Source organism: Enterococcus sp. DIV0774 (assembly GCF_050539095.1).
GTDB classification, from domain to species: Bacteria; Bacillota; Bacilli; order Lactobacillales; family Enterococcaceae; genus Enterococcus; species Enterococcus faecalis.
Genome location: NZ_CP172923.1, coordinates 812,501 through 1,043,186, shown reverse-complemented (window position 1 = coordinate 1,043,186; position 230,686 = coordinate 812,501). Strand labels below are relative to the sequence as shown.

Annotated in this window: 218 protein-coding genes, 10 tRNA genes, 2 other RNA genes, 2 pseudogenes, 2 riboswitches and 1 other annotated feature (1 of these 235 only partly in view); of the genes and pseudogenes, 52 read left to right on the top strand and 180 right to left on the bottom strand. The window is 37.4% G+C overall.

All coding sequences use genetic code 11. The annotated features are described in order from the left end of the window. Positions 1-13: 13 nt before the first annotated feature. The 18 genes from IGL86_RS05145 to IGL86_RS05060 all read right to left on the bottom strand — a co-directional run bounded on the left by IGL86_RS05145 (position 14) and on the right by IGL86_RS05060 (position 16,118). On the bottom strand, positions 14-610 hold the full coding sequence (locus IGL86_RS05145) for a GNAT family N-acetyltransferase (RefSeq protein WP_002394392.1): 597 nt from the start codon (positions 608-610) through the stop codon (positions 14-16). Next, positions 610-1,560: a riboflavin biosynthesis protein RibF gene (ribF, locus tag IGL86_RS05140; protein WP_002363808.1), complete on the bottom strand. Its 951-nt coding sequence runs from the start codon at positions 1,558-1,560 to the stop codon at positions 610-612. Before ribF ends, IGL86_RS05145 begins: the two co-directional genes overlap by 1 nt. A gap of 25 nt (positions 1,561-1,585) precedes the next feature. Beyond that, the gene (truB, locus tag IGL86_RS05135) at positions 1,586-2,506 is read right to left on the bottom strand and encodes a tRNA pseudouridine(55) synthase TruB (protein ID WP_002357840.1); all 921 of its coding nucleotides are present in this window, start codon (positions 2,504-2,506) and stop codon (positions 1,586-1,588) included. Between the two features lie 155 nt (positions 2,507-2,661). Then, a complete protein-coding gene (locus IGL86_RS05130) occupies positions 2,662-3,786 on the bottom strand; it encodes an SH3 domain-containing protein (RefSeq protein ID WP_033625335.1) in 1,125 nt (374 codons plus the stop codon). A gap of 118 nt (positions 3,787-3,904) precedes the next feature. Further along, entirely contained in the window at positions 3,905-4,300 is a 396-nt protein-coding gene (locus IGL86_RS05125; protein WP_002357842.1) for a phage holin family protein, read from the bottom strand. A 23-nt stretch (positions 4,301-4,323) separates the two neighbouring features. Beyond that, positions 4,324-6,093, bottom strand: coding sequence for a hypothetical protein (locus IGL86_RS05120; RefSeq protein WP_430605656.1), 1,770 nt, complete (start codon positions 6,091-6,093; stop codon positions 4,324-4,326). A gap of 32 nt (positions 6,094-6,125) precedes the next feature. Then, the gene (locus IGL86_RS05115) at positions 6,126-7,583 is read right to left on the bottom strand and encodes a phage tail protein (protein ID WP_033625333.1); all 1,458 of its coding nucleotides are present in this window, start codon (positions 7,581-7,583) and stop codon (positions 6,126-6,128) included. 12 nt (positions 7,584-7,595) lie between these two features. Beyond that, on the bottom strand, positions 7,596-8,522 hold the full coding sequence (locus IGL86_RS05110; RefSeq protein ID WP_010777582.1) for a distal tail protein Dit: 927 nt from the start codon (positions 8,520-8,522) through the stop codon (positions 7,596-7,598). Position 8,523: 1 nt separating this feature from the next. Continuing rightward, entirely contained in the window at positions 8,524-11,457 is a 2,934-nt protein-coding gene (locus IGL86_RS05105) for a phage tail protein (protein WP_033625332.1), read from the bottom strand. Continuing rightward, on the bottom strand, positions 11,447-11,815 hold the full coding sequence (locus tag IGL86_RS05100) for a hypothetical protein (RefSeq protein ID WP_002361692.1): 369 nt from the start codon (positions 11,813-11,815) through the stop codon (positions 11,447-11,449). Before IGL86_RS05100 ends, IGL86_RS05105 begins: the two co-directional genes overlap by 11 nt. Before the next feature lie 17 nt (positions 11,816-11,832). Beyond that, positions 11,833-12,192, bottom strand: a complete 360-nt coding sequence (locus IGL86_RS05095; RefSeq protein WP_002357848.1) for a tail assembly chaperone — start codon at positions 12,190-12,192, stop codon at positions 11,833-11,835. Between the two features lie 32 nt (positions 12,193-12,224). Further along, entirely contained in the window at positions 12,225-12,737 is a 513-nt protein-coding gene (locus IGL86_RS05090) for a phage major tail protein, TP901-1 family (RefSeq protein ID WP_002381948.1), read from the bottom strand. 12 nt (positions 12,738-12,749) lie between these two features. Beyond that, entirely contained in the window at positions 12,750-13,166 is a 417-nt protein-coding gene (locus IGL86_RS05085) for a hypothetical protein (protein WP_002382237.1), read from the bottom strand. A gap of 221 nt (positions 13,167-13,387) precedes the next feature. Beyond that, positions 13,388-13,795, bottom strand: a complete 408-nt coding sequence (locus IGL86_RS05080) for a RinA family phage transcriptional activator (protein ID WP_002360491.1) — start codon at positions 13,793-13,795, stop codon at positions 13,388-13,390. A 19-nt stretch (positions 13,796-13,814) separates the two neighbouring features. Then, positions 13,815-14,207, bottom strand: a complete 393-nt coding sequence (locus IGL86_RS05075) for a hypothetical protein (RefSeq protein WP_033625331.1) — start codon at positions 14,205-14,207, stop codon at positions 13,815-13,817. 66 nt (positions 14,208-14,273) lie between these two features. Next, positions 14,274-15,116: an ATP-binding protein gene (locus IGL86_RS05070; protein ID WP_002375035.1), complete on the bottom strand. Its 843-nt coding sequence runs from the start codon at positions 15,114-15,116 to the stop codon at positions 14,274-14,276. An 18-nt stretch (positions 15,117-15,134) separates the two neighbouring features. Further along, entirely contained in the window at positions 15,135-15,890 is a 756-nt protein-coding gene (locus IGL86_RS05065) for a DnaD domain protein (protein WP_033625339.1), read from the bottom strand. Positions 15,891-15,935: 45 nt separating this feature from the next. Continuing rightward, the gene (locus tag IGL86_RS05060) at positions 15,936-16,118 is read right to left on the bottom strand and encodes a hypothetical protein (protein WP_050443818.1); all 183 of its coding nucleotides are present in this window, start codon (positions 16,116-16,118) and stop codon (positions 15,936-15,938) included. 169 nt (positions 16,119-16,287) lie between these two features. Here IGL86_RS05060 and IGL86_RS05055 point away from each other — a divergent pair, with 169 nt between their 5' ends. Both IGL86_RS05055 and IGL86_RS05050 read left to right on the top strand, forming a co-directional pair. Next, positions 16,288-16,770 carry a helix-turn-helix domain-containing protein gene (locus IGL86_RS05055; protein WP_002357856.1) on the top strand — a complete coding sequence of 161 codons (483 nt, stop codon included), beginning with the start codon at positions 16,288-16,290 and terminating at the stop codon, positions 16,768-16,770. A 34-nt stretch (positions 16,771-16,804) separates the two neighbouring features. Beyond that, positions 16,805-17,290, top strand: a complete 486-nt coding sequence (locus IGL86_RS05050; protein WP_016617233.1) for a toxin-antitoxin system toxin component — start codon at positions 16,805-16,807, stop codon at positions 17,288-17,290. Positions 17,291-17,662: 372 nt separating this feature from the next. Here IGL86_RS05050 and rbfA read toward each other — a convergent pair whose 3' ends face one another. From rbfA to IGL86_RS05010, 8 genes are all read right to left on the bottom strand, one after another. Next, a complete protein-coding gene (gene rbfA, locus IGL86_RS05045; protein WP_002360497.1) occupies positions 17,663-18,013 on the bottom strand; it encodes a 30S ribosome-binding factor RbfA in 351 nt (116 codons plus the stop codon). A 24-nt stretch (positions 18,014-18,037) separates the two neighbouring features. Continuing rightward, positions 18,038-20,434 carry a translation initiation factor IF-2 gene (infB, locus tag IGL86_RS05040; protein ID WP_002375041.1) on the bottom strand — a complete coding sequence of 799 codons (2,397 nt, stop codon included), beginning with the start codon at positions 20,432-20,434 and terminating at the stop codon, positions 18,038-18,040. 12 nt (positions 20,435-20,446) lie between these two features. Then, complete coding sequence (locus tag IGL86_RS05035) at positions 20,447-20,752, bottom strand: YlxQ-related RNA-binding protein (protein ID WP_002357860.1); 306 nt, start codon at positions 20,750-20,752, stop codon at positions 20,447-20,449. After that, entirely contained in the window at positions 20,742-21,041 is a 300-nt protein-coding gene (gene rnpM, locus IGL86_RS05030; RefSeq protein WP_002363794.1) for an RNase P modulator RnpM, read from the bottom strand. Before rnpM ends, IGL86_RS05035 begins: the two co-directional genes overlap by 11 nt. A gap of 20 nt (positions 21,042-21,061) precedes the next feature. Further along, on the bottom strand, positions 21,062-22,261 hold the full coding sequence (gene nusA, locus IGL86_RS05025; RefSeq protein WP_002357862.1) for a transcription termination factor NusA: 1,200 nt from the start codon (positions 22,259-22,261) through the stop codon (positions 21,062-21,064). A 143-nt stretch (positions 22,262-22,404) separates the two neighbouring features. After that, entirely contained in the window at positions 22,405-22,878 is a 474-nt protein-coding gene (gene rimP / locus IGL86_RS05020; protein WP_002357863.1) for a ribosome maturation factor RimP, read from the bottom strand. Positions 22,879-23,083: 205 nt separating this feature from the next. Beyond that, entirely contained in the window at positions 23,084-24,970 is a 1,887-nt protein-coding gene (locus IGL86_RS05015) for an Ig-like domain-containing protein (protein ID WP_033625329.1), read from the bottom strand. A gap of 141 nt (positions 24,971-25,111) precedes the next feature. Continuing rightward, positions 25,112-27,532, bottom strand: coding sequence for a cation-translocating P-type ATPase (locus IGL86_RS05010; protein WP_033625328.1), 2,421 nt, complete (start codon positions 27,530-27,532; stop codon positions 25,112-25,114). Between the two features lie 218 nt (positions 27,533-27,750). On the opposite strand from IGL86_RS05010, the gene rnhC reads away from it, so the two are divergent. Beyond that, entirely contained in the window at positions 27,751-28,668 is a 918-nt protein-coding gene (gene rnhC, locus IGL86_RS05005) for a ribonuclease HIII (RefSeq protein WP_033625327.1), read from the top strand. 66 nt (positions 28,669-28,734) lie between these two features. Here the strand turns inward: rnhC and IGL86_RS05000 are convergent, their stop codons facing one another. Beyond that, complete coding sequence (locus IGL86_RS05000; RefSeq protein WP_033625326.1) at positions 28,735-29,907, bottom strand: class I SAM-dependent rRNA methyltransferase; 1,173 nt, start codon at positions 29,905-29,907, stop codon at positions 28,735-28,737. A 257-nt stretch (positions 29,908-30,164) separates the two neighbouring features. Between IGL86_RS05000 and IGL86_RS04995 the strand changes: the two genes are divergently transcribed. From IGL86_RS04995 to IGL86_RS04985, 3 genes are all read left to right on the top strand, one after another. After that, a complete protein-coding gene (locus IGL86_RS04995) occupies positions 30,165-32,273 on the top strand; it encodes an LTA synthase family protein (RefSeq protein WP_002357869.1) in 2,109 nt (702 codons plus the stop codon). A gap of 105 nt (positions 32,274-32,378) precedes the next feature. Next, positions 32,379-33,080 carry a hypothetical protein gene (locus tag IGL86_RS04990; RefSeq protein WP_033599766.1) on the top strand — a complete coding sequence of 234 codons (702 nt, stop codon included), beginning with the start codon at positions 32,379-32,381 and terminating at the stop codon, positions 33,078-33,080. Between the two features lie 14 nt (positions 33,081-33,094). After that, positions 33,095-33,646 carry a hypothetical protein gene (locus IGL86_RS04985; protein WP_033625325.1) on the top strand — a complete coding sequence of 184 codons (552 nt, stop codon included), beginning with the start codon at positions 33,095-33,097 and terminating at the stop codon, positions 33,644-33,646. Positions 33,647-33,684: 38 nt separating this feature from the next. Here IGL86_RS04985 and IGL86_RS04980 read toward each other — a convergent pair whose 3' ends face one another. Beyond that, positions 33,685-35,142, bottom strand: a complete 1,458-nt coding sequence (locus IGL86_RS04980; protein ID WP_033625324.1) for a sensor histidine kinase — start codon at positions 35,140-35,142, stop codon at positions 33,685-33,687. Continuing rightward, positions 35,142-35,861: a response regulator transcription factor gene (locus tag IGL86_RS04975; protein ID WP_002381953.1), complete on the bottom strand. Its 720-nt coding sequence runs from the start codon at positions 35,859-35,861 to the stop codon at positions 35,142-35,144. Before IGL86_RS04975 ends, IGL86_RS04980 begins: the two co-directional genes overlap by 1 nt. 214 nt (positions 35,862-36,075) lie before the next feature. Between IGL86_RS04975 and IGL86_RS04970 the strand changes: the two genes are divergently transcribed. Continuing rightward, positions 36,076-36,855, top strand: a complete 780-nt coding sequence (locus IGL86_RS04970) for a Cof-type HAD-IIB family hydrolase (RefSeq protein WP_002369540.1) — start codon at positions 36,076-36,078, stop codon at positions 36,853-36,855. Positions 36,856-36,872: 17 nt separating this feature from the next. On the opposite strand, the gene IGL86_RS04965 is transcribed toward IGL86_RS04970, so the two are convergent. Next, positions 36,873-37,079 carry a hypothetical protein gene (locus tag IGL86_RS04965; protein WP_002357875.1) on the bottom strand — a complete coding sequence of 69 codons (207 nt, stop codon included), beginning with the start codon at positions 37,077-37,079 and terminating at the stop codon, positions 36,873-36,875. Between the two features lie 231 nt (positions 37,080-37,310). On the opposite strand from IGL86_RS04965, the gene IGL86_RS04960 reads away from it, so the two are divergent. Then, entirely contained in the window at positions 37,311-38,087 is a 777-nt protein-coding gene (locus IGL86_RS04960; RefSeq protein WP_025187328.1) for a threonine/serine exporter family protein, read from the top strand. A gap of 11 nt (positions 38,088-38,098) precedes the next feature. Continuing rightward, complete coding sequence (locus tag IGL86_RS04955; protein WP_002377734.1) at positions 38,099-38,560, top strand: threonine/serine exporter family protein; 462 nt, start codon at positions 38,099-38,101, stop codon at positions 38,558-38,560. Between the two features lie 31 nt (positions 38,561-38,591). Here the strand turns inward: IGL86_RS04955 and IGL86_RS04950 are convergent, their stop codons facing one another. The 4 genes from IGL86_RS04950 to IGL86_RS04935 form a co-directional block, all read right to left on the bottom strand. Beyond that, positions 38,592-39,359 carry an ABC transporter ATP-binding protein gene (locus IGL86_RS04950; protein ID WP_033625323.1) on the bottom strand — a complete coding sequence of 256 codons (768 nt, stop codon included), beginning with the start codon at positions 39,357-39,359 and terminating at the stop codon, positions 38,592-38,594. Next, entirely contained in the window at positions 39,356-40,243 is an 888-nt protein-coding gene (locus tag IGL86_RS04945; protein WP_002357879.1) for an ABC transporter permease, read from the bottom strand. The genes IGL86_RS04950 and IGL86_RS04945 overlap by 4 nt, the downstream gene beginning before the upstream one ends. Before the next feature lie 24 nt (positions 40,244-40,267). Further along, entirely contained in the window at positions 40,268-41,257 is a 990-nt protein-coding gene (trpX, locus tag IGL86_RS04940) for a tryptophan ABC transporter substrate-binding protein (RefSeq protein ID WP_002391629.1), read from the bottom strand. Between the two features lie 1,201 nt (positions 41,258-42,458). Continuing rightward, the gene (locus IGL86_RS04935; protein WP_033625509.1) at positions 42,459-43,118 is read right to left on the bottom strand and encodes a hypothetical protein; all 660 of its coding nucleotides are present in this window, start codon (positions 43,116-43,118) and stop codon (positions 42,459-42,461) included. Positions 43,119-43,337: 219 nt separating this feature from the next. Between IGL86_RS04935 and efbA the strand changes: the two genes are divergently transcribed. The 3 genes from efbA to IGL86_RS04920 all read left to right on the top strand — a co-directional run bounded on the left by efbA (position 43,338) and on the right by IGL86_RS04920 (position 45,884). Further along, positions 43,338-45,050 (top strand): fibronectin-binding protein EfbA, encoded by a 1,713-nt coding sequence (gene efbA / locus IGL86_RS04930; protein ID WP_002360516.1) that lies wholly within the window; start codon positions 43,338-43,340, stop codon positions 45,048-45,050. 155 nt (positions 45,051-45,205) lie between these two features. Next, positions 45,206-45,469, top strand: a complete 264-nt coding sequence (locus IGL86_RS04925) for a hypothetical protein (RefSeq protein ID WP_002381957.1) — start codon at positions 45,206-45,208, stop codon at positions 45,467-45,469. Between the two features lie 73 nt (positions 45,470-45,542). Next, on the top strand, positions 45,543-45,884 hold the full coding sequence (locus IGL86_RS04920) for an iron-sulfur cluster biosynthesis family protein (RefSeq protein ID WP_002391631.1): 342 nt from the start codon (positions 45,543-45,545) through the stop codon (positions 45,882-45,884). A gap of 38 nt (positions 45,885-45,922) precedes the next feature. On the opposite strand, the gene IGL86_RS04915 is transcribed toward IGL86_RS04920, so the two are convergent. From IGL86_RS04915 to IGL86_RS04905, 3 genes are all read right to left on the bottom strand, one after another. Continuing rightward, positions 45,923-46,381 (bottom strand): DUF441 domain-containing protein, encoded by a 459-nt coding sequence (locus IGL86_RS04915; protein ID WP_002357887.1) that lies wholly within the window; start codon positions 46,379-46,381, stop codon positions 45,923-45,925. Between the two features lie 473 nt (positions 46,382-46,854). Further along, complete coding sequence (locus IGL86_RS04910) at positions 46,855-47,904, bottom strand: oxidoreductase (protein ID WP_010712336.1); 1,050 nt, start codon at positions 47,902-47,904, stop codon at positions 46,855-46,857. A gap of 24 nt (positions 47,905-47,928) precedes the next feature. Beyond that, positions 47,929-49,362 carry a glycoside hydrolase family 1 protein gene (locus IGL86_RS04905; protein ID WP_002366531.1) on the bottom strand — a complete coding sequence of 478 codons (1,434 nt, stop codon included), beginning with the start codon at positions 49,360-49,362 and terminating at the stop codon, positions 47,929-47,931. A 242-nt stretch (positions 49,363-49,604) separates the two neighbouring features. On the opposite strand from IGL86_RS04905, the gene IGL86_RS04900 reads away from it, so the two are divergent. Together IGL86_RS04900 and IGL86_RS04895 are read left to right on the top strand one after the other, a co-directional pair. Next, a complete protein-coding gene (locus IGL86_RS04900) occupies positions 49,605-50,318 on the top strand; it encodes a GntR family transcriptional regulator (RefSeq protein ID WP_002366529.1) in 714 nt (237 codons plus the stop codon). A gap of 270 nt (positions 50,319-50,588) precedes the next feature. Continuing rightward, on the top strand, positions 50,589-51,119 hold the full coding sequence (locus IGL86_RS04895; RefSeq protein WP_002384665.1) for a DUF5067 domain-containing protein: 531 nt from the start codon (positions 50,589-50,591) through the stop codon (positions 51,117-51,119). Between the two features lie 32 nt (positions 51,120-51,151). Here IGL86_RS04895 and IGL86_RS04890 read toward each other — a convergent pair whose 3' ends face one another. From IGL86_RS04890 to IGL86_RS04780, 23 genes are all read right to left on the bottom strand, one after another. Beyond that, complete coding sequence (locus IGL86_RS04890) at positions 51,152-52,117, bottom strand: LacI family DNA-binding transcriptional regulator (RefSeq protein ID WP_002357893.1); 966 nt, start codon at positions 52,115-52,117, stop codon at positions 51,152-51,154. A 15-nt stretch (positions 52,118-52,132) separates the two neighbouring features. Further along, entirely contained in the window at positions 52,133-55,408 is a 3,276-nt protein-coding gene (locus IGL86_RS04885; protein WP_033625354.1) for a GH36-type glycosyl hydrolase domain-containing protein, read from the bottom strand. Between the two features lie 17 nt (positions 55,409-55,425). After that, positions 55,426-57,576 (bottom strand): glycoside hydrolase family 3 N-terminal domain-containing protein, encoded by a 2,151-nt coding sequence (locus tag IGL86_RS04880; protein ID WP_033625355.1) that lies wholly within the window; start codon positions 57,574-57,576, stop codon positions 55,426-55,428. 4 nt (positions 57,577-57,580) lie between these two features. Further along, positions 57,581-58,345: an endonuclease/exonuclease/phosphatase family protein gene (locus IGL86_RS04875; RefSeq protein ID WP_025187080.1), complete on the bottom strand. Its 765-nt coding sequence runs from the start codon at positions 58,343-58,345 to the stop codon at positions 57,581-57,583. Continuing rightward, entirely contained in the window at positions 58,326-59,243 is a 918-nt protein-coding gene (locus IGL86_RS04870; RefSeq protein ID WP_025187081.1) for an acetylxylan esterase, read from the bottom strand. Before IGL86_RS04870 ends, IGL86_RS04875 begins: the two co-directional genes overlap by 20 nt. After that, positions 59,236-59,829 (bottom strand): DUF624 domain-containing protein, encoded by a 594-nt coding sequence (locus IGL86_RS04865; protein WP_002357898.1) that lies wholly within the window; start codon positions 59,827-59,829, stop codon positions 59,236-59,238. Before IGL86_RS04865 ends, IGL86_RS04870 begins: the two co-directional genes overlap by 8 nt. 56 nt (positions 59,830-59,885) lie before the next feature. Beyond that, entirely contained in the window at positions 59,886-61,484 is a 1,599-nt protein-coding gene (locus tag IGL86_RS04860; protein WP_002357899.1) for an ABC transporter substrate-binding protein, read from the bottom strand. A 17-nt stretch (positions 61,485-61,501) separates the two neighbouring features. Then, the gene (locus tag IGL86_RS04855) at positions 61,502-62,383 is read right to left on the bottom strand and encodes a carbohydrate ABC transporter permease (RefSeq protein WP_002357901.1); all 882 of its coding nucleotides are present in this window, start codon (positions 62,381-62,383) and stop codon (positions 61,502-61,504) included. 14 nt (positions 62,384-62,397) lie between these two features. After that, positions 62,398-63,309: an ABC transporter permease gene (locus tag IGL86_RS04850; protein ID WP_002382199.1), complete on the bottom strand. Its 912-nt coding sequence runs from the start codon at positions 63,307-63,309 to the stop codon at positions 62,398-62,400. A gap of 291 nt (positions 63,310-63,600) precedes the next feature. Beyond that, positions 63,601-64,491, bottom strand: coding sequence for a metallophosphoesterase (locus IGL86_RS04845; RefSeq protein ID WP_016617220.1), 891 nt, complete (start codon positions 64,489-64,491; stop codon positions 63,601-63,603). 257 nt (positions 64,492-64,748) lie between these two features. Then, entirely contained in the window at positions 64,749-65,423 is a 675-nt protein-coding gene (locus tag IGL86_RS04840; protein WP_033625356.1) for an AP2 domain-containing protein, read from the bottom strand. Beyond that, positions 65,374-66,864 carry a helix-turn-helix domain-containing protein gene (locus IGL86_RS04835; protein ID WP_002361663.1) on the bottom strand — a complete coding sequence of 497 codons (1,491 nt, stop codon included), beginning with the start codon at positions 66,862-66,864 and terminating at the stop codon, positions 65,374-65,376. Before IGL86_RS04835 ends, IGL86_RS04840 begins: the two co-directional genes overlap by 50 nt. 411 nt (positions 66,865-67,275) lie before the next feature. Then, positions 67,276-68,532 carry an NADPH-dependent oxidoreductase gene (locus IGL86_RS04830; protein WP_002360528.1) on the bottom strand — a complete coding sequence of 419 codons (1,257 nt, stop codon included), beginning with the start codon at positions 68,530-68,532 and terminating at the stop codon, positions 67,276-67,278. 18 nt (positions 68,533-68,550) lie between these two features. Beyond that, positions 68,551-69,159 carry an NADPH-dependent FMN reductase gene (locus IGL86_RS04825; protein ID WP_002363762.1) on the bottom strand — a complete coding sequence of 203 codons (609 nt, stop codon included), beginning with the start codon at positions 69,157-69,159 and terminating at the stop codon, positions 68,551-68,553. Between the two features lie 26 nt (positions 69,160-69,185). After that, complete coding sequence (locus IGL86_RS04820; RefSeq protein ID WP_010716952.1) at positions 69,186-70,121, bottom strand: FAD:protein FMN transferase; 936 nt, start codon at positions 70,119-70,121, stop codon at positions 69,186-69,188. Positions 70,122-70,340: 219 nt separating this feature from the next. Next, positions 70,341-71,231: a helix-turn-helix domain-containing protein gene (locus IGL86_RS04815; RefSeq protein WP_002382193.1), complete on the bottom strand. Its 891-nt coding sequence runs from the start codon at positions 71,229-71,231 to the stop codon at positions 70,341-70,343. 184 nt (positions 71,232-71,415) lie between these two features. Continuing rightward, positions 71,416-72,744, bottom strand: coding sequence for an amidohydrolase (locus tag IGL86_RS04810; protein WP_010823603.1), 1,329 nt, complete (start codon positions 72,742-72,744; stop codon positions 71,416-71,418). Next, entirely contained in the window at positions 72,728-74,512 is a 1,785-nt protein-coding gene (locus IGL86_RS04805) for an adenine deaminase (RefSeq protein ID WP_033625357.1), read from the bottom strand. Before IGL86_RS04805 ends, IGL86_RS04810 begins: the two co-directional genes overlap by 17 nt. Next, a complete protein-coding gene (locus IGL86_RS04800) occupies positions 74,488-75,552 on the bottom strand; it encodes an ABC transporter substrate-binding protein (RefSeq protein WP_002357914.1) in 1,065 nt (354 codons plus the stop codon). Before IGL86_RS04800 ends, IGL86_RS04805 begins: the two co-directional genes overlap by 25 nt. 26 nt (positions 75,553-75,578) lie before the next feature. Next, positions 75,579-76,619: an ABC transporter ATP-binding protein gene (locus tag IGL86_RS04795; RefSeq protein WP_002384674.1), complete on the bottom strand. Its 1,041-nt coding sequence runs from the start codon at positions 76,617-76,619 to the stop codon at positions 75,579-75,581. Positions 76,620-76,657: 38 nt separating this feature from the next. Then, the gene (locus IGL86_RS04790) at positions 76,658-77,437 is read right to left on the bottom strand and encodes an ABC transporter permease (protein WP_002357916.1); all 780 of its coding nucleotides are present in this window, start codon (positions 77,435-77,437) and stop codon (positions 76,658-76,660) included. Beyond that, positions 77,430-78,266, bottom strand: coding sequence for an ABC transporter permease (locus IGL86_RS04785; protein ID WP_002382189.1), 837 nt, complete (start codon positions 78,264-78,266; stop codon positions 77,430-77,432). The genes IGL86_RS04790 and IGL86_RS04785 overlap by 8 nt, the downstream gene beginning before the upstream one ends. Before the next feature lie 207 nt (positions 78,267-78,473). Then, the gene (locus IGL86_RS04780) at positions 78,474-78,854 is read right to left on the bottom strand and encodes a hypothetical protein (protein ID WP_033625358.1); all 381 of its coding nucleotides are present in this window, start codon (positions 78,852-78,854) and stop codon (positions 78,474-78,476) included. A gap of 230 nt (positions 78,855-79,084) precedes the next feature. Between IGL86_RS04780 and IGL86_RS04775 the strand changes: the two genes are divergently transcribed. Beyond that, entirely contained in the window at positions 79,085-79,846 is a 762-nt protein-coding gene (locus IGL86_RS04775) for a WxL domain-containing protein (RefSeq protein WP_033625359.1), read from the top strand. 113 nt (positions 79,847-79,959) lie between these two features. On the opposite strand, the gene IGL86_RS04770 is transcribed toward IGL86_RS04775, so the two are convergent. The 3 genes from IGL86_RS04770 to alsS form a co-directional block, all read right to left on the bottom strand. Further along, complete coding sequence (locus tag IGL86_RS04770) at positions 79,960-81,042, bottom strand: PA2928 family protein (RefSeq protein ID WP_002366508.1); 1,083 nt, start codon at positions 81,040-81,042, stop codon at positions 79,960-79,962. A gap of 149 nt (positions 81,043-81,191) precedes the next feature. Continuing rightward, entirely contained in the window at positions 81,192-81,896 is a 705-nt protein-coding gene (budA, locus tag IGL86_RS04765; RefSeq protein WP_002366507.1) for an acetolactate decarboxylase, read from the bottom strand. An 11-nt stretch (positions 81,897-81,907) separates the two neighbouring features. After that, on the bottom strand, positions 81,908-83,560 hold the full coding sequence (gene alsS, locus IGL86_RS04760) for an acetolactate synthase AlsS (protein WP_002357923.1): 1,653 nt from the start codon (positions 83,558-83,560) through the stop codon (positions 81,908-81,910). Positions 83,561-83,837: 277 nt separating this feature from the next. On the opposite strand from alsS, the gene IGL86_RS04755 reads away from it, so the two are divergent. Continuing rightward, positions 83,838-84,749 (top strand): LCP family protein, encoded by a 912-nt coding sequence (locus IGL86_RS04755; protein ID WP_002385983.1) that lies wholly within the window; start codon positions 83,838-83,840, stop codon positions 84,747-84,749. A 52-nt stretch (positions 84,750-84,801) separates the two neighbouring features. On the opposite strand, the gene IGL86_RS04750 is transcribed toward IGL86_RS04755, so the two are convergent. The 3 genes from IGL86_RS04750 to IGL86_RS04740 all read right to left on the bottom strand — a co-directional run bounded on the left by IGL86_RS04750 (position 84,802) and on the right by IGL86_RS04740 (position 88,554). Further along, positions 84,802-86,145 (bottom strand): NADH peroxidase, encoded by a 1,344-nt coding sequence (locus IGL86_RS04750; RefSeq protein ID WP_033625536.1) that lies wholly within the window; start codon positions 86,143-86,145, stop codon positions 84,802-84,804. A gap of 185 nt (positions 86,146-86,330) precedes the next feature. Further along, a complete protein-coding gene (locus tag IGL86_RS04745; RefSeq protein WP_010818343.1) occupies positions 86,331-87,023 on the bottom strand; it encodes a response regulator in 693 nt (230 codons plus the stop codon). Then, positions 87,004-88,554, bottom strand: coding sequence for a Spo0B domain-containing protein (locus IGL86_RS04740; RefSeq protein WP_002378211.1), 1,551 nt, complete (start codon positions 88,552-88,554; stop codon positions 87,004-87,006). Before IGL86_RS04740 ends, IGL86_RS04745 begins: the two co-directional genes overlap by 20 nt. Positions 88,555-88,701: 147 nt before the next feature. Here IGL86_RS04740 and IGL86_RS04735 point away from each other — a divergent pair, with 147 nt between their 5' ends. Beyond that, positions 88,702-90,027 (top strand): 2-hydroxycarboxylate transporter family protein, encoded by a 1,326-nt coding sequence (locus IGL86_RS04735; protein ID WP_002357930.1) that lies wholly within the window; start codon positions 88,702-88,704, stop codon positions 90,025-90,027. A gap of 31 nt (positions 90,028-90,058) precedes the next feature. Beyond that, positions 90,059-91,228: an NAD(P)-dependent malic enzyme gene (locus IGL86_RS04730; RefSeq protein WP_002375134.1), complete on the top strand. Its 1,170-nt coding sequence runs from the start codon at positions 90,059-90,061 to the stop codon at positions 91,226-91,228. 72 nt (positions 91,229-91,300) lie between these two features. Here the strand turns inward: IGL86_RS04730 and IGL86_RS04725 are convergent, their stop codons facing one another. The 4 genes from IGL86_RS04725 to ireB form a co-directional block, all read right to left on the bottom strand. Further along, positions 91,301-92,149, bottom strand: coding sequence for a helix-turn-helix domain-containing protein (locus IGL86_RS04725; protein ID WP_002385984.1), 849 nt, complete (start codon positions 92,147-92,149; stop codon positions 91,301-91,303). Positions 92,150-92,649: 500 nt separating this feature from the next. Further along, positions 92,650-92,955 (bottom strand): DUF1292 domain-containing protein, encoded by a 306-nt coding sequence (locus IGL86_RS04720; protein WP_002357933.1) that lies wholly within the window; start codon positions 92,953-92,955, stop codon positions 92,650-92,652. A 37-nt stretch (positions 92,956-92,992) separates the two neighbouring features. Next, positions 92,993-93,415 (bottom strand): Holliday junction resolvase RuvX, encoded by a 423-nt coding sequence (gene ruvX, locus IGL86_RS04715; protein WP_002357936.1) that lies wholly within the window; start codon positions 93,413-93,415, stop codon positions 92,993-92,995. After that, positions 93,412-93,681 carry a regulatory phosphoprotein IreB gene (gene ireB / locus IGL86_RS04710; protein ID WP_002357937.1) on the bottom strand — a complete coding sequence of 90 codons (270 nt, stop codon included), beginning with the start codon at positions 93,679-93,681 and terminating at the stop codon, positions 93,412-93,414. The genes ruvX and ireB overlap by 4 nt, the downstream gene beginning before the upstream one ends. Positions 93,682-94,116: 435 nt before the next feature. On the opposite strand from ireB, the gene IGL86_RS04705 reads away from it, so the two are divergent. After that, positions 94,117-94,869, top strand: coding sequence for a threonine/serine exporter family protein (locus tag IGL86_RS04705; RefSeq protein ID WP_002357938.1), 753 nt, complete (start codon positions 94,117-94,119; stop codon positions 94,867-94,869). A 5-nt stretch (positions 94,870-94,874) separates the two neighbouring features. Continuing rightward, positions 94,875-95,375 (top strand): threonine/serine exporter family protein, encoded by a 501-nt coding sequence (locus tag IGL86_RS04700; RefSeq protein ID WP_002382172.1) that lies wholly within the window; start codon positions 94,875-94,877, stop codon positions 95,373-95,375. Positions 95,376-95,426: 51 nt separating this feature from the next. Here IGL86_RS04700 and IGL86_RS04695 read toward each other — a convergent pair whose 3' ends face one another. The 17 genes from IGL86_RS04695 to IGL86_RS04615 form a co-directional block, all read right to left on the bottom strand. Next, positions 95,427-96,293 carry a TIGR03943 family putative permease subunit gene (locus tag IGL86_RS04695; protein WP_002357940.1) on the bottom strand — a complete coding sequence of 289 codons (867 nt, stop codon included), beginning with the start codon at positions 96,291-96,293 and terminating at the stop codon, positions 95,427-95,429. Between the two features lie 18 nt (positions 96,294-96,311). Then, on the bottom strand, positions 96,312-97,226 hold the full coding sequence (locus IGL86_RS04690) for a permease (RefSeq protein WP_002357942.1): 915 nt from the start codon (positions 97,224-97,226) through the stop codon (positions 96,312-96,314). Between the two features lie 210 nt (positions 97,227-97,436). After that, a complete protein-coding gene (locus IGL86_RS04685) occupies positions 97,437-98,243 on the bottom strand; it encodes an MBL fold metallo-hydrolase (RefSeq protein WP_002357943.1) in 807 nt (268 codons plus the stop codon). A 56-nt stretch (positions 98,244-98,299) separates the two neighbouring features. Continuing rightward, complete coding sequence (locus IGL86_RS04680) at positions 98,300-99,154, bottom strand: two-component system regulatory protein YycI (protein WP_002365516.1); 855 nt, start codon at positions 99,152-99,154, stop codon at positions 98,300-98,302. Next, positions 99,154-100,464 (bottom strand): YycH family regulatory protein, encoded by a 1,311-nt coding sequence (locus IGL86_RS04675; protein ID WP_002385989.1) that lies wholly within the window; start codon positions 100,462-100,464, stop codon positions 99,154-99,156. Before IGL86_RS04675 ends, IGL86_RS04680 begins: the two co-directional genes overlap by 1 nt. Beyond that, positions 100,461-102,290, bottom strand: a complete 1,830-nt coding sequence (gene walK, locus IGL86_RS04670) for a cell wall metabolism sensor histidine kinase WalK (protein WP_002357946.1) — start codon at positions 102,288-102,290, stop codon at positions 100,461-100,463. Before walK ends, IGL86_RS04675 begins: the two co-directional genes overlap by 4 nt. A gap of 6 nt (positions 102,291-102,296) precedes the next feature. Beyond that, a complete protein-coding gene (gene yycF, locus IGL86_RS04665; RefSeq protein WP_002357947.1) occupies positions 102,297-103,001 on the bottom strand; it encodes a response regulator YycF in 705 nt (234 codons plus the stop codon). A gap of 173 nt (positions 103,002-103,174) precedes the next feature. Then, positions 103,175-103,876 carry an MIP/aquaporin family protein gene (locus IGL86_RS04660; protein ID WP_016617877.1) on the bottom strand — a complete coding sequence of 234 codons (702 nt, stop codon included), beginning with the start codon at positions 103,874-103,876 and terminating at the stop codon, positions 103,175-103,177. 117 nt (positions 103,877-103,993) lie between these two features. Then, positions 103,994-104,854: a DegV family protein gene (locus IGL86_RS04655; protein WP_002357950.1), complete on the bottom strand. Its 861-nt coding sequence runs from the start codon at positions 104,852-104,854 to the stop codon at positions 103,994-103,996. Next, the gene (locus IGL86_RS04650; RefSeq protein WP_002361647.1) at positions 104,847-105,416 is read right to left on the bottom strand and encodes a DUF1836 domain-containing protein; all 570 of its coding nucleotides are present in this window, start codon (positions 105,414-105,416) and stop codon (positions 104,847-104,849) included. The genes IGL86_RS04655 and IGL86_RS04650 overlap by 8 nt, the downstream gene beginning before the upstream one ends. Before the next feature lie 126 nt (positions 105,417-105,542). Continuing rightward, complete coding sequence (locus IGL86_RS04645) at positions 105,543-106,196, bottom strand: TIGR01906 family membrane protein (RefSeq protein WP_080280107.1); 654 nt, start codon at positions 106,194-106,196, stop codon at positions 105,543-105,545. Beyond that, positions 106,184-106,954 (bottom strand): TIGR01457 family HAD-type hydrolase, encoded by a 771-nt coding sequence (locus IGL86_RS04640; RefSeq protein WP_002357953.1) that lies wholly within the window; start codon positions 106,952-106,954, stop codon positions 106,184-106,186. The genes IGL86_RS04645 and IGL86_RS04640 overlap by 13 nt, the downstream gene beginning before the upstream one ends. 5 nt (positions 106,955-106,959) lie before the next feature. After that, on the bottom strand, positions 106,960-107,589 hold the full coding sequence (locus IGL86_RS04635; protein ID WP_002377795.1) for a YutD family protein: 630 nt from the start codon (positions 107,587-107,589) through the stop codon (positions 106,960-106,962). A 34-nt stretch (positions 107,590-107,623) separates the two neighbouring features. Then, positions 107,624-109,006 (bottom strand): bifunctional metallophosphatase/5'-nucleotidase, encoded by a 1,383-nt coding sequence (locus IGL86_RS04630; RefSeq protein ID WP_033625534.1) that lies wholly within the window; start codon positions 109,004-109,006, stop codon positions 107,624-107,626. 124 nt (positions 109,007-109,130) lie between these two features. Next, positions 109,131-110,819, bottom strand: a complete 1,689-nt coding sequence (locus IGL86_RS04625; RefSeq protein ID WP_002375145.1) for a ribonuclease J — start codon at positions 110,817-110,819, stop codon at positions 109,131-109,133. A 30-nt stretch (positions 110,820-110,849) separates the two neighbouring features. Then, on the bottom strand, positions 110,850-111,722 hold the full coding sequence (gene dapA, locus IGL86_RS04620; RefSeq protein WP_002357957.1) for a 4-hydroxy-tetrahydrodipicolinate synthase: 873 nt from the start codon (positions 111,720-111,722) through the stop codon (positions 110,850-110,852). Between the two features lie 33 nt (positions 111,723-111,755). Further along, positions 111,756-112,823 (bottom strand): aspartate-semialdehyde dehydrogenase, encoded by a 1,068-nt coding sequence (locus IGL86_RS04615; RefSeq protein ID WP_002381968.1) that lies wholly within the window; start codon positions 112,821-112,823, stop codon positions 111,756-111,758. Positions 112,824-113,029: 206 nt separating this feature from the next. Between IGL86_RS04615 and IGL86_RS04610 the strand changes: the two genes are divergently transcribed. Both IGL86_RS04610 and nfsA read left to right on the top strand, forming a co-directional pair. Continuing rightward, positions 113,030-113,488 (top strand): S-ribosylhomocysteine lyase, encoded by a 459-nt coding sequence (locus tag IGL86_RS04610; RefSeq protein ID WP_002357960.1) that lies wholly within the window; start codon positions 113,030-113,032, stop codon positions 113,486-113,488. 83 nt (positions 113,489-113,571) lie between these two features. Continuing rightward, positions 113,572-114,306, top strand: coding sequence for an oxygen-insensitive NADPH nitroreductase (gene nfsA / locus IGL86_RS04605; protein ID WP_002375151.1), 735 nt, complete (start codon positions 113,572-113,574; stop codon positions 114,304-114,306). 57 nt (positions 114,307-114,363) lie between these two features. Here nfsA and IGL86_RS04600 read toward each other — a convergent pair whose 3' ends face one another. The 9 genes from IGL86_RS04600 to IGL86_RS04560 all read right to left on the bottom strand — a co-directional run bounded on the left by IGL86_RS04600 (position 114,364) and on the right by IGL86_RS04560 (position 122,466). Beyond that, positions 114,364-114,612, bottom strand: coding sequence for a YtxH domain-containing protein (locus IGL86_RS04600; RefSeq protein ID WP_002357962.1), 249 nt, complete (start codon positions 114,610-114,612; stop codon positions 114,364-114,366). A 90-nt stretch (positions 114,613-114,702) separates the two neighbouring features. After that, positions 114,703-115,581 carry a fructokinase ScrK gene (gene scrK / locus IGL86_RS04595; protein ID WP_080280106.1) on the bottom strand — a complete coding sequence of 293 codons (879 nt, stop codon included), beginning with the start codon at positions 115,579-115,581 and terminating at the stop codon, positions 114,703-114,705. A 225-nt stretch (positions 115,582-115,806) separates the two neighbouring features. Beyond that, positions 115,807-116,019 (bottom strand): hypothetical protein, encoded by a 213-nt coding sequence (locus IGL86_RS04590; RefSeq protein ID WP_033625532.1) that lies wholly within the window; start codon positions 116,017-116,019, stop codon positions 115,807-115,809. Continuing rightward, positions 116,012-117,076: a DUF916 and DUF3324 domain-containing protein gene (locus tag IGL86_RS04585; protein WP_033625531.1), complete on the bottom strand. Its 1,065-nt coding sequence runs from the start codon at positions 117,074-117,076 to the stop codon at positions 116,012-116,014. The genes IGL86_RS04590 and IGL86_RS04585 overlap by 8 nt, the downstream gene beginning before the upstream one ends. Before the next feature lie 237 nt (positions 117,077-117,313). Next, complete coding sequence (locus IGL86_RS04580; protein WP_002357967.1) at positions 117,314-117,583, bottom strand: type B 50S ribosomal protein L31; 270 nt, start codon at positions 117,581-117,583, stop codon at positions 117,314-117,316. A gap of 99 nt (positions 117,584-117,682) precedes the next feature. Beyond that, a complete protein-coding gene (rho, locus tag IGL86_RS04575) occupies positions 117,683-118,975 on the bottom strand; it encodes a transcription termination factor Rho (RefSeq protein WP_002357968.1) in 1,293 nt (430 codons plus the stop codon). Next, on the bottom strand, positions 118,972-120,264 hold the full coding sequence (locus IGL86_RS04570; RefSeq protein WP_002357969.1) for a UDP-N-acetylglucosamine 1-carboxyvinyltransferase: 1,293 nt from the start codon (positions 120,262-120,264) through the stop codon (positions 118,972-118,974). Before IGL86_RS04570 ends, rho begins: the two co-directional genes overlap by 4 nt. A 173-nt stretch (positions 120,265-120,437) precedes the next feature. Continuing rightward, complete coding sequence (locus tag IGL86_RS04565; RefSeq protein ID WP_002357972.1) at positions 120,438-121,307, bottom strand: class II fructose-bisphosphate aldolase; 870 nt, start codon at positions 121,305-121,307, stop codon at positions 120,438-120,440. A gap of 202 nt (positions 121,308-121,509) precedes the next feature. After that, positions 121,510-122,466, bottom strand: a complete 957-nt coding sequence (locus tag IGL86_RS04560; protein WP_002381974.1) for a YitT family protein — start codon at positions 122,464-122,466, stop codon at positions 121,510-121,512. Between the two features lie 234 nt (positions 122,467-122,700). Here IGL86_RS04560 and IGL86_RS04555 point away from each other — a divergent pair, with 234 nt between their 5' ends. After that, positions 122,701-123,195, top strand: a complete 495-nt coding sequence (locus tag IGL86_RS04555; RefSeq protein ID WP_010823584.1) for a YajQ family cyclic di-GMP-binding protein — start codon at positions 122,701-122,703, stop codon at positions 123,193-123,195. Between the two features lie 16 nt (positions 123,196-123,211). Here the strand turns inward: IGL86_RS04555 and IGL86_RS04550 are convergent, their stop codons facing one another. The 16 genes from IGL86_RS04550 to IGL86_RS04475 all read right to left on the bottom strand — a co-directional run bounded on the left by IGL86_RS04550 (position 123,212) and on the right by IGL86_RS04475 (position 138,839). Continuing rightward, positions 123,212-123,895 carry an HD domain-containing protein gene (locus IGL86_RS04550; RefSeq protein WP_010775743.1) on the bottom strand — a complete coding sequence of 228 codons (684 nt, stop codon included), beginning with the start codon at positions 123,893-123,895 and terminating at the stop codon, positions 123,212-123,214. A 21-nt stretch (positions 123,896-123,916) separates the two neighbouring features. Next, the gene (locus tag IGL86_RS04545; protein WP_002357976.1) at positions 123,917-124,882 is read right to left on the bottom strand and encodes an asparaginase; all 966 of its coding nucleotides are present in this window, start codon (positions 124,880-124,882) and stop codon (positions 123,917-123,919) included. After that, entirely contained in the window at positions 124,879-127,341 is a 2,463-nt protein-coding gene (locus IGL86_RS04540) for a helicase C-terminal domain-containing protein (RefSeq protein ID WP_033625530.1), read from the bottom strand. Before IGL86_RS04540 ends, IGL86_RS04545 begins: the two co-directional genes overlap by 4 nt. 36 nt (positions 127,342-127,377) lie before the next feature. Continuing rightward, positions 127,378-127,896: a GrdB-related putative oxidoreductase gene (locus tag IGL86_RS04535; protein ID WP_002361637.1), complete on the bottom strand. Its 519-nt coding sequence runs from the start codon at positions 127,894-127,896 to the stop codon at positions 127,378-127,380. 17 nt (positions 127,897-127,913) lie between these two features. Continuing rightward, positions 127,914-129,269, bottom strand: a complete 1,356-nt coding sequence (gene celB / locus IGL86_RS04530) for a PTS cellobiose transporter subunit IIC (RefSeq protein WP_002384702.1) — start codon at positions 129,267-129,269, stop codon at positions 127,914-127,916. A gap of 18 nt (positions 129,270-129,287) precedes the next feature. After that, the gene (locus IGL86_RS04525) at positions 129,288-129,617 is read right to left on the bottom strand and encodes a PTS sugar transporter subunit IIB (protein WP_002357981.1); all 330 of its coding nucleotides are present in this window, start codon (positions 129,615-129,617) and stop codon (positions 129,288-129,290) included. 19 nt (positions 129,618-129,636) lie between these two features. After that, positions 129,637-130,590: a N(4)-(beta-N-acetylglucosaminyl)-L-asparaginase gene (locus IGL86_RS04520; protein WP_002361636.1), complete on the bottom strand. Its 954-nt coding sequence runs from the start codon at positions 130,588-130,590 to the stop codon at positions 129,637-129,639. A 169-nt stretch (positions 130,591-130,759) separates the two neighbouring features. Further along, entirely contained in the window at positions 130,760-132,058 is a 1,299-nt protein-coding gene (locus tag IGL86_RS04515) for a Sapep family Mn(2+)-dependent dipeptidase (protein ID WP_033625528.1), read from the bottom strand. Continuing rightward, positions 132,055-132,819: a GntR family transcriptional regulator, LSA1692 subfamily gene (locus tag IGL86_RS04510; RefSeq protein ID WP_002357984.1), complete on the bottom strand. Its 765-nt coding sequence runs from the start codon at positions 132,817-132,819 to the stop codon at positions 132,055-132,057. Before IGL86_RS04510 ends, IGL86_RS04515 begins: the two co-directional genes overlap by 4 nt. A 171-nt stretch (positions 132,820-132,990) precedes the next feature. Further along, complete coding sequence (nth, locus tag IGL86_RS04505) at positions 132,991-133,638, bottom strand: endonuclease III (protein WP_002357985.1); 648 nt, start codon at positions 133,636-133,638, stop codon at positions 132,991-132,993. Between the two features lie 14 nt (positions 133,639-133,652). Beyond that, positions 133,653-134,369 (bottom strand): DnaD domain protein, encoded by a 717-nt coding sequence (locus IGL86_RS04500; RefSeq protein ID WP_002361632.1) that lies wholly within the window; start codon positions 134,367-134,369, stop codon positions 133,653-133,655. Positions 134,370-134,401: 32 nt separating this feature from the next. Beyond that, a complete protein-coding gene (locus tag IGL86_RS04495) occupies positions 134,402-135,898 on the bottom strand; it encodes a carboxypeptidase M32 (RefSeq protein WP_010713516.1) in 1,497 nt (498 codons plus the stop codon). Positions 135,899-135,915: 17 nt separating this feature from the next. Then, a complete protein-coding gene (locus IGL86_RS04490; protein ID WP_002357989.1) occupies positions 135,916-137,079 on the bottom strand; it encodes a THUMP domain-containing class I SAM-dependent RNA methyltransferase in 1,164 nt (387 codons plus the stop codon). Between the two features lie 237 nt (positions 137,080-137,316). After that, positions 137,317-137,685: RNase P RNA component class B (gene rnpB, locus IGL86_RS04485), an RNA gene on the bottom strand. A gap of 107 nt (positions 137,686-137,792) precedes the next feature. Next, complete coding sequence (gene gpsB / locus IGL86_RS04480) at positions 137,793-138,203, bottom strand: cell division regulator GpsB (RefSeq protein ID WP_002357990.1); 411 nt, start codon at positions 138,201-138,203, stop codon at positions 137,793-137,795. Between the two features lie 93 nt (positions 138,204-138,296). Beyond that, complete coding sequence (locus tag IGL86_RS04475; RefSeq protein ID WP_002360568.1) at positions 138,297-138,839, bottom strand: DUF1273 domain-containing protein; 543 nt, start codon at positions 138,837-138,839, stop codon at positions 138,297-138,299. A gap of 62 nt (positions 138,840-138,901) precedes the next feature. On the opposite strand from IGL86_RS04475, the gene recU reads away from it, so the two are divergent. Both recU and IGL86_RS04465 read left to right on the top strand, forming a co-directional pair. Continuing rightward, on the top strand, positions 138,902-139,519 hold the full coding sequence (gene recU, locus IGL86_RS04470; protein WP_002388848.1) for a Holliday junction resolvase RecU: 618 nt from the start codon (positions 138,902-138,904) through the stop codon (positions 139,517-139,519). A 41-nt stretch (positions 139,520-139,560) separates the two neighbouring features. Then, on the top strand, positions 139,561-141,897 hold the full coding sequence (locus tag IGL86_RS04465) for a PBP1A family penicillin-binding protein (RefSeq protein WP_002360569.1): 2,337 nt from the start codon (positions 139,561-139,563) through the stop codon (positions 141,895-141,897). An 83-nt stretch (positions 141,898-141,980) separates the two neighbouring features. Here the strand turns inward: IGL86_RS04465 and IGL86_RS04460 are convergent, their stop codons facing one another. From IGL86_RS04460 to IGL86_RS04450, 3 genes are all read right to left on the bottom strand, one after another. Continuing rightward, positions 141,981-143,591: a CTP synthase gene (locus IGL86_RS04460; protein ID WP_002357995.1), complete on the bottom strand. Its 1,611-nt coding sequence runs from the start codon at positions 143,589-143,591 to the stop codon at positions 141,981-141,983. Positions 143,592-143,898: 307 nt separating this feature from the next. Then, a complete protein-coding gene (gene rpoE / locus IGL86_RS04455; RefSeq protein WP_002357996.1) occupies positions 143,899-144,516 on the bottom strand; it encodes a DNA-directed RNA polymerase subunit delta in 618 nt (205 codons plus the stop codon). A gap of 76 nt (positions 144,517-144,592) precedes the next feature. Next, entirely contained in the window at positions 144,593-145,030 is a 438-nt protein-coding gene (locus IGL86_RS04450; RefSeq protein WP_002382132.1) for a DUF1934 domain-containing protein, read from the bottom strand. Positions 145,031-145,363: 333 nt separating this feature from the next. Between IGL86_RS04450 and IGL86_RS04445 the strand changes: the two genes are divergently transcribed. Genes IGL86_RS04445 through yidA form a run of 3 tightly spaced genes read left to right on the top strand, consistent with a single transcriptional unit; the run spans position 145,364 to position 148,377 of the window. Next, positions 145,364-146,179 (top strand): lipoate--protein ligase family protein, encoded by an 816-nt coding sequence (locus IGL86_RS04445; RefSeq protein ID WP_033625712.1) that lies wholly within the window; start codon positions 145,364-145,366, stop codon positions 146,177-146,179. Further along, positions 146,176-147,546: a dNTPase gene (locus IGL86_RS04440; protein ID WP_002357999.1), complete on the top strand. Its 1,371-nt coding sequence runs from the start codon at positions 146,176-146,178 to the stop codon at positions 147,544-147,546. The genes IGL86_RS04445 and IGL86_RS04440 overlap by 4 nt, the downstream gene beginning before the upstream one ends. 18 nt (positions 147,547-147,564) lie before the next feature. Then, positions 147,565-148,377 carry a sugar-phosphatase gene (yidA, locus tag IGL86_RS04435; protein WP_002377829.1) on the top strand — a complete coding sequence of 271 codons (813 nt, stop codon included), beginning with the start codon at positions 147,565-147,567 and terminating at the stop codon, positions 148,375-148,377. Between the two features lie 63 nt (positions 148,378-148,440). Here yidA and IGL86_RS04430 read toward each other — a convergent pair whose 3' ends face one another. After that, the gene (locus IGL86_RS04430) at positions 148,441-148,887 is read right to left on the bottom strand and encodes an NUDIX hydrolase (RefSeq protein ID WP_002384709.1); all 447 of its coding nucleotides are present in this window, start codon (positions 148,885-148,887) and stop codon (positions 148,441-148,443) included. A gap of 148 nt (positions 148,888-149,035) precedes the next feature. On the opposite strand from IGL86_RS04430, the gene gloA reads away from it, so the two are divergent. Further along, positions 149,036-149,410 (top strand): lactoylglutathione lyase, encoded by a 375-nt coding sequence (gloA, locus tag IGL86_RS04425; RefSeq protein ID WP_002369612.1) that lies wholly within the window; start codon positions 149,036-149,038, stop codon positions 149,408-149,410. A gap of 142 nt (positions 149,411-149,552) precedes the next feature. Continuing rightward, positions 149,553-150,275: a gamma-glutamyl-gamma-aminobutyrate hydrolase family protein gene (locus IGL86_RS04420; RefSeq protein WP_002358005.1), complete on the top strand. Its 723-nt coding sequence runs from the start codon at positions 149,553-149,555 to the stop codon at positions 150,273-150,275. Positions 150,276-150,325: 50 nt separating this feature from the next. Here the strand turns inward: IGL86_RS04420 and IGL86_RS04415 are convergent, their stop codons facing one another. Both IGL86_RS04415 and IGL86_RS04410 read right to left on the bottom strand, forming a co-directional pair. Next, a complete protein-coding gene (locus IGL86_RS04415; protein WP_002382129.1) occupies positions 150,326-151,198 on the bottom strand; it encodes an aldo/keto reductase in 873 nt (290 codons plus the stop codon). Between the two features lie 28 nt (positions 151,199-151,226). Next, positions 151,227-151,589 (bottom strand): hypothetical protein, encoded by a 363-nt coding sequence (locus IGL86_RS04410; RefSeq protein ID WP_002358008.1) that lies wholly within the window; start codon positions 151,587-151,589, stop codon positions 151,227-151,229. A gap of 169 nt (positions 151,590-151,758) precedes the next feature. Here IGL86_RS04410 and IGL86_RS04405 point away from each other — a divergent pair, with 169 nt between their 5' ends. Further along, positions 151,759-152,679, top strand: coding sequence for a mechanosensitive ion channel family protein (locus tag IGL86_RS04405; protein WP_002382128.1), 921 nt, complete (start codon positions 151,759-151,761; stop codon positions 152,677-152,679). Positions 152,680-152,723: 44 nt separating this feature from the next. Here IGL86_RS04405 and IGL86_RS04400 read toward each other — a convergent pair whose 3' ends face one another. From IGL86_RS04400 to racE, 6 genes are all read right to left on the bottom strand, one after another. Then, positions 152,724-153,893 (bottom strand): N-acetyldiaminopimelate deacetylase, encoded by a 1,170-nt coding sequence (locus IGL86_RS04400; protein WP_033625706.1) that lies wholly within the window; start codon positions 153,891-153,893, stop codon positions 152,724-152,726. A gap of 36 nt (positions 153,894-153,929) precedes the next feature. Beyond that, positions 153,930-154,631 (bottom strand): 2,3,4,5-tetrahydropyridine-2,6-dicarboxylate N-acetyltransferase, encoded by a 702-nt coding sequence (gene dapD / locus IGL86_RS04395; protein ID WP_002358012.1) that lies wholly within the window; start codon positions 154,629-154,631, stop codon positions 153,930-153,932. A gap of 80 nt (positions 154,632-154,711) precedes the next feature. After that, positions 154,712-155,200, bottom strand: a complete 489-nt coding sequence (gene cbpB / locus IGL86_RS04390) for a cyclic-di-AMP-binding protein CbpB (RefSeq protein WP_002358013.1) — start codon at positions 155,198-155,200, stop codon at positions 154,712-154,714. A 227-nt stretch (positions 155,201-155,427) separates the two neighbouring features. Beyond that, entirely contained in the window at positions 155,428-155,940 is a 513-nt protein-coding gene (locus tag IGL86_RS04385) for a metallophosphoesterase (RefSeq protein ID WP_002381991.1), read from the bottom strand. 12 nt (positions 155,941-155,952) lie between these two features. After that, positions 155,953-157,308, bottom strand: coding sequence for a ribonuclease PH (rph, locus tag IGL86_RS04380; protein WP_002358026.1), 1,356 nt, complete (start codon positions 157,306-157,308; stop codon positions 155,953-155,955). Continuing rightward, on the bottom strand, positions 157,301-158,128 hold the full coding sequence (racE, locus tag IGL86_RS04375) for a glutamate racemase (RefSeq protein WP_025192670.1): 828 nt from the start codon (positions 158,126-158,128) through the stop codon (positions 157,301-157,303). Before racE ends, rph begins: the two co-directional genes overlap by 8 nt. Before the next feature lie 264 nt (positions 158,129-158,392). Here racE and IGL86_RS04370 point away from each other — a divergent pair, with 264 nt between their 5' ends. The 4 genes from IGL86_RS04370 to IGL86_RS04355 are packed head-to-tail and all read left to right on the top strand — an operon-like array spanning position 158,393 to position 161,422. After that, complete coding sequence (locus IGL86_RS04370) at positions 158,393-159,124, top strand: amino acid ABC transporter ATP-binding protein (RefSeq protein ID WP_002361604.1); 732 nt, start codon at positions 158,393-158,395, stop codon at positions 159,122-159,124. A gap of 34 nt (positions 159,125-159,158) precedes the next feature. Continuing rightward, complete coding sequence (locus IGL86_RS04365) at positions 159,159-159,986, top strand: transporter substrate-binding domain-containing protein (protein WP_002360586.1); 828 nt, start codon at positions 159,159-159,161, stop codon at positions 159,984-159,986. Between the two features lie 45 nt (positions 159,987-160,031). Continuing rightward, a complete protein-coding gene (locus IGL86_RS04360; RefSeq protein WP_002363695.1) occupies positions 160,032-160,745 on the top strand; it encodes an amino acid ABC transporter permease in 714 nt (237 codons plus the stop codon). A gap of 11 nt (positions 160,746-160,756) precedes the next feature. After that, the gene (locus IGL86_RS04355) at positions 160,757-161,422 is read left to right on the top strand and encodes an amino acid ABC transporter permease (protein WP_080280126.1); all 666 of its coding nucleotides are present in this window, start codon (positions 160,757-160,759) and stop codon (positions 161,420-161,422) included. Positions 161,423-161,619: 197 nt separating this feature from the next. Here the strand turns inward: IGL86_RS04355 and pheT are convergent, their stop codons facing one another. From pheT to IGL86_RS04310, 9 genes are all read right to left on the bottom strand, one after another. Then, complete coding sequence (pheT, locus tag IGL86_RS04350) at positions 161,620-164,043, bottom strand: phenylalanine--tRNA ligase subunit beta (RefSeq protein ID WP_033624906.1); 2,424 nt, start codon at positions 164,041-164,043, stop codon at positions 161,620-161,622. A 7-nt stretch (positions 164,044-164,050) separates the two neighbouring features. Next, positions 164,051-165,097: a phenylalanine--tRNA ligase subunit alpha gene (pheS, locus tag IGL86_RS04345; RefSeq protein WP_002358034.1), complete on the bottom strand. Its 1,047-nt coding sequence runs from the start codon at positions 165,095-165,097 to the stop codon at positions 164,051-164,053. A 56-nt stretch (positions 165,098-165,153) separates the two neighbouring features. Continuing rightward, positions 165,154-165,372 (bottom strand) — a binding site (T-box leader). A gap of 43 nt (positions 165,373-165,415) precedes the next feature. Continuing rightward, the gene (locus tag IGL86_RS04340) at positions 165,416-165,760 is read right to left on the bottom strand and encodes a winged helix-turn-helix transcriptional regulator (RefSeq protein ID WP_002358035.1); all 345 of its coding nucleotides are present in this window, start codon (positions 165,758-165,760) and stop codon (positions 165,416-165,418) included. Between the two features lie 69 nt (positions 165,761-165,829). Continuing rightward, on the bottom strand, positions 165,830-169,624 hold the full coding sequence (gene addA / locus IGL86_RS04335; RefSeq protein WP_033625705.1) for a helicase-exonuclease AddAB subunit AddA: 3,795 nt from the start codon (positions 169,622-169,624) through the stop codon (positions 165,830-165,832). Continuing rightward, a complete protein-coding gene (locus IGL86_RS04330) occupies positions 169,617-173,207 on the bottom strand; it encodes a PD-(D/E)XK nuclease family protein (protein WP_033625704.1) in 3,591 nt (1,196 codons plus the stop codon). Before IGL86_RS04330 ends, addA begins: the two co-directional genes overlap by 8 nt. Before the next feature lie 110 nt (positions 173,208-173,317). Next, positions 173,318-173,866 (bottom strand): signal peptidase I, encoded by a 549-nt coding sequence (gene lepB / locus IGL86_RS04325; protein WP_002358039.1) that lies wholly within the window; start codon positions 173,864-173,866, stop codon positions 173,318-173,320. Between the two features lie 220 nt (positions 173,867-174,086). Next, the gene (locus IGL86_RS04320) at positions 174,087-174,806 is read right to left on the bottom strand and encodes a LutC/YkgG family protein (RefSeq protein ID WP_002361597.1); all 720 of its coding nucleotides are present in this window, start codon (positions 174,804-174,806) and stop codon (positions 174,087-174,089) included. Further along, on the bottom strand, positions 174,799-176,271 hold the full coding sequence (locus tag IGL86_RS04315) for a LutB/LldF family L-lactate oxidation iron-sulfur protein (RefSeq protein ID WP_002365496.1): 1,473 nt from the start codon (positions 176,269-176,271) through the stop codon (positions 174,799-174,801). Before IGL86_RS04315 ends, IGL86_RS04320 begins: the two co-directional genes overlap by 8 nt. A 12-nt stretch (positions 176,272-176,283) precedes the next feature. After that, positions 176,284-177,045: a (Fe-S)-binding protein gene (locus tag IGL86_RS04310; protein WP_002365495.1), complete on the bottom strand. Its 762-nt coding sequence runs from the start codon at positions 177,043-177,045 to the stop codon at positions 176,284-176,286. 369 nt (positions 177,046-177,414) lie between these two features. Between IGL86_RS04310 and IGL86_RS04305 the strand changes: the two genes are divergently transcribed. The 4 genes from IGL86_RS04305 to IGL86_RS04290 all read left to right on the top strand — a co-directional run bounded on the left by IGL86_RS04305 (position 177,415) and on the right by IGL86_RS04290 (position 180,102). Further along, positions 177,415-177,702, top strand: coding sequence for a hypothetical protein (locus IGL86_RS04305; RefSeq protein WP_002390077.1), 288 nt, complete (start codon positions 177,415-177,417; stop codon positions 177,700-177,702). Positions 177,703-177,882: 180 nt separating this feature from the next. Then, on the top strand, positions 177,883-178,068 hold the full coding sequence (locus IGL86_RS04300) for a hypothetical protein (RefSeq protein WP_002358046.1): 186 nt from the start codon (positions 177,883-177,885) through the stop codon (positions 178,066-178,068). Between the two features lie 170 nt (positions 178,069-178,238). After that, positions 178,239-179,591, top strand: coding sequence for an amino acid permease (locus IGL86_RS04295; RefSeq protein ID WP_010828709.1), 1,353 nt, complete (start codon positions 178,239-178,241; stop codon positions 179,589-179,591). A gap of 109 nt (positions 179,592-179,700) precedes the next feature. Next, positions 179,701-180,102, top strand: a complete 402-nt coding sequence (locus IGL86_RS04290) for a YxeA family protein (protein ID WP_002388016.1) — start codon at positions 179,701-179,703, stop codon at positions 180,100-180,102. Here IGL86_RS04290 and IGL86_RS04285 read toward each other — a convergent pair. The 3 genes from IGL86_RS04285 to IGL86_RS04275 all read right to left on the bottom strand — a co-directional run bounded on the left by IGL86_RS04285 (position 180,099) and on the right by IGL86_RS04275 (position 184,479). Further along, the gene (locus IGL86_RS04285) at positions 180,099-180,833 is read right to left on the bottom strand and encodes a class I SAM-dependent methyltransferase (RefSeq protein ID WP_002391601.1); all 735 of its coding nucleotides are present in this window, start codon (positions 180,831-180,833) and stop codon (positions 180,099-180,101) included. The genes IGL86_RS04290 and IGL86_RS04285 overlap by 4 nt on opposite strands. A 69-nt stretch (positions 180,834-180,902) precedes the next feature. Then, positions 180,903-182,498 (bottom strand): ATP-binding cassette domain-containing protein, encoded by a 1,596-nt coding sequence (locus IGL86_RS04280; RefSeq protein WP_033625703.1) that lies wholly within the window; start codon positions 182,496-182,498, stop codon positions 180,903-180,905. Between the two features lie 124 nt (positions 182,499-182,622). Then, positions 182,623-184,479 carry a collagen binding domain-containing protein gene (locus tag IGL86_RS04275; protein WP_033625702.1) on the bottom strand — a complete coding sequence of 619 codons (1,857 nt, stop codon included), beginning with the start codon at positions 184,477-184,479 and terminating at the stop codon, positions 182,623-182,625. A 334-nt stretch (positions 184,480-184,813) separates the two neighbouring features. Here IGL86_RS04275 and IGL86_RS04270 point away from each other — a divergent pair, with 334 nt between their 5' ends. The 4 genes from IGL86_RS04270 (at position 184,814) to IGL86_RS04255 (ending at position 188,291) form a co-directional block, all read left to right on the top strand. Continuing rightward, the gene (locus tag IGL86_RS04270; protein WP_002360604.1) at positions 184,814-185,119 is read left to right on the top strand and encodes a DUF898 family protein; all 306 of its coding nucleotides are present in this window, start codon (positions 184,814-184,816) and stop codon (positions 185,117-185,119) included. Positions 185,120-185,257: 138 nt separating this feature from the next. After that, positions 185,258-185,624, top strand: a transfer-messenger RNA (tmRNA) gene (gene ssrA, locus IGL86_RS04265). Between the two features lie 454 nt (positions 185,625-186,078). Beyond that, positions 186,079-187,830 carry a DUF262 domain-containing protein gene (locus tag IGL86_RS04260; protein ID WP_002377851.1) on the top strand — a complete coding sequence of 584 codons (1,752 nt, stop codon included), beginning with the start codon at positions 186,079-186,081 and terminating at the stop codon, positions 187,828-187,830. 266 nt (positions 187,831-188,096) lie between these two features. After that, positions 188,097-188,291 (top strand): hypothetical protein, encoded by a 195-nt coding sequence (locus IGL86_RS04255; RefSeq protein WP_002360606.1) that lies wholly within the window; start codon positions 188,097-188,099, stop codon positions 188,289-188,291. Positions 188,292-188,656: 365 nt separating this feature from the next. Here IGL86_RS04255 and IGL86_RS04250 read toward each other — a convergent pair whose 3' ends face one another. The 3 genes from IGL86_RS04250 to IGL86_RS04240 all read right to left on the bottom strand — a co-directional run bounded on the left by IGL86_RS04250 (position 188,657) and on the right by IGL86_RS04240 (position 189,888). After that, positions 188,657-188,842, bottom strand: a complete 186-nt coding sequence (locus tag IGL86_RS04250; RefSeq protein ID WP_033625701.1) for a hypothetical protein — start codon at positions 188,840-188,842, stop codon at positions 188,657-188,659. After that, positions 188,827-189,339: an enterococcin EntV gene (gene entV / locus IGL86_RS04245; RefSeq protein ID WP_033625700.1), complete on the bottom strand. Its 513-nt coding sequence runs from the start codon at positions 189,337-189,339 to the stop codon at positions 188,827-188,829. Before entV ends, IGL86_RS04250 begins: the two co-directional genes overlap by 16 nt. 345 nt (positions 189,340-189,684) lie before the next feature. Beyond that, positions 189,685-189,888, bottom strand: coding sequence for a DUF378 domain-containing protein (locus IGL86_RS04240; protein ID WP_002381996.1), 204 nt, complete (start codon positions 189,886-189,888; stop codon positions 189,685-189,687). A 195-nt stretch (positions 189,889-190,083) separates the two neighbouring features. Between IGL86_RS04240 and IGL86_RS04235 the strand changes: the two genes are divergently transcribed. Then, on the top strand, positions 190,084-190,377 hold the full coding sequence (locus IGL86_RS04235; RefSeq protein ID WP_002358125.1) for a hypothetical protein: 294 nt from the start codon (positions 190,084-190,086) through the stop codon (positions 190,375-190,377). A 68-nt stretch (positions 190,378-190,445) separates the two neighbouring features. Here the strand turns inward: IGL86_RS04235 and srtC are convergent, their stop codons facing one another. From srtC to ebpA, 4 genes are all read right to left on the bottom strand, one after another. Next, entirely contained in the window at positions 190,446-191,300 is an 855-nt protein-coding gene (srtC, locus tag IGL86_RS04230; RefSeq protein ID WP_033625699.1) for an Ebp pilus assembly class C sortase, read from the bottom strand. 93 nt (positions 191,301-191,393) lie between these two features. Then, the gene (gene ebpC / locus IGL86_RS04225) at positions 191,394-193,277 is read right to left on the bottom strand and encodes an endocarditis and biofilm-associated pilus major subunit EbpC (protein ID WP_002360608.1); all 1,884 of its coding nucleotides are present in this window, start codon (positions 193,275-193,277) and stop codon (positions 191,394-191,396) included. Beyond that, the gene (gene ebpB, locus IGL86_RS04220; protein ID WP_002366437.1) at positions 193,274-194,704 is read right to left on the bottom strand and encodes an endocarditis and biofilm-associated pilus minor subunit EbpB; all 1,431 of its coding nucleotides are present in this window, start codon (positions 194,702-194,704) and stop codon (positions 193,274-193,276) included. Before ebpB ends, ebpC begins: the two co-directional genes overlap by 4 nt. 3 nt (positions 194,705-194,707) lie before the next feature. Next, positions 194,708-198,172, bottom strand: a complete 3,465-nt coding sequence (ebpA, locus tag IGL86_RS04215; protein ID WP_154224958.1) for an endocarditis and biofilm-associated pilus tip protein EbpA — start codon at positions 198,170-198,172, stop codon at positions 194,708-194,710. A 174-nt stretch (positions 198,173-198,346) separates the two neighbouring features. Between ebpA and IGL86_RS04210 the strand changes: the two genes are divergently transcribed. Next, the gene (locus IGL86_RS04210; RefSeq protein ID WP_002382000.1) at positions 198,347-199,768 is read left to right on the top strand and encodes a helix-turn-helix domain-containing protein; all 1,422 of its coding nucleotides are present in this window, start codon (positions 198,347-198,349) and stop codon (positions 199,766-199,768) included. 185 nt (positions 199,769-199,953) lie between these two features. Here IGL86_RS04210 and IGL86_RS04205 read toward each other — a convergent pair whose 3' ends face one another. The 19 genes and pseudogenes from IGL86_RS04205 to IGL86_RS04115 all read right to left on the bottom strand — a co-directional run bounded on the left by IGL86_RS04205 (position 199,954) and on the right by IGL86_RS04115 (position 213,480). After that, the gene (locus IGL86_RS04205; protein WP_002358131.1) at positions 199,954-200,349 is read right to left on the bottom strand and encodes a DUF805 domain-containing protein; all 396 of its coding nucleotides are present in this window, start codon (positions 200,347-200,349) and stop codon (positions 199,954-199,956) included. A 70-nt stretch (positions 200,350-200,419) separates the two neighbouring features. Continuing rightward, the gene (locus IGL86_RS04200) at positions 200,420-201,133 is read right to left on the bottom strand and encodes a DsbA family oxidoreductase (protein ID WP_033625697.1); all 714 of its coding nucleotides are present in this window, start codon (positions 201,131-201,133) and stop codon (positions 200,420-200,422) included. 139 nt (positions 201,134-201,272) lie between these two features. Continuing rightward, positions 201,273-201,719, bottom strand: a complete 447-nt coding sequence (locus IGL86_RS04195) for a GNAT family N-acetyltransferase (RefSeq protein ID WP_010713539.1) — start codon at positions 201,717-201,719, stop codon at positions 201,273-201,275. Between the two features lie 369 nt (positions 201,720-202,088). After that, positions 202,089-202,331 carry a hypothetical protein gene (locus IGL86_RS04190; RefSeq protein WP_002358134.1) on the bottom strand — a complete coding sequence of 81 codons (243 nt, stop codon included), beginning with the start codon at positions 202,329-202,331 and terminating at the stop codon, positions 202,089-202,091. Between the two features lie 70 nt (positions 202,332-202,401). Beyond that, positions 202,402-202,833 (bottom strand): universal stress protein, encoded by a 432-nt coding sequence (locus IGL86_RS04185; RefSeq protein ID WP_002391595.1) that lies wholly within the window; start codon positions 202,831-202,833, stop codon positions 202,402-202,404. Positions 202,834-202,885: 52 nt separating this feature from the next. Next, complete coding sequence (locus IGL86_RS04180) at positions 202,886-203,191, bottom strand: hypothetical protein (protein ID WP_002358136.1); 306 nt, start codon at positions 203,189-203,191, stop codon at positions 202,886-202,888. A 17-nt stretch (positions 203,192-203,208) separates the two neighbouring features. Continuing rightward, a complete protein-coding gene (locus IGL86_RS04175) occupies positions 203,209-203,406 on the bottom strand; it encodes a hypothetical protein (RefSeq protein ID WP_033625696.1) in 198 nt (65 codons plus the stop codon). Positions 203,407-203,477: 71 nt separating this feature from the next. Then, positions 203,478-203,867 carry a hypothetical protein gene (locus IGL86_RS04170; protein ID WP_002358138.1) on the bottom strand — a complete coding sequence of 130 codons (390 nt, stop codon included), beginning with the start codon at positions 203,865-203,867 and terminating at the stop codon, positions 203,478-203,480. A gap of 4 nt (positions 203,868-203,871) precedes the next feature. Then, positions 203,872-205,194, bottom strand: a complete 1,323-nt coding sequence (locus IGL86_RS04165; RefSeq protein WP_002382081.1) for a Y-family DNA polymerase — start codon at positions 205,192-205,194, stop codon at positions 203,872-203,874. Between the two features lie 146 nt (positions 205,195-205,340). Then, positions 205,341-206,495 (bottom strand): multidrug efflux MFS transporter EmeA, encoded by a 1,155-nt coding sequence (emeA, locus tag IGL86_RS04160; protein ID WP_002358140.1) that lies wholly within the window; start codon positions 206,493-206,495, stop codon positions 205,341-205,343. 192 nt (positions 206,496-206,687) lie between these two features. Continuing rightward, positions 206,688-207,128 (bottom strand): GNAT family N-acetyltransferase, encoded by a 441-nt coding sequence (locus tag IGL86_RS04155; protein ID WP_341853155.1) that lies wholly within the window; start codon positions 207,126-207,128, stop codon positions 206,688-206,690. 48 nt (positions 207,129-207,176) lie between these two features. After that, positions 207,177-207,689: a GNAT family N-acetyltransferase gene (locus tag IGL86_RS04150; protein WP_002384748.1), complete on the bottom strand. Its 513-nt coding sequence runs from the start codon at positions 207,687-207,689 to the stop codon at positions 207,177-207,179. Between the two features lie 66 nt (positions 207,690-207,755). Then, a complete protein-coding gene (locus IGL86_RS04145) occupies positions 207,756-208,055 on the bottom strand; it encodes a hypothetical protein (RefSeq protein ID WP_025186579.1) in 300 nt (99 codons plus the stop codon). A 27-nt stretch (positions 208,056-208,082) separates the two neighbouring features. Next, positions 208,083-208,400, bottom strand: a pseudogene (locus IGL86_RS04140) (hypothetical protein); the annotation flags it as partial. Between the two features lie 160 nt (positions 208,401-208,560). Continuing rightward, positions 208,561-208,786: pseudogene (locus IGL86_RS04135) on the bottom strand (AAA family ATPase); the annotation flags it as partial. 9 nt (positions 208,787-208,795) lie between these two features. Beyond that, entirely contained in the window at positions 208,796-209,800 is a 1,005-nt protein-coding gene (locus IGL86_RS04130) for a LacI family DNA-binding transcriptional regulator (protein WP_080280122.1), read from the bottom strand. Between the two features lie 6 nt (positions 209,801-209,806). Then, the gene (gene galT / locus IGL86_RS04125) at positions 209,807-211,297 is read right to left on the bottom strand and encodes a UDP-glucose--hexose-1-phosphate uridylyltransferase (RefSeq protein WP_193363170.1); all 1,491 of its coding nucleotides are present in this window, start codon (positions 211,295-211,297) and stop codon (positions 209,807-209,809) included. A 14-nt stretch (positions 211,298-211,311) separates the two neighbouring features. Next, positions 211,312-212,301, bottom strand: a complete 990-nt coding sequence (gene galE, locus IGL86_RS04120) for a UDP-glucose 4-epimerase GalE (RefSeq protein WP_010710165.1) — start codon at positions 212,299-212,301, stop codon at positions 211,312-211,314. Positions 212,302-212,316: 15 nt separating this feature from the next. Beyond that, entirely contained in the window at positions 212,317-213,480 is a 1,164-nt protein-coding gene (locus IGL86_RS04115) for a galactokinase (RefSeq protein ID WP_033625492.1), read from the bottom strand. A gap of 252 nt (positions 213,481-213,732) precedes the next feature. Between IGL86_RS04115 and galM the strand changes: the two genes are divergently transcribed. From galM to IGL86_RS04100, 3 genes are all read left to right on the top strand, one after another. Continuing rightward, positions 213,733-214,737, top strand: a complete 1,005-nt coding sequence (gene galM / locus IGL86_RS04110; RefSeq protein ID WP_050443838.1) for a galactose-1-epimerase — start codon at positions 213,733-213,735, stop codon at positions 214,735-214,737. A 130-nt stretch (positions 214,738-214,867) separates the two neighbouring features. After that, a complete protein-coding gene (locus IGL86_RS04105) occupies positions 214,868-215,014 on the top strand; it encodes a hypothetical protein (protein WP_002384758.1) in 147 nt (48 codons plus the stop codon). 120 nt (positions 215,015-215,134) lie between these two features. Then, on the top strand, positions 215,135-215,773 hold the full coding sequence (locus IGL86_RS04100; protein ID WP_002379300.1) for a sugar O-acetyltransferase: 639 nt from the start codon (positions 215,135-215,137) through the stop codon (positions 215,771-215,773). Between the two features lie 45 nt (positions 215,774-215,818). Here the strand turns inward: IGL86_RS04100 and IGL86_RS04095 are convergent, their stop codons facing one another. The 5 genes from IGL86_RS04095 to IGL86_RS04075 form a co-directional block, all read right to left on the bottom strand. Next, entirely contained in the window at positions 215,819-216,250 is a 432-nt protein-coding gene (locus tag IGL86_RS04095; RefSeq protein ID WP_025192069.1) for a VOC family protein, read from the bottom strand. A gap of 66 nt (positions 216,251-216,316) precedes the next feature. Further along, positions 216,317-216,796, bottom strand: coding sequence for a GAF domain-containing protein (locus tag IGL86_RS04090; RefSeq protein WP_033625490.1), 480 nt, complete (start codon positions 216,794-216,796; stop codon positions 216,317-216,319). Between the two features lie 234 nt (positions 216,797-217,030). Next, positions 217,031-218,248: an amidohydrolase gene (locus tag IGL86_RS04085; protein WP_010815950.1), complete on the bottom strand. Its 1,218-nt coding sequence runs from the start codon at positions 218,246-218,248 to the stop codon at positions 217,031-217,033. Next, positions 218,245-219,495 carry an amidohydrolase family protein gene (locus IGL86_RS04080; RefSeq protein WP_161633945.1) on the bottom strand — a complete coding sequence of 417 codons (1,251 nt, stop codon included), beginning with the start codon at positions 219,493-219,495 and terminating at the stop codon, positions 218,245-218,247. Before IGL86_RS04080 ends, IGL86_RS04085 begins: the two co-directional genes overlap by 4 nt. Beyond that, positions 219,496-221,157, bottom strand: coding sequence for a peptide ABC transporter substrate-binding protein (locus IGL86_RS04075; RefSeq protein WP_002363656.1), 1,662 nt, complete (start codon positions 221,155-221,157; stop codon positions 219,496-219,498). A 380-nt stretch (positions 221,158-221,537) separates the two neighbouring features. Between IGL86_RS04075 and IGL86_RS04070 the strand changes: the two genes are divergently transcribed. Continuing rightward, a complete protein-coding gene (locus IGL86_RS04070; protein ID WP_033624890.1) occupies positions 221,538-223,208 on the top strand; it encodes a PucR family transcriptional regulator in 1,671 nt (556 codons plus the stop codon). Positions 223,209-223,262: 54 nt separating this feature from the next. Here IGL86_RS04070 and IGL86_RS04065 read toward each other — a convergent pair whose 3' ends face one another. The 3 genes from IGL86_RS04065 to IGL86_RS04055 all read right to left on the bottom strand — a co-directional run bounded on the left by IGL86_RS04065 (position 223,263) and on the right by IGL86_RS04055 (position 226,070). Further along, entirely contained in the window at positions 223,263-223,688 is a 426-nt protein-coding gene (locus tag IGL86_RS04065; RefSeq protein WP_002358161.1) for a universal stress protein, read from the bottom strand. Further along, on the bottom strand, positions 223,688-225,286 hold the full coding sequence (locus IGL86_RS04060) for an Nramp family divalent metal transporter (protein WP_002382010.1): 1,599 nt from the start codon (positions 225,284-225,286) through the stop codon (positions 223,688-223,690). The genes IGL86_RS04065 and IGL86_RS04060 overlap by 1 nt, the downstream gene beginning before the upstream one ends. A gap of 268 nt (positions 225,287-225,554) precedes the next feature. Beyond that, positions 225,555-226,070 carry an AAA family ATPase gene (locus IGL86_RS04055; RefSeq protein ID WP_002384763.1) on the bottom strand — a complete coding sequence of 172 codons (516 nt, stop codon included), beginning with the start codon at positions 226,068-226,070 and terminating at the stop codon, positions 225,555-225,557. A gap of 314 nt (positions 226,071-226,384) precedes the next feature. Then, positions 226,385-226,552, top strand: a riboswitch (M-box (ykoK) riboswitch). A 44-nt stretch (positions 226,553-226,596) separates the two neighbouring features. On the opposite strand from IGL86_RS04055, the gene IGL86_RS04050 reads away from it, so the two are divergent. The 3 genes from IGL86_RS04050 (at position 226,597) to IGL86_RS04040 (ending at position 229,792) form a co-directional block, all read left to right on the top strand. Beyond that, entirely contained in the window at positions 226,597-228,369 is a 1,773-nt protein-coding gene (locus IGL86_RS04050) for an ABC transporter permease subunit (RefSeq protein WP_002384764.1), read from the top strand. A gap of 88 nt (positions 228,370-228,457) precedes the next feature. Continuing rightward, positions 228,458-229,237: an ABC transporter ATP-binding protein gene (locus tag IGL86_RS04045; RefSeq protein WP_002360638.1), complete on the top strand. Its 780-nt coding sequence runs from the start codon at positions 228,458-228,460 to the stop codon at positions 229,235-229,237. A 62-nt stretch (positions 229,238-229,299) separates the two neighbouring features. Beyond that, positions 229,300-229,467, top strand: a riboswitch (M-box (ykoK) riboswitch). A 64-nt stretch (positions 229,468-229,531) separates the two neighbouring features. Continuing rightward, on the top strand, positions 229,532-229,792 hold the full coding sequence (locus tag IGL86_RS04040) for a hypothetical protein (RefSeq protein ID WP_010713556.1): 261 nt from the start codon (positions 229,532-229,534) through the stop codon (positions 229,790-229,792). Between the two features lie 17 nt (positions 229,793-229,809). On the opposite strand, the gene IGL86_RS04035 is transcribed toward IGL86_RS04040, so the two are convergent. From IGL86_RS04035 to IGL86_RS03990, 10 genes are all read right to left on the bottom strand, one after another. Next, positions 229,810-229,893: transfer RNA gene (locus tag IGL86_RS04035), tRNA-Leu, on the bottom strand. 14 nt (positions 229,894-229,907) lie between these two features. Continuing rightward, a tRNA-Cys gene (locus tag IGL86_RS04030) sits at positions 229,908-229,978 on the bottom strand. 25 nt (positions 229,979-230,003) lie between these two features. Further along, positions 230,004-230,075 (bottom strand) — tRNA-Gln (locus IGL86_RS04025). A 14-nt stretch (positions 230,076-230,089) separates the two neighbouring features. After that, a tRNA-His gene (locus IGL86_RS04020) sits at positions 230,090-230,162 on the bottom strand. 36 nt (positions 230,163-230,198) lie between these two features. Further along, positions 230,199-230,272: transfer RNA gene (locus IGL86_RS04015), tRNA-Trp, on the bottom strand. A gap of 4 nt (positions 230,273-230,276) precedes the next feature. Next, positions 230,277-230,357 (bottom strand) — tRNA-Tyr (locus tag IGL86_RS04010). A gap of 5 nt (positions 230,358-230,362) precedes the next feature. Continuing rightward, a tRNA-Phe gene (locus tag IGL86_RS04005) sits at positions 230,363-230,435 on the bottom strand. 45 nt (positions 230,436-230,480) lie between these two features. Continuing rightward, positions 230,481-230,556, bottom strand: a tRNA-Asp gene (locus tag IGL86_RS04000). Positions 230,557-230,566: 10 nt separating this feature from the next. Next, a tRNA-Val gene (locus IGL86_RS03995) sits at positions 230,567-230,639 on the bottom strand. Between the two features lie 27 nt (positions 230,640-230,666). Continuing rightward, positions 230,667-230,686, bottom strand: a tRNA-Glu gene (locus IGL86_RS03990); it runs 52 nt beyond the window's last position.

Genomic DNA, 230,686 nt, shown 5'->3' with positions numbered 1-230,686 from the left:
GTCTTATTATTCTTTATTCATTTATTCCGAGTTCTGCTTCAAAGGCTTCTAATTCTACAAGGTGTGTTTCTGGATAAGCAAAGCATGTTGAAAAATGCCACTCCCCACCACTTGTGCCAAAATAACCTGGCAGTAATTCCAAAGCCAATAATGCTTCTGATGTTTCTTTTTCCGGTAACGTAATCTGAAAAGTAGTCGCTGGAACAAAACCGAACTTCGTATAGTAAGTTGGATGGCCCAGGATAATCAATCCGCCGATGCCTAATTCTTTGGCCTTCTGCACAGAATGCTTAATTAACGCTGAGCCTACGCCCGTGTTCTGTGCTTCTGGATGGACACTTAGCGGCCCAACGGTCAAAACAGCCTTTTCTGTATGATCAGGTAATCGTAGTTTGGCTTTTGAAGACATAATATGACCCGTTAATTTTCCTTGATCAGTTTCTGAAACTAAGGACAACTCCGGAATAAAGTCGGCACTTTCTCTTAATAAATGCACGATAAAATGCTCTGTGGGACGCCAGTTTTCGGTCAAGTTTAATTCCTTGAACGCTTGATACGTTAAACGCTCTACAGCTTGATACTCTGCAGGTTTTTCTTGACGAATCTTCATTATTTGTCCTCAGATTGTTGGAAATAGTCAGCCGTATCTCGTTCATCTTGTTTTAATTGGTCGATCAAGGCTTCAGCCCCATTGAATTTCACTTGGTCACGTAAATAATGATTCCAACGAACCACCACTTGCTCACCATAGATGTCTTGATGGAAGTCCAAAATATAGACTTCCACGGTTAGATCGCGTCCTTCTCCAAAGGTGTCATTATGACCAATTGAGCCCATGCCGACATACCATTTGCCACCAACTTCGATTTGCACAGCATAGACGCCAATTCTTGGTAAGCGCACGGTGCTTTTCACTTTGACATTAGCGGTCGGGAAACCCAATAAACGGCCACGAGCATCGCCATGGACAACTGTTCCTTCTGTTTCATAAATATATCCTAACAACTCCGTGACCTCCTCCATTTCACCGGCTTCCATTTTTTCGCGAATTCTTGTTGAGCTAATTTTGGCACCAGTCATTTCTTCTTTTGGTACTGTCACCACTTCAAAACGGCCTTGCGCATAAGTTGGTAACTGTTTGACTCCAGCGATTTCTTTAGGACCATACGTATAATCAAACCCAGAGACTGCCACTGCACTATTTAAATTAACGATATACTGGTCGACAAAATCTTGCGGTTTTAATTGAGCAAACGCTGAAGTAAATTCGACAATATATAAAATATCAACGCCCAAGTTGGCCATTAGGCGTTCTTTTTGCTCCAAGCTAGTTAAATATTTCATATTTTCTGGTAAAACTTTTTGAAAAACGATTGATGGGTGTTGGTTGAAGGTCATCACAGCTAACTTCAAGCCTTTTTCCTCAGCAATCTTTTTGCCTGTTTCAATTACTTTTTGGTGGCCTTTGTGAACACCGTCAAAAAAACCTAGGACCATCACGACTTCTTCATTAGGAATTTGATTGGGTTCATAGGGATGATGTAGTTGAATAACTTGCATGTGCAAAAACTTCCTTCTTTTTTATTTAATTGTTCCGTAGAACTTTACTTGGTTTCAATAATTTATCATGCGTTGGGTGTGGCATGTATAAACTAACCACTTGATTTTGGTAAAATAAGGCAACTAAGGATTCTGGCATTGCCTTTATTCCTAATTCTTTTTTGTGCAAACGCATGCCATTTTTTACTTTTTGATACAATTCATCTGATAAATCAATTCGTGGGAATTGTTCTACTGCTGTCTCAATGGGCAACAGGCATTGATCAATTGTTTCAGCAGCCATTTGTTTGGCTACTTCTTCTAACGTTAAGCATTGCGCAGCTTGCAAACCGCCACTTGCCGTTCTCGTTAAATCCGACATATGGGCAGGATAGCCTAATTTTTTGCCAGTATCCACGGATAGTGTCCGCACATAGGTTCCTTTGCCACAGACCACTTTAAACCGCCAACTTTGTGTTTGAGCGGATTCATTAAAAATTGGTTCACTAGTACGTTCAAATGAATAAATCATAGCTTTTCGTTGGGGCCGTTCAACTTCTTCCCCGTTCCGCGCATATTCATATAAACGTTTACCATTGACTTTCACCGCAGAAAACATCGGTGGGATTTGTGTGATTTCACCTGTCATTTCGGCCATTGCTTGATCAATTTGTTCAGTTGACAGAGGTGTTGTAACTGGTTTTTTTTCAACAATTTCGCCACTAACATCTTCGGTTGTCGTAGCAAATCCAAGTGTAATTTCACCTTCATAGGTTTTGCCAGAATCTACCATGTATTCGATCACTTTCGTTCCTTTGCCAACGCAGATGGGTAAGACCCCTTCGACATCTGGATCTAACGTACCACCATGACCAATTTTTTTGGTATGTAAAATTTTTCTCAATTTAAATACGCAGTCATGACTTGTCATGCCACGTTCTTTCCATAACGGTAAAATGCCGTCCATTATAGTTCCTCCAGTTCCGATAATACTAACTTTGTCATTATAGCATAAAAGTACCTAGCTTCGCAGTCTCCATTGCTTATTCCCTTTGGCAAAATCTCTGCTAAATGCAAAAAAAGCCACAAACTCTGATAAAAGCAGAGTTTGTGGCTTTTTTTTTAGCTAGTAAATGATCCCCATGTATTCTGTGTGTTGCCATCGTTTGGTCCGATTGGCAAATAAATTCTCGCGCCTGTCGTATCTGTTCCACCAATAAAAACATACCCATCTGCAATATAAAACGCATCGTAATAAAAGCGAGTATTTTTGGGCCAGATACCATAAATAGGTGCTGACAAACTAGGTTGTCCTGCTCTTAAAACAATGCCTTCGTCCACACCAATTAGAAATGATTTCTTCGTTTGCGGGCGCCAAAGTTCAGCAATGTCGCCGTCGTTCACATAACCTAACAAATGTCCGCTATTTTCAATACGGTAAAGGTTTTGTCGGTCGGGTAATTTCGCTGTAATTGTTCCTACCTGTGTCCAAAGTGCCTCTGCTAATAGATGTTCATTGATTAAAGCATCTGGTGTTGGATAGATTGAAGTGAAACGAATTGCTTGTCCTACTTGATATTTTGGCGTATTAGGTTTACCCGGCTGAATAATGACAGTCTCACCTGTTTCAGAAACGCCCGTTTGTAAATCTTGTGCCAACTGCGCTTTACTAATCCCCCAACGCGCTAAATAACCATAAGGATCTGTATGATCTCCCCACCAATTTTTTGTAATCCAATCATGAGTGACTATGCCATAACCTGTTCCATCGTCCAGCGAAAAATCAGCACCAATGTTCTGAGCCAAATCACGGGCCAAATTAACATAGGCAGCATAATCTTTTTTAAACGTCGCCGCATTATTCGTGCGAGCCAATTCGATTTGCGCATAGGCTTTTTGATTAGCTAAAGAACCTGCGCCATATTGAATTTGACCAGCAGGAGCTAATTGTTTCACTCGTCCACCAGATCCGACAAAATATGAGACATAAGCATTTGACCAATTTCGTTTCATATAGGCCACTTCATTGTCTAAACTGTGTGGTCCTAGGTTCCGCTCGTTTCCTGATTCATGTAAAACAATTAATTCATTGGTTGCAGAGCCTGGAAAATAAGTAAAGTTGATTGGATCCGCTTCGATGGTGTAAGCGTAAGCTGTCATCGGAATCGTTAAACTTAAGCCAATCACTAAAGCAAGTTGAATCATTAATTTTTTAAACATAGCATACTCCTTTCTTAAAAAAGCCATGAAAGGAAAGTCAAAATAACTTCCCTTTCATGGCTTAAACCTGCAGATAAATGGCGGGACAGAAGTAATTTCTTCGGCGATCAGCCGAAAGTTCTACGTTTGTCCCGACCACTTCTACTTAATCATCTTTATTTTTTAACTGAATAAATAACTCTTTTAACTTTTTCGGCATAGGAATAAAGGTCGCAATATTTTCAAAAAAAGAAAGTCCTTCGTTCGCAATGTAAAAAATCAGAACCATTTCCCGAATTGGCAAATTGTTCCCCACAACTTTTTCAACACGAACCGCTACAGCAACCACAAATAACATCGTCACTTTTTTCGCAATTCCGAGCATACCAATCCGACTGGACAATTCTTTTGTGGCGATTGCCTTAATCCAACCTGTGATGAAATCGACAATAATTAAAAAGAGAAAGACATCCAACAATTGATCTAATCCACCTAATAAACGTACGACAATCCCACCGAAAATGCTTAAAAGCATTGTTATTGTGTTGAGATAACGTTCCATAAAAAGACTCCTAAACTAGCTTGTTATTTTGTCGGAAACGGATCGTCCGTGTACCAACTTCCTTGTAGGTAAATATTTCCAGCACGGTTAGAACAGAATATAATTCCCTTATTATCTATTTCGTACAAGGCTGTACAAATTGGTTGAGGAAAGTTGTATTGAACTGCCGTTAAAGGAATATTCCAAATATTTCTTTTGAGAACAGAATTTATACTATAACCTGTGGGAACATTAAAAACTTTGATCACCTGACTGTTCAATTTCGTTGGATCACTCAAATTACATCTTACAAATGCATCGACACGATTTCCAACTCTGATTAATACAAATTTCATATTCACTTTATTAAAGGCCGCCTGATATTTTGCCTCGACTTCACCGACTCCACTAGCTTCATAAATGGCCATTTTAGAGGATTCCAAAGGCACACCACTGACGGTTGGCATAGTTACAAAATTCTTCATCCCAGCAATCTCTTGGTCACCTGTTTGTGTCACAGCTTGACCTTTAATCGCTTCCGCAACGTTTTTCGGGTGCATATATTTACTCGTTAAAGTTCCCGCGACTGCTTCGCTGTCTGATGCGAAGCCATAATTTTCTACATTGCCCAGCCCAACTTGTTCAGCGGTTACTTGGTGTGGATTATCCTGATTTTCCACATGGGTATTGAGTTGCTCTGCCTGAACAAAACCACTCTTCGCTAAAACCGCTTGGGCATCAACAGACAGACCAATATGAAGTCCCACGTAATCAACTTCTACGCTGGCTGGCGTCACCCCATTCGATGAATCTGTATAGCTCATCAAATAAATGAACCCTTCATCTGTGATAAAATTCTGATCATTGATTTGAATTGAAAAATCGCTGAACTCTTTTGCTGATTCTTGGATTTGAGTTACCCAATTATCCGTAGTTGGTAAATACGCAGCGATTTTAATCGTTTGATTATTGGGCGCAGCGGCTTTCACACGTTGATTAATCGTAAAAAATTGAACGTTCTGGCGAATAAATGCCACCGCCTCGTCAGTTGTGAATGTTTCAAACATTTGTGGAATTAATTTTTTAGCGGCTTCAACGAGATTGAAGGCCGCTAATTGTTGCGGAATCACACCGCTTTGGGTGGAACCTGTTTTCACGCCCTCATCATCACGGCTGGCCATTTTATTGTAGTCCGCTTGGGAAACTTCCTCCCAAACGTCTGTTGGCTTCTTAAGAATTTTAGCCGTAAAATCAGTGGAATAACTGTTTGCATTGGTGGCTGTATTGCCCGCCGTTTTACCGTTAAAGTCTAACTTCAATTTGACAGTGGTTGGCTTAGCCAATAAAGAAATACCATCTGCTTTTGTCATACGGTCATTCAAATCAATTTGAAGACGATTCGCTAAGGTAGCTTGTTTGATGCCTTGTGTATCTGTGCGTGCTTGGACAATTTCTGGATTACTATCACCCGCTTCTGCTACTAATTGATCGAAATCATTTCGTAAAGTATCAAATTCTTGTTTATTATTATTTGCCGTTGAAACTGCATTTCCTGCAATCGTTATGGCTGTTTTGGCATTGTTCATCGCTTGGTTGGCTGTTTCATTTGCTTGATTGCCTGCATCGGTGGCAATTTGTACGGCTTCTTTGCCAGCTTCATCTGCGATGTTTTTCGCTTCAGAAATTCCATTCGTTAACTGGACTTGGTAAGCATCTACTTTCTCAGCTGATGCATTCGACTGATCCAAGATTGCATTGATTTTAAGGCGACCTTGATTCAGGGTATCTAATTCTTCAATATGTTCTACTGACATTTCGTCACACTCCTCTAGTTTTCATTATTTTATTAAAACTGGCCACCCAATTGGGATTGAATATACACACGACAGATGACCGAAGCATCCAACCATAGTGGCTGATGAGAGAAAAATTGAAGCGTGTGATTGCCGCGTTCGATTTTTCCATCTGTTGTTTTTCGTAAATAACTCAAAATGTTTAGCCGTTGTTGTTGCAATGATAGTTGGGGTAATTTTTTGCCATCCACTACCAAATCAATATTCGTTACAGAATGCGAAGGTCCTTTAGCAGTTGCCTTGAACGTTAATTCTGAGGTGTTTACATAAAGAATGTCCTCGTCAAAGTATAAATTCAGCTCCACTGGCTGTGTCTTGCTAAGTTCTCCTTGTATTGAACGATTTAAAAGTGTCGTCGCCCCTTGTGCGTAAGTTTCACTAATCTCTTGTTTCCGACTGAAAGCTGTCATAGTACTATGAATTGTTTCTTGCAGATTTCCCAACTCTAGCTGAATGTCTTGGGGGGCACCAAAGACATCTTTTTTACTTTCTTTTTTGATACGAAGGTTGACACTCCCAAATTCATTCGTATTAATCATGATAACCGTACCCAACCGCAAACGATCGATTGCTAAAGGTTGATCTGTTAATTTAATTAAATCAGCTGCAGTCACTACCCAAGAAACTTGTGGCTTGGTCCATTCTTCTAACATTCGCAAAGCATTTTCCTTTAATGCCTTGGGATCAGAAAAACGCTGTTCCACCCAAATTGACTCCAATAAACCATAGCGGTCAATTGCGGCCTTGTTCTCTAAATACGGAACCCCTTGATTGACCGAGCGAATATTGACTTTGTTAACACCTTCGCCTGAACCTAATGGATAAATCCGATTGATTAGCATCTTGGGATTACGTTCTATTTCGAATCCTTGCATATTGTAACCTTCTTGAATTCGCGCAACTGGTTCTGTTGGTGGTTTGACTAATGAAAGTTCAAAAGGATAGACCTCTGTATTCCATTGCCAAAGATATTCCTCTTCGAAATCGGCTGGGATGCTAAATAAAGGCTCGACTAGCCCGTTTTCATTCTCCCATTTATAGGTTAATTTCCTTGAAAAATCACATTTTTTTAGGACCCAATGCTTTGTTTTTTGTTTATTCAATAGAAATTGAATGGCCTCTTTCGTTGTTTTGTTTTTAATTTCGTGACAACCAAAAAGGACAGTATCACCTAAGGTACATAATGCTTCTGTGGCAGAGTAGTGAATTTGATTATTGTTCGCATCTTTCTTAATTGTGGTTGGCATCACGCGATATAAACCAATATATTCATTCTCATTGTCGGTCAGTTCCACCCATTGCATTTCTTCAATAAATTCATTTTTAGGATCATCTAGCGGCATGGTAAAATCTAAACTGCCAATTTTGTTCTCTATTTTTTCATAACTGACTTGATAGGCATTATCCAAGATTGCCGTATATGTTCTTTTCAAATCCAGCGCCATTAACATTTAATCACCCTCCTACACAAATCGGTTAGGATAGCGAATCGTCAAGCGGAAGTCGCTATCTTTGGCTTGAATATACAGCGGTTCATTGGGATATAGATAAAAATCGTTCATTGGTCGAATCATCGGTGCACCATTTTTTGTCAGATAAAAATTTTCAGTATCAATGATAATTTCCGAACGATCAAAGTCTCCTAAGTTAATTGTATCGTTCCGTGTTTTAATCCAAACACCACGTCCGGTTCCTGTTAAAATAATGGTCGGTTTGACTTTTAATCCTTCGACCGTAGGATAAATTTCAATTGGCCGAACTTCTTTGCCTAAATCCCCCATCGTGTAAGCCCGATTTTGAAACGTAATCATGGTTGATCCCCAATAGGCTCCACCTTCAATTAAAATTGGAAAATCAACTGCACCTGAGCCTGTATTCCCCATTAAGTAATTCGCTTGAAATGTAATGGTTGGCGAACCCCACATCACACTAGTCGCATCACTCCGTGTGTATTTATACGGATCAGAAAGCAATAAAGTAAAGGTGCCTGTTACTTGGTTAACGCCTTCGGGTACATCACTCACTGAAGACTTACTACCAAACCACAGCATTTCCGGTTCATCGTTAAACCAAATAGAAACGTCTTTTTCCGTAAACAAAGCAACATTTAAATGATTAAATGCATCTCGAAACGCTTCATTATTCACAGCTGAAAGCCGATATTTGACTGTTAATTCTCGTTCTGGAATCCGCGCATAAACGTGACGTTTACCATCACGAATCCCTAATTGATAGCTTTCAATTTCGCTTGGAACTAATTCTCGTCCTGAAACTGATAATGTTTGATAGCCAGGGATGACTTTTTCTAAAAATTGACCGTTAAAATTCAACGCTTCTGAAGGAAGAGGCGTTGAACGAGTTGCTTGATTGGTATCAACAAATTTATACATGTTATCCTCTCCTTCCTAAGCGGTTATTTTGTTTCACTTGTTGTCGTTGTAACTCCGTTGCTAAATAAGGCGCCGTAGTTGCTGCGACAACTTTTCCATCTAACGTTGACTCTACTGTCACAAATAATGGTCGATTGTATGCATCATTTTCTAAACGATGGTCAATCGTTGCTGTGAAGTTTCCTCGACCAGCTAAGTCCAAGGCAAAATCATTTAACAGCGGTAAGTCTAAAATAGAAGCCATTGCTCTACTAACGGCTGTTTCGCCTGCATAAATCCCCGTGGCAATCGTGCCGCCGAAATTTAATTTATGCAAATCAGATAAGGGACCTTCTTTTGCTGGTGAAAATGGTAAAAAGTTACGAATTTTACTGACGACCCCATCGATTGCTTCTTTGGCTTTTCCAATTGCGCCTGTAATTCCATCAGCAATCATGCCGACAATATTCGCACCGGCATCGGTGAATTTTGAAAACCAACCTTGGATTGCTTGCCAAGCACCTTCAATTACAGAACCAATGGCATTTTTTACCTGATCGGCTGCATTGGTAACCCCATTTTTGATATTTTCAACTAACTGTCCGCCCGAAGCTAACAGTTGACCAAAATAAGAACCAATCTTCGTGATCATTTGTGAGATTAATGTTCCTGCTGCGGACAGCAAGGCACCCAATAGACTGAGTACACCATTAATTAAGGCTTGAATCAGTTGAATCCCAGCACTTAACAACTGTGGCAACGCATTGATTAACGCACCCATTAAAGCGGTAATTAGCGTAATTGCTGCAGTAACCAGTTGCGGTAAAATTGAAATAATCCCTTGGATCAAAGCCATTAGCAATTTGACGCCTGCGCTGATGATTTGTGGCAAGGCACCAATTAAGGCATTTACCAATGTCAAAATTAAGGTAATAGCTGCCGCAACTAAGGTTGGTAAAATCGAAATAATTCCTTGAATTAACGCCATTAACAATTTAACACCTGCGCTGATAATCTGTGGTAAGGCACCTATCAACGCTGTCACTAACGCTAGAATAATCGTCAGCGCTGATTGAATTAACTGAGGTAAAATCGTCATAATCCCAGTGATTAATGCCATCAAAATTTGTAAACCAGCAGTCAAAATCAACGGTAACATAGTAACAAATGCATTGACTAAGGCTGTGATAATTGAAACACCTGCTGTAACTAGCATTGGTAACGCTGTGACAAAAGCTGTCACTAATGTAGTGATGATATTAATCGCTGCAGTTGTAATTGTTGGCAAGGCGGTGACAATCGCATTAACTAAAGTCATTAATAAGCTCAAACCAACTTCTATCAACATTGGTAAGACTGTTGTAATCCCCTGAATCAACGTAGTAATAATTTGTGTTGCCGCTTCAATTAAGACGGGCAAATTGGCAACGATCGCACCAACAATTAACGTAATTAAACTAGATAACGCGGTTACGATGCTTGGAATAGCTTCTGTTATTTTCCCGAGAATACTGGTTAAGACTGTTGTAAAAAGTTGTATAACTTTCGGTAGATTAGCTGCCAGCATTGTTGTAACCGATGTAATCGTGTTACCTAAATTATCAAAGACTTGGGTAATACCACCCGCACTCAAATCACCGGTTTTCATCCAGGCCGTCACGAATGAAACAATCAAGGAAATAATTAGACCAAACGGCCCAGAAATTCCTAATGCAGCCAGTGCAACCTTTGTCAGAACTTTTACCAAAAGACCAACCGCTAAACCAGCTTTGTCAAAGGTGCCACCAAATTGCCCTAATAAGTTACTACCTAATTGCAAACCGCTGGCAAAAACGCCTGCTAGCACACGACCAATTGTTGAAAAAATAGTCGCCATTTTCTCTAAGCCTACTGCAAAAAATTGTTTAAAAACTGCCATTATTTGTTGAAAGGCCGGCTGGATCTGTTGTAGCAGTCCTACCAATTTACCAAACGCCGCTGAAACAGCTCCTTGAATGGCACTAGCTAAGCTATTGATACTATTTCTAAATGTTTCATTGGTTTTATAGAAATAAATAAACGCTGCTACCGCTGCTAAAACGGCTGCTACAATTAAAATTAATGGTCCTCCACCTAAGGCACTAAAACTAGCACTTAGTTTTGATAAGCCACCACCTAACTTCCCAATGTTTCCTTGTACAAGAGCCAAACCAGCACTAAACTGTTGAAATTTTTGCTGAGCCATCGTTACCATAATTAACATGGGCCCAATGGCGGCTAAAATGCCCATAATGGCAACAATAAAAACTTGGACGGGTTTTGGTAATTTGATAAATAAATTAACCAAAGCTGTAATGCCTTTGACGACTGTGATAACCACTTGAACCAAAATTTCCATTCCTGGAGCCATCACGCTTTGAATCACTTGTGCCGCCGCTTCAAATGATTGATTCATCTGAGTCAATGCCCCTTGCAACTCGCCTTGCAATGAATCAGAAATCCCTCCTGCACTAGCCATAATCAGTCCTTGCATTCCTTGAAATTCGCCACTGACCCCAGCACCGACGCCCATAGCTGTTTTTAAAACGTTCAGCATAGGTAAGGAAACGGCACTAGTCATGGCCGTCCCAAAGCTCAGCATATTATTTTGTGCATTAGTAAAGCCATCAGAGGTTTCTTTCCCCGCTTTTTTAGCTGCTTCACCGGCTTGTTCAGCAGAATCTGTTAACGCTGTGTTCATTTGATCTGCTGCCTTTGCTGTTTCGTCTCCTGTTTTTTTCACTGTTTCTCCAGATTGTTGCATGACGGTTTTAAATGTGTTCATGACCGTGGCTGACTGATTGACACCCGCACTAATTTCCCCTAAATATCCACTTAATAAGGCATACTCACCGCTCATACTTTTTAATGCTTGTTGGACGCCTGCAAGGCTTTTCTTTGCCTCCGATAACGGCGTTTTTTCTTTGTCATTCTCCATCTACTCTCCTCCCTTCTCGATAGCGGCGTAGACGCTCTGCCACAGTGGCAAGTTGCGTTTTTTTCCGCTCATTTAATTTTGTTCGTTGTGGCTGGTTAGCTGCCAGAACTTCAGCAACTCGTTTTTCATAATCATAAAAACTTTTAAAGCTTTCAAAAACGGGTTTTCCTTTTTTGTTTGTCGCTTGCGCTTTAACATTTAAGTAGGCAAGCTCGTGCCTTTTCCGCTCTTCATCTACTTCTGCTAAATTAAAAGCAATCATTCGTAATTCAAATTCAGACATGGTCATCCGATCCACTTCTTCAAATGAGCGACAGCCTAAGTAGCGAAAAGCAGAAAGAGCGATGTCGTGATACACGTCATCGCTCGTTTTAATTAGTTGGTCGCTTGCGCTTCTGCTTTCTTCGCTTCTTTGCTGAACTGATCGATCATTGGTTTTGTAAGAGGTTGCTTTCCCATTTCTTTAAGCAAGTCATCTGAAAGTTTTTTGACATCTTGGGTCATTAACCATGCTTCAATTTCCGACTTACCTATTTTTAATTGCCCACTTTGTAAAGCTTCCATGATGTCAACTAAGATTACTGGATTGTATTGGCGTAAATAAATCATTGCTGAACTGATGCCCATGCCGAATTTGGCAGCGCCATTTTCAATTTGGTAACGTTTATCTAATTCACGAATCGCGCCAATCGTAAATTTCACTTCAATTGTTTTTCCGTTAATCTCTAAATTCATTTTTTATCCTCCTAAAATTCAACACTTTTTGATTATGCGCCAGGTTGTGGTGCTTTATCTGGAACGGTATCTTGGAACGCATATTGTGCTTCTGCAATAATATCTGCTTCTACTGTTGCAAAACCATCTTGTGGTTTGCCATTAATAGAGGCTTCTGTTTCGATTTCTACTAATTCTTCTACATTGGCTGGTAAACTCCATGAATTTACATAACCTTGGGCATAAATTGCTGGATATTTACCTTCCGCATTTTTTTCACCTTTTAAATCAACGTCCCAAAATTCCATTAAGATGCCATCTTCAACTGCGTCTTTCATGTATAAATTTTCATCATCGCGAGAGGCTAAACCGCTTAACGATAACGTAACTTCTAAACCAGAAACAGCATTCGCAACGCCATCTTTTGTTTGCGTACCGCTCGATTCACGTGAGAATTCCCATTCATGTTCAATTTGAAATAAGGGTTTCATTGCTTTCTTTGTCGCTGCTTCATCCAAGCGACGAACTAATAAAATACGGTCTTTTCCTTGCATAACTTCTCCCATTGATAATTCCTCCTAGTAAAATTGCATGTGTAATGGTAGTACAGCATGCCAAATTGTTTTTTTCATTTGTTTGGTATCTTTTACCATTTGTGCTTTGACTTCTTGATGTTTGATACCCCAATTAAAATGAGCCGTTCGTTTTAAGTTACTGGTTGCCTGCCGTAAAATCGTTCCTTTAATTGTAGAAATTTGTTGTCGTTCAGATAACGCACCATAAACATGCATTATTAATTCAATTTCACCCAAAATAGCTGATTTAGTTGGCTTAGGTAATTCTTTACTATCACCTAAGTAAACAAATGGCTGATCTGGTAAATCTGTCGGCAGTTCCTCTAGCAACAAAAATCCTGACGTCTGGCAGATTGCAACAAGGGCTTCATATAACTCTTGTTCCGCTTCATTCATTTTTAGCGCCACCTTTCCATTCAAAAAATTCAGGATTGGTTAACAAATTGGCTCTCTTCTAGTCAAAATGAAGGATCTTGAAAGTAGCCGGCATTTTCTGCTCCTTCATAGCTGACACAAGAAAGCAGTCAAAATCATAGAATTCCGTGTCTTCATTTTTTTGGTTGCCTCACGTTTATCTATCTCTTTCGACACTATTAATTTACCATGTTGACACCTGAAAAAATTCCACGCTTTTTCCATGTTTACATCCCTAGTTCATCCGCCACCGCTTCAAAGAAATGATTTCTTAATTTATAGGCTTGGCTTTTACTAATAAATAATTGCTGGGCAAGTCCAATTAATGTTAAAGAGGGCCGTTTTTTCATATATAGTTCTTCAATAATCACGCGCGTTTGTTCATCCGCTTCAGCTAAACAATTTTTGATAATGTCTCGATTTCTCTCTAAGTTCCACAGACGGCGATCCATAGCTATCGTAATCGCCATTCGTTCGGTCACTACAGAGTGAAGTCCTTGTCCTCTAATACCAGCATTTAAATCTGCTTCTTGATAAGGGTGCCGTAATTCTTCTTCCCGTTGCCGGATATACTCATCTGTTTTATAAAAGTCTGCTAAAATATCTTTGATATAATTAAATGTTGACGTACGCATTGGTTAATCTCCTTTACTTTTATTCATTTAAAAGTGTTAATCGATAAATAAAATAACACTCTTTCGACATGTCTAAGCCGTGACGAATCGCTTCATCTGAATAACCGAGCCAAATTAAATAGAGATACTCGCTTTTTGTAAACGATGCGGCCTTGATGGATTGGATGGGTCTTGATTGATCCATCGACCAATTACCGATTGCTTGTCCTAATTCTTGAATTTCCTGCATAATAGGTTTATTTTTCTGACTTGTCCAATCGGGATATTGATTCATTAGTTGTAAGAGTTGTTTTCTTTTTTGTGCTTTTTCGCTTTGTTGCTTTGAAATATCTTTAAATACAACGCTTTTCATTTCAAATAAATCTTTTTTACGTTTTGTTAAATTACTCATGTTTACGGCCTTCTCTTTCACCAATTAGATAACCTAACATTAGTGTCATTGTCCAAAAGATAAACCCAATAATAATTGTTAACATATTTATTTCACACTCCTCATTCGTTTGTCTGTTGTGTCTTTATATTGGAAAACATAGCCACTGGCGTGCTTCATTAGACGAGAAATAATGCGTGTTCCATAGGCCTCCACCAGTTGTTTTCCAGAAAAATTAGTAGTAAAAATAGTTGCTTTATTCTGTCTAGCTTCTAAAATTCGATTTAAGATGTCATTATTAAAATCCGTACTAACTTTATTTTTAATTCCTAATTCAGCACCTAAATCATCTAAGACCAAAACGTCTGCTTTTTTCATTCTAGTAATATACGCTTGAGCCTTTGCTTGGCTTTTGGTCGACTCATTCATGGACATTTTTAGTTTTTCTAATAACTCAGAGTAGCTGACAAATAAACAATACTTTTGATATGCAGAGCGTTCTAAGACTTCAACTAAAATACTGATAGCCAAATGACTTTTACCAACACCAGGTTTCCCTGAAAAAATAACGTGGATTGGCTTTCCTTCGACAATCGCTGAAACTGCTGCTAAGGCCCGTTCTTTTGCTTGTCTTGTTTCTAATTCAGTGGTTTGGTAATTGGTTAAACGACATTGCCGTAGCGCATCATCAGCAATTAAGGACCCTTGATGAAAAAATTTTTGTGTACGCGCCATAAAACTCTCTTGAGAACGTTGTTGAGTGGCTTCTTGTTCATGTTTTTTTAGCATTTTATACCCACACGACCAACAAGTTGGGGCACAACGTTCTGTGCCATCTTTATTTTTTTGTTGCCAAACATATTGTTCACTGCCACATTCAGGACATCGGTCTTCAACTTTTTCTAACAATTGACTCAATAGTATTTGAAAAGTTTGATCTGTCGCATGCATACTGATTTCCTCCTTTCTTTAAAAACCTAACTCTTGATATTCTTCTGTCATTTGCGGCGCGTGCTCCGACACTTGTTTTTTATCATTTACTAGAACTTCATGTACGGATAAATAATTTTGTTGCTCCCAACTTTTCAAAATAGCATTTACATAGCCGTAATTCCGTTTATTTCGATCGACGGCAATCCCTAAAGCATGCAAGATTAATTGGCATGCTTCCTCTTGGCTAGCCCCTTTTTGTATAAAATCTTGCAACCAATACTTAAAATCTTGGCTTGTTTTTGAGGCCAGTGTACCAAAGCCGTTTTCCTCATAAAAATGATAAATCGTCTTTAAACAATCGTTTTCCGAACTACTACCTTGACTCTGACCTAACTTAGACTGGCCTATGCTTTCCTGTGGTAACCGTTGGTAGTCAGCTGGTTGACCACTGACAGACGATTCTACTTTAAACGTATAAGCTTTGCTATTTTTTTCAACAATCTGATTTTTCTCTTCTTGATACAAGGTTGGTTTGTAACGATCACTGCGAATATAATTATGAATTTTCCAATGTTTGATAACGATCACACCACTTTCAAATACTAGAATAAATTTTTTAACCATTAGCAATTTTAGATCGTCTTCCCCACAACCAACCATTCGCTGCAATTTTTTGGGATTATTGATAAATCCATCATCATCGGCACGCATCGCTAAATGAAAATACAGGGCCTGACTTGATAAAGGCATATCTAAAAACGCATCACTATCAATAATCGTTTTTGCAAACATGCGTCGTTCTGCCAATCCGCTTCTCTCCTTTTGACTAAATTATTGTTACTCTGTTAGTAATTCCATGAGGCCAATCATCCCAATCACGATGACCCCAATTTTTATTGAGACACTGCTTATTAATAAAATAATTGCTAAAAGTAACATATCCGACAACGTTTTTTTATAATTCCGACTCATTTCTTCACCCTTTCCACCAAAATACGGTTTTCCGAACAAAGTGTTCAAAAAAATTAGTTCAGTTAACCGAACATTTGAATGGCTCTATCTTAGCATCAAATATTTTCACTGTCAACTCATAAGTTCGGTTTTATGAACTGCTAAATTTAATTGCGATTGTTACTTGCCTTCTCTAAACAGGTATAGTATACTTTGAGGCAATAGGAGGTTCGGAAATATGAACATTTTTGCTATCCGTTTAAAAGAGGCTTTAACAGCCAAGAACATCAAACCTAGTGAATTAGCGAAAAAAACTGGCATCGGTAAATCTTCGATCAGCGATTGGCTAGCTGGTCGTTACGAAGCAAAACAAGACAAAGTTTATCGCATTGCAGATGCATTAGACATTAATGAGGCCTGGTTGATGGGACAAGAAGTTCCCATGGAAAAAAATGCCTCAACTATCGACCGCATTTATAAAAAATTAGAACCCCAACGACAAGCCATCGTTTATCAATTTGCCGAACAACAATTACACGAACAACAAACGCAAGCAGAAATTCTCTCATTCCCTCGCCGTGACGAAATGACACTGGCTGCCCACGCTGGGGATCCAGAAAAGATATTTTCAAAAGAAGAAATCGAGAAAATTCACGATTACTTGGATGAAATTGATGCCAAATATCAACAATCGATTTCTTCTGACAAAAAAGAGGATTAACTTCCCATCTACTCTTTTTATTAAGTAATGGCAGGTGAATGGTAAAGTGAATGATTATGAAAAACTCGTCAGTTCCATTCAAAAGGATGTGACGGTTTTAGAAATTGATTTATACAATCAAACAGGTTGTTATGGGTTGTATCGAAATGGCAAAATTTATATTGAAAAAACATTGAGTACCCGTCAAAAGAAGAACATTTTAGCCGAGGAATACGGGCATTATCAAACATCCGTTGGCACTATTTTAAATCAAAATTGTACAGAAAATCGGAAGCAAGAGTTGAAAGCCCGCAATGTGGCCTTAGAGCAATTAGTTACATTAGACGATTTAATTCGTTGCTCTGAAGCTGGCTTAAGTAACCATTATTCTTGTGCTGAATTTTTGGAAATCGATGTTGAAACATTAAAAAATGTGATTACGTACTATCGACAAAAGTATGGCGCCACTTATCTTTATAAAGGACGGATTTTTGAATTTAGGGATTATTCTGTGGTGGTATTAAATACTGGGTTAACTTAAAAAGCATGGAACAAAATCAATAAGGATTTTGTTCCATGCTTAAAAGTATTCTAGAAAATTCAAGAGCGGTTTTTGTACCAATGGTTAATATGTCCAACGCCAAGCATAAGATTGGGGACAAGTATAAGGACGAATATAAATGACGGCCAAAATCCGATGAACTGAATAATATGTTTCCGCATACTATGTAGTACAAAGAAGAAAAGAAAAAAGTACAGGGAACTCTTGCCTGAACCCATTTCTTTTAAATAACGATCTCCATTTTTATAGAAAACAACAATTCTTTTCATCTTTGCACCTCCATGACTATTTTATCAAGAAATCATGAAAAGAAAAAGCACACCATTCGTCTGGTGTGCTTTTTCTTTTTAATTATTCACCTTGATTCAACTTACGAATCAACTCATCAATGTGATTTCCGTATTGGACAGATTCGTCTCTTTCAAAAATCAACTCTGGTGTTTTATACAAGGTTAACCGTTGTCCTAATTCTTTACGAATCAGTCCTTTGGCTTTGTCTAAGCCTTGTTGAGCTTTTTGTTGTTCGGAAGCTAAATCAGATAACAAGCTGTAATAAATCGTTGCTTGTTGTAAATCACCGGTCACACGAACATCTGTAATAGTGATGCCTTGGACGCGTGGATCTCTGATGCGTTTGTTCAAGATATCATTCACTTCACGCATGATTTCTTGACCTACACGACGGTCACGATAATTTGCCATAGTGTCTTCCTCCAATTACTAAAATTATTGTTTGATTTCTTCCATAATGAAGCCTTCAATCGCATCATCTACACGTAAATCATTGAAGTTTTCAATCATAGCGCCACATTCAAAACCAAGTTTGACTTCTTTCACGTCATCTTTAAAGCGTTTCAAGCTTGCTAATTTACCTTCATAAATAACAATACCATCACGAATGACACGCACGCCACTATCGCGGCGAATAAAGCCTTCTGTAACATAACAGCCAGCGATTGTGCCAACTTTAGATACTTTGTACAATTCACGAACCGTCATTTGACCCGTAATTTTTTCTTCAAATTCTGGATCTAATAACCCTTTCATCGCTGTTTCGATTTCTTCTAGGGCTTTATAGATAATACGGTGTAAACGAATATCAACTTCTTCTTGTTCTGCTTGTTGTTTTGCTTGTGGTGTTGGGCGAACGTTAAAGCCGATAATAATCGCATTACTTGCTGCAGCTAAAGTTACGTCGCTTTCATTGATGGCCCCAACTGCCGCGTGAACAATTTTCACACGAACGCCTTCTACATCAATTTTTTGTAAACTTGCTGAAACGGCTTCGGCAGATCCTTGTACGTCTGCTTTGACAATGATATTAACTTCTTTTAATTCGCCTTCTTTTAGACTTTCAAATAAGTTATCCAATGTCACACGGCTACTTGCTGAACGTTGTTCAAGCAACGCACGTTTAGCCCGTTCTTCCCCTGCTTGACGTGCTGTTTTTTCATCTTCAAAGACCACAAAACGATCACCCGCTTGAGGAACATCATTTAATCCGGTAATTTCTACAGGAGTTGCGGGTCCTGCTTCTTTATCACGGCGGCCCATGTCATTGGTCATCACACGAACACGTCCGTAAGTATTACCAACAACGATTGGATCACCAACATGTAAAGTTCCTTGTTGAACGAGTAATGTCGCAACCGGACCTTTACCTTTATCCAAGCGCGCTTCAATCACTGTTCCAATTGCTTTTTGCGTTGGATCAGCTTTTAAGTCTTCTACTTCAGCAATCAATAAAATATTTTCCAATAGCTCATCAATGTTTTGATTGAATTTCGCTGAAATATTGACGAAAATCGTATCTCCGCCCCACTCTTCAGGAATTAATTCATGTTCACTTAATTCTTGTTTCACATGATCAGGGTTCGCACCAGGCTTATCAATTTTGTTAACTGCTACAATAATTGGCACTTTTGCCGCTTTGGCATGGTTAATCGCCTCGATTGTTTGTGGCATTACTCCATCGTCCGCTGCAACAACTAAGATGGTAATATCAGTGATGCTGGCACCACGCGCGCGCATACTTGTAAAGGCCGCATGTCCTGGTGTATCTAAGAACGTAATTGGTTTGCCATCAATATCTAACTGATAGGCACCAATATGCTGCGTGATACCGCCTGCTTCACCTGAAGTCACACGAGAATGGCGCAATGTATCTAATAATGTTGTTTTCCCGTGGTCTACGTGTCCCATGATTGTGACAACAGGGGGACGTGTAGTTAAGTTTTCTTCAACAACTGCTTCTGGTTCGAAGAATTTATCAATGTCCGCAATATCAACTTGAACTTTTTCTTGCGGTTCCATGCCATAGTCCACAGCTAATAATTCAATTGTATCTTTATCTAGGGCTTGGTTTTGGTTAACCATGACACCCATCATAAATAATTTTTTGATGATTTCCGCTGGTTCGCGGTGGATTTTTTTCGCAATATCCGCCACGTTCATACCTTCTGTATATTCTAAAACATCTGGTAATTCACGGAATTTACGTGCTGGAACTGCTGGCTTCGCTGATTCTTGTTGATGTTTGCCTTTTTTCCCTTTTTTGTTGAAACGATTGCGGTTTTGGTTATTAAAGTTATTCCGGTTATTACGATTTTGACCGCCACCAAAATTGTTGTTACGGTTTTGGCCGCCACGGTTTTGGTTGTTCCCGCCATTGTTATTTTGGTTGGTCCGATTTTGATTCGTTGTAGAACCGTTATTGTTTTGGGTATTGCGGTTTTGATTGTTTGTATTTGTTTGATTGCTACGGTTTTGTGTGTTGCTTTGGCCGTGACGATTTTGGTTGTTGTTGTTTCTTTGTTGTCCATTCGTTGATTGATTGTTTGGACGATTTTGGTTATTTCTTTGTTCACCAGGTTTATTGTTCATTGGTTTCTTATTGGCTGGTTTATTTTGTGTTGTTTGTTGCTTTTGGTTGTTTGTTGCTTTTGATTGAGTATTTACGGTACTTCCTCCTCCGAATGCTTGACGAAGCTTTGTTTCTTGCTCGGAACTAATTGCGCCCATATGGTTTTTAACATCCATACCTAATTGATGCGCTTTATCGACAACGTCTTTGCTTGCTTTATTCATTTCTTTTGCTAGTTCATAAATTCTTTTTTTTCCCATGCAATCACCTTCCTAACCTTTTAGTAATTCCTTGATTTTGGTGGCAAATCCTGCATCAGTTACTCCGATAACCATTCGTGGTCGCCCAATCGCTTGGCTGAGCTCGAATTGACTGAACAGTTCGCTAACAGGAACATTATAATAAGAACTTTTGTCCTTGATTTTCTTTCTAGTATTCTCACTGGCATCTTGCGCAACAAACACAAATTTCGCTTTGTTTGCACGAATATCTTTAAGGGTTAATTCCTCGCCTGTGACTAATTTACCGGCGCGCATTGCTAAACCTAAAAGGTTCAAAATTTTGGTTTTATTTTCCATCGCCAAACAACTCTTTGCGGGCTTTTTGATGTGTTACATAATCCAATAGTTCTTGATAAAATTCATCACTTAATTTTGTTTCTAAGACACGATCAAGAATTTTTTTATCCCAAGCTTTTTGGACTTCCGCAGGATCCAAATCAACGTAAGCGCCACGTCCAGGTAATTTACCAGTTGGATCTAAGGCCACTTCGCCTTCTTTGGAGCGAGTAATTCTGACTAATTCTTTTTTCGGTTTCATTTCGCCTGAAACAACCGATTTACGCATTGGAATTTTTCTCTTTTTCATTTTTTCACCCTCCAAAAACGTTATTCTTGTTCAGGTAATTCTTCTGTAATTTCTGCTTCAACAACTGCTTCTTCAGCAGCCAAGTTTTCGTAATCATCTGCCGTCATATCTGAATGGATAATTGCTTCATCCATTTCTTCTGCAACTTCGGCAACTTCTTGATTGGCTTGTTGTTCATAAAATTCAGCCATATCAGATTCTGATTTGATATCAATTTTATGGCCCGTTAATTTAGCAGCTAAGCGCGCATTTTGACCACGTTTACCAATTGCTAATGACAATTGATAATCAGGTACAACGACTGTACATGCTTTGCTATTTTCTGGATCAAAAATAACATCTAATACTTGAGCTGGATTCAAGGCATTACTAATATAAATAGCTGGATCTTCGTTCCATTCCACAATATCCATATTTTCGCCTTTTAATTCATTCACAATCGCTTGGACACGTTGGCCTTTTGGACCAACACAGGTACCCACTGGGTCAATATTAGGATCTGTTGAACGAACGGCTACTTTTGAACGATCGCCAGCTTCACGAGCGACGCTTACGATTTCAACAATTCCATCATAAACTTCTGGAATTTCTTGTTCAAAAAGACGTTTTAGTAAATCTGGATGACTACGGCTTACAAAAACTTGTGGGCCTTTTGATGTGTTTTCAACACGTGATACGTAAACTTTAATCCGATCATGCGGTTGGTAAAATTCATTTGGCATTTGATCTTGTTTTGATAAGACTGCTTCGATTTTGCCTAAGTTTACATAAATATAACGACGATCTTGACGTTCAACAATTCCTTGCATGATGTCATTTTCGTATTCGCTAAATTCATTATAAATAATTGTTCTTTCTGCTTCACGGACACGTTGTAAAATTACTTGCTTTGCTGTTTGGGCAGCAATGCGGCCAAAGTCTTTTGGCGTAACCTCAAAACGAATTTTGTCGCCGATTTCATATGCCCCATTTAATGCAACGGCATCTTTTAATGAAACTTCCAGTTGTGAATCAAATACTTCTTCTGTTACTTCTTTGACAGCATATACGTGAATATTGCCTTTTTTTGGTTCAAATTCAACTTCGACGTTGCTTGCTTGTCCATAATGTCTTTTATATGCAGAAACTAAAGCTGCTTGTAACGCTTCAATCACCGTATCTTTAGGAATCCCTTTTTCAGCTTCTAATACGTCTAATGCATTTAACATTTCTTTGCTCATTGTTTTTCTTTTCCTCCTATGGATTCGTTAAAGCTGAACGAGTGGTTCTTCTTCCAAGGGAAAAACTTCTCGTTAAAACTTGTCACAGGCCTAGCTAAAAGTAAAACTTTTAGTGGACCCTTTTTTACATTCGAGTCTGTTGATTAAAATTGAATGGCTAAACGAGCTTTTGCGATATTTTTACGTTCAAAAGTCATTTCCTTCACTCTGGTTTTAATTTTTACACTTAATGTTAATTGTTCTGAATCAAGATGGACTAAGGTACCTTCAATCTGTTTTTCTCCATCAACTGCTTGATAAAGAGAAATATGAATGTACTTGCCTACCGCTTGTTCATAATCGCTTTCTTTCTTTAACGGACGTTCTGCTCCCGGAGAAGAAACTTCCAGAAAGTACGCTTGCGGAATTGGATCTGGATCCATTGCATCTAGTTTTTCACTTAATTTTTCGCTGACAAAGGCACATTCCTCAATATCAATGCCACCTTCTTTATCGATAAATACTCGTAAAAACCAATTTTTTCCTTCCTTAACAAACTCTACTTCCACAAGTTCAAAATTTTGTTCTTCTAAGATTGGTGTGACTAACTTTGTTACAGTTTCCACAGCACTACTCAAAATTTTCGCCTCCTTCGAGATTGATGTAACGAACCGTGTCCTGATGACTTTTCCATCAAAAAGAGTGAGCAGAAATCCGCTCACTCCCAACTAGTATCATTACGCTAAAGATAGTATAGCACAGAACCACTCCAAACTCAAATGAACAAGCTAAATCTCTCGAAATTTGCACATTTTGTCTCGATTACTGAAACTATCTAAGCGATTATTTTTTCGTTTTAAAATAGATAAATAATCCTTGAATCAAAAGAAGGCTACCTAAGAAAAGAAACGCGTTTTCTTTTGTTTCTCCTGTTTTTGGCAATTCCTTATTACGAATCGCCTGTTTTTCAATGGTTATTGAAGTAGTTTCTGTGGTTGAATTCGTGGTAGTATCTGTTGTCCCACTCGTTGGTGGTGTGGTACTTTCTATAGGTTTTTCTGGCGTATAGTGATTAGTAAATACTTGACCTCCATCATACTGAGTAGTCGCCACAAGATTTCCTAAAAGCGCCTCGACGGTTACTTGAACTTGAAGGTTGTGCGTATCGTAGGAAACACCTGCCTGTTGCGTGTTTACTTCCCGAATGGTGTATTGATAGTTTCCAGGAGTTTCAAAGGTTAATGGTGAAAATTGAATTTTCCCTAAAGTATCGTTACTAACCGTTTCTAGTACTGTACCTTTCTCATCTAACAATTCAAATTGAAATTCAGCATCCTTTAGTGGTTTTCCTAAAAGAACTTTTCCAGCTAAAAATGAAGCAGAGACTGGTTGATATGAAATCTTATGATTCACAACAGTTTTCAGTGCAACTAAGTTTTTACCAAAGTCTTCAGGTGTTATTGAAATCTTGTTTTGCGAAAGTTGGTAACCGATAGGTGCTTTGGTTTCTACTAAAGTATAGTTATCTTTTAACAAGCCTTTAACAATCGCTGTTCCGTTTTGATCTGTTGTGATTTTGGCCACTGTTTGATTGGTTGAGTTACGAATGAGTTCAAACTCTGCACCTGCTAAACGCTGTCCCGCTTCATCTTCTTTATGAATTTCAACAACATATTGCTCACCATTGGCTTCTCCACCACCCGTTTGTGAGACACGACTCACTTCGACTTCTTCCACCACCGTTTGATTTTCTGTTAATTTTGCATAATTTGTGAAGGTTTCACCTTTTTCGGGAAGATGATCGATTTTGGTTTTATAGGTGATACGATATTCATTAGTCCCAATATTGCCAAAATGCACCGAAAAATTGCGGTCACCAGGACCATACTGGACAGACAACTGACCAGTTATATCTTCCTCTGACGTGAACTGCCAAATAGCATTTCCATCCAGTGTCCATTGTCCTCGTTCAATTTTCATAGTGTCTTTGATATAACTTAAACTTGCTGTTTTTAGCACATCTTCCACTTCTAAATCAGTATACGTTTGCCCTGTTGGATTAATCCGTAGTACATTGTAAATTTCGGTTGGATCGTCTTCGATAAACCACGAATACTTGCTAAATTTTTCGTTAACATCATCGCCTTCACCTTGGTAATCAAGATCGCCAGCAAATATTTTTTCCCCTTCCACCGTGACGTAAATAGGAATCTTGGATTCATTTTCGACATTTTCGAAATCAATCAAACTTGTAAAATATAAAGACCCACTAATATTGGCATGGTTTTCTACGTAATCTGTATACGTTAACGTGACCGTTTTATTTGCTACATCGGTCTGTGCGATTGCAACCACAGCACCTGTATCATCTACTACATTAAAGGTCATATTTTTCTCGAGACGTAGCTCTTCGGGTAAAGTGATCACACTCGTATCCCCACTATTAACGGTATTATCCGGTAAGTTGAACTCAATTCGGAGGTAGATGTCTGTATATTGATTAATGGTCCCAAGTGGGTTCCCCTCTTTGTCCGTTAGTTGAATCGCTGTCACAATGTTGCCCACTTGTTTACGCGGTATTACGTTTGGCGTAGCAGAAATTTGATTGGTTTCACTGGTACTAGTTGGTTCCGTTTGCGCATATCCTTTTTCAAGTTTCAGAAAAGGCGTTATCAGCGTCGACAAAAGAATGAAAAACATTCCCCAATAGACAAAACTTCTTTTTTTCATTTTTATTCAATCCTTCCTATCTAAAATAATTGGTTAGGTTTATACTATCAAGGATTAACTAGGTACAAGTGTTTTTATTTTTCCCAACAATAAAAAACAAAAAACACCGAACCAAAATAATTTTGGCTCGGTGTTTTGCTCCTAATGTCTTTTCTTATAAAACCATAATTGAACTTTTTCAGAAATGGTTGATAAATGTTGGAAAGTTGAGTCTGCTGCAAAGAAAAGAATGGCTAAAAGTAACAAGGCTGTTGGCGATACCGAAGTTAACGAGAACAAGTTTTTCATGGAAATACTTGTAATAACCATTCCGATTAAACAGCCAATCATTACGCGCTTGCGGTAACGATTCATTGGTGAACTAATTTTATAAAGAACCATAAAGCCGACTGAAACTAGCAACAATGTTGCAGTCGTTGAAATGTCCGTTTTTTGAAGTGCAAGAATATCACCACAAATTAGTAAAGCACCGACTACTAACATATCCGTTAACCCACCAGGAATTGCTTTTGATAACACATTGAAAAGAAATTTCCCTTCAATGCGACGATGATTTGGTTCCAAAGCTAGAAATGTCGAAGGAATACCAATTGTAAATAAACTAATCAATGTGACTTGTGTCGGTTGTAAAGGATATGTCACGGCAAAAATCATAGCAAAGACAGACATCAGCAAGGAGAAAATATTTTTTACAAGGAATAAACTTGAAGAACGTTCAATGTTATTAACTACTTGGCGACCTTCAAAGACAACCTCCGGCATTGTTGAAAAATCAGAATCTAACAACACAACTTGCGAGGCTTGTGCTGTAGCTTGATTTCCTGAAGCCATGGCAATACTACAATCTGCTTCTTTCATGGCTAAAATATCATTGACTCCATCCCCTGTCATCGCCACTGTATGATCTAATTTTTTCAACAATAGTACAAATTGTTTCTTTTGTTCTGGCGTGACACGACCAAAAACGGTGTATTTTTCTAAAGCTTCTGTCTGGGCTTCCATTGTAGTTAATGTTCGCGCGTCCACATAATTTTCAGCACCAATAATGCCTGCCGCTTGTGCTACATTGGATACTGTTAAAGGATTATCGCCAGAAATGACCTTAATGGCCACATTTTGTTCAGCGAAATATTCAAAAGTTGCTTTGGCTTCTTTACGAATCGGATTCCAAAGAAGAATGTAGCCTAGAGGTTGAACCTCTGCTGCCAACGTTTCCTGAAATTCTACTAAATACTTTCCGAACACCAATAAGCGATAGCCTTGACTTGTATAATGTTCCACTTCAGATTGATACATTTCATAATTGTCTCTCAAAATCATCTCTGGCGCCCCAAGAATATACGTCGCTTCTGGGAAAGTCACGCTACTAAATTTTTCGACAGACGAAAACGAGGTATAGCTAACGGCTTCCCTCTGATTATTAGTAACAAAAAATTCTTTCATCGCTTTCATCGTATCATTGTCTGCTGACATTGTTCGGCAAAAATCGCCAATTAATTTTTCGACATTGGTTAAGTCTGTACCATCATTTTCGATGCTCACCACAGGAACCAACTCTTGGACTTCCATCGTGTTTTCAGTAATTGTTCCTGTTTTATCTACACATAACACATCAACACGCGCTAAAGATTCGATACTTTTCATGTTGTGCAATAAAACGCCGCGCTTCGCTAAGCGCATTGTGCTGGCAGCTAATGCAACGGTTGTTAAAAGGTATAACCCTTCCGGGATCATCCCAATCAAAGCAGCTTCCATGGAGACAATGCTGTCATGAAGCCCTTGATGGTTGATGAAATAACTTTGGAAAAATAGAACACAGCCGATCGGGATAATAATAATCCCTACCCATTTCACCAAACGGTTAATGGAACCGACCATCTCTGATTGTTCCCCTTTTTTAATTGATTTCGCTTCAAGCGTCAATTGATGAACATAGGCCTCAGCGCCAATTTTATCAATTCTTGCATAACAAGAACCTGACACAATAAAGCTACCTGACAAAAGTTGGCTATCTGCTACTTTGGTAATCTCATCAGATTCCCCAGTTAACAAGGATTCATTCACACGGACTTCACCAGATAAGACAATTGCATCCCCAGAAATCTGTTCACCCGATTTAAAGAGCACCACATCATCCAAAACCAGCTCATCTGGCGAAATTTCTTGTTCTTGGCCATCCCTCACAACGGTTACTTTTGTAGCGTTTAGAATATTTAAGCTATCTAATACTTTCTTCGACTTAATTTCTTGGTAAATTCCAATGACCGTATTAATGATTACTACTGGCAAAAAGGTCATATTTTTATAAGATTGTACCATCATTAATAACACGCCTAGTACCACAAAAATTAAGTTGAAATACGTAAATACGTTATTAATAACAATCTGTTTCGTTGTGATAAACTCTGTATCGACGGCGGCATTGACTAAGCCTTTTCGCTTTCTTTCTTCAACTTGTGCGGCCGTCAAGCCTTGTTTATCTTCTGGATAATAGCGTTCCGCGTTAGCAGTCACTGCTATTGGTTCATTTTCTTGCATTTCTTTTTTTCTTCTCAAACACATCACCCCTTGTTCTAGTCGACTCTTTCATCGTCTCCTTCTCTCCCACAGTATAGCACTGAATAAAAATTTAGATAACAACTAGCGCCCAACTATAGAAAAAAATTATACATTTCCTAAACATTGTCATTTTCAGGAATAAGCTAACGCAAAACCTTTTCATTTACTTGTTTTTCCTTTACTATAGTAAAGAAGAAATATCAAGAAATGAGGAACAATTGATGGCACAGAATCACGTAATTAAAGTTAGTAAAAAAACATTAGCAGAGATGACCACTGTTTATCAACCCAATCGTTTAAATAAAACGGTCCCTTATACTGTCTTTGTGGCCAAGGTTGGTACCACTACCATCACTGCTTATCAATCAGGTAAAGTCATGTTTCAGGGACCTCAAGCTGAAAAAGAGGCCGCTCGTTGGGAAGGAACGAGTACCACACCAAAGAAAAAAGTGTCCCCCCAGACTACAACGCTGCCTGCTGATTTTGGCAACTGGTCTGTGATAGGTTCCGATGAAGTCGGTAATGGTAGCTATTTTGGTCCAGTAACTGTCTGTGCTGCCTATGTTGACAAAAGCATGATTAGCAAACTAAAAGCATTGGGTGTTCGTGATTCCAAAGAATTAACCGACCCACAAATTATTCAATTGTCACATGTCATTAAAGAACTGATTCCTTACAAGTTATTAATCGTTGAACCAAAAAAATACAATGAGATCCAACCAAACTACAATGCTGTACACATGAAAGTCGCTTTGCATAACCAAGCGATTTATCTGTTGCTACAAGAGTTGGCTCTCACAAAGCCAGAAGGGATTTTGATTGACCAATTCACCCCTGAAAATAACTATCGGAAATATGTTCGTAATGAAAAAAATCAAGTCACTGAAAAATTGTTCTTCGTCACTAAAGGAGAGCAGTATCATGTTGCCGTTGCTGCCGCCTCTATTATTAGCCGCGCTGCTTTTTTAGAAGAGTTAGACAAAGAATCTGCAGAATTGGGTTTCTCTGTGCCCTCTGGTGCTGGCAGCAAATCAGACCAAGTAGCCGCCCGTATTTTGAAAAAAGGCGGCCTAGACTTATTAGCGAACTACGCGAAGCTGCATTTTGCAAATACCCAAAAAGCCCAAAAGTTACTATAAAATAAACACCAAGCAAAAGTCCCAATGCCGATTAGCGGCGCTGGGACTTTTGCTTGGTGTAAAAAATTATTTTTCAATTTCGATAAACAGGACTTTTAAGTAATTACCTTCTGGAAAATTAGGATTCACTTGAAAGTCTGCCGGTAATTGATACGTGTCCGTAATCTTGTAACGAACATTTTTCTCTTGCAAGGCAGTAATCACCATTTTTTGATATTTGGCTAAGGATAAATTTGCCGCATTGGTTGAGGCAATAAGCGTTCCCTTATCCGTTAAAATATCAATAGAATCTTTCACTAGCTCCCCATAATTTTTAGCAACGGAAAAAACTTTCTTTTTGTTGCGAGCAAAACTCGGCGGATCCAAAATGATCATGTCATAACTCAAGCCTTTACGTGAAGCATATTTAAAGTAGTCAAAAACATCCATGACAATAATCTTTTGCGGGGCAAGATTTAAATGATTGACTTCAAATTGCTCAGTCGTTTTCGGTAAGCTTCGTTTAGCTAAATCCACACTAGTGGTGGCCACGGCACCCCCCATAGCGGCAGCTACTGAAAAAGCACCTGTATAACTAAACATATTTAAGACTGTTTTACCTACTGCAAAACCATCTACTAATCGACCACGAACTTCTTTTTGATCTAAAAAGATGCCTGTCATTAATCCTTCGTTTAAATAGGTAGCAAATTGAACGCCATTTTCAGTGACAAGTAATGGCTCGGGTGCTTGTTCGCCATACAAAAACTGTGATTCTGGTAAATCTTTTGTGGAAAAGCGAATCTTTTCGTAGGCACCAATAATGTCAGGATAAACTGTGCGAAACGCCGTCAAAAGTTCGGCTTTTTTCTGATAAAGGGTTTCATTATACCATGAAAAAACGGCGTAATCTGCATAGCGATCGATGATTAGACCCCCAATGCCATCCCCTTCTCCATTAAATAATCGATACGCAGTTGTCAGCGAATCCTTTTCAAAAGACGTCCGCTTCTCACGACTTATTTCAAAGAGTTGTTGAAAAAAAGATTGATTAATTGGTCCATGCCATGACAGCAACCAACCAATTCCTTTATTTTGTTCGCCTAAATATCCTTCAGCTAAGCGCTGGCCTTTACTATCAATCAAAGTAAGCCAATCTGTTGGTAACTGCGCTGGCACTTGTTGCAAATCTTCTTTCTGAATTAAAGGATATCCTTTTTTAAATTTATGTTCTGCTTTTTTAGTTACTTGAAGTTTCATTCTGTACACCTACTTTTCAAAGTCCTATCTAGTATAGCAAAAAAAGGCCCATCTGTCTTTAAAGGATTCAAGCTTCACGTCATTTAACGAACTAAAAAGTTTAAGGAAATAGTAAGTTTTCTTTAACATCACCATTCCTCACTTCGGTAAGAATTGACATAAAATTTGTGAAAGAGTAAAATTAAAGCGATATTGTAAAATACGAAATTTACCTAATTTTACTTTTATAGAATCATCGTTTAGAAAGGACGTTTATTTTGAAAAAATTATTTAAAACAAATATTTTGAACACGCGACTGGGGTTATTCTCGCTAATCGCCATCTTACTGTGGCTAAAAAACCTCTTTGCGTACGCCGTTGATTTCCATTTACGTTTGGAAAATATTAACGAGTATTTCATACTCTTAATTAATCCAATTGCCACAACGGTCTTTTTATTAGCCATCGCTTTGTATGTTCGCCGTAAAAAAGCTTCTTATATTACAATGATGATTATTTACTTCTTGATGAGTTTACTGCTCTTCTCAAATGTCGTGTATTATCGAGAATTTACTGACTTCATCACAGTTAATACGATGCTTGGTGCTGGCAAAGTAGCTAGCGGTCTTGGCGAAAGTGCCTTACGTCTCTTTAGACCTTATGACGTCATTTATTTCTTAGACTTCATTATTATTGGCGTATTATTATTAACGAAAAAAATTAAAACAGATGCGCGTCCAGTCCGCGCACGTGTAGCAGTCTCTGTCACACTCCTTTCTGTTGTCTTTTTCTTATTCAATCTATTTATGGCTGAAACAGAACGTCCCCAATTATTAGGACGTCAATTCTCTCGTGACTATATCGTGAAATTCTTAGGCTTAAATGCCTTTACCGTGTACGATGGCATTACAACTTACCAAACAAACCAAGTCCGTGCCGAAGCTAGTGCTAACGATATGAAACAAGTTGAAGATTACGTGAAACAACAATATGCGGCACCCGATGATAGTAAGTTTGGTATTGCAAAAGGCAAAAATGTAATTTATATCCATTTAGAAAGTTTCCAACAATTTTTAGTTAATTACAAATTAAAAGATGAAAATGGCGTAGAACACGAAGTCACACCATTTATCAATAGTCTTTACAATAGTAAAAGTACCTTTAGCTTTGATAACTTCTTCCACCAAGTTGGTCAAGGAAAAACAAGTGATGCCGAAACGTTACTTGAAAATTCACTATTTGGTTTAGACCAAGGTTCACTCTTTACACAAGTTGGTGGGAAAAATACGTTTGAAGCAGCACCCGATATTTTAAAACAAACGCAAGGTTACACTAGCGCTGCTTTCCACGGAAATGCCGGTAACTTCTGGAATCGAAATGAAACCTATAAACGTTTAGGCTATGACTATTTCTTTGATGCTAGTTATTATGATGTTAATTCAGATAACTCATTCCAATATGGGTTACACGATAAACCATTCTTTAATCAATCCGTTCAATATTTAGAACATTTACAACAACCGTTCTATTCTAAATTTATTGCTGTGTCCAATCATTATCCTTATTCTCAATTTACAAACGATGAAGCAGGATTCCCAATTGCAAAAACCTCTGACGAAACAATTAATGGTTACTTTGCAACAGCGAATTATTTAGATAAAGCGGTCGAAGAATTCTTTAACTACTTGAAATCTTCAGGTCTCTATGAAAACTCAGTCATTGTTCTTTATGGCGATCACTATGGGGTTTCTAATTCAAGAAACCAAAACTTAGCAGAGTTAGTAGGTAAAACCAAAGCAGATTGGAACGATTTTGACAACGCCAATATGCAACGTGTTCCTTATATGATTCACGTTCCTGGTCAAGAAAATGGCGGTGTGAACCATACGTATGGCGGCCAAGTTGATGCCTTACCAACCCTTCTACACTTGCTTGGTGTCGATACGAAAAACTACATTCAGTTAGGCCAAGATTTATTCTCTAAACAACACAATCAAATCGTTGCTTTCCGCAACGGCAATGTTGTAACACCTAAATATACTATTTTAGGTTCTAGCATTTACGATACTAAAACAGGCACTTTAATTACAGAGCCAACCGAAGAAGTTAAGAAAGAAGTCGCTGATTTAAAAGCCAAAGCGACGAAACAATTAGAAACGTCTGACCAAATTACTAACGGTGACTTGCTTCGTTTCTATACCAATAGCGGCTTAAAACCAGTTAACCCAGAAGACTATGATTACAAGAACCAATTGCAACAACTGGAAGCAATTGAAAAAGAAAAAGGTGAAAAATCAACGAGTGTTTACAGTAAAAACAATAATAAATCAACCGTTGATGAATATCACACTGACAGTTATCAAGGCTATCAAAAAACTGGTAAATAAATCTTCAAAAAGCTTGAGCAATTTGCTCAAGCTTTTTTGCTACTTTTTCATAATTAATTCATATTATTTCACTATACTAAAGATAGTTTAGAGAGGTGAAAGTTGATGAGAAGTGTCCGTTACGCTACAGCTAGTAGTTTTTATCATAAAAAAATCACGTTAATCACTGCACTCTTCTTCTTCCTGTTCTCTTTCTTATTGACTGGGCTGTTTAACTTAATTGATTTTGAAAAAGAGTTTTTACGAACGATGCCAGACTTTGTCGATATTGAAAAACAAACTAGTTACCATTACCAACTGATCCAATACTATTGGCACCTCTATCTAGGTAGTGTCATTTTCTTTGGTGTTACTTTTCTTCTGTTGATGTATGTGACATTACGCATAAAAAAGGAAGAAATACATACATGGTATCACATGCACTTTTCAAATATGTATGTCACCAAACAGCTCTTACTAGAGTTATGTTTACCGGCTCTATTAGGAATTTTCAGTTTTTTACTTTTCACTTTAATGTTTCAAGAAACGTATAATACTGTTCTTTGGGCTGCTCGTGATGCTATTTTACAGTGGTCTCATTTGGAAACTCCAGCATTTTTAGCTAAAAGTACCGACCAGGATGTCACGATTACAAATATCCAGCATTTAGGGATTCAAACGATCCAAGCGTTTTCTTTTGATTTTAAAAGTATGCAGTCACTTTATACAATCCGTAACTGCTTTGTTAACTGCTTAACCTTGCTTGGCATTCCTCTTGTTTGCGGGACTCCTTTCACGTTGCTTTATTTACGTACACATAAGAAATAAGGGAGGGATTTTCTATGAATGTCACACCATCATTCAAAAAAATAACCGAAAAAAAATCCTCATTCGACGCGTTAGCTTTGCGAGAAGTTTATGGAATCATTTATTCTGCTCCAGAACAAGAACTCGCATTGGCCGATTTTTTCCAAACAAATCAACTAACCATTACTAGGCTTTCTTCTAGTGAAACCTTTCTGCCCTACTTGCCATTAGAAGAAAATTTATTTATCGCTAGTACAATCAAAGAACGGGATCGAAAAGTAGTTCTAGCCGAAGCTTTCCAGGTGTTCCAATTAGAACCTGCCTTACTTGGTCGTTCCTTTACTTCTTTTACGACTTTTGAAAAAATTAAAATGCGCATAATACAACTTTTGTTTTCAAAAACAAGTACGTTAGTGATTGATGATATCTTTTCTTCATTAACGATTGGACAACGTCAAGAAATTTTACCTCAATTAAAAATAGCAGTTCAAAAAAGAAACAAGCGCTTGCTATTTCTGACAAAAGATCCACAAATTATTGATAGTCCCTATGTGCACCCCCTGTCTCTACATGCGTTATTAAATTAAAGAAAACGTCTGGCACTGATTGTGACCAGACGTTTTCTTTAGTTTTCAGTAATTTCAACATCAGGAAATGAAATAATAAACGTGGTGCCTTTACCAGGTTCACTCTCAACATTGATTTTCCCTTTATGCAAGCGGACCAATTGTTGAACGATTGGTAAGCCTAATCCTGATTCTCCATATTTAGTATTTTTACGGGATGGATCTACTTTGTAATAACGATCCCAGATATTCAAAATTTGTTCTTCCGTCATGCCGATTCCTGTATCAGAAATACGGACAATAGTTTCTAAATAGCCTTTTTCTAAAGCAATATGAATTTCGCCATTTTCAGTAAATTGGATAGCATTTTGAACAATATTGACAACTACTTGAACGAAACGATCATAATCGGCATACACATCAATTGGTTCGGTGGTATCTAAATACAATTGATTACCGGCGGCTTCAGCTTTGGCCGTTAGTTGAGTCACAATATTTTCTAAAGCTTCTGTTCCGTTGAACTTCTTCACGACAATTTGAATCTGGTTGGTCCGAATTTTTTCATAATCAAGATTTTCATTGACTAAGCGAATCAAGCGAGCGGTCTCATTTTGCATCAGTTTAATCGCATTCTCTTTTTGATTTTCAGGAATAGCATTATACTGCAATCCCTCTAACAAGCCATTAATAGTTGTTAAAGGCGTCCGCATTTCATGAGAGGCATCCGCCATAAATTGACGACGGCGCTCTTCTTGCCGATTGATTTCTTCTTGTGATTCTTTTAAAGACGCGGCCATTTTATTAAAATCTTCTGCTAGGTCATCAAATTCATCTTTGTCATGAACCGGTAATTGAATATCAAAATTTCCACTAGTAATTTCTTTGGTGGCTTTACGCATCCGATTAATTCGTTTCACTTGGAAAGTCGCAAATAGATAACTTAGTAACAAGGCAATCACACCAGAAAAAATAAAGCCTTTAATCAAGTTTTGTGTCACGGACTGGACACTTCGGTCAACGTTTTTGGCAGGTTGTGTAATAACCATTGCACCAAACAGAGTTTTAGTAGTCTCATCGAGAACAGGCAACATCACGTAAGCTGAAGTATTCTTTTCTCCATAGATATCAATATTTTCTGTTGCATAAACATAGTTACCTTTCATAATTTGATCCCAATATTTATCGATTAAGGAAAAATCTAACTTTTTCTTACTATCAATTGTTGGGTATAGAACTTCTCGATTCTTTTTAATAAATACAAATTGTACATCTTGTTTTTGTAGTACTTGCTCAGTTAATTGTAATGAATAAGCAAAAGCATTTCGTTCTGATACTCCGGCTATATTGGTGAAAAATCCCCTTGTTTCTATCACTGATTCTGCATAACCAGATAATTGATCATAGTTGTTAGCTTGCATTGTGCGCTTGGTCAATTGTGTGAAAGACGTTCCGACAATGAGAATAATCAGAGCAATCACACCTATAAAAGCAAGTAATTGTTGATACAAATACTTCATTAAGCAACACCTGAATCGTCGAATTTATACCCTACGCCCCAAACCGTTTGGATGACTTGAGGACCCACTTTTTCAATTTTTTGTCGTAATTTTTTGATATGGGCATCAACTGTCCGTTCATCGCCAAAGTATTGATAGTCCCAAACCAATTCTAGTAGTTGTTCGCGTGAAAAGACTTGGCGTGGTTTTTTTGCTAAAGTGTATAGCAAATCAAATTCTTTAGGTGTTAAGCCTTCAATTAATTGATTATCTAAATATGTTTCTCGTGTTTTCGTATTCATTTTAAAATGATCCGTAATCACATCAAACGTTTCATCTGTATTCTCGGACGTATCATGTGCAGCCTCTGCCACCTCGGCACGACGATGTAGAGCTTTCATCCGTGCAATCAAAGTTAATGGACTAAATGGTTTTGTCACATAATCATCCGCACCCATTTCAAGGCCAATTACTTGGTCACTTTCAGAATCACGAGCGGTCAACATAATAATGGGAACATTCGCTGAAACTTTGCGAATTTCACGACAAACAGCCATCCCATCCATACTAGGTAAGTTTAAGTCTAACGTAATCATGTCCCATTTTTCTGGCGAAGCAAGAAAAGTCGCCAATCCTTCTTTGCCATCATCTTTAAAGGTAGCTTCCCACCCTTCATTTAAGAAAAACATTTGCATCATTTCTGAGACGGATTCATTGTCTTCAATCATTAATATATTCATTTCATTCACTCCTTATTCACTTTTCATAAAACTGCTCTATTGTAGTATACTCTAAAATTGAATTTGTACCAACCGATTCTATATTTCTTCAAAAATCCTTTACAGAACCATCAAAAATCACTTTTTTTCCTGCTCTTTTAAAGAAAACGATGGGAACCCATTGTCTTTTCAGAAAAGTTTGTTAAAATAACAAGCGTAGAGAGGATGTTAGGGTATGGATAAAATGAAAGCTATTACTTTTTTTGATTTAGATGGAACTTTGTTAGATGGAACATCGCAAATTACTCCTGAGATTACCGCAGCAGTGGCGGCCTTGAAAGACAATCAAATTTTACCTTTAATTGCGACAGGACGGACCTTGTGTGAGATTCAGCCAATTATGAAAGCCAGTGGCATTGATTCTGCGATTGTAATGAACGGGCAATTTATTCATTATGAAGGAAAAACGATTTATTCAGATGAATTTACAACAGAGGAATGTGTTTCACTGCATGAACATGTCAAACATCGTGGTCATGAATTGGCTTTTTACAATGAGCGACGTATTTTTTGTACAGGGCATACTGGCACAGTGAAACAAGCCTATGATTATATTCATTCAGCTGTTCCAGAAATTGATCCCACAGGTTATGAGAATGATGCCGTCAACATGATGTTGGTCTTAAGTCAACATGGCGATGATGATGAATATTACTATGAGCGGTTTCCTGAATTGACCTTTTATCGCAATGGTCCTTTTTCAATTGATATTGTTCGTAAAGGGGTCTCTAAAGGCTCTGGTGTCAAAAATCTTTTTAACACCTTGGGATTAAACGGCATTCCCACTTATGCCTTTGGTGATGGCATCAATGATTTGGCGCTGTTTGAGGCCTGTGATTATGGAATTGCCATGGGTAATGCGCGAGAAGAACTAAAAGAAAAAGCCACCTTTATTTCAACTAAAAATACTGAGAATGGCATTGTTAATGGCTTGAAAAAATTTGATTTACTATAAGAGAAAACTACCTTCTTCTATTGATGTACTTTAGAAGAAGGTAGTTCTTTTGTATGTTCATTTTTCTTTTTCTGCTGAGCACAGAGAGCTACTCCCACTACTTGAATCAGCAAAATCGCTCCCAACAAACAACTTAATACGATGTTTCCTGATAGGATTGTTCTTCTGATTAAAATAATTAATACGACACTGCTAATTCCGTAGAGTAACCATTGGTTGTCCATTTTTATTGACCCCTTTGTTTTTCTATGTTTAGGATAGGATGTTTCCTACTAAAATGCAAGGAAAGATCCTAGATTCTTACAACTAACCCATAATTTTTACTAATTCCTTATTTGTTTTCATTTATTCTTAAGATTCGTTTCATTTTTGTAAAAAATCACACTTTTTTTCTATCTCTGTTTTAAATTGCGTACAGTTCTTAAAAAAAATGATACACTAAAAGTGAACTCGAAATGAAAGGAGCCATTCCTTTGGTTAATAGCGAAAAAAGAAAACAATTAATTATTGATACATGCATTTTAGCTGGAAAAATTATGCTGGAAAGCGGATCTGAAGTATATAGAACCGAAGATACAATTACTCGGATTGCAGCAAATGCTGGCGAGCCAGAGAGCGTTTGTTACACGACGGCTACAGGGATTTTCGTGGGTTTTCGTTCCAGTAATTATACGCAATTAGAAAACATCCCCCAGCGCTCGATTAATTTGGAAAAAGTTAGCCTTGTCAATCAATTATCAAGAGAATTTGCGCAAAAAGAGATTACTCTACCAGAGCTTTATCAGCGCTTAACTCTATTAGAAACAGATACCCCCACTTTTTCAATTTCGTTACGCTTGTTAGCAGCCGGAATTGTTAGTTGTACGTTAATGTACATTTTTGGTGGCACTTGGCAAGATTTTATTGCAACTTTTTTTGTTGGCGGGATTGGCTATGCCAGTTATCTTTTTACCCAAAAGTTATTCCAAGTTCCTTACCTCGATTCATTCGCAGCCGCTTTTGTCATTGGTTTGTTGGCCTATTTGGCTGTGCATTTTCGCTTAGCAGTCAACATCGATAATATTATTATTGGTGCGGTGATGCCGTTAGTTCCAGGTGTGGCGATTACGAACTCTTTTCGCGACATTTTAGCCGGCCACCTCATCAGCGGGACGGCGCGAGGGACAGAAGCTATTTTTATTGCTGGGTCTGTTGGCCTGGGAATTGCCTTGATTTTTAAATTATTTATGTAAGGAGTGTTCAAATGGAACTAATTTTTCATCTTCTCTTTAGTTTTTTAGCAACTGTGACGTTTGGTATTATTACGAACATTCCTCGTAAAGCACTGGTGGCTTGTGGAATTACTGGCATGACAGGCTGGATGATTTATTATCTCTTAACGCAAACTTTTGATGCTAGTCAAACCTTTGCAAACTTTTTAGGAACGGTCGGGTTAGGGATCGCTAGTATCTTTTTTTCCCGTTACAAAAAAATGCCGATGATTATTTTTTATATTCCAAGTTTGGTTCCTTTAGTGCCAGGAGGCCCTGCCTATCAAGCAGTTCGGAGCATTTTGTTAGGAAATATTGATGACGGTTTGCAGTTGATTTTAAAAGTTGTCTTTACTGCTGCAGCCATCGCAGCGGGCTTTATGGTGACATCGTTACTGGAACGAATTGTCAAACGTTTTTTCCCCAAGCGACTCTTCCGATTGGTCAAAAAATAAAAAAACAAGCTCATTTTCTGAGCTTGTTTTTTTACTCTACTTCTTCAAAGAACAGCAACAAATCTTGTAGCGTTAATTGTGCTTTTTCAGCAGCGTTTAAATCTTGAACAATTTTACCTTTTTGTAAAACAATTAAACGATTGCCATATCGTAAAGCATCTTCCATTCGATGGGTAATCATCAAACAAGTTAAGTTCCCTTCTTCAATCCGTTGTTCCGTTAAGTGCATCAACTGCTTGGATGTTTTGGGATCTAAGGCAGCAGTATGTTCATCTAAAAGTAATAATTCTGGTTTTGTGATAGTGGCCATTAATAAACTTAAGGCTTGGCGTTGACCGCCAGAAAGGTTACCTGTCGGTGTATCCAGATGATTTTCCAAGCCATTGCCAACTTCTTGACAGATTTTTGTAAACAAGGCGCGTTGCTCATTTATCTTCCGTAATGTTAAGGGACGTTTTTGTCCGCGTTTCATGGCAAGCAATAAATTTTCTGCCACAGTCATTCTTGGTGCTGTCCCCATTTTAGGATCTTGAAAAACACGCGCTAGAGATTTGGCCCGTTTGACTTCAGAAAGATTGGTGCGATTGACTCCTTCAATTAAAAATTGTCCTTCTGTTAGTGTCAAAGTTCCTGCTAAACTATTGAACAGCGTACTCTTGCCTGCGCCATTTCCACCTAAAACAGTAATGAAGTCCCCAGTATAAATGGCTAAGTTCACATGATCCAAAATCACTTTTTTTTCATTCATCCCATTATCAATGATTTTTGTCGCATTTTTTAATTCAACAACTGGTTTCATTTCGTTTCCCCCTTATCAGAAAAGCCGTGTAGTCGTAATGCTTTTTTCAATTGTGGGATCATTAAACAGATTGCTAAAATCACTGCTGAGAAGATTTTCAAATACGTCGTATCAAAGCCTAATTTAATCACTAATAAAATCAATAGTTGATAAATAATACTCCCTACAACAATCGCCATCAACCGTTCACCAAACGTTAATTCTCCAAACAGTACTTCACCAATAATGAGTGAAGCCAAGCCAATCACAATGACACCGGTTCCTTTACTTACATCCGCATATCCATCATTTTGGGCAATCAAAGCGCCAGATAAGCCAATCAAGCCATTCGATAAAACCAATCCTAAAATTTTCATGCGATCCGTTTGAATGCCAATCGAGCGAGCCATTTCTTCATTGTCACCTGTCGCAATATAGGCTTGTCCTAAACTAGTGTTAAAGAAAAATAACAGTAAAATCATTACCACAGCCAAAACACTAATCCCTAAAAAAATAGTATCATAATAATCGGGTAAGGCCATTTTTTGAAAAACATCTTGAATCTTCGGTTGGTTTAATAAAGACTTATTTGGCGACTTCATCACAAATAAAATCACGGAATTTAAACCAGACATCACTAAAATTCCTGCTAAAATAATTGGAATTTTTCCTTTTGTAAATAGTAAACCAGTCACTAAACCGGCAAGCATTCCTGCTCCGACCCCTAAAAGAGTCGCTACAAATGGTGAAACCCCTGTTGTAATGGCAGTTACACAAACCGCCCCTCCTAACGGAAATGAACCTTCTGTGGTCATATCTGGAAAATTTAAAATTCGATAAGTCATAAAGATACCTAGTCCTAACAAGGCCCATAACATTCCTTGTCCAATTGCTGAAACAATCATCGCTTCTCCTACTTTCTTTGATAATTAGTTAATCAATTTCGATTTTTTTGCTAACTCTGCGGGAATCGTAATTCCTAACTTTTGAGCTTGTTTTTCATTGATAATTGTGTCGCCTGTATTAAAGGTATAAATGGGTGTAGTTGCTGGTTGACTTTTTCCAGACAGAACCTCTGCTGCCATTTTGCCGGCTTGTACCCCCAATGCATGTTGATTAATCCCTACAGTTGCTAAACCGCCTTGTTCTACCATTGTATCCACCGAAGGAATAATCGGCGTCTTGGTTCGATTTGCTTCTCCGACTACCGTTTGCATGGCATTAGCAATCGTATTATCAGTTGGTATATAAATCACATCTGTTTCCTTAGTCATTACTTGAACCGTTTGTGCAATTTCATTACTTGATGGCACAGCATATGTTTTCACTGTCAATCCTTTGGCTTCAGCTGCTTTCTGCGCTTCAGCTACTTGGTATCGAGAGTTTTCTTCTGAGGAAGCATAGAGAATACCTATTTTTTTGGCAGCTGGTATCAATTCTTTTAGTAAATCCATCTGGGCTGACAAAGGAGATTGATCACTAACACCCGTGATATTACCGCCTGGCTTTTGATTGTCTTTCACCAATCCTGCACTAACAGGGTCCGTAATGGCGCCTAAAATGATTGGGATTTCTTGGGTAGTGTTGGCTAACGCTTGCGCAGCTGGCGTGGCGATACCAATTAAAACGTCTGCCTTTTTTTGTACTAATTGTTGACTCATGATTGCTAACTTACTCTGGTCGGCTTGACCATTTTGAAAAATAATTTCTAAGTTTTTGCCTTTGTCATAGCCATTTTCCTTTAACCCTTCTTCGACACCTTTATAAATTTCGTCCAATGCGGGGTGACTGACAAACTGCAAAACCCCTACAGTAACGGTTTCTTTCTTTGAATTCGTCACTTTTTGATTCACAAAAAAAGCACCAATTAAATAAATAGCTAATAAAGACACGACAAACGTTAAACGTTTATTTTTCATTTTGCATTCTCCTAACTGCCCTTTTGTTTGGCAACTTTTTCTTTTTAATAATAAAACCATTATCTATAGGGCGTTTCTTCCGTTGAAAGTGAAACTGAGATTCGTAATCCTCTGCTTAGTCAAAATCCTAGGAACACTTTTTTACAAATGTCAGGATTTAGCTGCGACGAGGATCGCAATTTTGGTGAGAATCTCAGGAGCACTTTTTTTACGAATGTGACAACGTTCTCTTCGTTCACCTTGTGCTACTCATCATTCTTAAAGGCCAAACTGCGGCGAGTATACGCAGCCTGCATCTACTCTGTCACTTCGTGCCAATCGTAGTGCTTGTCAGGATTTAACTGCGACGAGGATCGCAGGAGCACTTTTTCTACGATTGGGACAACGTTCTCTTCGCTCACCTTGTACTACTCATCACTCTTAAAGGCCAAACTGCGGCGAGTATACGCAGCCTGCATCTACTCTGTCACTTCGTGCCAATCGTAGTGCTTGTCAGGATTTAACTGCGACGAGGATCGCAACTTTGGTGAGAATCGCAGGAGCACTTTTCTACGAATGGGACAACGTTCTCTTCGTTCACCTTGTGCTACTCATCATCTACTCTGTCACTTCATGCCAATCGTAGTGATTCGTAGCAAAAAAACAACGACTTATCCTAAGTGTTTAGGAGTGGTCGTTGTTTTTATGCAAAACAAAAACCACATAGATGGGTCCTCTATGTGGTCGTTTTTTCTTCTTGAATATAACCAGCATAGATACACTTTTTAGAATAAGTCTTCTAAAGTTGTATCTATGAAAGAATCATACATACAACTATCTACGCCAGTTTTGCCATGATTGGTGCATTTCTTTTACGTTAGATAATTGTGTCATGTATTTTCCCTCCTAGTTATGTTGTTAAAGGTAGTCTACACTATATTGATTTTGTTCGTCAAGAAAAAGTTTTTATTTTCTTGCATTTCTTTTACTTCTAAAAAACGAGCCACTCTTATGAGAGGCTCGTTTTTCTTTATTTCAGCATATTTACCACTTAATTGTTTCGGTTTCTTTCAATTTTCACGGGAACTTTAACTGCTTGTTTTTGCGATTGAATCAGCCATAAACTTACTAAAATCGTCATTGAAATTACTAATGCCATCGAAAATCCCCTCTTTCTAGTTCCTTAAAACTTTCTACAATCTAAGTTTAACATAGCTAGCTATTATTCACCAGTTTCTGGTACTGTATCAGTGCTTTCTATCGTCGTTTCAGTAGATTGAGCAACGCCAGTCGTGCTGGTCGTCGTCTGTGTTTCCGCGGTCTTTGCTGCTTCTTTTTCAGCTTCTTGGGCTGCCTTTTGTTGGTCTTTCAAAACGCCAGCCATCGGTAATCGATTTAATTCTGGTATTAATTGTGTTTTTAAATCCATAGATTTTTCGACAACCGTCCGTGTCTTTTCTTTGCCATTTTCAAAGAAAACAAGCGTGATCTCATCGCCGCTAACATTGTATTGCTCTTGTGCTTTGCCAGCATTATAAATTAACGGATAGATATACAGCGAACGATGAAATTCATTCATTTTATCTGAATTAAACAGCTTCACCATTTGATCGTATTGCTTGCCAGATGGTTTAGCAAACATGACTGACATGGCTCCTGTTTCTTGGATTTTCTTGTCTGCTGTTTTGTAATCTAAGACACTGACTTTCTCTGATTTGATGGGTCCTGCGACTAACGATTCAACTTGAGCAGCTCGAATATTTTTTTGCATCGTTGGAATAAAAATGATTGAGCCAATTATTAATACTAATGCTACAATAGCGGTAATCATTAACAGTTTTCTTTGTCTTAATTCATAAAGTGCCTCTTTTAGTTCTTCCATAAAATTATTCAACTTCTAATCGCTCCTCGCTTTTAGTTCTTATCTATTATACTAATCATTTTCTTTCTTGCCTACCCTTGCGCTTTAATTACTAAAAAAACCAGCAAACTTCCCCAGCTTTCTAAGGAAAACCCAACTCCTTTTTAACAAGCTTCTTTCTTAAATTCAAAAACTCCGCTATAATAAAGCTATTAGTCGGAAAGAAACGAGGGATTTATTATGTCATTTGATGGCGTATTTACTCATAGCATGGTTCATGAGTTGACAGAAACACTCGTAAGTGGTCGGATTTCAAAAATCCATCAACCTTATGAAAACGAAGTCGTTTTAGTCATTCGTGCGAAAGGTAAAAACCATAAATTATTATTATCAGCACATCCTAGTTATGCGCGCATACAACTATCTACAATTACCTATAGCAATCCGGAAACACCTCCTAATTTTGTGATGATGTTACGAAAATTTCTGGACGGTGCCATTTTAGAAACGATTCAACAAATAGAAAATGATCGCGTGATTCACTTCACCTTTTCAAAAAGAGATGAACTAGGTGACTTACAAAATATTGTTTTGATTGTTGAATTAATGGGACGTCACAGTACTATCGTTTTAGTTAACCAATCTTCTGGAAAAATCTTAGATGCGATAAAACACATTGGAATGAGCCAAAATAGTTATCGTTCGTTGCTTCCTGGAGCAACTTATATTGAACCGCCAAAACCAATGGGACTTAATCCGCTCACGGCCTCAAAAGAAGAAGTCTTTGCGCTTCTTTCTACAGCTCCTGAATTAAACGGACGCTATTTACAACAACATTTCCAAGGTCTAGGCAAAGATACAGCAGACGAATTAAGTGCCCGTTTACTTGCACAACCAAATGAAAAAATGGCCATCTGGACGGAATTTTGGTCCTCAGTCACTGAAGCTGTTGTACCGACATTAACAGTCACTGAAAAAAAAGAATATTTTACGCCCATTCCTTATCAATCATTAGTTGGTGAACAAACAACGTATCCGACACTCAGTGAATTACTAGATGCCTTTTATTCTGGTAAAGCAGAGAAAGACCGTGTCAAACAACAAGGCGGCGAACTAATTCGCAAAATTGAAAATGAACTAAAAAGAAATCAAAAGAAACTTAAAAAATTACAACAAACCTTAGCCGATACAGAAAACGCTGAAAATTACCGTCGCGACGGAGAACTATTAACAACCTTCATGGCACAAGTCCCAAAAGGAGCCACCGAGGTGGAATTACCAAATTATTATGAAGAAAATGCACCGTTGCGTATCTCGCTAAATCCTGCACTTTCACCTAATCAAAATGCACAAAAATATTTTCAAAAATACCAAAAATTGAAAAATGCTGTCCGAGTTGTTAAGACACAAATTCAGCAAACACAACAAGAAATTTCTTATTTAGAGTCAGTTGTGGCACAACTTGAAATTGCGACACCAATGGACATTGAAGTGATTCGTGAAGAACTGATTGAACAAGGCTATTTAAAACGTAAAAAAAATAAAAAACAAAAGCAGCCGAAAAAAAGCCAACCCGATCTTTTTTATGCCACAGATGGCACACCTATTCTCGTTGGAAAAAACAATTTGCAAAATGATCAATTGACTTTACGAACCGCTAAAAAAACTGATTATTGGCTCCATGCCAAAGATATTCCTGGATCTCATGTAATTATTCGTGACGCACATCCTAGCGAAGAAACCCTTACTGAAGCCGCACTTCTAGCAGCTTATTTTTCAAAATATCGACTTTCTTCACAAGTGCCTGTTGACTATGTCCAAGTAAAACATGTGCATAAACCCAATGGAGCAAAACCAGGTTATGTGATTTATGAAAACCAACGAACGTTATATGTGACGCCAACAGAAGAATCGATCAAAAAAATCCAGCAAAATAAGGATTCTGCTTCCTAATTATATTAAACTAAAAAACAACGTACTGCCGATTGATCGTACGTTGTTTTTTTGCATTGGCAAAGACATTTATCAAGTGATAAATAACACAAGTAAGCTCAATTAGTTTACAAACTAGCCATTTCTCTCTATACTGACTGTTGGAGGTGAAATTCATGGTCTTTTTACACATTATTTTTGGGATGTTTGCCTTTATTGGCGCTTTAGGTTTAGGTGTCGCCTTCCGCGATAGCTTTACAGAACTTTCAACACCAAAGAAAGCAGCGATTATTTTATCTTACGTAGGTGCGATTGGTTCAACAGTCCTAGGGTTCACATCAGCAACAAAAAATCCATTTGTTTTAGCTGCAACAGTTGTCTTAGTTGTCGCCTTTTCTATTGCTCTTTTCAAAAAAAGCAGTAAAGAAACAAGCAAATAATAAAACCTTTGAAGAGCGGCATAGCGACAAGCTACCCTCTTCCTTTTACATACTATTTAAAGGAGTGAGGCAAATGTCTCTGACTATTTCTGAAGAAGTAAAACAACGTTTAGCCCCTTTCTTAACTGAAACGAACACCTTCTTGTTGGTAGCAAATGACGGCTCTAATCCTTATTCTTCCGCAGAAGGTTGTTGTATGATTGGCGATCGTTTCATTATCGTTCCTGTTGATCAAGCGGAAGCGCCTTATACCGAAACAATTGCTAATGATTCTTTTCACGTCTATACTTCGACGTATGACCAAATGTTTTTAACAGGGCATTTACAGCTAGTGATTCATCCGAATGCGGGAACCATTACTTTAAAAAATGAAAGTGGCATATTAGATAGTAATGTGGACATTTATCAACACTAAAAAAGCAAACAAAACGTTTACGCGTTTTGTTTGCTTTTTTAGTGTTGAAAGGCTTGAAAGGTAGTAATGATTACGTACATCATCCCCGATGCAATAATCGGACCAGCTGCAATTCCTTTTAAAAAAACGACGCCAAGAATCGTTCCAAAAACTAAGGCCACCGTAATCTCTGGCGATTGATTAATTAAACCTACTCCTTTTGAGGATAAAACAGCCACCAGAATTCCACAAAGTATCCCCAGCCATCCCATCGGTGTTTTGAATGATTGAATTAAATCCTTTAAGCCAATTTGTCCTGTAGCAATCGGGACTAAAATGGTAATTGAAATAATTGTGACGCCTAAATTAATGCCTTTATCTGACAACCACGACATGATTTTCGCACTATTTGGTAAAGCTTTTAAAGCAAGCACAACAACTGACGCAATTAATAAACTTTGATTTTTTGCAACAAACGCAATCAAGGCAATCAGTAGTAAAAAAAGCCAACTTTCCACTGGTTGTCCTCCTTTCTGATTTGGTTCTTTCGTTAACCAAACTTTCTTGTCTTTCCTATTTTAGCAAAGAACCTCTTTAATTACCATTCAGCTTCAGTAATTATTGTCTTTTTCACCCGAATCTTGCTTAGAAAAAACGAGTTAAAAATTAATTTTTTCTCATAACAAGCCTTTTTCTCTTTGAAAAATTATTTTATGAAGTATACTAATATTAACTATAAAGTAGTTTACTTGCATTTATACTGGATATTCGATATCCTATTTAAGGCTCTTCAATTGAGCGAGCATCACAAAAGACATTTTAGTAGCAATTCTTGGGGAAGTAGTGCTACTAAGATGTCTTTCCTTTTTTTATTTTTACTAACAATATACGTTTCTTATATTAAAATTCACAACTCTTTATAAATAAAAGCGCCTGCCCCACAGTTGTCTGGACTGTAGGGCAGGCGCTTTTCAAGTCATTTAAACACGCTTTAGTTTTCTTTCAAACGATAAACACTTGGACTTGGGTTAAGAAAACCTGCTTCTAAAATTTCGATGTTAGTTAATGCTTGCTCTTTAGTTACTAGTTGCGGTGCACCATTTTTCAACGTTTCATAGACGGCATCATAATAACGACCGTAATCACCTACAGGCGTTTTAATTTGTTTTTTAATCCAGTCGCCATTGCCATTACGGTAGGTCACTTCTCCATAATACATTGGTGAATCTTCTCCAAAGCCTGGTGCATCCGGCATGATTCCGGCTTTTAAATCATTTTCTTGTTGATCTTCGCCATATTTGATGAACGAGCCATTGCTGCCATGAACAATAAAACGTGGATACGGACTAGCGACAGAATGATTCGTTTTAACTTTTACTTTTAATTTTGAACCATAATGTAAATCAACGTCAAAATAATTATCGACTGCCTCGCTCACTTCATTATTACGAATATCATAAGTGACTTGATCTGGACGCCCGAAAAGAGCAATCATGCGATCCATTAAATGAATGCCTAGTCCGTAAAACGAACCATTTTCTTTAGGTCCTTGTTCCGTGATACTTCCTGGTCGATAATAATCAATATGCGTTTCCACTTCATTGATTTCTCCTAAAAAGCCTTGCTCTACTACTTGCTTCATCGCTAGGTAATCGCCGTCGAAACGTCGATTTTGATAAGGCATCACTACTACCCCTTTTTCTTGCCCTAATGCAAATAATTCCTCTGCGTGTTCTAACGTATCACAAAATGGTTTTTCCACAATCACTGATTTACCAGCTAAAATGGCTTGTTTGGCTAAATCATAATGTGTATGCGCAGGCGTACAGATTGTGATCAATTCAATTTCTGGATCCGTCAATAATTCATTAAGGTCAGTGGTAAAATTTACGCCTTTTTCTTTAAAGGGCGCCGCTGCTTTTTCATTAACATGTAAATCGAAAATTGTTTTCACTTCTAGTGTTTCTCGAATCATTACGTAAGGTAAATGGTAACGATTGGCACTTTTACCAAATCCAATAAACCCCATTTTTACTGTCATATTTTCCACACTCTTTTCTTATAATTAGATAAGTCCATTTGTTTCAATGACTTTTTGATACCAATAATAACTGTCTTTCGGGATTCTTTCTAAGGAACCTTTTTGTGTTTCATCTTGATCCACATAGACAAAACCATAACGCTTTTGATAGCCGTTGAGCCACGACAGTAAATCGGTGTAACTCCATGTACAATAACCAATAACTGAAACACCATCCGTAATCGCCTCTTGAATCGCTTGGATATGGCTTCGCAAATAATCAATGCGATACGTATCATGAATTTGTTTATCTTCTGTTAAGGTATCATATTCGCCTAACCCATTTTCAGTAATTAAAATAGGCACTTGATAGCGACTAGCTAATCGTCGTAAGGCAATTCTCAAACCTTGCGGGTCAATGGCCCAATCCCAGTTCGTTCGTTCAACATATGGATTATTTACTTTTTTAAATAGACCCGGTACCCCAGATTCCGTTTCAGAACCCTTTTCACCCGTTGTATTCATCTTCCCTATTCCAACACCATCTAATGGATTAGCAGCAACCGTATCCGTCCGATAATAATTAATACCTAGAAAATCAGGTTTGGCTGAACGTAGTAACGCTAAATCGCCCTCTTTTATCGTTGGGGCCACACCTTGCTCCTGTAAGTAATTTAATGCGGCAATTGGGTATTCTCCCCAAAGATAGACATCTAACCAAAAATGCGACAACAAATCTTCTGCATTTTCTGCCGCCAAAACATTGGCAGGATGCGCATCAACGGCATAAACAGGCGTATAAGCAAAGCTAGGGCCAATTTTGCCAGGCATTTCTAATTCATGAAACGCATTAATCACTGCTGCATTGGCTAAATTAGCAATATGATTGGCCTCATACATCCGTTTATTATCTGTTACGCCGGGAGGATGCACGGCTAATTGATAACCTAACGAAGTAAACACATTTTGTTCATTTAAACTAATCCAATAGCGAACTTTGCCACGGAAAGCGTCAAATAAAATCTTCGCATAGGCCACAAAATCATCAATAATTTTTCTTGATTCCCAGCCACCATATTCTTTTTGCAAAACAGCTGGCAAATCCCAATGATACAAAGTTACCATTGGTTCAATTCCTGCCGCTAATAACTCATCAATTAAATCTGAATAAAATTTCAGTCCCGCTTGATTTACTTGACCACGTCCTTCAGGTAAAATTCGTGTCCATGCAATCGAGAAACGATATGCTTTTAAACCTTGTTGTTTCATTAAAGCCACATCTTCTTTGAAACGATGATAATGATCGACGGCTAAATCACCAGTTGTCTCTTTGAACGTTTTTCCTGGTAGCCGAACAAATTCATCCCAAACAGAGGCGCCTTTGCCGTCTTCATTCCAAGCACCTTCTACTTGATAAGCTGCCGAAGCAGAGCCCCATAAAAAATCTTGCGGAAATGCTTTTAGTTGGTGATGTTCCATTGTCATACCTCCCTCTTTTCTGTGCTGCCCTTTTATTGTAAAAGGTTTTCACAAAAAGTACCAATCAGATCAATAAGTTCTTCTGTTTACTTTTAAAACTATATAGTTTTAAAAAGAATAAGTCAACTACTTTTATTTAAGTACTTGATTATTAAGTGGTTACGTTAAAAATAAATATATAGTTTTAACATGTTAAATTCATGGTATAATGAGAGAAATACTGGTGATAAAGGAGGACTCTGATGCGGACAAATACACGTTATAAAGAAATTTATGCAGCTATAAAACAGGATATTGAAGCAGGTGTTTATCCCATTAATCAAAAGTTACCCCAAGGTCGTCTTCTTGCAGAAAAATATCAGGTCAGCGAACTAACCATTACAAAAGCCTTACATTTGCTTGTGCAAGAAGGTTATGTTGTCAGACGACGTGGCTCGGGCAGCTTTGTTCAAGACTTTCAAAATCGAACCATTACTAAATTTTCTCCGTTAACCGGCACTTACTCAACCTACGATGGAAAAGTTGAATCCGTGGTTTTAGGCTTTGCAACAGAAGTACCTGAGCCTTGGGTGACTGAAAAATTAAGTATTACAGAAGAAGAGTTAGTCTACAAAATTATTCGTTTACGGATTATCGAAGATGTGCCCTCAATTATTGAATACACTTGGATGCCCGTTGCTTTAATTCCGAACTTGACAATGAAAGAATTGAAAGTCTCCATTTATCAATATATTTCGGAACAATTGCATCAAAAAATTCAAAGTGCGCGGGTCAGCATTTCTGGGATCCGTCCTTCTGCGTTGGAAAAAAAATATTTAAACTTAACCGATAATGATTTCCTGATGCGTGCAGAACAAATTGCTTACCTAGGCAATGGACATATTTTTGAATATTCAATTGCGAATCATATTCCTAGTGAATTCACTTTTGAAACTGTCTTAATTGCAGAAAAATAGAAAACTTTTATGTTGCCATTTCTCATTTCTAACAAAATGATCTCTTTACTTTGAGCCAATACTTTTTGTTAGAAATGTTTTTCTGTTAGTTAAAAATATTTTTCAAATTATATTTCCAAACATGAATTTTGATAAAAGTATTGCTATTTACTAGAACTACGATTAAAATATTGCTTGTAGCACTCTTTTTAATATAGATACAAGCAATTTGTTTTTTACATAGTCAATCAACCAAAGTGAGGACTTTATATGAGGAAACCCTACATTTTAATGAGCTTACTCGTTCTAAGTACCTTATTAAGTGCTTGTTCAACTGTAAGTGGCAGCCCAGCAAGTCAAAGTGCGCCCGCACCTGATGAAGTGTTGGCGACAAGTATTGGGACGTATGAAAATCGAACATTGTTGGTTCCAGATGGTCGTTTAGCCTTAACTGCCTTGCATAAAGGAAAAGATTATCAAGGCAAACCAATGTTTTATGTCCTGTTTGAATTAACCAATACAACCGAAAAAACACAAAATATTCAGCTAATGATTCAAAGTTTTATGGAAGTTAGTCAAACTGTCCACGGAAAAGCCCAAAATTTACAATATGCAGTCTTAACAGATTCACCTTTCCAAGACAAATTAGATCGTTTAGCAGATGAAATCAATCCTGGTGAAACAATCCAAGGCGCTTACCCGTATGAATTTATTAATGAGAACAAGCCGGTCCATTTTAAATTTAGAGATCGCCTTCTCAGTCTGGATGAACCCATTGCATCAGAAGAAATTACCATTACAGAAAAAAGTTTGGTCCGCTAGCTTAGCTAGCATTGGACCAAACTTTTTATTTATTATTCAGATGGAAAAGATTCTCCTTCTATAAAACGTGTGTAAATGTGTTCGCTCTCAGCAAGTTCTCCCCGCATTAAATGAATAATTTTCTCTGCAGCCACCATGCCCCATCGATGTTTAGAATAGGCAATTGTTGCTAATCGCGGTTGCACAAACGCACCTAGTTCAGAATTATCAAAACCAATAATCCGAATGTCTTTCCCCATTTGGTAATTTGTTTCTGCAACATATTTATAGACACCGATCGCCATTTCATCATTAAAAGCAAAAACATCGACTGGTTCTGTCTGTGGTTGACTCAAAATTTTTTTAGCAGCCGCATAGCCAGAAGGTTCGGTAAAATCGCCTTGGATAATTTCATAAGGTATCCCAAAACGAGTTAATTCTCGTGTACTAACAGCCAATCTTTCTTGGCTATCATAACCTTTTTCTGGTCCAGAAAGCAGAAGAACTTTTTTTGAACCCACATTGACAAATTGCTCAATTGCCTGCGTGGCACCGCCACGATTATCCAAGAGAACTTGCCGAATATTCCTATGCTCAGTGGTTCGATCAAGGACAACGATTGAATGGCCTCGTTCAGCAAACTTTTCAATTTCTTTTGTTGGAAATGTCCAATCTAAAATAATTGCCCCATCCACCATTTTTTCAGGAATGAAAAGATGTGACTTTTTACCGCTGCAGACAATCATCTCATAATCAAACAGTGCTAAGCCTTTCTTAATTCCCTCCAACAATTCACCATAAAAACTACCGCCATAATCGGCCAAATAGACACCAATAATATTGGTTTGACGACGTTTTAATGTGCGAGCGGCCATGTTAGGAACATAGTTTAGCTCTTCAGCAATTGCTTGGATGCGCGTTCGTGTTTCTTCAGTTACCTTTGAACTCCCATTCAATGCGTAAGAAACGGTCGAGATTGATACGCCTGCTTTTTTTGCAATATCTTTAATTCCTACCATGGACTACTCTCCTTTCTAATGGTAAATTTCAATAACACTTGCTTCATTTAATAATGAAAGCACCTCGTCTTTTTGAACTTCCATTCCCCCTTCTCGATAAGGGTTTTCTTCAAACTTAAACGGAACCTCTTGACCATCAATAACTATTTTCGCTGACTGATTTGGATAAAATTTATATGTGACAGGTTTATCAAACAATTGGTAAGTTAGTGCTAAACCAGACAATTTTTCTGGTAACACGGGATCGAAAACCACACTTTGGGCCTTTTGCCGAATCCCTAAAACAGCTGTAATTAATTGATTTAAATAAATTCCCGGCCCGCTTGAATAAATTCGCCAGCCACCTTTTACCCCAATACTTCCATCTTTTAGTTTACCAAAATTTTCTTGTGATTCATACCTTGTTTTAAAATCGCCATCGGAACTACTAAAATAGGCATTGGCTTGGCGTAACTCTGCATTGTGAACCACTTCTTTTAATTGAACTGGATTGATTTGCATTAATGCTTGCCAGGTTTTGTCTCGCTGACCAATTTTCGCCATCGCTTCTGTATAGCGAATGTGCGCATGAACATACTGTAAACCAATTTCGCGACCAAAATTAGCCGCCTGTTCTGCTCGTTTAAAATTAGTGCTCACACCGCCTCGATAGTTCGCTGGTTTGTTCATTAAGCGCACGCCATCAGGAAACGTTAATTCTTTTTCAATAATTTTTAAATGATGACTTACTTGTTCCGGTGTTAATAATTCGGCTAACATACTACGAGTCATTGGCAATAATCGATATTGAATCCCTGTTTTTTGGTCATTTGGGTGAATCATTTGTTCAAAAGTTTCTGGCGTTTCCATATAAATAAACCCTGGAATCGTTTCATCCGCCAACATATATTTTTGAAAATCGTTCTTTATTCCTGCGACTAAAATTGTTAAGTGCTGACTATAAGTAGCATCGATTTCCGTAATTAAAGCCGCAAATTTTTTCAACACTTGATACGTTAAGGCAACGGTCCAACTACTAGCCATTTGCTCTTTAAGACGATTATCATAAGGTTGTAACGTGTCATCCCAATCGCCGTCACCGTAACAGGATAGAAAAGTTTCTGGTAAAAAATGTTGTTCAATATAATTTATTTCTTTTTTCAAATGTTCAAATAAAGATGCTGTTTCTTTTGTTTTGTGATTATCTTTGCGACTTGTATAAGGGATTTCTGTAGCTAAGATTGAATAATCTGCGGTTTGTTCCAAATAATCAGTCACTACTTTCAATGGCCAGACGATAATATCGCCATGGCTTTCACTGGCTTTTTGTTCTTCGTATCGGTCAAACATAAACCATTGCGGCCAGTTGCCATCGTCCTCAAATTGATTTTCAAATAGATGCTGAATAATGGAGGCCACGATTTTAGGCTGTTGCGTCGCAAAGAAAAATTCTGTCGGTCCTTGCGACACATCTCGTGTGCCCCAAGCTGCTCCACCATACTGTTCTAAGCCATGTGGCGACAAATAATGAACGAGCATATTATGAGTATACCAACGAGTTAATTGATTCATTTGCTGCACACTTGAGTCTGTGTGTGTTAACTCAAAATGATGTAACAAGCCATTAATGAATGCCAAATATTGACTTTCTGCTTTTTCAAAATCTAATGGTGTATTGACTAATGCTTGGTCCTCTATACTGCCCATAATAAGTAGTGAAAATTTTTGGGTCTTTTCGATTGCCAAGACTAATAAGTCTGCTTCAGCTCCACCAAATAATGTGCTATCGGTTACTTGAAATGATTTATCAACTGTCAATGCATAGGTTAGTTCTGGGTAATAATTTTCTGTGGCAGAATGATTTCCCGTCACTCGAAGCGTTTTGCCAGTTTGTTCTAATTGATAGGTTGGTACTTCTTCCGGTCCTAATAACAAATGGTTAGAAACAGCCCACATATATGCATCCTTTTGACTGGTCACTTCCAATTGAATCACTCTTGAATCAGGCGAAGTGAAGGTGCGTACACGAATTGTATCCTTTGGCAACTTATAATACCACGTAGCAGAGTTCAACCCCATTTCAAAAGCAGAAGGCATTGTTAGTAAGCGCCATAAGCCATTCTCTAAAATGTAGATTCGTTGACCAGAGCGTTTCATAACGTTTAAAGCGTTTCGGCTATTACTCATTAATTTGTTCATGGTCGTATTTCCTAAAACTACTTGTGAATTGAAAATGCCATACATATACACTGTCGTACTAAGCAAAGGTTCGTCAACCGTTAAGCCTTTACCACTTAATAAAATGTGGCCATGCGCTCTTTCCATGGCAATTTCTTTTTCTTGAAGAACAACGTGATGGTAATTTTCCGTGAAAAAGGAATACGTCTGACCTGCTACTTTTTCAATTTGTGTCTGAATGGGATAAAGTGCAGCCAACTCTTCTTCTGTTAATGGATTTCCTGTGATAGGTTCTCCTAAAAGTTTCGTAGGATAGTCCTGTGTTTCTTCTAATAAATCGAATGTCACAGTTTCATAAATAGCTTGTAAGTCTTCTTTCGATAAAAAAGGTTCAGCTAATGCTTGCGGATGTGTTTCTGTTACCGCACCATAAAAAACAAATTCCTTACTTTCATTCGTTAATTGGACGGCTTCCGTTTGTAAAGCGGTGTAAGCAAATTCATATTGATAGACTTCATTTGCTAAATATCTTTTTCCCAATGCTTCTGGTGTGTTTGTTTGTTTAAATGAACGTCCGAAAAATTGATAACCGTCCGTTGAGTAGCCTACTAATTTTTGAAAACTCCCTTGAATAAGGGCTGGAAACTTCTCATTTTGCGGTTGATTTTGTCTTGATAAAACAACAAGCTCTTCGCCCTCTTGCCAAATGTGATGATCAAGATACTGCGACACATACGCTTCATTTGACTGAACGGCTCCTTTTGTCGCTAAGCCAATATCTTGACCATAAACAATATCTACTAAGCCAGTTCCAGTGACATTAACCCGCCAGAACCATTGATTGCTTGACCCCAAACGAAAGTCAACTTGGTAACGAACTGCTTCAAATTCACCCCGCCATGTCAATTGGTTATCTGAAAGATAAAAATCACTTTGACTGTTGGAACCAATCATTGGTCGATAATTAATTGTGTCCCCTGTAATTATCCGCAAATAGAGTTGGTTCATACTGCCGTCTAAAGGATTACCTTCTAATTGATTAATCATCATGCCACAGCTATTCAATTCTTTTAAATCACCTGTCTCTAGAAATGTAGCAACTGTGTCTGCTTGCTTAAGCTTCTTTATCTGCATAACTTATCCTTCCCATCTTATTCATTTAACGTGACTGTTGCGGTTTGTACATCGCGACTATTTCCACCAATCATTACGATAAATTCACCTGCATCACTGGTTACCTGATTGTCTGAATGAACATAACGCACCATATCCTCTGAAAGAAGAAACTGAACTTCTTTTTCTTCCTTTGGTTCCAGCCAAACTTTTTGGAAATCTTTTAACTCTTTAATTGGGCGAACCACTTGTCCCACCAAATCACGTACATAAAATTGCACGGTTTCCTCTCCAGCGATTGGACTGTCATTTCTTACTAAAACAGAGACAGTGACTGGTTGTTCTTTGGTAAATGTTAATGCACTTAGTTGAATTGGTTGATAAGAGAAATGACTATAACTTAAGCCAAATCCAAAGGGATATTTAGCGTAATTGGAGACATCTAAATATTTAGAAACATATTTTTCTTCTGGTGCTGACTCATAAGGACGCCCAGTATTGTCGACATTGTAAAAAATTGGCACTTGACCAACCGTTTCTGGGAACGACATACTTAAACGACCACTTGGATTGTACTCTCCCCACAAAATTTCTGCTAGCGCATTGCCCCCTTCTGTTCCAGGTTGCCAAGCTTGCACAATTCCTTTTGCAACATCTATCCCTTGTAAATCTAAGGGCCGGCCACTGTAGACCGTGACAACAACATTGGGATTTTTCTCAATAATTTGTGCCACTACTGCTAATTGTTTTTCGGGTAGACGAATATCACTGCGACTGGCAGCTTCCCCACTCATCCAATCTGTTTCGCCTAGTGCCACTACTACTTTATCTGCTTGACTAGCTAACGTTAAGGCCTCTTCAATGGCCGCCGCGGTCGGTTCAAAGTAATCAAAGTGTTCTTGGGCAACTAGAAGATTTGTGATTAATTTTTGGGCACCAGCCACGAGGGAAATGGCTTCTTCTTTCTTTCCTTGCCATGACCAAGCCCCTAAAATATCTTGTGATTGGGCCCCTGGGCCGACAAGCGCGATTTTTTCTTGCGGTGTAAAAGGCAAAATATTTTCATTTTTTAAAAGAACCATTGATTTTTGAGCAATCTTTTTAGCTATTTCTCGATGCTCTTTGCTTAAAATCACTTCTGCTTCCGCTTGTTCATCCGCACCACGATAGGGATTTTCAAATAAGCCTAGCTCATTTTTTAGTTTTAAAATTCGCATAACTGCTTCATCAATAAGTGTTTCAGCAATCCGGCCTTCTTCAAGTAATTCTTTTAAATAATCTGGATAACACGTGGTCATCATTTCAATATCTACACCAGCTTTGATAGCCAATTCTGCTGCCTGTTTTTCATCTTTGGCAACGCCATGAGGAATTAATTCTTTAATCGCTCCCCAGTCTGAAATCACAACCCCTTCAAAGCCAAATTCATTTCGTAATACGTCTCTAAACAGCCATTGGTTGCCTGTAGCAGGAACCCCATCCACTGTATTGAAGGACGTCATGACAAGTTTTGCACCCGCATCTAATCCAGCTTTATAGCCAGGTAAATACATTTCTCTTAGCTGCCGTTCAGACATATCTACCGTATTATAATCCCGACCAGCTAAGGCACCACCATATGCCGCAAAGTGCTTCACGCACGCGGCTACTCGCCAATTGTCCTCTTTTAAATTTTCTCCTTGGTAACCTCTAACCATTGCAGCAGCTAAGCGGCTGTTGAGTAATGGATCTTCACCTGTTGACTCCATTACGCGTCCCCAACGTGGATCGCGCACTAAATCAACCATTGGCGAAAAGGTTACATGTAATCCCGAAACAGCAGCTTCTTTTGCTGAAATCTCCGCCATTTTTTCAACCGCTGCTTCATCCCAAGTGCTTCCTAAAGCCAAAGGAATCGGAAAGATGGTTCTGAAACCATGAATAATATCCGCCATTAAAAGTGTTGGAATATTTAATCGATGATTTTGCATATATTCTTTTTGAACACGTTTTGCTTCGTTTGCACCGGAAACACCCAGTGTTGTCCCCGCCGTATCAATCGTTTCTTGACTTAGTCCTAGCTCTGACATGGGGCCGGTCTTTTCTTCTGCTTTATCTGAATAAAACGCTGCTGCTAATTGTAATAATTGATTAATTTTCTCATCAATCGTCATTTCTTCGACTAATTGAATCAGTTGATTTTCTTTCATACTCTCACCTTTCTTCAATACATACTTCTGCTTCTAAAGGAAAATGGTCGGAAGGAAAACGTCCATCGATGCTATCTGTTAAACTTGCAGTTTTCTGTACTTGCCAACCTTTTACATAAATATAATCAATTTCTTCTAATTCCGCCCAAGGTTTTGTGTAAGTAAAATTTTGAAATGTTCCTCTTGGGCCATAATGAGTAGCTAAATTTTTGCTATCTTGAAATTTTTTTTGAACAAGTTGATGCACCGCTTCCCCCGACTCTGCATTAAAATCGCCCATTAATAAAGTTGGATACTGTGCAATTTTGTCATGTAACTCCTCTAAGATAACGGTCATTCCTGCTAAACGAGCATGATCTGAAATATGATCCAAATGAACATTGATGACTAAAAAAGGCGTATTTTGAGTCGTTTCCTTAAATAGTCCCCACAAAGCAATTCTTGGACAGCCAGCTTCAGGATGGATACTTGGCTGCTGAGGTGTTTCAGATAACCAAAAATACCCTGTATCAATAGCCTGAACTTTTTGTTCGTTATAGAGAATCGCTAGTCCTTCTCCTTGACCATCCCCTTCTCTTTCCGCAGAAAGACAGGTGAATGTTGTATACGCCTTTAAATCCCTGACTTGATTCGGTCGTACTTCTTGAATACAACAAAGGCTCCAATCATGAAAATTGATTAACTGACAAACAGCCTCTTTACGAAAAGACCATTGCCAATCTTGGTCATACTCTGTATCTACCCGGACATTATACGTAGCTATTTTCATTTTTAACCTCCTGCAATAGTTGTTGAATTTGACGCATTTCACGACGGATCTGGGTTGTTTCTCCGCCACCATGGCCTTTTTTCCAATACACTCTGACTGCTTTTCTTGCCTTTATCTGATGATAAGAAGGGAAAAAATCTTTCATTGGACATATCGGATCGTGACTCCCAACAGAAGCAAAGACTGGATTTTTAATTTGCGAAACAAAGTGACGACTATCAAAATAAGGAAGAACCGCGGCAATTTTTTCATGCGCTTGAGGATGCTCTTGTAAGTACTGATGAATAATTTGATACGAACCCGTTCCTTCTGATACTCGATTTTCTAAACAAGAATGACTTGGAACATCTGCAAAAGTAGCTAAAATCGGGAAGTCAACTAAACTGTTCACCATTAACACTACGCCACCCCCTTGGGAACCACCACGAAGAATGATTTGGTCCTGATTAATTTCAGTAAAGGTCCGCACCACTTCTACGCTACGTAAATGGTCAGCAAACAAGCGGCGTTGGTACCAATCTTCTTTGTCTAGAAATCCTCGTCCCATTGGTGCTTCATGCCAAATTGTTTGATATGGCACGCGATCTTTGGTTAATCCCCCTTGACCTCGATTATCAATGACAAAACAAGCACAACCAATTTGTGTCCAATGAGCAAATTGCCAAGGTTCTTGAATATGATTCATATAGCCTAAACAATCAATCACTATTGGCTGTTTCCCCGCCGTTTTAGGAAGTAACAAATAGCCAAAGATGCGCTCACCTAGGAAACTTAAAAAGTCGACCTGTTCCACTTGAACATTTTCCAATGGATAGTCAATGACCCGCCGATGGATATCTAGCGGTATTTTTTGAAGTTCTTCCTTGGTCTTTTGCCAAAACTCAAAATACTCATTCATGTTCCACACCTAACACTTTCTGAAAAAACGCAACTTGAAGAAAAGCCGTTGTCCCGAATCCTAACGCAATATATAAAAACAAATTAAGCTTATAGAAAAAAACAAACGTTAAAAGAGGTAAAATAAACAAAATAATCGCATTGGCACTATTACTTAAGACCACATAAACCGTCTCACCTAGTGTCTTTTTAACGGACCAATTAAAAACGGAAAAGAGAAAAAGAAAACTCGTCAAAAATAATGCAACAAAACTTAATAGAAAAATAGCTAAGAAACCTAAACTAGTGGCTATTTTAAATAAACTTGTTACGACAATACCGCCCAGTAAAAAAGCAACGAACAAGACACCTGTTAAAATAAAACCTCGCATGATATTATTTTTTAATGCTGTCCAAAACGTTCGCAAAACAGGAATATCTTTTTCACGATACAAACGATAGATCGTTCGATACAACGCAATTAAGCCGACACCGCTAAAGATGCCTGTTATACAGGTAATTAAAAAGAGAAAATTAATAATGATCAAGTTGGCAATAAAAGAAAAAATCCTATAATACCAACCTTCATATGCAAATAGCTTATTCATATTAAAAGAGAAAAGCGGATTTCTCGTTGCTTTATCCGCTTTTCTCTCCTCCTCTCTTACTTAAGTTTGTCTCTGTTTTCTGCCATTTTCTCAGATTTTATTTTTTCAATTGCATCCCATTTATTTGATTTTAAGAATGCTTTGTAGTCTTCTAAAGATTTGTCAAAGGCTTTATCATCTTTCGCACGAATCATTGAAATAACGGTTGTATTTAGTTTGGTTTCAATCGCTTCATTCGCCCGAGCTTCCGGCGTTCCTGCATCTGGATTAATATTTTCAATTACGAAATGTGGGACTAATTTTCCTTTGCCCCATTCTTGCATTTGCGTTAAAGCACTTTCCATTGGCACTTTTAGTTTATTGACACGGTCATTGTTAAAGTATAGGAAACGACTAATGCCATATTTTTTGTTGTAGGCATCATTGTCTGTTTGTTCTAATTTTTTCACTTCTGGTAAATAATCAATTTTTCCTTGATCATTGTACGCATAAGTAACTCCTTCAACGCCATATTTTGTTAAAATTTGTCCCGGTTCATCAATTAAATATGTGAACAGTTGAGTGACTTTCGCTGGATCTTTCGCATCTTTCGTAATGTAATTACTTAACCAACCTGAAATGCCGGTTTGATTTAATGTTGGTTTTCGGCCAGAAGTGCTACTTGGTCCATCAATGGCTATATAACGTGTGCCAGATTTTTTCATAAATTCTGTGAAGTTCCCACCTTGACCGCTGGTTCCAGCAACGAGCATGGTTGCATAATTTCCTTGTTTCACTTTTTCATCAAACGTCGCTCCATCATCTGTGAAGCTATCATCACTAATATTGCCTGCTCGGTAAACATCATTAAATGTTTTTAACCATTCTAAGTATTCTTTATCTAAATTTCGATCATAGTATTTACCATTTTTATCCTCTAAAGGAACACCTAAGAAGTCTTGTAATTTGTCTAAAAATGGTCCTGCACCATCGCCCACTGTGGTGAAGCCCATTGGGGTCATCTCAGGATATTTTTCTTTAATCTGTTGCATGACTTTTTCAAAATTTTCTGGTGTTGAAACGTCTGGCTTGCCTAATGCATTATAGACATCTTCACGTATAACAAAATTATCATTTACTGGGATATTTCCACTTTCATAATCCGCTTTTGTATTAGAGTAATTAGGGTAACCATATGTTTTTCCATCCTCTAAGGCATACCATTTAAACGTATCTTGGTTAACAACTTTCATTAAATAGGGGTCATATTTTTTAGCTAAATCGTTTAAAGAATAGGCCCAAGAATCTGCTTTCAATGCTGCTTGTCCAGTTTTTTCAGTTAATGTCACAATATCAGGCATATCTCCACTTGAAATCATGGCATTTAATTTTGAATCATCGCCGGAAATAAATTCAATATCCACATTTAAATCTTTTTTAATCTGCGCAGTGGTCACATCTTTTCCAAAAGGCAATGCCGTCCAATCTGAGTTAATATACCATTTAATCTTGGTCGGTTCTTTCTTCTTATCTAACTTCCAAGCAGGCGTCTTTTCATCTAATTCATACCGATCCTTAATTGAGACATCTGAGCTAGCTTTCTTTTCCCCTCCGCTACAGGCCGCTAAACTAACGACCGCCGTTGCCACCAATAAACCGCCTAAAACTTTTTTCATATTGTTCCCTACTTTCTTTATTCTTTTACTGCACCGGCCATCATACCGCCGATAAAGTGTTTTTGTAGTAATGGATAAATGATTAAAATTGGTATCGTTGTAATGACAATTGTTGCCAGCTGAACACCACGTGTCGTTGCCTGCACCACCATATCTGTACTGCCGCTCTCTGTCATGGTACTCAAGTTTGATTGAACAATAATTTCATAAATTTTCATCTGCAATGGATACAAATATTCTTTGGTAATGTATAATTTCGTGGTCATAAAGTCATTCCATTGACCAACCCCATTAAATAAAATAATGGTGGCTAATGCCGGTTTTGTTAAAGGTAAAAAGATTTTATAAAAAATTTGAAACTCACTGGCGCCGTCTATTTTGGCGGATTCTTCTAAAGATGGTGGAATTTCTCGGAAAAAGTTCATTAAGATAACTACATCATAATAGCTAAATAAAGCTGGAATGATATATACCCAGAAGGTATCTAAGAGTCCTAATGACTTAATCAAAAGATACGTGGGAATCATGCCCCCACCAAAGTACATTGTAATGACACCCATCGTTGTATAAATATTACGCCCGACTAGTCTAGATTTACTAAGTCCATAGGCGACAATCGCACAGAACAGTGTATGCGTCGACGCACCAATAACTGTTTTTAAAACAGAAATCAAAAACGCTCGCGGAATGCTACTATCCGAAAAAACTTTCCGATAATTTTCTAGCGTAAATCCTTTCGGCCATAAAACCAAGCCTTTACCGGCTAAACCCGAACTTGACGAAACTGAGGAAACTAAAATATTCCAAATTGGCACGATAATTAATAAAGAAAACAACACAAGAATTAACGTATTGAAAAAGTAAAACCATTTGTTTTCTTTTGATTTTCTTTTAATCACAGCTGTTGCCTCCTTTATAAAATAACCGACCGACCATTGTTCATTTTTCTAGTAATGCGATCTGTAATGACTAATAAAACAATTGAAATAACAGAAATCCCTAAACCAACTGCCGTCGCATAAGAAAAGTCCCCTTGCGTTAGCCCCATACGATAAACAAATGAATTAATTACTTCTGATTTGTTTTGGTTTTGAGCATTCATTAAAACCAACGTTTGATCTAAGTTCGATCCCAATAAACCGCTAACATTTAGAATTAAGTTCAACGAAATAATCGGTGCTAATAAGGGCAAAGTAATCGTTCGGATTTGTGTTAATTTTGAAGCACCATCAATTCTCGCCGCTTCATAAAACGTTGGATCAATACGAGACATGCCAGCAAGATAGAGAATCGTGCCCCAACCTACTTCTTTCCACAAATCAGAAAGAACAGCAATCCACCAATACTTATCAGGATCTAACAAATGATTGACGCCCTGATTCATTAAGCCTAACGACATCATGACTTGGTTGATAAAGCCATTTGTTGAAAGCCACGAAATCAACATCCCGCCTAAAACGATCCAAGAAAAAAAGTGCGGAATATAAGAAATTGTCTGAATCACTTTTTTTAAATGTCCATCTCTCATTTCAAAAATCATTACTGCTAAGATAATCGGAATAGCGAATCCTAAAAAAAGTTTCATTAAACTAATCGCTAAGGTATTACGAACTGCTTCCCAAAAAAAACTATCTTCCATAATGATTCGAAAATTTTCAAGTCCAACCCATGGTGCAGAAGAAACCGTATCAACAATCGTATAATTTTTAAAAGCAATGATAATTCCATAAATTGGAATGTAGTTAAAGACAATCATGAATGCTACACCCGGAAGTACCATCCAATGCAATTGCCGCTGATCATAAAACTTTTTTAGTTTTTTCATAAGCAGGGTTCCTTTCTTTTTAGTGAAACGTTTCTACAAACAGATTATACATTCACTTCAAACGGTTGTAAACCCTTACATTATGGTTTCATTTAAAAATAACAGCATTAAAAAGCGCTATAGACCATTTACAAAGAAATTATTTCCCCTACTTCTTTTTCCATAAAAATACTCTTTTCTAGATATTTTAAAGCATTTTATAGAAACGTTTCACCAAAATATGAACATCTTTTTCTTAAAAATAATTCTGTTAAATAACAGAAAAAAGTCTGGTCGGATTGACCAGACTTTTTAAATATAGATAGTAAAATGTGTAATTTCAGGGATCACCCCAAAACGGGCATGAATGGCGGTCGTTCCTAGGCCTGTATTAACATATAGTTGCGTTTCTTGGTCCAACTGATACAATCCTCTGGTATACTTTTCTGCTAAAACATTTGTGATTGGATAAAAAGGAATCCAAATTTGTCCGCCATGGCTATGTCCTGCTAAAACTAACTGTGTACCCGTACCAACAAATGCATCCGCGACATCTGGTTCATGGGTCATTAATAACGCATAGTCATACGTTTCTCGATAGGATAATGTTTCTGAAACGGAAGGATTTCCTAATAACGAGTCATCTAAACCACCAATAAAAAGACGGCGTCCATCTGCTAAGGTTACTGTTTCTCCTTGGTTTTTCATAACGGTAAAGCCACTGGCCTCCATGACTTCATCATACACCGCAGAAGCACCGCCACCGTAATCATGATTTCCCCAAACTGCATATTTTCCAATTGTCGCTTGCAACTGTTTTAATTTTTCAATCATCGGTTCTTTTTGTTGCGGATTTTTGGCATAATTGTCAAATAAATCACCTGTAAAAACGATAATATCTGGTTTTTCACGATTGACTTTTTTTATGACTTTATCTAACCGCTTCGTCTCATAAAATTCTGAAACTTGTATATCCGAAAGTTGCACAACATTTAATGGTTCTCGTTGATTTTTCTTTCCCAAAGTCACCTGATTAACGTGAACTAAATTCGGCTCAATCTTCCACGCATAGATTGGGAGTGCGATAATTAAGAAAAAAAATAAGAGCATTATACTTAAACCAATTTTTTTAACCACATCACTCGCTCCTTTCTTTTCTCTGATTTCCGAAGACTTAGTATAGAGAAAAATCTTCTTAACCACAATCTAAAACAAAGGAAATTAAGGCTTTGTTAAACAACCTAAAGAATTTCCACAATCTCTTATCCTTTTCTTAGCTTTTTTATAAAAAAAGCTAGATAATTTCATCTGTCGATGAAATTATCTAGCTAGAACATTCTTCTCTTAATGATGATGTTTTCGAAACGTTTGATAACCAATTAAGCAAAATAAAATCCCCAATAAAATCATTCCAGTTACTGAAAATAAGCCTGCTAACATCTTTCGCATCCTCTCTGTTGCTAAACTTCCTTATTTATAGTCACTATTTCTTGTTGTAAAATTGGTTGAAATAGACGACGTTCTGCTAATTTTCTTGCTAAAATTGCTTCACTTTTTTCCGTAAAGATACCTAAGTTATGGCGCTTGCCTTTCAAAGAGATATAAGCCAGCCATTTCCCAGAAGCGGTCTGGCTCACCCCTTTGTGTCCACTGCTATTATTTTTGGGGCGTTTACTTTGTAACTTCCCTGGAATTACGCCAGCAACTCTTTGTCGGTAATCCTTCTTTTTACGATGACCGCAACTTTTGGTATGGCCATTCAACAAATTTTCACAGCGAACCCAGCAAGCTTGTCCGCACGAACACAGACAATACGCTTTCATTGTCTGTTGAATACTTTCGATCCGTACCACGACTAATTCATGATAGTTTTTTTTCAACATTGTTTGATAGCGATGGTGCGCACATTTCGTTCGATACCCACGAATTAGTTGTCTTCTTGAAGCTTCTGCATAGCTCCCACAAGAACAGCGACAGGCCCAAACAATCAGCCCTTCTTTTCTTTTTGCCGTTGGTGCTACTACTGTCAACTCACCAAACTTTTGACCAGTTAAGTCTTTATAGTTAACTGCTTGTCTCAATTGACTATCCTTCGTATTCTTGTTCTCGCCACATCTCGATTGGGTCTCTCTCATAGTGCTCATTTTTCTGAGTCTCTCCCTTTCTTAGTTCTCTGACTACCTCAGCAAATACTTGCCAATCTTTTGTTTCCGGCAAATGACGCCATGTCAATTGACGACACCGTACTTTCGAACTATAAAAATCGGACAAATACAAATCGGTTTCTAAGGTTAATTTGTGATCAATCATAACATCCATATAATTGAAAGAAGCAATAATTTTTGCAATAAAGCGGTTATAATCCTCCCCACCAGAAAAATCAACAAATACATGAATCGTTTTTTCAATTGCGCAAAAAGAACGATCATTTAACAAACAAAACATAAAATCATAGTATAGATGCACGCGTTCATACATTAAAAATCGTTTTTGATGCAGCGACTCTGTCTTTTGTATAAAACCATCTAAGGCGCGATGAATTTGAGGAAACCGCTCTTCAAAGAAACTGCTCTGCTTGGCGGGAATAAATGCAGCCACTGAAAAGTATAGGCGGTCCCAGCGATAACAAATCAACTTTAATTTTTCTTTTGTTTCCACCGTAATTCGCTTTTCAAAGAAAGGAATAACACTATTCATATGATCAATAAATTCGTCTAACATGGTTAACTTATCTGGAAAAACAATCGGACTATCAATGTATTCATTTAAACTTAAAAAAAGAAAAATATATGAAGTCTCTTTGCCAAAATCCTCTTTAAAAAGAGGGGTTTCGCTTGTATAAATTTTTTCAAACGCATGCTGTAAACAGCTAGGCACATGAACTTCCGTAAAAGAGTCCACTACATGATCAGAAAACACACGAAAACGTTGGATCGTTAAAAGAATAAATAGTTGTGCGCTTTGATTAAGACTAAACGTTCTTTGATACATCAGTTGTAAATCGTTTATAAATCGTTTAATGCCAGGACTATTTTCCAGCAAAATGTTAGGCAGCCTTTCTTGATTACTTCCATAAAAATAATACAAGCATTGAAAACAAAAACTTCGGATATTTTTCTCTTCTCCAACCAAGCCTGTTGACTTTAATTTAATACGCCAATTAGCTAAAATCAGATTTAGTTTATACGAGAAGGCATAAATTTTGCTTTTGCTCATAAAATGAATTTGAGAAAATTCTTGAATCGTGTGCTTTTGATAGAGGCCCACATCAAGAAGCAACTTGGCCATTAGTGATTGATCAAAATAATATTTTCTTAAGGCTTGATAATCAATTTGCGATAATTTTTGCGCACTAATCAGTCCTTTAGCTGGAAAAAGAATTTGACTCCTTGAAGAAATCTGTGTACATTCATAATTTATTTGACGGCACAACGATTCTAACTTTTGAGTGGATAAATCAAAATATCCATAAAATTCTTCTTTTAATAATGGACCTTCACTATTCATAAAAGTTTGATAAATAAGTAATTTATCTCGGAATTCTTGGTCTAATAATTCATCTAACAAAGTAGTCACATTTTCAACTCCAAACTATCACGCCTTAAGTATCTATTTTTTTAACAAGACGTGAGTGTCAATCTTGCTTATTTTTTCCACAAATTTAAAAATGATTCTTTCGATATTTAGGAATCTTCATAGAAAAGTATTATTTTAACCAAAAAAAGCCCCCTTGCGTCACCAAGGAGGCTTTTTTTGTTATTTTTTTACTTTAAATTTAAAGAAAAGCTGATTTGTTTGACTAATTTTCTGTTTCTTTTCTAGCCTATTCGTCAAAAATGATTGAAACTTTTGGTTCGTCTTCTATACTATCTTCCTATAAAGTTCTTACTCTTTTAAGTATCAGCTTCTGTCAATAAAAGTCCTCATTTGGCATTGCTAATCTGAATACAGTATGACTACTTGTTGCCGCTATTTTTTACTGTTATTTTACTCTTTAATTGAAGCGCTAGAAACGCTGTCAACTGTTGGCTTTTCGGTCGCTGACTCTTCTTCATGGACTGATGCACTTGAGACACTATCTGCCGTTTCTGGCGCTTCTTTTTTGGAGGCACCACTGACGGCATCGACGTTTTTTCCACCGACTAATTCTTGCCCAGTTTGTTTTAAATACCAATCAACAATTGGTTTAAAGTCTAAAATATACTCATTAATTCCCGCGTAATTTCCATTATCATCATACATCGCTTGATAGTTATGCACTACATAGGTATCTGGTCCGTGCATTGGAACATGAACGCGAATAGCATCTGTTTTTCCTGACCGTAATTGTTGAATCACCCATTCTACATTTTTCAATGCTTTTGGTGGATGGCAATTCGCTAATGGATTACCAACTTGTCCTGGTTGCCGTTTAGCAAACATTTCTTCAGCAGCCATTTTTTTATTGTAATATAAAAATTGATTATTACTGTCTGCGTAAGTCAATTCCATTGGCATTGATTTTAAGAAATAATTTAGCTGATCTACGGTTAAAATGCCTCGATCTAATTTTACGTATGTGTCGCCTTCCACAGCCTGAACCGCTTCTGCTGCTTGTTCTACCCAATCATCTGCTGCCATATCAACCCCTTCGATCGTTGTTTCAATGGTTCCTTTTGCATGTAAATCTTCAGGTAAGTCTTTTGGCTTAGCCCCTTCTAATTTTGAAATCACATCAATGAATTCCACGAATTTTTGTAATGTGCTTTCTAAAAATTGACGTGTTCCCTCCGCAATTAAGTTGCCGTTTTCATCAAATGCTTCTTTCGCTTTTCCTAATAAAAACTCGTTTCCAGGCATCACGATTGCATTGACACCAGGTGCATCAAGAATTTGACGGAGATGTAATTGCGCACGTGAGGTTCCTTGATCATAATAAGAGCAACCAACAATCATTACTGGTTTATTTTCCAGCGGATGAATTTTGAAAGATAACCATTCTAACACACTTTTCAAACCGGCAGGAATGGTATGGTTATGTTCGGGCGTCGCAATAATTACGCCGTCTGCTTGTAAAATTTTGCGATTCATATTCTGAATCAAGACACTGTTCGTTTGATCCTTACTTTGATTAAACATTGGAATATCTTTAATTTCTAAAATTTCCAAGTCGAACATTTTATAAAACTCTTTGCCAATATATTGCAGTAGTAACCGATTATAAGAAGAATCAGCGTTTGATCCGACGATCCCAATTAATTTCATTTTATTCACTCCATTTCGTTAAATCGTTTCCCATGAGAAATTTTCTGCTTCTTTTTTGTTTTGCGCATGCGCATGTTTCAGCTGTTCTGTAATTTCAATAAATACACAAAAATCTGCAAACAAACCAGCTAGTTTATCTATTTGTTCTGAATCTTTTAACGCATTGTTTTCATCAAAAGCTTGTAAGGAATGCGCTAATAGAAATTCAGAGCTTGGCATAATTCGTGCTTTCAATTCAGGAGCATCTAAAATTTGACGTAGATGCGCTTGTGCTCTAGAGGAACCTAACGTGCCATAGGATGCACCAGTAATCATAACTGGTTTATCAACAAACGGAAAAATCCCGTAAGATAACCAACTTAGGGCATTCATCAAAGAAGCCGGCACCGCATGGTCATATTCAGGCGTACTGATAATGACGCCATCTGCTGCTTCAATTTTTTCAGCAACCGTTTTAACTATTTCTGGCAAAGCTTTGTCTTCTGGCTTGTTAAACATAGGAAAGTCAACAATTTCAACTAGTTCAATGTCAGCCTCCTGCGCAAAATAGTGTTGCATAAATTGCAAAAGTTGACGATTGGTTGATTGCTCTGAGTTCGTTCCTACTAAGCCGATAATTTTTTTCATAATGAGCTGTCCTTTCTTTTTCGGTTCTATGAATGGATAATGTGAAGAGTATCTGCTAACCCGCTGCTATATAAAATTTGCTGGTCTTGTGTAATAATGACTCCTTCAATTCCATCTAGTTGATTGAGGATTTCAAGCGCTGCTGGAATTGGATAACCAAATAAACGCGTTGTCCAAATCTCACCATCCACTGAAGCATCCGAGATAATTGTGAGGCTGGCCATTTCAGTTTCCAATGGGTAACCGGTTGTCGGATCCAACAGATGGTGATAGACTCGCCCAGCTTCGGTTAAACTTCTTTCATAAATGCCCGACGTCACAACCGATTGATTAGCCACTTCGACAAGTAAGCTGATTGTTTCTCTGGATTCTTGCGGATTGCGAATACCAATTCGCCATTTTTTGTTTTGATGCGTAGAGGGCCCCAACGTCACAATATTGCCGCCCAGATTAATCAAAGCAGACGTCACATGGACTTCTTTCAAATAGGCAATTAGTAAATCAGCGATATAGCCTTTTGCTAAAGCCCCCAGATCTAATTTCATTCCTTCTTCTTCCAAAAAAACCGTTTGTTTTAATGGATTTAAGTGAATCTTTTCTGGATTAATTTTTTTCAAACAGGCTTTAATTTCCTCTTCTGACGGGACACGGGCGTCTTTAAAACCGATTCGCCATGTTTGAACTAACGGGCCAATGGTAACATTCAAATGACTAGCTGGATCACAACTATGTTTTTTCCCTAATGCAATTAATTGATACAACTCTGGATGAACGCTGACTGGTTTTTGCCCAGCTTGTTGATTGACAGCCATCAGTTCCGAAGTTGAATCATTTGCACTAAAGCGTTGCTCATAAGTGATCAATCGTTGATGCACTTCTTCTAGAATTTTTTCAGGTTCTTCATGGTCTACAAATACATCTATTACTGTGCCCATCAAATAAATAGTTTGACTTTGTTGCACCTCAAGACTTCCTCTCCACGAAAGATTGTGTTTTATTTCACATTTATTCACAAATGAATCATACGCCTTTATTTGATGCCAGTCAAGTCGTTTATATATTTTTTTATATAAAATAACGACCTTAAAATTTTCATTTAAGGTCGTAACTTGTCTTGAACTCTTTTAAAAAACGCTTTTTTTATTATATTTTGAAAATAAATATATAATTTTCTATATAAACTAATTATTCTTAGATAAAATTGTTTCTTTCAATGTTTGAATTGCTTCCAACAAGATGCGGTTTTTATTGATTTTTGCATACGCGCGGGCATCTTGTAGTAGTTCTAAAATTTGCTCTTGCGGCTTTTCTTCAGCTAAGGCATTTTTCGCAAGCTGGAAAGCTGCTCTTGCCAAGTAATACGTGACGTGATTATCAGAACAGATGGAAATCGCATACTCTAACAAAGCATCACTTGTTTCTAAATCGCCTTTTTCTGCATAAAAAACACCACAGTGAAAGACAACATTTAATACTCGCCAAGTATCTTCCATTGATTGAATAGTATAAAGATAAATTTCCTTGAAGACCTTATTGAAATAAAATTCGGCTTTCTCAATTTCGCCTTCTTTGGCATAGGCCATGCCAATTCCAGTAAAAGCTAACAAACGGTAAATATCGCTCGTGTATTTTTGCTCTTCAAACAGAAGTTTTTCAAAGGTAAATAAGCAATCCATCAACGAAGCATTTTGAAAAATCATGACAAAGCCTTGTAAATAATAATATTCTAATAACAGTTGGGAATCTTTGATTTCATCAAAAGGAATATTTTTTAAAATTGTTTGCAATTGGTCATGTTCGCTGGTAATCAAGAAGAATTCTGCTTCTTCCATTTTTTCAAGAATTTCAGGTTGTTTAATTCCTACACGCGGGAAGAGTTCCCCCAAAGGTAGCTCTAAACGATTACATAGTTGGATCAATATTTTTAAAGTCGGGACTTGACCATTCTTTTCAAAGCGACTAACCGTAACTTGCGTACAAATCCCTTTAGCCAATTCACTTTGCGACAAACCACGTGCTTTGCGTTTTTCTATAAACCGTTGTATATTCATTGCTTTTCCTCTCATTCTCATCTTCTCAAACTTACTATAATACAACTTACCTTAAAAATATATATAGAAAAAGAAAAATGTTTATAACAAAAAAGAACACAGACAACTCTTTCATTAAAAGTTTGTCTGCGCTCTATTAGAACCTAAATCACTAAACGTCAATTCAGCGTTATTTAATCAATCCGATACGTCCTACTTGCTCTGTTTAGAGAGCAGCTCTTTTTTTAGCTTCTTTCACAAACGTATTCATGGCCTGATATAATTTTTCCTTGATTTCTTTGAGATTAGCTTGTTGTAATTCTTTATTGGCAACTAACTGTTGACCGTTCACCCAAACAGCTTCAACATTGCTAGCATTTGCTGAATAAACCAACGCTGAATAGGCATCAAAAATCGGAAACATATTAACTGATTGCGTTTCAATTAATGCTATATCCGCTTTTTTGCCCACTTCCAATGAGCCGACTTGCTCCGCCAAGCCTAACGTTTTAGCGCCCCCCATCGTTGCCAGATAAACAATTTCTTTCGCAGGAAACAAGGAGCGATCTTGGTGTGCTGTCTTATGAAAATTCGCAACCATGCGCATTTGGGTGAATAAATCTAATGTATTCCCACTACTAGGTCCATCCGTGCCTAAACCGACAATAATCCCTTGATCAAGCATTTGCTTAATCGGCGCTACGCCTTTGGCTGATTTAGTATTCGCACCGATACAATGAGCGACACGCGCTTTTCCATTAGTAGCAGCTAAACTCGCAAGATCTTCATCTGTTGCCAAAATACAATGCGCTAAAATAAACGGCTCGCTCAAATAACCCAGTTCTTCTAAGAAAGCAATTGGTGTTTTTTGATAGGCTTTTTCAAACTCAGCCATTTCATAAGTCATTTCAGCAACGTGCATGGTCACAGGAACTTGGTATCGCCGACTAAGTTCAATAATTTTTGCCAACACTTCTGGTGAGTTGGTATTCGGTGCATGTGGCGCAAGTATAGGCGTAATCAACGGATGGCCTTGCCACTTGCGAATAAAGGTTTCCGCGTAAAAAAGACCGCCTGAAGGCTCCGGACTATCACAAGTGGGCATATCAATGATCGTCTCTCCGAGCAAAGCACGAACACTCATTTTTTCACAACTTTTAGCAATTTCATCTTCAAAATAATACATATCACAAAAGCTCGTAATACCACTCAGTAACATTTCAGCAATTGCATAATCACTACTGCATCCTACTAATTCTTTTGTCATGAATTGTTCTAATGGAAAAAGAAAACGCCGGAGTCGATCTGGCACATCGTCCCCTAACGAACGAAACGGAATCATGCCTACATGGGTATGGGTGTTAATCATCCCAGGTATTAAAATTCCATTTTGACCATCGATTACTTGATTTGCAGCCATTCGCTTTTCATCAAGTGTGGTCATTGGTGCTAATTCCACAATTGTGTCTTCTTCAATCACTAAATAGCCGGCTTTGATTTCTGAAAATTGCTCATCCATTGTTAGTATATGCACATTTTTAATGAGTGTTTTCATGCAAAAGAACTCCATCCTCTGGAAAAACTAATGGATAGAAACGTTGTGACTTCGTATCCATCATCCCAAAATCTGTCACTTTAATGGCTGGCGAGACAGGCAATGATAGTGTGGAAAAGGACATGATTTCATTCATATTTTGATAGCCTAACGCTTGCATAGCTTGTCGAACTTTTTGTAAAGAAGCGCCTAATTGTTCAATCGGTGCTTGCGATAAAATCCCACCAATTGGTAAAGGACAAGTTGCCATCACTTGCTGATCCGAAGCAACCAAATAGCCGCCTTGCATCGCTAATAATTCATTCTGCGCTAACAGAATATCCTCAATCGTATTACCCATCACCATTAAATTATGATGATCATGGGCCCAGGTTGTCGCAATGGCTCCTTTCTCGGAAAGAGGTTGATCCATTAAAGAAAAAGAAATATTACCATTTTTTCCGTAACGTTCCATCACAATTAATAAGGCGCAGTTGGCTTTTTGCCATTGCAACAATCCATTTTCAACAGGAATTTCTTTTGTAATTCGTTCTGTAAATGTGCCAATTTCTTGTTTTTGAATCACATTACAACAAACTGTTTCTTTTGTTGTAGCCACCTTTAAAAGTAAATCTTCTTCTGTTAACTTTTTACATTGGATGGTTTGTTGGTAAGCGGCTGGAAACTCTTCGATTTTTTCTGGATAATGGAAGGGCTCGCCTTTTTCAAAAACGACCTTTCCAGATTTATAAACCGTATTAATATCAAAACTTTCTAAGTCATTTAATAACAAAAAGTCAGCTTTTTTACCAGGTGCAATTTCGCCACGATCATGGAGACCCATTCGTTTGGCCGGCGTATAAGTTGCCATATAAATGGCTTTTTCGATAGGCAATCCTGCATGAACGGCTTTTTTGACATTTTCATTTAGATGACCTTTTAGCAAATCATCAGCCATCACGTCATCCGTGATAATACTTGCATAATTGTAGAAGTCATTGTCTACTATCACCTGAATGTTTTCAGGAGTGATTGATTTATTTTGAAATTGAATAAAGACGCCCGCTTCAATTTTTTCTTTTAACGTTTTAGGAAATTGATGGGTATGATCTGAAGTGATACCACTATATAGAAAATCTGCTAACTCTTGATCTTCGATTTTAGGACAGTGGCCTTCTAAAGGCATGGTTGGTCGTTGTTTTTGGCACAAATCGATAATTTGACGAATTAAAGAATCTGGCTCATAGGAAATCCCTTTAAAATTCATGGCTTCCCCTAAACAAATCACTTTTGGTTCTTTGAGTAATTCTGCTACTTCTGCTAAGCCGATAATCCCACCAGTTGTTTCTAATTCGGGAGTGGTCGAAGGAACCGAAGAAGGAATTGCGTGAAAGATATCTAGTTCTGTTTCAGCGGCCATAAAAGCTTTTAAGCCTTCTAAGCCAAATACATTAGCCATTTCATGGGCATCGGCAATCACCGTTGTCACACCGTAACGCACTACTGCTTTGGAAAAAATAGTAGGTGTCGTCATGGAACTTTCAATATGCATGTGTGCATCAATTAAGCCGGGAATCATCCATTGATTCTCGGCATTAATTGTTTTTTGGGGCTGCAAATTGACGTTCTCTTCTTCATAAATGTAATAAAATTTATCATTTTTAATCGCAACATTTCGTTGAACGAATGTTTGAGTGACTGTTTGATACAGCCACACATTTTTTAGTAATACATCGACGTTCATTTTGTCCCTCTTTTCTAAAACTATTGATTCATCGTCCGGTTCCATTGATCAATCCAATCCGCTAGTTGACTATTAATAAAATTAAAATCGACTGTTTTGGCACGTTCGGCAATGGCACCATATGTTTTATTTTTCGCTTCTTTTTCGCTTAGCGTTACTTGTTGATTTGTAGGTCCTTCATTTAATGAAATCGCTTTGGCCTTTTGTGATTCTTCACTAATCCGTGCATTAACAAATTTAAAGGCGGTTTCTTTGTTTTGTGCTTTTTTAGGAATATTGACTGTATTATAGTTGGCATACGTGCCGCTTTCTGGAACGACATACGTCACGTTTTCTGCTGCGCCTTGAATAATATCAACCGCAAAATCAGCAACCACAGCTGCTTCAATTTCACCAGATTGGAACATATTAGCTAAGTCTGACGATTTTGAATACGTTTTAACAACGTTTGGTTTTAATTCTTTCATCGCTTCAAAAGCGGCCTTCCCGTTATCTTTTGTAATATCTTGACCAGCATGTTCACTGGCAACGTATAACATTAAAGGACCTGCCGTCGTGGCAACATCTGGAACAGAAATTTTACCTTTCAAATCAGCTGACCATAAGTCATCCCAGTTTTTAATTTCTTTGCCTAATTTTTCTTTGTTGTAAACAATCCCGATACTGTTTACAGCGATTGGTACGCCAGCACCACTTTCAAAAACCTCTTTTGCTCCCGGCGTTAACTGACTTAAATTAGGTACTTCTTTTTCTGTAATTTTTTCAAATAACCCTTCTTTTCCACCTTGTGCTGCATTTGCTTGTGCTAATTCAATGACATCAATTCCCGCATTGGGATTATTTTTTAATTTCGTAAAGCGGTCTGCGCTATTGCCTACTTCTAAGGTAACTTTCGCTTCATTCTCTTTTTCAAACGGAGCGATAATGTCTTTTTTGACAATATCTTCACTTAATCCGAAAGTTGAAACGACTAAAGCATTACTTCCACCTTTGCTCTCGCTTTTCGTAGTTGCTTCGCTGTTTCCACAAGCAGTCATTAATAACGTTGCAGCGACTAATGTCCCTAAAATTACGCGTTTTTTCATTTTTAAATCTTCCTCCAAAATGGTTTTTATTTTTCTAAAATAACTAATTTCTCAGCTGGAAAAGCCAAGTGAATGGTTTCGTTTGTTTCATATAACTGTTCACTTGTTCCATTAACCAGCAATGTACCTAACGCTGTTTCCACTTCATATTGATAGCTTTTCCCTAAAAATGTTCGGACAGCGACAGTACCTGCGACAGTATTAGTAGCAGCTTCTGAAACAATCTCAATGTCCTCTGGACGAATCGTTGCCACTGTCGTTGTAACATTTGGTTCAGGATTAGTCGTTTTCACTATTTGATTTGTTTGTGTCCGATAATGACCAGCTTCCATTTTTTCGACAGAGAAAAAGTTTTCAAAACCGATAAATTCAGCGACAAATTTAGTACGAGGCAAACGATAAATCGTTTCTGGTGAATCATATTGTTCAATCACGCCATTATTCATAATGGCCACTTTATCTGAAATAGAAAAACATTCTTCTTGGTCATGTGTGACAAAAACTGTCGTAATGCCTAATTGTTGTTGAATCCGTTTGATTTCAATCCGCATTGCCACTCGTAATTTTGCATCTAAATTACTCAACGGTTCATCCAGTAGTAATAGTTTAGGTTCGATAATCAGAGCACGTGCTAGCGCAACCCGCTGTCTTTGACCACCAGATAATTGTTTTGGATAACGGTCGCCCAAGCTTTCTAAACCACATACTTTTAGCATTTCCGTGACTTTTTGGTCCATGGTTTGTTTGCTTTCTTTGCGTAATTTCAGCCCAAAAGCGACATTTTCTGCAATCGTTAAATGGGGAAATAACGCATAGCTTTGAAAAACCATCCCGAAGTTTCTTTTATGGACAGGAACCTTTGTTAGTTCTTCTTGGTCAACGAAAAACTGTCCGTCGTTTGGCTTAATTAATCCAGCAATCACTCTTAGCGTAGTCGTTTTACCACAACCACTCGGTCCTAATAAAGAAACTAACTCTCCTTTTTCCATTGAAATATTTAAATCTTTTAAAATATCTTGTTTTCCGTCATAGCTGACGCGAATATCTTTTAAATCCACAAAAGTCAAAATTTTCTCCTCTTTCTATCTCGTGCTTCTTCCATGTTTTAGGCAATGGAAGCTAGTCCCAACGTTTTTTCAATTAAAAACATTAAGCCCATTGTTAGTAGCATCAACAATACAGAAATTGCTGAAACAGTTGGATCATAATTGTATTCCATATAACTTAATAAAGAAGTAGGCAGCATCGTCACACCGGGACCTGATAAAAACATCGATACAGGAACATTGTTAAACGAATTGACAAATGCTAACATAAAGGCTGCAAAAATTCCCGAAGACACATTGGGTAAAACAATTTGAATGAAAGCTCGCAATCTTGTACAACCTAATGTCCAAGCTACTTCTTCCATTGAATAATCTAGTTGTTCCATACTTGACCCAACCACTCGAATAATATAAGGCAAACTAATTAAAAAATGCCCCATTAACAATCCTTGAAAGACAGGCAAACCTAATTTAATAACAATATATTGAAATAACGTATACCCGACCACAATTCCTGGAATCACAGTTGGGGATAAGAAAAAGCTTTTAATAAAGTTGCGCCCACGAACGGAATAACGTGCCAGCGCATAGGAAGCCGGAATCCCTACTATTAATGCTAAAACAGTCGCTAATACCCCAATCAACAAGCTTAACTTAAAACTGTCCATAAACGTTTCCGATTGTAAGGCTTTGGCGTACCAATCTAAAGTAAAGCCTTTAATCGGAAATTGAATCGCTGCGGCTGTTCCAAAAGAAGTCACCACAATCAAACATAATGGTAAAAATAAAAACAGAAAAACTAGAATTGCAATAACAGATAGTCCTTTTTGCTTACGCATGATTTGCTTCTCTCCGATCTACTTTCTTAGCGACCATGTCTAGGCCTTTCATCACAATTAATGTCGTTAAAATCATAATAAATGCAAGAACACTCGCCGATTGCCAATCACCTAAAGTATTAGCCTTTTGATATAAGAAGGTCGACATCATCATTTTTTGGTTACCACCTAACAGCTGTGGCGTCGTATAAGCCGTTAAAGTTCCTGTAAACACTAATATACTTCCTACAATGGTGCCTGGAATTGATAAAGGTAAAACAATTTTCCGAAAAGCCGTCATTGGATTGGCACCTAGCGTCTCAGCCGCTTCTAGCATTTCTCCTTCAATGTTTTCCATAACCCCAACTAAGGTCATAATCATTGTCGGTAAAAATAAATACACTGAACCGATAATAATTGCAAATTCTGTATACAATAAATTCAGCGGTTGCTCAATTAAGCCCGTTTTTAATAACAACGTATTCACTACACCGTTTTTTCCTAAAATGTTAATCCAAGCAAAACTTCGAATAACTGAGTTGGTTAATAGTGGAAACAAGGTCATAGCCATTAAAAAGCCACGCCATTTTTTGGAAACTCCAGCAATAAAGTATGCCGTTGGAATGCCCAACACAATTGAAATACCCGTCACTATTAACGAAACTCTTATCGTTCGCCAGAAAATTGAAACATTATAGTCATCTTTAAAAAAAGTAACATACTGATTTAGTGTCAAGCCATGATCAGTAAAAATGGTTGGCAAAATGCTAGTAATTAATGGAATCATTAAGAAAAATAATAATAGTACTAGCCCCGGTGCCACAATTAAATAAGGAACTTTCTTGTTCATTCGTACACTCCTCGTTCGTTTTTTCACTTCATCAGTATACGCAAGGAAAACGTATATTTCAACACATTTTCATCTTTTTGTTCGTTTTTAAACCCGAACGTTCGTATATTTTTTCGAAAAAGGTTATTAAAAAATAAAACACGAACATTAAACAAAAAAACACAAACAAGGCTGTTTGTGTTTTTTGTCAACTTTTTTATTTATCACTTAATTTTCTTGGAACGTTTGATCCTTTTCCATCATTTTCACTATAATACCATCTTGATACACCTGATAATATCCGAACAATTCATTCTCTTTTGAGACACTATTCTTTTCAAATATAATTTGAACAACATAACTTCCTTTATTTGACTGCTTAAACGTATAATGAAACGCCGAGTCATTCGTTGGTATCCCTAAACCATTTTGTAAAAATTCAATCGCTTCCTGTTTAGTATAAGATTCTGCTTCTAATTGCGTTCCTAAATGCGGATTTTTTTGATCGACAAATTGTCTTACTTTGTCATTATTAGCAGACTTTTCTATAACGACTTCCTGTTGTGAATCCCTACTTCCTGAACAGCCAGATAATACAAATAAAATCATCAACAACCCCAAACACTTACTCAAAGTTTTCTCCTCCTCTCCCTTTTCATTAGTGATACCTGATGATTTCTTTTATATTTTAGCATGCTTGATATAACGAATGGTGCTCAAAAAAGACAGAATCAACAAGTAAAAATTGTCGACTCACCTTTCTCAACTAATATTAAAAACTATTTGTCTCAATATTTTCGAATTCCCTGTAAATTACTGATAAATAAAAACAGCTCTTTTTGCGTATACTTATATTATCAGCACCTAAAGGAGGAACTTTCTTGAATAAAAAAAATCTACTCACTTATCAATCAATGGCAGCCTTGTTGCTAGTATTTAGTCTCTTTAGTTTTGACCCATCGGTTTCTTTTGCCACCCGTTCTGGAAAAACGCCGGTTTCAGTTGAACTAGAACTTGGAGGGCTGCCTGGCGATGAATCGGTTGACGATGCCATTGATCCTGACTTAGAAAATCCTAACACTAGTTTCGACTTGCTCTTTATTCCGAAAGAATTTACTTTTGAAACCCAAGCGATTTCTGGTGATTTAACGGCAGTTCCTATACGACCTTCTGAAGGCAATACTCATACAATGAGACACTTCGGGATGGGGGATGTTCGCGGAGCCTTAACTGGTTGGCATGTCACTGCTGAAATCCCACACATGCGAAACGAAGCTCATTCTTTACTAGGCATCATTACGTTTCAATTAACAGGCGGCTATGCTCGCTATGACAAAACGTTAAGGCGTTTCTTTATGACAAATACAATGTATGGACTGGATTTTTCAGAAGATCCTGCTGCACCCGACTTCCCGACCAACCCAATTATTATCGGTAACGGTGCGACTTTAATGAGTAACGCTGGTGATAGAAAAGGACAAGGAATGTGGAGCGGCCGCATGACCGATATTTCTCTTGCAATCCAAACCCCTGTTTCACAATTATTTCCTGGCGCATATACAGGTTCGATTATCTGGAATTTAATCTCTGGACCTGCATAAAATAAAAAAGCGCTTAGAAAACTAGCGGAATCACTACTCTTCTAAGCATTTTTTTATATCATAAGGACTATTTGCTCCTTCTATTTGTCTAAGCATGCTTTACCACTTTTCGTTTAACGAATCACTTGGCCCCAACGGTAATCAAACTGATATTCTTGATTACCATTATTCAGGTTAATTTTGTATAAATAACGCGGGACTTTAATGAATAACGCATCCTCTACTTGAAAAGCTTCAATAGGTACATTTTCTTTAGTTAAAAGCAACGGTGTTTGCCACTCGTATGTTTTTTTCTGCCAATTGTATAAGCCAACTATCGCTTGATTACTTTGTCTTTTCTTGTATGACAGAACATAATAATTTGCTTCATCTTTCTTGCCTAATAAAACTGGTGCTATTAGTTGCTCTTCTAGTTTTCCTTGCACTGTTGTACGCTCTTCCGATGACAGCTTTTGACCAATTTGACTCTCATTTGAATCTACCGTCCATTTAGGCGCTTCTTGTGTTTGAAAGACTTCTTTGAAAGTTGGATCTTGTTTTAACTGCCAATTTTTCAAATCTAATTGATAATATCGATTGTTTAATCCATAAATATAGAGATAGCGATTATCCATAAAACGATAATCAACGAAATCAGAGCTTAAATAGTCTTTTAATTCAGGGAATTTCTTCACTAAATCCGCTTCGGAAAACTGTTTTTTCCCTGTTTTTGTATCGAGTAAGTAAATGGCCTCGTTATCAGCATTATTCAAAACCACATATTGATCCGTTTGACCAATTAAATAATCACGCCAGCCTAAACGTTTACTCCACATTCGTTCGCCCGTCTGACTATTAACAGAAATCACTTGGAACAATGAGTTACTGGTGCTAATGCCATTCGTTCGTCCATTTGGGATAATCATTCGCTCAATTGAAGTTAAGCCTTTCGTTTTTTCAGAATAAAACGTCGCACTTTTCTCTTCAATCGTTACTGAACGAAACATTCCGAAAAAGATTAAACCAGCAAAATGTACCACTGCAAGATAAACCAACAAAATTAACGCATAGGGAACCAGTCTCCTTGTACTCCGCCTTCTTATTAAGGAAATAACCAAAATACCACTAATTACTATAAAAATAATTGCTACAATGATGACAAAAATATCATGATAGAGCCAACCAGATAATTGCCAACTTCTATAAAGTGTGTCCATTACGCCATCCTTTCCAATTGTTATTTGCTTATTATAAAAAGGATACTATTTTTTTTTGAAAAATAACAACAAAAAGCGACGAACAGCAATAAGCCCATTCAAGTTGACTAACTAGGTCAACTTGAATGGGCGTGGAGAAATATGCCTTGTTATTCCGCTTCTTCAATTGCGGACAAAGCTTTTGCAATATCAATTTCTTTATTCCGATAATCAGCATCATGAACTGGAAAATGCTGCCGCAATTCTGCTGCTTCCATCCACGAAACAGTCCCTTGTTTAATGCCAAAATCAAGAATGTGCCCACCAAATTGGTGATCCTCACTGATAAAGTGCAAATGAAACCCTGCGGCAGAGGCACCATGAAATAATTTAGGTGTAAAGAACCCTACAACTGTTCCCTGAATATTCTCCGCTGTAAATTCAGGTTGATTGCGTGCGGCTTCTACAAATGGTGGATACGGTTTTTCTTGTTTAGGTGCCACACGGACATGCATCTTCGCAAAAAGACCGCTAATTTTAATTGCCGCAAAAAAATTAGGACTAATTTTTTCTAAAATTTGTGCTTTAATATTTTCATCGGTTTCCGTTGATACAGGGAATGCGCCATCTTCTTGAAAACGAGTAACTGCGGCATATGGCGTTAATTCTTCGCCTTCTAAAATAGTAATTTCGCCAGTTTGATTCGCATGATACAATATACCGTCCAATAAAATAATTTCGCCATTTGAGCCTTCTAATGTCCCAATTCCAAAATCACCTTGCGTGAGTAACGTACCAATTTCTGCCGTTCCTGCCATCAAACTTTCCATTAAACCGCCTAGCGTACCATGTTGATAAACATATTGTTCGCTCATTTTTCCATCTCCTAATAAAGTTGATCTGGTAACAATGTTTTACCTAATTCTTGATTATCTGAATAATCCACAGGAACATCAATAATCACTGGGCCTTCTGTTTGCATTCCTTCTTCTAAAGCTGCGGCAAATTCTGCTTGTGAATGTACTCGAACCCCTTTGGCTCCAAAAGCTTCAGCATATTTCACAAAATCAACTGGACCAAAATCTACGCCAGAGGATCGATTATATTTCATTTCTTCTTGGAATTTAACCATATCATAACTACCATCATTCCAAATAATATGCACGATATTTTGCTTTAAACGAACCGCTGTTTCTAATTCTTGCGCCGAAAATAGGAAACCGCCGTCCCCAGAAACAGAGATAATTTGTGTATTCGGACGAACCAGCGCAGCCGAGATTGCCCAAGGCAAAGCGACACCTAATGTTTGCATACCGTTACTAAATAATAAATGACGCGGTTCATAACTTCTAAAGTGGCGAGCCATCCAAATGTAGTGACTCCCTACGTCAACAGTAACTGTCATTTCATTCGTGGTTTTTTCTTGAAGCGTTTGAACAATTTCTAATGGATGTAATCGATTTTCAATTGTACTTGTTTTTACTTCTTTAATCGTTAATTTTTCTTGAAGCGTTTCTAAATAATCTTGCGCATCTTCTGTTAATATTGGTTCACTAAATGCTTCTGATAATTTCAAAATATTTTTAGACATATCACCAATTAGCTCTTCTTCCGGTTGCATATATTGGTCAATTTCCATTTGAACTTCATCAATAACAATAACGCGCGCATCTTTTTCTGCGTTCCAATTACGTGCTTCATATTCAATGGGGTCATAACCAATCGCAATCACTAAATCACTTCTTTTTAACAAACGGTCCCCAGGCTGGTTTCGAAATAAACCAACACGCCCAAAGAAATGTTCTTCTAATTCTTTTGAAATAATTCCTGCTCCTTGGAACGTTTCCACGACTGGCAAACCAGTTATAGCAACCAATTCACGAATGGCTGCGGTAACTTTTCGTGCAGAGGCCCGCATTCCTAAAAGTAAAACAGGTAATTTCGCTTGCTTGATTCGTTCAGCTAAAGCTGCGATTGTTTCTGCTGATGCATGGCCCAGTTTCGGAGCCGACAAAGGCTTAATTGCTTCGCCTGTCACCGGACTATCTGTGACATCTTGTGGGATCGATAAGAATGTTGCGCCTTTTTTCGCTGTTTTGGCGATACGGTAAGCATTGGCAATATTTTCAGATAATGTTTCTGGATCTTGAATTTCTGTACTGAATTTTGTTATTGGACTAAATAATGCAGCATTATTCATGCTTTGGTGAGTTAATTTTGACAAATCGGACCGTTTCACCTGTCCAGCCAATGCTAAAACAGGGTCCCCTTCTGCAGTCGCAGTTACTAACCCAGTTGCTAAATTGCTGGCACCAGGTCCACTAGTTGCAATAACTAAGCCAGGCTCTCCCGTCAAACGACCAATCCCTTGTGCCATAAAGGCAGCGTTTTGTTCATGTCGAGCTAAAATTAATTCTGGGCCTTTATCAACTAATGCATCAAAAACCCCATCAATTTTTGCACCGGGAATCCCAAAAATATAGGGCACTTCGTGATTGATTAAACTTTCTACTATGATATCTGATCCTTTTTTACTCACTGTTATACCTCCAATTAAAATCTGTACTAATTACAAATACAAAAATACCACTAAAATTCTAATTAATCAACAATGAAACACATTGAAAACGTGTAATATACTAATTCGCATATTTTAATAGAATTGAGATATTTCAAAAGATTAAGCAAAAATAATGCAAAATACCTTAAAGTTTTATAGTCTTTCAACAATTATTATATACTTCTTCACTAAAAATTAGTAAGATTAACCTATAAGAAAAAAATCACAACCTGTGATAAATTATTGGAGGAAAAATATGTCAAAAGGGAAGAAAATTTTTGCCATTATCTTTGGAATTATCTTGGTTCTATTTCTTGCAGTTGTTGGAATGGGAGCAAAACTTTATTGGGATGTTTCTAAATCAATGGATAAAACCTATGAAACAGTAGAACGATCTAAAAAAAGTCAGGTCAATTTAAACAATAAGGAGCCTTTTTCTGTTTTATTATTAGGGATTGATACAGGCGATGATGGGCGTGTCGAGCAAGGTCGTTCGGATACAACAATTGTTGCAACAGTTAATCCTCGTGACAAGCAAACAACCTTAGTCAGTCTTGCTCGCGATACCTATGTTGATATTCCAGGTCAAGGAAAACAAGATAAATTGAATCACGCCTATGCTTTTGGTGGCGCATCTTTAGCAATGGACACAGTTGAAAACTATTTAAATATACCTATTAATCATTATGTTTCAATTAATATGGCTGGTTTAAAAGAATTAGTCAACGCGGTTGGCGGAATCGAAGTGAACAATAATCTGACTTTTTCTCAAGACGGATATGATTTTACGATTGGTAAAATTTCATTGGATGGTGAACAAGCACTCTCCTATTCAAGAATGCGTTACGAAGATCCTAATGGTGACTACGGCCGCCAAGAACGGCAAAGAAAAGTGATTGAAGGCATCGTCCAAAAAGTCTTAAGTCTTAATAGCGTGAGCAACTATCAAGAAATTTTAACAGCTGTTTCTGATAATATGAAGACAGATTTAAGTTTTGATGACATGAAAAAAATTGCCTTAGATTATCGCAGTGCCTTTGGTAAAGTGAAACAAGACCAACTTCAAGGTACTGGTTTTATGCAAGATGGTGTTTCCTATCAACGTGTGGATGAACAAGAATTAACTCGTGTCCAACAAGAGTTGAAAAATCAATTGAATACAAAATAAAAATAAAACCCACGAGTACTATAAATACTCATGGGTTTTATTTTCTCTTCTATTAACGTTCTTGTTTCACCGCTTCTAAAGCCGCTGTATTAATAATATTCCAAGGTTTGTCAAACGCTGGTTGGAAGAAGAAATCCGCATAGGCTAAGTCTTCAATTGTCATTTTGGCTTGAATCGCTAATGAAATAGCATTAATGTTTGCAGTTAAATCTGCTTTCGACATTAATTGAGCGCCTAAAATTTGTGTTGTTTCAGGATCATACACTAATTTAAACCAAGCTTTTTGTTTGTCTGGATTAAAGTCCATCAAGTAGTCTTCTACTACTGTCACCGCTTTTGTTTCTTTTCCTAATTTTTGAGCCATGACTTCGTTAATCCCTGTTGAAGCAAATTTATAATCAAAGACGGCCAAGCCAGAAGATCCTTGAACACCAGGGAAAGGTTTAACTGGTTCCTCTAGGTTTTTCACAGCAAAGCGACCTTGTTTACGAGCATTCGTTGCTAAGGCAATATTTACTTCTGTGTCTGCAGGATTGTATTTAATTAACGTAGCATCCCCTACTGCAAATACATCAGGCTCACTTGTCCGCATGTATTCATCCGTCTTGATTAGGCCATTCGGATGTAATTCTAAGGTACCTTTTAACCAAGCAGTGTTTGGACGGACACCAACCGCTACAACGACCAAATCAGCATCGTACGCATTTTTATCTGTAACGACTTTTTGCACACGACCGTCGCCTTCGTAACGTTCAACTGTTTCACCAGTTGCAATGGTAATATTATTAGCTTCCATCTCTTCTGTTAAAACATCTGTAAATTCTTTATCTAGATATACCCCTAATGGACGATCTAAAATGTCAATAACAGTAACCTTTTTGCCGGCTTTTGCAAATGCTTCGGCAGCTTCAATCCCAATATAACCACTACCAATCACAACCACATTATTGACTTCTGGATCTACTGTTTTTTGTTTTAATTTAATGGCCCATTGACGACCACGCATCAAGTAAATATTCTCCAAATCTTTACCTGGAATATCTAATTCAAATGGGACAGCTCCGGGACTGATGATTAATTTATCATAATTTTCAACACGTTCTTCACCTGACACTAAATCTTTCACTGTCACTTGATGTTCTTTTGGTTGAATCGCTGTAATTTCAGTATTAGAAAAGACATTTACACCACGGCTCTCCATTTTTTCGCCAGTCATATAGCGAACAGAATTAACATCTTTCACTTTTCCTTCTAGGTACAACTGCATGCCACAAGACAAGAATGAGATAAAATCACCTTTCTCATACCATTGAATTTCTGCATCAGGATGAAGATTTAGTAATTCCTCTACCGCTTCATAACCTCCATGTGATGATCCTAAAACAATAACTTTCATCGCTCGTTCCTCCCATATAATATTATTTCTTACATAATAAAGAATATCATATATTCTCAAAAAATAACAAATAATATCCTCTTTTCCATTCTCAATTAAGTGCTTTAAATGAGAATAAAAAGGAGTATCCTCTGTATTTCGCCACTTTTCAATTACTTTTTTTATTTACTAAAAAATAAAAAATACTAAATTCTCCGATACGATTGATAGGGACGCCCCACTTTTAAATAGCTATTTTTACTTTCTAAAAGGTTATTTTTTTCTAGAAACAACACATATTTGCGAACAGAAACATGTGAAAGCTGACTCGCTTCTGATAATTCTTGAATCGTAAAATAGTCGGTAAATTCGTCTATTTTTTTTAACAATAATTGTAATGTTGCTTGTGTTAGTCCTTTTTCTAAGGACATGTTTTGAAGAGCTTGTTCATTTTTACGTGCGTTTGTCTGTGAAGAATGAAACAATTGGTCCACTTTTGTTTGCGAAAGCTCCTTCGTTTCCAGCGTGAATTGAGCAGCTTTTTTCTGATAGTTTTCGATACTTTGTTGAAATCGCTCAAAAGAAAAGGGTTTAACTAAATAGTCTAAAACGCCTAAATGTAAGCTTCGTTTAACATTTTCTAACTCGTTGGCAGCCGTAATCAGGATAACTTCTGTGTCAATTTTTTCATCTCTAATTGTTGCCAGATAGGTCAAGCCATTGCCATCTTTTAAATGAACGTCTAATAAAACAAGTACTGGTTGTTTTTCTTTCGTTAGTTGTAGACCTTCAGCAATTGTTGCCGCCGTAAAAATAGTCGGTTGGTGAATTAATTTTTCAAGATATTTTTGATGTATATATGCAACCATAGGATCGTCTTCAATAATCAATAGGTTCATTTTCCTCTGCTCCTTCGTAATGAACATTTATGCGAAGGACAAGCCAATTGTTTTGTTGGTTTTCCCAAGTCAATGTCGCTTCCGCATTCTCTAATAATCTTGCCAAATAAGAAGTGAAAAACTCTTGTTCAAAGCGTTCCAGTTGTTCTTTTGGATAAGCAAACGAATAAGTCGTCGTCAAACTTCCTGGCTGATAATCAATGGTTTCAATGATCTCTTCTGGTAACGTTTGCTCCATCAGGAAACGATGAATATAACGGTAGATAGCAATCAAATTTTGCGTATCTTCATCTCGTTTATTTGGTGGAATTTCTGGATAAATTTCAATAGCTAATTGTGTTTTAATTTCTGCAAACTTGATTCTTTCCCCACTTAAAAAACCTGCTAAAATAGGATTCCTAACCAAAATAGCTAAGCGCTGTGCAAATTCCTTTTCTGGTTTCAATAAATCGGCTAGATAATGTTTTAGCGCCTCATAATCTTCTAAATCGACTAAGCCATAAATGACATGCATCTTATTCATAAATTCGTGTGATTGACTTTGTAATGCCGAAGCATATGTTGTTGTGCTGACAAGCTGTTCTGCGACAATAAACGTTTCCGTCGCATTTTTCAGAAAGATAACATGCCCAATTGTTTTTTTACGGACATTAATCGGGGCGATTGAGACGAAATAATCCTGGCCATTTTGACGATAGAATTGCTCTGTTTTTGAATGTACGATTAATTTTTCAGGAGATAAAACCAATGCTGAAAGTTTCTTTCCTAGTAAATTTTCTTCACTATTTGTTATATTATGATACATTTTAGTTGCTTCAATATTTGCTAATAAAATATTTTGATCGGTATCAATCACAAGGATTGCGTCTTTCGTTTCCTCAAGCATGGCATTTCGCTCTTCTAATAGACGAGCAATTTCTCTTGGCTCTAAATCGTGAAGTTGTTTTTTTAAATAATAAGAAACCACGATGGCTAATATAAAGCCAAAACCAACACTTAAAAGGACACTCACTGTGTAATCATTTTTTGTTCGTTCAATCAATTGTGAAAGCGAGGTCATTTTAATGCCCATTGCCACAACCCCAATTTGTTTTCCTTGATCATAGACTGGGACAAAACCTCGTAATGATTCTCCTAAACTCCCTTGACTAACAGACAAATGTTCCTCCCCTTTTAATGCTCGCACTTCATCGCCACCTTCAAAATGCTTACCTATTTTTTGGCGATCAGGATGTGTTAAACGAATCCCCTGCATATTCATAATCACGATAAAATCCAACTGATGGATTTCACCTAAACGAACCGTATACGCTTCCAATTCATCTGAATAGTGATCATTCTTTAAGGCTTCAATAACATTCGGTTCAATAGCCAACTGTTCCCCGACGGCTAAAAGTGCTTGCTCTTGGTTTTTACGAACTTCTTTAATTGTTTGGACCGTCGTTACTCCGTAAAAGAAAGTAATCATAATAATTAATGTTGCAATAAAAATCACTGATAAGAAGCACCATAATTTCCCGCCACGCTTCATTCCATCCCTCTTTTCTCTTCAAATAAAGTATAGCATAGGAAGATTTGGTTAAAAAACTTTTCTTTAGTTAAATTAATTAAATAATCTACTCTACAGAAAACGTTTACATTATGATGAATATAGATTAAAGTTATAGGAGGAAATAGCATGGAAAAGAAATTGCACGCAACAGCTGCTAATGAAACAGATTGGCGCAACAAATTAACAAAAACGAGGATTGGTTCGGTTACGTTACCTGTTTATCTTGTAACAGCTAGCATTATTCTTGTTACGGCTCTATTAGAACAACTACCAGTCAATATGTTAGGTGGTTTTGCCGTAATTTTAACAATGGGTTGGTTACTTGGAACAATTGGTGGAAATATTCCTATTTTGAAACATTTTGGCGGTCCCGCAATTTTATCTTTATTAGTACCATCAATTATGGTCTTTTTCAATTTACTCAACCAAAATGTCTTAGACTCAACAGATATTTTAATGAAACAAGCAAACTTTCTCTATTTCTATATTGCTTGTTTAGTTTGTGGAAGTATCCTTGGAATGAACCGCAAAATTTTAGTCCAAGGTTTAATGCGCATGATTGTCCCGATGGCATTAGGAATGATTCTAGCAATGGGGGTTGGGACCCTTGTTGGAACACTGTTAGGTCTCGGTTGGAAACATAGCCTTTTCTATATTGTCACTCCTGTTTTAGCTGGTGGAATTGGTGAAGGCATTCTTCCTTTATCCCTTGGTTATAGTGCCATTACTGGATTGCCAAGTGAACAATTAGTGGGGCAATTAATTCCCGCAACCATTATTGGTAATTTTTTTGCTATTATGTGTTCTGGTTTACTTAGTCGTTTAGGAGAAAAACGCCCTGAACTTTCTGGACAAGGTCAGTTGATCAAAATTACTAATTCAGATGATTTAAGTGATGCTTTAGAAGAAGACAAAGCACCAATTGATGTAAAATTAATGGGTGCTGGTGTTTTAATTGCGTGTACCTTATTTATTACAGGCGGTTTATTACAACACTTAACAGGCTTTCCTGGTCCTGTTTTGATGATTGTTGTCGCAGCCTTTTTAAAATACTTAAACGTAGTACCGAAAGAAACCCAACGCGGATCAAAACAGCTTTATAAATTTATCTCTGGCAATTTTACGTTCCCGTTAATGGTCGGCTTAGGCATGTTATATATTCCTTTAAAAGATGTCGTAGGAATGCTTAGCTGGCAATATTTTGTTGTGGTAATTAGTGTCGTTTTCACTGTTATTGCTACAGGATTTTTCGTTTCACGCTTCATGAATATGAATCCCGTTGAGGCTGCCATTGTCTCCGCTTGTCAGAGTGGTATGGGTGGGACTGGCGATGTGGCTATTTTAAGTACAGCCAATCGAATGAACTTAATGCCGTTTGCACAAGTTGCGACACGTTTAGGCGGTGCCATTACAGTAATAACAATGACTGCTATTTTTAGAATGCTTTTTTAACTATAAGTGAATTATTTAGGAGGAAAATGATATGTCAACAAAAGATGTAAAAGAATTAGCGATTGAGCAAGCAAAAAAATTTGGGGGAAAATTAGAAGTCTGCCCTAAAGTTCCGATTGAAACAAAAGCAGATTTAGGAATTGCCTACACACCAGGTGTTGCGGCTGTTTCTTCTGCCATACATGAAAAAAAAGAACGCGCTTACGAATTAACGACAAAGAAAAACACCGTCGCCGTTATCAGTGATGGTTCAGCAGTTTTAGGTTTAGGTAACATTGGTCCTGAAGCAGCGATGCCTGTCATGGAAGGAAAAGCTGCATTGTTTAAACGCTTTGCTGGTGTGGATTCGATTCCCCTTGTTTTAGATACACAAGATACTGAAGAAATTATTCAAACGGTGAAATTTTTGGCTCCAACCTTTGGGGGGATTAACTTGGAAGATATCAGCGCTCCTCGTTGTTTTGAAATTGAACAGCGTTTAATCGATGAACTAGATATTCCCGTTTTCCATGATGATCAACACGGGACAGCGATTGTTGTTCTAGCGGCTTTGTACAACAGCTTAAAATTAATCAACAAGAAAATAGAGGACATTCATGTGGTAATCAACGGCGGTGGCTCCGCTGGTCTTTCGATCACAAGAAAATTTTTAGCTGCTGGCGTAAAACATATTATCATTGTTGACCGTACAGGGATTCTGAGCGAAACAGATACAGGTCTGCCACCACACCATGCAGAAATTGCGAAGCTAACCAATAGGGAACATCGTACTGGTGATTTAGCTACTGCTCTTGAAGGCGCTGATGTCTTTGTTGGTGTTTCGGCACCAGGTGTTTTAAAACCCGAGTGGATTCAACAGATGAATGAGCAGCCAGTTATTTTTGCAATGGCTAACCCAGTTCCTGAAATTTTTCCTGATGAAGCTTTAGCGGCAGGCGCTTATATTGTCGGAACTGGTCGTAGTGACTTTCCGAATCAAATTAATAATGTGTTAGCCTTCCCTGGTATCTTCCGTGGTGCCTTAGATGCTCGGGCGAAAAAGATTACGATTGAAATGCAAATTGCCGCTGCCAAAGGTATTGCAAAATTGATTCCCGATAATGAACTCACGCCGACCAATATTATTCCCGATCCATTCCAAGAAGGAGTCGCAAAAGTCGTCGCCGAAAGCGTCCGTAACGCTGTCAAAGAAACAAATTAAAAAGAGAAAAAAGGAACAACCTAACTCCTCTTGAGTTAGGTTGTTCTTTTTAAAATCTGAAACAATAATTTATTATTTAAAACTGATGTTAAACTCTTGCATATCTTTTTCAATATAAGTAAGTAATTTTTTATTTTCAAAGAAACGTGTAAAGTAGTATGCAATACGATAATCTTCAACAGCATCTAGTCCTAGCATTTGTTTATTAAACGCTTTTTCGTATAATAAGCAATCTAAAGAGTAAATAGAACTGTGCGTCCGATTAATTTCGATTCCTTTATCACTTAATTCAATACTCTTTGCATAGTCTTTAATTAATGAATAGAATTTTGCGGTATTATAATAAATACGGCATTGCTCTAATGGATAATCTAATTTGAATTCGCTTAGCAATTGTAAAGATTTATCGTAATAAACTTTTGCTTTTTCAATATCATCTTCTAATTCATATAAAATACCAATCGCATTCATGCTCAAAATATTATAAATATTAATATCACGACTAATTTCAGAACCACGATGTAAATAGAACAATGCTTCGCTATTATTTTTCTTACCTAATAAACTCGTAATTCCTTTATAATAGAAAAATTTTGTTTCTAAAATTCTGTTTGAACTTTCGATATCATCTGGATAGTCTTTCAACAAATCATAGGCTTCATCGTGCTTAAAGTAAAAGCATAATTCTTCTACTTTATTTAATAAGCTTTCGAGTTTTTTCTCACTAGAACCTTCGATACATTCTTCTACTTGTAAGTCTAAACGTAGACATACAGATGAGAAAATGTCTAAACTGTCACACACATTTTTGTTTTCAATGTTACTAATTGTTGCTTGTGTACAAATTCCTTTTGCCAATTCAGCTTGCGATAATTTTTTCTTTTTACGCGCTGTTTTGATTTTTTCTCCCGCTACTCTCACACTCAAAACTCCAATCTTTCTATTTTTTTTGTATTAAACATACCATCATTTTACAGATAATGTTATAATGAAGCTATCATAATAAAGGAGGTGAAATATATGTTTGATTTACTTGCTTTATTAACTGGAATTTCAGTTCGTGGCAATGCACCACACCAATAATTACGTGTTTGTTTAACTGAATTTCTGACGGCTCTACCTATGCCAGTAGGTGGAGCCATTTTTTTATTTAATATTATAAAATTAACAGTATTTCTGAAACCTCACACTTAGTATAACACAAATTATAAATTATGCTAGATAGTTGCCAAATTAACGTCATTACAAGGATGTTACGTTTTTACAACATCTTGTAAAACTAGACAATGCTGTCCTTCTTTATCCACCACACTCAATGATAGTGATAGTATCTTATGATAGAAACAACATGTACATTATAACAATTATTATTAAGAAAGCTACTTCTCAATAGGAGAAGTAGCGCTTCTCTCGTTACAGTTTTACTCTTCTTCTTCAGCCATGAATGTATTGAAAACTTCTTCAATCATATCCCATTCAGCGTCTGTTTCAATTTGCTGTAAATCGCCTTCTGTACCTTCTGCGTTTTCCACATATGAGTAAGCTTGCAATTCAACATCTTCATCCTCAGGAATTCCTGCTGGATATAATAAAACATAATTTTTACCGAATTCTTCTTGACCGTCAACAGTTAGTAGGATCTCGTATAATGTTTCATTTCCTTGTTCGTCTACTAAAGTAATGTGTTCATGTCCTTCGTGATCATGATCGTGGTTGTGTTCTGTCATTCTTCTTCTCTCCCTTGATGTATTCAAAGCTCGATAATTATCGGCTATGTGCATCTAAATAATTTTGTAGAATCATTACTGCCGCTAGTTTATCAATGACTTTCTTTCTTTTGGCTCTTGAAGCATCTGCTTGCTCCACCAAGAAACGCTCTGCTTGGACAGTTGTTAATCGTTCATCTTGATAGTCAACAGGTAATTGAAATAATTCTTGAATCTTATCACCATATGCCATGGATGCTTCAGCTCTAGGACCGATGGAATTATTCATGTTTTTCGGTAAACCTACGACAAATTTCGTGACTTCGTATTCTTTCACCAATTCACCTAATCGCTCAAAGCCGAAGTTCTCTTCCTCTTCATTGATGCGAATAATTTCGATGCCTTGCGCTGTCCAACCTAATAAATCACTAACAGCCACACCGACTGTCCGTGAACCTACATCTAGCCCCATGATCCTCATTTGATATCGATTCCGTGGTTCGCTAAGTAATATTTGGTTAATTCTTCCATGATTTCATCACGTTCATGACGACGAATTAAGTTTCGAGCATCTTGATAACGAGGAATGTAAGCCGGGTCCCCAGAAAGTAAATACCCTACTATTTGGTTAATAGGATTGTATCCCTTTTCTTCTAATGCCCGATATACGGTTTCTAACGTTTCACTGATTGCTTTTTTTCGATTATCATCAAAATCAAAGCGTACTGTTTCGTCTGTAAAACCCATTTTACTACACCTCACTTCTACTTTTATACAATTTCATTTTACTAGAAAAGAACCGAAACTACAAACAAAATTTCTTCTCCTTCTCTCTTTTTTGTTATTTCTTAGTCTTTTATTAATAAAGGCTTCGTAAAAAAATGACAGCCATCGATAATTTTAAAATTATAAAAACAAATACACAACTTTATAAAACAAGAATAAAGGTCTGCTAAATCGCCAGAATATCACCTTTCCCTCCAATTCATTTTGCGAAAAAATCGACGTTTTTCTTTTAAAAACTTTTAAATATCTATGATTAAATAATATCAGCCTTTTAATGTTACAATTCGCTAACAATCTGTTTACGATGTAAATTTTCGATTGCAGCTGTTATTTATTTCCTCTTTTTGGTTCGTTTGTAGTACACTAGAAGAAAATACATAAAGTGAGGCTTGCTCAATGACTCCTGCTCATTTGGATTTACTTTTAGAAACCTGTTTGTTAGCTGGTAAAATTATGATAGAAAGCGATGCAGAAATGTACCGTGTTGAAGATACAATGAGCCGAATTGCGCTTGCTTCTGGCAACTATCGAATGGTTAGCTATGTGACACAAACCGGGTTATTTGTTGGCATAGATGGAACCTCCACGATTCGTATGGTTCAAGTAATGAAACGTGGCATTGATTTAGAAAAAATCTCTCGTGTGAATCAGCTGTCTCGTGCTTATGTGGCTGGTGATTTTTCTTTAGAGGAATTACTGAATAAACTAAAAGTGATAGATAGTGAACACCGCCATTTTCCAATTAGCGCACGCATTGTTAGTGCGGCCGTTGTCAGCGCTACAATTATGATTCTTTTTGGTGGCGTCTGGTCCGATTTATTCTTGACTTTTCTGATTGGTGGTTGCGGCTATAGTCTTTATTATTTTAGTTTAAAGTTTCTCAAGATTAAATTTTTATCTGAATTTTTAGCTTCGCTGTTTATTGGTGCAGCCGCTATTCTTTCAGTCAAATTGGGACTCGGACAATCACAAGATTTAATCATCATTGGTTGTGTCATGCCTTTAGTGCCTGGTGTGCAAATTACCAATGCTCTTCGCGATTTGCTAGCTGGACACTACTTATCGGGTGTTTCTCGTGGGACTGAAGCATTAATGACTTCAGGAATGATTGGTTTTGGCATTGCTTTTGTCTTTCAACTTTTCTATTAAAAGGAGTGACTTACTTGCTAGGAATCGTTTTGGTACAATTTATCTTTAGTTTTTTAGCTTCTGCGGCGTTTGCAATTATTATTAATGTTCCCCGACGATCACTGGTGGCTTGTGGTCTAACTGGTAGTGTAAGCTGGATGCTTTATTGGGTAATCGTTGAAGTTTTTAGTGGAAATGCAGCATTAGGTTCCCTTATCGGTGCTGTCGGTGTTGCGGCAGTAAGCTACCTATTCTCAAAAATATTGAAAATGCCTGTCACGATTTTTAATATTCCTGGTATTGTTCCATTGGTACCTGGTGGCTTAGCTTATCAAGCTGTTCGGAATATCGTAATTGGCAATTATGAAAAAGGCGCCTATTTTACCGTGCAAGCTGTAATGATTGCTGGGGCAATTGCGTTAGGCTTAGTCGCTTCTGAGGTTTTCAATCAGAATATCCGCAGCTTTCGGGAAAAAAGAGAATCTTTGGGTTTTATTCGTCGTAAGCGCAACAAAATTAAAAAATAGACAGCAAAAAAGTTGGTTGCTTCCATTTGATAAGGAAGCAACCAACTTTTTTTAAAAGGAACGATAGACATATTGATTTTTTGGTGCTTGATCTGCTTTGACTTTCTCCACTTGCACAGTTGGTATTTGCCGTTTAAACGGTGGATAATAGGATAACTCAACCGTGCCGGTAATCGTTACCCAATCATTGTTTTGAAATTGCGTATGTTCAGGAAAATGAACCAACAAGCCAAAAACGCCAGAATCAGCGACACAATGAATAATCCCAAAACGGAAGACAAATTGGTCAACACTTTCTTCTCGTTTTGAATTATAGACAAAGCCTTTATAAGAAATCCTTTTCCCTGCAAATTGACTTGGATAATTATAGATTAATTCCATAATTTCCAAATAGTTTTCATCCGTAATTGAAATCACAGATTGTCCATCATATTGTTTCATGGCTTTTGCCATCTGCTTGTCATAATCCGTCTTATTGAAATACATACTTGTATCAGGTTTCAAATATTGCGTTTGCATATCAGGATCCCCTACTGATTCTTTACTTACTGGAAAGTTAAAGCCTTTTGCTTCAACAATTGTTGTGTCTAAACTAACTGTCGGAAATAATAAGCCAACAATCAACGGTAAAGAAAGTAGTAAATAGGCAAGCCCTCTTTGGCTGGGTTTTTCCAAATTATGCTGATGGCCATGATGTTCATGTCCCCCATGTTGGTGCATGTCTTCATGTTTTTTTTGCATTGATGGATCTGCTTGGTTCCACAAAATCAATTGGACAATCGCCATAATAAAAGCTAAAACCATTGATAAAACAGCTAAGTAATTATAATGAATATTGATATATTGGTTCAGTTCACCTGAAATTTGAAGATACATCATCAACCCCATATATCCAATTAAAATAATAAATCGTATCATCGATTGTAGGCCTCCTTTCTAAACTACTGCCGCATAAATAGTTACGACAAGCGCCACTATCAAAACAAATTGTACAATGAATGACATCTTAAAATAACGTTTCATCATCAATAAATTTTTAATATCTACCATTGGACCAAAAACTAAGAAGGCGACAATTGGTCCTGTGCCAAACAAACTCAAAAGAGAAGAACCAATAAATGCATCTGCTTCTGAACAAAGTGATAGAGTGGCAGCGATGACTAGCATGACTAGAATCGCTAAAATCTTTGAATGGCCCAATTGCATAAGCGCACCAGTTGGAATATAGGTTTGCATGATTGCTGCTAACAAAGAACCAAAAATTAAATAACGACCCGTATCAAAAAATTCATCAATACTATGGGTTAATGCTGACCAGCCATTTTTCCAAAATGAACGAGCTTCATCAACGTGTTCATGCGTATGAGCAACCTGCTCTTCTTTAATCTGCGCCAACTCTTTTTCTGTTAAAATTGATTCTTTTCGAAAATAAGCTAACCAAATGCCGATAACCCACGCGACAATCATACTACCTAAAACTCGCCAAATCACAAATTTTGTTGCGCCACTAAAAGCTACGTATGTTGAGAATAGCACAATTGGATTAATGATTGGTGCCGTTAACATAAAAGCAAAAGCGGTATGTGTTGGTACATCTTTTTTAACAAATTGATGCACAATTGGGACGATCCCGCATTCACAAGAAGGGAAGAAAAACCCTAGGAAACTACCTACACAAATTGATAAAAATTTATTTTTAGGTAACACTTTTTTTACTCGTTCTGGTGTTAAAAAAACATGTAAAGCGCCTGAAATCAAGCAACCTAACATGACAAAAGGCAATGCTTCGATAATAATCGAAAGAAAAATAGTGCTCATCTGTAAAACAGAGTTTGGTAAAAATTGAAACATCATAGACCTCCCACTAGTAAAAATCTAGTTAACTATACTCCTAACACCAGACAAACACAAGTATTTGTCAAAAAATTAACTAAGAGTTTAAAAGTATTATCACCGATGTCTCTGTCAAACCAGCTGGATAAAAGAACAAAAAATGAGCATGGGACAAAAATCACTTTGGATTTTTGCTCCACGCTCAAAAACTGATAAACCACCATTATTCTAAATTTGAAATAACTCTGAGGCTGAATCGGGGTCTGTATCATATACCTTAAATGCTTCACCGACGCCTAAATCCTTTTGCTTCAAAGTAGACTCCATTGCCATTCGCGCATGAAGTTTCGTATTATTTTCTTTGCTAAGATGACCTAAATAAATGCGTTTTGTTTTATCACCTAACACATCCGCCATCACAAGAGCACCATCGTCATTGGATAGATGGCCTTTATCTCCTAAAATCCGTTGTTTAAGACTCCATGGATAAGGTCCTGCTCGCAAAATTTCAATTTCATGATTGCTTTCGACTAAATAAGCATCTGCATTTTCAATCGTACCACGAATATGATCGCTACAATAACCTGTATCCGTTAGAACAACAAAGGAACGATTATTGCGATGAAAACGATAAAATTGAGGCGCAATCGCATCATGTGAGACACCAAAACTTTCAATGTCCATATCTCCCAAGGTCAAAACTTTGCCCATTTCAAAAATATGTTTTTGAGCGACATCGACTTTGCCAATCATGGGATCCATCGCTTGCCACGTTTTTTCATTGGCATAGACATCTAACTTATATTTTCGCGCTAACACGCCAACGCCGTGAATGTGATCCCGATGTTCATGTGTAACTAAAATCGCATCTAAATCTTCTGGTTTGCGATTGACTTCTGCTAACAGTGAAGTGATTTTTTTGCCACTTAAACCCGCATCTACTAATACTTTCTTTTGGTTGGTTTCAATAAAAAGGGAATTGCCTGTACTGCCACTGGCAAGAACACTGATATTAAAAGCAAACTCTGAATCCATTTAAAACTCTTCCCTTCTACATTACAACATTAACGTGTTTCATTATACAACGGACCTTAATGTTTTTCCACCTTTGGCACAGTATTATTTGTGATGATGGTATTACTTACGGCATTCACCTGTTCAATTTCAACTGAATCTTCACCAGTAGAAATTCCTACAAACCAGACTGGAACGTATACATTTTTCTCACGAATTTTATAAATTCTTGAATAGGCCAATTTAATGAATGTTATTTTGGAATTACTAGGAATCCGGTTATTCATATAGAGCGTGTCTATCGCATCACGATTGGAATATAAATCCGTTTTGTCCCGTAACTCTTCAATATTTTCAATGTGCGTTTGCGAATATTTACTAATTTTCCATAATTCACCTGACGTATCTGCTAAAATACTTAATTTTGCCGTGTCATCTCTAAAGGGAATTCCTTTATACGATTGTGCAGCCACAATTTCTGCCGTCGGCTCTTTTAAATGAGAAAATTCTGGTAAGTATTGATATTCGTCTCCGAATAATAAAGCATTTTTTTCATTTAAAAAGGTACTTAAATCTTTATCAATTTTCTTAGGATCAATAAAATAGTTTTTACTAGGTACACTCGTTAAAGTATTATCCGCAATTTGCAGCCCATTTCTCAAAAAGTTTTTATTCTTTTCACGTTGGATTTTTAAAGCAGCAGAAAAATTGGTTTGTTCGCCACTTAAATAATAGCCTTCCAATCGTTCTGAAGAAAGTGTCCCTTTATACGAGATGTTATCTTTTTCCAACCGACTTTCAATCGATTCTGTTTGGCTGGAAGAAGAGACGTTGCTCTCCTCTTGTTGACCTTCCCGATAAATTCCAAATAAAAAGATATTTAATCCTAAAAACGCTAAGAAGAAAATCCACTCAATTCGTTTAAAATCCATTAGCCCACCTCCAAGCTTGGTAATTGTTTTACCAAGTCCGTTGCAGTGTACCAATTGTTGTTATAAAGGACATACCATTCCGGACTTAAATCAACGACTTGTTTGACTTCTTCAATTGTCTGCCACGTATAACCGATAACAGCCGATTGAATTTTTTCCTTTTTAGCACCAGCCGTTTCTAAACGCTTAATCAATTTTTCCGTGCTTTCCAGCGTCACTTCTTCTTCTGAAGGAATCGGCACTTGGATCGTATTCACACTTGTGTTAATGGTTACGCTTGGCGCAGCACCATCGTTGTTCGTGATGCGAATATCCACTTGGCCTTTTAAATCATTACTGAACACTGGGAAACCTTCCACAAAAGTCCGATAATTGACACTATCTTTCGTTCGATCAAAGTAACGTAAATTCCCCATATTGGTTCCTAAACGTTTTACATAAGAAAAGCTTTGATTATAGATTGAATCCCGTTTATTCTCTTCTGGCAAGGTCCCTTTAAAATCGATTTTCCCCAGTTTTTCTTCTGCAAACAATCGTTCTTCTTTACTCGTGTAGGTTAAGTCTTGACTGTCTTCATTGGTTTGGATATCTTCCGTTTCATTGAAAAAAGCATTCCTAAAACGAGTAACTGGTTGCGAAGCTAAAATATAACTGTACTTTTTCAACTTCATATCATTGGTTAAATAACATTGTCCTTGTTTGGTTAGCGTATTTTCGGAAACGTCTTGATATTGTAATCCCTCTTTATTGATAATTCCCATTAAGCGCGCCTTATTGACAGTCATGGGCGCTTCATAGACGTTGGCTTGATCATAATCTAAAAAACGTATCTTATTTTCGTTAAAATCCAATTGAATTTTCGTAAAATACTGGTCCGTCAACTCATTAAAGTTAGTAAAATTAATGGATAGATTATAAATCGAAGCATAGTCCGAGATTAAAAAGGGACCTTGATAAAGAAGTTCAATGCCTTGTTCCATTTGGTTGTAGCGCTTAAGTTGCTCTGCATTTTTTGTCACAACTTGTGTCAATTTACCAAAAGTAGCCATTTTAATATCATTTTGAACATTACTAATTAATGTTTCACGATTACTTTGCATCGCTTTTCCATCAGTTATTCGAATCAATTGCAAAGGTAAATAGACATCGCCAATGGCTTTTTCATTGACAGCTGTTGTGACTTGGCTTCCCGACTTCATTTCTGGTATTTTTTTGGCAGAATTCAGCCAGATATTGACTGAAAAATATATACTTAAAATGACCATTAAAATCAAGCCAATTCTTGTAATCCATTCTGATAATTTCATCATTCCCACCAATCCTCTTCATAAGGTTCATATGGTAGTGAAATATAGAAAGTCGATCCTTCACCTTCTGTACTTTCCACCCAAATACTCCCGTTATGGGCCCGAATTACTTCTTTAGAAATTGCTAAACCTAAACCAGTCCCACCTTGTGCTCGCGCACGTGCTTTATCCACACGATAAAAACGCTCGAAGACTTTCCCGAGATCTTTTTTAGGGATGCCCAAACCTTGGTCCGAGATACTAAAGACGACATTATTATGTGTTTCAACTAGTCGGCAGGTAATGACGCCGCCATCTGGCGAATACTTAATCGCATTGTTCAAAATGTTGTCTAAAACCTGAATTACTTTGTCTGTATCTAACTCTACCCATAAATCGCGTTTAGTAAATTCACGGCGAATTTTGTAATTTTTTTGCTCATTTTCAATCATCATATCAAAGCGATCCAAGACAAAATTAATCAATTCGTTAAAATTCACATACTCTAATTGAAGATGTGTATTCCCAGAGTCCATCCGAGATAAATTCAACAAATCATTAATCATACGAATCATCCGGTCGGTTTCTTCTAACGTGACTTTTAAGAAGTTCGGCGCAATCTCAGGGTTTTCCCAAGCTCCTTCACTCAAAGCCTCTATATAACTACGCATACTTGTCAAAGGCGTTCGCAACTCATGAGAAACATTGGAAACAAATTCCCGTCTTTCCCGTTCGTTTTTTTCCTGTTCTGTGACGTCATGAAGTACGCAAACTAAGCCAGTAATAAATCCTGATTCCCGACGAATCATCGTAAAGTCTACCCGGATAATCATTTGGTCTTCTTCACGATCAGACGTTGAGCGATCAATCAGCAGTTCATCTGGCTCTTCTAACAGCTTCCGCAATGTGTAATCTTCTTCAATATCTAACAACTCTAATAACGAGGTCCCAATCACATTTTCATTTTTTACATTTAATAATGAAAGGGCCATCTCATTAATCGTAATCACCTTTCCGCGGCGATCCGTCGCAATGACACCATCTGTCATATGCGTTAAGACACTATCTAAACGATTTCTTTCTGCTTCCATTGTTTCTTGTGCTTCTTCAATCCGTTCTGATAATTGATTAAATGTTTCTGCTAATTGGCCTAATTCATCTTTTCCATGGACTTCTACTTTTCCAGCGTAATCACCACGAGCGATTCGAATGGCTTGCTCGCGCATTTCACCAATCGGCTTCGTGATTGATCGTGCAATCAGTAAAGTCACAATAATCGAGATTGCTGCGGCAATAATAGAAGCAGTGAAAAAGATACTTGCTGTGTTAGTAATTTCTTGGTATTTATTTTCTAAATTACTTTTCACATAAAGGACGCCAATCACTGTTTCTCCAGTAGGCGATTGAATCGGCTGGACATTCACATACACGCGTTTATCATTATCTAAAGCTTGATATTTTTTACTCGTAAAGTCATTTAAATCACGATAATCATTCTTTTTCCCAATAATATTTTGTTGATTTAAATCATTGGTTGCCCGAATAATCCCTTTATCATCGACAATTCTCGCTTCAGAAATATCTGCATTTGAAAAATCAGATAACGCTTTTTTTAAATTTGCATCAACATCACTACGTTCGAGATCTTTATTGCTCATCTGCGTACTTAACGTGTTTGACAATTGGACAACTTGGGAATCCATATTTTTTTTAAAATCGGAAATTGTAGTGGCTTCCAATTCACGAATGAAATAGCCACCAATGATTTGAATCGCAATCAGTAACAGCAGAATAAATGATAACGCAATCTTAAAATTAACAGATTGAAAAAAGTGAACTTTTTTCTTCATACCTGATTACTCCTGTTCAGGATTTCTTAGATAATAACCAACCCCACGACGAGTAACTAAATACGTTGGATGACTTGGACTATCTTCAATTTTTTCTCTTAAACGACGCACGGTTACGTCCACTGTCCGCACATCCCCAAAATAATCATAACCCCAAACGGTTTGTAACAAATGTTCACGAGTCATCACTTGTCCGATATGTTTTGCTAAGTAATAAAGTAACTCAAATTCACGGTGGGTTAATTCAATTTTTTCACCCCGTTTTGAGACCATGTATGCATCAGGATGAATGGTTAAATCACCAATCGTTAATTCAGATTGTGTTGTCACCTCGGCTTCTTTCGCATTGGTTGCACCTCGCCGTAAATTGGCTTTTACACGAGCAACTAATTCACGATTTGAAAATGGTTTCGTTACATAGTCATCGGCTCCTAATTCCAATCCTAAAACCTTATCAATTTCAGAATCTTTGGCAGTCACCATAATGATTGGCATATCATGTGTTTTGCGCACTTCTCGCGCGACTTCTAAGCCATCCATTTTAGGGAGCATTAAGTCTAAAATAATTAAGTCTGGTTCCACTTCTTCCACTTTTTCAAGTGCTTCTTCTCCATCATAAGCAGTAAATACTTCATATCCTTCTTTAACCAAATTATATTTAACGATCTCTGAAATTGGCTTCTCGTCATCAACTACTAAAATTTTCTTCACAAAGAGACACCTCTTTTTCCTTCTAATCTTATTTGATACTTTCCTATTATACCTTATTTTGATGATGTTTTCATCTTTAGCTAAAAATGCGCCTTCAGGTTCTCCTAGTATAACAAAAAAAGAATCTCTGACAACAATTGACGCTTGTTATCAAAGATTCTTCTTCCGCTAATCTATTCTTCCGTATCTAAGATGAATTTTGCTACAAGAGCGGCTAATAATCCACCAATTAATGGCGCAACGATAAAAATCCACAACTCAGATAACGCTGAACCACCCGCAAAAACGGCTGGCGCGATGCTACGAGCTGGGTTGACAGAAGTTCCTGTCAAAGGAATACCGACTAAGTGAATCATTGTTAGTGTTAACCCAATTACGATTCCTGCTAATGAAGCATTGCCTTTCTTAGCACTTGTAACTGTCATGACAACTAAAACAAAAATAAATGTTAAAATAATTTCGACTGTCAATGCACCAGCAACACTTAATTCCCCTACGCCATTTTGACCTAAGTTCTCAATACTTTTACCAGCACCTTTTAGAATGCTTAATAATGCAAATGAGGCAATCAAGCCACCAACAATTTGTCCCACTACATAGTAGATTAGTTCCATTGTTGTCATTCGTTTATTAAGCCACATTCCTATAGAAACAGCTGGATTTAGATGTGCACCTGAAATTGTGCCAATACTATAGGCAGCAGCAACGATTGTTAACCCAAATGCTAAGGCAATCCCCGTTGTTCCAATCCCTTCCATACCATTTCCTAGAACGGCTGTTCCTGTCCCAAAAAAGACAAGAATAAATGTTCCTAAACATTCTGCTATTGCTTTTTTCACAAAAAATTCCCCCTTTGTAGACAAATTGTAACACATTCGTGAAATTTTCAATATAATTTTCGTTGTTTTTTCAGCAAAATGATATTTCTATGAAAAAGAGAAATCTTAAATGAAAAATCCCCTCAAAAAAATTTGAGGAGATTTTTCATTTAATTAATCATTTAATAACTGTATGCCAACACCTAAAAGTCCTGGTCCTGTATGAACAACTAATGCCGGACTAATCGTTCCAAAGTAAATTTCTTCTGCTTGTGGAAAAGCCGCTTTCAAGCGTTCCATCATTGCTTTTGCTTCTTCCTCTGCCGCACCGTGAGCGACTGCCAAACGAAAACGGGGTGCCTCACCTATAAAGTTCGTCACCAACTCAAACGTTTTATCAAGACTTTTTTTACGGCCGCGAGACTTAGCCACCGTATAGTAAATGCCTTCTTCATTACAAGAAATAATGGGGTTTAATTTTAGCGCATTCCCTAAAATAGAAGTGACTAAACCAATTCGTCCACCTTTTTGTAGATATTCTAAAGTGGCTACATTAAAAAATACTTTTGCGTTGGCTACTTCTTCTGTTAATTTTTGTTGTAATTCTTGCCATCCTAATCCTGTTTCAATTAATTCTGCTGCTCGTATCGCCTGAATGCCAGCCCCGATACCAATGTTCTTTGTATCTAAAACAAATACATCTAGTCCTTCGGTTTGTTCTCCAAGCAAGCGAACCACATTATACGTTCCACTTAAACCACTAGAAATGGTCACCGCTAAGACTTTTTCGTAACCCGCTTCTTTAATTTTGTCAAAAATAGCTTGGATTGTTGCGCCATCTGGTAATGAAGTACTAGGGATTTCTTTCTCTAAACGTTGATACACTTCTTCTGGTGTAATATCTACCTTATCTGTATAGGTTTTTTCAGGATAAATAATCTGTAAGGGCAAGACATACATGCCGTATTGTTTGACTAATGCCTCTGGAACATCTGTCCCAGAATCAACCAGTAGTGCGATCTTTTCTTTATTCATGTGTCATCTCATCCATTTCTTTTAAGTATTCTTGTTCCAATTCAATCACTTTTTCACTAAACATTTTAGTAGCAAAAGACATTGTCGCTGCTTTTACAGCCAAATATTCAATCCCCATAGGTTCTTGTGATTTGGCCTGAACTTCTTTTTCTTGCGCTTGAGCAGCAATCACATAAATCGCTCGTTCCTGTTCTTGACAAAATAAATTGTACGCTTCACGAATACCAACCGTGGCTCCTTGGAATAAAATGCCTTGCTTAATTTCTGGCAATGTTAACACTTGTTTCAACAACGTAATCGCAATTAAAAACGCTAAATGCTTTTGATTGTAGCGCTTTTTCACTGGGGCCGGGATTAACCCGTGTTTGACATAATTATTAACCATCGATGACGTTAACAAAGTATGTTTTTCCAGTGTAATCAATGGGGATAAGTATTTTTCTATCAGAGTAATCACTTGATCCATATATAATTCAATATCTGGTAACTCATGCCATCTTGGCAAATGAACATTTTCCAATTGTTGGCCCCAATCTTGTAGTGATTTTTCTATCTCGTCCATAAAAACCCTCCTAACCATTTCTAAAAAAGAATATCATACTTTTGACAATTATTCAATCTAGTTTTTAAAACTAGATTGAATAAAAAAGAAAAGCGAGCAATTTTGGAATTGTTCACTTTTCTCTCTTTATTTTTTTAAAGAACGTTTTCCGATTAAAATACCTATCAAAAACAGGCCTTCTAATAAAACAAAAAACAAGATAAAACAATGCATAAAGTAGGCTTCAGGTAAGGCATTGATAATCGGATCAGTCAGCGGATTAAATAACCAAGCATCGTTGTTAAAAAATAATCCATGAAACGCAATAAAAAATTGATCAAAGCCAATCAGCATGAAAAAGCCAAAAAGCACAGGCAAAAACATTCCCCACTGAAATGGCCGTATTAATGTCCATAAACGCTGATTTTTCACCAAATATTTTAAATAAAGGAAACTAGGCAACAACGTAACTAGTAATACGCCATAGCACAATAAAAACAATTTTTTCACTTCATAAAAATGAAAAGCCGCGCTATCAGACATTGGAAAATCAGGAAATACTAATGTTTTTTCAAAAGGATTGTTTAAGTACATCATTAAATGATCGTAATTTTTAATCAAGGTCACACGATCAACCTCTACGTCTTTTAAAATATTTAAGTGTTGGATATCAAAAAGATACAATGGACGAAAATTAATCGTGATCGTGATACTTAAAGCCACAATCGTTAAAAACAAACAAATGAGTCCAAGTGTTTCCCTTAAACGCAATTTCGACCTTATCATACTCAAAAAGTCCATTCATCTAAGGAATCAACAACATAGGTTGGTGGCGTTGGCAAAGTTGGAACAGCTGACTTAGGGGTAAAACCTGATGTAACTAACAAGCTATCAATACCATTTTGAATCCCTGATTGAATATCGGTTTCATAATTATCTCCAACCATAATTACTTGCTCTTTTTCCACACCTAAATGCGCAATCGCTCGTTCCATGATAATCGCTTTTGGTTTGCCAATATAAACTGGTTTTGTTTGAGTAGCTGTCTCCACAAACGTCACAACTGAACCTGCACCAGGTAATAAGCCTCTTTCTGTCGGAATGTTCTTATCTGGATTGGTCCCAATAAACAACGCCCCTTTTTGAATGGCTAAGGTAGCTAAAACCACTTTTTCGTAAGATAATTCTGTATCAAGTCCCACGACAACATAATCAGGATTTGTTTCATCCCATTCAAAACCTGCTTCTAAAATTAAGTCAATTAAACCAGCCTCGCCGATGACAAAGACTTTCTTGCCTCGATTGGTTTCTTTCATGTAATCAATCGTCGCTAAAGTCGCTGTATAAACAAGGGATGCTGGGACATGAATATCAAATTCATTTGCTAAACGTTGTGCCACTGTTTCAGGAGATTTAGTGGTATTATTCGTTACAAATAAAAAAGGCAAATCTTTTTCCTGTAACTGCTCGACAAAACGTTTTCCGGCTGGAATTGGTTCTTTTCCTAAATAAATCGTTCCATCTAAATCAATTAAATATCCTTGATAGTCTTTTTTCACTCTGATTACTCCTCACGTTGACGAATCGTAAAGCCTTTGCCAGATTTTTTGGAACTAGGCTGTTTGGGTGTAGTCGTTTTTTTATTTTCTTCTTTTCGCGTACGAATCACTGGCTTGCTATTTTTATTAGCGGGCGCACTCTTTTCCTCGACAAACGCGTTAGAACGATTATTCTTTTTATGGCGACGACGACGATGCGTTGTTTTTTCTTTACGTTCCCCTGTTCGTTCAATTACAAAATAGGCACAGCCAAAATTACAATATTCATACAAATAGTCTTCTAGTGTATCAATGCGTTGATCCGGCGCTGCCCGACGATTAGAAGTATCAAAAAAGCCACGCAAGCGTAACTGTTCATAGCCCCAGTCTCCTACGATATAATCATAACGCGCTAATACTTCACTAAACCGTTCACCTAAGCGTTCAGGATCAAAGGCATCACGATGATTTTTAACAATTCGGTACTCTCTTTCACCAATTTGAATATCTGTTTCATTCACAATGGTGACAATTTCCCCTTTTTTCTTTTCTTTTACAGGTTCTTCTTTTATTTCTTCAAGAACTGCTGTTAGTTCTTCTGTAAAGGTTGCAGCAGTTTCTGTTTCTTTTTTTTCGGTTGTCTTTTTGTCTGTCATTTTTTCACCACCTAGTTTTTATTATACCTTGTTTTTATTTGATTGGATAGTGGGCATGCAGATAGTTCGCCACGACAGTTCTTAAAACGTCTGGAAATAAAAATTCGACTTCTCCAACTAACTCAATCGTTGGGAAAAACGGAACAAATTGAAAGTGATCCACTGTTGTCAGCGTATACTTCTGCTCTGGCTGAATAGGTTTCCCTTGCCAAAAAACGGTCTGGCTATTTTGCTCAAAACGAATCCCATCATAACATAATTCGCCAAAAATTTTCCCGCGGAAGCCCATCCCGCGAATCGGAAATTTCCGCAGAAATTGACGACTTTTTTCCATTTCACGAATCAAGCGGCTCATGTCTGACCCTTTCAAGGTAACCTTGATTAAATGCATTGGATGAGGCAAGGCCTCATGTAATTGGTCTGCATTGATTATTCCTTCTGGTAAATCTGCTAAAAATAACCCGTTGTTCAACACAGCCGCTTCGGTCTGCCCCGCTTCTTTTAACGCCTTCAAGGCAACAGTTATAAAGGCATGCGGTTGCCGTAAGTCCGTTGACAAGGTTTCAGGGATTTGTGCAATTTGCTGCGCTTGCAATAGTCGATGACCTTCCGTTAAGTAACCTGCAATTTCCTTGGCATCAGTTGCTTGCTCTTCTAAACTTGCTGTTTCAATGGTTTTCGCATAACTTGTGACTTGCTTCGTGTCGGCATCCACAAACAGATGCACTTCACCAATATACTGTCCATATTTGCCAGCAGCTGCTAGTTGCACATGATTAATTTTTTCACCATCTTTAAATAAATGATGTGTATGGGAACCTAAGATCACTTGAATTTCAGGATAATTCGCCGCAATCATAAAATCAGTATCTATCCCCAAGTGACTAAGCAAAATGAGAACATCACATTGAGGCGCAACTTCTGTAATCAGTTGAGGAAGGACTGCTTCCACTTGTTTGATTGTCCAGCCATTGGGATTATACGTTAAAGGAAATGGTGCGGTTAAGCCAATAAACCCTAACTTTGTGCCTTCTTTAGTTGTCATAATTTTATATGCTTGACAAAAATCTGGTAACGTTTGGGTTTTTGGTTCTTCTAAATTAGCTAAGACCACTTCAAATGTTGCCTGATCATATAAATGCTCTAATTGTTTCTTTGAATTGCCGATTCCTTCATTATTTCCAATTGTAACCAGGTCATACGCTAATGTATTCATTATAGCTACATTTGCTCGACCATCTGTTGCTTCGGTCAAAGGATGACACCGATCTGAAAAGTCACCTAAATCAATGGTTACGACTGTTTTGCCCTCTTTTTGGTACAGCGAACGTTTGGCTTTAACCAGACGCCGTATTTTGGGCCAATTTTCAAAGTGAGAATGAAGATCATTGGTATGAAACAACACAATCTCTTCCACTAAAATCGCCTCCTTTATTCAGCGCTCTGATTAATAGTACCATATTTATAGAAGAAAGTTACAAAAAAGAACAGATGACTTTAGAAGAATTTCTCCTAAAATCACCTGCTTTTATCAGGACGAACTATGCGTTATTTTTGGGACGCTTGCGTTGCGTCGCTTCCATGATAACTGGTAAGATCACAGGACGACGTTTGGTTTGTTCAAATAAATAACGGCTTAAGTTTTCGCGGATTTCTTGTTTCAGTTTGCTCCATTCAAAATCGTCACTTTCTAAATGCTTTTCAACAATTTCTGTAACAATATTGCTACTTTCTTTCATTAGGTCTTTACTTGTTTTAACGTAAACAAAACCTCTAGAAGTAATTTTAGCTGGTGAAACAATTCGTTTTTCTCGACGATTAATTGTCACAACAGCCACAAAAATACCATCTTCGGAAAGAATACGACGATCCCGTAAAACGATATTACCAATATCGCCGACACCAATCCCGTCAATCATAATATTTTCGGCCGTTGTGCTGCCAGCTACCGACATTCTACCTTTTGTATACTCTAGAATGTCCCCACGACCTGTAATAAAGATATCTTTATAAGGCATGCCAATTTCGTGTGCTAAGTCCGCATGCGCAGCTAACTGGCGGTATTCACCTTGGACAGGAATGAAATATTTTGGTTTCATTAAGTTCAGCATCAATTGCAAGTCATTCGGATTAGCGTGACCAGACACACGTAAATTGTCGGAAATTTGCTTCACCGTAGCACCGGCCCGATAGACAATATCCTCTGTTTTGGCAACCGTTGTTTCCATGGCCGTTGTCGGCGTTGTCGTAATATAAACTAAATCGCCTTCTTCAATTCGAACGACACCATGTGTATTATTAGCCATTTTTTGAAGTGACTTAATCGGTTCTCCCATCCGGCCTGTTTCTAAAATTAATAACTGTTCGGGTGCATATTTTTTCATTTCTTTTGGTTTCACTAATAGATCTTCGCTTGGCAATTGTAATTTTTCCAATTTCATCGCCGTCCGAATAATCCGTTCAAAATCTTGGCCTGTCAAAACGACTTTACGACCAGAACGATCCGCTGCATTCAATACTTGTTGGACCCGTTGCAAATTACTTGCCACACATGCCACGATGATTCGTCCTTCCCAATAGCGAATCGTGTCGAACACTTCATCAGCGATTTGGGCTTCGGAAGCAACTTGGACTGGGTTTTCAGCATTTGATGAATCACTAAGTAACGCCAAGACGCCTTCTTTCCCAATTTCAGCCAAGCGGCCATAATCGGTCTGATACATCTCAATCGCACTTTGATCAAATTTAAAATCACCAGTATAAACAATGTTACCTTCTTTTGTTTTGATGCTAACGCCAATCGAATCTGGAATGGTGTGCGTTGTTTTAAAGAAGCTCACCGTTGCTTGACCAAAATCAATTTCTGTATGCGGGTCAATCACATGGAAATCTTTAAATTTCTTCGTTTCCGCATGACTGTTGACACTTAGTTTTGCTAGTTCAATCGTTAATTCTGTCCCAAAAACAGGCACTTGAATTTTTGAAAGCAAATACGGTAAGGCCCCAATTGCATCTGCATGGCCATGTGTTAAAAAGACCCCTGCAATTCGTTCACTATTTTCTTCTAAATACGTAAAATCCGGAATGACAACGTCAATTCCTAAAAGTTCGTTCTCTGGATATTGTAATCCACAATCCAGTACAAAAATTTCATCTTCCACTTCAGCAACGTACATATTTTTTCCATTTTCACGAACGCCGCCTAATGGAACGATTTTTATTGTACTCACTCTTTTCACCTCTCTATGATTACACGTTCTTTAAATCTCTAACGTGCGAATAATTCTTTGCTCTTCTTCTGGTGTACAAGCAACTAGAGGTAAACGTAAATTTCCAACAGGAATACCTAAATGATTTAAGGCCGCTTTCACGGGTGCCGGCGAAGGCACTGAAAACAATGCGTTCATTTTTGGTAATAACTGTCGTTGAATTTTAGCCGCTTCCGGCAAGTTCCCCTGCTCCAGCGCTTGATACATCTCATACATTGACGAACCGAAGACATGACTGGCTACCGAAATAACCCCTTGTCCGCCAAGTGCCTTGGTGGCAAAAGCCAACCCGTCTTCTCCAGTATACACTAGAAAGTCTTTTGGCGCTCTTTCAATCAACTCAGTAATTGCATCTAACCCTGCACATTCTTTAATCGCCACAATTTTTTCCAATTGTGCTAAGCGCAAAGTAGTTTCCACTTCTAGACATGCAGCCGTTCTACCAGGAACATTGTACAAAATAATTGGTAGTTCACTTGCTTCTGCGATGGTTTTAAAATGTTGATACATACCTTCTTGATTTGGTTTATTATAATAAGGAACAACCGCCAAAACAGCATCGATACCAGCGATTGTCGCTAACTCTTTCACAAAAGCGACTGAGTCACGTGTATCATTCGTACCTACACCACAAATAATCGGAATACGTCCATCGATCAGTTCAATCATTCGCTGGAATAATTGTAATTCTTCTTCATGAGTTAACGTGGGTGATTCACCAGTTGTTCCTGCTAAAATAACGCCTTCTGTATGATTGGCCAATAAATAGTCTACCAATTGCGGTAGTTTATCAAAATCTATTTCTCCCGATTCTTGAAACGGCGTAACCATTGCCGTAATAATTGTTGCATTCGTTAAATCCATCCTATTCCCTCCCGAGTATACAATACAAACCTTCTAGTCGTTTTCAGGTACACGAAGCAAATTCATTTCGTGTAGCGTTTCAGCAATTTGGACCGAGTTCCAAGCAGCTCCTTTTAATAGGTTGTCTGACACAATCCATAAATGGAAACCGTTCTTCACGTCAACGTCTTGACGAATACGGCCGACAAATGTTTCTTTCTGGTTGACGCTATTTAGCGCTTGTGGATATAGTTGTTCACTTGGCTCATCTTGCAAAATTACACCTGGAGCTTGCGCCATTAATTCTTGGATGGCTGAGACCGATGCATCTGCTTGTTTCACTTCTATATAAACAGATTCAGAATGTCCTGAAATTACCGGAATACGGACACAGGTGGCAACGACTTTTAGCTTGTTGTCTCCCATGATTTTTTTTGTTTCATTCATCATTTTCCATTCTTCGTAGGTATACCCTGCTTCTGAAAAAACATCAATTTGAGGCAACGCATTAAAAGCAATTGGATAATGTTTTTCGTCACTGCCAGCTGGTAAAATTTCAGCTGACCATTCGCTGACAGGTTTTCCCTCTAAAAAATCTTCGGCTTGTTCTTTTAGCTCATTAATTGCACGGATACCTGCGCCACTCACAGCTTGATACGTTGAAACGATGATTCGTTCTAAGCCAAACGCTTGCCGAATTGGTTCTAAGGCCACCATCATTTGAATCGTAGAACAATTGGGATTTGCGATGATTCCCTGATGATTTTTCAAGGCTTCCGGGTTCACTTCTGGAACAACTAAAGGAACATCTTTTGCCATTCTAAAATGGCTAGTGTTGTCAACAACGACAGCTCCGCGCTTAACTGCTTCTGGTGCAAACTTTTCGGAAATACTCCCACCAGCACTAAATAATGCTAAATCGATTCCTTCAAATGATTCCGGGACTAATTCTTCCACGATAAGAGGTTGCCCTTTAAACTGAATCTCTTGTCCAGCAGAACGCTTAGACGCCAATAACCTCACACTGGCAATTGGCAAACTTGTTTCTGCTAACAATTCAATCATTCTTGTCCCGACAGCACCTGTTGCTCCTACCACGGCAACATGATATTCTTTTCCCATATTTTCATACTCCCCTCTTACCTTCTTGTAAAAGCTACTTGTCCTATTTTACCATAGTATTGAAAAAACCTACATAGTCAAAAAAATGATTTTTTTATTTTCCCATGATATTTTAAAACTATTACCCATCAAAGGACTATCCATTGACTTTTGACTTAAATTTGTTATAGTTAAAACGAATTTAATTATAAAGGGAGCGAAATTTCATGGCACGCGTAGAAAGTTTTGAATTAGATCACAACACAGTAAAAGCACCATATGTTCGCCTTGCTGGCACAGAACAAAATGGTGATGCGTTAGTCGAAAAATATGACTTACGTTTCTTACAACCAAACAAAGACGCCCTACCAACAGGCGCATTACACACGTTGGAACATTTATTAGCAGTTAACATGCGTGATGAATTAAAAGGAATCATTGACATTTCGCCAATGGGTTGCCGCACTGGTTTTTATATGATTATGTGGGATCAACATTCACCACAAGAAATCCGTGATGCATTAGTCAACGTTTTAAACAAAGTAATCAATACAGAAGTTGTTCCAGCAGTCTCTGCAAAAGAGTGTGGAAACTACAAAGATCATTCTTTATTTGCAGCGAAAGAATACGCAAAAATCGTTTTAGACCAAGGAATTAGTTTAGATCCATTTGAACGTATTCTGTAATCTTTAGCAATTAACGACAGAGAAACCCACTATTAAGCTGTGGGTTTTTCTGTTCTCTTTCTTAATTTAAACGGAGGTTTTTTATGAATCAAACAATTGAACAATTACTAAGTCACCGTTCCGTTCGTCATTTTAAAAAGCAAGCGTTAACGGACAAGCAGAAACAACAGTTAATTACTGCAGCTCAAGCAGGATCAAGCTCCAATTTTTTACAAGCTTATACAATTATAGAAATCAAAGATCCTGAGCTACGCAGAGAATTGGGACGTTTAGCGAATTGTGAAGACTATGTCGTTAACACTGGTGTGTTCTATGTTTTTGTTGCTGATTTGTATCGTCATGCAACGATTTTGTCAAAAGAGGGGCAATCATTAGAACCCTTAAAGACACCAGAATCATTATTAGTAGCTGCCGTTGATACAACGATTGCTGCGCAAAACATGGCCATTGCGGCTGAATCTATGGATTTAGGGATTTGTTATATTGGCGGCATTCGAAATGACTTAGACACAGTAGCTAAACGCTTATCTTTGCCTGAATTAACTGTACCACTTTTCGGATTAACAATCGGTGTACCAGAAACGTTAAATGGTGTAAAACCACGGATGCCTTTTGAAAATATTTTAAGCGAAAATCACTACCAATCAGACAAATTGACAGATATACACACATATGATGAATTATTAAAAGATTATTATGCCAGCCGCTCAAGTAACGCCCAAACAGCGGATTGGTCACAGAAGTCTTTGTCCTATTTTTCTTATAATCGTCGCCCAGAAGTAAAAATTTTCTTGCAAAAACAAGGATTTGATGTCTAAACAAAAGAGCGTGGGCTTACGTTATTTCAACGTAAGCCCACGCTCTTTTGTTAATTTTTATTTATCTTTACTAAATTTGTCTTTTAAGTCTTCAAAGCCTTCTTTAACTTTATCAGTTAATTTTTCAGCGCCTTCTTTAAGGTCGTCGCCGGCATCACGTGCTTTGTCTTTTACGTCAGCAAAGGTTGATTGAGCTTTTCCTTCAAGTTCTTTGCCTTTATCATCCGTAACTTTGCCTTGCGCTTCTTTTGCAGTACCTTCTACTTTATCTTTTGCATCGTCAAAACGTCCTTTTAAATCTGCCATGCTAATCCCTCCTAAATAATTAATTACATAATAAGAGTATCATTCTTAGCCATTTCCTTCAAATATAATGCATGAACTACGAATAAATGGTTATTTTTGAGCCATTAAAGCTTTTTTTGCCAAGGCAAAGCAACCAATTGTTCCTGGATTATCTTCTAAAAGAGGCGTCACCAAGTATTTTTCTAAAGGCGGTGTTTCCACGTATCCATTGACTAATTCAGCAAATTTTTCACGAACTTTCGGCATCAAATGACGTTGTTTCATGACACCGCCGCCTAAAATGATCACTTCTGGCGCTAATAATAAAGTCGTATTGTACGCTGCTTGCGCTAAATAATAAGCTTCTAGTTCCCAAGTTTTATGATCCTCTTCCAATAAATGTCCTTTTTTACCAGAACGACCTTCAACTGCTGGTCCTGCTGCAATCCCTTCTAAACAATCTCCATGATAAGGACAATTTCCTGCATACGTATCTTCAGGATGACGACGGACTAACGCATGCCCCATTTCTGGGTGGCTAAAGCCTTCAATAAACTCACCGTTTTGAATCGCTCCAGCGCCAACACCAGTTCCAATTGTATAATATACACAACTAGATGTATATTGCCCATTTCCAGCAACATACTCACCATATGCCGCAGCATTCACATCCGTTGTCCAAGCCATTGGCACATCAAAATGTTGTTTCATAGTTCCTAACAAGTCAAAGTTACGCCAAGCTAATTTTGGTGTAGAAGTGATATAACCATACGTAGGAGAATCAACGTGAATATCAATCGGACCAAACGAACCAATCCCAATCGCTTTTAAAGGATATTGTTGGAAAAATTCTATTACTTTTTTCATTGTTTCTTCTGGGGTTGTTGTGGGAAAACTGACACGTTCCACAATGGTCAAATCATCTGTCCCAACGCCACATACAAATTTTGTGCCACCGGCTTCGATACTTCCTAAAAGTTTTTCTGTCATTGCAATATGCTCCTTCGTTTCCATTTTATAAGTAAGCGGATACATTACTTTTGATTAAATAACTAACATACACGTTTAGTTTAACACTTTTTTTTCGTTTCGACAGAACAATTTAACAATTTCAGTCAGGTTGCCCAATGAAATCTGGCAAGTTGCTAAAGAGCATTTTCCTAAAACAAAAAACGAGCATTCACGGTTATCTAACAATGAATGCTCGTTTTTTGTTTATTGATTCTTTAGCGAAAAATATAACCATAGTCCGATTGTAATCCAGCCACCACTAAGTAAAAGCATTAACCAACTCAAAAGTGTTTCTTTTAGAATACTTCTGGGCTCTTTTGCATGCTGAATAAAACTCATACTAGTCAGCAAAGAAAAGAGGAAAAACATAAAACAAATGACCGCTAAACCGCCAGACAACCAAAACCAACTAGCCATTATTCTCACTCTCCTTTTCGCTTGTTTTTTGATAATTATTGCGCCAAATGACACTATAAATTGCCCCAATTGTGATTACTAACAACGTGTAGAAAGTCGGTAACCACCATGTAGGTAGGACCCATTTGACCGTAGCTTCTTGATTCAATTTTTTTGCTTCACGAGTGTTAATCGTAAATTCTTGTTGAAAAGGCCAAGACTGTTGTTCATCTTGTTGTAAAATAGCACGTCCTGTAAATATATAAGTCCCAGCATCTAGCGGTTGTTTGCCCAAATCAAGATGAAAATTCATGGAACTATTTGGGGCAAAGCGAACATTTTTTAGTGTCCGTTGTGCAATTTTTTTAGAGGATCCTTTTTTTATCACTTGACCTTCTAAACGAACTTCTGGAAAAATAGCAGCATACGGATTTTGAATGACCGCCTTTAGCGATTTGGACCCTAAAGCAATTGTAGGTGTTACTTTCACTAATTTCAGTTGGTTCACCTCTGTTAAAGGAGCATTCTCAGCACTCCTCATGGCAATCGCAACATTAAACCCGTAGCGACTGGTTAATCCCATTGTTTGGTTCTCTTCCTCTGTTTTTTCATCTTTGAGATGCGCATAAACCCCGCCTAAAACAACTCCTTTGATAGGCTGATCAAGTCCCTTCACCTTCATCTTTGCTGATACTGTTTGATGAGGCGGCACACTCACTTCCTCATTTTCTAAAGTAACCAAGTCTGTCAGCGGAACCTTTAACGATGAATCAAGTGGTTTATCAAAATCATTGTACACAATCAACCCATTATCATTTGTTGATGCATTTGCTAGAGTCAATACGATGGACAATTTTTCGTCTGTCTTATTTTTTATATCTAAGACAATAGTTGAAGATTGCTTTGGTGCCAGAATTAAATCATAATAACTTGATGTTCCTGACACTTGATTTTCTGGTAAAACAGGCGTTACTGTAAATTTAGTCTTCATTTCTTCTGTAGCTTCTACTTTTGGAACAATAATAAAAAATGTGAAAAACAGAAATAGACAGAAAACACCGACTTTTTTTCTACTCATTTCTTCAAGATCTCCTTTATAAAGCTGAATGTACCTACTAGTCTAACAAACCAGCGAAACAATGCTGATCAATCTTTGTCCTTTGGGAAGGATAATCTTGAAAAGAAAGAAGAAAAGATTGTTAAGTTACTTTATTTCTTTTCTCTGAATTAAAACTACATATTTAACGCAAAAATAGAGGTTTCCCACCACAGTGGAAAACCTCTATAAACCTTGTCATAACAATGTTTTGAAAGACTATGCGTCTGGATTTGCGTTTTCGTCTTTGAGACCGTATTTTTTGTTGAAACGGTCCACACGTCCGTCGGCTTGTGTGAATTTTTGACGACCAGTGTAGAATGGGTGTGAGTCTGAAGTAACCTCAACACGTAATAATGGATAAGTGTTGCCATCTTCCCATTCAACAGTTTCTGAAGATCCTTTAGTTGAACCTGAAAGGAATTTGAAACCTGTTGTTGAATCCATGAATACTACTGGTTGGTAATTTGGATGGATATCTTGTTTCATACGTTTTTTCGCTCCTTTGCCCTGATCCATTTGCTGTATCAGAGTTATTTTGTCGGTATACAACAATGCTATCTTACCATGTTTTCAGTTGGTATGCAATTATCTTTTTGGATTTCTTTTAATTTGTTTGCCAAATGAAACATCATGGAAAACTTCAAATAATTGTTGATTATTTTGGGTCCGTTTTAACATTTTTATGAATTGATCCGTATATTCCAGCGAGTCTCCTGACATATTATTTCTCAATTTCCACGTTTCTTCTAGTTGTTCTGGTGTCATTAACAACTCTTCTTTTCGCGTACTTGATTTTTTAATATCAATTGCTGGGAAAATACGGCGCTCTGCTAATTCACGAGATAAATGGAGCTCCATATTGCCTGTGCCTTTGAATTCTTCATAGATGACATCATCCATTCGGCTACCTGTATCCACCAATGCTGTGGCTAAAATAGTTAGACTGCCCCCTTCTTCGATATTTCTGGCAGCACCAAAAAATCGTTTAGGTTTGAAAAACGCAGCTGGATCTATTCCGCCACTTAAGGTTCGACCACTAGGCGGGACCACTAAATTATAGGCCCTTGCTAAACGAGTGATGCTGTCCATTAAAATAACTACGTCCCGTTTGTCTTCAACTAAGCGCATTGCTCGATCCAGAACCAATTCAGCAACTCGCGTATGATTTTGTGGTTGTTGATCAAAAGTTGAAGAAACCACATCGCCTTTAACGCTTCGCTCTAAATCAGTCACTTCTTCAGGACGCTCGTCAATTAACAACAGAATCAATTCCACATCAGGATGATTTTCTGTAATCCCATTAGCAATTTCCTTTAAAACACTTGTTTTTCCCGCTTTTGGCGGCGCTACAATTAAACCACGTTGCCCAAAACCAATTGGGGCAAATACATCAATCATTCGTGTTGATAATCTGCCAGCCGTTGTTTCTAACGTTAATTGTTTTTCAGGATACAACGGTGTTAGCGCTGGAAAATGTGGCCGCTCTTTCGCTTCTTCAGGATCTTTCCCATTGACACTTTCAACATGCATGAGTCCATAGTAACGTTCTGATTCCTTTGGCGGACGCGCCTTGCCAGCTACTTTGTCCCCATTTCTCAATCCGAAACGACGAATTTGAGAAGAAGAAATATAAATGTCTTCTGCACTTGGTCCATAATTAATTGGCCGCAAAAAGCCATAACCATCCTGAGAAACAATATCTAAAATTCCTTCCATGAAGAAAAACCCTTGCTTCTCAGCTTGTGCACGAATCACAGCTAAAGACAATTCTTTTTTGTTCATTTGGCTATAATAAGGAATTTTAAACTCTTTCGCGTACGCATAAATATCTTTTAACGTACTGTTTTCCAATTCAGCCATTGTTAAATAGTCGCTCATTGATCCACCTCAAACGGACCTTCTTGTTCTTCGGTTTCTAGCATTTGAATATCAGCGCCTAAAGCAGTTAACTTTTCGATAATGTGGTCGTACCCACGTAAAATATATTCTACATTATAAATTGTGGTCGTACCTTCAGCCATCAAGCCGGCAGTGACTAGGCACGCACCTGCCCGTAAATCAGAGGCGACTACTTCTGCACCATGTAATTGATTTGGGCCATTTAAAATAATCATATTGCCTTCAACCGAAGCATCAGCCCCCATCCGCACTAACTCAGGGATATGCTTATTTCGTTGAGCATAAATCGTATCAATAATTTCACCAGTTCCTTGCGCTTTTAAAAGTAATGGCGTTAACGGTTGTTGCAAGTCTGTGGCAAAACCAGGATACGGATAGGTTTTCACCGTCGTCATTTTCAGATCATGTGACGGATGAACTTCAATCATGTCTTCTTCAATTGTCATCTTAACGCCCATTTCTTGCAATTTCGCAATGAAGCTTTCTAAATGCTCATAAATAACATTTCGAACCTTGATTCCTTCACCCATAGCTGCTGCCATAGCTAAATAAGTCCCAGCTTCAATTCGATCTGGAATAATCGAGTGACGACAGCCATGTAATTCTTCGACACCTTCAATCCGAATAACGTCCGTTCCAGCTCCTCGAACTTTTGCACCCATGTTATTTAATAATGTAGCAATATCAATAATTTCTGGCTCACGCGCAGCATTTTCAATAATCGTTTTGCCTTTGGCTTTAACTGCGGCTAACATGACATTGATTGTAGCGCCAATAGATACCATATCCATAAAAATTCGTGTTCCTTGTAAGCCAGCTTCGTCTGTTCTCAAGTACATCGCCCCATGTTCGTTGGTTACATGAGCGCCTAATGCTTCAAATCCTTTGATATGTAAATCAATTGGACGAGGGCCTAAGTAACAACCGCCAGGTAAGCCGACAACGCCTTCCCCAAATCGACCAAGAAGTGAGCCCATAAAATAATAGGACGCACGTAAGCTATTGATTTTTCCTTTTGGCATTGGCACAGAAACAACTTCTGTTGGGTCAATAATTAATGTATTATTTTCAAAAGTAATTTTAGCACCCATAATTTCTAAAATTTCAATTAATGAGTGAACATCCTGAATGTCAGGAACGCCATCTAAAGTCACGGGCGAATCTGCTAAAATAGCAGCTGGAATTAAAGCGACCACACTATTTTTGGCGCCGCTAATGGTTACTTCGCCCTTTAATGGACGATTCCCATTGATTACGATTTTTTTCATTTATATTCTCACCTATCTGTAATATACGTTTTCTAAATAAACTACCCAATCATTCTATCATAATCAAGCTTAAGAAAAAAGAAAACTTCTCAGGTATTTTAATAGAATAAAAAAATAACAAAAAATAAAAAAGACAGCCACGTGCTGTGGCTGTCTTTAACGTAACTAGTTGATTAAGCTTTGTTAGCTGAACCGAACCAATCAATGTGTTCTTCTGCATCTTTGATGATTGCAGCTTTACCTGGTGCTAATAATTTACGAGGGTCAAATCCTTTACCTTCTAAATCTTTACCAGCTTCAATATATTCGCGCGTTGCTTTAGCGAATGATAATTGGAATTCTGTATTTACGTTAACTTTTGAGATACCCATTGAAATTGCTTTTTCAATTTGTTCTTGAGGAATACCAGAACCTCCGTGTAATACTAGAGGTACATCAGAACCGACAGCTTCAGCAATTGCTTGTAAGTGATCAAATGCTAAACCTTTCCAGTTTTCTGGATATTGACCATGGATGTTACCGATACCACATGCTAAGTAGTCAATACCTGTAGCAACCATTTGTTTACATTCTTCGATATCAGCTAATTCGCCAGTACCGATGATTCCGTCTTCTTCACCACCGATTGAACCAACTTCACATTCGACAGAAATACCTTTAGCGTGAGCTTTTTCAACTACATCTTTCGCTAATTTTAAGTTTTCTTCGAATGGTAAGTGAGAACCATCAAACATGATTGAAGTATAGCCAACTTCGATACATTCTAAAGCAGCTTCGTAGTCACCGTGGTCTAAGTGAATTGCTACTGGAACTGTGATATTCATTGAGTCTACTAAATTAGTAATCATGTCTTTAGCTACTTTGTAGCCACCCATGTATTTAGCAGCGCCCATTGATGTTTGGATTAGAACTGGTGCTTTTTTAGCTTCTGCTGCTTCTAAAATCGCTTGTGTCCATTCTAAGTTATTTGTGTTATAGCCACCTACTGCATAGCCGCCTTTACGTGCTGCTTTTAAGAATTCTGCTCCTGATACTACTGGCATAAAAAATTCCTCCTAAGTTTTTAAAAACTTTATTTGTTAGGTGTTCCCTAACCAACGGTTCTATTTTAGCAGAATTCCTGACACTTTTCTAGTAAAATTCCCTTTTTCAGAAAATTTTTGTCTATTCTTTCACATAACCTTCATTTTTATAAAAAAACCTCCAGTTTTCCCGTTAAGACTTTGGGACCTGAAGGCCGACTTGCTATTTTAATTTTTTCTTTGGTGGATAACGTTTCACCTTGTAGGATTGAAGTTCAGGAAATGTTCCTGTACTATGAAAAATCCGTTGTTCATCTTCATTGGCAAAACGCCCTAAAACCGATTGTGTTGGTAAAATATTTACAAAGGCATTCTCATCGATACTGTAAACTGCTTGTTCTAAATCATAGAGTTCGTAGCGAGTAATGACCATCATAATCATCCGACCTTCTGCACCTGAATAGCCGCCGATTGAAGGCAACAAGGTCATGCCACGAGCGATTTGTTGAGAAACTTCTAAGGCAACAGCTTCTGGTCTCGTGGTGACAATCATTGCTGTGACTTTTTGGTGACTGGTATGAATCATGTCGACCACCTGACTCAAACAGTAAATAGAAATAATAGTATACAACGCACTTTCCCAGTTAAATACAAAACCAGCCAACAGCACAATAATACCATTTAATAAGAACATAAAATTACCAACTGTTTTCCCTGTTGTTTTTGAAAGAATCAGTGAAATAATGTCCATGCCGCCAGTGTTAAAGCCCATTTTCAATGAAAGCCCTGCGCCAACGCCGACTAAGACACCACCCATAATTGCGTTCATCAAAGGATTCGTTGTGACTGTTACGATTGGCACAAACATAGTGACAACGGAAATGCCAATAACATTGATGAAACTAAGAATCGTTGATTGTTTCCCTAATTTTACAAACCCTAGAATGAATACGGGAATGTTTAAAAATAAAATGAAGATCCCTGTGTTAATATGGATTCCTAAATTTGTATATAATAATGTAGCAATGATTTGCGCAATTCCGTTCATCCCTGCCGAAAAAACTTTTGCCGGAATCAAAAAGAAATTCAAACCGACCGCAGAAGTCAAAGCGGTTATCGCCATCACTGCTATTTTTTTTATCGATTCATTCCTTTGGTAAGTACTAACCAATCGACTCATTTTTCTTCGCTCCTTCGCTATTCTTCTGACTTAGAATAACAGGTTCTATCCTAAAAGAAAAGGGGCTAAAAGCGAACATTGAAAAAAATTTTTTTGCAACGTTTCCATGAAAGAATGCGAGAAGATATCCCTAAAAATTGATCTTCTTATTTCTCTATTCAAAATGATTCTAGCCTAACCTTTTTTACTATTTCATGATATGATGAAGCAAAGAATATTTTAGGAGGTTTTTACATGGCTGCAAAAGAAGCAAGTTTTGATGTAGTTTCAGAGGTCAATATGGAGGAAGTCAAAAACGCGATTCAAATTGCCTTGAAAGAATTGAAAAATCGTTTTGACTTTAAAGGGTCAATTGCTGATATTAAATTGGAAAACGATAAATTAGTAGTCGTAGCTGAAGATGATTATAAAGTCGAGCAAGTGAAGGATATTTTATTTGGAAAATTAGTCAAACGCAATGTTCCGATTAAAAATATTCATTTCTCAGAAAGTGAAAAAGCCTTAGGCGGTACTGCTCGCCAATATGGTGATTTAATCAGTGGTATTGATAAAGAAAATGCAAAAAAAATCAACACAGCTATCAAAAACTCTGGGATTAAAGTTAAGTCACAAATCCAAGAAGAAAAAATTCGGGTAACTGGAAAAAGTCGGGATGATTTACAAAAAGTCATGGCTCTTTTACGAGAATTAGATTTACCAATGGCTCTTGAGTTTAATAATTATCGCTAAAAAAATCCTTCAACTGTTAATGAACAGTTGAAGGATTTTTTTGTTTTGGTACCGGCCATTCTTGATTATTCAATAAAACGATTGGTCGGCGTTGGATTTTCCCTGAAAAAGCGGCAATTGCTTTGAAAACCTTTGGCATAAAATAAAACGCATTTAATTCTTCTAAATCCAGTTCTTCTTCTGCCGTAAACGAGACACAAACCTCTTGTTCTGAAAGCATAATTTCAATTTTCTTTAAAAATTGAAATTGCCGCATTCCCGGTACGAAATAACCAGCCTTTGCAACACGAGAGGCTGTAATATCTAATTTATCACTAATGATTAGCGCTAGCGTCATTAACTCTTCCGAATCAAAGCCGTTACTATGATTTTCTATAGAAGATAAAATTTCTTCTTGATAAGGCAAACAAATCTTTTGCTTACGAAAATATGCTTCTGCAAATTGTTTCCCACGAAGTGCATGTCCTGCTTTTCCTTGTAGCGCACCCACATCATGGAGCAGTGCCGCAATTTTTGCCGCTTCTAAATACTCCTCTGAAACAGCAAGTTGTTTCAAAATCATTTCCGTCATGGCTACGACATTGTTTACATGAAACCAATTATGGTATGCCCACCCAGCTTCTTCATCTTCCATTTGACCAATTGCATCATAAATTTGTCGAATTTCAGTATCTTGATGAATGCGTTCAAACAGCTTCATTTATTTTCTCCTTAAAATTAGTTACTGTTCCAAAAATTCTTTTAACTCTGCAGGATTTTTTTCGCTGTTTAAACCAACAATTAAACGAATCCGCGCTTTCGGTCCGTTTAAACCACGGGCAAAAACGACCCCCATTTTTTTCAAGCCAACGCCACCACCAGCATAATCATAGATATCTTCAGCGATGCCATTGGAACAACGAGAAACTAAAACGACTGGAATCCCGTTATCTAGCATTTTTTGTAATGCTGGGAGCGTTTCTGGCGGTAAATTACCCGCACCTAACGCTTCAATTACTAACCCATCCGTTTCTGGGGTGTTTAATAATTCAAACATTCGTTCACCCATCCCCGCATAGGCCTTCACTACGTGAACATTTCCTTTCACAGAAGAAACATCGCAAACTTCTTGCGGTAAGACCTCTTTCGCAAAAAAAGCACGTTCTTTCGCAATGGTTCCAATTGGTCCAAAAGTTGGCGTCCGAAACGTTGCTACGTTCGTTGTATGTGTTTTTGTCACATAACGCGCCGTATGAATTTCATCATTCATCACGACTAAAACACCTTTATCGTACGATTCGTCTGAACAAGCAGTCCAAATAGCACTGATGAAATTATACAAGCCATCACTACCGATTTCGTTACTTGACCGCATTGCTCCTGTTAAAACAATGGGGATTTTTTTCTCTAAGGTTATATCTAAAAAATAAGCTGTTTCTTCTAATGTATCTGTTCCATGCGTAATAACCACGCCATCAATTGGTTCAGAATAAGCTTTTTGAATCCGTTCTTTTAATTGAAACATCCGTTCTAAGGTCATGTGTGGTGAGGGAATATTAAAAATATCTTCGACAACTAAATGAACCTTGCCAGAAAATAATGCTTCTTGTTCCATCAACGGATTTTTTTCATTCGGGGCAACACTTCCTCCTGCTACTTTCGACATGGAAATGGTCCCACCTGTATGAAGGACTAAAATGGTCTTCATTTGTTTCCTCCTTTATTTTCTTTATTTTTTAACCAAAATTGTTTCACTTGTTGAATGAGTTGTTCATTGGTGTTTGCCTTTCGATGCGCCAACCAATGCGGCGGAAAGAAACGCTGGACACTTGGTAATTCAAATCGTTCGTCTAATAACAACACAAAGCCTTTATCTTGCGCATCTCGAATGACACGTCCAGCCGCTTGCAAGACTTTATTCATGCCAGGAATTTGATACGCAAATTGAAACCCTTGCCCTCGCTCTTCTTGATAAAAAGTGCGAATCAGTTCTTGCTCCGGATTCATTTGTGGTAGCCCGACACTAACAATTATCGTACCAATCAATCGGGTACCTTTCAAGTCAATTCCTTCTGAAAATATACCACCTAAAACACAAAAACCGATGAAAGTTTCTTGAGGATTCTCTTTAAATTCAGCTAAAAATGCTTCTCGCTCTTTTTCGTTTAAGTCCGTTCCCTGAATTTGAGTTTTTACTTGCGGGTAACGTTGGCTAAATACTTGATAGACATCATCCATATAGGCGTAGGAAGGAAAGAAAATTAAATAGTTGCCTGTTTTTGTTTCACTTAACTTCCCTAAAAGTTCACTAATCTGTGGATAACTTTTTTCACGGTTTTTATAGGTTGTTTGAAGATGACTACCGATCATCAACAATTGATTTTCTTCTGGAAAAGGATACGGAATCCGATAACGTAGGCTTTCTTCACCTCCACCAAGCACTTCTTGATAATAATTCAGAGGTGTTAAACTTGCCGAAAATAAGATACTCGCTTTCCCTTTATCTAATCGTTGTGACAATAAATAAGCCGGATCGACACAAAATTGTTTCACAACGCAGTCATAGTTTCGCAAAGAAATAGACGTATAAAAGCCGTTGTCGTAATACTCGCTGATTCGAAGATAACTTAAACAATCAAAATAAAAACTGAGAATCGACGCCAATTCCTCAATGTGTTGATTTTCTGGCAACCATTCTGCAATTACTTCTGTTAATCGATGTATCTGTTTAACTAATGAATCAATTGGCGCACGTTGGGCAAAAAAATCCGTGTCTTTTTCTTCACAGATTGCTTCAATATCATCAAACGTAGTTAAGACTTTTTGACAAGCTCTTTTTAATTGAACAGATTCTTTTTGCAATCTTTTTTGAATTTGCGAAACCGCATTCCTAGAAATAGCGGCCGAATACATCTCCCGTGAACGATTAACCAAATTATGGGTTTCATCCACTAAAAAAATATTCTCTTCTGCACTTTGGGGTTCTTCAAAGAAGCGCCGTAAATAAACCGTTGGATCAAATAGATAATTGTAATCGCCAATAATTAAATCACACCAAAGACTTGCATCTAGCGACAACTCGAATGGACACAATTGGTGCTTTTGTGCATACCGTTCAATAACCTCTCTCGTTAAATGATTTTCATGTTGCAATAAATCCCACAGTCCCTCATTTAAACGATCATAATAGCCGTCAGCAAACGGGCAATGTTCTGGTGTACAATTTCGTTCAGTTAAAAAACAAATTTTATCTTTTGCTGTTAACGTAATACTCTTAGTTTGCGCTTGTTTTTCGGACAGCGCTTTGACGGCATCTTCAGCCACTTGCCGCGTGATGGTCTTAGCTGTTAAATAAAAAATCCGTTCACCTTCTTCTTCACCAATTGCTTTCATTGCTGGAAAAAGAGTGGACATTGTCTTGCCTGTTCCAGTTGGTGCTTCCACGAAGAGCCGCTGTTTACTAAGAATTGTTTTATAGACGGCTACCGCCAATTCTCGTTGCCCTTTGCGATACTCCCCGTAAGGAAAACTAAGATTTTTTAATGATTTATTTCTCAAAATACGCCATTCTTCTTTAAAAATTACCCACTGTTCATAGCGCCTCATCAAATCAGTAAAAAACTCCGCTAATGCAGCTTCTGTAAAATGGCGTTCTTGTCGTGTGATTTGTTTTGTGGTGGTCTGATAATAAGTGAGTTGCAGCGTTATTTCAGAAAGTTGTTCTTGTTGGCAATACATGTGACCATAACACATCGCTTGATACCAAAACAATTCGACCTTTTCTGGCGGCAATTCTTCAAACGCTGGTTCGGATGTTTTAATTTCATCAATGACCACTTGCCCAGTTTCTTTCACAAAAATGCCGTCTGCACGACCTTCTACACAATAATTATGGCCATTTAAAGGCACCTCAATTTTTAAAGATACTTCCTTTTGATAAAGGCTCCCCGCTTCCTTTTGCAGCATTCGATGAAGGCGACTACCTTCTTGTGGTGTATGTTCACTCACATGGCGAGAATCGATACTTCCCCGCCTTAAAATAAATTCGACCACTTGACGCACCGCAATTTTTCTCGTTGATTTCACGTAATCCCACCTATCTGCCTCCCTATTATAGAACATACATTCGCTAAACAAAAGCAAAAAATCCAAAACGAACACAATCATGCGTTCATTCTGGATTTCTCTTTAGATTATCATCAATTAAAAACAACTTGTTTCTTCTAACTGTTTGGTTTCTTTTCCATTTGCTTTTGCCACGACCAATTGCGCCATTTGTTTAAACGAATTATTTAAACCAATGCCACCCTTTTTGGGCATCTTCACAATCGGTACTTGCTGATAATAGTGACTAACTGCTGGATTTTCTTCTGCCATCGCTGCAATTGCAGGAATGCCCGCAGCATTAAACTTACAAGCTAGACGAGCGGCCATTTCTCCAAAATTAGGATAATGCATGGCAGGTCCGCAAAGAACCGCATCGGCATGAAACTTTTTTGCAAAGCCAATAAATTTCTTTGCTACCTCTTCCTCGTTTTCCAAATAATATTGGTCACCACAATAAAGTGTCGCAACAATTTCCGCTCCTTGCTTCTGTAAAAATGGTAGCAATGTTACCCCTGGACCTAAGGGAGCTTTTTTACCACTTGGTTTCAGCTGAGCTTGTTCATCACTGCCAAATCCTGCTAAACTGTGGTTTAAGACTAAAAGGATTTTTTTCACGCCTATTTCCTCCTTTTTTATAAATCATCGAAGTCAAAGGAATCAAAATCAATTTCTTCACTCTCTTCTTCTTGTGCTTTCCATTCTTCACGTAAATATTGGTCATCCATAACTCGAATAAAAGGATAATAAATGAACATTCCTAGTACCAATAAGAGAGCTTGCAGAATTGATCCTTGCCAACCGCTGACTAAAAATCCTGAGATAATTGGCGGAGTCGTCCACGGCAATTGAATACCGTTCGTCAATGGAACTAAGCCCCAATCCATAGCAAAATAGGCAATAATAATATTAATTGCGGGTACTAAGACAAATGGAATTAAAAGGATTGGATTTAAAACAATTGGTAACCCAAAAATGATTGGTTCGTTAATCCCAAAAACACCAGGAATTAGTGAAAGTTGCGAAAGCTTTTTAATTCGTTGACTTTTACAGAATAAGACCATCACAATGATTAATGAGAGTGTGGAACCGGCGCCACCAAATGTTGCAAACATATCTTGAAATTGTCCAGTGATGATGTTGGGAATTTCATGACCGTCTTTAAATGCTTGTAAATTTTCAACAGACAATGCCCGCAAAACAGGATTAAAGACTGCGCCAACCACGCTACCTCCGTTAATGCCAAAGAACCAAAAGAAGTGTAAAAATAAATAAGCAATGCTCATCGCACCTAAGGTATTACCAAGACTCAATAAGGGCGTTTGTAGAAATTCAAAAATAACATCTTGTAAATTACCATAAGGAGTTAAAGCAGCCAGCCAATTGACTAAAAACATGAGAGTAACAACTAAAAAACTCGGAATCAGGGCCTCAAAAGACTTAACCACTGTTGGTGGCACTCCTTCTGGCATTTTTATTGTCCACCCTTTACGAACAATGGCCACAAATAAACGAGTCGCAATTAATGCGACAATCATTCCTAAAAACAAGCCACTGGAACCCATCCATTTTAAAGGTAAACTAGTAACTTCATAAACCTTTGAACTATTTTCCGGTGTAAATAATGTTTGATAAGGCGTTACAATAAAAAATGAAACCAATGCGATAATTCCTGCTTGCATTGCATCCACATTGAATTGTTTCCCTAAACTATAGGCAATACCGACAACGGCCAGAATAGTCATTACATCAAAACTAGCACTAGCTGGAACAGACATCATTGTCGCCCAGTCTTTACCAAGCAAATGAGACATCCAAGTATCCCATTGCGGCAAAGGAAAATTAGCAATTAATAAGAAGACCGAACCAACAATCAACAAGGGCGTTGATAAAAGGAAGCCATCACGAATCGCTACTAAATACTTATTTTCTCCTATCACTTTTGCCAAAGGGGTCAATACGCGCTCTAACCAATCCAAAAATTTTTGCACGGTCGTCACTCCTATCTATTATTTTTTATTTTGCTTAATTAACCGCAGCGCTTCTTTCAATGCTTTTTCGCCATCCATCATGCCATAAATTTCTGGCGCAATTGCAGCGACAGGAATCCCTTGAGGAGCAAATTGTTCTTTTGTTTTTTCTAATAAAAAACGGACTTGTGGTCCTAATAAAATAGCAACAGGCTTCTCTGCTTCAACCACTTCTTGTGCTCTTGCAATAGGAAAAGCAGTAATCATTAAAGGCATTTGATGTTTTTCCACCACTTCCATCATTTTATTAACCATAATACTTGTAGACATTCCTGCATCACAAAAAAGATAAATTTGTTTTTTACTCATGTTCCTTCACTCTCCTCATTTATTCAATTGGTGCTTTGATTCTTTTTTCATAGGCCGCTAACCATTCTTGTGAAATCGGCTGAATCTCTGTGGTATGATTCTTGCCTGGATTTGCAATATAGATTTCTGGTTGCTGCATATCAGTACCAACCGTAAAAGTAAATTCCACATTCGTAGCTACGCCCCAGTCTCCCTGTTTGTTCATGGCCACCAGTGAAAAAGCTCCTGCTTTCCCATAACGTTGGGTCAATTTTTCGTGAAAAGCATAGACCGCTTGATCACATGCTTGTTGTGGCGAGCGCCCTTCCCCCATTAAACGGACGATTTCATAAGAAAGACAGCCTTTCATTAAATCTTCACCTAATCCTGTAGCCGCAGCACCACCAATTTCGCTATCAACATAAAAACCAGAACCTGACAGTGGTGAATCACCAACACGTCCTGCTTTTTTCATGAAGAGTCCCGAACTGGAAGTGCCAGCTGCCATTGATCCTGTTTGGTCTAACGTAATAGCGCCGACAGTATCATGCCCATCATAGGGGTTCAACTGATTTTCCTGAATTTCTTTTAAACGCTTTTGCCACCATTGATTAGCGCGTTCTGTCAACATATTCTTTCTTTCAAAACCGTGCAACATTGAATATTTCGTTGCACCTGCGCCAACACGAAAACTATTAAACTTCTCTTTACTTAATGCTTTAGCCACTGAAATCGGATTTTTAACATCTGTAATTCCTGCCACAGCACCAATTGCAAATGTGTCTCCATCCATATAGGCAGCATCCATTTCTAAAATCCCTTCCTCATTAGGTAAACCGCCGTAGCCCACTGACTTATAAAAAGGATAGTCTTCTACTTCTTTAATTAATTGTTCCACGGCCGTGCCTGCAGCACCTCCTTGTTGTAATTCTTCTGTAGCTTTTAGTAACCCATCATGTGCCATCCGCCATGTCGCAATTGCACCCCAAGTCATTTTCCATCCGCCCTTTCGTTAACGCTTACATTTCTCCACCATTATAAACTAGTATATACTGTTTTGTATATACTGAAAATGAAATTTTATACAGAAAAATAGAAGATACACGTATGCGACCTCTACGAAACACATTGGCTTCTTCTCATACGTGTATCTTCTATTGGTTTTATGCTTCTGTTAATGCAATCATCGCTTGCATATAGATTTCCAGATTAAGCAGTAAATCTTTTTCATCCATATATTCATCTTGGTTATGCGCAATGCCTTTTTGACCAGGAAATGATGGACCAAAAGCAACGATATTCGGCATAAAGCGAGCATACGTAGCACCTGTAGTTGTGACTGGCGTCCCATCTAAGCCAGTAATTTGTTCATAAACCTTGGTTAATTTTTGAACATTGCGCTCATCTTTTGGAAACAGCGTACTAGGGAGGCGGCGGATGACGGTCACTTCACTTTCTGGAAATAGTGCCTTCGTTAGTTGCGTGGTTACTTCGTTTTCTGTAATAGAAACAGGATAACGCACGGCCAATGATAACACCAATTGCTGTCCTCGTTTTTCCAACGCATAGGGCGTTAAAATCAATTGCCCACTATCCTGATCCTTAAAGTCCAGAGCTACTCCTTCGCCATAGTGCTTTTCGTGAAAACTAGCGGTTAACCAGTCGAAATACTGTAATAAATTTCCTTTGACTAACTGTTCCTCGCTAATTTTCTGTGCCAATAAAGTAATCGCGTTCTTGCCTAGTTCTGGCGCATTGGAAGGGGCGCGTTTTCCCGTGATTGCTGTTGTTTTTCCTGCAATCACCACACTTAATTGATCAGGTACGTGGTCTTTTGCTTGATCACCCATAATCTGACCAATTTGTTCACTTGAATCATCTGGGATGGTCGTTGTAATTTCATAATTAACAATCCCTCGCTCCCCATAAACTACTGGATATTTACAATCTGGAGTAAATCCAAAAACGGGTGCGTTTTCCTTCTCTAAATATAAGGGGATATCTCCACTCCCACTTTCTTCATCCGTGCCAAACATTAAGCGAATGGTTTTCTTTGGTTGGTAACCAAGTTCTTTCAGTAATTTCATTCCATACAGGCAAGCCAATATAGGACCTTTATTATCTAGAATTCCTCTACCATACAAACGTTGATTTTTTTTCGTTAATTGAAAGGGCGGCACTGACCAGCCAGAACCTTCTGGTACTACGTCTAAATGACCAATAATCCCCAGATATTCTTCCGCTGTTCCCCATTGCGCATAGCCAACTACGTCATTGACAATCTCAGTTTGAAAGCCATAACGCTCTGCAAGTTTCAGCGTTTCTTCCAAGGCTCTTTTCGGTCCTTCGCCAAAAGGGGCCTCTTTTTTAGGCGACCCTTTCACACTTCGAATCTCCATAATTTTGTTTAAGTCTTCATAAAATAAATCTTTTTGAGCGGCTATTTCTTCTTTGATCTTCATTCGTTCCAAGAACCTCCTAGCTCCACTTGGTTGTTTTCAGACGGGCTATAGCGGGTCAGTGTGTTTTTAAATGTGTACCGATCTGCTCGATATAAAGAGACATCATATAAAATGGGGGTTGCATCAAGCGCATAGGTGATAGAGTGGACTTGTAAAAGTGGCTGGCCCACAGGAACATTCAATAATTCTGAAATTTCCGCTTCAACTAAGATTGCTTCAATTTCTTGATGCGAATAAGCAATCTCGACGTTCTTCTCGATTAAGCAGAAAAGAGAGCCCTCGAAGTCTTGCTTCGTATGGCCTTGTACGTATGCCTGTGGCAAATAAATTTTTTCAACTGTCATTGGTTCGCCGTCTAACATTCGGCGGCGAATCAGTTCATAAATTGCCTCATTTTTGCCCACTTGGAGCGCCTCCCGAATTTTCTCAGCGGGATGTACTACTTCTTCAAAGGAAATGACTTCTGTCTGGCTTTTTTTCCCGTAAGCTTTGGCTGCCTCAGTAAAACCTTGTAAGCCAGCACGACCACTTTGAATTTTCGCTTGCGACATCACATAACTACCTTTACCATGTCGTTTTACCAAAATATTTTTGCGGATCAAATCATCAATCGCTTTACGGATGGTCAAGCGACTGCAGTTATATTCTTTAGCTAAATCATATTCTGAAGGTAATTTTTGTGCACTTACATACAGACCGTCTCGAATTTTCTTTTCAATTTCTGCAGAAATTTGCTTAAATTTGGGTGCATTTTCTGTCATTTCATCGCCTATCTTTCTTCAAAAAAATAAATTTCCTAGTATATACCACACTGTCTATACTAAATCAATTTTTAAGAAACCGCAATCATTTGTTGCGTTTCTTAAAAATCAAAAAAGAAAGCGAGCCACAAGTCGGTTGGACTTGTGGCTCGCTTCCTTAGGAAAAATATGTTATTTCCCTTTCATCCGTTCTTTGCCTTCTTGACACATATAGAGTAGCGGACAGGCTTCACATTTAGGCGCTCTTGCTAGGCAGTGATAACGCCCAAAGAAAATCATGGTATGGTGCGTTTTCACCCAGAGTTCTTTCGGAACTTTACGCATTAAGGTTTGCTCAACTTCAGTAACATTCGCATTTAGCTTACAAATTCTAAGGCGCTTGGACACTCGTTCCACATGTGTATCTACTGCAAAAGCCGGTTCGCCGAAAGCATCTCCCATTACTACATTGGCTGTTTTTCTCCCCACGCCAGGTAAACTGACCAGTTCATCTCTGGTTTGCGGAACTTCTCCATTGAAACGTTCTAAAAGTTGTTGTGCGCACGCTTTAATATTTTTTGCTTTATTGCGATATAAGCCAATGGTTTTTATTTTAGCAATAATCTCCTCCACCGGTGCAGCTGCTAAAGCTTCTGGTGTTGGAAAAGCTGCGAATAAACCAGGAGTCGCTTTATTTACCGATACATCGGTTGCTTGCGCACTTAAAATCACAGCAATTAATAATTCAAAAGGATTCTTATGTTTTAATTCACATTCTGCATTTGGAAACATCTCATACATAATTTCAATAGCTTCCATCGTTTTCTCTTTTGATAGCATGGCCCACCTCCTTTTTATTCACTGTCTTCTGGATTTAACCAATTGTGTAATGTAACCTTTGGTAACGCTTCTTGTGTCTGACCTTGTTGTTCAATCTCATTTTGAATCATAGAATCTTTTCGTTTTTTCTGATCAGCAGCCACTTGTTCTTTGGTGGTAATATTTTTACGCTCCCACGCAAGTAAAATACGATCAATATATTTCAAACTATACGCCTGATTTAAAACAGCTTCTCGCAACGCTAACCGGATTAATTCAGGGGAATAATGGTCCGTGTTCAACCACTGACCAATCATTTCTAATTCAATGGGTGAAAGTGGACGTCCGAATTCTTTTTCAAAGCCTTGGTAAAGCTGTTTAATTTCATCTTCGTGGTTTGCGACAACTTGTTTTTCTTTGCTCGTTTGTAAAAATAATTGAATCTTTTGAAAAACAGGCAGTAAATCATACGTATCCATCATTTGACCTTTTTGGTTTTGTTGTGTTTCAATTCGAATAAATCCGCGAGAAACCAATTGATTTAACAACTTATAAATCGTATCTGGCGTTTTGCCCATCGTCTCTGCAATCGCCATTAAGTCTGGAAATAAATCGCCTGCATTTTGCGAACGAAAAAGTTGCAGTAAAAAGAGAAATTCATCATCTTTCAAACCAATTTTTTGGTAATGATCAAATAGTAAGTTTGAGATTGTTGTTTCACCAGCTTCTAAATATTCACGAATTGATAACATTGTTGTTGTCCACTTCCCCTTGCTTGTTTCACTTATTGCACTTGATAAACATCAAAATAAATAGCTTTCATATAATCAATTAAATAACTAGGATTCAATTCTTCTCCCGTTGCATCATAAATTAATTGATTTGGTTTACGTGAAGCGCCGTACTGATGAATATGTTGTGTTAACCATTTACGGATATCAGAATAATCCTCCGAAGCTAAAATTTCATCAACAGATAATTCTTGTTTCATTGCGTGAAATAGTTGCGCGGCGTACATATAACCCAAGGCATAAGATGGGAAATAACCAAAGCTACCTCCAGACCAATGAACATCTTGAAGGACACCTTCTAAATCATTTTCAGGTGATACGCCTAAGTACTCTTGGTATTTTTCGTTCCACACTTTTGGCAAATCAGCGACTTCCAAAGAACCATTAAATAACATTTTTTCAATTTCATAACGAATAATGATATGCAAAGGATAGGTGAGACTATCGGAATCAATCCGAATCAAACTTGCTTTCGTTTCTTTTAAAGAAGCATAGAAATCTTCAAAAGCAATATCATCAAAAGTACCTTCTACGCATTCTTGGAAAAACGGGTATTGTTTTTGCCAAAAAGCCCGGTTGCTACCAATGATAATTTCATTAAAGAGCGATTGTGATTCGTGAATCCCCATAGAGGCACCTTCGCTTAGCGGCGTAAAGTCAAATTTAGGATCAAAATTTTGTTCGTACATCCCATGACCCGCTTCATGAATCACACCAAATGTTGCCATTGAGAAATTATTTTCTTCCCAGCGCGTAGTAATCCGCGCATCATTTCGATTTAGAGCTGTCATAAATGGATGAACTGTATCATCTAATCGGCCTTTTGAAAAATCATAGCCTAATTGTTCAACCACACCAATCACAAAACGGCGTTGTTGTTCTTTGGTCATTTTTCTAGATAAAAAGTCAGTTCTAGGCGGCGTACCTTTTTCTGCTAAAACGGTCCGAATCTCTTGAATCCCTTGTTTTACTTGGTCGAATACTTGGTCTAGCTTCTCAACCGTCATCCCTGGTTCAAATTGATTTAATAACACATCATACGGAGTTTTTTCTTCTTTTTGCCAATAAGGAATGAACTCTTTTTGGAACGCAACGACCTTCGTTAAGGTTTCTTCTAACAAGCCGAAATCTTGTGCAGCGCGTGCTTTTAGCCAATCTGTATGTGCTTGGTTTAATACTTTAACATATTCTTGCATACGTTCAGCTGGAACATTTTTATTCAAAGCATATTCTTCTTTTACTTTTTCAAAAACCAGTTTCCCTAATTCAGATAATTCTTCAGGGCGTGTCTCAAAATAGGCCAATGCTTCTTGAATAACTGGGCCAATACTTCGTTCAAAATATAATCCGGTTAAATACCCTTCTACTTCTCCTCGAAAAGGACTACTTTTTTCTGGCATCCCAGTTGATGAATCCCAGTCTAATAATGTCAAGGCATTTTTTAGTAATTGAATTTCTTTCACTTCTTGTAAAAATACAGCTTCCTTCATTTTTTACACCAGCTTTCTTAGTCTTCCCGTGGTTTTCTTGGTGGACGTGTTCCCCAGTATTGGAATAAATCTGTTCGTAAGGCTCCGTTGTAAAGCTTCCGTTTTTTAGTAGCTTTGGCACCATAATATTCTTCAAAAGCAAGATCACTCGTCAGTATATACTTGCTCCAAGTAGTTAACGGACGGAAAACATGGCCCATTTCTTTATACAAACGACGAACACTTTCCTCTTCTCCTAATCGCTCACCATAAGGCGGGTTAGCTACCATTACACCATATTCCTTCTCGGTTGTAAAATCTTTTAATGCCAATTGTTTAAAGGTAATTGAATCACCTAAACCAACTTCCTCAGCATTCGCTCGTGCGACTTCAATCATTCGCCCATCAACATCTGAGCCACAGATATCTAATTCAACATCGTAGTCTGCCTTTGCCTCGGCTTCGTTACGTACTTTTTCAAAAATTGCTGGATCAACCCAATCCCATGTTTCACAAGTGAAACTACGATTAAAGCCAGGGGCAATGTTATGGCCAATTAATGCTGCTTCAATACAAATTGTTCCAGAACCACAAACTGGATCATAAAAAGGACGATCTTTGCGCCAATTGGTCAACATCACTAAAGCAGCTGCCATGTTTTCCTTAAGAGGTGCGCCCCCCTTTTCAATGCGATAGCCTCGTTTAAATAAACTTGGTCCAGTCGTGTCCAACGTCAACGTCACTTTATCTTTTAGCAGAGCCACTTCTAATTTAAACAAAGCTCCTGTTTCGGTTAAGGGCACCGTCGCTGGACGATGGTAAACTTCTCTTAAACGGTTAACAATGGCTTTTTTGGTGATGGCTTGGCAATCAGGAACACTATACAACTTTGACTTAATTGATTTACCTGCAACTGGAAATTCTGCATCTAAAGGCAAATAATCTTCCCAAGGAAGTGCTTTAACTTTTTCAAATAATTCATCAAAACTATAGGCGTTAAATTCGCCAACGACGATTTTAATCCGATCTGCTGTTCGTAGCCATAAATTGGCAGTAGCAATTGTTTCAACTGTTCCTTCAAAGACGGCCCGGCCATTTTCTACTTCACAGGGAATCCCTAAATCACGCAATTCTTTTCCAACTAATGCTTCTAAGCCACTAGCAGCCGTTGCAACAAGTTTGAATGTTTTTTCTTTCGTCATAAAAACTCCTTCTTGACTCTTTTTTATTGTCTGGAGCTAACAGTCCTGCCGACTACTGCTCCGCTTGTTTTTTATAATTGTCCGCTTTCTCTGAACTAAACGGTCCTGTCCCGGCCTCTTTAGAACAGACAGCTTACTACTTTTATCTCAGTTTCTTTATTTTAACATTTTTTTATTCTTTTCGTAAAAAAAGCCTTCACAACTACGTTGGAAGGTCTTCCTGAATTACTTGTAATTTTCTATAAGCCATGTTCTGTATCACCAATTCTTCAGGAAAAATTGGTGACGGTCATCATCTATCTGCAGAGTAAACTCTGCCTCTTCTACTCGTTCATTTCCTTTAGAAGAGCGCCCCTACCATTGTTTGGGTTGCTCGCTCGAGGGGTTTACCGCGTTCCACCGATGGAGTTTCCCACATCGCTTCGTCACTGTGGCACTTTCAAGGATACTTTGACATAGTCGAAACCTTAGTCATTTTTCCTGCCGTTACTCTAAAAGAGTACCTTAGCTTATGATTTCGCTAAGCACGAACACTACAAGCATCTCAGCTTGTGCGAGCATGGACTTTCCTCAGCTTGCAAAAGCAAACCGCGATCACCCGAAAATTACAAATCTGTTTAAACGAACAGCAAAAATTTATACACTAAAACAAGTGTCCGCTATTCTAACAAATGCTTTCTGTTCCTCGTGAAAACTTGACTTAAATTGTCTTGTTAAAATTGACGTGTTTGTGCATTATCAACATCATGGTTCGCTGGTTCTGCAGTCATTGACGGTGCGGAAGGCGTTACAGGTGTTGAAGGTGTTTCATCTAACTTTTTACCAAAAACTTCACGCTCTAAGTTTGATAAACGTTTTAAAATATCAAAGTTGGTCACTGCTGCACTTTTTGGTACTTCTTGAGCAACACGAGGCGTTGGTTGGGCTTTTGATAATTGGTCTAATTTTGCCATTAAGCGGCTATTTTCTTCTTGCAAGCTTAATAATTCTTTATTATAAGCTTCGTAGTCTTTAATAACATTGTCTAAAAATTCGTCTACTTCAATTGGGTCATACCCGTTCATCATTTTCGTTTTAAATTCTTTTTGTAAAATGTCTTTAGGACTATATACTAAATTTGCCATGTTTACACCTCATTTGTTTATTTACGATAGAAAATTTCATAGTTCCACAAATACTATTGTAACGAAAAATAGCTAGAAAATCAAACAGATTCTCTAATCAATCACCGAGTTTTGTAAATCATCCATTGTAATTAAGCGAATATCATAGGGTTCTCGTTCCGAAAAATGTTGTGCGTCCTTTAAAAAATACTCCGTTTTGCCAGGGTACTCTTTGTCATAAATAAGTAAGCTGCCCCCAGAATGTTCCAAAAGAAATTTTGTATGCATTTTTAATTGTGCTGGCGATTGATAGGGCTGGTGACTTACTGAGTTGATATAATCAGCCAAACTTTCCGCTTTCGTTAACAGTTCTCGATTTTGTTCATTCCAATTATTGCCAAAGTCTTTAAATGGATAAAGCAAACCTAGCTGGACTTCTGGATATTCCGTTTTTAATTCCCCAACTACTTCAGCTGTCCAAAGTTCAACACCTAAATTGCCAGAAATCAAAATCCATTCTACTCCCGCTTCAATATAACTGGCTAACTCTTTTTTTAAGACATTTTTAATAACTGTGATTTTCGGGTCTTTTCCTTGAAATATCCCCAATTCAAAGCTGCGATAACCGGTGACATAGAGGGTTTTTATCATTTCCATAAGTCATCCCTTTTCTTTCAGGTCTTTTTTTTGGTATAATACAGGCTAGGAGTGTGATAAACGTGACGTTCCATTATCCTAACGGAATACCTTATAATCATCATGAAGCACAATCACCAAAAAAACAAGTAAAAAAGAAACGCCCCGTTGAATTTGGTAATCGTGGGATGGATTTCGAAGAAGCGATCAATCAAAGCAATCAATATTATCTATTGAATAAGCAAGCAGTCGTTCATAAGAAACCCACTCCTGTTCAAATTGTTAAAGTAGATTATCCCAAACGAAGTGCGGCTGTTATTAAGGAGGCCTACTTTAGACAAGCTTCAACGACTGATTATAACGGTGTATATCAAGGCCGTTACATAGATTTTGAAGCGAAAGAAACGAAAAATACCACGTCCTTTCCCTTTAAAAATTTTCATCAACATCAAATTGATCATATGGAACAATGTATAGCACAACAAGGGATTTGTTTTGTGCTATTATGGTTTTCAAGCTTAAAACGCTGCTTCTTTTTTAGTGGTGAAAATCTAATAACGCATTGGAAAAACCAAGCAGTTACTGGGAAAAAATCTATGCCGCTTGCACTCATCGAGAAAGAAGGAATTGAATTATCTTTTGGAATCGCACCGCGAATCCCTTATCTCGACGCAGTGGAACAATATATTCAGACACACTAGATTCATAAAGTTTTGAAAGTATAACAAAGGAGTTGCTATTTATGCCAACCGCAAATTCAGGCTCGCGAGCTGCTAGACATGCATCCAACACCTCATCGAAGTCGAGTTACAAGAAAAAGACACAACCGCCGAAAAAGAAAAAACGGCTTGTTTTAAAAATCTTTCTTGGCTTACTTATCGCTGGGATGGTCGCTTTTTTAGCAGGCGTTGGTCTTTTTTGGTTCTATGCACGACAAGCCCCAAAATTAGAAGATGACAAACTGAATGCGACAGTTTCATCGAAGCTTTACGATATTAATAATGAAATTTTTGAGGATTTAGGCGCAGAAAAGCGTGAATTAATTCAACCAAATGATGTGCCTCAATTATTAAAAGATGCCATTGTTTCTGTCGAAGACCGTCGTTTCTATAAACACATTGGTGTGGATCCGATTCGGATTATCGGTTCTGCCCTTTCAAATGTCAAAAATGGTGGATTACAAGGCGGAAGTACCTTAACCCAACAATTAATTAAATTGTCCTACTTCTCTACAAAAGAATCTGACCAAACCTTGAAACGGAAAGCACAAGAAGCATGGATGGCTGTTCGTTTAGAACGTGAAAAATCAAAAGAAGAAATTTTAACTTACTACATTAACAAAGTCTACATGGCGAATGGTTTTTATGGAATGGAAACAGCGGCTGAAAATTATTATGGTAAACATTTATCTGAACTTGATTTACCACAAACGGCCCTACTGGCAGGAATGCCGCAAGCGCCAAACTCATACGATCCCTATACAAAACCAGATACTGCTAAAGAACGTCGGGATGTTGTACTTTACACAATGTACGACAATAAAAAAATCTCGAAAGCAGAGTACGAAAAAGCTAAAGCGACCCCAATCGATGAAGGCTTAGTGCCATTAAAAGCCAGTGATGACAATCGAAAAGTCGTAGATAATTACGTCAAAGAAGTAATCAATGAAGTGAAAGCAAAAACTGGTAAAAATGTTTACACAGACGGACTAGATATCTACACAAACTTAGATATGAATGCCCAAAAACAACTTTACGATATTGTCAACAGTGATCAATACGTTGCGTTTCCAGATGATAAAATGCAAGTGGCTTCAACCGTTATTGATGTTGCCTCTGGACAGGTCCGAGCACAAATTGGGGGTCGTCACATTCCTGATGATGTGCAATTAGGAAACAATTTAGCTGTTAACACCCAACGTGATGTTGGTTCAACTGTGAAACCAATCATGGATTATGGTCCCGCAATTGAGAATTTAAATTATTCGACAGGTCGCCTCATGGTGGATAAACCAACGAAATATCCTGGTACCGACATTGATGTCTTCAACTCTGATTTAACATACCAAGGCGTCATTACTATGCGCCGTGCGATTATGGGTTCTCGTAACACGACCGCGGTCCAGACGTTTGATGAAGTTGGTAAAGAAAACATCATGCCTTTCATTAAAGGGCTAGGAATTGACTATAAAAACTTAGAAGCCTCGAATGCCATTTCAAGTAACACAAGCGATGTAGATGGCGATAAATATGGAATTTCCTCATTGAAGTTAGCAGCAGCTTATGCGGCTTTCGCCAATAACGGGATATACAACAAACCGTATTACGTAAACAAAGTCGTTTTCAATGATGGAACTAGCGTTGATTATCAGCCTGATGGTAAACGTGCGATGAAAGACTCTACCGCCTATATGATGACGGATATGTTAAAAGATGTTTTAAATGGCGGAACAGGATTTAACGGCGCCATTCCAGGCTTAATCCAAGCGGCCAAAACAGGGACTTCTAACTATACTGATGAAGATTTAGCACGAATGGGGACAACAGAAAAAGGAATTGCCCCGGATAGTACCTTTGTTGGTTATACAACACACTATGCCGTTTCCGTTTGGACTGGATACAATGATCGAAATACACCAATCTATCAAGAATACTATGGAATTGCCTCGGATGTTTATCGTGAAATAATGAGTTACTTGTCTCAAAATGTTTCAAACGATGACTGGGTGCAGCCAGACAGTGTTGTGCGGGTAGGTAATGAATTATACGTGAAAGATGCCTATGAGGTACCAAATGTACAAGTTTTACCAAGTACTACCTCTTCAGCACCACAGCCAGAATCTAGCAGTACGGTGGAATCCTCTTCTACAAAAGAAGCGGAAAGTTCATCAAGTTCTAGTTCAGAAAGTGCGCCTTCTTCCTCTGAAGCGCCACCATCAACCGAACAACCGGCGAGCTCTTCCTCAGCAGAGCAACCGGCAACATCAGAACAACCACCTGAACCTTCAAGTTCTAGTTCACAAGAACCACCGCAACCACCTGAAAGTAGTTCTAAACCAGATGAAAATAAAGCAGCATAAAAAGTACGGGGCTCATGATGAGCCCCGTACTTTTTTAGATTAAAAATGGACGAAGTGAACTGAATCACTTCGTCCATTTTTGCTTATTTACTTTCTTTATTTGCCAAAGCTGCACCAACAAATCCTTTGATTAAGCGTTGTGGGCGATTTGGACGAGAAATTAATTCTGGGTGGAATTGACAAGCCACAAAGAATTGTTTTTCAGGAATTTCAACAATCTCAACTAAACGATTATCTGGTGAAACTCCAGAGAAAACTAAGCCATTTTCTTCAAATAATTGACGGTATTTGTTGTTAAATTCATAACGATGACGGTGACGTTCTTGGACAACATCTTCATTTCCGTATGCTGCCGCAGTTTTCGTTCCTTTTTTCAATTTACATGGATATAAACCTAAACGTAGTGTGCCACCTAAATTCTCGATGTTTTCTTGATCTGCCATTAAATCAATAATGTTATTTGTCACGTCAGGATTAGTTTCTGCAGAACCAGCATCTTCTAAGCCCACAACGTTACGACCAAATTCTACACAGGCCATTTGCATACCTAAGCAAATGCCAAGGAATGGTACGTCATTTTCGCGAGCAAAACGAATCGCTTCAATTTTTCCTTCAATTCCACGATCACCAAAACCACCAGGAACCAAAATACCATCTGCTGAACCAATTCTTTCAGCGACATTTTCAGCAGTTAATTCTTGTGAATCAACCCAATCAATTTCGATATCTGAATCAAAATCAAACCCAGCATGTTTTAATGCTTCTACAACAGAAATATAGGCATCTGGTAATTCAACATATTTACCAACCAGCGCAATTTTTGTTTTCTTTTTCAAGTTAAGAACTTTTTCTTCTAATGCACGCCACTCAGTCATGTCTGCAGCCGGTGCATCCAATTTTAAATGATCACAAACAATTTGATCCATGTTTTGTGCTTGAAGTGCTAATGGAATGGAGTATAACGTTTCAACATCACGAGATTCAATTACCGCTTCCGGATTAACATCACAGAATTGTGCTAATTTGTTTTTAGTGTTTTGAGAAACAGGTAATTCCGTACGGACCACTAAAATATTTGGTTGAATCCCTAAACTTCTTAATTCTTTGACACTATGTTGTGTTGGTTTAGTTTTCATTTCGCCAGCCGCTTTTAAGTAAGGAATCAAGGTTGTATGGATGTACATTACATTGTCACTACCCATATCAGCTTTCATTTGACGCAATGCTTCTAGGAAAGGTAATGATTCGATGTCGCCGACAGTACCACCTACTTCTGTGATAATCACATCGGCATCCGTCATTTTCGCTGCACGCATAATTTTTTCTTTGATTTCATTGGTAATGTGTGGAATAACTTGCACTGTTGCACCTAAGTATTCCCCTTTACGTTCTTTACGTAAGACTTCTGAATAAATTTTCCCAGTGGTTACGTTTGAGTATTTATTTAAGTTAATATCAATAAAACGTTCATAGTGACCTAAGTCCAAATCTGTTTCGGCACCATCATCTGTGACAAAAACCTCTCCATGTTGGTAAGGACTCATTGTCCCCGGATCCACATTAATATATGGATCGAATTTTTGAATCGTTACTTTTAATCCACGATTTTTTAATAATCGTCCTAAAGATGCTGCGACAATCCCTTTTCCGATAGAAGAAACCACGCCACCTGTAACAAAGATGTATTTTGTCATAATAGTTAAAAACCCTTTCTTTGATAATATTTTGTAGAGAGAAGTAAAACAACTTTGAGACTCTTACGTTTCTCCAAATAAAAAAGAAACAAAAATAGAAAAGCTCCCTATCCATTACGAATAGGGAGCTTGTAAGTTCGTTCAAACTTCTGACCTTCTTAAAGGTGCCCAAGTAGTATAATACAAGCAAACGGACATCAGGTCAAGTACTTCTATTCAAGAAAATAATTTTTTCTATTTTCTCATTTTTCTCGGGCATTCAACTAAAAAGCTTGACTCCTTCTTAGGAATCAAGCTTTTTGGTTTCTTACTCTTCAGAATATTCGTCATCAAAATCGTCTTCATCTTCAACATCATCGTCATCAATGATTGTTAAATCTTCTTCGATTTGCGGAATGTCTTCTTCATCATCGTCTGAATCTGCACCAATCTCTTGTAAGTCAGAGTTGTATGCTTTGATTTCTTCATCTTCATCTTCTTCATCATCGTACAAGATGTCTTCTTCATCATCATTTGTTAATTCAGCATCTTCTGGATCGTCATCGTTATAGTCAATTACATCTTCATCGTTTGGATTAGTGATGAAGGCATTTACTTTTTTACGTTTTCTACGACGTGGTGCATCTTCTTCGTCTTCTTCCAAGCCATGTGTAACTTCTTCATCGATTGAATCGATTGGATACCATGAACGTAAGCCCCAACGATTGTCTCCCAATGAGATAAAGCTACCGTCGATGTTTAAATCTGTATAAAATTGTGCTAATTGGTCACGAATTTCACTATCAGACTTGCCAAGATAATTTTGGATTTGGTTAACTAAATCAGAAAAATCCATTACATCTGCATGTTGTTCTAAAATAGCGTGTGCTACTTCAATCATGGATAATTCTTTTTTGTTCAACCCTTCAAATACATTAATTTCCAAGAGGTACACGTCCTTTCACAGTCTACTCCTTATCATACAAAAACATTGAAAAAAAATCAATTCTATTCTGCAATATTTATGCAGTAAATTCTAATTCTAAATGATATTCTCCGATTCGCTCTGTTTGAGAGTATAAATCATAATCAACTAAAATCTTACCAGACATTGGTTGATCTTTTAAACTAACACGCAAATTATGTGTAAACGTACTAATCTGTAGCAAGCCATAAGGGGTTCGATAACTTGTATCTAATTTTTCCTGATAGCCAAATCTTAAACGCATCCGTAATTCACCGGCACGAATCAGCTGAACATGCCCGTCTGGTTCAATTTTAATGGTTACGGGGGTTGGTTCTGTATCCTCTAATAATTCTTCTTTGTAACGAATGTATAATGTATCACCCATTTTTACTAATTGACCTTCTAAGTCAAAGAAAAAATCTTTTTGTTCGTTGCCTTGTTGGACAATCGTTTTTAGTTGAATCGATACAGGAACGCCTGTTGATAAATCCATAATGGTCACTCCTTTTCCAAAATATAACTTTCTTATTGTTGACTTTTTCAATGTATTTGTCAACTAAAGTCAATTTTTCCTTGCTTATGTACCTTTTCTTATTGTATAAGCTCTTTTCACGGGTTGCAAGCATTTGTTTCATCTATTTAATAAGAAAACCGTTTACTATTTTAGAGAATTCCTTCAGAATTCGTTTATATAACATGCTTTTTTGCGTTTTTTGTATATAATATAAGAGAGAGAGTAAGAAAATAAACGTATTAAATGACGTAATTATAAATAGACAGGACGTTTTTTATGAGCACAACTTTTCCCCTTCACACCGAATCATTTATGCTCCTTGATTCAGGTTGTTTAACAAACAGTGACTATTTTTTACCTTTTGCCTTGACCGATGTTTTAACTACTTTTTCAGGAATGCAGCACCAACCAATCATTCATTTCTGGCAATTGGATCAAGCTATGATTCTTGGCATGAAAGATACCCGTGTACCTCATCTAAAAGAAGGAATCGCTTCTCTGCAAGAAAACGATTATTCTGTAGTCGTTCGCAATGCCGGCGGTTTAGGGGTGATTGCCGATTCGGGTATTTTAAATGTTTCACTTATTTTACCAAATAATTCTGAACACAAATTAAGTATCGATGCGGCTTATGAATTAATGTGGGCTTGGCTCCGTCAGAGTTTTCCGGAGAAAGAGATTGACGCCTTTGAAATTACTACATCCTATTGTCCCGGTACTTATGATTTAAGTATTGACGGTCAAAAGTTTGCTGGGATTGCCCAACGACGCGTCAAAGACGGTATTGCTGTCATGATTTACATCAGCGTTAACGGCAATCAACTTGCTCGTGGAGAAGTGGTTCGAGACTTTTACCTTGCTGGCTTACAAGAACAATTTGGTGAAAATGGCTATCCACCCGTTGATCCAGCAGTGATGGCAAATTTAGAAACCCTGATTGAGACTCCATTAACAATAGACGCCGTAAAAACCCGTTTAATCGAAGCATTACCTCAACAATTTGAAAAATCTATTGATCCAAACTTAACCGAACCAATTATAACCTCAGAATGGTTCCAAACAAATTTAACTGTCCAGCTGGAAAAAATGGCGCAACGAAACGCCTTAATTAAAGGAGAGATCGTATGACGATTCCGTATAAAGAGCAACGATTACCAATCGAAAAAGTTTTTCGTGATCCCGTCCATAATTATATTCATGTCCAACATCAAGTGATTTTAGACCTTATTAATTCTGCTGAAGTGCAACGATTACGTCGCATTAAGCAACTAGGTACTTCTTCTTTTACGTTTCACGGTGCCGAACATAGTCGTTTTTCCCATTCTTTGGGTGTTTACGAAATTACACGTCGGATTTGTGAGATTTTCCAACGTAACTACTCTGTGGAACGATTAGGTGAAAACGGCTGGAATGACGACGAGCGCCTGATTACACTTTGCGCAGCTTTATTACATGATGTCGGTCATGGTCCTTATTCACATACATTCGAGCATATTTTTGATACAAACCATGAAGCAATCACGGTCCAAATCATCACCTCACCAGAAACGGAAGTCTATCAAATTTTAAACCGTGTTTCGGCAGATTTTCCTGAAAAAGTCGCCAGCGTTATTACTAAACAATACCCAAATCCTCAAGTGGTGCAAATGATTTCTAGTCAAATTGATGCCGATCGCATGGACTATCTGTTACGTGATGCATACTTTACAGGGACGGAATACGGAACTTTCGATTTAACTAGAATTTTACGTGTGATTCGACCCTACAAAGGAGGCATTGCCTTTGCTATGAATGGGATGCATGCGGTGGAAGACTATATCGTTAGTCGTTACCAAATGTATGTCCAAGTCTATTTCCATCCTGTTTCTCGTGGGATGGAAGTGATTCTTGATCATTTATTGCATCGGGCGAAAGAATTATTTGAAAACCCTGAATTTGACTATGATTTACAAGCCTCTCTGCTTGTACCATTCTTTAAAGGGGACTTCACCTTACAAGAATATTTAAAATTGGATGATGGCGTCCTCTCTACGTACTTTACACAATGGATGGATGTGCCTGATTCAATTCTAGGTGATTTAGCCAAACGTTTCCTTATGCGTAAGCCTCTGAAGTCAGCCACCTTTACGAACGAAAAAGAGAGCGCAGCAACGATTGCTTATTTAAGGGAATTGATTGAAAAAGTTGGTTTCAACCCTAAATATTATACTGCCATTAATTCAAGCTATGATTTACCTTACGATTTTTATCGTCCAAATAAAGACCGTCATCGTACACAAATTGAATTGATGCAAAAAGATGGTTCATTAGTGGAATTGGCAACGGTCAGTCCCCTAGTTGCAGCACTTGCTGGTCAGAGTCAAGGAGATGAACGTTTCTATTTCCCTAAAGAAATGCTTGACCAAGGAAATAAAAAACATTACGATTTATTTGATGAGACGTATCGTGAGTTTTCAAGTTACATTCATAATGGTGCGTTAGTTTTAAAAAAATAGGTTTTCTAGGAGGATTCTATGTCAATTAAGTTAGTTGCTATTGATATCGACGGAACATTGCTAAATTCACAACACAAGATTACCCCACGGGTCAAAGAAGCGCTCCAAAAAGCAAATGAGCAAGGCGTTCGTATTGTTTTATGTACAGGCCGCCCTTTGCCAGGCGTGAAAGAACAATTGGATGAATTAGCCTTATATGGTGAAAATGATTTCGTGATTACCTACAACGGTTCGCTTGTCCAAGCAACCAAAGATAATACGATTATTTCACGCTATACCTTGAGTTATGAGGATTTTTTAGAAATTGAAATGTATTCTCGTAAAGTCGGCGCTCACTTGCACACAATTGATGATTCCGCTATTTACACTGCCAATCGCAATATTGGTAAATATACGATTCACGAAGCATCTTTAGTGAACATGCCTTTGAAATATCGTACGGTGGATGAAATGACACCAGAGATGAACATTATTAAAATGATGATGATTGATGAGCCGGAAGTTTTAGATCCTGCCATTGCAAAATTACCATTACATTTTACCGAAAAATATACGACTGTTAAAAGTACGCCTTTTTACTATGAAATCATGAATAAAAATGCTAGCAAAGGCAATGCTCTAGCAAAATTGGCAGACCATTTAGGCTTAAATAAAGACGAAGTGATGGCCATTGGTGACAATGAAAATGACTTATCCATGATTGATTACGCTGGGATTGGTGTTGCGATGGGCAATGCGACAGAAAATGTTAAAACAATTGCCGATGTGCATACCACTAGTAATGACGAAGATGGTGTCGCTCAAATTATTGAAAAAATGGTTTTAATTTAAACATTCTTTTCAATAACAATAACCCTCAATCTAATCAACATAGATTGAGGGTTATTCGTTATTTTATGATGATGCCGCTAGCCATTTTTCAACGGCCCAGCGGTGGCTTCCTCTTTTTAATAAACGGACTGCTTCTTCTGGTGCAACCCAGTGTAAAGTATTGGTCCTTTCTAAGGGTTCGCTAAGTTGCCGCCAAGTATTCGCTACATAAAAATAGCCAGGATTATAATAGGCAGTTTGGCGATGGTTCGAATAAAAATATTCATCAGCTTCCCCTAAATAACAGCCAATTTCTACACTAATTCCCAATTCTTCTAGCACTTCTCGATGGATCGCTTCTTCTTTCGTTTCGGTGCCTTCAATTTCGCCTCCTGGTAAAAAATAAGCTCCATTTGGCGCTTGTACCAGAACCATTGTGTTATTTTCTGGCTTTGAAACAATAATGTATGCAGCATATCTTGTTTGATAGGTCAATGTCTCTTCTCTTTTTCCAAACGTTGGCGTTTTCATTGGCGCACCTCTTCTCTTTTCATCTATTTTACCTGAGAAATTCCTTTAGAACAAGTCAGAAACCAAGCGTTTTTCTCTACATTTCACGTTTATCTATGCTACTATTAACGTTGGAAATATAATTAAGTTTGAAAGGGAGTTTTTAACTATGAAAATGGCTCATACATGTGTGCGTGTAAAAGATTTAGAGGCATCATTAGATTTCTATCAAAAAGCCTTCAATTTTGAAGAAAGTCGCCGTCGTGATTTTCCAGAAAATAAATTTACTTTGGTTTATTTAACTTTACCAGGAGACGACTACGAACTAGAACTAACTTATAATTATGATCATGAAGCATACGATTTAGGAAACGGTTATGGTCATATCGCCATCAGTACAGATGATTTAGAAGGATTACACGAAAAACATCAAGCGGCTGGCTTTACTGTCACTGACTTAAAAGGCTTACCTGGAACTGCACCATCTTATTACTTTGTTGTCGACCCAGATGGTTATAAAATCGAAGTTATTCGTGAACGTTAAAAAGTTTCACTTGTTCACTTACTGAGCTTTTTGTGTTTGAGAGCTGTCCGAGACAAAACTTGTCTCGACTTCTTCTCAAACACTTTTTTCAAAAAAAGTGCTACAATAGAACGTATGAATTTATTGAGGATGTGATGTTATTATGACAAAAAAAATTATTGGAATCGCTGGCAATCAACTTTTGCAGGCAGCTGAAGTGTTTCACGGTAACCAAGTGACTTACACCCCACAAGGTTTTGTTAGCGCTGTTCAAGCCGCAGGTGGCGTTCCTCTCGTTTTGCCAATTGGCCCCAAAGAATTAGCCGCTACGTATATACAACAAATTGATAAACTACTTTTAGCAGGCGGTCAAGATGTTGCCCCTGAATTTTACGGACAAGAACCCCATATAAAATTAGAAGAAACGAATCGTGATCGTGACGAGTTTGAGTTAGCCCTAATTGAAGAAGCCTTAAAACAAAACAAACCTATTTTTGCGGTTTGTCGTGGAATGCAATTAGTCAATGTTGCTTTAGGTGGCACATTATATCAAGATTTATCGATGTATCCTCAATGGTCAGTTAAGCACGGACAACAACCCACTCAACCAATCTTTGCGACGCATCGTATTGATGTTGAACCAGACAGTCAATTATCAAACATATATGGTACAACTGGTCAAGTCAACTCGTACCATCACCAAGCACTACATACTTTAGGAAAAGATTTACGCGTTACTGCTTGGTCCTCTGATGGCCTTGCAGAAGCAGTGGAATCAACAAATGAACAGCAGCCTTTATTAGCTGTTCAATGGCATCCTGAACTAATGTACGCACGTGATGCCAAATCCCAAGCACTCTTTAACTACTTTGTTCAAAAATTATAGTAAAAACGGAGGGACGTCTTTCGCCCCTCCGTTTTTACTTGCTATCATACTTAAAAATCAAAATTATCTGGATCTGCACCAAAACGATGATCCTTATTTAACTGATTAATTGCGGTTATTTCTTCTGGCGTTAATTCAAAATCAAAGACAGCAAAATTTTCCTGAATTCTTTTTTCGTGAACAGATTTGGGAATCACGATAATATCATTTTGTAAGTGCCAACGAATAATCACTTGGGCCGCTGATTTACCATATTTTTCACCAATTTTCACTAGTACTGGTTCAGATAATAAATTACCTTGTCCTAGAGGAGACCAAGCCTCCACGGCAATCTTATTTTCGGCTAAATATTTTCGTAGCGGTTCTTGTGTTAACGTAGGATGTAATTCAATTTGATCCACCATTGGCACAACATTTGCTTCTGTTAATAAATCTTCCAAATGATGTTGATGAAAATTGGAAACGCCAATTGCTTTGGCACGACCACTTGCGTAAATTTCTTCTAATGCTTTCCATGATTCTTTATATTTACCAGCAACAGGCCAGTGAATTAAATATAAATCAACATAGTCTAACCCTAATTTTTCTAAGCTTTTATCAAATGCTTTAATCGCATTTTCATAGCCTTGATCTTCATTCCATAATTTCGTCGTCACGAAAATTTCTTCGCGGGGAATACCCGATTGACGAATGCCTTCGCCCACCCCTGCTTCGTTTTTATAAACGGCTGCCGTATCAATCAAGCGATAACCCGCTTCTAAAGCCCATTTTACTGAATTTGTTGCTTCTGAGCCATCTTCTACACGCCAAACGCCTAAACCTAGGCGTGGCATTTCATTGCCGTTTGCTAATTTTTTTGTTTTATCCAAAGTCATGTGTTTCTTCAGTCCCTTCATTTTCATTACTTTTAGTATACTACGCATTCTTCTTTCACGAAACAATCACGACTTGTCAGGTCATTTTCTTTATTTTTAATAAATAACGACGCCAATAAGTCAGCACTCCGATTAATGCCACAACTACAATTGTTCGACCGCTAACGCTTCCAATCCACAGTTTAACTGCAAGTAACCAGATACAAAAGAGATAAACACAGGACCAATTAAAGGAAACTTTCAATGTACATGATTCCGCAATTTCGATTATCTGACTACTAAAAAAACGACTTCCTAATCGTAAAGCGACTGGATTATGGAAGATGAATGTTCGTCGCTTGTCAGCCGTCAAGCGAGTGGCACATCGTTCATCAATAAAAATTGTTACAGGTAATTTAGAAAGTAAATCATTTTTTGCCCATTCAATTGAAACTTTCACGCAGCACTCACAACCTTTAACAAAATTATAAAATATATTATTTATTTACAAAATTATAACATTCCTAAAAAAACATGTTAAGTCTTAAAAAAAACTTTCTATTTTCTTCCCCTTTCGCCGAGAGATTTAGTATACTAAAAGAAGAAATTTTAGAGAAAGTTGGATTTTTATGTTGATACTTGGTTTAGCCAGTACTGAAACAGTCGATTCTTCTGCTCCTGATTTAGCAGAAGCGACCGTAAAAAAAGTGAGCGCGCTACAACGCTTTTGGAACAATATTAATTGGGATGCCATTGTCGCTACCTTAATTGAAAAAAGTTTATCAATTTTATTTTTAATTTTTCTATTTTTTATTATTCAGCGAATCGGGAAATATTTAATTGATCGCACCTATGCAAATTATAGTAAAAAGCAACATTTTAGTGAAAGCCGTTTAAAAACGTTACACACTTTAATTATTAATGCATTTCAATATACGCTGTTCTTTTTCTTCATCTATTCTCTTTTGACCATTGTCGGTGTGCCTGTTGGCTCATTATTAGCCGGAGCGGGAATTGCCGGTGTTGCCATTGGTTTAGGGGCTCAAGGATTCATGAATGACTTAATTACCGGATTTTTCATTATTTTAGAACAACAAATGGATGTAGGCGATTATATTCGCTTATTGGCGTTAAATATTGAAGGAACAGTTACTTCTGTCGGATTACGAACCACTCAAATTAAAGCGGTTGATGGAACTGTTCATTTTATTCCAAACCGAAACATCACCACAATCAGTAACCTGTCTCGTGCCAATATGCAAGTGTTAATTGATGTCCGCATCAATCCTGAAGAAGGTTATGAAAAAATTTGTGAAGTGATTACAGAAGTCAATGAAACGTTAAAAGAAAAGTATATCGAAAGTATTCAAACTGGGCCAGATATTTTTGGTATGGTTGATTTAGGCAATGGCAACTTTGCGGTGCGAACGACCATGTATGTACTAAACGGCAAACAATTTGCGGTCAAAGAAGAATTTCTAGCTCAATATATCAAAGCATTAACAGAGGCCGGCTTTACGATTCCCAATACGCCCATTATTGCAAAATAAAAAACAGCCACCAGATACTTATTAGTTATCTGGTGGCTGTTTTTCTAATTGTCCAATGATTTTAAAAAGCCACTAACTGCCTCTACTCCAAACAATAACGCCTCTTCGTTCGGTTCAAACTTGGCAGAGTGAAGGCTATAGGGACTTGCCACGCCTAACCAAAACATCGTGCCTGGGACTTTAGACAATAGATAGCCAAAATCTTCACCTGTCATTGCAACCGATGCTTGTTGAAATTGAACTGTTGCTTGTTTGCTCATGTATTCAATCAAATTCGTGGTACATGCTGGCTCATTCACTACAGGTAAATACCCTTTTTGATCAAGATGAACAGTTACTTCACATTGAAAAGATTGCGCAATACCTTCACTAATTTCGCGAATTCTTCGCTGCGTTTGTTCATTCGTTTCTGCTGTCAATGTGCGAATTGTACCAGATAAAGTTGCTTCTTCGGCAATCACATTGCAGGCAGTCCCTGCATGAAAAGTCCCAAAAGTAACGACTGCCCCAATCACAGGATCAACATTTCGACTAACGATCGTTTGCGCTTGCTGAATTAAATTTGTGGCCGCTAAGACCATATCATTTGCTTGATGTGGAAAAGCCGCATGTCCACCTTTCCCTTTTAAGGTAATGTTCACTTCACAAGTGGCAGCAAACAATGTCCCTACTCTGGTACTAATAGTTCCGACTGGCAAATCAGGATTAACATGAAGCGCATAAAATTCATCAGGTAACCACTCACCAAACGCATGATCTTCATACATCAGCATCCCCCCTGCTTCATTTTCTTCAGCAGGTTGAAATAAAAATAAAAAGTTATTGTCTGGTTGCTGTTGACTTAATTCTTTCAAAACCCCTAAACCGATTGTCATGTGAAAATCGTGCCCACAGGCATGCATAAACCCTGGTCGTTTTGATTGAAAAGCAGAAACCACTTCCTCTTGAATAGGCAAACCATCAATATCAGCACGCCAGCCGATGGTTTTCTGAGGATTTTTGCCTTCTATGAAGACTAAAATCCCCGTTTGCCATGTTCGAACTTGCAGATAAGGTTGCTTCATTTTATCAATTTCATTAAGTAAAAAGGCTTGTGTTTCCTTTTCTTCTAAACCGATTTCAGGTATTTGATGTAGTTGCCGTCTAATCGCAATTAATTCTTCTTGCTCCACAAAAGCCACTCCTTCATTTTTGGGGTAATCGAAAGCCGCCATGAAGAAGTTTCTTCATCGCGACTGACTAATTTATTTTTAGAGTTTACGTAATTCTTCTAAAATCTCTGTTTTACTCTTGGTTTTATCATCAATTTGTTTAATTACTTTTGCTGGCACGCCTGCGACAACGGTATGCGCTGGAACGTCTTCCACAACTACTGCCCCAGCAGCCACAACGGCACCTTCACCAACACGAACCCCTTCTAGTACGACCGCATTCGCTCCAATGACAACCTCGTTTTCAATAACCACAGGTGCGGCACTTGGTGGTTCAATGACACCAGCTAAAACCGTTCCTGCGCCAATATGACAATGCTTCCCTACAGTTGCACGACCGCCTAAAACAGCGCCCATATCAATCATAGTCCCTGCACCAACGACGGCGCCAATATTTAGAATAGCCCCCATCATAATCACCGCTTGATCGCCAATTTCAACTTTTTCGCGAATCAAAGCACCTGGTTCAATCCGAGCATTAATGTCTTTCAGATCAAGAAAAGGAATTGCTGAGTTACGTGCATCGTTTTCTACAACATAATCCTCAATTTTTTCTTTGTTTGCTTCTAAAAAAGGTTTTACGTCAGCCCAATCGCCAAACAATGTCCCAGTTTTACAATTATTAAAGACCTTAATTGTTTCCGGAAAAGTGACTTCTTTTAATTGCCCTTTCAGTGTTACTTTAACAGGCGTTTGCTTTTTGGCATCGCCAATATACTGAATAATCTCATATGCGTCCAATCACAGCACTCCTTTACTTCGTGTTATCATACAGAATAACGCATTTATGAGAAAAAAGTAAAGAGTTTCTTGCGTTTTATTTAAATTACTTTCATTTCTTCTTCTGATTTAGGCAGAACAAGATGATGTTTTTCTAACTCATGTGCCATATGGTTGACCGCTTTTAAAATTTCTTTGCGTGTAATGATGCCCTTAAAGCGTTGATTATCATCAACCACTGGTAAAAAAGAAGCATCTACTAATAAATGTAACACTTCTTCTAAATCCCACGATTCACCAATTACAGGAACATTGACTTCCATTACATCGGCCACAGTAAATTCATTCAATTTTTCAAAATCCACTGAAGTCAAATCAAACATTTTATCTACAACGTCTGTCAAGCCGATTAAGCCAACAAAGCGATCTCCCTTATCTAACACAGGAATCTTGGAATAGCGAACTTGCGATAAGACTAATGCCGCGTGACTTAAAGGATTTAAACACATTACATTGGCGACATTTTCGGCAGGTACTAAAAACGTTTCTTGTTTTTCTAATAATAATTCTTTTACAGCAGTCCCTATCATGATTGGGTTGCCTCCATTTCTAATTCTTTAACACGTAACTTATTGTACCTAATTCTGCGGAAAAAGTCTTGGAATTCGCAAATTCTTCATAACTTAACAAACGAAAATTAACGTTTTGTTCTATTCTCCCCAAAAAAAGAGAACGCTTTCTTAAAAAAATAAAAAATTGATAGTAGAACATTCCCTCGCTGGCTTATGTTCTACTATCAGGTAAAAAATCGACTTTTTTACTTCGTAAACGTTGCCTTTAATCGTTCCAACGGTTGGTGCTCTTTGTTATAGTACTGAACGAGATATTGTTCAGGTGTACTTTCAATTATGGCATATGTTTTCTCTTGAACTGGTCCACGAGGTAAACGAATACTTCCCGGATTAACAAAGAGAATGTTATTGTGTCGCTCTGCGCCGAGTACATGAGTGTGACCAAATAAGGCAATTGTCGCTCCTGCTTCTTCCGCTTGTAAAGCAAGTGTCGTGAGCCCCATTCTAACATTGGCCAAATGACCATGTGTCATATAAATAACTTGATCTCCCACTTTTTTAGTCACAGTTTTGGGAAATTCATCATAAAAATCACAATTTCCTTGGACTACAATTAATTTCTGCCAAAGTTCATCTGTCGGTTCTAATTCAGAATCACCACAGTGAAAGAGTGCATCGACTTGTCCTTCATAATGATTCACTAAGTCAACTAAACAGTCACGGTCGCCATGATTATCGCTTACTACCAAGATTTTCATACGTTTCAACTCCTATTTTTTTAGCCATTCTTCCCATTGTTCTTTTAATTTTGCCACTGCTTGTCCACGATGACTAACTTTATTTTTCTCTTCTCCAGACAATTCAGCTGCCGTTTTACCAAGCTCTGGGACATAGAAAAGTGAATCGTACCCAAAGCCTCCTTCACCACGAGGAATCGTGCCGACTTCTCCGGGCCATTCAGCTTCGACCACCAGACTTTCTTTCTTTGGTTCAGCAAAAACCAATGTACAATGGAAACGCGCTTGTCTTTTTTCTTTTGGCACGCCCGTTAACTCATGCAATAGTTTCGCATTATTTGAAGCATCGTTAGTTGGTTCACCAGCAAAACGAGCAGAATAGATTCCTGGCATTCCCCCTAACGCATCAACAATTAATCCTGAATCATCTGCTAATACTGGTTTCTGTAAAATTTCTGCAATTGTTTCAGCTTTTAGACGAGCATTTTCTTCAAATGTTCGACCAGTTTCTTCTACATCTGGCAAATTCGGATAATCTAATAACGTCTTAACCGTATATCCTTTTTCACCAAAAATTGAACTAAACTCTTTCGCTTTACCAGGATTTCTAGTTGCAATGACAATCACTTTCTCTTCTGAATCTTGCGAAGGGACTTCTTCAGAGGCTAAAGCATAAAGCGCTTCTTTCTGATACGCAATTAATTCCTCAATCCCTGTTTTTCCATAAAAGAGCATGGCATTTAACTCATCTCCTGAGAAGGTAGCTTCTTCACCCGTTCCTTGAATTTCCACAAATTCACCAGACTCGGTCATCACGATGTTCATATCCACTGCAGCATTCGAGTCCTCTGCGTAATCTAAGTCCAGCACACAATAACCATCGGGTAAAATACCCACGCTGACAGCAGCTAAATGCTCTTTAATTGGGTCTTCCGCTAGCGCACCAGTCATCAATAAATGATTAACTGCTAAGCGTAGAGCAACAAAAGCGCCTGTAATACTAGCAGTACGGGTTCCACCATCTGCTTGAATCACATCACAATCGACAACAATGCTCCGTTCCCCTAACTTTTCTAAGTCAACAACAGCTCGCAATGACCGCCCAATCAAACGTTGAATTTCCATTGTTCGCCCTGTTAATTTTCCTTTCGCACTTTCCCGAATATTTCTTGTGTTCGTCGCACGAGGGAGCATGCTATATTCAGCTGCTACCCAACCTGTTCCCGCGCCTCGTAAAAATGGGGGAACCTTTTCTTCGACAGTGGCTGAGCAAATTACTTTGGTATCGCCAAACGAAATAACCACCGAACCTTCTGGATGTTTAAAAACATTGGTTTCAATAGTGATCTTTCGCAATTCTTTTGGTGCACGACTATCATGTCTAATCATTTTCGTTTCCTCCTAAGTGAATCTGTTGTGCTTTTAAGTTCTCTATACCAAGCCAACTGCTTGCAATCTCTTCAAACATTTTTGCAGAACCAGTTGTATAAAATTCATGTGGCTGTGTAGTTGCTTCAGGCGTATGTGCAATGTCAAAATAATCGAGAAGCATGCTAACTTCGCCAACTGTTTCGGCTCCTGAGTCAATTAATGTCACATGACTTCCCATCACATTTTGAATCACCGGACGTAACAACGGGTAATGGGTACAACCTAAAATCAACGTATCAAGTCCTTTTAATTGTAATGCTTGAAGTGTTTCTGCCACAATTTTTTTTGCTACGGAAGAACGATATTGATTACTTTCAACAATGGGGACAAATTTAGGGCAAGCTAAACTAGTCACCTCAATTGCTGGTGCCTTACTTTTAATGGCGATTTCATAGGAAGCACTTTTGATTGTCCCTAAGGTACCTATGACACCAATTTTGTTATTTTTTGTGACTTTAACGGCTGCTCGTGCGCCAGGTAAAATAACACCGACAACTGGAATTGGCAAGGCAGCTTTAATTTCTTCTAATGCGACAGCCGTCGCGGTATTACATGCGATTACTAGCATTTTTATTCGTTTTTTCAATAAAAAATCGGCCATTTCCCAAGTAAACTGAACGACTTGTTCGGCTGGTCGTGGACCATATGGGCAACGGGCTGTATCTCCTAAATAAATTAATCGTTCATTTGGTAATTGCTTTAGCGCTTCCTTTAAAACAGTTAATCCACCAACGCCAGAATCAATTAATCCAATGGCTTCTTGATTGCTCATTCTCATCCTACCTTTGCCTTTTATTCACTGCCTTTATTTTCTACTTTTTAAGGACTATTGTCAATTTTTCCTGTTTTGCTCTCATTTATTTCTTTTTTTGAAGGAAATCTTTTTCGATTAAAAAACTAGTAATTCATTTTTTTGTATGTTATAATTCCTAACATTGAGAATACAATTAGAAATACATTTGGTTAATTTAATTTAAATAACACGTTTCTCACCGAATCCTCTGTTATCTTTTCTGCCAAATGATTGCAAAGGAGACTGCCTATGATTTCTTTAGAACATGTAAATAAGTATTTTGGGGAGCATCACGTTTTAAAAGATATTACTTTGAATGTAGAGCAAGGAGAAAAAATTGTCATTATCGGACCCTCCGGCTCTGGCAAAAGTACATTAATTCGGTGTATGAACCAATTGGAAAAAGTCAATGATGGTTCCGTCGTAATTGATAACATTGACATCACCAAACCGAAGGCACCGATTCAAAAGGTTCGCCAGAAAGTTGCCATGGTCTTTCAAAATTTTAACTTATATGCTCACAAAACGATTATTGATAATTTAACGTTAGCACCGATTAAAGTGATGGGCGTTTCCAAAGAAGAAGCGGTTCGTACTGGCATGGAGTATTTAGAACGGGTCGGCTTAGCTGATAAAGCTTCTGCTTATCCTTCGCAGCTTTCTGGCGGGCAGCAACAACGGGTCGCTATTGCTCGTGCCTTAAATATGCATCCTGAGATTATCCTTTTTGATGAACCGACTTCGGCACTTGATCCAGAAATGATTCAAGAAGTTTTAGATGTAATGGTCGATCTTTCCAAACAAAATATTACCATGGTTTGTGTCACACATGAGATGGGCTTTGCTCGTCAAGTGGCTGACCGTGTAATCTTCATGGACCAAGGACAGATTATTGAACAAGGAACGCCTGAACATTTCTTTACAAGCACTGAAAACCCTCGTGCAAAAGAATTTCTAAGTAAAATTATTCATAACGGGTAATGAATAAAAAACAAAAAATTGGAGGAATGAAGGAATGAAAAAACAAAATAAATGGCTGGCTGGACTCTCCCTACTTGTATTAGCAGGCATCATTGTGGGCTGTGGTAGCGGCAACAATGACTCAACTTCCAAAAGTGCTTCATCAAACAAAACGGTCACAGTAGAACAATTAAAAAAAGCAGGGAAAATTAAAGTAGGTGTCAAAGAAGACATTCCTAATTTTGGCTATATGAATCCTGATACAAACAAAAATGAAGGAATGGAACCAGATATTGCACGCTTGATTGCGAAAGAAATTACCGGCAGCGAAGAGAATGTGGAATTTGTGGGCGTGACAGCAAAAACGCGCGGTCCCCTTTTAGACAATGGTGAACTAGATATGGTAATTGCTACATTTACAATTACTGATGAACGTAAAAAGACTTATAATTTTACAACTCCCTATTATACAGATGAGATTGGTTTCCTTGTGCGCAAAGAGGATAACTTCTCAAGTATGAAAGATTTAGACGGAAAAACAATCGGCGTTGCACAATCTGCTACGACAAAAGAAAACTTAGAGAAAAAAGCGCAAGAGGAAGGAATCAAATTTACTTATCAAGAATTAGGTTCCTATCCAGAATTAAAAACAGCGTTAACTTCTAAACGAATTGATGCATTTTCAGTGGATAAATCAATCCTATCTGGCTATGTGGATGGCAAGACAGAAATTTTAAAAGATGGTTTTTCGCCACAAGAATATGGAATTACCACAAAGAAAGCAAATACTGAATTAAATGATTATCTAAATGGTTTAATTGAAAAATGGGAAAAAGACGGCACACTAGAAAAAATTTATCAAGACTGGGGCTTAAAAAATTAATCATTCCTAAGACTTGAAGAATCAAAAATTTTAGGAGGGATTTTTATGTTTTTGTTAGCCAATATTTCCTGGCTTGAAGAAGGGCCATTTGCCTTATATCGTTGGGAAGCTTTATTTCAAGATTGGCGAATTTTTGGTCAGGCTTTTCTCTATACTATTCTGCTTTCTTTAGGAGCAATCTTAGTCGCCTTTGCTTTAGGCATTTTCTTTGGCAGTTTATCAGCGACCAAAAGTAAACTTTTACACGCAATTAGTCGTGTCTATGTAGAATTTTTTCAAAACACACCTTTGTTGATTCAATTTATCGTAGTCTATTATGGCTTTCCTCTGCTAAGCCCACTGCTTTCATTTTCTATTACTACGATTGCCATTCTGTGTGTAGGCCTCTACCATGGTGCCTACATTTCTGAAGTGGTTCGCTCAGGAATCGGAGCTGTCCCAAGAGGGCAATTTGAAGCGGCTTACTCCCAAGGATTAACGTATGGTCAAACGATGCGGTATGTGATTTTACCACAAGCATGGCGGATTATGTTACCGCCTTTAACCAATCAAGTAGTGAACCTAATTAAAAATACGTCAACAGTTGCTATTATTTCTGGCGCAGACGTAATGTTTGCTGCCAATAGTTGGTCGTCTGTCAACTTGAACTATATTCCCGCCTTTGCGCTCGCTGGTTTCTTATATTTCATTCTTTGCTTCCCATTAGCGAATTTGGCTAGAAAAATGGAAGAAAAAAATAAGAAAGCATATAGTAGATAGGAGGAAAACAGATGCCTTTTTCAGAAGAAATGCGTCAATTACTGACAGCAAATAATTTTCAATTTCTATTTAACGGCTTAAAATTGACGCTCTATATTTCCTTCGTCTCAATTATTTTGAGTACGATTTTTGGCACCATTCTAGCCGTTTTGCGAAATCAAACCCATGGACCACTGAAGTTACTTGCCAGTATTTATGTAGAAGTGGTGCGTAATATTCCAAACTTATTGTGGATTTATGTTATTTTTTTGATTTTCAAAATCAAATCCACACCTGCTGGAATTGTGAGTTTTACTGTGTTTACTACCGCTGCTTTAGCGGAAATTATTCGTGGTGGTTTAAATGGGGTCGATAAAGGCCAAATTGAAGCGGCGCGTTCTCAAGGTTTTTCAAATTGGCAAATTCTTTATCATATTGTTTTGCCTCAATCCATTCGCAATGTTTTACCAGCGATCGTTTCTCAGTTTGTTACTGTCATCAAGGATACAAGTTTCTTGTATTCCGTAATTGCTTTACAAGAACTCTTTGGCAAATCTTATATCTTAATGGGGCGCTACGCACAAACAGGACAAGTATTCACTATTTACGGAATCGTCGCCCTTATTTATTTCATTATTAACTTTAGTATCTCACAATTTTCACGTTGGCTTTCACGAAATTGGGCGAAAAGTTATTAATGTAGTTAAAAACAGGAGGCTGAGACAAAAGTGTTTAGCTCCAAGAAATAAGAAGGAATTTCCGAAAATTGTTCTTTAATTTTTGGATAATTTCGGCTTATTTCCGAAGGAGCTGCTTTTGTTCAGCTGATTATCTTAAGATTTAGAAAGTGGGGCATAAGTCATTTCGACTTATGCCCCACTTTCCTGTTTTTATTTTATCTTACTTCTACTTGATGTTTTTCAATTAGCGCTTTTTCAACTTTTTCCATTGAACGGTTAATTTCTTCATCCACTAATGTCGCTTCTGCATTAACGAAAGTTAAACTATACGCCATTGATTTTTTGCCAGCGCCTAGTTTTTCACCTTGATATACATCAAATAAATGAATCTCTTTCAAATATTTACCTGCGTTATCTGAAATAGTTTTAACTAGTTCTTGATTAGTAACTGTTTCATCGACTAATAAAGCAATATCTCGAGAAACTGCTGGGAATTTAGAAACTGCTTCATAAGTAACCCCGCCTGCTTCTGTGGCTACTAATTGTTGCAAGTTTAATTCAGCAACATATGTTTCAGGAATATCGTACGCTTTTGCTGTCGTTGGGTGAACTTGTCCGACAAAACCAACCACTTCATCTTCTAAATAAATCCATGCTGTCCGGCCTGGATGCATTTCTGGAATCGCCGTTGTCGCTTGGTAGCTGATTTTTTCTGTTAATCCTAAAACAGCTACAATACTTTCCACTAAGCCTTTTACTGTATAAAAATCAACGGCTGTTGCTTTTGTTTGCCAATCTTTAACCGTTGTATTACCAGTTAAAGCAAGTGCTAAGTGATTTTCTTCTGTAGGTAAATTTTTTGTTGGATCTTCTGTTTGGTAGAAAACGCGTCCTACTTCGTAGAAGGCGATATTATTATTTTTACGCGCCACATTGTATGCGACATCATCTAATAAACCAGAAATTAAGTTCATACGTAACACAGAACGCTCTTCACTCATTGGCCATTGCAAACGTGTTGTTTGACTTTCTTTCATCATAAATTGACGGGATTTTTCTTCTGTTGTCAACGCATAGCTGATGGCTTCACTCGTACCATGACCTTCCAGTAAGCTCTTTAATTGGCGCGTAACATGTTGTGCTTTGGTTAGACTTCCAGCAACTGTTTCTCCACTTGGCAATGTTGAAGGTAAATAATCATATCCATAAATGCGGGCCACTTCTTCAATAATATCTGCTTCAATCGCAATATCCCAACGTCTTGGTGGAATCGTAATTTCATATGCGCCTTGATTTACTTCATAAGCAAAACCGAGTGCTTCAAAAATTTCATTCACCGTTGCTTCATCTAATGAAGTACCTAAATATTGGTTGATTCGTTCTAAAGTCACAGCTACCTGCGCTTCTTTAACGTCCACTTCAGAACCAACTGCAGTGCCTGAGACCACTGTTCCGTTGGCTAACTCTGCAATCATTGCGGCTGCCACATCACAAGCTAGCCCAACTGTCGCTTGGTTGATGCCTTTTTCAAATCTACTTGAAGATTCACTCCGTAAATTGAATTGTTTAGACGTTTTGCGAATAGACAATGGATTGAACAATGCCGCTTCTAAAGCCACAGTTGTTGTTTCTTGACTGATTTCAGAATTAGCCCCACCCATTACACCGGCTAAGCCGACAGGCGTTTTTCCATTCGTAATGACGATATTTTCTTCTGTTAATTGACGTGTTTCACCATCTAATGTAATTAGTTCTTCTGCTGCTGTTGCTCGACGAACCAAGATTTCTTTACTATCTAATTTTTGGTAATCAAATGCATGCAATGGTTGACCAAATAATAATAAAATATAATTTGTCACGTCCACCACATTGTTAATCGGACGGATTCCTTCATTCATCAATCGATTTTGCAACCACTGAGGACTTTCTGCAATCGTCACATCTTTAATAACACGAATTTGATACGCTGGCGCATCTTGTGAATCTTCAACAGTCACTGTTACGTAATTTCCCACGTTATCTGAAGCATCTTCTTTGAGTTCGGGATCATTAAACTGAGGCGTTTGACGATAAATTGCGCCAACTTCATAGGCTACCCCTCTCATACTTAATGCATCTGCACGGTTTGGTGTAATTGATAATTCAATAATCGCATCATCCATGTCTAAATAAGGGAAAACAGGTGTTCCATTCACTGCTTCTTGAGGTAAATAATAAATCCCTTCAGCGTAGGCTTTTGGTACGACATTATCTGAATATCCTAGCTCTTCTAACGAACAAATCATTCCGTTAGAGACTTCGCCACGCATTTTACCTTTTTTAATTTTTTGATTTCCTGCAATTCTTGAACCAGGTAACGCTACGATGACTTTAATTCCTGCTTTTACATTTGGTGCTCCACAAACAATTTGTGACAATTCTTCTTCACCGATGTCTACTTGGCAAATTGATAAGTGGTCAGAGTTTGGGTGAGGAACACATTCTTTTACTTCACCGACAACAATTTTCTTTAATCCTTCTTCAGGTACAGCAACGCCCTCAACTTCGATACCTGTCACAGACATTTTGTCCGCTAATTCTTGCGGAGTAACGTTTGAAAGATTAACATATTCATTTAACCATTTATAAGAAACTAACATTTTTCAACTACTCCTTTACCTTGAATTGATTTAAGAAACGTAAATCATTTTGATAAAAATTACGGATATCATTTACACCATAACGTAACATAGCAACGCGATCTGGTCCTAAGCCAAAGGCAAAGCCTGAGTACTCTGTTGGATCAATCCCTGACATTTGTAACACATCTGGATGAACCATCCCCGCACCTAAAATTTCAATCCAACCTGTATGTTTGCAGACGTTACAACCTGCGCCGCCACATTTAAAACAGCTAACATCTACTTCGACTGAAGGTTCTGTAAAAGGGAAATAGCTAGGACGTAAACGAATTTTACGATCTTCACCAAACATTTTTTTCATCATGACTTCTAACGTCCCTTTTAAATCACCCATTGTGACATTTTTATCGACAACAAGGCCTTCAATCTGATGGAATTGGTGACTATGTGTCGCATCATCTGTATCACGACGGAATACTTTCCCAGGAGAAATCATTCGTAATGCACCTTTTGAAAAATCGTGTTTTTCCATTGTTCGAGCTTGAACTGGTGAAGTATGCGTACGAATTAACATCTCATCTGAAATATAAAACGTATCTTGCATGTCGCGTGCCGGATGATCTTTTGGTAGATTCATGCGTTCGAAATTATAGTGATCCGATTCTACTTCGTATCCTTCCACTACTTGATAACCCATGCCTAAGAAAATATCTTCAATCTCTTCCATAACTTGTGTCAAAATATGACGTGTACCTTGAGGCATTTGTTTTCCAGGTAAAGTTACATCTAAACTTTCTTCTTTTAGTGCCGCATTTAACGCTTCGTTTTCTAAAACAACTTTGCGCGCTTCAATTGCTTCGGTTAATAAATCACGAATTTCATTTGCAAAGCCCCCCACCACTGGTCGTTCTTCTGGTGAAAGGTTTTTCATGCCTCTTAGTACTTCGGTGATTGGCCCTTTTTTCCCTAATGTTTCTACGCGAATTTGGTTTAATTCTTTTAAAGTAGCAACTTGTGCGATTTCTTTGAGCGTATTGTCTCTAAGAGCTTCTAATTGCGCTTGTAATGTCATTATGCGTTCCCCTCTATCTTTTATTTAAACTAAAAAAAACGATAACCCATTCCTTTCAAAGGAACGAGCTATCGTGTTACCATCCTAATTCATAACAAATTGTTGTCATGCACTCATTTCATTTAACGGCAATTACCGGTTTGCTTTCTTCTTGAAAACAAACAAACTCAGGAAGTGAATTTCGCTTGGTGACTGTGTAAATCAGCTTCCAGTCTCTGGCTGACTCTCCCTAAAACACGTCAATTCAAACTACTTGTTTCCATCACTGTTTTTTTAGTTATTTAATTACGTTTAGTTTACAAGAAGTTTTGCTTGCGGTCAACTGCATTCTTCGTCTTTTACCCATTTTTCTGCCCAATGTTGAATTTGTTCCATTGCTAATTGCAAGTCTTCGCCTTTTTCGGTTAGGAAATATTCTAAGCGATTTCCTTCACCGCAACGAACAGCTTTGGTGATAATTCCTTCAGCTTCTAGTTCCTTCAATCGCTCTACTAAGACACGATCACTTAACATTGGAATTTTTTCTTTTAATTCGCCAAAACGTTGAGGACCTCGTTCTAATAAAACATCAATAATTAAACCATTCCATTTTTTACCAAGTATTGAAAATGATTTTTCAAATTTGGGACAAAGTACAAACGATTCTGTTTTTACTTTTTCCATCTTCCTCACCTCTTCAATGAGTATAGCACATTCCTTACAAAATGTAAGTGTTTCTGCTTCTAATTTTTTCTACTTTATAAAATCTACAACATTTCCTGTCTGCATGTCAATAATTACTCCTCCATTTAATAAAATTAAATAGACGTACGACACCTCTTTATGCGTTGCCTCTTGTAGCGCTCTACGATAAAGATTCATCTGTCCGCGATACCGTTCGACAATTTCAGAAATCGCTTGGGGAGAGGTGCCTTTTACATGATCGGTTTTATAGTCATACAAAATGCATTGATTGTCTAATTCGATATAACCATCAATAATCCCATGAATTAATAAATCATCTTGTGTCGTTTCTGGATAATTTTGAATAAGCTCTTCTGCTTCAATCAGCATAGAAAAAGGTTGTTCCCTTCTAACGGTTTGATGGTGTTGAATCAATTGTTTTCCTAAGGCGGTGTCAAAGAAGGCCACGATTTGTTCCAGATTCATTTTTTCAGCAATTGCTGGTAAAATCAATTTATTTTCCACTAAACGTTCTTGAACAGCTCGCACTTCTTCATAAGAAGGTTGTGTACTTAAATCAATTAGTTGTAATAAATAATGAGTTGCTGTCCCAATTTCAGCTGCTGAGGGCGCTTGAACCGTATCTAAAAATTTAGGCTTACTTAAATCTCCTTCAATCATTCGATTGACAATCAACGGTTGCGCTTGAATAGTATTGTCTTCCCGAACCTCAATTTTACCAATTTCTTTGTTATCGGGGTCATCAAATACTCGCTTGATTTCAGAAACAGACTGATAACTGGTGGTCCGAGTAGCCACTTCAAACGGATAGTTGAAACTTAACCGTGCAAGGCCACGATTGATTTTGTCAGCAGATAATTGCGCTTTTTCGGCTAAATCCTCTGCTTGTCTTTCTGGCAATTGTAATTGCTGAATGGCTGCTCGTAGTTGTTCTTCGTTGAACCACTGAATATGAAAGTTAGCTGGGTGCTTTTTAACTTGCGGAACGTCACTTACCACTACTTCTTGCTGATATTCAGCGGCTTTTTGATGGCGTACCAATGTCATCCCAACCCAATTCATTAAACTACTTTTACTTTGCAAGCGATTTTCAGCTGGTAGCACCAGTGTTTCTACATCGCCAACTTTCAGCCACTCTTTCCACATCGCCGCTTGGTCTTTATAGGAGCCCACCAGAAAAAGTTTCTGTTCTGCACGTGTCAACGCCACATATAACTTCCGCATTTCTTCGGATAGTAATTTTCTCAATCGTACTTGTTTAATCGCCAAAAATGGTAAAGTATCGTACATAACTCGTTCTTCAGGTTGTAAATAACGAATGCCTACCCCTAAATTTTCTTCAAAGATATAGCGTTCATTCAAATCACTGACATTAAATTCTTTGGTCATATCTAAAACGAATACCACCGGAAATTCTAACCCTTTACTAGCGTGAATCGTCATGACGCGTACGGCATTCTCTTCACTTAAAACGACTGGTTCTGCTAAATCTTTGTCTTTTTCTTGCATTTTTTCGATGAAGCGAACAAATTGAAATAATCCGCGGAAGGTTGTTTTTTCATACGCCGCGGCCCGATCGACCAACGCATATAAATTGGCTTGGCGTTGTTTGCCAACAGGCAACCCGCCAACATAATCAAGATAGGCCGTTTCCCGATAAATTGTCCACAGCAAGTTGCTAAGCTGGTTGCGTCGAGCCTGTTCCCGCCATTTTTCTAATGATTCAGCAAAACGTATAGTTTTTTCCTGAACAACTGCTTCCTCCATGGTTGGTTCCATCTTTTGATTAAACGTTAAAAATGCTTCGTAGTAACTGGTTTCCTTATTAGCCAAACGAATAAGCACTAATTCGTTTTCTTTTAATCCAACAATTGGTGAACGTAACACAGCTGCCAAAGGAATGTCTTGATAGGGATTATCAATCAATTGAAGCAAGGCAATCATTGTACGAATTTCCGTTGCTTGGAAATAATTTTGAGCATCATTGACTTGAACTGGAATTTCTAATGATTTAAAAACATCTAAAATAGTTAAATTATTTTTCTTCGTAGGCGTTAATAAGACAATATCTTGATAAGTAATCGGTCGATCCGTTTTCAGCTTTTTATCATAAATTAAGAAATTTTGGTCAATTAATTCACGAATTTTCAAAGCAGTAACGTAAAGTTCCCCTTCTATCTTATCTTCAATCAACAACTCAGGGGATTGTAATTCTGGAAATTCAACTGACTCTGTTGCTTTTTTTTCATAAATTAGCAATTCAGTTGAATAATCAGCCGCCTCCGAAAATTGATCAAAGCCATGAACCAAAGCGGCTGACTCATCGTAAGCAATTTGGCCCACTCGCTCATCCATTAATTGACTAAATACTAAATTCGTAAAGTCTAAAACGTCTTTGCGGGAACGAAAATTTTCAGCTAGAATAATTCGTTTGCCCTCTTTGCCTTGCCCATACTGATTGTATTTTTCAATAAACAATGTAGGATCTGCCAAGCGGAAAGAATAAATAGACTGTTTCACATCCCCTACCATAAAAAGGTTTCCTTCTGCGCTAAGCGGGCGGCGCAACCAATACAAAATAGATTCTTGTAATTGATTGATATCTTGGTATTCATCGACTAACACTTCATCAAATTTTTCGCGATAGTAAAGAGAGGCTTCTGATGCTTGCCAGCCATCTGCCTGATTTTTCGCTAAAATAGCTAACGTATAATGTTCTAAATCGTTAAAATCCACTAAATTTTTAAGCCGTTTTTCTGCGCCATAGGCCTCCATAAATTGTTTCCCCACGTGAGCCATTTCTTGAACAATGGGCGTGGCCTCTTTCAAGACTTGTTTCATGGCATCTGGAGAAAGTGTAAACAGTTGCTTTTTCAAATCATTTAACGCTTTTTTATTTTGTTCTCGTAACTGTTTGGCTTGTTCCGCGGTTGGTTTCAACTCTTCGGCACGAACCGTTGGGTAGCGGTCAAAGCTCAACAATTCAGTCAAATTATAGGCGCTCTCTAAATCATTTCTCTCTAAAAATTGTAAAAATTGTTTTGTTTGTTCCTTTTCATTTTGAGCTAAATACCAAATCTTTTGAAGTTTCTCTTCGCCTTCTGTTAAGGTCACCATTTCTTCGTAACGCTGAAGAGTTCGTTGTAACGTCTCAACAGCTAGCGGTTTTAAATACGTCTGAAATAACGTTGATTCGCCTAGCTGATCCCCTACTTCGTAGGCTTGTGTTAAGCCATTAATCCACGCCTCTGGATCAGGATTGGCTTTGGCAAATTCATAAAAAGAAAAAATTAAGTTAGTGAGTCCGTCATCACTACGATCATTGGAAAAATTCGCTGTTAATTGGTAAAATTCTTCTTGATTTTCCGCATAAAATTGTTCACGTAATGCATCCCAAACATCTTCTTTTAATAACAATGTTTCTGTTTCATCTGTTAACATCCGAAAAACTGGATCTATGTCAATTAAATAATAAAAACGACGAATAACAGTTAAACAAAAGGCATGTAACGTGCTGATATTGGCTGTTGGCAAAAGAGCAATTTGACGAGAAAAATGCCGTCTTCTTTCTGGATCTTGTTCTTCATTCATTGCCTTTTGTAAAGCCACTTGGATACGTTCTTTCATCTCACGGGCGGCGGCTTCAGTGTACGTCACAATCAAGAGACGATCGATATCGACGCCGCTTTTGACTTTTTCAATGACACGGCGGACTAAAACAGTGGTTTTTCCTGAGCCAGCCGAAGCAGAAACTAAGATATTTTCATCGCCATCAAACACCGCTTGCCATTGACTGTCGGTGAATTGCTCATTGGCTGGACGTAGTGGAATTGTTTTACTCATCTTCGGTTGCTCCTTCCTCATCTTTGTTTAACAAGCGCGCCATAATTTCCTCTTTGGATAAATTCTCAATACGATGATAATTATTTTCTTTTAACATCACATCAAAATCACAGACACTTCGAAACGGACAATAGCGACAAGCAATCCGTTCCTTGCCTTGATAAGCGGGATTAAGTTGAACTTCGCCGCCAATAATTTGATTTCCCGCTTCAATAAATTTATTTCGGTTATGGGAAAGCAACGCGCCTAATTCTGGTTCTGTCACAAATTTATCTTCTTGGCGACGACCAGGTTTAATTTGTTCTTTGGCGGATTCTTCAATTGGAAACAGCAACGAACTTTGTTTAGCTTGCAGACTCGTATCTAAATGATCCAATAAATCTGGGTCTTTCATCAAAAGACCATCAAACTGATATTTTTTAAGCATTTGTTGTTCAATGTCGTCTTTGCCTTCATAAGATAACGTAGGATTGTGTACATGCAGATAAAGTGAGCCAGCAGGTTTAGCTTCTTGACCAACTAATTGTACAGCATCCATTAAAGCCACATCCAAGTACGTCAGCATTTGCATGGCTAAGCCGTAATACGCTTCTGTCATATTAAATTTACGGTGACTCGATTTATAATCAATCACACCTAAATAGGTTGATTCGGGGGTAACCAATTGATCAATCCGGTCGATTTTTCCCCGAACATGAATCTTCCCTTGATTTTTTAATGGTAATTCCAAACCAGAAATTCCTTTTTTAGCGGCAATTTGGCCAAATAACACTTCCGTTTGAACAGTCGTCATGCCACTTCGTTGGCTTTGACGTTTCAGCGCCCAACTGACTTTTTTAATTGTTTGACTCAATTGATAGCGAATATAGTTCATGCGACTAGAGGTCGTTAATACAGAAAAACGCGCATCCCCTAAAATACTATTTAGTACTTCCTCCGCCAATAAATTGACTTCCTGATCGGTTAATTCAGATAAGTTCCGTTGATTCATAATCAATAATTTAAAGAACTGATCCAATGCTTCATGGAAAAATTCCCCTGTAGCTGCTGGCGAAAGCCCAAAGACATCTCTTTCTTTCAAACGTAAGCCATAGCGAGAAAAGTATTGATACTGACAGCGATAAAAACTCTCCATCCGAGAAACGGATGTATAAATATCTTTACCATATAAAGGTTCTGCTAAGACCTCATCAATCTTTTCAGGAATATTTTGATGCGTTAAACTTTCGAAAACTTGCTTGGCTAGCGGCGCAATTGATTGGTTCATTAGCGCTTTTTCCATATTTAACCAGAAAGGCAACAATCCTTCTTGTGTTTCTTTCCGTTGTCTTTTCAAACGCGTTAATTCACCGATTAACGTCCGATACGTACTAATATGGGCTAAACTGGTCGTTTCATCATCGAAAATAGTTGTTTCATTTTTTTCAAAAACGGGCAAGTTTAAATCTTTTTGGATATTTTTAAAATAAGGAGACGGTTTGACTTCTTGAGCGGTATCTTTAACACTTGGATAGGTTAAATATAACCGTTCTCGCGCTGAAGAAAAGACAAGATACGCAACATAAGGTTCTTGCGCAATTTTGCGTCCGGTTGTCCCACGTAAATATTGGTTTTCCGTTAAAGTATCATTGATTGCCTGACGTTCTTCATCAGACAATAGTGTTTTATTTTCAATCTTTTGTGGAAAAATTTCTTCCGTCATCCCAATAGCAAAAGTAACCTTGGCAGCGCCAGGTCGAGTTAAATCCATTGCGCGAACTTGTACTTGGTCAATCGCTGTCGGCACTTTACTATAGTGCAAACCTTCCAAACCACTAACAAATATTTCTTGAAACGTTGTAAAATCAAACGAACTTTCTCCGTAAACAGTGACGTATTCATCTAGTAATGACATCAATGCATCCCAAGTCTGTTCATGGTTACGAGCTGTTTCTAGTTGACCGGCTTCGATAGCTTGTAAGCGCCACATTTTTAATTGTGTTGCCACACCACTTTGCAGTAAAAAGTGATAGAAGACGGTCGCTGCTTCCAAACCAGTTTTGGCACTTATCATTGCTTGAAAGTAACTAGGTAACAGCCGTTGAAGCGATTGACGAATCGCATTTGACTCTTCTTCCATCGTAGCGACATCTTCTTGCTCTTCCGCTTCAAAATCATACCGAATAAATTCCCAATCTTTTTCTTGCGACCAATAATAACCTTCATAGCCGTATGCCAGGACTACATTTTCGGTAATATCAACTTTTCTGCGCCAAGCGTTCCGTTGGTTTAACCAATCAGTCAAGCTTTCTTCAGAAGTAGCGAGTTGATTCATTGGCATAAATAATTCCGTTCTCAAAAAACGGAGCACATCACGATAACGATAATTGTACGAATGAATAGCAAATAAAGATTCAATCCATTCGACTAAAGGATGCCGATCCATAGCCATATCTCGGTCGACATAAACAGGAATCTCGTGTTCCGCAAAAATCGGTTCTAATAAATTTTCATAACAATCTAAATCACGAGTCAACACCTGAATTTCTTTGTACCGATACCCTTCTTCCACCACTAAACGGCGAATTTCGGTTGCAACATGTGTTAATTCTTCTTTAACGTTTTCAGCACGCCACAGAAATAAGCCATCGCCTCTCCAGTCAGTTGTGCTTAATGGATGCAGGTGCTCTTGCGATTGAATCCAATAATCATTTAATCCTTGCAAGTCTGGGTTTGTAATTAATACCTCTTTCTTTTCCACATAATCTGAAAGAATCGGAATTTGCTTCTGTCTTGCTAATTGATAAAGCTGATGGTAGGTTTGCCCCGCTTCATAAAATAACGACCGCGGATCAGGTAAGTCATGCGGATATTGTTTGTCCAATAAAAGGGCTACTTTCACAGAACCTGCTTGCGCCATTAGCACTTCAATCAACTTTAATTCTCTGGCGGTAAACTGCTGATAGCCTGAAATAACGAATTGAACATTCGACAAATCAACCGTTTGTAAATACTCGCTTAAATGTTGAATAATCTCCGCTGATTCATAGCCATACTGACTCATTTGTAATTGGAATCGTGTAAAAATTAACGTTAAATCTTGAAACTTAAGTTGTAAATCTTGTCCTTTAGGGTTCTCCGTTTGTTTTTCTAAAAATGGATAAAGCTCCGCAATTTCAATATTGCCTTCGTGCATTTCTTGATAAAGCTGAAATAGTTGCTGAATAAAGCCAGGCTTGTTAATTTCACCTCTAAAAATTTGTAACTCTTCTTCTGCTTCTACTAAAATTTTGCGGAAAATCATCGCAGCGCCTGCATCAGATAAAACATCTGCCGAGTAAAAAGGTGTATGTTGTAAATAGTACCAAGCCAAACGGTAAAAACTAAAAACCTGCAGACGGGTACTGGTTATTGAATCAGACGTAGTTGTCTGTAATTGACGTAACTTTTGCAAGACTTGAATTTCTTGCTCAAACTTAATATGGTTCGGGACTAAATAGAATACTTCATGCTGTGCGTCTTCCTCTAGCCATTGTTTTGTCGCCTGTATAAGTGGCGCTTCTAAATCTGCCACAGCGGTTCCTCTAATAAACTGCACACTCATGGTTTCACATCCTTTTCCTTTGCACTGCCTTTATTTTACCACAAAAGAAGGACGGAAACATGTGTTTGTTTTTACACATTTCCGTCCTTCTCTTTTACTCATTGTCTCTTTTATTGTTTTGACACTTCTGGTATTGGACCAAACCGTGAGAATGGCCACATAACGAATTTCACTTCACCCAAAATATCTTTTTTATGAATAAAACCAATGACACGACCGTCTTTTGAATTCCGTCGATTATCACCTAAAACAAAGTAGCTATCTGCTGGTACTTTTTCTTTTAATGAAAAATCGCCTGTCAAAGGTTGACCATCTGTTAAGGCTTTTTTAAATTCATCTAAATAGGGTTCGTCAACTTCTTTTCCATTGATGTACAACGTATCATCCTTGTACGCAATTGTATCTCCAGGTAAACCAATCACACGTTTAATATAATTTTTATCTGGTTCATCTGGCGCTGGGAAAGTAATAATATCGAAACGATTAATTTCTGTGTTTTTTAACGTAATTACCCGTTCACCATCTGCTAACGTTGGATCCATTGAATGACCTCTCACTACGACAGGCGTAAATACAAATTGTCTCAGTAAAAACAGACCCAAAGCTAAACAGGCAAAAAAGACGACTGTTTTAATTAATTCTTTTGATTTCAAACTCATTCCTCCAAAAACCTTATTATCTTATGTCTCATATTCTACCACAAAGTAAATCAATCCTATAGTGCTTAACACCCAATTAATTTTTATGTACGCTTTTTTTACAAAATGGTCAGAAAAAAAACGTATTTCTTTCAAATTTGATTCTTACTTTTTTGATCCTGCTCATAAAAAAAGCATAATCAATTCTAAAAAGGACTGAATTGATTATGCTTTTAGCGTTTTAGCGATCCATCACAACCACGTAACAAACTTCTAAAGGACCATGCAACCCGACAACCAGTTGCATTTCAATATCTCCTGAATTAGAAGGACCTGAAATAAAGTGAATCGCTGAGCCGATTTTTTCGCCTTTTTCTATTTTTTCTGTATAAAAAGCTGCTGGCTGAGTCGAACGTGGAACGAGTTTGCTAAACGGTATAATTGAAATGTAATGCTTCGGTAAAAAATGTAAGGCTCTGCCTTGTCCCGCATTGGACTCCACCACAATCGTTCCTGATTCAGCTAGTAAAAACTCAGCAAAGGCAATTGCGATATTTGCCTGAGCAGCTGTTTGAATATTCGCTTCTCGTTGCTCACTTCCAGGTTGCCATTGCTTAACAGAAACAGCCTCTAATGACTTAGCTAAATCAGCTAATCCATAGGCTTCAAAACGTGCATCTGTTGGCAATAAAAGATTGCCCCCACCAAACTCAGCAACAATTTGCTGAATCGTCGTCAGTAAATTTTCTTGTGTGGTTTCCACTAAGTTCGTGTGAATCGTTTCCACACGTTCTTTCACAATCGTTAATAGCTCTGCTGGTGTTTTATCTGCCAACTGTTCTTCTGGTAAATGATTAACTGGCTCAAATGGATGGGCCGAAACAGGCTGTTTTTCTACGCCTAATTTTTCTCGTAGATTTTGTAAAAAAGGTTCTCGATTTTGAATCGCTTCGTTAGTCATTTTTTTCACCTTCTTGATGTTTTTTGAACCAACTTCTGAAGTTTTCTGAAGATTTTGGTGGTCTTGGCAAATCACGAACATCGGTCCAACCTTTTACTAACCCTGGTCCTTTATCGAGGTAGCCCCCATGATTGTACATGTTTTCAACAGTAATGTCTTTTTGTTTACTTAAAATGCCCGCTGCAGCATGATCGACTTTCATGGCTGCTTTAAACATTGCTGGTGAACCAGTGGCTTTACCTACCATACGCATTTGGAAATCTTCAAATCCATGTTTCATTTTCAGATCATCGGTCATCACTTTACGATGTTCAATTAATAATTCGTGCAATGGAATTTTCACAGGACACGTTTCCGTACATGCCCCACAAAGACTAGACGCATAAGGCAATTCCCCAAACTGTTTATATCCACCTAAAATTGGGGAAAGCACAGCACCAATTGGTCCTGGATAAATAGAGCCATAACCGTGCCCTCCAATATGGCGATAGACCGGACAAACATTCAGACAAGACCCACAACGAATACACTGTAAGACTGGCTGAAAGGCTGTTCCTAACGCTTTTGAACGTCCGTTATCCAAAATGACCACGTGAAATTCTTCTGGACCATCGGATTCATCCGCATTTTTTTGCCCAGCAAACGTCACATACGTTGTTAAATTTTGACCAACGGCACTTCTGGCTAAAAGGTTATCTAAAACCTCTGCTTCACGCATCGTTGGTACGATTCTTTCCATTCCCATTAACACGATTTGTGTCTTAGGAATACTGATGGTCAAATCAGCATTTCCTTCATTTGTATTTAAGTTAATTAAGCCGCTATCCGCAATAGCGAAATTACAACCTGTAATGCCAATCTCCGCTTCCAAAAAGAATTTGCGCATCACTTCTCGTGCACAGCGTGCCAAATTTACCGGGTCATTATCTCCTTGATACCCTAATTTTTTCGCAAAAACCTGACGAATCTGTTCGCGATTTTTATGAATACTTGGGAAAACAATATGTGACGGTTCATCCCAGTCATCCATTTGTAAAATGAATTCCGCCAAGTCTGTTTCCATCACACTGACATCGTCTAATCCCAATAACATTGGATCAATATCGACTTCGGTCGTCACCATTGATTTAGATTTCACAATTTTTTTCGCCTTTTTTTCTAGAACTACTTGTTTCACATATTCATTGGCCTCTTCGGCGGTTTGAGCAAAAAAGACTTTGCCACCTCGTTTGGCGACGTTATCACTGAACTCTTCTAAATAGTCAGGCAGATACTGAATTGTATGTTGGCGAATTTGTTCTCCCAATTCACGCCATTGTGGCCAATTGCCTAAAGCTTCCCGCGCACCTTCTCGTTTCTCCCATTGGGCATCTTGTGCTTTGGCGACAGCCTTTTGCATAAACACATCTTTTTTACTTTCTTCAATTCGTTCACTTAACGGCTTATTGCTCGTTGATAATCCCACAGTTCTTCCCCCTTACCCTACCGATATGATTTGCGGTTGATCCATGCGTGCTTCATCCACTTCGTGATTAAGGACTTCTGCAATATGCATAATCTTAATCTTTTTCCCATCACGATTGAATTTACCCCCGATATTCATCAGGCAACCCATATCCGCACTAATTAAAATTTCTGCGCCCGTATCAATCACATCGTTCATTTTTTCCGTCACCATTTGTTCAGAAATAGCTGGCATTTTCACTGAAAACGTTCCGCCAAATCCGCAACAATTTTCAAGATGTCCTAAAGGAATCATTTCTAATCCTTTCACATGATCCAACAAAACAAAGGGCGATTCTCGTTCATTTAAAATTCGCGTCATATGACAAGAACGATGATAAGTGGCTTTCCCATGTAACGTTGCGCCAACATCTTTGACCCCTAAGACACGATAAAGAAACTGACTAAACTCGTAAGTTCGCTCAGCTAAACGTTGTGCTTTTGGCCCATAAATAGGATCATCTGCTAAAAATTTGTGGTATTCTTTCATCATGCCGACACAAGACCCCGCAGGTCCCACCACATAATCGGCACCGTCAAAACTATCAATTTGATTCTTAAGCGTTGTCGTGCTCTCTGTCACATAGCCACTATTGTACGTTGGCTGACCACAACACGTTTGGCTTGTTGGTAAAACCGTTTCACAGCCATAACGTTCCAAAACCTCTACCATTGCTTGCCCTACATTTGGAAAAAGTAAATCCACCACGCATGTCGAAAATATACTCACTTTCACGCAAAATAACCTCCTCGTTTTCTACGAAAAGGCTCCATGAAATCAATCGGGCGGCTGTCATTAAAAGTCACTTGGCTGTCGTCTCTAACTACTTCACAGTGCCTTTTCAACAAATACGTTATTTGTAACAAAAATCGTTTTTTAAAATGATTCTTATACAATAATTATTTTACCAGTATCTGGTTTTAACAGCAAACGATTCCAGAAATTTTGTGCATTTTCACACAAAAAAGGAGGCTTTTTTATAAAAGTTTCTTTTAACTCCTTTGAAATTCGTTTTTTCTGAAGAAAAGAGTGACGAAATTTTGAAATTTTGGTAAACTAAGAAAAAACGAGAAATGAGGGCCATGCATGTTCATTTCATTTAACATGTTTATTCTATTAATTGTTGCAACGATCCTAATGATTTTTCTGATTATCTATTTGACAGTCACTGGAAATGATAAAAATAATAAAAAGAAACAAAAGAAAGAAACAAAAAGAACTACGCCAACTTTAAACAAAAAAACAACCGTTCCCCCTTCTCAGAAGCCAAATGTTGTGACTGATGTTGCAAAAAAGAGCGAGCCAGAAAAGCAAGCCGTACAACGAACACAGAAACCAACCACTAGAGAGGACGAGACTTCTCAATTTACACGAAGCCAACGTCATAAATGAAAATGGGACATAAGTCGAGATGACTTATGTCCCATTTTCTAATTCTTAAGATAATTAGCTGAACAAAAAATCCGCTAGTTGTTTCACTTTTTCTTTTAATTAATGATAGTTTATTCTTCTTTTCAGGTGTATACTAAATGATTGAAAAGAGACTTTTACTAATTAGGAAGAGGTGATTTTTTGTCTGCAAAGCGGTTTATTCAATTATTCATTTGTTATGCTATTTCAATGATTGTCGCAATACTTTTAACGGACTTATTTAATTTCTCGAGTCCTATAGCTTATTTAGTAGTGGCTAGTATCATCGGCTATGTAGTCATTACTGTTCCATTAACAATTATGACTCTATTAAAAAATAAAAATTAATAAAAAAATTGAGCGATTTTAATCACTTAAATTGCTCGATTTTTTTATTTTCATAATATTTTTCACTTATTTTTTCATTTTCATTGACAGAATAGTTGTAATTGTCAGAAAATTGTATATAATAAAGAAAGTTATTTTCATATTATTTTTTTCAATTAAAGGAGAATCCTATGAGTGAAACACAACAAACAACCTTAAAAAAACAATTAAGCTCGCGCCATATTACGATGTTAGCCTTAGGGGGAGCGATTGGCGCAGGTCTTTTTAAAGGAAGTGGCGAAGCAATTGGTATTGCTGGTCCTTCTGTTTTAATCGCCTTTCTAATTGGCGGTGCTGTTCTCTTCATCGTCATGAGTGGTTTAGGAAAACTTGTTTTAGATGGCGGAGACACACATCATGGTTTGTCTGGCTTAGTTCGACCATTTTTAGGTGCACATTCTGCTGATTTTATTGATTGGGTTTATTATTCCATGTGGACAATTAATATTATCGCAGAAGCGGTTGCCGCAGCTTCCTTTTTACAACTTTGGTTTCCTAATATTCCTGCTTGGTTTTTTGTTTTCATTTTAGCTATTTTAACGACGTTCATTAATCTTTACTCGGTTCGTTTATTTGCAGAAACAGAATATTGGTTGGCGTTTGCTAAAATTAGTGTCATCATTTTGTTAATTATTTTTGGTGTTTATCTAGTGGGACAGCAAATGCTAGGCAGTGGTGTCTTCCCTACTTTACAAAGCATCACCGATCATGGTGGCTTTGCCCCACATGGCATGAAAGGTATTGTTAATTCTTTATTAGTAGTTATTTATTCTTATGGCGGTTCAGAATTAATCGCGATTACTGTCAGTGAAGCAGATGATCCTAAAAAAGCCATTCCTAAAGCGATTCGTGGTGTGATGGGACGGATTATTTCCTTCTATATCATTCCATTATTCTTACTTTTGATTATTTTCCCTTGGAATACCTTAGCAGGCACAACGGTGAGTCCATTTGTTATGGTTTTTGAAAAAATGAATATTCCTTTTGCTGCTGACATCGTAAATTTTGTGATTATTTTAGCCTTGTTTTCTTCTATTAATTCTGGGGTATACGCCTCTTCTCGCCTTTTATATTTTCGCTTAAAAGATAAAAAAGGACCCATGAGTAAACTTGCGGTTTTAAACAAGCACCAAGTACCTCAACGTTCAGTTTTCTTCTGCGCCAGTGTTTTATATCTGGGCGTTATTCTTTCTTATTTTGTTGGCGATGAATTATTTGGTTACTTAGCCGGTTCTCTCTCTTACACTGTCTTGCTAATTTGGATTTTAATTAGCGCTGCGGCGTTTGTTCTTTCTTTAAAACGAGGGTCTCTCTTTGAAAAAAGTATTAATCTTCTTGCTTTAATCATTTTAGGCCTCATCTTTATTGGCATCTTATTTACAAATTCGTTAGGCGTTACTCTTTTAACAGGCCTATTGTACTTTGTTATTTTCTTTAGTTATCGTAAGAAAAATGATTCCTTTCTACTCTCTGATGAAAGCTAAATAGACCGAAAAAACGAACAGTTTTGTAAGATAACTGTTCGTTTTTTCGATGTTCAAAAGCCGTCTTCTTTTGCTATACTATTTTTGTAAATTGTTAGGAGGAGAAAAAATGAAAAAAATTGGCGCTATTTTATTGATTGGCGTATTGATTGTTGGTGGTTATATAAGCTATCGTTTTTATGCAGATACATATAAGGGTGAAAAAGCCTATGCACAAGTTCCTCTAGAAATTCCTGAAAGAAAACAAGCATTAAACAATCAAAAACAACCAGTCTCTGGTCTATATTCATTAAAATACGCATTAACTTTTGTTAAAAGTAATGGAAAAACGCAAGTCATGGATTACGAACGGACAGACAAAAATCCTCAACCTTTGGAACCAAATGCTTACATAGAAGCAACCATTAGTAAAAAAAGAATCATCCAATCTCCTGTCAAAATTGATAAAAAAGAGATTCCAGAAAAAGCTTTCGCACAATTAAATAACCGAAAAACAACCAGCGATAATTAGTCATCGCTGGTTGTTTTTTTACATGGAATAACAATTAATTCATAAATAATGGTACGCTGATTTTGCTTAATTTCATGAGAACCAAAAATTTCTTGTACGCGTTGTTCTAAAATTGGAACTGACCATTGTTCTTCAAAATAGCTGCGGAAAAAGTCTTTTGAAATAGCTTCTGATGCTTCAAAGAAAAATTTTTTTGTGAAAAAAGGTCGCTGTTCTTTTTTTAGAAATGCTTTGTATTGTGCCATCCAATTTAACTGCGGGTTGCTCTCTTGCTCAAAAGGAGAAAACAACGAATCTTGCTCTTCCACTAGCCGAAATATAAGACACCATTCCTCACTTAATTGGCACAATGCATTAACTTTTTCCGGCGTATCCAAAGCAGGGTTCATCGCTGAAAAAACGACTTGAAATTTTTTCCCAGTCTCAATCAGTCTTTCTTGGCTTTGGTGAAGAAAAACAACGTTGCTTTGTGCTTTTGCTTCCGCAATCTCCAACATTCTCTGAGAAATATCGGCTAGCGTATACTCCGTGACTTGCTCTTGAAAAAAAGGTAAGTATCGTCCTGTCCCACCTGCGATATCCAGAAATGTCTGACACGGAAAAAGACCTTCTTGGACCAAGAAATCACGTAATTCTCGAGCAATTGGAAATGGCGATTCTTGTTGAATTTCTTCATATTCTTCTGCAAATTCATCCCAAAATTCCGCCAATTCTTGCTCATTATTATTCATCAACAATTGCCCCTTTCTCTCAATTCTTATAAAAAGTGTAGCAAAAGAAGCGCCAAAGAGCTAACAAGTTCACTCATTTAAATCAATAATTTCATCCACAAATCGCAGGGTTTTAGGTCGATGAGTAACCAAAATAGTCAACTTATTGTGGGTAAATTTTTGTACTTCTTGTAACACTTTTTCTTCGGTCTTTTCGTCCAATGCGGAAGTCGCCTCATCTAAAATAAGGATCTCTGCTTGTGTAAATGCTAAGCGCGTGAAAGCAATCCGTTGTTTCTCGCCACCAGAAAAATTCATTCCTTTTTCACTCACAATAGTGTTTAAACCTTCCGGCAACCGTTCATAAAGTTCCCCCAACTGAAAACGATACATAGCTTCAATTACTTGTTCATCAGAAATTTCTTGATTCAATACAATATTTTCTTTTAACGTTCCTTGAAATATTGGCACATCTTGCGATAAATAAAAAACTTTTTCATAATAATCTTCCAAATTGAATTGTGTTAGAGGAAATTGATTCACATAAACTGTCCCCTCTGTCGGTTTCAATAATCCTAAAATCAATTTAATCAGGGTAGATTTGCCTGTCCCACTTTTTCCAATCAAGCCATAGGTTTTGTTCATTGAAAATTGTCGATTTTGTTGGGACATAATCGTTTGACTATCTACGCTAAAACACACATCTTTTAATGAAATTGTTTGAATTTCAGGTAACGCTTTGCCTGGAACCGCTAAATCAGGATCATCTTCTTTTTTATAAAAATCTTCCAAGCGCTGATAGGCTACTTTATCCAAATTATATTGAACAAATAAAACATTAAATATGGCTATCGGCGTATAAATTCGATCGATATACATCACTATCGCTACAAGTCCACCTAAACTTAGCGTCACGACGTTAGTAAAACTAAGTACGACAATACTTACTTTGATAAGTGCGACTAACAAGGCAAAAAAGCCAAAGAAAAATTCATGGATCATAGTCATTTTTGTTATATTTTGACTATTTTCCTCTGCCATTAACGCGTAATTTTCAATCTCTTTTTTATATTTTCGATTAATTCTAAAAGTTACTAGTTCTGTCATCCCTCGTATCAAAGTAGCATTCATTGCTTCTTCAGAAATAAGTGTTTTTTCTTTCATTTTTTGTAGCGTTTTCAAAAGTATTTTGGTTAAAATAAATACAATCACATAACCAATTAGAATTGCTGGCAGTAATTTTTTATCAATCAATGCTATGAAAAACAAATTAAATAACGTCTCTGGAATTAGCTCTCGAAATAAGCTCCCATAAAAATTCAAGTGGATATTTCTCCCAGCTGCTGCACCAACTTCTACTTTTTGTAGTAAAGCTCCCGCTCCCAGTTTTAGATATTCTTCATAGGAAATCTTGCTCATTTTTATTAAACTTAATTTCTTCAAATAGAAATAGATGCCATTAGTTAAGTAAGCTTTTGGTTTCTGTTCACAATAAGACAATAGCGGAATTAAAATAATTGTCGTTCCATACGCTACTAACAACCCTAGTTGGAAACTTTTTTGATAATGATCTAACAACTGTTGAAAAAAATAAATTGCTAAAGCACTACATAATGAAACAATCACGCCAATCAAAATGTACCAAGTGAAGCTTTTCCGAAAGTGCGACCATATTTTTTTAGTCATTTACTCCCTCCTTTTCGAGCATTATATACCTTACTGTAGCATAGTTTTTGATTGGCGCCTATCAACAATTTATCTCCAGATAATAGAAAAGCCCCCCAGCGAAAGCTGGATGGCTTTTCTATTGTTAATTCTTTCTGATTTGTAGATAACTTACACCTAAAACGGCAAATGTACTTGCCAGTATTCCTGCTATTAACATAAACGGTGTTTTTGTTGTGCCTGTTTTGGGAAGTTCTCGTTGCCCGTTTGCTTCATTTAATTTTTGAATTGGTTCACTAAGCAGTTGGGGAACCAATTGTGGGCTTCCTTCATTTTTCAATGTATTTAATGGAGCGTTTAGTATTTGTGGTTGATTTTTTGATGTAACATTTTTATTTTTCTCCACAGTTGTTTCTGTGGATGGCTGTTTTTTCTCAGTTGTAGTAATTTCTTTTGTTGGCGAGACATGAACTTCTGGTTGGCTGCTTTCTGCCGTTTCCGTTGTGCCATTCTCTTCAGTTGTCACACTTGGTTTTTCAGGTATGATTGGCTCAATCGTGCCTAGTGTTTCACTTTCATCTAGATTTTCTTCTTCTGTTGGTGAGACATGAACTTCTGGTTGGCTGCTTTCTGCGGTTTCTGTTGTGCCGTTCTCTTCAGTTGTCACACTTGGTTTTTCAGGTATGATTGGTGCAATTGTACCTAGTGTTTCACTTTCATCTGGATTTTCTTCTTCTGTTGGAGAGACATGAACTTCTGGTTGGCTGCTTTCTGCAGTTTCTGTTACGCCATTCTCTTCAGTTGTCACACTTGGTTTTTCAGGTAGGATCGGTTCAATTGTACCTAACGTTTCACTTTCATCTGGATTCTCTTCTTCTGTTGGAGAAACATGAACTTCTGGTTGGCTGCTTTCTGCAGTTTCTGTTGCCTGTTCCGAAGTAGGTGTCTTTGGTTCCCATTCATCTATTGTCTCTAAAGGAATGTCTAGACTTTCTTCTGTTGGCATTTCCACATTTTGATTGCCGCTTGCCTCGCCTTCTACAAAAACATTTTTAACCTGTGATGTATTTTTTTCATTCGTTGCGTCTTGATTGTTTAGTTGATAATTGATGTCATAACTATTTTCAAATGTTGCTTGATGTTGGCCTGCTTCTGTGATTGTCGAAGTGTAACGGACGATAAAGGAAGTAAAGCGTGCTTTATCCCGATAAAAACGTAAATTAAAGTCATTATCTGTCACGAAGTCAATTTTGCCATAACCTTGTTGCTCAAACTCGGCAAGTGAAATATATTTAGTTTCTTTGTCATTCACAATATCAAATGTAAAACTCTCTTTATTTAATTGTTGACCACTTCCTTGTCGATCCGCAATTGAAATATCTTCTGTGACATCGGATTTATTGAGGTTCACATTTAAAAACCAACGTACTTGATTTGACTCTCCAGCCAAATCGCCTACTTTATAAAAAAACGGATAGTCTCGCTCAATTTGGCCAGTCTCTGTGTTAGTCACTCCTTCAATCGTCAAACGTTGAGTCGCCGTTGCTGTTCCGAAATCCGTTTCTATCACATTCGGTTGCGAACTATTGGTGATAAGCGTTTTAATCCCGAAAGAAAAATGCCCATTCACATTATGTAAAGATTCAACTTTTTCATTAAATGTTGCTACAACATGATCTTTATAGATAAAAACTTCCCCTAAACCATTTAAATTGATTTTTCGTGGTGAGCCATCGTTCTCGGTCATTCCAACTAGTTCGTCTGGTAAAGTTAAAGTAATAGTATCTCCAGGTTTTATTTTCTGATTTTCTTTGTCACTAAAAGATACTTTAATGGAGGTCATCTCCCCTTGATATAAAGTAGTGTGATCTAATTCTACTTTGTCAACGATTGAACTTTTGCTCAATTCGGCGCCAAACGAAATTGGACCTATCAATAACGCCCCCGCAATTGGTAGAATCATTACCAACAGTAACACTAAAAATTTTACACTTTTTGTCATAAAAAATTATTCACCCTTCTTTTCTCTTATTTTTTCCACTTAGTGGTCTTTTTCAGAAGTTGACAATATCAAAAAGATATGTCTCGTACAATATTAATGCTCATTTAAGTAGCCTTTTTTTTAAATTTCTAATTCACTTCCTAAGGAAAACGTTTTATTATGGTAGTTACATTAGATAACATTTGTTACAAAATATCTAGTATTGCTAAGTTTGAGTTGCATAAATAACATATTTCGAATCAATAATGAATAAAAATACTTATTTCATCCTCATTTTGTTTCCCAGGCCATTTATTCTTGTTATAATAAAGTTTATGAGATAAGGAGGAAAAGAATGAAAAATTCATATTTTGACGGTGGTTTAGCCACGTATATCGGGACTTCAATTTTAGCAACCTTGATTACTGTCTTTACATTAGGCATTTGCGCACCTTGGGGAATTTGTATGATGTACAACTGGAAAATCAAGCATACCGTTATTGATGGTAAACGCCTTTATTTTGACGGTACAGCTATGCAATTATTCGGTCATTGGATTAAATGGCTTTTATTAACTATAATTACTTTAGGAATTTATGGTTTTTGGTTGAATATCCGTTTGCAACAATGGATTACAAAACATACCCACACACTTTCATAAAAAGAGGAAGGATGAACTGAGTTACGGTCCATCCTTCCTCTTTTTATGAATATCTAACAGAGTGTTATCCTACTCTTTGAAAAAACAAGGAATTTATGCTATACTTTGATAAGTATCAAGGGATACTTATGTTATTTCGGGGGCGTTACGGATTCGACAGGCATAGTTGAGCTTGAATTGCGTTTCGTAGGTTACGGCTACGTTAAAACGTTACAGTTAAATATAACTGCTAAAAACGAAAACAATTCTTTCGCTTTAGCTGCCTAAAAACCAGCTAGCGAAGATCCTCCCGGCATCGCCCATGTGCTCGGGTCAGGGTCCTAATCGAAGTGGGATACGCTAAATTTTTCCGTCTGTAAAATTTAGAGGAGCTTACCAGACTAGCAATACAGAATGCCTGTCACTCGGCACGCTGTAAAGCGAACCTTTAAATGAGTGTCTATGAACGTAGAGATTTAAGTGGCAATATGTTTGGACGCGGGTTCGACTCCCGCCGTCTCCATTAAAAAGGAACTTGCTAAACGTTGTTAAATCAACGATTTAGTAAGTTCCTTATTTTCTTGGGAGTTGGACTGAACTCGGACTTTTGAGAAAAATCATAAAGAAAATAGAAAAAGGTATCAACTAATAATCAAAATTTGGTGAATACTTTCAAGAAAACATTATTAAAAAGGTAATCTTTTACATAACGAACCAATTTTCTGCTGAATAATTTCAATTTATTTAAATTATACTTGATTCGATTAGCTTCACATGGATATCCACTTTTTCTAAAATGAATCTCCATTGTAATTATTTCATATTTATGAATAGATATTCTAATGGATAAACCTGTAGAAATTTCGATTTATATTACCTTATAGAATCTAGATAACAAATTTGTATAATAAAAATAGATTCAATATTTTTGTATTTTATGTGGTAAAATTAATTAAATAATGTCAAAGGAGATTCTCAAAATGGGTTACGTAAATTTCACTATAAAAAATTTAATTAAGAAAATAGATAACAATGAATATGTACTACCTGCGCTTCAAAGAGAATTTGTATGGAAACCAGAACAAATTGAAAGATTATTCGATTCCATTATGAAAGGATATCCCATCGGCTCGTTCTTATTTTGGAACGTCCAAAATGAAAATATAAATAAATATGAATTTTATAACATATTAAAAGAATACCATCAAAGAGATGCTAGACATAATACAAAAATCAATATTTCACATAAAGATAGTGTTACAGCAATACTAGATGGGCAACAAAGAATAACATCTATCTATATAGCTTTGAAAGGTACCTACAGCTACAAAATAAAAGGAGCATGGAAAAATAATGACAATGCTTATCCTTCGAGACAGCTTTATTTAAATATCGTTTCTCCAAATTTAGATACCAACAAAGATGTTCAATTTGATTTTAGATTTTTAACTAATGAGGAAGCAGAGGATTTTACCGAAGATACTCTTTGGTACCCTGTCTCCGATATTTTGCAATTTGAAGTAGGTGAAATGTTTACTGTGATTGCTAGATATCAAGAGCTTTATCGGAAAAATTTTCCTAATGAATCCGTTGAAAAAACAAGTTATATTATGAATTCTTTAGGAACTTTACATCAAATGATGGAAAAAGATATATTGGCATATTATGAAGAAAATTCACAAGAAATTGATAAGGTTTTAGATATCTTTATCAGAATGAATAGCGGTGGTACTACGCTAACTTATTCTGACCTTTTGCTTTCTTTAGCAACTGCTAAATGGCAAAATCTGAATGCTCGAGAAGAAATTTATTCATTAGTTGATGAACTAAATATGATAGGAAACGGTTTCAATTTTAACAAAGATAATATTTTAAAGGCTGCTTTAGTGTTAACTGATAAAAAGAATATTAAATTTAGAGCTTCCAATTTTGACAAACAAACCACAAACCTAATCGAAACTAACTGGGAAAAGACAAAAAAAGCAATATCTTTAGCAGTGAATTTACTTTCAAATTTTGGGTTTAATGGAGATACTTTAATTGCTAATAGTGTAATCATCCCTGTTGTTTATTACCTATACAAAATTGATTGCCCAAATAACTATTTAGAAGCTGATAGATACTTAAATGATAGGAATAAAATAAAATATTTTGTTCAGATTTCTTTGTTAAAAAGAATCTTTGGAGGAACTCCAGACTCAATATTACTTAAAATGAGAGAAAATATGCAGGATTTATCCGAAGGGTTCCCATTGTCAAAACTTCTTAAAGTTAGAGATACAAACAAATCTTTAATCATAACGGATGAAGACATTGATTATTTACTAGATACAAAAATTGGAAAGTACTCTTTCACACTTTTATCGGTAATTTTTCCAGCCATAGATTTAAAAAATAAGTTTCACCAAGATCATATATTCCCTTCAAGCAAATATAAAAATAAAAAGAATTTAAGAGAAATAGGTTATTCAGAAGAAGAAATAACATTTATTGTTGAACACATCGATACAATTGTAAATTTACAACTACTAGAAGGCATTCCTAATACAGAAAAAAATAATAAGTATTTCGATGATTGGATATTAAAAAGATATAATTCTAACGAGGAACTGGATTATTATCTAAATAGGAATTTACTAAATAAAGTTTATAAAAAGAATGAATTCATCCAAATGTATACAGATAGGAAGGAAGAATTAAGAAAAAGACTGCTACAAAACTTATCTTTTTAGCCATCTTTTCAATTACTAATAACTATGTTTTATATCAAAGCTAGATAGTATAGAAATAAACTAACCCTATTATTCTTGCTAGTATTCCCTTCTCTATAGAATAATTCTAGCAAGAATAACATGAATAATAAAAATTATGTATTACTATTATTAACTATCGTGTTAGTCGGTTTAGTACTGACACTTTTTACTGTAATTAATTGGATTACTTACTCAGTGATCTTGTTAATTGTAGGCATATTAAGCAAAAGAAAGTAGTTGATTAAATGACTTACACTGAAAAAATCGAAAAATTAATAGACCTAGATTTAACGAGCTATCGTATTGCAAAAGAAACTGGAATCAGCACGCAATACATTGACAAAATCAGAAGTGGAAAAACAGCTATTGAAAATATTGGACTTGGAAAAGCGGAAATATTAGTAAAGTATTTTGATGATTTAGAAAAAAACATATCTTGATATGATGTAGTTTTTAGCTTATATATTTCTAATATCAATATTTTTTCCAACATCTTTTTTGATTCACAAAAAAGACCCCAAAAAATTCTGTAGAATTAAAGTTACTGAACCCATTCTAAGTAGGAATCAAGTTATGCTAAGCTTATCAAAGAAACATTGAATAGTTTAAACCTGAATGTTATATAGGATACTTATATTTCTACCTTAAGTGTAATGAAATTTCTATGGCTTTTTTATAAGTATTACCTCTTAAACTGTTAATGTGGTTGTCGTGAACCATCTACATAACAGGTCAATAAAAAAATAAAGAGAAGGCTCGTTACCTCCCCTTACACTTCCTATCACATTATCTTTCTAAAACCACTTCATTTTCTTTTTCTATTGGTGATTTTGGGTATTGCATAGAACATGGCTAAAAATATTATTGTTATCAAAAGAGTCTTTAAGATTTCAATTTCTCCTGAATCTATCCAAGTATATACAAAAGCGATGATAAAAGTAATTACTATTTCCGTAACATGATCTTTTAAATTCATTAGCTTAACCCACATTGAACTGCCCATAAAGCTAGTTGTCCAGCTACAATAATAGCATTCGTCTTTAACCCATTGGCTTTAGCGAAGCGTAATACAGTCACTGCTAATTCTTTCCAGGCTTTCTTTTGTGCAGCTTTTACAATTGTGCTGATACTAATCATTGCAAAAAACTCATCTTTGATTTTGTTAGCAACGCAACTTCCTAATGCATTCCAATTAAAACGTGCTTGAACTACTGTTGAAGCATCAGAAATATTTACATTTAACTCTTCCTCAACTGAAGAAATCTCTTGCTGAGCAAAATTATTTTTGACATAGTTTTTAAAGTTATCTTCCGTCACCCCATTCGCATACATTTCTTCCAGTCCTTTTGCTACAGCCTCAACTTCTGAATCCTCTAGTTGGTCAGATGCATAAACACTTGTACCAGCGCTGATAAAAATACCTAATGTCATTAGTAATGCCATCGCCAAACAAAAAAATTTAGCCTTTTTTGTTACCTGTAATTCCATCTATAAATCCCTACTTTCTTTTTCCTTGTTATAATCATAACAAGGAAAAAGATAATTTATCATCAAAATCCCTATTTGATGCTTATATTTTCCTATATATCCTAGAGCTGATTTTTCTCACTAGTGATCACATCAATTTGAACTAATGATTCAAAAAAAGACACAGGTTAGATGTAATGCTAGGTTCTATTTTGAAAACAACGCTGCTCTCTTGAAATATTTTTTGAGCTTGCCTAAACCTTCTGAAACGAATATAGAAAATAAAAAAAGAGTCCCCTTTCTCAAGGAAACTCTCAATTACTAAGTCAAAATAACTTCACGTTATCTAAATCTTTTAAATCAATCCTATGGTTCGCGGAACAAAGGAGCTAAAAACTTAATAGAATAAATCGCACAAATTCCGACAATAATATAGATAATTTTTGCTAATGGTGTGGTTGCACCGCCACTAATTGTTGCAACTAAATCAAAATTAAATGCACCAACTAATAACCAGTTTAAACCTCCGACAATCAATAAAATTAAAGCAATAATATCCAGATATTTCATTTTTAACACTCCTTCCAAATTTGATAAGCCAAGAGTAACACGTTTATTCTTTATTTACGAAAATAATGATTCAGGAAAAAAACTTTTTTTCAATTATTTTCTCGAATCATTTTTTCATTATTAAGAATTTTATGATATAACTAAAGAGTAGACAAAAACAGATTCATTATCTCTGATAAGAAATGGTGGTTTATTATGCGTGCTAAGTTATTTTTAATTTTGCGGAATCGAGTGTTATCCCGTGTTGTCTTTGTCATTCTATTTTTACATGTGCTTTTTACCACAAATGATTTCACGGTGTTGCTGCTCCTCTTACTATTGAATTATTTACTCACGCTTGAGGATAGCGCGAAAAAAAACAGAAAAATCCAAACTTGGCAGGAATTTAAACAGTCGATTGATTGGCCCTTTGTCGCTTTTTATTCAGGGCTTGCTCTTTTAGTTATTTCGTTAATACTTCTGTTTCTCTGGTTCAATTATGCACGATAAGGAGGATTAAAAATTAAAAAGCTATTTTTTTACTCTTTTTTTTTAGTATGTTTAGCCTTTTCGTCATACTACTTTGGTTTTCTGGTCGTCTTTTTCCGTCGCTTGTACCAGATAATGAAGCCGCTAATAATTAACGCACAGGCAATTAAAAGTAATGTCCATAATAGTAAATTTTGTTGTTGTGTCACTTTTTTCATCCCCGCTGCTGCTTTTTCTGGTTGATATGGGATACGATGTCCTCGAACTAATAACCGATGACTGTTTATCATATACGGTGTGCAAGTTAATAAAGTGACGAGATCTTGGCCAGACTCAATGTGTAAATCTTTTGTATCAGTTGGTTCAACGGTTTTTATTTGATCCACTTGATAAGCGAGCGTTTTCCCATTGACTTCGATATAAAATTCATCGCCTTTTTTTAATTCTGGCAAATCTGTAAATAATTTGGCTTGAGGGAGACCACGATGGCCTGAAATGACCGCATGTGTATTCGCACCACCTGTAGGATAGGAGGTTCCTTCTAACAAGGAGCTTCCTTTTTCCAATAGCAATGCATTCGTTTTATCAAAAATTGGTAAACGGACATTTATTTTTGGAATGGTTAAAACACCAATCGTATGACTTTCAAAATAGGATTTGTCTGGTTTTTTCGTTGTTTTTTGCGTTTCAGAAAAAGGATCTAATCCAGGATTGCTGCCTTTTTTCGCTAATTCTTGGTTTTTCTTTTCCATTTTTTCTTGAAGTTCAGCCATTTCTTTGGTGTTTTCTTGGCTTGCTTTTGCTTGATAATGAGCGATAATTTGTTGATCCAGATAGTTATTTAATGCATCGCTAACAAAAGGATACGCAAATGCACCTATTCCAATAATCAGTAAAAGAATCATAAAACCATCAATGATACGACGTTTCTTTTTTGACTTCATTGCTTCCTCCTTAAAAATAAAGCATGAGAGCCTGGGACAGTGATTGGCCCAGGCTCTTTGTTTTTCTAAAAATTTCTTCGGTGATGCTAGAAATTAAGCATTTTCTTTTCTACGTCTAGCAAAGTAGACTCCTGCAATAAGTAGCAAGACTGCGCCACTTCCTAAGTAAACGTAGATTCCTTTGCCACCTGTTGAAGGTAAGGTACCTTTGTGTTTGTTTGGTACTTTTTCTGGTGAAACTAGGTTTTCTGTTGTGCCATATGATTGTTCATTGACCACAAATTCAATCCGATTTGTTAACAAGACATAATCATCAGGAGCTACAGTTTCTTCTAAATAATAGGTACCGTATTTAAGCCCTGTGATATCAACTAATCCATCAGCCGTTGTTGTAAAAGTAGTTGCTTCGGCTTTTGTTTTCACCCAAGTTGCTGCTTTCGTGGTTTCATCGATTTTCAAATAATTTGCTGTGTCGCTGTTTTGATCACGGACGACAAAGGAAGCTCCCGCCAAGGCTTGTGTCGCTGTCACATCGCCATCGACTTTAATGAAACGTTTCCCACCTGTCACCACTTCAACAGTTGGTGGTGTTTGGTCGTCGGTATGACCGTTATCAACATTCGCCTCATTTTTAAAGCCTTTCGTAGGATCTGCTTTTTCATTTAAATGCATAAAGTAAACGAATTTTAGTGTGCCGCCTGGCGTTAGCGTAGGAATATACGCTGGATTAACGGCGACAGTGAAGCCATTTGCTTGTTCAGTCACTTGATAATTTTCAGGAGCAATCACTGTATCCCCATCATATAACGCATAGGCATACTCTCCAGAAGTCACGTTATCAAAAGTTAAGGCTGCATCATGTTTATCAACTAAATTGAATTTGACGTATTTATTAGCGTCACCTTCTTTGTCTGCAATCCCCAATGGAATATTTACAGAAATTTGATATTTAATTTTTTCGCCAATTGCCACATCTTTACCATCTAAGTTTGGTGTTGTTTTATCAACTTTAGAGGTATCATTTTTGACTGTTTTTTCAACAGGTGTTTGATTGTTTGCTTCAATTGTAAATGGTGTTTTTGTTTGATTTTCAATTAATTCTGCATTATTTGGAGCTTTTACTTCTTCTAAAATATACGAACCAACCTCAAGATTTTTAACTGTTAATTCTCCCGTTCCATTCTCTGCTTCTGTGAAATCATTTTCGCCAATTTCATAACTTTTCCCAGTAATAAAGCGTTTTGCTTGTTCTTTATCCGTTGTCCATGTATATAATCCATCTTTGACTCCTTGGATATATTTTACTGTGCCTGGTGAGCCTTCGCTTTTGGAAATAACAAATTCTGCGCCATTTAATCCTTCATTTTCAGCAGTTCCTACTTTTTTCACATGTAAACTACCATCATTGGCTACCACATTTTTAGGATAAATATGAACAACCGCTAATTCTTCTGTTCCATATTTATAGGAACCATCTGCTTGCTTGATCATTTCGTAAACTGGGAACGCCACCACCATATTCGTAGCAGCAACTACACCCTCTTTTGGTTCTTCTTTAATGGTATACACTGCATCTTTACCATTTTGTTTTTTAGGTAACTGAACAGTGACATTCCCATTTGCATCGGTGGTTCCTTGAGCAACAGGTTTCCCAGGAGTTAAACTTTGGACAGCTTGTTTAGCTGCATCGACGCTTGCGCCTGCCGCTCGTTGCTCGTAAAATTCGCTCGTCACGTTATAAATACTAAACGTCACATCTGCCAGTCCTTGATATTTATCAAACTCGCTCATTTCTTTCCCGCTATTTTGAATAAGCGGATCTGGTAAATCCGTCATTTTCTTTTTGTGAATCACGAGCTGTGCGCTCTCCCCATTTTCTTCTGCAAATGCAGTTGTTGTCCCTAATACACTCGTGAAAAGTGGCAAAATTAGTAACAAAGTACTAACGGTGTACCAAACTTTTTTTAATTGCTTCATTTTCTCTCTCCTCTTTTTTGTTTTTGATAAAATAGCCAAATGGCTACCATCCCAATGATTAGCAGGCCTGCAATCGTCAACCAAATAGAACGTTCTTCATTTGTTTTTGGTAAGAAGCCTGACTCTTTTACTTTTTTATTGATTACATGTAACGGTGCTGTTTGTTGTCCGTTCGTTGCATAAGAATTTTTTTCCACCGTAAAAGGAATTTCTGTTTGATTCAGAAGATAACCTTTTGGTGCAGAGATTTCTTCCAAGAAGTACTGGCCATCTTTTAAACCTTTAACTGAAAATTCACCGGCTTGATTAGACGTGATTTTTTTAGCTAATGCTTTTTCTTTTTGCCAACGATACCCGTTTGCTGTTTCATTGAGGTATTCCCCCGCTTGATTTTTGACGATAAAAACAGCCTCTGGCAAGGTGATTTTCGCATTTTCACTATCAACTTTGACAAAAGACTTGCCGCCTGTACGAACTGCGGCTCTTTTAGTCAAGGTATGCTTGTCCGTGACTAATTGTCCTTCGTTGTTAATCGCAGTGTCTGGTTCAGCGGTCTTTTCTAAACGCATTTGATACGACACAGTCATTGTTTGATTTGCAAAGTTTTGTAAGTCTTTAATTGAAAAATCAAGCGTAAATCCATGCTTTTGCGTCGTCAGTGTGTAACCTGTAGTAACTGTTTTTCCAGCCACTTTTACCTCAATTGATTCTGGTAAAAGTGTCAACGTTGTATCCGCCTTATCTGACAAACGGAATTCCTGATATCCTAAAATATTCGCTGGAATCTGAGTCGTTAACTGATAGTTAATGTGCTCTCCTTGATTAAAGCCTTGTTGCTTATCGAGTACCGTTTTTTCAAGTGGTGGTAAGTCATAGGCATTTTCTTCATTTTTTGGATATAAATGAATATGCGTTAACGATTGCCCTTGTGGATCTTGAACAGGCAAAATCACTACTAGGTTGCTAGCTTTTTCCTTTACCACTTCCGGTGCTTCCGCTTCAACAAATAAATAGGCTTTATCTCGTTGCTGCGAATCTTTGCTAGCTAATGAAAAAGAAACCACTCCATCTTCTCCATTTATTGTCTGTGTTTTATCTTCTGCGATCGGTTTTCTATTTGTTGCACCGGTTTCTGCTAATTGACGCTGTGCCTCTTGGACCGTTTTTCCTTCAGAACGAAGCTGATAAAACGGATCCGTCACATCATAGACTTGATAAGTGACGTCATTTAAGCCCCGATAATTTTGAAGCAGCGTTCCCTCTTCCCCTGTGTTTTGCTGCTGTTCTGGTAATTGACCATCAGGGAACAATAATTTGTGCAACGTAACTTGAACGCTTGCTTGCGATGCTTCTGCTAATGCTTGCTGTGAAAACCCGAAAAGAGCGAGTAGCATGACGCAAATACTTAACCAACGTGCGTTTTTCATCGATTACACACTCCCTTCTGGTCGTCTAATAAAGAGATAAACACCCGCTATCACGAATGTACTAATCGCTATCAAGTAAAACCACAAGCGTCCTATGCCACCAGTTTCAGGTAAAGGAACCTTTGCTTGGTTAGTAACATCTAAAGTAATTTGATTATTCTTCTCTCCAGAAATTAAAACATCTGCTACTTTTTCCCCATCTATCGTAACTGAACCATCTTCGCGAATTATTAATTCGATTGGTTCTTTTAACCCCTGATATCCTTCTGGCGTAAAGGTTTCTGTTAGGACATATTTCCCTGGTTTTAAGTTTTCAAAAACAAAAGTATCCGTTTCTTTGCCATCTTTTGGTAATTCAATATCCGTATCTGGTCCTGTTAAACGGAATTTCGCTCCTTTAAGTGGCGTCTGATTATCGGCTTTTTTATGAACCGTTAAGTCAAAAGGTTTCAAATGATTTTGATGTGTCAGTGTCCATTCTGGCGCATTCTCTTCAATATTTTTGCCTGCATAGTGAATTTTCCCATATTTATCAACAGTAAATTCATAATTTCCAGCAAGAGTGTCGTAGCCTAATGGTCCTGATTGTTCCACCATTCGATACTCACCAGGTTCACTAATTTTAAAATAGCTCAATCCTGCAGTATCTGTTTTTTGAGTTGCCACAGTTTGGTAACTTCCTTGAGCATTTTTTCTTTGCAACGCAAAAGTCGCCTCTGCTAAGTTCACTTGTTTGCCATTTTGCATGGTGTATTTTCTAATTCTGATTGGCAAAGAAGAAAATTTATTTTCAATTTCCAATGGAATAACTTGATTTGTGGTGGTCACTTCTTGTCCATCGATGCTTACTTTGCCTTGCTCATTCACCTCAATTTGCCAAGTCGTTTTCTTGCCTAACTCATGTCCTACAGGTGCTTTTACTTCAGTTAATGTATAGCGTTCCCCTTTTTGTAGGCGCACATCTTTTGGCAAGGAATAGCTACCATCTTTATTGTCCACTAATGTTGTCTGAACATTTTTACCACTCAATTCAAAGACGGCTCCCACTAAGTTTTTCTCACCTGAGGAAGAATTTTTGATTACTTTTAAATCTAATGGCTTGAATTGCTTCGTGTTTTTCCAAGTAGTATCGTCGATTTTTTCTTGACTGTAACCAGGAACTGCTAATTCACGGGTTGTTTGATAATTGAAAGCTTGTCCTTGATTATTGTATTGGGGAAGCCCAAGAACTTCTTGATAGCTTTCATCCGCGGTTTTGGAAAGTTGGGTTACATTTTTGCGATCCCAACTATTGCTGGTATCATTTTCTGGTTTTGATAATTTAATATACCCAGTTTGCCAGTTGGCTGTGTCAGTTACTTGCTTTCTACTAATTTCATAAATCACATTATCTGGCCGACTTGTTGGGTCTTGATCATACTCTTCCCAGATTTTTTTCACGTTTAACTTCACGCCAGGTGCTTTTCCAGAAGGAACCCCAAAATCAACTTTTTCAGGGGCCGTGGCTAATGGCTGAAACGTTGTCCGACCATTCATTTGATACCAAAAATCAGGTTTGAAGTTTTCTGACTCTGTTTGAATACGTACTTGATAATGAATTTGAATTTCTTGCCCTTTACCCAAATAAATCTCATTACTATTAATTGTAGCGCCTGTTAGCGACACTTCTGGTAATGTTTGAACCTGAACAGGACCCACACTTTTCATTGATAATGTATTTGGCTCGTATTTAAAAGGTTCAGCAATTGGATCAACTACTTTTCCGTTTACAACCGTTCCTGAAATCTGAACGGCTTTTTTCGCTAAATAATCAGAAATGTCTGGTGCATAATCCGCGGATTCATAATAAAGGTCTCCATTTTCATCGGCTGACACCATCTCGCGCATTTTATCTTCAACTTGTTGTTTAGATAAATTAGCTCGTGGATCGCTTTGCAATTGAATGCCCAATCCATGTATTTCAATCCCACGTTGTTTTAAGGCCATTGCCTCACCTATCGTGGCGATAAACGTACTGTTAATTCGTTTATTGATATTGTTTTGATCTGGCGCATTATAGCTACCAGAGATATAAGAAGTGCTACCTGGTTGGTCTTGTCGATTCGTAAATTGTGTCCCGTAAAAGCGACCATCCGCCTCTGTTTGAACTCGACTCACTTTATAAGAGAAGGTTGGGACGCCATCCGTTAAAAGTACAATAACTTTCTTATGTCCATTTGGCGTTGCTAACATATCACCAGCATCTCTTAATGCTTTTTGAGTGAAAGTTCCTCCTCTAGTGCTACTTGGCGTAATATTTTTAATTGGATTTTTGACTGTATCAAACGGTCCCATTTGAATGGCGTTGTTATTATAACCGTCACTTGAGTAGCCAACATAGCCCATGTTGATGTTATTGGTAATACCGCTATCTGCCAATGTATCAACAAAACGGTTCACTCCTTTTTGTACTTCACCAATCCGATTGTTTTCATTCATACTACCGGACCAGTCAACGACTAAGACCAAATCCAATGGCGTGATTTCTTTCTGAACATTCCCACGCACATTAAGATATACATCAAAAAGCCCTGGTGTTGTTGTTTCTCTAGCATATTTTCGGATGGCATAATCGGCTTGGTCTCCTGTACCGCCATACTCAATATAAGAATTTGTGCGATTAGTAGGGTCCCCATTCCAACTCGTTTGACCATCCCATTGTGTACCACCGTCTTTATTCCCTTGATGGTTTAACACATTTTGATTGCCTGTGGGCTGCCAATTAGCTGTCGGATAAGTACCAGAATTATCCGTCGTGTATTGTGGTGCAATTAAAGGTAGTGCCAGATTCGCTCTCAAAGTGGCTGGCGCTATTCTTGCTTCTGCAAATGGATTGGTTACCTCTTCTGTTGCGGTCGGCTGTTCTGTTTTTTCTGGAGCCGAATCATTTTTGTTAGTTTCTTTCGTATTTTCTGGTACAGTTATTTTTTCTGGTTCAGTTGATTCTTTAGCAGAATCCTCTACTGTTATTTTTTCAGAAGTAACTGAAACATCATATTCGTTGTTTTCATACAATAACTTAGGTGGCTGAGCTGTTTGAAGCGAACTTTGCTCAACAGCTAACGAAAGCTGTACCGGCTTTTTTACTTGTGCGTCCAAAGTCAGATAAAGCGTACCATTAGTCACTTGGTAAGAATATCCGTCTTTTTCAATTACAGCAGTATCCATGAACTGTGCATTTTTCAATTGAATTTCTCGTTGTAATGGCTGCTCTGTTTGGTTGAGAAGATTTAACTCGATATTAATATTCGTTTTATCATTCTCATCTGTTATCATTTGAGCGGATGTAATTTCAACTTCTTTGGCTGTTTCTGCATAGCCAATGAGCGGTATGAAATAGGATGAGACAAGTAAAAAGACTACGCCGAAAACCCCAAATTTCTTTAGTAATTTAATGTCTGTTCTCTCCTTTCTTTTATGAATTAACAGTTAAATTAGAATTGCCTAGCACGTAAAATTTCATTATTCTAATCTGATAATTATTATACAGAGAAGGAGCTCATTAAATCACACCAGCTTTCATACCAAGCGGTTTCATTTCTGAAATTGCGTTATTGTTTCGATGATTGTTTCATTAAAGTAAAGGACTTGGGAGGAAACAATATGATTAGGTTTTTAGAAAAAAATTATCGGAAAATGGAAGAAATCATTCGTGTCTTATCCATTTCTGATAAATGGATGACTAAAAAAGAACTTGCAAAATATATTGGTAGTTCTGAGTCTACTTTTATTCGTTATATTGAGGAGATTAAACAGCGTTGGGGCGAAAGTTTAACCATTAAAACATCGCATAAATTAGGCTATCGTTTAGAAAACTTTAATGTGTCCTTATATTTAAACGTGCTGACGGATATGGCAAAAACGTCAACGACCACCCAATTGCTCCATGAATTTATCCAAAATCCTGGCAAAACCATCGAATATTATTGCGATACCATCAATATTAGTCGCTCTTCTTTTGCTCGAAAATTGAAGCAATGTAATCAGGTCTTGGAAACTTACTCTCTTCGCGTTATCGTTGATCAAGGCTATCAATTAACTAGCCAAACAGAAGAATTGCCTTTACGTATTTTTACAACCTTTTTCTTTTTAATGTATTATGGTCATTATGAATTGCCTTATCAATTAGATAAGCAAGAAATCAAACAATTAATGCGTCGTAATCAATGCCAATTAAATATTATTAGTATGGATAACAGTTATGAACACGATTTCTTTATTATGTATTTTATTGTTGATTTATTAAGAGAGCATCAAGGCTTTCAGCAACGTTTCCAGAAAAAAACAGATAAAAAGAGTCCAATCAAAATGGAAGATTATCTTTTACTCAGTCGTCATTTTACTGGGCTCAGCCGTGAAACCTATCGGGAAGTTCTCCGGTATTTTCAAAGAGGCGCTTTTCAGCAATACTACTCCGAAGACCAAGAAGTCATCAGTCAAAGAATACGTGAAAATTTAAAATTTAATGCTTTTTCACAGATTGAACAATTAACAGAAGAAGTCGTCGACTTCGCTGTTCACTTGTTAACCTGTCTTTATTTGTTTTCTCAATTAGTGCCTTTTGACACCTCCGAATTGACACAAAGGGCCACCTTTTTCACTCGACAAATTCATTTTACTCAGCTTCACTTATATGCACGATTAAAAGCAGAATTGCATTTCTTTTCCGCTCTTTTAGAAACAAATCTATTAAACTATTCATCTTCTTATATTTTTTGGTTGCTTAATACTTTTCCAGAAATTAACCAGAGTTTCGACTCAAAAAAGATTTTGATTATTAGCGACATGGGCCTGAATCATAGTCAATATATTGGAAACTATGTCCACGATATTTTAGCTTTGCATCGGATTCGTTCAAATACGTTAGCAATTACGGAAGAACAATTAGGTGACCATCGACTCGAAGAATTTGACTTGATTATTACCAATCAACCAATTATTGAAACCAGTGTTCCAAGTATTTTAATTAATGATGCTATCTTATTTTCTAACAAAAGAGAATTGCTCGATTTATTAAACTTTTAACGTCTTAATGGTTTTCCCTATCTACCAAAAAGATAGCCCTTTTATCAAGAACCGCGTAATGTGAGGTGCCATCATACAGAAGATATTTTTATTTTTCTGAAATAAAAAAGAAAATAGGACATAAGTCATTTCGACTTATGTCCTATTTTCACTCTTAAGATAATCAGCTAAACGAAACCAGCAAATTAAATTTCTGATTGATTCACTGGCCATCTTGTGTGACTTTTACTTGGCAAAATTAATGTAATGAAGATCACTAAAGTACCGATAAAAGGAAGTAAATAGAATAAAATCCACCAGTTACTGTGGTCGCGATCATGCAATCTTCTTGCTCGAACAGTAAAGTTTGCCAACCAAATTAAAGCAGTCAGCAAGAAAAAGATAATGGTCACAGTATTCCATTCTTTAATGATTGTTCCATCATTGGGTGTTACTTCAATATATCTGTAAACGCCCGTAATTGCTGAATAAATCCCTAACACCAAATAATTAATTAATTGTGGCCACCAATATTGTGCTCGTGTTGCTGACGCATTCATTGTTGTAATATTATTCCAGTATTCTCTATACGCGTTAAACATATTATCACCCCCGCATTAACTATTACAGAAGTCTTTCGTTTTGTCAAAGAATAACGTTATTTTATGCCGCTTAATGACACGTCCATGTGCCTTCCTTAAACTCACACGAAGCTGACTTTTCAGAAGAAGGAGTTAATGAAACTAACGGTTGCTGTTGTTTTTCTTCTGCGAGAATTTTTTGAATAGTTTGGCTGATTTGTTGTTTCGGTACTGCACCATTAATTAAATATTTTTGATTAATGATTAGTGCGGGAACTCCTTGTAAACCATAAGCAGAAGCTAGCGCAAAATCTTCTTGAACCGCCGTCCAAACAGCCTCGGAAGCAACAGCTTCTTTCCATAAAGCAAAATCAATCGTTGTCTCTTTTACTAGCTCCTCAATTACTTCTGGCTCTTCAATATTTAAACTTCTCATAAATAAACCTTCTTGTAACTTATCAAACAGTAACCAATAAGTGTCTTGGTTGCCAATGTATCCAGCTGCTTTTGCTGCTAATAATGCATTCTTTGATGTTGGAAAATCAAATCGTTGCTTCCTCATCCCTTCAATATTAAAACGATGCTTTGAATCGTTTTGATTGGCATGCACCCAATGCGTCAAAACTTCTTCTTTTACTGCTGCTCGTGAGCCAAACATTGTTTCAAAATCGTTTGCGGACCACCCCAACGCAAACGACCGATGAATCAATTCAATTTCAGGAAATTCTTGTTGAATCTCATGCATGCGGTCAGACATTGGAAAACAAAAACTACAAATAACATCATGGAAAAATTCTATTTTCATCCTTACCCTCCAGTAACTCTTTTTTCAAAACAGATTGAACTAAATTTACCATTTTACTTACTAAAAGTAAACAAATGAAGCCAATTAAAAGAAAAAGATGAAACAAAATGCGCTATGGCTTTTGTCTCACCTGTTCTATCTACTTATTCTGATGTGTCCATTCCATTACCCGCTCACCATTCGTATCTAATTCACCATTAAATACAAAACCAAGTTGTTGATACAACCGAATTGCTGAGCTGTTCGTATCATAAACACTCAAGTATAGCTTGTTTGTTTGGTATTTTTCTATTAGCATTAACATTAAAAGTCGACAGGCTGCTTTCCCATAACCTTGTCCTTGGAACCGTTGATCAATTAAAAAGCGGTCTAACCAAACGCGCCCATCTTGCCAACGTCCATACATGGCATAGCCGATTAATTGATTGCCGTCATAAATACCTGCCGATTCCCATTCTGGAAATTGGTCCGATTCTTTTAGATTTTCTGCCATTGATTCAATGAAGGTTTGTTGTTCAGCGAAAACTTGTAGGTTTTCCACTGCTTTACGATTATCGTTTGTTACTTTTTCAAAATGTATTTCCATTGTTTTCACCTAATTAGTTGTTATTTTCTGCATACTTGTATTCTTTCTTGCTTCTTATTTTAACATACTTGTTTCCCTTTGCTTTCTCTAACTCTCTGTGATTATACGTTTCTCTTTTTTATGGGAAATCTTCCCTATAAATGGAGACTCTTTTCAAGAGATTTCTTTTTACACTGCCCGTTTCAAATGATATAAATGATATATAGAGTGTTTTAACTATGTGCAACATGATTAAAAGTTAACTGTTGGGGAGCAGTTAACTTTTTCTTTTTAACCACAAAAGAGAGGATCCGCTGTGAGAAATAACTGCAGTGGATGCTCCCTTTTGTATATTATTTAATTACTAGCCGATAGTTGAAAGCTTTCCCGTTACTCAGTAGTATCGATTTTGTCTTCTTGACTATCTAAAGAACGGTCAACTTTTTCGTCGTAACTTTCCATGGAATTTTCATTTTTATGTTTCTGCTTATCGACCGTTTTATCGACTTTTTCTTTCTGTCGATCAATTGTTTTTTCCATCTCTTCGCCAGCCGAGGTACAACCACTCAGTAAAAGGAAACTTGTGAATAAAAACGCTGACAAGATAACTGTTTTTCCGATTTTTGTTTTCATAAACTCACCTCTCGTTTAATTTAAAAAAACGCCCCGATAAAACATTGTTCCCTTGATTATTTACTCACAATTAGCGAACGACTAAGACATTGCACAAAGCATGGTTAACCACATAATCTGTAGTAGAACCAATCAAGGTTCGTTGAATAGCACCTCTTCCCGTGGCACCTAACACAATTAAATCTATGGCATAATTTTCAGAAATCGTGTTGGCAAGATAACGTTTTGGGCTCCCAAGCTCAACAATTTTTTTGACTGTTTTTACACCAATTTCACTCGCTTGTTTTGCCTTTTCAGTGAGCATCTCTTCTGACTTGTGTTTTTCTAAATCATACAATTCTTCAAAAGAAAATGGACTCGTCGTAAATTCAGCATCATTAATAATTGTAGCTAAATAAAGAGTGGCTTGTTCCTCTTTGGCAATCCTGACAGCTTCATGAAAAGCTTTTTCAGATTGATCTGAGCCATCAAGAGCAACCAAAATATGTTGATATACTGACATTTTATCCGCCTCCTTAACCAAATTAAGAATCAAAACTAACACAACAGCTGTGTTACATTTTAGTGGCTATCTGTTGTAATTTTTCCACGGTTAATGCTTGATAATTTGTTTCTTCAAGTAGTCCTGTTTGAATTTCAACAGAAACATCTTCCGTACATGTTTCTAAAAACATTGTGGCATAATCAAACTGTTGCTCTAAGAATGTTTCATACTCCAGTCGACAACGTAAAAATTCTTTCGCGGTATCTGAAACATGTAAACACATGCGGCGCTTATTCGCTTTCTTGGTTATCACAAAATAGGTTCCTTCTAAAATCGTGGTAATCTCTTCAATAATATACGCTGCATCTTTTACCATTCCGTCAATCCAGTCCTTTATTTGTTTTCAGTATCGTTGCTTTTTTCTTTGTCGTCACTTAACAGCTCTTTAATTTTTTCACGATTGTCGTATAACTTTTTTCCTACGCCCACTAAGGCACCACCAGCCAATAACTTTGTTAAAAAGCCGCCATTTACGTTTGTTTTTTTGCCATGGTGTCCTTTTAAATGATGTCCCATCCTAGCCACCTCCATAATTTTTATTTCTATTACCTATGAACATTATCTCATGTGTTTTCACAAAACGCACGTATAACAATAGTTTTTTAATCAAGGCTCGACCACTTTGTAAACTCATGACTTTTAATATGCCGAATCTCTTCAAATAAAATATGTGTATGTCCAACTTTTGCATACTCCATTGAACTCATCCCTTCAAAAACACCAACAATTGGCGGTTGAACACGGCCAAAATCATCCAATGTATTCAATTGGATTTCTAAAACCTGGTTATTTTTTAAAGACTGCTCTAAGTATTCTTCAATTTCTTCTGTTGTCTGTTGCGGTAAGCGTTCAAACGCTCTCTTAGAATATTCGTCAGAAGCTTCGATTCCTTCTTGTAACTCCCCCAATGCAAAAGCGGTCGCCCATTTCAGTTCAAAGGGCCGATCATGGTACTCATTATAAGGTGTAAATTCTTTTTTTGTTCGTTTCATGATGTTATCCTCCTAAACCGACATTTCCTCCAGCATGTCCACCGACTAATCCTGAACGATGAATTGCCGTCGCGCCTTCCAACAAAGAAGAGGCGTGGATTAAAGCTTGAAAGCCAAATTTTTGTCGGATTTTATCAATCAGATAGTTTAACTCCATTTCACTAATTTGCTCTTCTGGTTCCGAAAATAAATCTAATTGTAAAGATTCATTCCAAACTAATTTCCCATAAGAAAGCCCTAATTGCCGGACATCGGTTCCCGCTAGATAATGTTCTCTAAAAAGGGCTAATACATAGGTAATCAAAACTTTTGTATTGTTTGTTGCAGGAATCGTTTGTTGTTTTCGCCAACCAGTTCGTCCTTCACGGTCAATTTGTCCTTTGGAATAACCAACGTAGACTGTGATACATTCCGTTTGACAATGCGCTTTTCTTAAACGAGCAGCCACTTGTTCTGTCAGTTCCTTTAAGACTAGTTCAATCTGATCTCTTCGCGCATAATCTCTCGGTAAAATCTGACTATTCCCAAATGATTTTTCAGCTTTATGTTGCGCTTTTTTCCCTAAAAAGGTACGATCAATCCCCCATGAATGAGCATACAATTGAAGCCCCATCACGCCAAATGTTTCTTGTAAAAGATGCGGATTCGCTTGCGCTAACTCATATACAGAATCAATTCCTAAACGATTCAGTCGTTTAGCCATTCTGCGACCAATCCCACAAAAATCTGTCAAAGAAGGCAACTGCCAGACAGTATCTGGTACACGATCATACCGCCATTCTGCAATAAAATCTGGCGAATGTTTGGCGCCATTGTCCAACGCCAATTTAGCCAGTAACGGATTGTCCCCTATCCCAACGGTCACATAAATACCCACATGATTATAAACGACTCTTTGGATAATCCGAGCCATTTTATAGGCAGTTTCACAATGAAAATAACTTAAAGAAGCCGTTACATCAAGAAATGATTCATCTACACTAAACACAGAGTGATCTTCATCTGCGACAAACTTTTTATATAAATTATTAATTTCTTGATTTTTTTTCATGTACAAATTCATTCGTGGCGGAACCACATATAAATCAGGATGAGCGGGCACTTGATTTTTACGCGTAACATTTGAAACACCTAAAACTTTTTTTGCCATTGGCGATGCTGATAAAACTAATCCCCCCGCATTTTCGGCATTACTCATCACTACCAACATCGTTTTCAACGGATCTAACCCACGTTCTGCGCATTCTACACTAGCGTAAAAACTTTTGCAATCAATACAAAGAATATCGCGACTAGGTTCTTTTTCATAATCAAATTTCACAAACATCACCTCACTTGCAAAATCATTATACGAACAAACGTTCGATTAATCAAGCGAACACTGTTTATTTTTTTGTTTTTTTCAAGAACTGTCGGTGATCAAAAAAAAATAAGTATTCGGAATTTTTATATTCCAAATACTTATTTTTTCTTTTACATCTTATTTCGATTTAAAAATAACGATAAAAAGCCCGTTCCTAACAGAATTACTGCTGAAACATAATAAGGGAAAAAGTGATTGATATCAAATAAAGCTCCTGCTGCCATTGGTCCTAAAATATTACCAAAACTTGTAAATGTCGAATTTAGTCCGTTGATGGTTCCTTGTTGATCTCCAGCATGTTTGGATAAATAAGTAGTTACTGCTGGTCTAAACAAGTCAAACGCTAAAAAGACAATAAACGTTGAAAATACAACAACTAAATTATTTTTTGTAAAGGCAATCACGGCAATAAAAATGGCACTTGCAAAAAAGGTTAATTGGATTAAACCCATTTCGCCTATTTTTTGGACAATTGCATCAAAGAAAAACAACTGACAAATCAACGCTAAAATACCACTAACCGTAATCACGATTGCTATTTCACTTGTGGTAAAGCCAAAATTAATAGTCGCCATAATACTATAAATAGATTCGAACGCTTGCAGGCCAAAAGAGGAAATTAAGATAATCACAAATAATGAGGTAAACATTGGATTTCTTAAAATATCCATAAATGAACCTTTTTTCGCTTCAACAGCGGCTAAAATTCGTTTCTCTGGCTCCTTCAAAACAGTTAATGTCAAAATAAAACCAATAAACGCTAAAAATGCGGCCGCAAAAAATGGAGCGCGAATGCCTAAATAAGCAATAAAACCACCAACTCCTGGTCCGATAATAAAACCACCACTAATTGCAGCTGACACAAGTCCCATCGCTTTCGGACGTTCAGAAATCGTGGTCATATCTGCCACAAAGGCTGTCACTGACGGCATTAATAAAGCGGCGGCAATCCCACCTAAACCACGAGAAATATAAAAACCGCTTTTCGCTTGGGCTAAACCAAATAATAACTCAGAAATTGAAAACACCAACATGCCCGTCGCAATCATTTTTTTCCGACCAATTTTATCCGAAAGGACACCTGCGATTGGCGATGTGATTAATTGGGCAATCGCAAAAATAGAAATCATCATTCCCATTGTGGTACCAGAAAAATGCATTTCTTCTTTTAATTGGGGAATTACGGGAATGACTAGGCCTACGCCTAGAAAAACAAGAAATAAGTTAGAAATTGCTAAGTACATCATACTATTTTTTTTCGTCATAATTTGCCTCCTCCATAAAAAAACAGCCATCAAAAATGGCTATTTCTGTTTCTTTGTATGTACTTTCTTTGACAGTGTTTCGGCTGAAACACTCGTTGAGTCATTGAGATACATTTTACACTAATTCGCTGAAAATTTCACTAGTTTTTACTTATTTTTTTAAAGGAAATTGTTATTTTTTAAAGACATAACTTAAGTATCCAAGTATTTAATGAATTGCTTTTGTTTTTTATCAGAAACATAGCCAATGTGTTCATAAAATTGATGTGCTGCTGTACGCTGTTCCCCTGAATTTAAGCGAATCGCAGACAAGTTATACTTTTTAGCTTCCGTTTCTAGTTTCATCATTAATTGTTTGCCAATTCCACGGCCTTCTGCTTCTTTTGCCACTGCTAATCCCAGAACGTTCAATAACGTTTGGGAATAAATTGTTTCATACAGTTGCGCATGCACATAGCCTAAAATCTTGCCTGTCTTCGTTTCTTCATAAACATATAAAAACTCTCTGTCACTGGCTAGTAGTAATTTCTCAATCTGTTTACAGGTCACGTCAACGGGAACTTCATAGCCCAATTGTTCTTTATTAATGATAGTTAACGCCGCTGCATCTGTTGGCTTCATTTTTCTAATCAAGGGTAACAACCTCCTAAATGATATTTATAGAGTATTACTTTAGCTACTCTATAGTTTTTTCGATAAATAAAGAACTAACTCATCATCATTAACACACCGTTCGTTTGGTTTCAGCTGCTTATTTTGAAACCAGACTCCTGAACCATCTGGCACATATCCTTGTTTGATATATAATCTTTGCGCTGCACCATAACCAGGATGCAGGCCTACTCCCAAAGAAACAGTATCTGCATAACTTTTGGCAACATTTTCTGCACGATTTAATAATAACCGCCCCACTCCTTGTTTTTGAAATGGTAAGAATACATTGAAATCAGCTATTTCAGGATATAAATTTTTAAAAGGTCCTTCCTTAGCTAATGGCAGTAACGTCACATAACCTAACAGCGTTGCCTTTTTCTCCGCTACAAAAACCGTTCGTTGCTTGACTAATTGTTCTTCTAAATAGTTCATTAAAATCTCTTGGCGACTTGGCCAACCTTGTTGGACAAATTGAGTATCCAGCGCTAAGATATCTTTCTCTTGCATTTCTCTAATAACCACTAGCTCAGACATTAGCATTTCCTCCCGAAAAGCGTTTTCATTTTATAAAACGAAGCGAATAATTCTTCGCTCCCTTATTCATTTTCAAAAACCATCGAGTTGATGATATTTGGGCAAAACAGCAACACATGTTTCTTCTGAATTAACAGCAATAACGAACCCTTGCCATAAGGACCACGTCACCGTTTCACCTAATTTCTCTTTCACTCGTTGAATCATTTCAGCTTGCGTTAAGTCTCGTGCAGGAAAATGTTGAACTTTATCATTACTGATTAAAAAAATAAATGATTCTGAAAAAGCTGTCATGACTTCAGGTGGTAAATTTTTTAATCGTTCTTGGTAATCCATTGAAACCACTCCTTCTTTTTTATCATACCACAACATCCATTTCTCTAAAAAGCGCAGCACTTACTACTGAATATCTGCTAAAATTTGCTTGATAATCTGCTTTTCAGACAGTTGTTCAGATAACCGCTGTTCTCCCGGAAACCCTAAATAATCTTCTGGTAGCCACCAACGTTTCATTTCCACGACACCAAATTCTTGATTCTTGTTTCTCTGGCTATGTCTTTTCAGCGTTTCTTCAAAAGAAATATCAAAATAATAAACCTGAACGTTTCCTTCAAAGAGATGGATTATTTCCTGAAAAAAGGAATGATAAATGGCTTTTTGAAAAATCCCTTCAACAATCACATACTGGCATTCTTGATACCCAAAAGCCAGAGGTCGGGACAGGAGTTTTTAGCTTCAAGAAATAAGAAGGAATTTCCGAAAGATGCTTTTCGTCTTTCGAGGAATTTCAGCTTATTTCCGAAGAAGCTGCTCCTCTCCCGCCGTTTATCTTAAGATTCAAGTCTAAGAAAGTAAGTCGTTTCGACTTACGTCCAAAAGACTGTTTCATCTTTAACACGAAGCATTTCTCTGCGCACCACATCTTGAGAAATCAATAACGATTGTTCTTTAAGACACTGATGAAGCGCTTTAGCTATCGTTGTTTTACCACTACCATAATTACCACGTAAAATAATTAATTTCGGTTGCATCTGTTTCCCTCCATTTTCTTGATTGTTGAAAACCAGCAGAAAAGAGCAAAAAACTTGGAAAAAACTCTCCAAGTTTTGCTGTTATTTTGATGAATGTTTCGTTGAATCTCGCTGAATGAATTCCGTTCCGACAATAATTTTTCTAGGAACTGGTGGGGTATTCAAGCATAACTCTTTCATTGTCTCAACTGCTAGCTCACCCATCCATTCAGTATGAACTTTAACTGTTGTTAATGTTGGTGAAACATATTTTGCGACACTAATATCATTAAAACCAATGATAGAAATATCTTCTGGCACACGAATTGCTCCTTCTTGTAACGCCCGCATCGCACCAATGGCCAACGTATCACTTGCAGCGAAAAAAGCGGTTGGACGAGTGTCCGCTTCTTCAATAAAGTCTTTCATCGCTTGATAGCCTTCTTCAACAGAAAAAGCTGCTTCGACAACCCATTCTTGATGATAAAGGTCCAGATCTTTTAAGGTTTCTTTAAAAGCGACAAAACGTGGATCAACCAATGCCACGTGGGACTCTTTCGTATATTCTTGCCCAGAAAGCATACCAATTTTCTGATGCCCTTGCGCCAAAAATTCTTGCACAATTGTTTTAACACTTCCAGCAAAATCAACAACAATGGAGTTTTGGCCAAAAGCCATTGCATCAAAGTCTACAAATAAAAGAGGTGCGCCTAAGGCGGCTAAGGCCGCCACTTGCTTTTCATCAAATTTTCCTAGGGCAATTGTCCCATCAAATCTTTTTTGAGACAGGTTTGTCAGAGATTCTTTGACTAAAAGAAAACCCAATTCCTCTGCCCGCTTTTCAACACCTAAACGAATCGATAAATAGTAAATATCATCCAGTTCTTCTGGATCGCTGAACCATTGGACAAACCGAATTTTCTTTTTTCCTGCTTGTTTTTTTCTGGCTCGCTTTTTATAATTTAACGTTTCTGCTGTTTCAAATATTTTCTTCTTCGTTTCATCACTAACTGATAATGTTTCATCATAGTTCAAAACTCTCGAAACTGTCGCTGAAGAAACACCGACTTGCTCTGCTATATCTTTAATGGTTACGATGTTCCTCACCTCAAACTAATCATTTTCTATACATTGAATAAATCGTTCAAAAGCACGACGGCCTTCTTCATCACGTTTAAAGACGCCGGCATCTGTTAAAATTTGAACAAAAATTGTCCCAATTCCTTGTTGGATCACTTCTTTGACATTGGCTTCAGTGATGGTTTGCTGACTGAGTTCATCCGCCCAAGCTCGATGACTTTCAGCAATTTGATTGGGTTGCTTTAATAAATACTTTTCGACTTCTTTTAATTCTTGTGCCAGCCTTGGTGGCAAAATAGCTAGTCCCATTACTTCAATTAAGCCAATATTTTCTTGCTTAATATGTTGTACTTCTGGATGTGGATGAAAAATGCCATCTGGAAATTCCTCCGAAACATTATTATCTCGTAAAACTAAATCCAATTCAAATAATGACCCTTTGCGTCGAGCAATTGGCGTAATCGTATGATGCGGTGTACCATCTTCTGAATAGGCCCGAACTGAGACTCGTTCATCAGAATAATTGCGCCATTTGGTCAAAATTAATTCGGCCGCCTCAACTAGTTCCTCTTGACGATCACTTTGAAGACGAATCACAGACATCGGCCATTTTAAAATACCCGCAGTTATCTCAGGATATTTTTTCAAAGAAAATCTTTTTTCCATTGGTGCTAAATCCATTGGAAATGTATGACGTCCTGCTTGGTAATGATCATGAGATAAAATAGAACCACCAACAATTGGCAAATCTGCATTAGAGCCCACAAAATATTCAGGGAATAACTCCGTAATTTTAAGGAGCCGCTGGAACGTTTTTTTCTCTATTTTCATTTCTCGATGTTGTTGGTCCAAGAAAATCGCATGCTCATTATAGTAAGCATATGGCGAATATTGAAAGCCCCAAGCTTCGTCCTCTAAATTTAGTCGGATAATCCGATGGTTTGTCCGTGCTGGATAATTTACACGGCCATAATAGCCTTCATTCTCCATACATAACATACACGCTGGATATTTTTTTTGACTCATTTTCTTTTCAGCCAAAATTTTTCGAGCATCCTTTTCTGGCTTCGATAAGTTAATGGTAATTTCTAGTTTACCATAGGGTGAGTCCATTGGGAAAATAATATTTTTGGCGATTGCTTTCGTTTTAATGTAGTTATTTGTTTTACATAACTGATAAAAATAATCCGTTGCTTTTCGTGGAGACTCTTGATAATAATCCATAAACTTCCGATTAATGATGGTTGGGGTCGGCGTAATAAAATCCATTAACTCTGCTTCTAGTTGTTCTGCTTCCGTAATTGAGTCATCGATTTGGTGATTGGCTTGTGCAATGTTTAAAAGATGTTCCACCACACGCAACGGTTCTTGCTCACAAACAACCGCTTCTGGTTGTTCAAAAAAATCACAGCCAACTAGTTTGGCAATCCGATTCGTCAAATAATAACGGTCTGTTTCCGTCCAATCGCCATTTTCTATGATTATCTCTACAAATGCAGCAATCCATTTACTACTTTCTTTCATCATCTGATGTTCTCCTATTCATTATAGCCTTGAGGATGTTTCACATGCCATTGCCAAGCGGTGGCGATAATATCCTTGACCTCAGTTACTTCTGGTTGCCAGCCTAAAACTCGTTTGGCTTTTTCACTAGAAGCAATTAACGTACTAGGATCCCCTGCTCGGCGTGGCGCGATTGTCGCAGGAATTTCTTGGCCTGTCACTTCGCGAGCAGCATCTAACATTTCTTTAACAGAATAGCCGTTGTTGCTTCCCAGGTTAAAGACGTCACTTTCGCCGCCATTTTTCAAATATTCTAAAGCCAAAATATGTGCTGCAATCAAGTCTTCAATATAAACATAATCTCGAATGCACGTGCCATCAGGTGTATCATAATCATCCCCAAAAATACTTAGCTCTGCTCGTTGGCCCAATGCCACTTGTAAAATAATTGGCACAATATGCGTTTCTGGCGTGTGATCCTCACCAATTGAGGCATCTTTTTTTGCTCCCGCAACATTAAAATAACGCAAAGCAACATATTTCATTCCATAAGCGTTGTCGCACCATTTCATGATTTTTTCCATCATTAATTTACTTTCCCCATACGGATTTTTAGGATTCGTTGGGGTTTCTTCTGTAATAGGCATTGCTTTTGGTTCGCCATAAGTGGCCGCTGTGGAAGAAAAAACAATGTGTTTCACCCCGAATTCTTGCATGACTTCCAAGGCAATTTGAGTGCCGTGAACATTGTTATTGAAATACATTAACGGTTGCTCCACGGATTCTCCTACTAAAGAATTGGCCGCAAAGTGTAACACCCCTTCAATTGATTCCTTTTCAAAGACACTACGTAAAAAAGCTTTATCACGAATATCGCCTTCATAGAAAGTCGCTTGTTCATGAACTGCTGAACGATGCCCCGTTAATAAATTATCAACAACAACAACGGCATAGCCTTTTGAAATTAATTGATCGACGGCATGTGAGCCGATGTAGCCTGCGCCACCTAATACTAAAATAGACATTTAAAGCCTTCCTTTCTAAAATAACTTTCTGGCACCATCATCAATTGATGCAGGATAAAAATCAGCAGCATAGCCAATTTTATCTTGATAACTCTGGCCAACAGCTTCAATAAATGCATCTATATTTTTCTTTGGTACCAAAGCAATACTACAACCGCCAAACCCTGCACCAGTCATCCGTGCGCCCAAAACGCCTGGTTGTTCTTGCGCACAAGCCACTAGGGTATCCAACTCAATACCGGTTACTTCGTAATCTTCTTTTAACGAACGATGTGAGGCATTTAATAATAAGCCAAATTCTTCCAAATCCCCTTCAGTTAGCGCTTGTTTTGCCAATAAAGTTCGTTCATTTTCTGTGACGGCATGACGCGCTCGTTTAATCAACGTTGGATCTCCAATCAATGCTTGATATTGGTCAAATGTCTCGCTGTCTAATTCACCTAAAAATTCAATAGATAACTCTTTTTGAAGCAAACGAACGGCTTCTTCGCATTCTGCACGGCGTTCATTATATTTTGAATCTGCTAATTCACGACGTTTGTTAGTATTCATAATGACAATCGTATACTCACCTAATTTGGCGGGAACCATTTCATAGTGCATATTATTGGTATCTAGTAGAATAGCTTGATCTTTTTCTCCCATCCCCACGGCAAATTGGTCCATAATTCCTGAATTAACGCCAATAAATTCATTCTCCACTTTTTTACCGATTTGCACCAATTCAAGCATTGGACAGTGTAAAGCATATAAATCATTACAGATCGTCCCCATTAAAAGTTCAATAGAAGCAGAAGAAGACAAGCCAGCACCATTAGGAATCGTACCGTAGAAGAGCACATCTAAGCCAGAATCAATATTGTGTCCGCTTTCAATCAAGTAATTTAAAACGCCTTTAGGATAATTTGCCCAATCATCTGAATCTGAATAGGTTAAATCTTCTAATGAAAATTCGATGAGACCAACCTCTTTAAAATTATCAGAAAACATCCGAATTTTTTGGTCGTCTCTTTTTCTTGCCACACCAAATGTCCCTAACGTAATAGCCGCTGGGAAAACATGACCGCCATTGTAATCTGTATGTTCACCAATCAAATTAATTCTTCCAGGGGCAAAATAACAGGCTGTCCCTTTCTCACCAAATATTTCTACAAATCGATTCATTAACAGTTCTTCCATCACTAATCGCTCCTTTCACTAGTAAACAAATTGTATAATATTTACTAAACTTTTGCAAATATTTACTTAACATTTTCTTGATTGTCATTTTGATTGAAAACGTGTACAATACAATTAAATAAAGATTTATTTTCTTAGCGTTTCTTTTTGACTATTTAAATAATCTAAACAACAAAATTAAATTTACTAAATATTTACTTAAAGGAAGGATTGATTATTTTGACTATTTCAACTGAATCATTTGGACAAGGAATGCTTCTTTACACACTGACGAATAAAAATGGTGTGACTTTAAAAGCAACAGATTTTGGTGCGCGAATTGTTGCGCTCGACGTTCCTCTTACAAAAAATGAATCCCGATCACTCGTGCTAGGCTTTCCCTCAGCAGATGAATATTTGTCTAAAGACGTATATTTTGGTGCAACAATTGGTCGAACAGCTGGCCGAATTGCCGATGGCTCCTTTGAACTAGCGGGTAAAACGTATCAAACGATGATTAATACTCCTACTCAAACAACACTTCACGGTGGCACACCTGGGTTTGAAAGTAAAAAATGGCACAGCGAAATCCAAGAGGCACAAGCAAATCCTTCTGTGAAATTTTGGCTAGAGAGTCCTGCTGGTGAAAATGGTTTTCCTGGAAATCTCACTGTTTCAGTCACGTATACATTGACTGAAGAAAATGAATGGCAAATTGAGTATCAGGCAACTACAGATGAACAAACACTTTTTAATCCAACCAATCATGTCTACTTTAATTTAACTGGAAATCCTGCAATTCCCATTGATGCGCATGAGTTACAAATAAATGCCCAAAAGTTTGTCCCGCTTGATGAAAGAGTTTTACCGCTTGGAGAATTAGCTTCCGTCGACCAGACAGCTTTTGATTTACAAAAACCTAAAAAATTAGCTGAGGTTTTTTCAAGTAACGATGAACAAATCCAAAAGATGAACGGCTTCGATCACCCTTTCATCTTAACCAATCATGATTTAATTAACCCAGATGTTATCTTAAAAAGTCCAACTAAAGATATCACCTTAGAGATGTTCACTGATCAACCTTCAGTTGTTATTTTTTCAGCAAATTTTGCTGATAACGGTCCCGATATTCAAGGGCAAAAATTAGTCAATCACGGAGCGCTCACATTTGAAACCCAAGTCTGTCCTAGTGCTGAAAGATTTCCCTTGTTCGGTTCTATCACCCTCTCACCTAAACAGGAATTTCACTCAACGACCCGTTTCAAACTAATTTATTAAGTGAAAAGATGCTCTTAACCAAGCTTATCTTCGAACTAAAAAAGATAAGAATGGTTAAGAGCACTTCTATTATTTGACATTTTTAATCGCTCCATTTACACTATTTTCAATTAGAAAGGCGGTGATGTCTATGTATGCAATCAAATTTTTTCATGGCTATTTAACTGCAGATGGTAAACGTACGCGAGATAAATCAGGTTGTTTAGTTTACCACTCTGAAAAAGAAGCACAAAAATTAGCAGATAAAATTGGCGGGAGAGTTAAAAAAATTGGATAACCTTAGGTAAAGGATAGATAAGCAAGGCTATTTTGCTATCTATCCTTTTTTATTTTACATATTCCTCGACTTATTGTGTTGATTTGATACAATAGAGAAAAAGCCTAAAGGAGCGCTTACATGAAACAAAATGACTTTGATTATATGCAAATGTTAAAAGGTGAATTATATTACGCCCCCACCATTTTACCCGAAAACAAATCAACAAAAGGCAAGGTGTTAGCTCAAAAAATCAATCAACTTCCTATCGATAATGTGAAAGAAATTGTGGCCCTAGAAAAAGAATTATTAGGAAAAACTGGCAATGAGTTATATATCACTCCACCCCTCCATGTAGACTACGGTCGCCATATTGAGGTAGGAGAAAATTTTTATGCAAATATGGATTGCATTTTTTTAGATGTAAACAAAATCATCTTCGGTGATAATGTCATGGTTGGCCCTCGTGCTAGTTTTTATACTGCCGGCCATCCAATTGATCCAACGATTCGAACTGCAGAATTAGAATTCGGTACGCCAATTATTGTTGAAGATAACGTGTGGATTGGCGGAAGTGCCACCATTTTACCTGGCGTTACAATTGGAAAAAATGCTATTGTCGCTGCTGGTGCTGTGGTTACAAAAGACGTTCCTGCCAACACGATTGTTGGAGGTAATCCAGCAAAAGTCATTCGCAAAATTGATGAAAACGATCAGCAATTTTGGACAGAAAAGCAACGGCAGTATCAAATCGCTAAGAAGCAATTCTTTCATGAATAAAAAATCCCCAATCCAATGAAAATAACGGATTGGGGATTTTTTATTTTAATCTTCTTCATAATAATTAAACATCCAATGGATGCCAAACTGATCTTTCAGGGAACCATACTTTTTGGACCAAAAAGTTTCAGACAATGGCATTGTAACAGTGCCACCTTCAGATAATCGTTTAAATAAGCGATCAATTTTTTCATCATCATCTGTGCTAACCACGAGCGAAAGGTTATTTCCTTCCGTAACTTCAAAACCAAACATATCAGGAACATCTGAAATCATTACATAGGTTCCTTCAATAATGATACTTGCGTTCATCACTAAATCCTTTATCTCGTCGCTTATAGGATGCTCAGGATCCTCAGGTGCTTCGCCAAAAGTCATTAAATTTTGACATTTTGTATCAAAAACATCTTCATAGAACGCAATTGCTTCTTTTGCTTCACCTTTAAAATTTATATACAGCTCTAACAAATGACTCACCTTCTTTCATGATCAAATTTTATACTTTATTTTCTCATGATTTGTCAGAAAGCAAAAATAGTCTGCTTAAAAATCTGATTTTTCTAGTAACAAGGTAACAAATTTTTCCAAATACAGTTGGTCAACCGCATCATAGCTATTTGTTACACCACTATCAATATCTAAAACACCGACCAATTGATGATTTTTTACCATTGGTACAACGATTTCAGACATCGCAGCTGAGTCACAAGAAATATAATTGGCGTGTGTCTTCACGTTATCAACAATCAATGTAGCTTGTTTTTCCGCGGACTCACCACAGACACCTTTGCCCATTTTAATTCTGGTACAAGAGACTTTCCCTTGAAAAGGACCCAAAACTAATTCTTCATTTTTATATAAATAATACCCAGCAAAAACGGTATCTGGTAATGTTTGTGCAATTAACGCGGACGAGTTTGCTAAATTTGCAATAGCATCCGTTTCTATTTCTAACAAACCGCTCAATTGTTGTAAGCACAATTCGTAGGCTGCTTTTTTGTTTTCTCTCGTTTGTTCAGTCATGCTTGGTTCATCTCCTTCATTTTGTCTTATTATAAAGGAAGATACGCAAAAGTGCTATGTTAAAGTGAGTCAAACAAACTTGAAACGCTGATACACGTTGTGAGCAGAAGCACTTTATAAGGATTAAACTGTGACGAGTAACCGCTGGACTGACACTATGTGTCGCTCAGAGCTGAACCCTGTTTCCTCTGTTTGGCTTTTTAGCATTCTATTTCTACCTAATTTTAAAGCAAGTTAAACCCATTGTCCTTTCAACATAATCTGGCGTTTCTGTGGTTTTCTAGCAATCACTTCTGCTGTAGAAGCTGCTTCTGTAAAGATAAAGTTTGCTTCGTCGCCTTCTGTAAACCAAAGACGTTCTTCTTCAAATGAAAAAGGTGCTTCTTTGCCGCAGCCATGGACGTAAGCTTGAGTAAGTTGCTCTTCTGTAATCTTTCCTGTCATTTCACAAAAATTACGTAATTTTTCAAATAAATCACCTGAAACATTAGAACTCCAAGAGTCAAAAAAGCCATCACTACCTAAATGAACCGATACACCAGTTTGGCGTAACACATCAATTGGTGGCAATAAATAACGAGGATCATAGGGAATTGTAGACATAATCGCCGTTTGATGCGTTGCCAAGCGTTGGTATAGTTTTTCTTTTTCTGCTGGTCGTACATCTAGCAGCGCAAAGGCGTGACTGATAGCGGTTCGCTGAGTAAATTTTCGTTCTTCCAAAATGTCTAAAAATTTATCAATTGTATAAACACCCACTTCCCCCGTATCATGCAAGTGAATATCGATTCCTACTTGAAATTCTTCTGCCAGATCGAAAATGGTTTCTAAAGATTCTTCAATTGCATAATCAATGCCTGCAGGATCTAAACCGCCAACCATTGTTCCACCATTTTTTAGGGCTTCTCTCATGAGTAAAACCGTTTGGGGATTTTTTAATAATCCATGCTGTGGAAAGACAACAATATCATAATCAATCACATGCGCATATTTTTCTAAGGCTCTTTTGACGCCCCAGAAGTTTTCTAGTTCTACATAAGGATCAATGTTGACATGTGTCCGAATATAAGAGGCTCCATACCCAATCAATTTTTCAATCATGGCCGTCGCTCGTTGTTCTGTTGACGGCGCTAACAATTTAAGTTCACTGGCTTCGTCTGCTAAACGCTCTTTTAAATTCTTAACAGGTTGGCTAGCACGCCAGCCTAATGAAAGGTAGGTTTTATCTAAGTGGTTATGGCTCTCTTGAAAAGCGGGAATAGCCAGTTGTCCGTTTAAATCAGTTCCTTGTTGCTTTTCAGTGACTTGATTTTGCGGAATAATCGCTTGAATTTTGCCTTCTTGAATCGCTAAAGTATAGCGTGCGGTTTTAGTATACGTTAATTCGTGGTGGTCTTTAGCAAAACCAGTTTCTAAACGAACATTATTCAAATAAACAATGGATGCTGTCATTCTCTTTCCCCCTTTTGAACGGCTTCAACCAGTTGTCCTTTTAGTATCAGTTGTTGGATTGGCTGTTGGCGTGCAATCACGTGAGCAGTGCTCTCAGCATTAAATAGTAGGAAATCTGCAGAATCGCCGACGTTAGGCCAAACTCGCTGCCCGTTAGGATCAAGAGGCGTTACAAAATTACTCGCTAAGCCCCATAAACGATTCAAGCGATACTCATCGCTAATTTTAAATCTTTGAGCGGCTGTATTTAATTTTTCTATTGTATTGCCACTGCCAAAAGGCGACCAATGATCCGTCAAACTGTCATGAGCCACGGAGATCTTAACACCTTGTTCAACCAAGGTTGGAATCGGCATGGTGGGCATTCCAATCGGTACAGTCGAAGTCAAATCAATCCCTGTTTCGATGAATTTTTGCGCAATGTCTCTAATTGCTGCTTCTTCTAAGCTCCCCAAAGCTAAAGCATGACTTAAAGTAACTTTGCCAAACATCTTTGCTTGTTCTGTATAATCAACAAATTTATTAAATTCATAAAGTCCCAAAGTATCACGGGCGTGTAAATGAACATCAATTTTTTTATTAAATGTGGTAGCTAATTCAAATATTTTTGCGATTGAATGATCCACATGACGATCCACAAGGGCTGGATCAACGCCGCCGACATGAGTTGCCCCCATGCGTAAGGCTTCGCGCATCAAAGGTTCGACTTGTGAGCGGAGTAATCCGTGTTGAGGAAAAGCCACAATTTCATGAGTAACGTATTGTTCATATCGACTAAATGCTTCTTTAGTAATTTCAATATGTTTCGTTCCAATAGATGGATCTACATTACAATGACTGCGAATATGATAATGGCCTTGTTGAATATACTGCTCAATAACTTGGCAAGCACGTTCTAAACTAGTTGGTAATTGTTCAGGTAACAGCCAAGTTTCTTCTTCAATACGTGTTAAAATTCCTTTCGTTAGTGGACGACAGGCCTTCCAAGGTCCCCCAAAATACGTTTTATCAATATGAATATGCATTTCTCTTAGAGCAGGTAAAACGAGTTGCTGATTCACATCGATAACTGTTTCGCTCTCTAAAGGCCTTAACTGCGGTGCGACCGCAGTACAGACCTCGTTTTCAATTCGAATATCATAGCTAGCTGTTTCTGTCGCAACAATTCGCTGATTCACAGTAGAAAATCCTGTTTCTAATTTACAGTTTTTTAAAAGCATGACAAACCCCTTCCTACCTTCATTCAATTAGTTAACATAAGCCCATTTTAAACTGTACGTAGGTCCAAATGAATGCCAATACAGATCCTTGATTTTTTGATTAGCTAATACAGAAATGCTTCGATTGTAGATTGGTGCTAAAACCGTTTCCTGATTCACCAAAATATCTTGTGCTTGAGCAAAGTCATTTAAACGAGCCTCTTGATCAGCCGCATGTGTTGTTCTAGTCTCTTGGATTAATTGATCATACGTATCACTCTTGAACGTTACGCCGCCCAAGGTACTATCCGAAGTAAAAATGCGCATAACTGTTAATGGATCACGATAATCGGTTCCCCAACCAGATAATTCTAAATCATAGTCTCTCGTTTGATCACGATCAACACGAATAGTAAAAGGAACTTGAGTAACATTCACTTCTAATCCGTCTAGATTTTCTTCCAATTGAAATTGGAAAAACTCAGCAGCTTTTTTGGCGCTGTCTGTATCATCTGTTAAAAATTCTAATTTGATTTTATCCAGCCCAATTTCTTTTTTCCCTTTTTCCCAGAATTCTTTTGCTTTCGCTGTATCGTAGGTTAAGTAGTTATTTTTCTTAGCAGCTAGTTTTGTGAAATCTGTTCCATCTGGCGCAATCGTTTGTCCCGGCGGAATTACTTGATCTGTGGCCGTTGATTGATCTTGCAAGACTTCTTTTACAAAACTTTCTTTATCAAAAGCTTGTGCCAACGCTTTACGAATATTGTTGTTCGCTAAAGCCGGATTTTCTTTTCCATCACGAACACTGTTCATTTTTAAAAAGTATGTGACGAATTGAGGAATTGAAAGAAAGGCTGGATTATCAACATAACCAGGAATAAATTCACCACTTAGCTTATTCACTACATCCAATTCATTCGAGTCAAACAAATTCACCGCTGTCGTTGGGCTCTTAATTACTGAAACTTTCGCTTCTGTTAATTTAACTTTTTCAGCATCCCAATACGTATCATTTTTTTCGTAGGTCCAGTCATCGGAAGAGGCATTATCCCATTCTTTCAATTTAAAAGGACCATTATAAATCAAATGTTCTGCATCAGTGGCATATTTATCCCCTTGTTCTTTGATATATTTTTCATTTTGTGGAAACAAAACAGGAAACGAAAGTAATGATTTCAAATAAGGGGTAGGCCGCTCTAAAGTTATTTCTAACGTTTTATCATCTAGCGCCTTAACCCCAAGAGTATTCACATCTGCGCCTTCTAAAGCAATTTCCTTAGCATTTTTAATGACATCAAAAAATAACGCTTGATGAATCGACCCTGATTTAGGGGAAGCAACTTGTTGCCATGCATAAACAAAGTCATTTGCTGTTACTGGATCATCATTCGACCATTTGGCATCTTCTCTAATCTTAAATGTATAAACGGTTTCATCTTCAGAAATCGCTGGTTCTTCGGCAGCGACCCCCAACTCTAACTCGTCTTCTTTACCTAAAACATAGAGTCCTTCATAAACTTGATTCATGACTAAAGTCGAGGTCGTATCCCCCGCTGTGTGTGGTTCCATTGTCGAAATAGCCGCTTCAGAACTAATTGCAATTTTTTGTTCCGCTGCTTTGTTACTATCAGCCGAGTTTCCCGTTCCCGCCTGACAAGCCGTTAAAGCTAAAAGCAAACCGACGCATCCTAACATTTTTAATTTTTTCATACCGATCCCTCCATTTTACAAACTATAACCTTCAAAGTTACCAGAATTTTCTGATAAAATATAGAAAAAGAAGCATATCTGATAAGAGTCTCAAAAAACTTACAGATTATAGAAATACTTGAGAAATTTAAAGTAGCTGAAACAATAGTAAAAGCATTAAAAATTAAGTATACTATTGCTATATCTTTAAACGATGCGTTTCTATAGGTTGTAAGCGCTGATTGTTCTTATTTGGTCACTTGTGACTACCAATCACGTGATGACTTGGAACTTTTTTCTATTAGTATAAGGATACCTTATTTTCCCTAAAATAGTTTTGTAACATCTTACAATAAATACACTTAATTTTTAGATAATTCATACAAAAGGAGGCCTTGCTAATGATGACGGTCAATGATCTACTCCATGCAGAAGAACTACCTGGTTTAACCTTATTGACGCACGAGACCAATTTAGATGCGCCAATTCTACAAGCAAATATTTTAGAAAATCCTGATGCTTTTGACTGGTTAACGCCAGGAGAAATTTTATTAACTACCGGCTATATTTTCAAAGATCAGCCTTGCTTGCAAAAACGTCTTATTCAAGAACTAGCAAATATGAACTGCGCTGCTCTAGGCTTTAAAGTCCAACGCTATTTCAATGAAGTTCCACAAGAGATGATCCAATTAGCGAATGACGTCGGATTACCAATTCTCTCAATCCCTTATAATTACAACTTTTCTCAAATTATTTCATTGGTCAATCGCCGAGTCAATCAACCTGACGAAACGATTAGCCAACATTCTGTTCATATGCATAATAAATTTTATACAATTATCAAAGCTGGCGGAAAAAGTACCCAATTATTAGAAGTATTAAGTGCCGCGATTCAAGCGCCTGTAATGCTTTTAGACGAGCGTTTTCAGATTATGAATCATTTTGATTTACCTGATGCGCCAACAAGAATCACCAGTATTTTAAACAACGCGACTCTCAAAAAACAGTTTGAGACAGCTTTAAAAGCCCAGAACAATGAGCTCCTATTATTTTATAAAGAACCATTGACTGTTGAATTTTCCTTAGCGAACCATCAGTTATCTTTGCGAATTTTACCCATCAAAAAGAAAAATCTCAGCTTATCTTACTTAGTGATTTGGCAAACTACCAAAAAATTACAGACGATTGATTTATTATCTGTAGAGGTCTGTGCTCACTACCTTTTACCACAACTTCAATTAGAATCTTCGGAAAATTTAACAACGAGGCAAAAGATTGGGGCGCTGTTTCAAGACCTTATCCAAGAAAAAAATACCAATCCTCAAGCTTGGCAAGAATTTAGTAATTATCTGCAATTAAATGAAAAAGATACATTTAGTCTCTTGCTTGTAGCCATTGAACAATTGGAACAACTGTTTAATCCGACTATTCAAATGAATAGCATTGGCCATCAATTGAATCATATTTTAGAAGGATATCGACAAAAAATTACTGCCTTTCCTACACAAACTGGCTTTATTTTATTACTAGAAAATCCAGCACAAGAGGAAGCCACCTACCTTGCACAAACCACTCATCTTGCCAAGAATTTACTAGAGCAACTAATGAAACTGAATCCAAAATTATCATTTAAATTAGCGATTGGGCCAACTGTCAAAAAAATCACCAATCTGTGTGATTCTTATAAATTAGCACAAGAAACATTCCACTTAGCACAAGCAAGTCAAGAATTACAACAACGAACTATTTTGAATTATGACGACCTCTTTTTTTATCGTTTAATGATCGAAACCCTGACCAAAAAAGCCAAACAAAAAATATATCAACGATTGATTGAACCATTAGAAAAAGAAGATCAAAAACATGAAAGTTCCCTACTAGAAACCATCAACACCTACTTTCAATCGAATAAAAATATTTCGTTGACTGCCACAAATATGTATGTACATCGTAATACAATTATTTACCGCTTAAAAAAAATAGAAGAGATTCTTCACTTAACTTTAGAATTTCCTGATAGTTCGCTACAACTAAGTTTGGCTGTTTATTTATATAAACAAAAATTACTATAAAAAGGCCACCACGAATAGTAAATCGTGGCGGCTTTTTTAACTGTTTCAATTTTGTTAGCGAATAATCATTACAGAAATTGGTGCATATCGAGCCATATAAGCTGCTTGGCTACCAAAAAAGCTTTTTAATTTGCTAGTTGACTTGGAGCCAATAATTAACAAATCTGGTTTATTCAAAGGAATAAGCTTATTAATAATTAATTCTCCTGGGTTCCCTTCATTGACAATTACACTTACTTTATCGATGCCATTCGCTAACGCTTCTTGTTGATATTTTTCCGTTTGTTTCTCTAATTTCGCCAACTGTTCTTGCCAATAATTTTTATCTAACGATTGGTAAACATTAATCTCTTTCTCTTCTAAAATCGAAACAATAACCAATTCAGCTTGTTCTTCTTTTGCTTTTTGGATAGCATAATGAAATGCTTTTAACGCATCTGGCGACTCTTCAACACCAACCATAATTTTTGAAAATTTCATTATTTAACCTCCTCTACTTGTTGCTCCATAGCTGCAAGCTGCTGTGCATATCGTTTATCGCCTTTATATAATTCCACAACCGTCCAAACTAACAAGAGGATGACGAGTGCTATGATGACATAGGCAATATTATCGGCTAACGTAATTTGACTCGCTGTCGGATTATCACCGAAAAATCCTTCAATTTGATCAGGTAAGCCTTTCATATTGAGGTAAATTAAGCCAATGACAGAAACCCAGCCTAACAATTTAATTAACCACGAGTTTTTAAAATGTTCACCCATTTCAACACGGCTATCTGTAAACATCAGTAAAGGCAACATAGAAAATGGCAAAGCAAATGCTAGAAAAACTTGTGAATTGTTCATTAAATTATTAATCGCGATATGCTCTTCCACTGTACTTTTCCCGCTGGTCATTAAAACACAGATTAAGACAGGAATAACAGATAACAAACGTGTGACCATCCGACGTAACCAAATTGGCACGCGCATATGAATAAAGCCTTCCATAATGATTTGACCAGTTAACGTTCCTGTAATTGTTGAATTTTGTCCTGATGCCAATAAGGCTACCGCAAATAAAATTGATAAAATTCCAGAACCTGCAATATGCGCTAAAATAGAATTACTCATAACCGCTGGATTTGATAAAGCATCAAACAAACCAAAGAATGAAGGATCTTTGACACTGCCGGATTTAAAAACGGCCACACCCATAATCAATAACAAAGAGTTAACAAAAAATGCCATCGTTAATTGAATATTAGAATCCCAAGTTGAAAAGCGTAAAGCGCGTTGAATATCGGTTTTATCTTTACGATCAATTTTACGACTTTGTACAACAGAAGAATGTAAATACAAATTATGAGGCATCACTGTTGCACCAATAATCCCCAATGCACCTGTCAGTGGCGTTTGCCCATTCACCGCATGTGATGTAGAAAAAGCTTCTGCGCTAGGAACCAGCCCTTTAATTACATCTCCCCATACTGGATTTGACAATGCCACTTGATAAGCAAAAATCACAAAAATAACAACAATTAAAGCAACAACAATAGCTTCAATTTTTCTAAAACCAATTTTTGTCAATAACAACAAAAGTAAAACATCAAATACCGTAATGAAGACAGCCAGACCTAAAGGAATATGAAATAATAAATATAAGGCAATTGCGCCCCCGATAACTTCAGCGATATCTGTAGCCATAATTGCTAACTCTGTTAAAATCCATAATACAATACCTAACGTCTTACTAGTTCTAGCACGAATCGCTTGTGCTAAATCCATCTGTGAAACAATGCCTAATTTAGCAGCCATATATTGGAGCAACATTGCAATCAAACTGGAAATTAAAATAATCGACATCAATAAATATTGAAAATTTTGTCCCCCAGTAATTGAAGTAGACCAGTTTCCTGGATCCATATACCCCACTGCTACCAATGCTCCTGGACCTGAGTAAGCAAATAACGTTTTCCAAAAACTCATATTTTTAGGCACGTCGATGGTGCCATTAATTTCTTCAAGCGAAGGACCATTTGCATATTCAATCAAATGATGTCTTTGCTTTGGTTCATGTTCTTCTGAATTTTTCAATTCAATTCCTTCTTTCGTTTTGCAATAATTTTAAAAGGCCCTTCCCGTTAGAAGGTTAACCTCTAATATATTTTAGGTACACCTAAAATATACTGCTAAAAATAACAAAATGCAAGACTTGAAAGAAAATTTTGACAGTGTAAAAATAGATTGTCGTAAATGTGCGGTCTTAAAGTTTGAAGAAATCAGGGTAGCTGGTAGTTGATTATCTTAAGAAGTAGAAAATAAGAGACCTAAGTCATTTCGGCTTAGGTCCCTTATTTTATTTTTATTCGGTTATTCTATTAAGAATGGTTGCTACAATTTCTGTCGTGTCAGCTGAATGATTTCTAAAAATCTCGGTAAACTGAATCTGACGAAAACCTTCAAGTACTTCGGGCAACTTATTTTTCCCCCATTCAAAAGTTCCATCATTTCTTTTCAATAATCTCTGTAAAATTTCTTCTTTCTCGACCGCTAACAAAAAATGATAAACGTCAATGCCTGCTCGTCTCAGATATCCAATCAGCTCTTCTTCATATTCATTTTTATAAAGGGTCATTGGAACAATAATCGGCCGTCCAGACTCTTTGGACATTCGTTTTAATAAATGAGCATTCCAGCAACGCCATTCCTGATACTCTTGAAAATCATTTTCTTTCATTTCTTCGGGAACTAGCTCCATCAATGCACTACCAATAATTTCTGGATCATAAATGATTGCATTGGGAAGTTTTTGTTGTAACTCATGTGCAATGGTCGTTTTTCCGGCTCCAAACGCACCGTTTAACCAAATAATCATCATAATTTCCTTTCTTCTGAACAAATTTCTTTGTTGTTTAATTTAGGTGCTAGATTACTTTTAATTTTTTTAGCCATTCACTTATAGTTACTACTTACATCTTTAACAGTAAACGAGACAAACTAAAAATACAACATCCTACGCTATTAACCTCGGGTTACATAACATACTCATCTGATAATTTCTCCCTAAAAAAACAGAATGTGGGCAATCTTTTTAAGAATCATTGAATAGAATAACAACAAACAGTAATTCAGGTATAACCAGCTAGAAATTGTTTTATTTTTAGTCACGAGTATGATAAGCATGTAAATCAAATAGAATCATATTAGGTGAGGTTACTCTGAAGAACACAGGTTATCGCTCGGAAATGTCGAGAGACAGTAACGAGTAAAGCAGGGATTGTCGAATTAAGGCTTTCCTAAGATAACTAGAATTTTTTTCTTACGTCTCAGAAAGCCAAAGCTCAATTATTGTGATTACCCTATAATCTTCTTCTTTTATTCGGCGACCTCTTTAATATGATTAATTGGAGGTTTTTAAATTGAAAGCTGTCACTGCATCATCTAAGAAAAATACCCTACTTGCTAAAAGTATCGGGAATCTTACCTTACTCATCATTTTAGGCATTTTCATTTTTATCATCGTCTTCTCTTGGCTAAAAATGAATCGCCCTCTTCACACCCTTCCCTCAGAAGAATTCCTCGCAACACCAAGTAAAACAGATGATTTCTTATCTCCATCAAATCTTTTTTACTTTTCAATTCGAACCATGTTTCGAATGATTGTGGGTATGGCTTGGTCCTTCCTGTTTTCCTTTGTTTTTGGTATTTTAGCCGTAAAATATAAAACGGCAAGAAGAGTCATTTTACCATTAGTTAATTTCCTTGAATCTGTTCCATTGCTAGGTTTTTTGACCTTTACAACTGCTTGGTTACTTGGTTTATTTCCAGGAAATGTGATGGGCGCAGAAGCGGTTGCTATTTTTGCCATCTTCACAGGTCAAGCTTGGAACATCATGTTGACTCTTTATCAAATAATGGAAGTTATTCCTTCAGATCTAGTCAATGTGACCGATCAGTTCAAGTACAATGCTTGGGAAAAATTTTGGCGTCTTGAATTTGTTTACTCAATTCCTGGCTTACTTTGGAACGTTATTATTTCTCAAACTGCGGCTTGGTTTGCCTTGGTGGCCAGCGAGCAAGCTTCTGTTGCCTTTCCTAAAGAAACCAACCTTTATTTACCAGGAATTGGTTCTTATATCCAAGTAGCATTAAATCGAGCCGACTTTAAATCCTGTTTATGGGCTGTTTTTGCCTTATTAATCAATGTGGTGATTTTAAACTTTTTAGTTTTTCAACCTTTAGTTCGAGCCACTTATTATTTTAAATATGAAACAGATGTCGAAAGTACGACGCCACCTAAATCCATCATTTATCATTTATTAAAAAAAGCAACTTTAACGAAATACTTTTCAAAAGCTTTTGTGAAATTCAGTCATTTTTGGATTTACGATTTACCAAAAGTTTGGTACTTTTTCAAGCTAGACTATCTCTATCGATTACTAGCAAAATTACGCCATTTCTTCAAAACATTATGGTATGTCAGCTTAACCATTATTGGGGTTTATTGTTCTATTAAGCTCTATCATTTCTTGCCCCATCAAGATTTCAGCATGATTCCTAGATTAACCCTTTATACTACACTACGGGTTACCTTGGCCATGGTCGTTGCTGGCATTATCTTTACTCCCTTAGCAATCTGGGTTGCGAATGATAATCGGCGCTTAAGTATCGTTCAACCGATTGGACAAATTTTAGGCTCCATTCCGTCAAATGTTTATACTCCATTCATTGTGTTGATTATTAGTATGGGCTTCAACAAATTAGAATGGTGGATTCTACCACTCATCATGGTTGGTTGCCAATGGTATTTTTTCTTTAATGTAATTGCTGGCTACTTAGCCATCCCTGATGATATTCGTGACGTAACCAAACTTTTTAAATTATCTAAATGGCAATGGTGGACAAAATTTTTGATCCCTTCTATTTTACCTTACCTCATTACAGCAATTATTAACGCTGCTGGTGCTGCTTGGAACGCTGATATCGCAGCAGAAAGCATTCAATGGGGAAAAAAATCAATAGATGTTACTGGCCTAGGACAATATATTGCGGCAAACGATGGCGTAAAAGATAAATCTGCCTTAGGAACCTTAGCGATGTGTTTCGTTGTTGGTTTATGTATCGCCTTTGTTTGGCAGCCTTTATATCGAGCAGCAAAACAAAAATTTCACTATTAATAGCTGGACGACTCAACTCGACTAAATTTTTAAGATAAACTAGAGAGGAGAACGATAGGTGATTTCCCTTTGCCTATCTAATAAGACGATGGAAAATAAAGAATTATTAAGCATAAAATCAGTATATAAAGAATTTGAAATTGAAGGACATTCAGAACATTTAAAAGTCCTTGAAAATATTGATTTAACGGTTAAAACGAATGAATTTTTAAGTATTATCGGACAATCAGGAACAGGAAAATCAACGTTGCTCAGAAGTATCGCTGGACTTCTTCGTACAACTAGAGGTGAAATTACTTTTGAAGATAAAATCATTAATGAGCCTGATGCCAATATCGGCATGGTTTTTCAACATTTTGCCCTTTTTCCTTGGTTGACAGTTGAAAAAAATATCAGCTTTGGCTTAGAAAACCGTAAAGAAATTTCCCGTGAACAAATAAATAAAAGAGTCAGTAATCTCATTGAAATGATTGGTTTAACTGGTTTTGAAAAAGCATATCCCAGAGAGTTATCTGGTGGAATGAAACAGCGTGTAGGCTTTGCTCGTGCTTTAGCCATCGAACCTAGCTTATTGCTCTTAGACGAACCTTTTTCAGCTTTAGATATCATTACAGCCAGCCAATTATCTAACGATTTATTAGAAATTTGGCTAAACAATCAAATTGCGACTAAATCAATTGTAATGATCACGCATGACGTTCAACAAGCAGTCCAACTTTCTGATCGGGTTGTATTAATGGATGCAAATCCTGGTCGTATTGCCAAAATTTACTCAATCGATATCCCCAGAAATCAACGTTCGCCAAAAACAACCATTGATATTGTAGAACAAATAACAGAAGAAATGGTTCGTCGCATTCATTTGTAAATAGAACTGTTTTGACTTCTGCTTATGTCTTGACAAAGAGTTACTTAAAAGACTATTATTTCTTTGTAATAAGTTAGGTGAGGCTCCTATACAAACATAGGCTATTGCTCAGAAATGTCGAGAGACACCAATGAGTAGAACAAGACTGGTCGAGGAGAAGGCTTTTCTCAAAATAGCTAAGAGTGATCTTTACGTTGTATAGTGCTAAAGCTCAACGTTCATGTTGATGTATATTTTTAGTCTCTAGTCAATCAGTTAAGTACTTTTATTTAAAATTAAGAGAGGAGTGAAAGTATGACTACTATGTTAGCAATCATTGGAACTGTTGTAATCATCACAGTTCAAGTTATTGAATATAATATGACAGAAATTCATATTCCCACTGCAGGAACATTTAATGACGATGATGCAGAACCCCCACATTCTTCTGTAACCCTTGTATTTATTCGCACTATACTTATCACTCTCTCACTTAACTTTCCATCTCATTTTTTTGAGATGGTTTTTTTATGTATTCGAGAAAATAATAAACAAAAAAGACTGTTAAATCAATGATTTAACAGTCTTTAGTATACCGGCGGCCGGGGTCGAACCGGCACTCCCGTGAAGGAACTGGATTTTGAGTCCAGCGCGTCTGCCAATTCCGCCACGCCGGCAAGATATTTTTGGAAGGCGGTAACCGGATTTGAACCGGTGATGAAGGTTTTGCAGACCTCTGCCTTACCACTTGGCTATACCGCCATATTCCATTTTTGTTACAAAAAAACTGGGGTAGCTGGATTCGAACCAACGCATGACGGAGTCAAAGTCCGTTGCCTTACCGCTTGGCTATACCCCAATAAAATTACAAAGGGCGACCGATGGGAATCGAACCCACGAATGCCAGAGCCACAATCTGGTGTGTTAACCACTTCACCACGATCGCCGTAATCTTAAAAAGTGTATCTATTAAATAATTAAATGGCAGGGGCAGCAGGAATTGAACCCACACCAACGGTTTTGGAGACCGTTGTTCTACCTTTAAACTATGCCCCTAAAATGGAGGAAAGTGGATTCGAACCACTGAACCCTAAGGAACGGATTTACAGTCCGTCGCGTTTAGCCACTTCGCTATTCCTCCATAAATGGCGTGAGACAGAGTCGAACTGCCGACACACGGAGCTTCAATCCGTTGCTCTACCAACTGAGCTACCACGCCTAAAACAAAAGCTTGTTCAAATAATTTTCAAGTAACAACATTAAATGGCGGTTCCGACGGGATTTGAACCCGCGATCTCCTGCGTGACAGGCAGGCATGTTAACCCCTACACCACGGAACCAACCGAGTAATGGAGGTTAACGGGATCGAACCGCTGACCCCCTGCTTGTAAGGCAGGTGCTCTCCCAGCTGAGCTAAACCTCCAAAAAGGAATGTTACTATTAAAATAAATGACCCGTACGGGACTCGAA

Coding starts and splice junctions, on each gene's coding strand:
- IGL86_RS04895 (WP_002384665.1), top strand. CDS start 50,589: ATGAGCTTACTCGTTCTAAGTACCTTATTAAGTGCTTGTTCAACTGTA.
- infB (WP_002375041.1), bottom strand. CDS start 20,434: ATGGGAAAAAAAAGAATTTATGAACTAGCAAAAGAAATGAATAAAGCA.
- IGL86_RS04495 (WP_010713516.1), bottom strand. CDS start 135,898: ATGAAGGAAGCTGTATTTTTACAAGAAGTGAAAGAAATTCAATTACTA.
- IGL86_RS04770 (WP_002366508.1), bottom strand. CDS start 81,042: ATGGACACACTTTATAGAAGTTGGCAATTATCTGGTTGGCTCTATCAT.
- IGL86_RS04970 (WP_002369540.1), top strand. CDS start 36,076: ATGGATAAAATGAAAGCTATTACTTTTTTTGATTTAGATGGAACTTTG.
- scrK (WP_080280106.1), bottom strand. CDS start 115,581: ATGACAGAAAAACTTTTAGGAAGTATCGAAGCCGGTGGCACAAAATTT.
- IGL86_RS04800 (WP_002357914.1), bottom strand. CDS start 75,552: ATGAAAAAACGCGTAATTTTAGGGACATTAGTCGCTGCAACGTTATTA.
- IGL86_RS04965 (WP_002357875.1), bottom strand. CDS start 37,079: ATGGACAACCAATGGTTACTCTACGGAATTAGCAGTGTCGTATTAATT.
- IGL86_RS04295 (WP_010828709.1), top strand. CDS start 178,239: ATGAGTGAAACACAACAAACAACCTTAAAAAAACAATTAAGCTCGCGC.
- IGL86_RS04985 (WP_033625325.1), top strand. CDS start 33,095: ATGAATGTCACACCATCATTCAAAAAAATAACCGAAAAAAAATCCTCA.
- IGL86_RS04330 (WP_033625704.1), bottom strand. CDS start 173,207: ATGAGTGTGCAGTTTATTAGAGGAACCGCTGTGGCAGATTTAGAAGCG.
- IGL86_RS04610 (WP_002357960.1), top strand. CDS start 113,030: ATGGCACGCGTAGAAAGTTTTGAATTAGATCACAACACAGTAAAAGCA.
- IGL86_RS04565 (WP_002357972.1), bottom strand. CDS start 121,307: ATGCCAGTAGTATCAGGAGCAGAATTCTTAAAAGCAGCACGTAAAGGC.
- IGL86_RS04950 (WP_033625323.1), bottom strand. CDS start 39,359: ATGAAACCAGTTGTTGAATTAAAAAATGCGACAAAAATCATTGATAAT.
- IGL86_RS04680 (WP_002365516.1), bottom strand. CDS start 99,154: ATGGATTTTAAACGAATTGAGTGGATTTTCTTCTTAGCGTTTTTAGGA.
- IGL86_RS04555 (WP_010823584.1), top strand. CDS start 122,701: ATGGCTGCAAAAGAAGCAAGTTTTGATGTAGTTTCAGAGGTCAATATG.
- IGL86_RS04190 (WP_002358134.1), bottom strand. CDS start 202,331: ATGAAAACAAAAATCGGAAAAACAGTTATCTTGTCAGCGTTTTTATTC.
- IGL86_RS04320 (WP_002361597.1), bottom strand. CDS start 174,806: ATGACTAACGAAGCGATTCAAAATCGAGAACCTTTTTTACAAAATCTA.
- addA (WP_033625705.1), bottom strand. CDS start 169,624: ATGAGTAAAACAATTCCACTACGTCCAGCCAATGAGCAATTCACCGAC.
- IGL86_RS04170 (WP_002358138.1), bottom strand. CDS start 203,867: ATGAAACGAACAAAAAAAGAATTTACACCTTATAATGAGTACCATGAT.
- lepB (WP_002358039.1), bottom strand. CDS start 173,866: ATGAGTTTGAAATCAAAAGAATTAATTAAAACAGTCGTCTTTTTTGCC.
- IGL86_RS05115 (WP_033625333.1), bottom strand. CDS start 7,583: ATGTTAATGGCGCTGGATTTGAAAAGAACATATACGGCAATCTTGGAT.
- IGL86_RS05120 (WP_430605656.1), bottom strand. CDS start 6,093: ATGTCAGTAGAACATATTGAAGAATTAGATACCCTGAATCAAGGTCGC.
- IGL86_RS04790 (WP_002357916.1), bottom strand. CDS start 77,437: ATGCGTAAGCAAAAAGGACTATCTGTTATTGCAATTCTAGTTTTTCTG.
- galE (WP_010710165.1), bottom strand. CDS start 212,301: ATGTCTATTTTAGTATTAGGTGGCGCAGGCTACATCGGCTCACATGCC.
- IGL86_RS04840 (WP_033625356.1), bottom strand. CDS start 65,423: ATGAGAGAGACCCAATCGAGATGTGGCGAGAACAAGAATACGAAGGAT.
- IGL86_RS04465 (WP_002360569.1), top strand. CDS start 139,561: ATGCCAACCGCAAATTCAGGCTCGCGAGCTGCTAGACATGCATCCAAC.
- srtC (WP_033625699.1), bottom strand. CDS start 191,300: ATGAAGTCAAAAAAGAAACGTCGTATCATTGATGGTTTTATGATTCTT.
- IGL86_RS04075 (WP_002363656.1), bottom strand. CDS start 221,157: ATGAAAAAATTAAAAATGTTAGGATGCGTCGGTTTGCTTTTAGCTTTA.
- IGL86_RS05080 (WP_002360491.1), bottom strand. CDS start 13,795: ATGCGTACGTCAACATTTAATTATATCAAAGATATTTTAGCAGACTTT.
- emeA (WP_002358140.1), bottom strand. CDS start 206,495: ATGACGAAAAAAAATAGTATGATGTACTTAGCAATTTCTAACTTATTT.
- IGL86_RS04920 (WP_002391631.1), top strand. CDS start 45,543: ATGTCTCTGACTATTTCTGAAGAAGTAAAACAACGTTTAGCCCCTTTC.
- cbpB (WP_002358013.1), bottom strand. CDS start 155,200: ATGATAGGGACTGCTGTAAAAGAATTATTATTAGAAAAACAAGAAACG.
- IGL86_RS04945 (WP_002357879.1), bottom strand. CDS start 40,243: ATGATTGTTTCAGCAATTGGACAAGGAATGTTATGGGCCTTGTTAGGA.
- IGL86_RS04200 (WP_033625697.1), bottom strand. CDS start 201,133: ATGAAAATAGAATTTTTCCATGATGTTATTTGTAGTTTTTGTTTTCCA.
- IGL86_RS04980 (WP_033625324.1), bottom strand. CDS start 35,142: ATGAAGTATTTGTATCAACAATTACTTGCTTTTATAGGTGTGATTGCT.
- nusA (WP_002357862.1), bottom strand. CDS start 22,261: ATGAGCAAAGAAATGTTAAATGCATTAGACGTATTAGAAGCTGAAAAA.
- IGL86_RS04735 (WP_002357930.1), top strand. CDS start 88,702: ATGGAAAAGAAATTGCACGCAACAGCTGCTAATGAAACAGATTGGCGC.
- rho (WP_002357968.1), bottom strand. CDS start 118,975: ATGAGCGACTATTTAACAATGGCTGAATTGGAAAACAGTACGTTAAAA.
- IGL86_RS04990 (WP_033599766.1), top strand. CDS start 32,379: ATGAGAAGTGTCCGTTACGCTACAGCTAGTAGTTTTTATCATAAAAAA.
- IGL86_RS04275 (WP_033625702.1), bottom strand. CDS start 184,479: ATGACAAAAAGTGTAAAATTTTTAGTGTTACTGTTGGTAATGATTCTA.
- IGL86_RS04550 (WP_010775743.1), bottom strand. CDS start 123,895: ATGAAGCTGTTTGAACGCATTCATCAAGATACTGAAATTCGACAAATT.
- nfsA (WP_002375151.1), top strand. CDS start 113,572: ATGAATCAAACAATTGAACAATTACTAAGTCACCGTTCCGTTCGTCAT.
- IGL86_RS04810 (WP_010823603.1), bottom strand. CDS start 72,744: ATGAAAACACTCATTAAAAATGTGCATATACTAACAATGGATGAGCAA.
- IGL86_RS04785 (WP_002382189.1), bottom strand. CDS start 78,266: ATGAACAAGAAAGTTCCTTATTTAATTGTGGCACCGGGGCTAGTACTA.
- IGL86_RS04685 (WP_002357943.1), bottom strand. CDS start 98,243: ATGGATTCAGAGTTTGCTTTTAATATCAGTGTTCTTGCCAGTGGCAGT.
- walK (WP_002357946.1), bottom strand. CDS start 102,290: ATGAAGAAAAAAGTTCACTTTTTTCAATCTGTTAATTTTAAGATTGCG.
- IGL86_RS05000 (WP_033625326.1), bottom strand. CDS start 29,907: ATGAAACTTCAAGTAACTAAAAAAGCAGAACATAAATTTAAAAAAGGA.
- IGL86_RS04780 (WP_033625358.1), bottom strand. CDS start 78,854: ATGATTTTATTTGTATTATCTGGCTGTTCAGGAAGTAGGGATTCACAA.
- gloA (WP_002369612.1), top strand. CDS start 149,036: ATGAAAATGGCTCATACATGTGTGCGTGTAAAAGATTTAGAGGCATCA.
- IGL86_RS04490 (WP_002357989.1), bottom strand. CDS start 137,079: ATGACGAAAGAAAAAACATTCAAACTTGTTGCAACGGCTGCTAGTGGC.
- IGL86_RS04305 (WP_002390077.1), top strand. CDS start 177,415: ATGTTTATTCTATTAATTGTTGCAACGATCCTAATGATTTTTCTGATT.
- IGL86_RS04860 (WP_002357899.1), bottom strand. CDS start 61,484: ATGAAAAAAGTTTTAGGCGGTTTATTGGTGGCAACGGCGGTCGTTAGT.
- IGL86_RS04150 (WP_002384748.1), bottom strand. CDS start 207,689: ATGCTAATGTCTGAGCTAGTGGTTATTAGAGAAATGCAAGAGAAAGAT.
- IGL86_RS04205 (WP_002358131.1), bottom strand. CDS start 200,349: ATGTTTAACGCGTATAGAGAATACTGGAATAATATTACAACAATGAAT.
- pheS (WP_002358034.1), bottom strand. CDS start 165,097: ATGACATTACAAGCGCAATTAGAAGCTCTTAGAGACAATACGCTCAAA.
- IGL86_RS04865 (WP_002357898.1), bottom strand. CDS start 59,829: ATGAATAAGCTATTTGCATATGAAGGTTGGTATTATAGGATTTTTTCT.
- IGL86_RS05095 (WP_002357848.1), bottom strand. CDS start 12,192: ATGAATTTAGAGATTAACGGAAAAACAATTGAAGTGAAATTTACGATT.
- IGL86_RS04475 (WP_002360568.1), bottom strand. CDS start 138,839: ATGGAAATGATAAAAACCCTCTATGTCACCGGTTATCGCAGCTTTGAA.
- IGL86_RS04975 (WP_002381953.1), bottom strand. CDS start 35,861: ATGAATATATTAATGATTGAAGACAATGAATCCGTCTCAGAAATGATG.
- IGL86_RS05110 (WP_010777582.1), bottom strand. CDS start 8,522: ATGTATAAATTTGTTGATACCAATCAAGCAACTCGTTCAACGCCTCTT.
- rnpM (WP_002363794.1), bottom strand. CDS start 21,041: ATGAAAAAGAGAAAAATTCCAATGCGTAAATCGGTTGTTTCAGGCGAA.
- IGL86_RS05145 (WP_002394392.1), bottom strand. CDS start 610: ATGAAGATTCGTCAAGAAAAACCTGCAGAGTATCAAGCTGTAGAGCGT.
- IGL86_RS04045 (WP_002360638.1), top strand. CDS start 228,458: ATGGAAAATAAAGAATTATTAAGCATAAAATCAGTATATAAAGAATTT.
- trpX (WP_002391629.1), bottom strand. CDS start 41,257: ATGAAAAATAAACGTTTAACGTTTGTCGTGTCTTTATTAGCTATTTAT.
- IGL86_RS04385 (WP_002381991.1), bottom strand. CDS start 155,940: ATGAAAATCTTGGTAGTAAGCGATAATCATGGCGACCGTGACTGTTTA.
- IGL86_RS04870 (WP_025187081.1), bottom strand. CDS start 59,243: ATGAATGAGTATTTTGAGTTTTGGCAAAAGACCAAGGAAGAACTTCAA.
- rnhC (WP_033625327.1), top strand. CDS start 27,751: ATGGCACAGAATCACGTAATTAAAGTTAGTAAAAAAACATTAGCAGAG.
- gpsB (WP_002357990.1), bottom strand. CDS start 138,203: ATGGCAAATTTAGTATATAGTCCTAAAGACATTTTACAAAAAGAATTT.
- IGL86_RS04730 (WP_002375134.1), top strand. CDS start 90,059: ATGTCAACAAAAGATGTAAAAGAATTAGCGATTGAGCAAGCAAAAAAA.
- IGL86_RS05070 (WP_002375035.1), bottom strand. CDS start 15,116: ATGCATGCGACAGATCAAACTTTTCAAATACTATTGAGTCAATTGTTA.
- IGL86_RS04875 (WP_025187080.1), bottom strand. CDS start 58,345: ATGAAAATAGCTACGTATAATGTCCGGGTAGATACAGAGTATGACCAA.
- IGL86_RS05055 (WP_002357856.1), top strand. CDS start 16,288: ATGAACATTTTTGCTATCCGTTTAAAAGAGGCTTTAACAGCCAAGAAC.
- IGL86_RS04175 (WP_033625696.1), bottom strand. CDS start 203,406: ATGGAGGTGGCTAGGATGGGACATCATTTAAAAGGACACCATGGCAAA.
- IGL86_RS04615 (WP_002381968.1), bottom strand. CDS start 112,823: ATGGGAAAAGAATATCATGTTGCCGTGGTAGGAGCAACAGGTGCTGTC.
- IGL86_RS04165 (WP_002382081.1), bottom strand. CDS start 205,194: ATGTTTGTGAAATTTGATTATGAAAAAGAACCTAGTCGCGATATTCTT.
- IGL86_RS04405 (WP_002382128.1), top strand. CDS start 151,759: ATGTTGATACTTGGTTTAGCCAGTACTGAAACAGTCGATTCTTCTGCT.
- IGL86_RS04545 (WP_002357976.1), bottom strand. CDS start 124,882: ATGAAGACCATTTTAGTCCTTCATACAGGTGGGACCATTTCCATGTCG.
- IGL86_RS04185 (WP_002391595.1), bottom strand. CDS start 202,833: ATGTCAGTATATCAACATATTTTGGTTGCTCTTGATGGCTCAGATCAA.
- IGL86_RS04645 (WP_080280107.1), bottom strand. CDS start 106,196: ATGGACTTTTTGAGTATGATAAGGTCGAAATTGCGTTTAAGGGAAACA.
- IGL86_RS04115 (WP_033625492.1), bottom strand. CDS start 213,480: ATGGAAGAACTGTTAATGAATCGATTTGTAGAAATATTTGGTGAGAAA.
- IGL86_RS05130 (WP_033625335.1), bottom strand. CDS start 3,786: ATGGCTTTTTTAAGAAAGGAGTATGCTATGTTTAAAAAATTAATGATT.
- IGL86_RS04285 (WP_002391601.1), bottom strand. CDS start 180,833: ATGAATAATAATGAGCAAGAATTGGCGGAATTTTGGGATGAATTTGCA.
- IGL86_RS04960 (WP_025187328.1), top strand. CDS start 37,311: ATGAAAGGAGCCATTCCTTTGGTTAATAGCGAAAAAAGAAAACAATTA.
- IGL86_RS05125 (WP_002357842.1), bottom strand. CDS start 4,300: ATGGAACGTTATCTCAACACAATAACAATGCTTTTAAGCATTTTCGGT.
- IGL86_RS04515 (WP_033625528.1), bottom strand. CDS start 132,058: ATGAAGATCAAAGAAGAAATAGCCGCTCAAAAAGATTTATTTTATGAA.
- IGL86_RS04105 (WP_002384758.1), top strand. CDS start 214,868: ATGTATGCAATCAAATTTTTTCATGGCTATTTAACTGCAGATGGTAAA.
- IGL86_RS04280 (WP_033625703.1), bottom strand. CDS start 182,498: ATGACTAAAAAAATATGGTCGCACTTTCGGAAAAGCTTCACTTGGTAC.
- IGL86_RS04880 (WP_033625355.1), bottom strand. CDS start 57,576: ATGAAAGAAAATCAACTGATTCAATTAGTCGAAGAAATGACGATTGAT.
- IGL86_RS04955 (WP_002377734.1), top strand. CDS start 38,099: ATGGAACTAATTTTTCATCTTCTCTTTAGTTTTTTAGCAACTGTGACG.
- IGL86_RS05105 (WP_033625332.1), bottom strand. CDS start 11,457: ATGGAGAATGACAAAGAAAAAACGCCGTTATCGGAGGCAAAGAAAAGC.
- IGL86_RS04585 (WP_033625531.1), bottom strand. CDS start 117,076: ATGAGTAGAAAAAAAGTCGGTGTTTTCTGTCTATTTCTGTTTTTCACA.
- IGL86_RS04750 (WP_033625536.1), bottom strand. CDS start 86,145: ATGAAAGTTATTGTTTTAGGATCATCACATGGAGGTTATGAAGCGGTA.
- IGL86_RS04900 (WP_002366529.1), top strand. CDS start 49,605: ATGCGGACAAATACACGTTATAAAGAAATTTATGCAGCTATAAAACAG.
- IGL86_RS04180 (WP_002358136.1), bottom strand. CDS start 203,191: ATGGTAAAAGATGCAGCGTATATTATTGAAGAGATTACCACGATTTTA.
- IGL86_RS04830 (WP_002360528.1), bottom strand. CDS start 68,532: ATGAAATTAATTGGGATCGTCGGATCAAACGCTGATTCTTCTTATAAT.
- ribF (WP_002363808.1), bottom strand. CDS start 1,560: ATGCAAGTTATTCAACTACATCATCCCTATGAACCCAATCAAATTCCT.
- pheT (WP_033624906.1), bottom strand. CDS start 164,043: ATGTTAGTTTCTTATAAATGGTTAAATGAATATGTTAATCTTTCAAAC.
- IGL86_RS04635 (WP_002377795.1), bottom strand. CDS start 107,589: ATGACAGACAAAAAGACAACCGAAAAAAAAGAAACAGAAACTGCTGCA.
- ebpC (WP_002360608.1), bottom strand. CDS start 193,277: ATGAAGCAATTAAAAAAAGTTTGGTACACCGTTAGTACTTTGTTACTA.
- IGL86_RS04540 (WP_033625530.1), bottom strand. CDS start 127,341: ATGATTGTGTTCGTTTTGGATTTTTTGCTTTTGTTTAGCGAATGTATG.
- galT (WP_193363170.1), bottom strand. CDS start 211,297: ATGAAAGAAAGTAGTAAATGGATTGCTGCATTTGTAGAGATAATCATA.
- IGL86_RS04055 (WP_002384763.1), bottom strand. CDS start 226,070: ATGATGATTATTTGGTTAAACGGTGCGTTTGGAGCCGGAAAAACGACC.
- IGL86_RS04460 (WP_002357995.1), bottom strand. CDS start 143,591: ATGACAAAATACATCTTTGTTACAGGTGGCGTGGTTTCTTCTATCGGA.
- IGL86_RS04260 (WP_002377851.1), top strand. CDS start 186,079: ATGGGTTACGTAAATTTCACTATAAAAAATTTAATTAAGAAAATAGAT.
- IGL86_RS04925 (WP_002381957.1), top strand. CDS start 45,206: ATGGTCTTTTTACACATTATTTTTGGGATGTTTGCCTTTATTGGCGCT.
- IGL86_RS04525 (WP_002357981.1), bottom strand. CDS start 129,617: ATGAGTAAAAAACAAATTTATCTTTTTTGTGATGCAGGAATGTCTACA.
- IGL86_RS04520 (WP_002361636.1), bottom strand. CDS start 130,590: ATGACTTGGGGTGCAATTGCGACATGGCGGATGGCACATGATGGGTTA.
- IGL86_RS04720 (WP_002357933.1), bottom strand. CDS start 92,955: ATGACAGAACACAACCACGATCATGATCACGAAGGACATGAACACATT.
- IGL86_RS05090 (WP_002381948.1), bottom strand. CDS start 12,737: ATGGGAGAAGTTATGCAAGGAAAAGACCGTATTTTATTAGTTCGTCGC.
- IGL86_RS04420 (WP_002358005.1), top strand. CDS start 149,553: ATGACAAAAAAAATTATTGGAATCGCTGGCAATCAACTTTTGCAGGCA.
- IGL86_RS04570 (WP_002357969.1), bottom strand. CDS start 120,264: ATGAAAAAAATCGTAATCAATGGGAATCGTCCATTAAAGGGCGAAGTA.
- IGL86_RS04440 (WP_002357999.1), top strand. CDS start 146,176: ATGACGATTCCGTATAAAGAGCAACGATTACCAATCGAAAAAGTTTTT.
- IGL86_RS04360 (WP_002363695.1), top strand. CDS start 160,032: ATGTTTTTGTTAGCCAATATTTCCTGGCTTGAAGAAGGGCCATTTGCC.
- galM (WP_050443838.1), top strand. CDS start 213,733: ATGCTTCTTTACACACTGACGAATAAAAATGGTGTGACTTTAAAAGCA.
- IGL86_RS04815 (WP_002382193.1), bottom strand. CDS start 71,231: ATGAGAATGAGAGGAAAAGCAATGAATATACAACGGTTTATAGAAAAA.
- IGL86_RS04290 (WP_002388016.1), top strand. CDS start 179,701: ATGAAAAAAATTGGCGCTATTTTATTGATTGGCGTATTGATTGTTGGT.
- IGL86_RS04560 (WP_002381974.1), bottom strand. CDS start 122,466: ATGAGTCGATTGGTTAGTACTTACCAAAGGAATGAATCGATAAAAAAA.
- ruvX (WP_002357936.1), bottom strand. CDS start 93,415: ATGAGGATCATGGGGCTAGATGTAGGTTCACGGACAGTCGGTGTGGCT.
- IGL86_RS04660 (WP_016617877.1), bottom strand. CDS start 103,876: ATGTGTTACAATTTGTCTACAAAGGGGGAATTTTTTGTGAAAAAAGCA.
- IGL86_RS04415 (WP_002382129.1), bottom strand. CDS start 151,198: ATGCGTAGTATACTAAAAGTAATGAAAATGAAGGGACTGAAGAAACAC.
- IGL86_RS04690 (WP_002357942.1), bottom strand. CDS start 97,226: ATGTTTCAATTTTTACCAAACTCTGTTTTACAGATGAGCACTATTTTT.
- IGL86_RS04745 (WP_010818343.1), bottom strand. CDS start 87,023: ATGAACCTATTGATTATTGAAGACGATCCTATGGTTGCATATATACAT.
- IGL86_RS04400 (WP_033625706.1), bottom strand. CDS start 153,893: ATGGCGGCTTTCGATTACCCCAAAAATGAAGGAGTGGCTTTTGTGGAG.
- ireB (WP_002357937.1), bottom strand. CDS start 93,681: ATGGGTTTTACAGACGAAACAGTACGCTTTGATTTTGATGATAATCGA.
- IGL86_RS04500 (WP_002361632.1), bottom strand. CDS start 134,369: ATGTTATCAATTCGTGAATATTTAGAAGCTGGTGAAACAACAATCTCA.
- IGL86_RS04235 (WP_002358125.1), top strand. CDS start 190,084: ATGCGTGCTAAGTTATTTTTAATTTTGCGGAATCGAGTGTTATCCCGT.
- IGL86_RS04040 (WP_010713556.1), top strand. CDS start 229,532: ATGACTACTATGTTAGCAATCATTGGAACTGTTGTAATCATCACAGTT.
- IGL86_RS04600 (WP_002357962.1), bottom strand. CDS start 114,612: ATGGCAGATTTAAAAGGACGTTTTGACGATGCAAAAGATAAAGTAGAA.
- dapA (WP_002357957.1), bottom strand. CDS start 111,722: ATGGATTTAACGAATGCAACAATTATTACGGCAATGGTTACGCCGTTT.
- IGL86_RS04090 (WP_033625490.1), bottom strand. CDS start 216,796: ATGACTGAACAAACGAGAGAAAACAAAAAAGCAGCCTACGAATTGTGC.
- nth (WP_002357985.1), bottom strand. CDS start 133,638: ATGCTATCAAAAGAGAAAACGATGGAAGCTATTGAAATTATGTATGAG.
- IGL86_RS04755 (WP_002385983.1), top strand. CDS start 83,838: ATGTCAAAAGGGAAGAAAATTTTTGCCATTATCTTTGGAATTATCTTG.
- IGL86_RS04070 (WP_033624890.1), top strand. CDS start 221,538: ATGATGACGGTCAATGATCTACTCCATGCAGAAGAACTACCTGGTTTA.
- IGL86_RS04580 (WP_002357967.1), bottom strand. CDS start 117,583: ATGAAACAAGATATCCATCCAAATTACCAACCAGTAGTATTCATGGAT.
- IGL86_RS04430 (WP_002384709.1), bottom strand. CDS start 148,887: ATGAAAACGCCAACGTTTGGAAAAAGAGAAGAGACATTGACCTATCAA.
- IGL86_RS04655 (WP_002357950.1), bottom strand. CDS start 104,854: ATGAATAAAGAAAAGATCGCACTACTGGTTGATTCTGGGACAGATGTT.
- IGL86_RS05015 (WP_033625329.1), bottom strand. CDS start 24,970: ATGAAAAAAAGAAGTTTTGTCTATTGGGGAATGTTTTTCATTCTTTTG.
- IGL86_RS04250 (WP_033625701.1), bottom strand. CDS start 188,842: ATGTGGGTTAAGCTAATGAATTTAAAAGATCATGTTACGGAAATAGTA.
- IGL86_RS04705 (WP_002357938.1), top strand. CDS start 94,117: ATGACTCCTGCTCATTTGGATTTACTTTTAGAAACCTGTTTGTTAGCT.
- IGL86_RS04355 (WP_080280126.1), top strand. CDS start 160,757: ATGCCTTTTTCAGAAGAAATGCGTCAATTACTGACAGCAAATAATTTT.
- IGL86_RS04145 (WP_025186579.1), bottom strand. CDS start 208,055: ATGTTGTGGTATGATAAAAAAGAAGGAGTGGTTTCAATGGATTACCAA.
- IGL86_RS04065 (WP_002358161.1), bottom strand. CDS start 223,688: ATGAAATTTTCAAAAATTATGGTTGGTGTTGAAGAGTCGCCAGATGCG.
- yidA (WP_002377829.1), top strand. CDS start 147,565: ATGTCAATTAAGTTAGTTGCTATTGATATCGACGGAACATTGCTAAAT.
- IGL86_RS04805 (WP_033625357.1), bottom strand. CDS start 74,512: ATGGAACCGGACGATGAATCAATAGTTTTAGAAAAGAGGGACAAAATG.
- IGL86_RS04210 (WP_002382000.1), top strand. CDS start 198,347: ATGATTAGGTTTTTAGAAAAAAATTATCGGAAAATGGAAGAAATCATT.
- IGL86_RS05065 (WP_033625339.1), bottom strand. CDS start 15,890: ATGTTTGCAAAAACGATTATTGATAGTGATGCGTTTTTAGATATGCCT.
- IGL86_RS04905 (WP_002366531.1), bottom strand. CDS start 49,362: ATGGAACATCACCAACTAAAAGCATTTCCGCAAGATTTTTTATGGGGC.
- IGL86_RS04675 (WP_002385989.1), bottom strand. CDS start 100,464: ATGATGAAATTATCAGAATGGATTACAAGAATTGGCTTGATTTTAATG.
- IGL86_RS04085 (WP_010815950.1), bottom strand. CDS start 218,248: ATGACAGCATCCATTGTTTATTTGAATAATGTTCGTTTAGAAACTGGT.
- IGL86_RS04850 (WP_002382199.1), bottom strand. CDS start 63,309: ATGAAAAAACTAAAAAAGTTTTATGATCAGCGGCAATTGCATTGGATG.
- IGL86_RS04650 (WP_002361647.1), bottom strand. CDS start 105,416: ATGGACGAGATAGAAAAATCACTACAAGATTGGGGCCAACAATTGGAA.
- rph (WP_002358026.1), bottom strand. CDS start 157,308: ATGATTAGACATGATAGTCGTGCACCAAAAGAATTGCGAAAGATCACT.
- IGL86_RS04255 (WP_002360606.1), top strand. CDS start 188,097: ATGACTTACACTGAAAAAATCGAAAAATTAATAGACCTAGATTTAACG.
- IGL86_RS04695 (WP_002357940.1), bottom strand. CDS start 96,293: ATGATACGATTTATTATTTTAATTGGATATATGGGGTTGATGATGTAT.
- IGL86_RS04365 (WP_002360586.1), top strand. CDS start 159,159: ATGAAAAAACAAAATAAATGGCTGGCTGGACTCTCCCTACTTGTATTA.
- truB (WP_002357840.1), bottom strand. CDS start 2,506: ATGGACGGCATTTTACCGTTATGGAAAGAACGTGGCATGACAAGTCAT.
- efbA (WP_002360516.1), top strand. CDS start 43,338: ATGTCATTTGATGGCGTATTTACTCATAGCATGGTTCATGAGTTGACA.
- racE (WP_025192670.1), bottom strand. CDS start 158,128: ATGAGAATGAGCAATCAAGAAGCCATTGGATTAATTGATTCTGGCGTT.
- entV (WP_033625700.1), bottom strand. CDS start 189,339: ATGGAATTACAGGTAACAAAAAAGGCTAAATTTTTTTGTTTGGCGATG.
- IGL86_RS04885 (WP_033625354.1), bottom strand. CDS start 55,408: ATGCAGATAAAGAAGCTTAAGCAAGCAGACACAGTTGCTACATTTCTA.
- IGL86_RS04450 (WP_002382132.1), bottom strand. CDS start 145,030: ATGGATTTATCAACAGGCGTTCCTGTATCGATTCAACTAAAAACGATT.
- IGL86_RS05010 (WP_033625328.1), bottom strand. CDS start 27,532: ATGTGTTTGAGAAGAAAAAAAGAAATGCAAGAAAATGAACCAATAGCA.
- IGL86_RS04340 (WP_002358035.1), bottom strand. CDS start 165,760: ATGGAAAAAGTAAAAACAGAATCGTTTGTACTTTGTCCCAAATTTGAA.
- budA (WP_002366507.1), bottom strand. CDS start 81,896: ATGAGCGAACAATATGTTTATCAACATGGTACGCTAGGCGGTTTAATG.
- IGL86_RS04740 (WP_002378211.1), bottom strand. CDS start 88,554: ATGAAGCGTGGCGGGAAATTATGGTGCTTCTTATCAGTGATTTTTATT.
- IGL86_RS05035 (WP_002357860.1), bottom strand. CDS start 20,752: ATGGAAAATAAAACCAAAATTTTGAACCTTTTAGGTTTAGCAATGCGC.
- IGL86_RS04195 (WP_010713539.1), bottom strand. CDS start 201,719: ATGGAAATACATTTTGAAAAAGTAACAAACGATAATCGTAAAGCAGTG.
- ebpB (WP_002366437.1), bottom strand. CDS start 194,704: ATGAAAAACGCACGTTGGTTAAGTATTTGCGTCATGCTACTCGCTCTT.
- IGL86_RS04590 (WP_033625532.1), bottom strand. CDS start 116,019: ATGGCTAGTTGGTTTTGGTTGTCTGGCGGTTTAGCGGTCATTTGTTTT.
- IGL86_RS04270 (WP_002360604.1), top strand. CDS start 184,814: ATGAAAAATTCATATTTTGACGGTGGTTTAGCCACGTATATCGGGACT.
- IGL86_RS04370 (WP_002361604.1), top strand. CDS start 158,393: ATGATTTCTTTAGAACATGTAAATAAGTATTTTGGGGAGCATCACGTT.
- IGL86_RS04100 (WP_002379300.1), top strand. CDS start 215,135: ATGAAACAAAATGACTTTGATTATATGCAAATGTTAAAAGGTGAATTA.
- IGL86_RS04510 (WP_002357984.1), bottom strand. CDS start 132,819: ATGACAGAAAATGCACCCAAATTTAAGCAAATTTCTGCAGAAATTGAA.
- IGL86_RS04240 (WP_002381996.1), bottom strand. CDS start 189,888: ATGAAATATCTGGATATTATTGCTTTAATTTTATTGATTGTCGGAGGT.
- IGL86_RS04890 (WP_002357893.1), bottom strand. CDS start 52,117: ATGGTAGGAATTAAAGATATTGCAAAAAAAGCAGGCGTATCAATCTCG.
- rbfA (WP_002360497.1), bottom strand. CDS start 18,013: ATGGCAAATTATCGTGACCGTCGTGTAGGTCAAGAAATCATGCGTGAA.
- IGL86_RS04445 (WP_033625712.1), top strand. CDS start 145,364: ATGCTCCTTGATTCAGGTTGTTTAACAAACAGTGACTATTTTTTACCT.
- IGL86_RS04910 (WP_010712336.1), bottom strand. CDS start 47,904: ATGACAGTAAAAATGGGGTTTATTGGATTTGGTAAAAGTGCCAATCGT.
- IGL86_RS04825 (WP_002363762.1), bottom strand. CDS start 69,159: ATGAAAAAAATTATCGGCTTAGTAGGAACGAACTCAGAGCAATCAACC.
- IGL86_RS04935 (WP_033625509.1), bottom strand. CDS start 43,118: ATGGAAGAACTAAAAGAGGCACTTTATGAATTAAGACAAAGAAAACTG.